The organism is Sabulibacter ruber, from assembly GCF_017355955.1.
Classification (GTDB): Bacteria; Bacteroidota; Bacteroidia; order Cytophagales; family Hymenobacteraceae; genus Nibribacter; species Nibribacter ruber_A.
This window is the reverse complement of sequence record NZ_JAFFID010000001.1, coordinates 2361054-2591739: the sequence shown is the minus strand read 5'-3', so window position 1 is coordinate 2591739 and position 230686 is coordinate 2361054. Positions and strand designations below refer to the sequence as shown.

Annotated in this window: 212 protein-coding genes, 4 tRNA genes and 1 riboswitch (2 of these 217 only partly in view); of the genes, 144 read left to right on the top strand and 72 right to left on the bottom strand. The window is 50.6% G+C overall.

Annotation, left to right across the window (positions count from 1 at the left end):
• The 13 genes from JT719_RS10655 to JT719_RS10595 all read left to right on the top strand — a co-directional run.
• Positions 1 to 1896: the 3' portion of a GumC family protein gene (locus JT719_RS10655; protein ID WP_207432992.1), read on the top strand. It extends 543 nt beyond the left edge of the window; only the last 1896 of its 2439 coding nucleotides appear in the window; its start codon lies off the left edge, out of view; its stop codon occupies positions 1894 to 1896.
• 77 nt (positions 1897 to 1973) lie between these two features.
• Complete coding sequence (locus JT719_RS10650; RefSeq protein WP_242693131.1) at positions 1974 to 2651, top strand: tyrosine-protein phosphatase; 678 nt, start codon at positions 1974 to 1976, stop codon at positions 2649 to 2651.
• Positions 2652 to 2668: 17 nt separating this feature from the next.
• Positions 2669 to 3643, top strand: coding sequence for an NAD-dependent epimerase/dehydratase family protein (locus JT719_RS10645; protein WP_207432989.1), 975 nt, complete (start codon positions 2669 to 2671; stop codon positions 3641 to 3643).
• Between the two features lie 67 nt (positions 3644 to 3710).
• On the top strand, positions 3711 to 5114 hold the full coding sequence (locus JT719_RS10640) for a tetratricopeptide repeat protein (RefSeq protein ID WP_207432988.1): 1404 nt from the start codon (positions 3711 to 3713) through the stop codon (positions 5112 to 5114).
• A 9-nt stretch (positions 5115 to 5123) separates the two neighbouring features.
• Positions 5124 to 5906: a phosphosulfolactate synthase gene (locus tag JT719_RS10635; protein ID WP_207432986.1), complete on the top strand. Its 783-nt coding sequence runs from the start codon at positions 5124 to 5126 to the stop codon at positions 5904 to 5906.
• 24 nt (positions 5907 to 5930) lie between these two features.
• Positions 5931 to 6575 carry a DedA family protein gene (locus tag JT719_RS10630; protein WP_207432985.1) on the top strand — a complete coding sequence of 215 codons (645 nt, stop codon included), beginning with the start codon at positions 5931 to 5933 and terminating at the stop codon, positions 6573 to 6575.
• Positions 6576 to 6600: 25 nt separating this feature from the next.
• Positions 6601 to 7338 carry a shikimate dehydrogenase family protein gene (locus JT719_RS10625; protein WP_207432984.1) on the top strand — a complete coding sequence of 246 codons (738 nt, stop codon included), beginning with the start codon at positions 6601 to 6603 and terminating at the stop codon, positions 7336 to 7338.
• 209 nt (positions 7339 to 7547) lie between these two features.
• The gene (locus JT719_RS10620) at positions 7548 to 8123 is read left to right on the top strand and encodes an RNA polymerase sigma factor (RefSeq protein ID WP_242693130.1); all 576 of its coding nucleotides are present in this window, start codon (positions 7548 to 7550) and stop codon (positions 8121 to 8123) included.
• Positions 8104 to 9711, top strand: coding sequence for an outer membrane beta-barrel protein (locus JT719_RS10615; RefSeq protein ID WP_207432982.1), 1608 nt, complete (start codon positions 8104 to 8106; stop codon positions 9709 to 9711). Before JT719_RS10620 ends, JT719_RS10615 begins: the two co-directional genes overlap by 20 nt.
• A gap of 93 nt (positions 9712 to 9804) precedes the next feature.
• Positions 9805 to 10020, top strand: coding sequence for a hypothetical protein (locus tag JT719_RS10610; protein ID WP_207432981.1), 216 nt, complete (start codon positions 9805 to 9807; stop codon positions 10018 to 10020).
• Between the two features lie 50 nt (positions 10021 to 10070).
• Positions 10071 to 10427 (top strand): hypothetical protein, encoded by a 357-nt coding sequence (locus JT719_RS10605; protein ID WP_207432979.1) that lies wholly within the window; start codon positions 10071 to 10073, stop codon positions 10425 to 10427.
• A 211-nt stretch (positions 10428 to 10638) separates the two neighbouring features.
• Complete coding sequence (uvrB, locus tag JT719_RS10600; protein ID WP_207432978.1) at positions 10639 to 12672, top strand: excinuclease ABC subunit UvrB; 2034 nt, start codon at positions 10639 to 10641, stop codon at positions 12670 to 12672.
• Between the two features lie 616 nt (positions 12673 to 13288).
• On the top strand, positions 13289 to 14287 hold the full coding sequence (locus tag JT719_RS10595) for a hypothetical protein (RefSeq protein WP_207432977.1): 999 nt from the start codon (positions 13289 to 13291) through the stop codon (positions 14285 to 14287).
• Positions 14288 to 14391: 104 nt separating this feature from the next.
• Here JT719_RS10595 and JT719_RS10590 read toward each other — a convergent pair whose 3' ends face one another.
• Genes JT719_RS10590 through JT719_RS10580 form a run of 3 tightly spaced genes read right to left on the bottom strand, consistent with a single transcriptional unit; the run spans position 14392 to position 18288 of the window.
• Positions 14392 to 16641 carry a xanthine dehydrogenase family protein molybdopterin-binding subunit gene (locus tag JT719_RS10590; protein ID WP_207432975.1) on the bottom strand — a complete coding sequence of 750 codons (2250 nt, stop codon included), beginning with the start codon at positions 16639 to 16641 and terminating at the stop codon, positions 14392 to 14394.
• Between the two features lie 13 nt (positions 16642 to 16654).
• Positions 16655 to 17638, bottom strand: coding sequence for an FAD binding domain-containing protein (locus JT719_RS10585; RefSeq protein ID WP_205501645.1), 984 nt, complete (start codon positions 17636 to 17638; stop codon positions 16655 to 16657).
• A complete protein-coding gene (locus JT719_RS10580; protein WP_205501646.1) occupies positions 17635 to 18288 on the bottom strand; it encodes a (2Fe-2S)-binding protein in 654 nt (217 codons plus the stop codon). The genes JT719_RS10585 and JT719_RS10580 overlap by 4 nt, the downstream gene beginning before the upstream one ends.
• A 161-nt stretch (positions 18289 to 18449) precedes the next feature.
• Between JT719_RS10580 and JT719_RS10575 the strand changes: the two genes are divergently transcribed.
• The 3 genes from JT719_RS10575 to JT719_RS10565 all read left to right on the top strand — a co-directional run bounded on the left by JT719_RS10575 (position 18450) and on the right by JT719_RS10565 (position 20297).
• Complete coding sequence (locus JT719_RS10575) at positions 18450 to 18983, top strand: GNAT family N-acetyltransferase (RefSeq protein ID WP_207432974.1); 534 nt, start codon at positions 18450 to 18452, stop codon at positions 18981 to 18983.
• 108 nt (positions 18984 to 19091) lie between these two features.
• Positions 19092 to 19985, top strand: a complete 894-nt coding sequence (locus JT719_RS10570) for a DUF6624 domain-containing protein (protein ID WP_207432972.1) — start codon at positions 19092 to 19094, stop codon at positions 19983 to 19985.
• Between the two features lie 21 nt (positions 19986 to 20006).
• Positions 20007 to 20297, top strand: a complete 291-nt coding sequence (locus JT719_RS10565) for a hypothetical protein (RefSeq protein ID WP_207432971.1) — start codon at positions 20007 to 20009, stop codon at positions 20295 to 20297.
• A gap of 246 nt (positions 20298 to 20543) precedes the next feature.
• Here the strand turns inward: JT719_RS10565 and JT719_RS10560 are convergent, their stop codons facing one another.
• Complete coding sequence (locus JT719_RS10560; protein ID WP_242693129.1) at positions 20544 to 22760, bottom strand: B12-binding domain-containing radical SAM protein; 2217 nt, start codon at positions 22758 to 22760, stop codon at positions 20544 to 20546.
• A gap of 340 nt (positions 22761 to 23100) precedes the next feature.
• On the opposite strand from JT719_RS10560, the gene JT719_RS10555 reads away from it, so the two are divergent.
• The 6 genes from JT719_RS10555 (at position 23101) to JT719_RS10530 (ending at position 33793) form a co-directional block, all read left to right on the top strand.
• Positions 23101 to 24528 (top strand): FAD/NAD(P)-binding protein, encoded by a 1428-nt coding sequence (locus JT719_RS10555; RefSeq protein WP_207432970.1) that lies wholly within the window; start codon positions 23101 to 23103, stop codon positions 24526 to 24528.
• Between the two features lie 677 nt (positions 24529 to 25205).
• A complete protein-coding gene (locus tag JT719_RS10550) occupies positions 25206 to 28298 on the top strand; it encodes a SusC/RagA family TonB-linked outer membrane protein (protein ID WP_207432968.1) in 3093 nt (1030 codons plus the stop codon).
• Between the two features lie 22 nt (positions 28299 to 28320).
• A complete protein-coding gene (locus JT719_RS10545; protein WP_207432967.1) occupies positions 28321 to 29673 on the top strand; it encodes a RagB/SusD family nutrient uptake outer membrane protein in 1353 nt (450 codons plus the stop codon).
• Positions 29674 to 29679: 6 nt separating this feature from the next.
• Positions 29680 to 30993 (top strand): DoxX family protein, encoded by a 1314-nt coding sequence (locus tag JT719_RS10540; protein WP_207432966.1) that lies wholly within the window; start codon positions 29680 to 29682, stop codon positions 30991 to 30993.
• Between the two features lie 38 nt (positions 30994 to 31031).
• On the top strand, positions 31032 to 32498 hold the full coding sequence (locus JT719_RS10535; protein WP_207432964.1) for a hypothetical protein: 1467 nt from the start codon (positions 31032 to 31034) through the stop codon (positions 32496 to 32498).
• Positions 32499 to 32737: 239 nt separating this feature from the next.
• Positions 32738 to 33793 carry a DUF748 domain-containing protein gene (locus JT719_RS10530; protein ID WP_207432963.1) on the top strand — a complete coding sequence of 352 codons (1056 nt, stop codon included), beginning with the start codon at positions 32738 to 32740 and terminating at the stop codon, positions 33791 to 33793.
• Between the two features lie 422 nt (positions 33794 to 34215).
• Here JT719_RS10530 and JT719_RS10525 read toward each other — a convergent pair whose 3' ends face one another.
• The gene (locus JT719_RS10525) at positions 34216 to 35964 is read right to left on the bottom strand and encodes a hypothetical protein (protein WP_207432962.1); all 1749 of its coding nucleotides are present in this window, start codon (positions 35962 to 35964) and stop codon (positions 34216 to 34218) included.
• A 212-nt stretch (positions 35965 to 36176) separates the two neighbouring features.
• Between JT719_RS10525 and JT719_RS10520 the strand changes: the two genes are divergently transcribed.
• Both JT719_RS10520 and JT719_RS10515 read left to right on the top strand, forming a co-directional pair.
• On the top strand, positions 36177 to 36464 hold the full coding sequence (locus JT719_RS10520; protein WP_207432960.1) for a YciI family protein: 288 nt from the start codon (positions 36177 to 36179) through the stop codon (positions 36462 to 36464).
• Positions 36465 to 36684: 220 nt separating this feature from the next.
• Positions 36685 to 39324 carry a cation-translocating P-type ATPase gene (locus tag JT719_RS10515; protein ID WP_207432959.1) on the top strand — a complete coding sequence of 880 codons (2640 nt, stop codon included), beginning with the start codon at positions 36685 to 36687 and terminating at the stop codon, positions 39322 to 39324.
• 145 nt (positions 39325 to 39469) lie between these two features.
• Here JT719_RS10515 and JT719_RS10510 read toward each other — a convergent pair whose 3' ends face one another.
• Positions 39470 to 40912, bottom strand: a complete 1443-nt coding sequence (locus JT719_RS10510) for an alpha-amylase family glycosyl hydrolase (RefSeq protein ID WP_207432958.1) — start codon at positions 40910 to 40912, stop codon at positions 39470 to 39472.
• Between the two features lie 135 nt (positions 40913 to 41047).
• On the opposite strand from JT719_RS10510, the gene JT719_RS10505 reads away from it, so the two are divergent.
• Both JT719_RS10505 and JT719_RS10500 read left to right on the top strand, forming a co-directional pair.
• Complete coding sequence (locus tag JT719_RS10505; RefSeq protein WP_207432957.1) at positions 41048 to 41185, top strand: hypothetical protein; 138 nt, start codon at positions 41048 to 41050, stop codon at positions 41183 to 41185.
• The gene (locus JT719_RS10500; RefSeq protein ID WP_207432956.1) at positions 41173 to 42732 is read left to right on the top strand and encodes a protein adenylyltransferase SelO; all 1560 of its coding nucleotides are present in this window, start codon (positions 41173 to 41175) and stop codon (positions 42730 to 42732) included. The genes JT719_RS10505 and JT719_RS10500 overlap by 13 nt, the downstream gene beginning before the upstream one ends.
• A 71-nt stretch (positions 42733 to 42803) precedes the next feature.
• Here JT719_RS10500 and JT719_RS10495 read toward each other — a convergent pair whose 3' ends face one another.
• The 13 genes from JT719_RS10495 to JT719_RS25200 form a co-directional block, all read right to left on the bottom strand.
• Positions 42804 to 43370 (bottom strand): hypothetical protein, encoded by a 567-nt coding sequence (locus tag JT719_RS10495; RefSeq protein ID WP_207432955.1) that lies wholly within the window; start codon positions 43368 to 43370, stop codon positions 42804 to 42806.
• Between the two features lie 511 nt (positions 43371 to 43881).
• Complete coding sequence (locus JT719_RS10490; RefSeq protein ID WP_207432954.1) at positions 43882 to 44094, bottom strand: heavy-metal-associated domain-containing protein; 213 nt, start codon at positions 44092 to 44094, stop codon at positions 43882 to 43884.
• A gap of 57 nt (positions 44095 to 44151) precedes the next feature.
• Positions 44152 to 46398 carry a heavy metal translocating P-type ATPase gene (locus JT719_RS10485; protein WP_242693128.1) on the bottom strand — a complete coding sequence of 749 codons (2247 nt, stop codon included), beginning with the start codon at positions 46396 to 46398 and terminating at the stop codon, positions 44152 to 44154.
• Between the two features lie 98 nt (positions 46399 to 46496).
• Positions 46497 to 47564 (bottom strand): flavin-containing monooxygenase, encoded by a 1068-nt coding sequence (locus JT719_RS10480; protein ID WP_207432953.1) that lies wholly within the window; start codon positions 47562 to 47564, stop codon positions 46497 to 46499.
• A gap of 265 nt (positions 47565 to 47829) precedes the next feature.
• Positions 47830 to 48210, bottom strand: a complete 381-nt coding sequence (locus tag JT719_RS10475; protein ID WP_207432952.1) for a four-helix bundle copper-binding protein — start codon at positions 48208 to 48210, stop codon at positions 47830 to 47832.
• A 272-nt stretch (positions 48211 to 48482) separates the two neighbouring features.
• A complete protein-coding gene (locus JT719_RS10470; protein WP_207432951.1) occupies positions 48483 to 52112 on the bottom strand; it encodes an ABC transporter permease/M1 family aminopeptidase in 3630 nt (1209 codons plus the stop codon).
• Between the two features lie 48 nt (positions 52113 to 52160).
• Complete coding sequence (locus tag JT719_RS10465) at positions 52161 to 53069, bottom strand: ABC transporter ATP-binding protein (RefSeq protein ID WP_207432949.1); 909 nt, start codon at positions 53067 to 53069, stop codon at positions 52161 to 52163.
• Positions 53070 to 53291: 222 nt separating this feature from the next.
• Positions 53292 to 54236, bottom strand: a complete 945-nt coding sequence (locus JT719_RS10460; RefSeq protein ID WP_207432948.1) for a cation diffusion facilitator family transporter — start codon at positions 54234 to 54236, stop codon at positions 53292 to 53294.
• A 485-nt stretch (positions 54237 to 54721) separates the two neighbouring features.
• Positions 54722 to 55051, bottom strand: coding sequence for a four-helix bundle copper-binding protein (locus tag JT719_RS10455; protein ID WP_207432947.1), 330 nt, complete (start codon positions 55049 to 55051; stop codon positions 54722 to 54724).
• 152 nt (positions 55052 to 55203) lie between these two features.
• Entirely contained in the window at positions 55204 to 55770 is a 567-nt protein-coding gene (locus tag JT719_RS10450) for an AraC family transcriptional regulator (RefSeq protein WP_207432946.1), read from the bottom strand.
• Between the two features lie 139 nt (positions 55771 to 55909).
• Entirely contained in the window at positions 55910 to 56206 is a 297-nt protein-coding gene (locus JT719_RS10445; protein ID WP_207432945.1) for a hypothetical protein, read from the bottom strand.
• A gap of 1 nt (position 56207) precedes the next feature.
• Positions 56208 to 56831 carry a thioredoxin family protein gene (locus JT719_RS10440; RefSeq protein WP_207432944.1) on the bottom strand — a complete coding sequence of 208 codons (624 nt, stop codon included), beginning with the start codon at positions 56829 to 56831 and terminating at the stop codon, positions 56208 to 56210.
• A 171-nt stretch (positions 56832 to 57002) separates the two neighbouring features.
• A complete protein-coding gene (locus tag JT719_RS25200) occupies positions 57003 to 57545 on the bottom strand; it encodes a hypothetical protein (protein WP_242693127.1) in 543 nt (180 codons plus the stop codon).
• 239 nt (positions 57546 to 57784) lie between these two features.
• Between JT719_RS25200 and JT719_RS10430 the strand changes: the two genes are divergently transcribed.
• The gene (locus JT719_RS10430; protein WP_207432943.1) at positions 57785 to 58123 is read left to right on the top strand and encodes a hypothetical protein; all 339 of its coding nucleotides are present in this window, start codon (positions 57785 to 57787) and stop codon (positions 58121 to 58123) included.
• Between the two features lie 94 nt (positions 58124 to 58217).
• On the opposite strand, the gene JT719_RS10425 is transcribed toward JT719_RS10430, so the two are convergent.
• From JT719_RS10425 to JT719_RS10415, 3 genes are all read right to left on the bottom strand, one after another.
• Positions 58218 to 59261 carry a YncE family protein gene (locus tag JT719_RS10425; protein ID WP_207432942.1) on the bottom strand — a complete coding sequence of 348 codons (1044 nt, stop codon included), beginning with the start codon at positions 59259 to 59261 and terminating at the stop codon, positions 58218 to 58220.
• A gap of 171 nt (positions 59262 to 59432) precedes the next feature.
• A complete protein-coding gene (locus JT719_RS10420; protein ID WP_207432941.1) occupies positions 59433 to 60512 on the bottom strand; it encodes a DUF5074 domain-containing protein in 1080 nt (359 codons plus the stop codon).
• 21 nt (positions 60513 to 60533) lie between these two features.
• Positions 60534 to 62486, bottom strand: a complete 1953-nt coding sequence (locus JT719_RS10415; protein WP_207432940.1) for a TonB-dependent receptor — start codon at positions 62484 to 62486, stop codon at positions 60534 to 60536.
• Positions 62487 to 62590: 104 nt separating this feature from the next.
• Positions 62591 to 62791: riboswitch (cobalamin riboswitch) on the bottom strand.
• Between the two features lie 208 nt (positions 62792 to 62999).
• Between JT719_RS10415 and JT719_RS10410 the strand changes: the two genes are divergently transcribed.
• The 4 genes from JT719_RS10410 to JT719_RS10395 all read left to right on the top strand — a co-directional run bounded on the left by JT719_RS10410 (position 63000) and on the right by JT719_RS10395 (position 65934).
• Positions 63000 to 63743, top strand: a complete 744-nt coding sequence (locus JT719_RS10410; protein WP_207432938.1) for a DUF4919 domain-containing protein — start codon at positions 63000 to 63002, stop codon at positions 63741 to 63743.
• A 339-nt stretch (positions 63744 to 64082) separates the two neighbouring features.
• Positions 64083 to 64742 carry a DUF4919 domain-containing protein gene (locus JT719_RS10405; protein WP_207432937.1) on the top strand — a complete coding sequence of 220 codons (660 nt, stop codon included), beginning with the start codon at positions 64083 to 64085 and terminating at the stop codon, positions 64740 to 64742.
• 98 nt (positions 64743 to 64840) lie between these two features.
• Complete coding sequence (locus tag JT719_RS10400; protein WP_207432936.1) at positions 64841 to 65305, top strand: hypothetical protein; 465 nt, start codon at positions 64841 to 64843, stop codon at positions 65303 to 65305.
• A 2-nt stretch (positions 65306 to 65307) separates the two neighbouring features.
• Positions 65308 to 65934: a DNA-3-methyladenine glycosylase gene (locus tag JT719_RS10395; RefSeq protein ID WP_207432935.1), complete on the top strand. Its 627-nt coding sequence runs from the start codon at positions 65308 to 65310 to the stop codon at positions 65932 to 65934.
• A 69-nt stretch (positions 65935 to 66003) separates the two neighbouring features.
• Here JT719_RS10395 and JT719_RS10390 read toward each other — a convergent pair whose 3' ends face one another.
• Positions 66004 to 66267, bottom strand: a complete 264-nt coding sequence (locus JT719_RS10390) for a hypothetical protein (RefSeq protein ID WP_207432934.1) — start codon at positions 66265 to 66267, stop codon at positions 66004 to 66006.
• A 402-nt stretch (positions 66268 to 66669) separates the two neighbouring features.
• The gene (locus tag JT719_RS10385; RefSeq protein WP_207432933.1) at positions 66670 to 67857 is read right to left on the bottom strand and encodes a THUMP-like domain-containing protein; all 1188 of its coding nucleotides are present in this window, start codon (positions 67855 to 67857) and stop codon (positions 66670 to 66672) included.
• A gap of 158 nt (positions 67858 to 68015) precedes the next feature.
• Between JT719_RS10385 and JT719_RS10380 the strand changes: the two genes are divergently transcribed.
• Both JT719_RS10380 and ahcY read left to right on the top strand, forming a co-directional pair.
• The gene (locus tag JT719_RS10380; RefSeq protein ID WP_207432932.1) at positions 68016 to 68711 is read left to right on the top strand and encodes a DUF4397 domain-containing protein; all 696 of its coding nucleotides are present in this window, start codon (positions 68016 to 68018) and stop codon (positions 68709 to 68711) included.
• 151 nt (positions 68712 to 68862) lie between these two features.
• Positions 68863 to 70170: an adenosylhomocysteinase gene (gene ahcY / locus JT719_RS10375; RefSeq protein WP_207432931.1), complete on the top strand. Its 1308-nt coding sequence runs from the start codon at positions 68863 to 68865 to the stop codon at positions 70168 to 70170.
• Between the two features lie 321 nt (positions 70171 to 70491).
• On the opposite strand, the gene JT719_RS10370 is transcribed toward ahcY, so the two are convergent.
• Positions 70492 to 72024, bottom strand: a complete 1533-nt coding sequence (locus JT719_RS10370) for a glycosyltransferase family 2 protein (protein ID WP_207432930.1) — start codon at positions 72022 to 72024, stop codon at positions 70492 to 70494.
• Between the two features lie 165 nt (positions 72025 to 72189).
• Here JT719_RS10370 and JT719_RS10365 point away from each other — a divergent pair, with 165 nt between their 5' ends.
• The 5 genes from JT719_RS10365 to JT719_RS10345 all read left to right on the top strand — a co-directional run bounded on the left by JT719_RS10365 (position 72190) and on the right by JT719_RS10345 (position 75049).
• Positions 72190 to 72786 (top strand): sigma-70 family RNA polymerase sigma factor, encoded by a 597-nt coding sequence (locus JT719_RS10365; protein WP_207432928.1) that lies wholly within the window; start codon positions 72190 to 72192, stop codon positions 72784 to 72786.
• 13 nt (positions 72787 to 72799) lie between these two features.
• Positions 72800 to 73093, top strand: coding sequence for a hypothetical protein (locus tag JT719_RS10360; protein WP_207432927.1), 294 nt, complete (start codon positions 72800 to 72802; stop codon positions 73091 to 73093).
• 21 nt (positions 73094 to 73114) lie between these two features.
• Positions 73115 to 73699, top strand: coding sequence for a guanylate kinase (gmk, locus tag JT719_RS10355; protein ID WP_207432925.1), 585 nt, complete (start codon positions 73115 to 73117; stop codon positions 73697 to 73699).
• A 2-nt stretch (positions 73700 to 73701) separates the two neighbouring features.
• Positions 73702 to 74280: a nicotinate (nicotinamide) nucleotide adenylyltransferase gene (gene nadD, locus JT719_RS10350; RefSeq protein ID WP_207432924.1), complete on the top strand. Its 579-nt coding sequence runs from the start codon at positions 73702 to 73704 to the stop codon at positions 74278 to 74280.
• Positions 74281 to 74644: 364 nt separating this feature from the next.
• On the top strand, positions 74645 to 75049 hold the full coding sequence (locus JT719_RS10345; RefSeq protein ID WP_207432923.1) for a hypothetical protein: 405 nt from the start codon (positions 74645 to 74647) through the stop codon (positions 75047 to 75049).
• A gap of 115 nt (positions 75050 to 75164) precedes the next feature.
• Here the strand turns inward: JT719_RS10345 and frr are convergent, their stop codons facing one another.
• From frr to JT719_RS10330, 3 genes are all read right to left on the bottom strand, one after another.
• Positions 75165 to 75728 carry a ribosome recycling factor gene (frr, locus tag JT719_RS10340; RefSeq protein WP_207432922.1) on the bottom strand — a complete coding sequence of 188 codons (564 nt, stop codon included), beginning with the start codon at positions 75726 to 75728 and terminating at the stop codon, positions 75165 to 75167.
• A 120-nt stretch (positions 75729 to 75848) separates the two neighbouring features.
• On the bottom strand, positions 75849 to 76556 hold the full coding sequence (pyrH, locus tag JT719_RS10335; protein WP_207432921.1) for a UMP kinase: 708 nt from the start codon (positions 76554 to 76556) through the stop codon (positions 75849 to 75851).
• Between the two features lie 85 nt (positions 76557 to 76641).
• Positions 76642 to 77136, bottom strand: a complete 495-nt coding sequence (locus JT719_RS10330) for an acyl-CoA carboxylase biotin carboxyl carrier protein subunit (protein ID WP_207432920.1) — start codon at positions 77134 to 77136, stop codon at positions 76642 to 76644.
• A gap of 78 nt (positions 77137 to 77214) precedes the next feature.
• Here JT719_RS10330 and JT719_RS10325 point away from each other — a divergent pair, with 78 nt between their 5' ends.
• From JT719_RS10325 to JT719_RS10075, 51 genes are all read left to right on the top strand, one after another.
• Complete coding sequence (locus tag JT719_RS10325; RefSeq protein ID WP_207432919.1) at positions 77215 to 79746, top strand: M1 family metallopeptidase; 2532 nt, start codon at positions 77215 to 77217, stop codon at positions 79744 to 79746.
• Positions 79747 to 79861: 115 nt separating this feature from the next.
• Positions 79862 to 79944: transfer RNA gene (locus JT719_RS10320), tRNA-Tyr, on the top strand.
• Positions 79945 to 80017: 73 nt separating this feature from the next.
• Positions 80018 to 80090, top strand: a tRNA-Gly gene (locus JT719_RS10315).
• A 42-nt stretch (positions 80091 to 80132) separates the two neighbouring features.
• A tRNA-Thr gene (locus tag JT719_RS10310) sits at positions 80133 to 80204 on the top strand.
• A gap of 65 nt (positions 80205 to 80269) precedes the next feature.
• Positions 80270 to 81457: an elongation factor Tu gene (gene tuf, locus JT719_RS10305; RefSeq protein ID WP_207432918.1), complete on the top strand. Its 1188-nt coding sequence runs from the start codon at positions 80270 to 80272 to the stop codon at positions 81455 to 81457.
• Between the two features lie 107 nt (positions 81458 to 81564).
• A tRNA-Trp gene (locus JT719_RS10300) sits at positions 81565 to 81637 on the top strand.
• 23 nt (positions 81638 to 81660) lie between these two features.
• A complete protein-coding gene (secE, locus tag JT719_RS10295; RefSeq protein ID WP_207432917.1) occupies positions 81661 to 81852 on the top strand; it encodes a preprotein translocase subunit SecE in 192 nt (63 codons plus the stop codon).
• Between the two features lie 15 nt (positions 81853 to 81867).
• Positions 81868 to 82425 carry a transcription termination/antitermination protein NusG gene (gene nusG, locus JT719_RS10290; RefSeq protein WP_207432916.1) on the top strand — a complete coding sequence of 186 codons (558 nt, stop codon included), beginning with the start codon at positions 81868 to 81870 and terminating at the stop codon, positions 82423 to 82425.
• Between the two features lie 12 nt (positions 82426 to 82437).
• On the top strand, positions 82438 to 82881 hold the full coding sequence (gene rplK / locus JT719_RS10285; protein WP_205501690.1) for a 50S ribosomal protein L11: 444 nt from the start codon (positions 82438 to 82440) through the stop codon (positions 82879 to 82881).
• An 11-nt stretch (positions 82882 to 82892) separates the two neighbouring features.
• Positions 82893 to 83582, top strand: coding sequence for a 50S ribosomal protein L1 (gene rplA / locus JT719_RS10280; protein ID WP_207432914.1), 690 nt, complete (start codon positions 82893 to 82895; stop codon positions 83580 to 83582).
• A 9-nt stretch (positions 83583 to 83591) separates the two neighbouring features.
• The gene (gene rplJ, locus JT719_RS10275; protein WP_207432912.1) at positions 83592 to 84119 is read left to right on the top strand and encodes a 50S ribosomal protein L10; all 528 of its coding nucleotides are present in this window, start codon (positions 83592 to 83594) and stop codon (positions 84117 to 84119) included.
• Positions 84120 to 84157: 38 nt separating this feature from the next.
• On the top strand, positions 84158 to 84541 hold the full coding sequence (gene rplL, locus JT719_RS10270; RefSeq protein WP_205501693.1) for a 50S ribosomal protein L7/L12: 384 nt from the start codon (positions 84158 to 84160) through the stop codon (positions 84539 to 84541).
• A gap of 154 nt (positions 84542 to 84695) precedes the next feature.
• Positions 84696 to 88568 (top strand): DNA-directed RNA polymerase subunit beta, encoded by a 3873-nt coding sequence (gene rpoB / locus JT719_RS10265; RefSeq protein WP_207432911.1) that lies wholly within the window; start codon positions 84696 to 84698, stop codon positions 88566 to 88568.
• A gap of 126 nt (positions 88569 to 88694) precedes the next feature.
• Positions 88695 to 93011 (top strand): DNA-directed RNA polymerase subunit beta', encoded by a 4317-nt coding sequence (rpoC, locus tag JT719_RS10260; protein ID WP_207432909.1) that lies wholly within the window; start codon positions 88695 to 88697, stop codon positions 93009 to 93011.
• A 2-nt stretch (positions 93012 to 93013) separates the two neighbouring features.
• Positions 93014 to 93328, top strand: a complete 315-nt coding sequence (locus JT719_RS10255; RefSeq protein WP_205501696.1) for a DUF3467 domain-containing protein — start codon at positions 93014 to 93016, stop codon at positions 93326 to 93328.
• Positions 93329 to 93431: 103 nt separating this feature from the next.
• Positions 93432 to 93848 carry a 30S ribosomal protein S12 gene (gene rpsL, locus JT719_RS10250; RefSeq protein WP_048919295.1) on the top strand — a complete coding sequence of 139 codons (417 nt, stop codon included), beginning with the start codon at positions 93432 to 93434 and terminating at the stop codon, positions 93846 to 93848.
• Positions 93849 to 93861: 13 nt separating this feature from the next.
• Complete coding sequence (rpsG, locus tag JT719_RS10245; protein ID WP_207432908.1) at positions 93862 to 94329, top strand: 30S ribosomal protein S7; 468 nt, start codon at positions 93862 to 93864, stop codon at positions 94327 to 94329.
• 1 nt (position 94330) lies between these two features.
• Positions 94331 to 96430 carry an elongation factor G gene (fusA, locus tag JT719_RS10240; protein WP_207432907.1) on the top strand — a complete coding sequence of 700 codons (2100 nt, stop codon included), beginning with the start codon at positions 94331 to 94333 and terminating at the stop codon, positions 96428 to 96430.
• Positions 96431 to 96440: 10 nt separating this feature from the next.
• A complete protein-coding gene (rpsJ, locus tag JT719_RS10235; protein ID WP_048919298.1) occupies positions 96441 to 96746 on the top strand; it encodes a 30S ribosomal protein S10 in 306 nt (101 codons plus the stop codon).
• A gap of 385 nt (positions 96747 to 97131) precedes the next feature.
• A complete protein-coding gene (gene rplC, locus JT719_RS10230; RefSeq protein ID WP_205501699.1) occupies positions 97132 to 97752 on the top strand; it encodes a 50S ribosomal protein L3 in 621 nt (206 codons plus the stop codon).
• Between the two features lies 1 nt (position 97753).
• Positions 97754 to 98386: a 50S ribosomal protein L4 gene (rplD, locus tag JT719_RS10225; protein ID WP_207432905.1), complete on the top strand. Its 633-nt coding sequence runs from the start codon at positions 97754 to 97756 to the stop codon at positions 98384 to 98386.
• Positions 98386 to 98673, top strand: a complete 288-nt coding sequence (rplW, locus tag JT719_RS10220; protein WP_207432904.1) for a 50S ribosomal protein L23 — start codon at positions 98386 to 98388, stop codon at positions 98671 to 98673. Before rplD ends, rplW begins: the two co-directional genes overlap by 1 nt.
• A 12-nt stretch (positions 98674 to 98685) precedes the next feature.
• The gene (rplB, locus tag JT719_RS10215; protein WP_207432903.1) at positions 98686 to 99510 is read left to right on the top strand and encodes a 50S ribosomal protein L2; all 825 of its coding nucleotides are present in this window, start codon (positions 98686 to 98688) and stop codon (positions 99508 to 99510) included.
• Between the two features lie 3 nt (positions 99511 to 99513).
• Complete coding sequence (gene rpsS / locus JT719_RS10210; protein WP_207432901.1) at positions 99514 to 99792, top strand: 30S ribosomal protein S19; 279 nt, start codon at positions 99514 to 99516, stop codon at positions 99790 to 99792.
• A complete protein-coding gene (gene rplV / locus JT719_RS10205; protein WP_205501703.1) occupies positions 99792 to 100178 on the top strand; it encodes a 50S ribosomal protein L22 in 387 nt (128 codons plus the stop codon). Before rpsS ends, rplV begins: the two co-directional genes overlap by 1 nt.
• 8 nt (positions 100179 to 100186) lie before the next feature.
• On the top strand, positions 100187 to 100972 hold the full coding sequence (gene rpsC / locus JT719_RS10200; protein WP_207432900.1) for a 30S ribosomal protein S3: 786 nt from the start codon (positions 100187 to 100189) through the stop codon (positions 100970 to 100972).
• A gap of 26 nt (positions 100973 to 100998) precedes the next feature.
• A complete protein-coding gene (rplP, locus tag JT719_RS10195; protein WP_066617994.1) occupies positions 100999 to 101421 on the top strand; it encodes a 50S ribosomal protein L16 in 423 nt (140 codons plus the stop codon).
• A 2-nt stretch (positions 101422 to 101423) separates the two neighbouring features.
• A complete protein-coding gene (rpmC, locus tag JT719_RS10190) occupies positions 101424 to 101618 on the top strand; it encodes a 50S ribosomal protein L29 (protein ID WP_207432899.1) in 195 nt (64 codons plus the stop codon).
• An 11-nt stretch (positions 101619 to 101629) separates the two neighbouring features.
• Positions 101630 to 101887: a 30S ribosomal protein S17 gene (gene rpsQ / locus JT719_RS10185; RefSeq protein WP_062543987.1), complete on the top strand. Its 258-nt coding sequence runs from the start codon at positions 101630 to 101632 to the stop codon at positions 101885 to 101887.
• 1 nt (position 101888) lies between these two features.
• Positions 101889 to 102257 (top strand): 50S ribosomal protein L14, encoded by a 369-nt coding sequence (gene rplN / locus JT719_RS10180; RefSeq protein WP_205501706.1) that lies wholly within the window; start codon positions 101889 to 101891, stop codon positions 102255 to 102257.
• Positions 102258 to 102278: 21 nt separating this feature from the next.
• Positions 102279 to 102602 (top strand): 50S ribosomal protein L24, encoded by a 324-nt coding sequence (gene rplX / locus JT719_RS10175; protein WP_207432897.1) that lies wholly within the window; start codon positions 102279 to 102281, stop codon positions 102600 to 102602.
• Between the two features lies 1 nt (position 102603).
• Positions 102604 to 103155: a 50S ribosomal protein L5 gene (gene rplE, locus JT719_RS10170; RefSeq protein WP_207432896.1), complete on the top strand. Its 552-nt coding sequence runs from the start codon at positions 102604 to 102606 to the stop codon at positions 103153 to 103155.
• A 4-nt stretch (positions 103156 to 103159) separates the two neighbouring features.
• Positions 103160 to 103429, top strand: coding sequence for a 30S ribosomal protein S14 (gene rpsN, locus JT719_RS10165; RefSeq protein ID WP_048919312.1), 270 nt, complete (start codon positions 103160 to 103162; stop codon positions 103427 to 103429).
• 86 nt (positions 103430 to 103515) lie between these two features.
• Positions 103516 to 103914, top strand: a complete 399-nt coding sequence (gene rpsH / locus JT719_RS10160) for a 30S ribosomal protein S8 (RefSeq protein WP_207432895.1) — start codon at positions 103516 to 103518, stop codon at positions 103912 to 103914.
• Between the two features lie 10 nt (positions 103915 to 103924).
• A complete protein-coding gene (gene rplF, locus JT719_RS10155) occupies positions 103925 to 104479 on the top strand; it encodes a 50S ribosomal protein L6 (RefSeq protein WP_207432894.1) in 555 nt (184 codons plus the stop codon).
• Between the two features lie 8 nt (positions 104480 to 104487).
• The gene (rplR, locus tag JT719_RS10150; protein ID WP_207432893.1) at positions 104488 to 104841 is read left to right on the top strand and encodes a 50S ribosomal protein L18; all 354 of its coding nucleotides are present in this window, start codon (positions 104488 to 104490) and stop codon (positions 104839 to 104841) included.
• Positions 104842 to 104845: 4 nt separating this feature from the next.
• Entirely contained in the window at positions 104846 to 105364 is a 519-nt protein-coding gene (rpsE, locus tag JT719_RS10145) for a 30S ribosomal protein S5 (RefSeq protein WP_207432892.1), read from the top strand.
• 2 nt (positions 105365 to 105366) lie between these two features.
• Complete coding sequence (gene rpmD / locus JT719_RS10140) at positions 105367 to 105546, top strand: 50S ribosomal protein L30 (RefSeq protein ID WP_242693126.1); 180 nt, start codon at positions 105367 to 105369, stop codon at positions 105544 to 105546.
• A gap of 1 nt (position 105547) precedes the next feature.
• The gene (gene rplO / locus JT719_RS10135; RefSeq protein WP_207432891.1) at positions 105548 to 105994 is read left to right on the top strand and encodes a 50S ribosomal protein L15; all 447 of its coding nucleotides are present in this window, start codon (positions 105548 to 105550) and stop codon (positions 105992 to 105994) included.
• A gap of 3 nt (positions 105995 to 105997) precedes the next feature.
• A complete protein-coding gene (gene secY / locus JT719_RS10130; protein WP_207432890.1) occupies positions 105998 to 107323 on the top strand; it encodes a preprotein translocase subunit SecY in 1326 nt (441 codons plus the stop codon).
• A 3-nt stretch (positions 107324 to 107326) separates the two neighbouring features.
• Positions 107327 to 108097 (top strand): type I methionyl aminopeptidase, encoded by a 771-nt coding sequence (gene map / locus JT719_RS10125; protein ID WP_207432888.1) that lies wholly within the window; start codon positions 107327 to 107329, stop codon positions 108095 to 108097.
• A 3-nt stretch (positions 108098 to 108100) separates the two neighbouring features.
• Positions 108101 to 108319 (top strand): translation initiation factor IF-1, encoded by a 219-nt coding sequence (infA, locus tag JT719_RS10120; protein ID WP_048919321.1) that lies wholly within the window; start codon positions 108101 to 108103, stop codon positions 108317 to 108319.
• Positions 108320 to 108323: 4 nt separating this feature from the next.
• Positions 108324 to 108440: a type B 50S ribosomal protein L36 gene (gene ykgO / locus JT719_RS10115; RefSeq protein WP_071885446.1), complete on the top strand. Its 117-nt coding sequence runs from the start codon at positions 108324 to 108326 to the stop codon at positions 108438 to 108440.
• A gap of 10 nt (positions 108441 to 108450) precedes the next feature.
• On the top strand, positions 108451 to 108828 hold the full coding sequence (rpsM, locus tag JT719_RS10110; protein WP_207432887.1) for a 30S ribosomal protein S13: 378 nt from the start codon (positions 108451 to 108453) through the stop codon (positions 108826 to 108828).
• A 10-nt stretch (positions 108829 to 108838) separates the two neighbouring features.
• Positions 108839 to 109231, top strand: a complete 393-nt coding sequence (gene rpsK / locus JT719_RS10105) for a 30S ribosomal protein S11 (protein ID WP_066832394.1) — start codon at positions 108839 to 108841, stop codon at positions 109229 to 109231.
• A 21-nt stretch (positions 109232 to 109252) separates the two neighbouring features.
• Complete coding sequence (gene rpsD / locus JT719_RS10100) at positions 109253 to 109858, top strand: 30S ribosomal protein S4 (protein ID WP_207432886.1); 606 nt, start codon at positions 109253 to 109255, stop codon at positions 109856 to 109858.
• A 37-nt stretch (positions 109859 to 109895) separates the two neighbouring features.
• Positions 109896 to 110885 carry a DNA-directed RNA polymerase subunit alpha gene (locus tag JT719_RS10095; protein ID WP_207432885.1) on the top strand — a complete coding sequence of 330 codons (990 nt, stop codon included), beginning with the start codon at positions 109896 to 109898 and terminating at the stop codon, positions 110883 to 110885.
• 67 nt (positions 110886 to 110952) lie between these two features.
• Positions 110953 to 111480, top strand: coding sequence for a 50S ribosomal protein L17 (rplQ, locus tag JT719_RS10090; protein WP_207432884.1), 528 nt, complete (start codon positions 110953 to 110955; stop codon positions 111478 to 111480).
• Between the two features lie 79 nt (positions 111481 to 111559).
• Positions 111560 to 112672 (top strand): glutamine-hydrolyzing carbamoyl-phosphate synthase small subunit, encoded by a 1113-nt coding sequence (carA, locus tag JT719_RS10085; protein WP_207432883.1) that lies wholly within the window; start codon positions 111560 to 111562, stop codon positions 112670 to 112672.
• Positions 112673 to 112687: 15 nt separating this feature from the next.
• Positions 112688 to 113965: a phosphopyruvate hydratase gene (gene eno / locus JT719_RS10080; RefSeq protein ID WP_207432882.1), complete on the top strand. Its 1278-nt coding sequence runs from the start codon at positions 112688 to 112690 to the stop codon at positions 113963 to 113965.
• A gap of 183 nt (positions 113966 to 114148) precedes the next feature.
• Complete coding sequence (locus JT719_RS10075; protein ID WP_205501721.1) at positions 114149 to 114454, top strand: FtsB family cell division protein; 306 nt, start codon at positions 114149 to 114151, stop codon at positions 114452 to 114454.
• A gap of 499 nt (positions 114455 to 114953) precedes the next feature.
• Here JT719_RS10075 and dnaK read toward each other — a convergent pair whose 3' ends face one another.
• From dnaK to JT719_RS10055, 4 genes are all read right to left on the bottom strand, one after another.
• On the bottom strand, positions 114954 to 116813 hold the full coding sequence (gene dnaK, locus JT719_RS10070; RefSeq protein ID WP_207432881.1) for a molecular chaperone DnaK: 1860 nt from the start codon (positions 116811 to 116813) through the stop codon (positions 114954 to 114956).
• Positions 116814 to 117217: 404 nt separating this feature from the next.
• The gene (locus tag JT719_RS10065) at positions 117218 to 118552 is read right to left on the bottom strand and encodes a TldD/PmbA family protein (RefSeq protein ID WP_207432878.1); all 1335 of its coding nucleotides are present in this window, start codon (positions 118550 to 118552) and stop codon (positions 117218 to 117220) included.
• A gap of 137 nt (positions 118553 to 118689) precedes the next feature.
• Entirely contained in the window at positions 118690 to 120321 is a 1632-nt protein-coding gene (locus JT719_RS10060; protein WP_207432877.1) for a metallopeptidase TldD-related protein, read from the bottom strand.
• 465 nt (positions 120322 to 120786) lie between these two features.
• The gene (locus tag JT719_RS10055; protein WP_242693125.1) at positions 120787 to 123216 is read right to left on the bottom strand and encodes a zinc-dependent metalloprotease; all 2430 of its coding nucleotides are present in this window, start codon (positions 123214 to 123216) and stop codon (positions 120787 to 120789) included.
• Between the two features lie 199 nt (positions 123217 to 123415).
• Between JT719_RS10055 and JT719_RS10050 the strand changes: the two genes are divergently transcribed.
• Entirely contained in the window at positions 123416 to 124216 is an 801-nt protein-coding gene (locus tag JT719_RS10050; RefSeq protein WP_207432875.1) for a CPBP family intramembrane glutamic endopeptidase, read from the top strand.
• A gap of 91 nt (positions 124217 to 124307) precedes the next feature.
• Here JT719_RS10050 and JT719_RS10045 read toward each other — a convergent pair whose 3' ends face one another.
• From JT719_RS10045 to JT719_RS10035, 3 genes are read right to left on the bottom strand one after another with little or no spacing between them, the layout of a single operon-like run.
• Positions 124308 to 125051 carry a hypothetical protein gene (locus JT719_RS10045; RefSeq protein WP_207432874.1) on the bottom strand — a complete coding sequence of 248 codons (744 nt, stop codon included), beginning with the start codon at positions 125049 to 125051 and terminating at the stop codon, positions 124308 to 124310.
• Between the two features lie 51 nt (positions 125052 to 125102).
• The gene (locus JT719_RS10040; RefSeq protein ID WP_207432873.1) at positions 125103 to 125927 is read right to left on the bottom strand and encodes an FkbM family methyltransferase; all 825 of its coding nucleotides are present in this window, start codon (positions 125925 to 125927) and stop codon (positions 125103 to 125105) included.
• Between the two features lie 28 nt (positions 125928 to 125955).
• Positions 125956 to 127026 (bottom strand): Ldh family oxidoreductase, encoded by a 1071-nt coding sequence (locus JT719_RS10035; protein WP_242693124.1) that lies wholly within the window; start codon positions 127024 to 127026, stop codon positions 125956 to 125958.
• 102 nt (positions 127027 to 127128) lie between these two features.
• Between JT719_RS10035 and JT719_RS10030 the strand changes: the two genes are divergently transcribed.
• Together JT719_RS10030 and JT719_RS10025 are read left to right on the top strand one after the other, a co-directional pair.
• Complete coding sequence (locus JT719_RS10030; protein WP_207432871.1) at positions 127129 to 128784, top strand: DUF4139 domain-containing protein; 1656 nt, start codon at positions 127129 to 127131, stop codon at positions 128782 to 128784.
• A gap of 594 nt (positions 128785 to 129378) precedes the next feature.
• On the top strand, positions 129379 to 131742 hold the full coding sequence (locus tag JT719_RS10025) for a tetratricopeptide repeat protein (protein WP_207432870.1): 2364 nt from the start codon (positions 129379 to 129381) through the stop codon (positions 131740 to 131742).
• A gap of 735 nt (positions 131743 to 132477) precedes the next feature.
• On the opposite strand, the gene JT719_RS10020 is transcribed toward JT719_RS10025, so the two are convergent.
• Positions 132478 to 133416 (bottom strand): Ppx/GppA phosphatase family protein, encoded by a 939-nt coding sequence (locus tag JT719_RS10020; protein WP_207432868.1) that lies wholly within the window; start codon positions 133414 to 133416, stop codon positions 132478 to 132480.
• Positions 133417 to 133655: 239 nt separating this feature from the next.
• Complete coding sequence (locus JT719_RS10015) at positions 133656 to 134543, bottom strand: class I SAM-dependent methyltransferase (RefSeq protein ID WP_207432867.1); 888 nt, start codon at positions 134541 to 134543, stop codon at positions 133656 to 133658.
• 273 nt (positions 134544 to 134816) lie between these two features.
• Between JT719_RS10015 and dapF the strand changes: the two genes are divergently transcribed.
• The 17 genes from dapF (at position 134817) to JT719_RS09930 (ending at position 155633) form a co-directional block, all read left to right on the top strand.
• A complete protein-coding gene (gene dapF / locus JT719_RS10010) occupies positions 134817 to 135593 on the top strand; it encodes a diaminopimelate epimerase (RefSeq protein WP_207432865.1) in 777 nt (258 codons plus the stop codon).
• 52 nt (positions 135594 to 135645) lie between these two features.
• A complete protein-coding gene (locus JT719_RS10005) occupies positions 135646 to 136461 on the top strand; it encodes a glycosyltransferase family 2 protein (protein WP_207432864.1) in 816 nt (271 codons plus the stop codon).
• A gap of 77 nt (positions 136462 to 136538) precedes the next feature.
• Entirely contained in the window at positions 136539 to 137069 is a 531-nt protein-coding gene (locus JT719_RS10000; RefSeq protein WP_207432863.1) for a GNAT family N-acetyltransferase, read from the top strand.
• A gap of 223 nt (positions 137070 to 137292) precedes the next feature.
• Positions 137293 to 138597 carry a glycosyltransferase family 1 protein gene (locus JT719_RS09995; RefSeq protein ID WP_207432861.1) on the top strand — a complete coding sequence of 435 codons (1305 nt, stop codon included), beginning with the start codon at positions 137293 to 137295 and terminating at the stop codon, positions 138595 to 138597.
• A gap of 165 nt (positions 138598 to 138762) precedes the next feature.
• The gene (gene glf / locus JT719_RS09990) at positions 138763 to 139980 is read left to right on the top strand and encodes a UDP-galactopyranose mutase (RefSeq protein ID WP_207432860.1); all 1218 of its coding nucleotides are present in this window, start codon (positions 138763 to 138765) and stop codon (positions 139978 to 139980) included.
• A complete protein-coding gene (gene rfbD / locus JT719_RS09985; RefSeq protein WP_207432859.1) occupies positions 139967 to 142219 on the top strand; it encodes a dTDP-4-dehydrorhamnose reductase in 2253 nt (750 codons plus the stop codon). Before glf ends, rfbD begins: the two co-directional genes overlap by 14 nt.
• A gap of 407 nt (positions 142220 to 142626) precedes the next feature.
• A complete protein-coding gene (secA, locus tag JT719_RS09980; protein WP_207432857.1) occupies positions 142627 to 146007 on the top strand; it encodes a preprotein translocase subunit SecA in 3381 nt (1126 codons plus the stop codon).
• A complete protein-coding gene (gene deoC / locus JT719_RS09975) occupies positions 145997 to 146674 on the top strand; it encodes a deoxyribose-phosphate aldolase (protein ID WP_242693123.1) in 678 nt (225 codons plus the stop codon). The genes secA and deoC overlap by 11 nt, the downstream gene beginning before the upstream one ends.
• Positions 146675 to 146685: 11 nt before the next feature.
• Positions 146686 to 147225: a sporulation protein gene (locus JT719_RS09970; protein ID WP_207432856.1), complete on the top strand. Its 540-nt coding sequence runs from the start codon at positions 146686 to 146688 to the stop codon at positions 147223 to 147225.
• Positions 147226 to 147585: 360 nt separating this feature from the next.
• Positions 147586 to 147846: a hypothetical protein gene (locus JT719_RS09965; protein ID WP_207432855.1), complete on the top strand. Its 261-nt coding sequence runs from the start codon at positions 147586 to 147588 to the stop codon at positions 147844 to 147846.
• Between the two features lie 128 nt (positions 147847 to 147974).
• Positions 147975 to 149180, top strand: coding sequence for a M20 metallopeptidase family protein (locus tag JT719_RS09960; protein WP_207432854.1), 1206 nt, complete (start codon positions 147975 to 147977; stop codon positions 149178 to 149180).
• Positions 149181 to 149488: 308 nt separating this feature from the next.
• A complete protein-coding gene (locus JT719_RS09955; RefSeq protein ID WP_207432853.1) occupies positions 149489 to 149923 on the top strand; it encodes an Hsp20/alpha crystallin family protein in 435 nt (144 codons plus the stop codon).
• A 218-nt stretch (positions 149924 to 150141) separates the two neighbouring features.
• Complete coding sequence (locus tag JT719_RS09950) at positions 150142 to 151635, top strand: Do family serine endopeptidase (protein ID WP_207432852.1); 1494 nt, start codon at positions 150142 to 150144, stop codon at positions 151633 to 151635.
• A gap of 134 nt (positions 151636 to 151769) precedes the next feature.
• The gene (gene amaB / locus JT719_RS09945; protein WP_207432851.1) at positions 151770 to 153341 is read left to right on the top strand and encodes an L-piperidine-6-carboxylate dehydrogenase; all 1572 of its coding nucleotides are present in this window, start codon (positions 151770 to 151772) and stop codon (positions 153339 to 153341) included.
• A 116-nt stretch (positions 153342 to 153457) separates the two neighbouring features.
• Positions 153458 to 153940, top strand: coding sequence for a hypothetical protein (locus JT719_RS09940; protein WP_207432850.1), 483 nt, complete (start codon positions 153458 to 153460; stop codon positions 153938 to 153940).
• Positions 153940 to 154857, top strand: a complete 918-nt coding sequence (locus JT719_RS09935) for an SMP-30/gluconolactonase/LRE family protein (RefSeq protein WP_207432849.1) — start codon at positions 153940 to 153942, stop codon at positions 154855 to 154857. Before JT719_RS09940 ends, JT719_RS09935 begins: the two co-directional genes overlap by 1 nt.
• Positions 154858 to 155123: 266 nt before the next feature.
• Complete coding sequence (locus JT719_RS09930; RefSeq protein ID WP_205501757.1) at positions 155124 to 155633, top strand: DUF4442 domain-containing protein; 510 nt, start codon at positions 155124 to 155126, stop codon at positions 155631 to 155633.
• Here the strand turns inward: JT719_RS09930 and JT719_RS09925 are convergent.
• A complete protein-coding gene (locus JT719_RS09925) occupies positions 155630 to 156577 on the bottom strand; it encodes an alpha/beta fold hydrolase (protein ID WP_207432848.1) in 948 nt (315 codons plus the stop codon). The genes JT719_RS09930 and JT719_RS09925 overlap by 4 nt on opposite strands.
• Positions 156578 to 156809: 232 nt before the next feature.
• Between JT719_RS09925 and JT719_RS09920 the strand changes: the two genes are divergently transcribed.
• From JT719_RS09920 to JT719_RS09890, 7 genes are all read left to right on the top strand, one after another.
• On the top strand, positions 156810 to 157370 hold the full coding sequence (locus tag JT719_RS09920) for an RNA polymerase sigma factor (RefSeq protein WP_205501759.1): 561 nt from the start codon (positions 156810 to 156812) through the stop codon (positions 157368 to 157370).
• 35 nt (positions 157371 to 157405) lie between these two features.
• Positions 157406 to 158020: an anti-sigma factor gene (locus tag JT719_RS09915; protein ID WP_207432846.1), complete on the top strand. Its 615-nt coding sequence runs from the start codon at positions 157406 to 157408 to the stop codon at positions 158018 to 158020.
• Positions 158001 to 159299, top strand: a complete 1299-nt coding sequence (locus JT719_RS09910) for a hypothetical protein (RefSeq protein ID WP_207432845.1) — start codon at positions 158001 to 158003, stop codon at positions 159297 to 159299. The genes JT719_RS09915 and JT719_RS09910 overlap by 20 nt, the downstream gene beginning before the upstream one ends.
• Positions 159300 to 159401: 102 nt before the next feature.
• Positions 159402 to 159839 carry a RidA family protein gene (locus JT719_RS09905; RefSeq protein ID WP_242693122.1) on the top strand — a complete coding sequence of 146 codons (438 nt, stop codon included), beginning with the start codon at positions 159402 to 159404 and terminating at the stop codon, positions 159837 to 159839.
• Between the two features lie 730 nt (positions 159840 to 160569).
• Positions 160570 to 162372: a MutS-related protein gene (locus tag JT719_RS09900; protein ID WP_207432843.1), complete on the top strand. Its 1803-nt coding sequence runs from the start codon at positions 160570 to 160572 to the stop codon at positions 162370 to 162372.
• A 203-nt stretch (positions 162373 to 162575) separates the two neighbouring features.
• Positions 162576 to 162821 (top strand): hypothetical protein, encoded by a 246-nt coding sequence (locus JT719_RS09895; RefSeq protein WP_207432842.1) that lies wholly within the window; start codon positions 162576 to 162578, stop codon positions 162819 to 162821.
• 175 nt (positions 162822 to 162996) lie between these two features.
• The gene (locus JT719_RS09890; protein ID WP_207432840.1) at positions 162997 to 163434 is read left to right on the top strand and encodes a hypothetical protein; all 438 of its coding nucleotides are present in this window, start codon (positions 162997 to 162999) and stop codon (positions 163432 to 163434) included.
• Between the two features lie 117 nt (positions 163435 to 163551).
• On the opposite strand, the gene JT719_RS09885 is transcribed toward JT719_RS09890, so the two are convergent.
• Entirely contained in the window at positions 163552 to 164361 is an 810-nt protein-coding gene (locus JT719_RS09885; RefSeq protein ID WP_207432839.1) for an SDR family oxidoreductase, read from the bottom strand.
• A 390-nt stretch (positions 164362 to 164751) separates the two neighbouring features.
• Here JT719_RS09885 and nagB point away from each other — a divergent pair, with 390 nt between their 5' ends.
• From nagB to JT719_RS09860, 5 genes are all read left to right on the top strand, one after another.
• Positions 164752 to 166665, top strand: a complete 1914-nt coding sequence (gene nagB, locus JT719_RS09880) for a glucosamine-6-phosphate deaminase (RefSeq protein WP_207432838.1) — start codon at positions 164752 to 164754, stop codon at positions 166663 to 166665.
• Between the two features lie 81 nt (positions 166666 to 166746).
• The gene (locus JT719_RS09875) at positions 166747 to 167664 is read left to right on the top strand and encodes a nucleotidyltransferase family protein (protein WP_207432836.1); all 918 of its coding nucleotides are present in this window, start codon (positions 166747 to 166749) and stop codon (positions 167662 to 167664) included.
• A gap of 1 nt (position 167665) precedes the next feature.
• A complete protein-coding gene (locus tag JT719_RS09870; RefSeq protein ID WP_207432835.1) occupies positions 167666 to 168814 on the top strand; it encodes a phosphotransferase enzyme family protein in 1149 nt (382 codons plus the stop codon).
• 7 nt (positions 168815 to 168821) lie between these two features.
• The gene (locus JT719_RS09865) at positions 168822 to 169472 is read left to right on the top strand and encodes a carbohydrate-binding family 9-like protein (RefSeq protein ID WP_207432833.1); all 651 of its coding nucleotides are present in this window, start codon (positions 168822 to 168824) and stop codon (positions 169470 to 169472) included.
• A gap of 173 nt (positions 169473 to 169645) precedes the next feature.
• Complete coding sequence (locus JT719_RS09860) at positions 169646 to 171085, top strand: Gfo/Idh/MocA family oxidoreductase (protein ID WP_207432832.1); 1440 nt, start codon at positions 169646 to 169648, stop codon at positions 171083 to 171085.
• Between the two features lie 281 nt (positions 171086 to 171366).
• Here JT719_RS09860 and JT719_RS09855 read toward each other — a convergent pair whose 3' ends face one another.
• From JT719_RS09855 to JT719_RS09835, 5 genes are all read right to left on the bottom strand, one after another.
• Positions 171367 to 172908 carry a DUF4832 domain-containing protein gene (locus JT719_RS09855; RefSeq protein ID WP_207432831.1) on the bottom strand — a complete coding sequence of 514 codons (1542 nt, stop codon included), beginning with the start codon at positions 172906 to 172908 and terminating at the stop codon, positions 171367 to 171369.
• A gap of 139 nt (positions 172909 to 173047) precedes the next feature.
• On the bottom strand, positions 173048 to 173896 hold the full coding sequence (locus tag JT719_RS09850; RefSeq protein WP_207432830.1) for a PKD domain-containing protein: 849 nt from the start codon (positions 173894 to 173896) through the stop codon (positions 173048 to 173050).
• Between the two features lie 50 nt (positions 173897 to 173946).
• Positions 173947 to 175311 carry a DUF4832 domain-containing protein gene (locus tag JT719_RS09845; RefSeq protein ID WP_207432829.1) on the bottom strand — a complete coding sequence of 455 codons (1365 nt, stop codon included), beginning with the start codon at positions 175309 to 175311 and terminating at the stop codon, positions 173947 to 173949.
• Between the two features lie 146 nt (positions 175312 to 175457).
• Complete coding sequence (locus JT719_RS09840; RefSeq protein WP_207432828.1) at positions 175458 to 176921, bottom strand: RagB/SusD family nutrient uptake outer membrane protein; 1464 nt, start codon at positions 176919 to 176921, stop codon at positions 175458 to 175460.
• Between the two features lie 29 nt (positions 176922 to 176950).
• On the bottom strand, positions 176951 to 180115 hold the full coding sequence (locus JT719_RS09835) for a SusC/RagA family TonB-linked outer membrane protein (protein WP_207432827.1): 3165 nt from the start codon (positions 180113 to 180115) through the stop codon (positions 176951 to 176953).
• 883 nt (positions 180116 to 180998) lie between these two features.
• On the opposite strand from JT719_RS09835, the gene JT719_RS09830 reads away from it, so the two are divergent.
• Together JT719_RS09830 and JT719_RS09825 are read left to right on the top strand one after the other, a co-directional pair.
• Positions 180999 to 182099 carry an acyltransferase family protein gene (locus tag JT719_RS09830; protein ID WP_242693121.1) on the top strand — a complete coding sequence of 367 codons (1101 nt, stop codon included), beginning with the start codon at positions 180999 to 181001 and terminating at the stop codon, positions 182097 to 182099.
• 186 nt (positions 182100 to 182285) lie between these two features.
• A complete protein-coding gene (locus tag JT719_RS09825; protein ID WP_207432826.1) occupies positions 182286 to 183356 on the top strand; it encodes a LacI family DNA-binding transcriptional regulator in 1071 nt (356 codons plus the stop codon).
• 9 nt (positions 183357 to 183365) lie between these two features.
• Here the strand turns inward: JT719_RS09825 and JT719_RS09820 are convergent, their stop codons facing one another.
• Positions 183366 to 183719, bottom strand: a complete 354-nt coding sequence (locus JT719_RS09820; protein ID WP_207432825.1) for a hypothetical protein — start codon at positions 183717 to 183719, stop codon at positions 183366 to 183368.
• Between the two features lie 13 nt (positions 183720 to 183732).
• Here JT719_RS09820 and JT719_RS09815 point away from each other — a divergent pair, with 13 nt between their 5' ends.
• The 6 genes from JT719_RS09815 (at position 183733) to ureG (ending at position 189266) form a co-directional block, all read left to right on the top strand.
• Positions 183733 to 184359: an urease accessory protein gene (locus JT719_RS09815; RefSeq protein WP_207432824.1), complete on the top strand. Its 627-nt coding sequence runs from the start codon at positions 183733 to 183735 to the stop codon at positions 184357 to 184359.
• 45 nt (positions 184360 to 184404) lie between these two features.
• Positions 184405 to 184683, top strand: a complete 279-nt coding sequence (locus JT719_RS09810; RefSeq protein ID WP_207432822.1) for an Rdx family protein — start codon at positions 184405 to 184407, stop codon at positions 184681 to 184683.
• Between the two features lie 42 nt (positions 184684 to 184725).
• Complete coding sequence (ureA, locus tag JT719_RS09805) at positions 184726 to 185481, top strand: urease subunit gamma (RefSeq protein WP_207432821.1); 756 nt, start codon at positions 184726 to 184728, stop codon at positions 185479 to 185481.
• A gap of 237 nt (positions 185482 to 185718) precedes the next feature.
• Complete coding sequence (ureC, locus tag JT719_RS09800) at positions 185719 to 187440, top strand: urease subunit alpha (protein ID WP_207432819.1); 1722 nt, start codon at positions 185719 to 185721, stop codon at positions 187438 to 187440.
• Between the two features lie 352 nt (positions 187441 to 187792).
• Entirely contained in the window at positions 187793 to 188470 is a 678-nt protein-coding gene (locus tag JT719_RS09795) for an urease accessory protein UreF (protein WP_207432818.1), read from the top strand.
• Between the two features lie 43 nt (positions 188471 to 188513).
• A complete protein-coding gene (gene ureG / locus JT719_RS09790; protein ID WP_207432816.1) occupies positions 188514 to 189266 on the top strand; it encodes an urease accessory protein UreG in 753 nt (250 codons plus the stop codon).
• A gap of 120 nt (positions 189267 to 189386) precedes the next feature.
• On the opposite strand, the gene JT719_RS09785 is transcribed toward ureG, so the two are convergent.
• Positions 189387 to 190244, bottom strand: a complete 858-nt coding sequence (locus tag JT719_RS09785) for an urease accessory protein UreD (protein WP_207432815.1) — start codon at positions 190242 to 190244, stop codon at positions 189387 to 189389.
• A 109-nt stretch (positions 190245 to 190353) separates the two neighbouring features.
• Here JT719_RS09785 and JT719_RS09780 point away from each other — a divergent pair, with 109 nt between their 5' ends.
• The 3 genes from JT719_RS09780 to JT719_RS09770 all read left to right on the top strand — a co-directional run bounded on the left by JT719_RS09780 (position 190354) and on the right by JT719_RS09770 (position 193708).
• Positions 190354 to 191229, top strand: coding sequence for an alpha/beta hydrolase (locus JT719_RS09780; RefSeq protein ID WP_207432814.1), 876 nt, complete (start codon positions 190354 to 190356; stop codon positions 191227 to 191229).
• Between the two features lie 230 nt (positions 191230 to 191459).
• The gene (locus tag JT719_RS09775) at positions 191460 to 192806 is read left to right on the top strand and encodes an NAD(P)/FAD-dependent oxidoreductase (RefSeq protein WP_207432812.1); all 1347 of its coding nucleotides are present in this window, start codon (positions 191460 to 191462) and stop codon (positions 192804 to 192806) included.
• 746 nt (positions 192807 to 193552) lie between these two features.
• The gene (locus JT719_RS09770) at positions 193553 to 193708 is read left to right on the top strand and encodes a hypothetical protein (protein WP_207432811.1); all 156 of its coding nucleotides are present in this window, start codon (positions 193553 to 193555) and stop codon (positions 193706 to 193708) included.
• A gap of 245 nt (positions 193709 to 193953) precedes the next feature.
• Here the strand turns inward: JT719_RS09770 and tsf are convergent, their stop codons facing one another.
• The 10 genes from tsf to recA form a co-directional block, all read right to left on the bottom strand.
• Positions 193954 to 194787: a translation elongation factor Ts gene (gene tsf / locus JT719_RS09765; RefSeq protein ID WP_207432810.1), complete on the bottom strand. Its 834-nt coding sequence runs from the start codon at positions 194785 to 194787 to the stop codon at positions 193954 to 193956.
• A gap of 148 nt (positions 194788 to 194935) precedes the next feature.
• A complete protein-coding gene (gene rpsB, locus JT719_RS09760) occupies positions 194936 to 195697 on the bottom strand; it encodes a 30S ribosomal protein S2 (protein ID WP_207432809.1) in 762 nt (253 codons plus the stop codon).
• A gap of 24 nt (positions 195698 to 195721) precedes the next feature.
• Entirely contained in the window at positions 195722 to 196108 is a 387-nt protein-coding gene (rpsI, locus tag JT719_RS09755) for a 30S ribosomal protein S9 (protein WP_207432808.1), read from the bottom strand.
• A 13-nt stretch (positions 196109 to 196121) separates the two neighbouring features.
• The gene (rplM, locus tag JT719_RS09750; protein ID WP_207432807.1) at positions 196122 to 196571 is read right to left on the bottom strand and encodes a 50S ribosomal protein L13; all 450 of its coding nucleotides are present in this window, start codon (positions 196569 to 196571) and stop codon (positions 196122 to 196124) included.
• A gap of 693 nt (positions 196572 to 197264) precedes the next feature.
• On the bottom strand, positions 197265 to 197978 hold the full coding sequence (locus JT719_RS09745; protein WP_207432806.1) for an RluA family pseudouridine synthase: 714 nt from the start codon (positions 197976 to 197978) through the stop codon (positions 197265 to 197267).
• Positions 197979 to 198146: 168 nt separating this feature from the next.
• Positions 198147 to 199283: a sensor histidine kinase gene (locus JT719_RS09740; RefSeq protein ID WP_341350751.1), complete on the bottom strand. Its 1137-nt coding sequence runs from the start codon at positions 199281 to 199283 to the stop codon at positions 198147 to 198149.
• A complete protein-coding gene (locus JT719_RS09735; protein ID WP_207432805.1) occupies positions 199258 to 199947 on the bottom strand; it encodes a response regulator transcription factor in 690 nt (229 codons plus the stop codon). Before JT719_RS09735 ends, JT719_RS09740 begins: the two co-directional genes overlap by 26 nt.
• Positions 199948 to 200256: 309 nt before the next feature.
• The gene (locus JT719_RS09730; protein WP_207432804.1) at positions 200257 to 200643 is read right to left on the bottom strand and encodes a hypothetical protein; all 387 of its coding nucleotides are present in this window, start codon (positions 200641 to 200643) and stop codon (positions 200257 to 200259) included.
• A gap of 55 nt (positions 200644 to 200698) precedes the next feature.
• Positions 200699 to 201430 carry a DUF3108 domain-containing protein gene (locus JT719_RS09725; protein WP_242693120.1) on the bottom strand — a complete coding sequence of 244 codons (732 nt, stop codon included), beginning with the start codon at positions 201428 to 201430 and terminating at the stop codon, positions 200699 to 200701.
• A gap of 236 nt (positions 201431 to 201666) precedes the next feature.
• Positions 201667 to 202701, bottom strand: coding sequence for a recombinase RecA (gene recA, locus JT719_RS09720; protein WP_207432801.1), 1035 nt, complete (start codon positions 202699 to 202701; stop codon positions 201667 to 201669).
• A 557-nt stretch (positions 202702 to 203258) separates the two neighbouring features.
• On the opposite strand from recA, the gene JT719_RS09715 reads away from it, so the two are divergent.
• Complete coding sequence (locus JT719_RS09715; protein ID WP_242693119.1) at positions 203259 to 204428, top strand: hypothetical protein; 1170 nt, start codon at positions 203259 to 203261, stop codon at positions 204426 to 204428.
• A 44-nt stretch (positions 204429 to 204472) separates the two neighbouring features.
• Here JT719_RS09715 and JT719_RS09710 read toward each other — a convergent pair whose 3' ends face one another.
• A complete protein-coding gene (locus JT719_RS09710; RefSeq protein ID WP_207432800.1) occupies positions 204473 to 205066 on the bottom strand; it encodes a GNAT family N-acetyltransferase in 594 nt (197 codons plus the stop codon).
• 165 nt (positions 205067 to 205231) lie between these two features.
• On the opposite strand from JT719_RS09710, the gene JT719_RS09705 reads away from it, so the two are divergent.
• Both JT719_RS09705 and JT719_RS09700 read left to right on the top strand, forming a co-directional pair.
• Complete coding sequence (locus JT719_RS09705) at positions 205232 to 206155, top strand: TIGR02587 family membrane protein (protein ID WP_207432799.1); 924 nt, start codon at positions 205232 to 205234, stop codon at positions 206153 to 206155.
• Positions 206156 to 206170: 15 nt separating this feature from the next.
• Complete coding sequence (locus JT719_RS09700; RefSeq protein WP_207432797.1) at positions 206171 to 206548, top strand: hypothetical protein; 378 nt, start codon at positions 206171 to 206173, stop codon at positions 206546 to 206548.
• 89 nt (positions 206549 to 206637) lie between these two features.
• On the opposite strand, the gene JT719_RS09695 is transcribed toward JT719_RS09700, so the two are convergent.
• The 9 genes from JT719_RS09695 to JT719_RS09655 all read right to left on the bottom strand — a co-directional run bounded on the left by JT719_RS09695 (position 206638) and on the right by JT719_RS09655 (position 217653).
• On the bottom strand, positions 206638 to 207066 hold the full coding sequence (locus tag JT719_RS09695) for a hypothetical protein (protein WP_207432796.1): 429 nt from the start codon (positions 207064 to 207066) through the stop codon (positions 206638 to 206640).
• Between the two features lie 253 nt (positions 207067 to 207319).
• The gene (locus JT719_RS09690) at positions 207320 to 208285 is read right to left on the bottom strand and encodes an AAA family ATPase (RefSeq protein WP_207432794.1); all 966 of its coding nucleotides are present in this window, start codon (positions 208283 to 208285) and stop codon (positions 207320 to 207322) included.
• A 10-nt stretch (positions 208286 to 208295) separates the two neighbouring features.
• The gene (locus tag JT719_RS09685) at positions 208296 to 209648 is read right to left on the bottom strand and encodes a peptidylprolyl isomerase (protein ID WP_207432793.1); all 1353 of its coding nucleotides are present in this window, start codon (positions 209646 to 209648) and stop codon (positions 208296 to 208298) included.
• A 112-nt stretch (positions 209649 to 209760) separates the two neighbouring features.
• Complete coding sequence (locus tag JT719_RS09680; protein WP_207432792.1) at positions 209761 to 212055, bottom strand: peptidylprolyl isomerase; 2295 nt, start codon at positions 212053 to 212055, stop codon at positions 209761 to 209763.
• Between the two features lie 213 nt (positions 212056 to 212268).
• Entirely contained in the window at positions 212269 to 212679 is a 411-nt protein-coding gene (locus JT719_RS09675; protein ID WP_207432791.1) for an ATP-binding protein, read from the bottom strand.
• Positions 212672 to 213010, bottom strand: a complete 339-nt coding sequence (locus JT719_RS09670; RefSeq protein WP_062544051.1) for an STAS domain-containing protein — start codon at positions 213008 to 213010, stop codon at positions 212672 to 212674. The genes JT719_RS09675 and JT719_RS09670 overlap by 8 nt, the downstream gene beginning before the upstream one ends.
• A 20-nt stretch (positions 213011 to 213030) precedes the next feature.
• On the bottom strand, positions 213031 to 215061 hold the full coding sequence (locus JT719_RS09665; RefSeq protein ID WP_341350750.1) for a PP2C family protein-serine/threonine phosphatase: 2031 nt from the start codon (positions 215059 to 215061) through the stop codon (positions 213031 to 213033).
• Between the two features lie 664 nt (positions 215062 to 215725).
• Complete coding sequence (guaB, locus tag JT719_RS09660) at positions 215726 to 217195, bottom strand: IMP dehydrogenase (protein WP_207432789.1); 1470 nt, start codon at positions 217193 to 217195, stop codon at positions 215726 to 215728.
• Between the two features lie 137 nt (positions 217196 to 217332).
• Positions 217333 to 217653 (bottom strand): rhodanese-like domain-containing protein, encoded by a 321-nt coding sequence (locus JT719_RS09655; RefSeq protein ID WP_207432788.1) that lies wholly within the window; start codon positions 217651 to 217653, stop codon positions 217333 to 217335.
• 160 nt (positions 217654 to 217813) lie between these two features.
• On the opposite strand from JT719_RS09655, the gene pnuC reads away from it, so the two are divergent.
• From pnuC to JT719_RS09630, 5 genes are all read left to right on the top strand, one after another.
• A complete protein-coding gene (pnuC, locus tag JT719_RS09650) occupies positions 217814 to 218425 on the top strand; it encodes a nicotinamide riboside transporter PnuC (RefSeq protein WP_207432787.1) in 612 nt (203 codons plus the stop codon).
• A 236-nt stretch (positions 218426 to 218661) separates the two neighbouring features.
• Complete coding sequence (locus JT719_RS09645) at positions 218662 to 219528, top strand: phosphatase PAP2 family protein (protein ID WP_207432786.1); 867 nt, start codon at positions 218662 to 218664, stop codon at positions 219526 to 219528.
• Between the two features lie 226 nt (positions 219529 to 219754).
• Positions 219755 to 220507 carry a DUF2490 domain-containing protein gene (locus JT719_RS09640; RefSeq protein ID WP_207432784.1) on the top strand — a complete coding sequence of 251 codons (753 nt, stop codon included), beginning with the start codon at positions 219755 to 219757 and terminating at the stop codon, positions 220505 to 220507.
• Positions 220508 to 220658: 151 nt separating this feature from the next.
• Positions 220659 to 221174, top strand: a complete 516-nt coding sequence (locus tag JT719_RS09635) for an AAA family ATPase (RefSeq protein WP_207432783.1) — start codon at positions 220659 to 220661, stop codon at positions 221172 to 221174.
• Between the two features lie 12 nt (positions 221175 to 221186).
• Entirely contained in the window at positions 221187 to 222068 is an 882-nt protein-coding gene (locus JT719_RS09630) for an aldose 1-epimerase family protein (protein ID WP_207432782.1), read from the top strand.
• Positions 222069 to 222160: 92 nt separating this feature from the next.
• On the opposite strand, the gene JT719_RS09625 is transcribed toward JT719_RS09630, so the two are convergent.
• The 3 genes from JT719_RS09625 to JT719_RS09615 form a co-directional block, all read right to left on the bottom strand.
• Complete coding sequence (locus tag JT719_RS09625; protein ID WP_207432780.1) at positions 222161 to 222811, bottom strand: porin family protein; 651 nt, start codon at positions 222809 to 222811, stop codon at positions 222161 to 222163.
• Positions 222812 to 222890: 79 nt separating this feature from the next.
• Positions 222891 to 223313, bottom strand: coding sequence for a VOC family protein (locus JT719_RS09620; protein WP_207432779.1), 423 nt, complete (start codon positions 223311 to 223313; stop codon positions 222891 to 222893).
• Between the two features lie 78 nt (positions 223314 to 223391).
• Positions 223392 to 224189 (bottom strand): class D beta-lactamase, encoded by a 798-nt coding sequence (locus JT719_RS09615; RefSeq protein ID WP_207432778.1) that lies wholly within the window; start codon positions 224187 to 224189, stop codon positions 223392 to 223394.
• A gap of 195 nt (positions 224190 to 224384) precedes the next feature.
• Here JT719_RS09615 and JT719_RS09610 point away from each other — a divergent pair, with 195 nt between their 5' ends.
• Positions 224385 to 224912 carry a GNAT family N-acetyltransferase gene (locus JT719_RS09610; RefSeq protein ID WP_207432776.1) on the top strand — a complete coding sequence of 176 codons (528 nt, stop codon included), beginning with the start codon at positions 224385 to 224387 and terminating at the stop codon, positions 224910 to 224912.
• A gap of 262 nt (positions 224913 to 225174) precedes the next feature.
• Positions 225175 to 225612: a hypothetical protein gene (locus JT719_RS09605; protein ID WP_207432775.1), complete on the top strand. Its 438-nt coding sequence runs from the start codon at positions 225175 to 225177 to the stop codon at positions 225610 to 225612.
• A 61-nt stretch (positions 225613 to 225673) separates the two neighbouring features.
• Here JT719_RS09605 and JT719_RS09600 read toward each other — a convergent pair whose 3' ends face one another.
• The 3 genes from JT719_RS09600 to JT719_RS09590 all read right to left on the bottom strand — a co-directional run bounded on the left by JT719_RS09600 (position 225674) and on the right by JT719_RS09590 (position 227766).
• Positions 225674 to 226195, bottom strand: coding sequence for a nuclear transport factor 2 family protein (locus tag JT719_RS09600; protein ID WP_207432773.1), 522 nt, complete (start codon positions 226193 to 226195; stop codon positions 225674 to 225676).
• 77 nt (positions 226196 to 226272) lie between these two features.
• The gene (locus JT719_RS09595) at positions 226273 to 226872 is read right to left on the bottom strand and encodes a hypothetical protein (protein ID WP_207432772.1); all 600 of its coding nucleotides are present in this window, start codon (positions 226870 to 226872) and stop codon (positions 226273 to 226275) included.
• A 285-nt stretch (positions 226873 to 227157) separates the two neighbouring features.
• Positions 227158 to 227766, bottom strand: a complete 609-nt coding sequence (locus JT719_RS09590; RefSeq protein WP_207432766.1) for a DJ-1/PfpI family protein — start codon at positions 227764 to 227766, stop codon at positions 227158 to 227160.
• Between the two features lie 286 nt (positions 227767 to 228052).
• On the opposite strand from JT719_RS09590, the gene JT719_RS09585 reads away from it, so the two are divergent.
• Together JT719_RS09585 and JT719_RS09580 are read left to right on the top strand one after the other, a co-directional pair.
• Positions 228053 to 228991 (top strand): N-acetylmuramoyl-L-alanine amidase, encoded by a 939-nt coding sequence (locus JT719_RS09585; protein ID WP_207432765.1) that lies wholly within the window; start codon positions 228053 to 228055, stop codon positions 228989 to 228991.
• Between the two features lie 266 nt (positions 228992 to 229257).
• On the top strand, positions 229258 to 230686 hold the 5' portion of the coding sequence (locus JT719_RS09580; protein WP_207432763.1) for a penicillin-binding protein 1A. It continues 896 nt past the right edge of the window; only the first 1429 of its 2325 coding nucleotides appear in the window; it begins with the start codon at positions 229258 to 229260; the stop codon falls past the right edge of the window.

Below are 230686 nucleotides of genomic sequence, written 5' to 3'. Positions count from 1 at the left end.
AAAGCTGTAACAGGATCTTCTACAAACCTTTCTGGAAGTAATATTACTCTTAGTACTACGCCTTCGTTAACTAGTGAAAACATTGGTGTTACCTACTATTTTGTCGTGAATAGTGATCAGAGATTGAAGGGCTACATTAATGATAATTTAACAACTGCGATCCTTAATCCTGAATCAAAAACAATTCAGATTTCCTTTAAAGATTTTAATCGCTTTAAAGCACATGATATTGTTCGAAATATAGACGAGGTCTACTTACAGCATAAGTTGGAACGTTCTAACCAAGCAAGTAGACAAACTCTTAGCTTTTTAAATGATCAGTTAAGGGAAACCGAGGATAGCCTTAGAAAAGCGGAAACTGAAATCGAGAGTTTCGTTAGACAGAATAAGTCATATGATATCAAGGCTAACTTACAAGAAGCTCTAGCGCAAGTCCAGGAACTGGAAAAAGAGAAACTTGAGCTTAGATTTCAACTATCACTTCTGAATACAATTCAAGCTAAGGTGCAGAGAAATGAAGACCTTGGATTGGTAGTATCTGGCCTTCAGGGACAGGAATCTAATGACCCTCAATTAACGGAGCAGCTAACAGAACTAAGTGATTTACAGGCTCGACTTAGAACTGTTCGAATGACCAGTAGAGGGAACACGGTAGCGGATAACTTGCTTGAAGAGCAAATTACATTTGCTCAAAGTAGGTTGAATGCTATTCTCAACGGCAACAAGGGATTGGTGCAAACTCAGATTGCTAATATTGAAAGAACACAAGGAGAGCTAACAGGGAAAATTTTGCAGGCTCCTGCTCAAGAGACGGAGAGAGCAAGGCTTGAGCGAATATTTGGTCTTTATGAAAGTTTCTTTACTCAGATTTTGAACAAGAGAGTTGAGTATGGAATTGCTATGGCCGGTACAACCCCAGACTTTCAGGTATTATCACCTGCTAGCCTGCCAAGCGAATCTAATCCTATCTCTCCTAATGCTTTAATGGTGTATGCCATTGGAATTGCAGGCGGATTGTTTTTAGGTGTTGGATTAGTGGCTACAAGGTATCTGATGCATGATACCGTCACCAATGTTCGGGAGTTGGAGCGTAACATATCCATACCTGTGCTGGGTGTGGTGCCTTCATACGATAAACAGAAGATGCCATTTTCTAAACTAGTGGTGAATCAGAACCCAAAGTCGGCTTTAAGTGAGTCTATTCGCTCAATTAGGACCAACTTAGAGTTCATGAGTGCCTCCAAGAAGAAACGGGTCATCTCCATCACGTCCACTATTAGCGGGGAAGGAAAAACTTTCGTGGCAGTGAACCTGGGAGGGATTATTGCTATGTCTGGGTTGAAGGTAGCCATTCTTGATTTGGATATGCGAAAGCCGAAGGTGCACATTGCATTAGACGGCGATAACAGTAAAGGCATGAGCACTATCCTGATTGAAAAGCATTCAGTAGTTGAGTGCCTTCAGGAAACTTCTATCCCTGATCTAAGTTTTATCTCAGCAGGACCTACACCGCCAAACCCATCTGAGTTGATCATGGGGAGCCGTTTTGATGAGGTCTTGGAAGAACTTCATCAGACCTTCGACATTATCTTGATAGATAGTCCTCCGGTTGGGTTAGTAACTGACGGGGTGTTGATCATGCGAAAGGCCGATGTGCCTCTTTATATTGTTCGTGCCAATTACTCTAAAAAGGTTTTCCTTAAAGGAATTGATAAAATAATGCGGACAAACCATCTTCCCAGAATGGCAGCCATTCTAAATGATGCTAGCAGCATGAATATGTACGGGTACGGCTACGGGTACGGCTACGGGTACGGCTATGGCTATGGACAAGGGTACTATGATGAAGAAGAAGTGCCAACCCTTGGAAGTAAACTCAAATCAATCTTCAAGTAATAATGTGGAGCAGTCTCAAGAAGCTTTGGGGAACAAAGGAGGAGTCCGTTTTTTCATTCGCAGATCTACGTGCAGATATGCACTCCCATTTGCTTCCTGGTCTTGATGACGGTGCTGCTACCCTAGAAGATTCCATACAGCTTCTTGAAGCCTTGCAAGGGCTGGGCTTCAAGAAGCTTTGTATGACACCACACATAATGGGGGATTTTTATAAGAATACCCCGGAAGGTATAAGAAGTAAACTGCAGCAATTACAAAAGGAGGCCACTTCACGCGGAATAGAGGTAGAGCTATCCTGTGCGGCAGAATATTACTTAGATGAATGGTTTATGTCAAAGATTGAAAAGGGCGAAGAACTTTTGAGTTTTGGCGGAGACAGGAAGTTTTTACTGATAGAAACTTCTTACATGAATGAACCGGCGCACCTGCGCCAGGCTATTTTTGCAGTTCAAGCTGCCGGGTATACTCCTGTTTTGGCGCACCCGGAGCGCTACACTTATTTCTACGGGAAGTTTGATTCCTTAATGTCTTTGAGAGAAACGGGGATACTTTTTCAGATTAATACCAATTCCTTGGCTGGTTACTACTCTAAGCCCGCGAAAGAAGTAGCACGGAAACTTATCAGTCAAAAAGCGGTTGAGTTCTTAGGCACAGATACCCATTCCATGAAGCATGTGAAAGTGCTTGAACGGGTAGTAAACGAGCCTTTGTTTCAGGAAGCCTTAAGGTTGCCGCTTTTAAATACCTCGCTCTAGTTTAATTACACCGCCATTTGAAACATGTACTGGTTACCGGTGGTTCTGGCCTTCTAGGCCATTTTTTATTGCAACGTCTTTTAGAAGACGGGTGTCTGGTCACTGCTATATTTAGAAAAACAGCCTCTTCTATAACCCATGAGAACCTTCAATGGGTAGAAGGTGACATCTTGGATTCTCTATTCCTAAGATCACAGGTGTTGAAGGTGGAAGAGGTGTACCATTGCGCTGGATTTGTGTCCTATGCTCCTCAGGATGTTGGACTGCTTCAGAAAATCAATGTGGAAGGAACGGCTAACCTGGTAGATGTCTGCTTGGAGAACCCCGATGTTCGGCTCTGCCATGTAAGTTCCATTGCAGCCATTAACCGGAAAAAAGGCGAAAAAATCATTCATGAAGATGTGAAGTGGGACCCTGTGGCAGAGAGATCTGCTTATGCTTTCTCCAAGCATTTTGCCGAGATGGAAGTATGGCGCGGAATCTCTGAAGGACTAAAAGCCGTAATCATCAATCCTTCCATTATATTAGGCCCCGGCGATCCTGCGCGTAGTAGTACACAACTTTTCAAGTATATTCATGATGAGCATTCTTTCTATACCCACGGCTTTGCCAACTTCGTAGATGTACGAGATGTGGTGGAAGCTATGGTGCGGGTAATGAACGGAAAGCATTGGGGAGAGCGTTTCATCATTAATGGCCATCAGACTACCTATGAGCAGTTCTTTAAGCAAGTTGCCCAGATAATGGGTAAAAAAGCTCCTACTATCAAAGTACCTGATTGGGTGGCCGAAATAATCTGGAGGGTAGAAAGCGTAAGAGGAAAGCTAACGGGAGCCAAGCCACTTATTACTAAAGAAACAGCCAGGATTGCCAAAGAAGAGCACTTCTATTCTAATGCAAAGATTAAGGCGGCAACTGGCATAACCTTCCGTCCGTTGGAAGATACCCTGCGCTGGAGTTGTGAGCAGCTTATAAAGCAACAGTGCTTATAATTTAGGAAGGGAAATTGTGAGATTGAGAAGACCAGAGATTCTGGTCTGAGTTGAGACCTACTTGTAGATGAACGATAATAATTACAACGAATTCAGCAACGATGATTTGGACCTTGTGAAAAGGTTTGAAACCATGCTGGAGTCAAATGCTACTGTTTTCTTTGATCTCTCAGACTTTGAGAGTATTATAGATTATTACGCCAATAACTTTAACTATAGCCAAGCCTTAAAGGCTTGTGATGCAGGTATTGCCCAATATCCGTTTTCCACTGAATTACTGATCGACAAAGCCCAGGTACTTGCTATGCTTGGTGCTTATGATGAGGCATTGCACTTAGTAGAGGAAGTAGCTCAGATGGAGCCTAATAATGAAGATATTCCTCTCACTAAAGGAATCATCTTCAATCAAAAAGGGGATTTCGCCTTAGCCATTGATTGCTTTAAACAAGCAGTGGAGCAGTCTGAGGTAAAAGACGATATTTACTTCAACATAGGGCTTTCTTACCAGGGTTGGGGCAAGTTCAAGGCTGCTATGAAGTATTATAAGAAGAGCCTGAGCCTGAACATGGAAAATGAACTGGCTTTACAGGAACTTCTATACTGCCTAGAGATAACAGGGGAGGGCGAGGATGTCATTTCATTCTTCCAGGAGTATGTAGATGCAGACCCTTACTCGGCAATGGCTTGGTTCAATCTGGGTTTGGCACATAGTCGTTTGGGTAACTACGAGAAAGCTGTAGGAGCTTATGAGTACGCCACGCTCATTCAACCAGATTTGGCTCCCGCATACGTAAACCTGGCCAATAACTACGTTTATCTGGGCGAGTTTACCAAGGCCATAGAATCATTTCAGGCAGCTTTGGAGCATACAGAGCCTAATGCAGATATCCTCTGTAACATTGGCGAGTGCTATGAGAAGCTATCGCAATGGGATCTGGCCCACAAATACTATAAGAAAGCAATAGACCTCTCCCCAGAAATGGATGAGGCCTGGTTTGGTATTGGGATTATTCTGGATTTACAGGGAAAATGGATGGAAGCGGTGCATTACTACCGGAAAGCCATCTCTTTTTACGCCGAGAACGCCGATTATTGGTTAGCACTTGCGGCAGCTGAATACCAACTGGGGAACATAATCTCCAGCGTGGAGGCGTACGAGCAGGCAAGCACCCTTGCCCCGGAGAACAAAGATATCTGGCTGAACTGGTCCATAATTCTTTATGAGCAAGGAAACTATGATGGCGCTATTGACCTGCTCATGAATGCGTTGGAGCTTCAGCCAGATGAGGCAGAACTGCATTATAGACTCTGTGCCTATTGTTTAGCGGCAGGAAAGTATAAACAGGCATATAATTATTTAGAAAATGCTTTAATTTTGGACTTCGATAAGCATAAGCTTCTCTTTGATTTCTTTCCTGAACTGGAGTCTCAGCGGGCGCTTGCCCGCTTGATTGACCAGTATCGCAAATAACAAGCTTACATGAATTACGAACTTTCCCACCTCCCCCAACGCACTTCTAAACCAAGAGAGAGCGGTTTTACCATGGCCATGGACAAAGGCCTTAGCCTTAGAGAAACTGAGAATTTTGTAGAAGTTGCCGGAGAGTACGTAGACATTGTAAAATTAGGGTGGGCAACTTCCTTTGTCACGCCAAATCTTGATCAGAAGATAGCCATCTACAAATCGGCGGGGATTCCGGTGTACTTCGGGGGCACCTTGTTTGAAGCATTTGTGGTACGGGGCCAGTTTGAAGATTATCGTCGCTTACTGGATAAGTATAGCCTTGACTTTGCTGAGATTTCTGATGGTTCCATTGAAATGGACCATGAACTGAAGTGTAAGTACATCCGCACCTTGGCAGAGCAAGCCACGGTACTTTCTGAGGTTGGTTCCAAAGACGACCAGAAAATCATCCCTCCTTACAAATGGATCAGCCTTATGCAGGCTGAACTGGATGCCGGTGCCTGGAAAGTGATTGGTGAAGCCAGAGAGTCGGGTAACGTAGGGCTCTTCCGTTCTACCGGCGAGGTTAGAAGCGGTCTGGTAGAAGAAATCCTGACCAAAATTCCTTTTGAGAAAATCATTTGGGAGGCTCCGCAAAAAGCCCAGCAAGTGTTTTTCATTAAGCTGCTTGGAGCTAATGTAAACTTAGGAAATATAGCTCCAAATGAGATTGTGCCGTTGGAGACCATTCGGTTAGGTCTGAGAGGGGATACTTTTACCCATTTCCTTGACAAAGGAATGTTAGATAAATTGATCTAACCCACTACTATAGTTACACCCGTTATGGAGTTACTCCGCCAGTTCATCGATCTGTTCTTGCACCTGGACCAGCACCTGAGTCAGATTATCTCTGATTACGGAACTTGGACGTATGCCATCCTTTTCCTGATTATTTTTGTTGAGACTGGTGTGGTAGTGATGCCTTTCCTGCCCGGTGACTCCCTTCTGTTTGCCGCCGGTGCTTTCGCAGCTACTGGGGTCTTGAATATCTGGGTTCTGCTGGTGCTGCTGTTTATAGCCGCTTTTTTGGGAGATACGCTGAATTACCTGATCGGGGATTATTTCGGACCGAAGGTCTTCAGGCGGGACTATAGATTCCTGAAACGCGAGTATCTGCTGAAGACACAGGCTTTCTATGAGAAGCACGGGGGTAAGACCATCATCTTTGCCCGGTTCATTCCAATCATCCGTACGTTTGCGCCGTTTGTGGCCGGCGTGGGAACCATGAAGTACGGAAAGTTCCTCTCCTACAATATTATTGGAGGGTTGTTGTGGGTAGTAGGTTTTACCGTGGCAGGTTTTGTGTTTGGGAACATTCCGGCCGTGAAAAAGAACTTCTCCTTCGTCATCTTCGGGATTATACTTATCTCGGTGATTCCGCCAATCATTGAGTTGGTAAAACAAAAAATGAGTCCAAGACAGCAATAGGCAGAAGCCAACCCTACATTGCTTTATGGAAAATGAATACGGGCTGATCGGGTACAGACTCAGTCATTCTTTCTCTCAGAAATACTTTACAGAGAAGTTCCAGTCTGAAGGAATAGCCAATAGCGTTTACCATCTTTTTGAGCTGGACTCTATTGCTGAGTTTCCCCAATTACTAAAGGCCCATCCTAACCTGAGGGGGCTCAATGTGACCATTCCATACAAAGAGGCAGTCATTCCGTTTCTGGATGAATTGGAACCTGCCGCAGCCCGGATTGGGGCAGTGAACGTGGTAAAGTTTGAGAACGGCCGCCTCATTGGTCACAACTCAGACTACCAGGGCTTCATGCAGTCACTCCAGAATTTCTACCATTGTTACTCTCAGTCTCAGGCTTTGATTTTGGGTACCGGTGGGGCCGCTAAGGCGGTAAAGGCGGCTTTGGAGTACCTGAACATTTCTTACAAAGTAGTCTCCAGAGAGAAGAGGCCGGGTGGGTTAACTTACCAGGAACTGACCCCCAGCGTAATTTCCTCTGTTTCCCTTATCATCAACACCACCCCGGTAGGTACCTATCCTAAGGTAGACGAGGCACCAGATATTCCCTACCATTTACTTTCTTCCCACCATTACCTGTATGACTTGGTGTATAACCCAGCCGAGACGCTGTTCATGAAGCGCGGCAAAGAAATGGGGGCCAAGACCATCAACGGGTACGAAATGCTTTGCCTGCAGGCCGAAGTAGCCTGGCAAATCTGGAACAGCTAACTTGTTTTTGAGCTCTTTTCAGGAAAACCCGCTTAAAACAGTAGCCAATTTCCGTTCTCCTTTTCCAGAATAAGGGTTTTGGGGCATGTATCTGTCTTGAAGGTAGTACCAGCAGCGGAGAAAATTATTTGGTTCTGCTGAAATAGCCATGCAACCTTTGGTGGCTGGCGGTACTCTTAGCTGTAGAAGATCATTATAATGACCCTCCTTTGAAGATTCTAAAGTCAAAAGATCCTACTGAGGAAGACCTCATCAAGCGGGCTATAGCCGGTAAGCGGGAAGCCCAGCACTTGCTGTACCAAAAGTATGCGGGCAAGATGCTGGCCGTGAGCAAACGCTACGCCCGTACGGATTTTGAGGCCGAGGACATTCTTCAGGACTCATTTGTGAAAGTGTTCCTGTACCTCAAAAGCTTCAAAGGCGATTGCCCGCTGGAGTTCTGGATTAAGCGCATTGTGATCAACACATCCTTAAAACACCAGCGCAGTAACAGGCATTTGATGGTAACCGAACATGAAGAAGAATGGGACGAGGCCTCTGAGCAAGACGGGATTGATAGCCAGATTGGCTATGAAGAATTGCTGCAGTTGGTACGGGAGCTGCCGCCCAGATATCAGGCGGTTTTCAACCTGTACGCCATTGAAGGCTTTTCCCATAAAGAGATTGGGGAGATGTTAGACATCACTGAGAGTACCTCTAAGTCACAATATTCCCGCGCCCGCGCCAGCTTACGGCAGGCGTTGTTGCGGCTAAATCAGCAATACCATGAAAAAGTCTCCGGCTGAGGATAAGAAAGGCCAGTCTGTGGAAGATATTTTCCGGAGTGGCTTTGCTGGAAAAGAAACCCCACCGCCTTCGCGCATTTGGGAAAACGTAGACAGGGAACTGGAACTGCATGAGTTACACCGGTACAAGAAGCAGGCTCTCTGGTACCGTTCTATCGCGGCGGCTTTCCTTTTGCTCCTGTTATCTGCAGGAGTGATTCTCTGGCAGCAGAACACAGGCCTAACCGGGCAGGGAAGTTCCTTGGCTTCTGAGCAGGTAAAAGCAGGTGAAAGCCTTCCGGCTGATTTCAAGGGAGCAAAAAGCAATGCAGGCTTGGCTAGTTCAAGCCCCAAAAATCAGGAGCCAGCAGAACAAAGAGAGCCTGTTTCTGAGCCCTTTTCTGGAAACAAGCCCCAAAACGAAGATAGACAGATCGCTTCTGCGGCAAGGAGCACTTCACAAACTGTGTATGCCAGTGAAAGGGTTTCTGCTGAAGCCAGAAGAACTTTTTCAGCGCCTGCCTCTACCAGCGGAATGGCCCAACAATCTACTGTCACTGATGAGGCCGCTGGAATAGAACGTACTAAAAAAGGGGAGAAGGCAGTTATGTCTCAGGACGAGGTTGGGAAACCATTCTCCAGAGAGTTAGCCAATAGCTACGCTATATCCAGAATACTGTCTGCCAAGGGAGATTCTCTAGCGGATGCCCCTAAAAAAAGTATCATGGTGCAGAAGGAAACCGAAGCTTCAACGTTAGCACAGGCCCAACCGGCAAATGAACCCGCAAAGAAAGGCGTAGGACAAGAAGATTTCTACCGTTGGAGTGTTACCATGGCGTATAGTCCCCAATATTCTTATGCACCGGTTAAAATTGGCAATAGCTCTCCAATGACCGAAGATGTTTCTTTGGCGCAGCCTCAGACGTATCAGCAGTATAAACAGGCGGTGGAGGAATACAATGACAGCTATAAACCTGCTTATTCCTATTCAGCCTCAGTAGGGGCAAGCTACAGGATTAATGAGAAGTGGCAGATTGAGAGCGGTGTCATGTACACGCAAACCGAAGCCACTACTACCCATTCCTACCTGATTTACGGAGGAGGGGCAACTGCTGCCAACATGCCGGGAAACTTCTACAGTGGAGCCGCTAACAGGAGTACGCCTTTAGTGGCCAACGTGCTGCAAACAGATGCTTCGGCGCAGCCCCTTTATGTGAGTCCTACAGACCAGTACAGTACAAGATATAAGTATCAGCAGATAGGACTGCCGGTACGGGTGGCATACCGGCTTAATATGAAGAAAGCATATGCTCTTATCTCCGGTGGCATTAACATGAATGTGCTGGTACAGAACAGTATCATGCCAGAGACAGACCAGGTGCAAGCCATCCGGTACGGTCTTAATGACAAAGATTCCCCTTTCCGGACCATGCAGTGGGCTACTTCTACCTCCATTGGGCTCGGATACGATGTGACCAGGAAAATGAGTATTCTGGTGGCCCCTGAATTTGTTTATTCTCTTTCACCCATGGTGCGGGAGAATCAGCAACAGGCAAACCCTTATCAACTAGGGGTGAACATTGGGGGCAGATGGCGCTTGACTAAGTAGATTTTAAATTATTTTCATAACCTGAATAGGGGTAGACCTTCAGTTTTAGGTCTACTTAATTCAGCAATTATTTTACCCAAGTACTTTTCAACCATGAACAAGACTTACTCTCTCCCCAAAGTGGTAAGAACCTGGGCGCTGATTTTCTCTGTTCCCTTGTATGTGGGTAGTGCTTCTCTTTGGCTGAAGGAAGAAATCAAAGATGTTGTCAGTGAAAAAGAAGAGAACATGATTACTTCCTTAAAGGAGCAGGCACAGAAAGCGTTGGCTGACAAAAGCCTGAAAAAGAATGCATTGGTATTGCCTTAAACATTTAATTGCTTAATTTTAATACTTAAAGACAAAAGCATATAGAGAAAATGCAAAGAGGTAGATTCGCTTTTGCGGTTTTAGCCGCCGCAATTGCATGTTGGAGCTGTAAAGAGGAAGAAGAGGTCACCAAATGCTATCCGGCGGTAGTCATTGACCAAGGGTGCGGTACTGTTTTGGGTATCACAGATACCTCGGCTGCCAGTATGGTAGGAGCCAAGCCAGACAATGATACGGTATATGTAAACACTTTTGATTTACACCATCTGTATCAGGTGCCCGGTAAGAAGCTATACATTACCATGAGACCGCTGGATCCAAAAGAAGCACCAGATTGCCCGGGCTTTATCCCAATCATTTACCCGCACGTGAAAGTGCTCACCGTAAGCGAAAGCTCCTGCAACTAAACTTCACTGAGAATCACCTGCTGTTGGAAAGATTAAAATCAGAACCAAGATAAAACTATGTATATCCAGAAACGCCGCTTTAGTTAAAGCGGCGTTTTTTGTTTGGTTTAAAGAAAATAGAGGCAAAACGCTAGTTTATTTAGCCAAGTGCTAAACTCTATTGCTAAAGCTAATGTTATAAAACGTTACCTTTGATTGTAATCTGTAGTACATGAATTTTCAACTCACATCAGAATTCAAACCTACCGGCGACCAGCCCCGCGCCATTGCCCAACTAGTGGAGGGCGTGAACAACGGGGAGCAAGCCCAGGTGCTGCTTGGTGCCACGGGTACCGGTAAAACCTTTACCGTGGCCAACGTGGTACAGCAGGTGCAAAAGCCAACACTGGTGTTGTGCCATAACAAAACCTTGGCTGCCCAGTTGTATGGTGAGTTCAAGCAGTTTTTCCCCAATAACGCGGTAGAGTACTTTATCTCGTACTATGACTACTACCAGCCAGAAGCCTATATTGCTTCTTCAGATGTATTTATAGAGAAGGACCTGGCCATCAACGAAGAAATTGAGAAACTTCGTCTGCATGCCACGTCGGCCCTGTTGTCTGGCCGGCGCGATGTGATTGTGGTAGCCTCGGTGAGCTGTATTTACGGTATTGGCAACCCAGAGGAGTTCGGGAAGAACGTGATCCCGCTGGCCCCGGGCATGAAGGTGAGCCGCAATAACCTGTTGTATCAGTTCGTGTCTATCCTGTACAGCCGCACCGAGGTGGAGTTCACACGTGGAACTTTCCGGGTGAAGGGTGATACCGTAGACATTTTCCCGGCTTACGCCGATTTCGCCTACCGAATTTATTTCTGGGGTGATGAGATTGAGTCTATCCAGCGCATTGACCCGCAGAGCGGCAAGAAGATTGCCGATGAGGAAGGCATCACGCTATATCCGGCTAACCTCTTCGTGACGGGCAAAGACACGTTGAACCAGGCCATCAGCGAGATTCAGTATGACATGGTGGCCCAGCACGAGTATTTCCTCAAAGAAGGCCGCGACAACGAAGCCAAACGCATCAAAGAGCGCACTGAGTTTGACCTAGAGATGATCCGGGAACTGGGTTACTGCTCCGGTATTGAGAACTACTCCCGCTACTTTGACCGCCGGGCTCCCGGTGCCCGTCCGTTCTGTTTGCTGGACTACTTCCCCGATGATTTCCTGATGGTGATTGATGAGAGCCACGCCACCTTGCCGCAGGTACGCGCCATGTGGGGCGGTGACCGCTCCCGCAAAACCGCGCTGGTAGAATACGGTTTCCGTTTGCCAGCGGCCATGGATAACCGTCCGCTCACGTTCAATGAGTTTGAGAGCCTCATGCACCAGGTCATCTTCGTGAGTGCCACGCCCGGCGATTACGAGATCCAGAAATCAGAAGGGGTGATTGTAGAGCAGATCATCCGGCCAACCGGTTTGTTGGATCCGGAAATCGAAGTTCGGCCTAGCCAGAACCAGATTGATGATCTGCTGGACGAGGTAGATAACCGCATCAAAGCCGGAGACCGCGTATTGGTGACCACGCTGACCAAACGCATGGCCGAGGAACTCACCAAATACATGGAGCGCCTCAACATTAAGGTGAAGTACATCCACTCAGAGGTGAAATCTTTGGAGCGGGTGGAGATTCTGCGCGAGCTTCGTTTAGGCGAAATAGATGTGCTCATAGGCGTGAACCTGCTCCGCGAGGGTCTTGACTTGCCGGAGGTAAGCTTGGTAGCCATTCTGGATACCGACAAAGAAGGTTTCCTGCGCGATCAGCGGTCGTTGATCCAGACCATCGGCCGGGCCGCCCGTAACGAAAACGGCAAGGTGCTCATGTACGCCGATAGAATCACGGGCTCCATGCAACGCGCCATTGACGAGACCAACCGTCGCCGCGCCGTGCAGATGGAGTACAACCTGGAGCACGGCATTACCCCGCGCACGGTGTACAAGTCCAAAGAGGCGATTATGGAACAAACCTCCGTGGCAGATTCCAACAAGAGAGAGCCGAAGGTATACGCTGGACCAGACGAGAGCTTGATGTCGGTGGCCGCCGATCCGGTGGTGCAGTATATGAAGCGCGACGAGCTGGAGAAAGTCATCAAGAAAACCGAGAAGCAGATGGAAGCCGCCGCTAAAGAGTTGGACTTCCTGCAAGCCGCCAAATACCGCGATGAACTGGCTGAACTGCGCAAACTGCTCAAGAGCAAACGCGACTAAGTAGCTCGTTTTTTATCAATAGAAATCCTGTTTCAGAGCTGATTTTCAGAAACCAGCCCCGAAACAGGATTTCTTATTTCTGCTCTGGCTTAGAGGACCACTACGATTTTCAAAGCGGGTATTCTGGTGACCGAATGCAGAATACACAGCCTGGTTCCCTTTATAGAAACCGTTTAAGGCCTCATTTCTAAAAACAAGCTTAAAACGCTCTGCCCACTGGCGGAGGAAGGTGGCTCACTTGCCAACCTCAAGCTGATTGGATGGAGAGGTACTGAGCGAATCACCAGGAACGATGATTGTGGTGGAAGTTTGGGTAGGGGTTGTCCTTGTAGAAGCTTCGGGGCCGTCCTGGCCGTACGTGAGGCAATGAGCTATGGCAGTCAGGATTAAAAGAAAAAAGAAGCGTAACATGGGGGTTTACTGGCTGGTTTTCAGAACAGACTATAAAACAATGATTTACCCCTATGTTGCTTAATAAATATTTCTGGGTGATAGGGGTTTAAAGGATTGGCCTGGTCTTTGTTTGAAGAGTTCAAGTTCGGCCAGGAGCGCAAGGGAAAGCAGTTGGGTAGAGTGAAACTGGCGAACAGAACCTACTCCTTACCTACTAAACCCTATGCGTAAACTAGTACACTTGCTCTGGCTGCTTGCCGCCCCGTTCCTGATGGCTTCCTGTTCTGATGAGGAGGACCCGGCACCAGCTCCTTATTCGGCCTTAACTTCTACCGTGGTTTTCTCCAAGTACACCAATAACGGGTACCTGCCTAAAGACCGTCCGGCCACGGACATGCGGGTTTATTCAGGTGACACCATTCGGTACAACTTCAGGTTTGAGACAAACCAGGGAATAAAAGACTTCAAAGTGTATGACAACTTACGGGGGCGGGAATGGCCCCTGATGGTGGGTAGTGGCCAGCTTACCCAGCAGAATGGAGTATGGATGAACGAGTACACGCTTGAGTACCTGGTGAACAGTTACATTTTGCAAGCCAAGCCCGGAGAAGACATTGTCCTGACCGTAGAAGCACAGGAGGAGGACGGCACCATTTACAAAGACCCAATTACCGGCAAAGCCCCTGAAATAAGATTGACCATTGCCGAGCCACTGGTATACAAGGGCATGAAACTGTACAACTACTGGGGTAACTCAGCTAATTCGCTCAGTATAGTTGATTTCAGGATAGGTGAATTTCCCCGGCAGGCACTGGTAGATGAAAATGGGAGGTCGCCTTTTGCCTTGGTTCAGAACATTTACTCTCCCAGAAGTTGGTCTGATAACCAGTTTTACCACGCATTTACCTCTGGTGAAAGAAATGACGGCAGACAGGCTACCTTTGTGAAAGTTCCGGCTGGTGGTAAGAACTGGACCCAACCCAATCAGGTTGCTTTAGCCATGAGACAGTATGGTCCTGATGAAAGTACGGTAGAGAATGTTCAGGTAGGTGACGTGTATGTTTTCAAAGCTCGTTATCCTTTTGATACCTCATGGGTGGTTTATGGAATCATTGAAGTTAAAGAAATAGTAGACGATGGCGGTGATACTATGAGCAACACCGGTCATGATGAAGACTATATGGTGTTAGACATCAAGTATTTTCCCGGTTATCGGTATTAACTTTTAATAATCTTGATTTAAGCCCGTTTCCCAGAAAACAGGCATAAAACAGAAAAGCCGCTCTGCAATTTGTAGAGCGGCTTTTCTGTGTATAAAGGAAGTCCTTAAATCAGTTTATCTGGCGTAACCGGCAATTCATTGATGCGTTTGCCAGTGGCGTTGAAGATGGCATTGGTGATGGCTGGGGCTACCCCAATGATGGCAATCTCTCCGATACCTTTGGTACCCATGGCGTTGTTGATGAAGTCTGGTTTATCCACAAAGACCACGTCAATGTCAGGGGTGTCGGCGTGAACGGGAATGTGGTACTCCGCAAAATCCTTGGTCACGTACCGCCCGAAACGGTCATCAATCACAGCGCCTTCGGTGAGGGCCATGCCAATGCCGCCCACGGCCCCGCCAATCATCTGGTTACCGGCCGTTTTCTTGTTCACAATTTTACCGGCATCGGCGCAGGTAACCACCTTGGTCACTTTAACCTGACCGGTAAGCTGGTGCACCTGTACCTCGGCAAAATGCACGGAGAAAGAGTACATTGAATACTTCTGCCGCTCCTCGTTGCTGGGTCTTGATTCCTCGGTTACCTCAATCTCCGGTAGTTTCTGTTGTTTCAGCACATCAGTATAGGAGAGCTTGGTGCCCGGCGAGCTGGTAAGGGAGATCTGCCCGTTCTGGAACGTCAGGTCCTCGTACTTCGCGTTCCGGAAACCAGAGTCGGCGTTGCCGGTGGTAAGGCTGGCCAGTTTCTTTTTCAAGGCGATACAGGCATCCCGCACTGCTGAGCCCACGCTGGCCACCGTAGCAGAACCGCCCTGGCTTGGCGCCGGCGGAAACAGCGAGTTACCCAGTTCAAAGATGATTTTGTCCGGCGAAATGCCCAAGGCATCGGCGGCAATCTGCACCATGACGGTACCGGTACCAGGACCAATATCAGTGGTGGCGCTCTGGATGACTACCCTGCCATCGGCAAACATAGTAGCTTTGGCCGAGGCTCTATTGCGGTGCGCGCCAAACGTACCCACGCCCATGCCGTAGCCTACCAGCCAATCGCCGTTGCGCAGGGAGCCGGGTTGCAGCTGGCGTTTGTTCCAGCCAATCTTTTCGGCGCCCATGAGCATAGCTTCTTTCAGGAATTTGGTAGACCAGGGCAAATTGCGCTCAGGATCTCTATCGGTGTGGTTTTTCAGGCGGAATTCCAGCGGGTCCATCTTGAGCACGTGCGCCATCTCGTCCATGGCAGACTCCAACGCAAAAGCACCGGTGGCCTCGCCGGGGCCGCGCATCCAGATAGGCGTGCTCACATCCAGCGGCAGAATGCGGTACCGGGTAGTCACGTTGGGGCTGGTGTACATCATGCGCGTCTGCTGCAGCGTAGACTCTGTGAACTCCTCGTAAGAAGAGGTCTGCCCAATGGCTTCGTGCGTGATGGCCGTGATCTTGCCGTCTGGCGTAGCGCTCATGCCTACTTTCTGCCAGGCAAACGGCCGATAACCTACCATGGTGAACATCTGCTCGCGGGTGAGCATCAGTTTTACCGGCCGGTTTACTTTTTTGGCGGCAATGATGGCGGCAGTCTCGTGGGGCCAGGTGTGCAAACCGTTCCCAAAAGCCCCGCCCACAAACGTGGCAATCACCTTTACGTTTTCCACCGGAATTTTCCATTCGCGGGCAAAAGCGTTCTGGCTGCCAATTACGGCTTGGGTTTTGTCATATACGGTGAGTCTGTCAGGCGCTTCCCAATGGGCAATAATGGACTGCAGCTCCATGGGGTTGTGCATCTCAGACGGAATGACGTACTCGCTTTCTATTTTAAGGTTTTCACCTTTGTACGCATCGGCTTTGCCGCGCACGTAGTCGTTAAGGCCATGCTTAGGGTTACGCTGAGCGGCCGTGGGCAAGAAAGCTTTGCCCTGGTGTTTAGGAAAGCTGGTGGCGTGCTTTTCTTCTTCGTACTGCGCTTTCACCAAACGGGCGGCATAGCGCGCGCGCTCCAGCGTATCTGCTACTACAATGGCAATGGGCTGATCATTGAAGTACACCTGCTCATCATAAAAAACGCGGTGCTGTTGCCCGATTGGTTTAGGCTCTGTGGGGTGGGCGGCCTGTACGTAGCCCGGCACCTTAGGCGAATTCTGGTAATGCAAAACGGCCAGTACGCCCGGGGCCCGCTCGGCGGCTTTTGTATCAATGCTTTTGATGCGCCCTTTGGTGATGGTGCTGCCTACCAGAACCCCGTGGCTCATGTTGGGCAACTCAAATTCTGCAGAGTATTTGGCACCGCCCGTCACCTTTAACCGACCATCTACCCGGTCCATGGGCTTGCCCATGTTATCTTGGAAGAAATATTCTTTCATAAAGTGAGAAGGATTACACGGCTGCTGCCGCATTTTTCAGCGCCTGTACAATGGTGTTAGGGCCTAGTTTCAACTTGAATTGGTTGTGTTCAAATGCTTTTGCGCCACGCATGGCAATCTCGGCGGCCTGGCGGAAAGAAGCCTCGGTGGCGGGTTTGCCGGCCAGGAACTGCTCGGCCTCCTGCAGGCGCCACGGTTTGTGCGCCACACCGCCCATGGCTAACCTGGCGGATTTGATGTTGCTGCCATCCAGGTCCAGCGCCGCGGCTACTGAAACGAGGGCAAAAGCATAGGACGTCCGGTCCCGCACTTTTAGGTAGTTCACGTGTTTGGTGTATGGGTGCTCAGGTATGTCAACCGCCGTAATCAGTTCGCCTTTCTGCAGGTTGGTATGGATTTGCGGGGTATCGCCGGGCAGGCGGTGGAACTCCGCAAACGGGATTCTTCGGTCGCCTTTAGGGCCTGAGACCAGCACCACGGCATCAAGCGCTACCAGGGCCACGTTCATATCGCTGGGGTTAACGGCAATGCATTTGTCGCTGTGCCCAAAGATGGCGTGCATGCGGTTGAAGCCTTGCAAAGCGCCGCAGCCAGAGCCGGGTTCACGTTTGTTGCAGGGCAGGTTGGTGTCATAGAAGTAATTGCAACGGGTGCGCTGCATGATGTTCCCGCCTACGGTGGCCATGTTCCGGAGCTGCGCCGAAGCCCCAGCGTTCAGGGCTTGCGACAACAGTGGGTGCTTTTCCAGGATCAGCTTGTCTTCGGCCACGGCCCCGTTCAAGGCCAGGGCGCCAATGCGCACGTGCCCGTCTTCTTTCTCAATCTTGCGGAGCGGCAGTTTGTTGATGTCCACCAGCTTTTCAGGGTTCATGATGCCGCGCTTCATGAGATCTACCAAGTTAGTGCCTCCGGCAATGAACATGGCGGTGTCATCTTTGGCTACGGTGTCAATGGCCGCTTTCTGCTTGCTGGGTTTTACGTACTGAAACGGTATCATACTTTGTGTCCTCCGTTTTTAACCTCTTTTATGGCATTGACAATGTTGGGGTAGGCGCCGCACCGGCAAAGATTCCCGCTCATGTACTCGCGGATCTCCTCGTCAGAGTCAGCGTGGCCTTCCCTGATGCAGGCTACCGCGCTCATGATCTGGCCCGGCGTGCAGTACCCGCACTGGAAACCGTCATGCTTGATGAAAGCCTCCTGCATGGGGTGCAGTTTGTCGCCGTTGGCAAGGCCCTCAATGGTGGTGATGTCTTTACCGTCTGCCATAGCGGCTAAGGTGAGGCAAGACAACACACGCTGCCCGTCTACGTGTACAGTGCAGGCTCCGCACTGGCCGTAATCACAGCCTTTCTTGGTGCCGGTGAGGTTCAGCTGCTCGCGCAGCAAGTCCAGCAGGGTGGTGCGCGGCTCTACTGCTAGCTTCTGTTTCTTGCCGTTGATGTCCAGCGTGATGTTCACTTTCTCGAACACCGCCGCCACTTTCTCCTCAAATTTCAGTTCAGCCGCCTTGATGGCCGCCGTGGGGGTAAGGGCCAGCGCCGTTAAGATGGAAGATTGCTTCAGGAAGGTGCGCCGGGCATCTGAATGGGATTGACCGCCCTCGTTTTCCGGAAGAAACTGGTCAGGGGAATGGTCTTTAGACATATGAATAAGATTGGATTGCGAAATCAAACTCTAGTATACGCAGGTGTGCACTTAGAAGCAGTCTAAATTAGGCTTCACCGGCAGGAGTTTTCTGCCTGCTTTCCTCAAAACGGGCAGAAAACTAAAGCATTGTACTCTGTACCTTTGCCGAAAATTTCTGCATGCCTGCTTTACCTTCAGACCAGTTTACCTTCCGGGCCGCCACTGCCGCCGATGCTTATTTGCTCGCCGATCTGGGTTGGCGCACGTTTGACGAAACGTTTGCTCCCTACAACAAACCCGAGGACATGGAAGCGTTTCACCCCACCATGTACTCTCCGGAATTGCAGGCCGCTGAGTTAGCCGCCCCCCACACCGAGTTCCTGATTGTGGAAGCCGAAGGAGAAGCCGTGGCTTACGTGAAGTGGAACACCGCCCCGGCTCCGCCCGAGATCTCCGGCCAAAAGCCATTTCAGATCAGCCGTCTGTACCTGCTGCAAGCCTGGACAGGGAGGGGTTTAGGCGACACTTTGATGAAAATGAGCTTAGAACGCGCCCAGCAAAACGGGCATGATGTGGTGTGGCTCACCGTGTGGGAAAGCAACCACCGCGCCATTAGGTTTTACCAGAAATACGGTTTTGCAGAGGCGGGCGAGTTAACCTTTGTGGTAGGGCAGGATGTGCAGCGCGACCTGTACATGCAGCGCTCAGTCTAAATAAACTGAGGTGTTGACAACCGCACAGAATTGTTAAAGAGTGTTAAACTCTGGTAGGAACTGCTTTTTCTACATACATTCACTTAGAAAAACACCAAACCCTACCCCATGAAAAAGTTTGTTTACGCTTTCTTCTTGTTGCTGTTGCTTGGCCCCGGGCAATATGCCTTTGCGCAAACCGCTTCTGATGCGTTTGCCAGGTACCAGGCCAAAGACTACAAAGGCTCCGGTCAGCTTTATGACCAGTTCCTGAAAACCGGCAAAGCCACCAGCACCGACTATTACAACGCGGCTTGTTCCTGGGCTCTGGCCGGCGATAAAAACAAAGCCTTCACCTACCTAAACCAAGCCGTGACAAAAGGCTGGGAAAACAAAAGCCACCTCCAGAAAGACACTGATCTTGCCAGCCTGCACACAGATAAACGCTGGGCTAAACTGGTGCAAGACCTGGATGCTAAGCTCGCCAAACTGGAAGCCAACTACAACAAACCCCTGAAAGCCCAACTGGAGAAAATCCTTGAGACCGATCAGCTTTACCGCGCCATGGTTGATTCTGTGCAGAAAAACTACGGCATGGAATCCCAGCAGTGGAAAGACCTGATGGCAAAAATGGAGGCCCAGGACAAAATCAACCAACAACAACTAGTTGAGATCATAGAGAAACATGGCTGGCCGGGCAAAAGCCTGGTGGGGCAACAAGCCAGCCAGGCTGCGTTCCTGGTAATTCAGCACTCTGACCGTGAACTCATGGAGAAGTACTTGCCTCTGTTGCGCGAAGCCGCTGCCAAAGGCGAAGCTTCCAAAAGCAGCCTGGCCCTCATGGAAGACCGTGTGCGCATGAACCGCGGATTGCCCCAACTCTATGGCAGCCAGATGCAGATGAACCCCACCACTAAAAAGTACGAGCTCTACAAAGTGGAAGACGAAGCCAACTTAGACAAACGCCGCGCCGAGATGGGCTTAGGCCCGATTAGCGAGTATTTGAAACTGTTCAACCAGTAATGGATTTTGTCGTCCAAAAAGATGCTTCTTGATTTAACCCCATCACAACGTGCCCTGGCTGAGTATATGAGTTTTTTGTCTGAGGAGGCCTATCGCGCTGCTTGGATGAAAGACCTTGAATTTCATTTATGGAAAGCTCTGCAGGGAGAAATGAAAGAGTACGGTAGACTTAAGTTCACCTCCCATGTCATAGCTACATTACAAGACTTGTCTACGGCTGCGAATGGTTGGATTTACTTTGACGAAGAAAGAGAAGAAACCTTTCTGCCGTTTCATGAATGGGAGCAGAAAAGAGCGGAGTACCAGTACTAACTATAAAACTGAATCGGGGCTGTTTTCACCAAAACAGCCCCGATTCAGTTTATGTACAATCAGTAATCTACTCTGCTTTATTTCTATGGCGCGGAAGTTACTTCCGTGACTTGCTTTAAGATTCCTTTAAGTTACTTCCGCCCCATAGAGATGCTCAAAAGACCTCGTAGTGTCCGAAGGTCCTACGAGTGTCTATGCCAATACCGTTTACAGGCTTTTTCCCAGAAAACAGCCCATATTCAGGTTTTACACCACAAGCAAGCCCCGTTCCCGTAAATCCAGCCACGTATCCGTGATCAGGAACTCCTGGAAGGTGAACATCTGGCCCTCAGGGTAATCAGCGGCCATATCTTTCAGTAGGAACTTGGTGCCGTAATCCTCTGCCAGACGGGTGAGCCAGCGGTGCAGCCATTGACCAATCTCCGGCGAGGTTCTGATCTCGTACTCCTCGGTTTTCTCCGTGAAGGTGAGCAGGGCGTTGTGGAAGGTGCGGCCTTTCTTTGTTTTGGTGACTACTTCTATTTCCGGGGCATTACCCAGCCACAGTACGCGAAGGTTCTGCTTCTCAGAATCCGGTTTGCCGATGGCTTCCACGGCTTGGGCAATCATGTTCTTAGGATGAGAAGCACGAGGAACCTTGAAATCAAACCAAAACGAAAGCGGCTCCTCCAGCCCGATGCCATGCATGTAGTTATACAACGCTTTCGCCAAACCAGCCCCGAAAAGCTCGTGGTCGGCTCCTTGTGGGTCCTCATGCCACAAGTCATTATCAGCAAACAAGCCGGGTTCCGGGCCTACTTTTACTACTCCATATTTCTCAGGGTTCTTACCCACCGGACTGTGGGCGGTCATGGAGAAACGGTGCCAGTATCCACTCTGAATCACGTTCTGTTCAAACAGCTGCCGCACCACTTCCAAGGAGTCAATGGTTTCCTGCGCGGTTTGGGTGGGGAAACCGTACATCAGATAGGCGTGCACCATGATACCTGCAGCGGTAAAATCACGCGTCACTCTAGCTACTTGGGCAATGCTCACGCCTTTTTCCATCTTCGCCAGGAGGCGGTCAGAGGCTACTTCCAATCCGCCAGATACCGCAATACAACCACTAGCTGCTAGCAAGCGGCAAAGATCAGCGGAGAAGGTTTTCTCAAAGCGGATGTTTCCCCACCAGGTAATCTTCACGCCCCGGCGGAGCAGTTCAATGGCCAAGTCACGGAGGGCCAGTGGCGGCGCGGCCTCATCCACGAAGTGGAAACCAGTTTGACCAGTCTGGGCGATGATCTGCTCAATGCGGTCTACCAGCAGCGTGGCCGGCGCGGTCTCGTAGCGGGCGATGTAATCTAAGGTAATGTCGCAGAAAGAGCAGCGTTTCCAGTAGCAGCCGTGTGCCACAGTGAGCTTGTTCCAGCGACCATCGGACCAGAGGCGGTGCATGGGGTTGAGCACTTCCACCACGCTCAGGTACTCGTGCAGTTTCAGGTCACTGTAGTCAGGCGTACCTACCTCTGTGTGCGGGATATCGGCATCGGTGGAGCCGTTGAGGTACTGCACCTCGCCGTTCAGCAGCAAGAAGGTGCGCTGCAGTTGCTCTATAGAACGCTGGCCTTGGAAATGCTCCAGCAGCTTCAGCCACGGACCTTCTCCGTCATCCAACGTGATAAAATCAATGTATTTGAAAATGCGTGGCTCGCGCAGGCTTCTCAGTTCGGTGTTGGGGTAGCCGCCGCCCATGAGGGTTTTCACGTGCGGGTACTTTTGCTTGATGAACTGCGCCAGTCGCAACGCACCGTACAGGTTACCTGGGAAGGGAACGGAGAAACCCACCACCTCAGGCTGCACTTCCTGCATCCGTTCGGCTAACAAATCCAGCAGCATCTGGTCTACCAAATTAGGAGTCGTTTGCAGTTCTTCTTCTAGCGGGTCAAAAGAGGTGGCGCTCATGGCAAGTTTATCCGCGTAGCGGCTGAAGCCGAAGTGCGGGCACACAGTCTCTTTAATCAAATCCGCTAAATCCTCCAGGTACAGGGTGGCCAAGTGTCGGGCTCTATCAGTGATGCCCATCGTTCCGAAGGCTTCCTCTAAATCCGCTAACTGCAGAAAACGACTCGCCTCAGGTAGGAAAGAACCCATAGCAATAGGATGGGCTAGCGTGCTGTCGCGGCCCTGCAGAAAACGAATGACCGGCTCAATGGTATCCATGTACGACTTACGCAGGCGCAGCATCCGCTGGCTGTTATCCGATAGCTCGTAAGTGCCGTCCAAGATGGCCTGGAACACCTGGTTCAAGCCTTTGCGGGAAAACAGGCGCAATACCAACTCCAATCCAAAATCAGCTTGAGCCACGTCAAAGCCCCGACCGCGTAGGAAACCTTTGATGTAAGCGGTGGCCGGATAGGGCGTGTTCAGCTGCGTGAGCGGCGGCGTGATGAGCAGGATTTTAGGAGCGGAAGTCAACGGATTCAATTTTGGGCAAAGGTACTAAAAGGAGTTCTGAGTCTTGAGTTCGGAGTGCTGAGTTGGGAAAGGCGTTTTAAGCCTGTTTTCAGGAAATCAGTCTTAAAATGGAACTCTAGACTTTTGCTCTGAAAACAGCCGGGCGGGCGTTTGAGTTCGATGGAAGCTAGAGTGGGGTAGGATAGATGAAAATCGGATTGAATAAGAATAAATTCACTAACCCCCTACGGCTGTCCTCGTATAGGTACAAACCCGCATAATTGATTTGCTTACTACTCTTTAGGCTTACTTTTCCTTACTCCTTCCAACTCGTTTTCGCACTTTACACTAGGCCCTAAACAAGATTAGAATGGATCATACAAGCATTGCCATTGTGGGAGGAGGATTAAGTGGGACCCTGACGGCTATCCACCTGCTGAGAACGGCCCGGGAGGCCACCACGGTTTATCTCATAGAAAAGGAACCCCGGAAAATGCACCGGGGAGTGGCCTACAGCAGCAGTTTGCCTTTCCAACCTTTGAATGTACCGGCGGCCCGCATGACCTTGTTCCCCGAGATGCCCCATCATTTTCTGGATTGGTTAACGGAGCACCAACCCGTCTATCCAACGCTTTTGCCGGACCCGATAAGCCCAGACTCTTTTGTTCCGCGATGTGTCTTCGGCGATTACGTAGAGGATTGCCTGGCGGTGGCCGAAGCCGATGCGTTGAAAGGAGTTCGGCTGGTGCGGCTGACTCAGGAGGTGCTGGCTGTGGAGAAAAGAGGGAAGAACTATTCTTTTGCAGTGTCACTGAGAAACGGCTCTCAGGTAATGGCCCAGAAAGTGGTGCTGGCACTTGGTAATCTTCCGCCCGCCGACCTTCCCATTCCCAACAAAGCCTTTTACCAGAGTCCTCTGTACAAAGCCTCGCCCTGGTCTCCGGAAATCCTGAACGCGTTGCCGGCGCACGCGCCCGTTCTGCTGCTGGGCTCCAGCCTGACCATGGTAGATCTGGTGGGCAGTCTGGTAAAGAAAGGGCATCAGGGCAAAATATACGTGGTTTCCCGGCATGGCTTGCTCCCGCAGACCCATCAAGTGGACGCCGTGCCTTACCCTTTGGCTCCAGTGCGTCTTCAGCGGCCTCTTTCTCCTTTGAAAGCGATGCGACTCCTCAGAAAAGAGGTGAGAAAAGCTGCCCAGGAAGGGTATGCCTGGCACAGCGTGGTAGATGCCTTGCGGGATTCGCTCTCGGGTATCTGGCATAATTTTTCGTTTCAGGAGAAAAAACAGTTCCTTAGGCATGTGAAACCCTATTGGGAAATACACCGGCACCGGATGCCGCTTGCCTCTTCCCTCATGCTCCGGCAACTGCAGGAGAAAGGGCAACTAGAGGTGAAAGCCGCCTCTCTGGTGGACCTCCACGCCAACGGGAAAATGGTCCACGCAGAGATCAGGGAGAGGGGCAACACCGGTACCCAAATACTGGAAGTTGCCATGGTCATCAACTGCACCGGTCCGCTCTGCGATTACACCAAAAGCAAAGATCCCCTGGTGCAGCAATTGCTGAGCGAGGGTTTGATCTGCCCCGATGACCTGAAAATGGGCGTAACCGCCACCCCTGCCGGGAACCTGCTCAACGCCGAAGGCCTACCCATAGAGAACCTATTCACTTTAGGTCCTCCGCTGAAAGGATTGCTGTATGAATCCACGGCTTTACGGGAGATCAGGCACCAGGCCGCTTCCCTGGCCAGTTTGCTTTTATTTGGCGAAGCCATGCTGGAGGCAGCGCTGCCATAGACCCTGCGCTGGGTTCAGGTACTGATGCAAGGGTCGGGAGCTTTATCTAATTGTTGAATATCTTTTCTTTGTGGAGCAGGGATCTTTCATGTTTAAATAATGAGAAGGTTTGTCTGTTTGTGTTGAGAATGAGGGAAGTAATCCACTGCGTTTACAGCCATTCTGCTAATTAATGAAGATTTTGTTTGGTGATATTGAAATGGTTTTCTTTATTTGTCTACCAATTCTATAGAGATTAAGGGATGTGAGTAGAAGAAGAGGTGCCAAGAAGAAACACTTACTAACATTACGCATATGGAAAGTCATCTTTTACCACCCGAGGATGTAAACTTCCTGGGCCGATGGAGGCCGAGCCACTATCCATTAGGTCATTCCCTCTGCATGTTCAGCCTGTACTGCTGTTGTTGTTGATTCCCTTCCGTGACAGGCACCTGCCTTCCCTTGGCTGCGTCCGCAGGTACAACAGCTAACCAATCCTTATAGCCTTTCTTGTTCCCCAATACTCCACATCAGCTTGCCGAAAAGCAGCTAAACGTGGGCTGGGAGAGGTATGTGCTTGCCGGATGCTCGCTCTACTCTGATTTTCTATTGGGTTTGAAGCTCTTAAGGCACATGCCGTCAATGTGCGGGTAGGCCAGCTTTACCCACTTTATCTACTTTATAATTTTCACCTTCTTATGAAAAAACTGCTACGTTTCAGCAGTGCTGTCTTGTTATTGCCTTTCCTTTTCCGGTTCTCTGCCGAAGCGACACCCATAGATAATGCAAGGGTGTCTTATTTCAGAAAACCAGAGGTCACGCTGTCCGGAAAAGTAACTACCTCCAAAGGAGAGCCTCTGACGGGCGTGTCGGTGGTGGTGAAGAATACCACCATTGGCGTGACCACCGATGTCAACGGCGGTTTCCAGCTGAAAACCCCTGCTGAGACAGGAACGTTGTTGATTTCTTACATCGGGTTTCTCTCCAGGGAAGTATCCTTCAACGGGGCGCAGACCAATCTTCAAATCACCTTAACGGAAGACACCAAAGCCCTGGAAGAAGTGGTAGTGGTAGGCTACGGCACGCAGGAACGCAAGAACCTCATCAGCTCCGTGGCCAAGGTGAACCCCGAGGAAACCAAGCAGATTCCGGTGGGCAGTTTTGACGCTCAGTTGCAGGGCAAGGCGCCCGGGGTACAGATCAGCTCCAATACCGGCGTGCCCGGCGAAGGAATTTTCATCCGGATCAGGGGGAATACCTCCATCAACGCCAGCAACGAACCGCTGTATATTGTAGACGGTGTGTTCCTGAACAACACCAGCCTGCAAACAGTAAACACCGGCGGAAAATCCACTTCGCCCATCGCCGACATCAACCCCGCTGACATTGAAAGCATCGAGGTGCTGAAAGACGCCAGCGCCACGGCGATCTATGGTTCCCGGGCAGCCAACGGAGTAGTCATCGTGACCACCAAACGCGGGGCGTACAACACCAAACCCCGGGTGAACCTCAATGCATACCAAGGCTGGGCCTGGACGCCCAAAGTATGGGACATTGCCTCGGGTCCCGAGAATGCCGCGCTCCACAATGAAGCCTGGATTAACTCTGGTTTGGATAATCCGGCCTTAAAACAGACGTATGAGAACCGGCCTTTCCGTCCGGGGTCAGAAGGTGGGCGCGGCTTGCCCGAGGAGCAGCAGACCTATGACCGGCTGAGTGATATCTTCCGAACGGCCTCCCTCAAAAACTATGACCTGTCGGTACAAGGCGGAACGGAAAGCACCAAGTTTTTCCTGGGTGGTGGCTATACCAAGCAGGAATCCATCATGAAGCCTGTCTACTTTGAGCGGGCGAGCATCCGGCTGAACCTGGACCAGAAAATCACTGATAAGATCCAGATCGGGAGCAGCAGCAATCTTTCCCGGAGTTTCCGGAACCAGGCCCGGGCCGGCGATGGTCCGCAGGGCGGCATGTTCCAGACGGCGTTGCTAGTAGCCACCTATCTGCCCAAAGTGAACGAGGACGGCACGCCCGCCAAATGGGGCCCGTGGGACAACTTGGATGTGCTACTGAACAACTATGACGTGACCACCACCAGCATCCGGTACCTGGGCAACCTGTACCTGGATGCGGAGCTGCTGCCCGGCCTGAAGTTCAGGACCAGTTGGGGCCTGGACTATAACAACTATGACGAGTCTGAGTACTGGAACACGCTTACCTTGCTGGGCGCATCGCCTACCAACGGCTTGGCGACTTCGGCTATCACGCAGAAGACCACCTGGGTAAATGAACAGACCTTGCAATACCGGACCGCTTTTGGCGGAGACCACAGCCTGGGCGTATTGGTGGGGAATTCCATCCAGGGCGATGTTACTTCGGGAACCTCGGCGCAGGGTACCAACTTTGCCAATAATTCCTTTACCCTAATTTCCTCGGCGGCCACGCGCATCGGCTCGGAGAGCTGGACCAAGTCTAGCCTGGCTTCGTTCTTCTCCCGGATCGATTACAACTATGCCGGCAAATACCTGCTGGAGGCCTCTGTACGGGCCGATGGTTCTTCTAAGTTCGCCAGCGGGAATCAGTGGGGCACGTTCTACTCGGTAGGCGCGGCCTGGAGATTGAAAGAAGAAGCCTTCCTGAAAGACGTGGAGTTCCTTTCGGATCTGAAGTTGCGGGCCAGCTACGGCACCACCGGAAACCAGAACGGCATCAGCAACTTCGCTTCCCGCGGGCTCTGGAACGGAGGCTCCAGCTACCCAGACAATACCCCCAGCGGCGACCGGCCGGGCACGGCGCCTCAGCAACTGGCCAACAATGACCTGAGCTGGGAGAAAACCAAGCAATGGAACGCCGGCCTGGACGTGAGTTTCTTCAAAGGCCGCGTGGGGCTGGAGCTGAACTACTACCGCAAATACACCACCGATCTGCTGCTGCAACTGCCGCTGCCCGGTACCACCGGTTTCAATACCTACTACCAGAACGCCGGGGAGGTGAGCAACACCGGCTTTGAGATAGGCATCAACACGGTGAACCTGCAAACCAATGACTTTCAGTGGAGCACCAGTTTCAACCTCTCGGGCAACAAGAACAAGATTGAGAAGCTGGCCTCGCCCATCAATGTCTACAGCCGCGATTGGCTCAGGATGCAGCAGGGTAACTCGCTGTACACGTTCTGGCTGTACAAGCAACTGTACGTGGACCCGCAAACCGGGAACGCGATCTTTGAAGACGTGAACCAGGACGGCCAGATTACCGTGGCCGACCGGCAACTCATGGGCAACGCCATGCCTGATTTCTACGGGGGGCTCACCAGTAATTTCTCCTACAAAGGCTTTGACGCCGGGCTGCTGTTCACCTTCCAGTACGGAAATGAGGTCTATAACATGAACGAGTTCTTCGACATGGCCGGAGGCACCCGCGCTGACCGCGTATTATTTGCCAATTCAACCAAAAGATGGCAAAAACCCGGCGACATCACCGATGTGCCCCGCTTCACCACGGTGGGCAACAACTACCGCCTGGAGCAGAACAGCCGCTTGCTGGAAGACGGTTCTTTCCTGCGCCTGAAGTCATTTACCGTGGGTTACACGCTTCCTAAAGCCATTACGTCTAAGCTGCGCACCCAGAAACTGCGGGTGTACGCGGTGGGCACCAACCTGTGGCTGCTCACCAATTACTCAGGGCTTGATCCCGAGACCAATGTCACCAATGACCAGAATGTGAAAGGCCTTGACTTCGGGACACCGCCACAGCCGCGTTCGGTGCAGTTTGGGGTTGACATCATCCTCTAATTTCTATTTTCCGCCGATTTTTATGAAAACGCCTCAATATCTCCTTGCCTTTTTCCTGGCCTTCACCGCCGTCTCCTGCGACAGCTTTTTGGACGTGGAGCCGAAACAATACGTCTCTGACGAGCAAACTATCCTGGACGGCGCCTCCGCCGAGACCGCCGTTAGGGGAATGTACCGCACCTTGTCGGCGAACGGGTACTATGGCACCACTTTTCCGTCCATCGGGTACCTGTCCGGCGACAACATCCAGTGGACCGGCTCGCAGGCCATCACCGGGCAGTTCGTGAACCATGAAGTACGCGCCGATAACTCCATTCTCTCCACGTTATGGTCTTCTATTTACAAGACCATCAACAGCGCGAACCACGTGATCGCCAAAGTGCCTACCTTGCCTTTGGAACCTTCCTTTCCCCAGGCCAAGAAAGACCAGTTACTGGGCGAGGCCTACTTTGTGCGGGCCCTGTCTTACTTTGACTTGGCGCGGGTGTGGGGCGGCGTGCCCCTTTACTTGCAACCCACCCTCACCGCCACCGATAACCGGGGCATCCCGCGCAGCATGGTCGCGGATACTTACGCGCAGGTCTTGAAAGACTTAACAGAAGCGGAGAAACTGCTGCCCAACACCACCAACCGCATCAGGGCTACCCAGAAAACCGTTTGGGCGTTGCGGGCGCGATACCACCTGTACCAGAAAGAATGGGCTCTGGCCGAGGAATATGCCTCTAAGTTGATTGGCGAAGGAAACTACACCCTGGTCAAGCCTTATTCGGCATGGTGGGCCAACAACGTGGTGGCTTCGCAGGAATCAGTGTTTGAGCTGGCCTACAGCGCCGCCAATACCAACAGCCACCGCGGGAACTGGCAACCACCCACCAATGGCGGCACCCGGCAATGGGCCCCAAACACCGCATTCGTGGACTTGGTCAGCAATCCAGCCATTGGCGGGAACCGCAGTGCCCTGGTCTCCAAAACCGCCGATGGACGCTGGTACGGAAACCTCTACTACCGCAGCCCGGCCACCGATCCCGCCTATGTAATCCGCATCGCAGAGTTGTATCTCATCCGAGCCGAAGCCCGCGCCCAACAAGGAGGCACCACTAAACTGGAAGGAGCCTTGGCTGACCTGAACGCCGTCCGGAGCCGCGCCGATCTTCCCGCGCTCACTCCCATCACCGATCAGGCAGCCTTATTGTTAGCGATTGAGAACGAGCGCCGCATAGAGTTCGCCTTTGAGCCGCACCGCTGGTTTGACCTGGTGAGAACCGACCGGGCCGCGGCCGTGCTGGGCCTCACCGATGCCCGCCGCTACGTGCTGCCGCTGCCGGTGGATGAAATCACCCTAGACAAAGCGCTGGTCCAAAACGAAGGGTATTAATAAGTCATGACGCAAGTACAGAACCTCACCCCGACAACAGCGTGGAGCCCGCTGGAAAAAGCAGCCTTCCGGCTCTTCTTCCTGTATTTCCTGCTGCAGATCGTCCCCATCAACTGGAAGTTCTACCACAGTTTGTTTACGCTGCACTGGCCGCTAGATTTATCTGAGATTGTACAGTTGAGCCGCTATCTGCCCCGTTTCCAGGCTCAGGAAAGTTTTCTGGATTGGTTGATTCTGGCGCTGGGAGCGGCTACTGGGAGTATTCTCTGGGGAGCTTGGGACAAACGGCGGCCTGAGTACCACCAAGAGTACTATTGGTTGAAAGCCTTGGTGCGATACCGGCTGGCGCTTGGGATAATGGCCTACGGTTTTCTGAAGGTCTTCCACCTGCAGATGCCGGCTCCCACCTTGAGCGAACTGAACACCAACTACGGCGATTTCCTGCCCTGGAAAATCTATTGGCTCACCACAGGATTAGCCTCGGCCTCTTATGAAACAGTGATCGGGTTGATAGAACTGGGAGCCGGGCTTTTGTTGCTCTATAGAAGAACCGCAACGTTTGGCGCCGCCATAGCCGCCGCCTTCCTGTTGAACGTGATTGCCGTGAACCTCTTTTATGAGGTGGGTGATCTGGTGTACAGCGCTTTCCTGTTGACTTTGGCGTTGTTCCTGCTGGTGCAGGATGTGCCACGGGTGGTGAATTTGCTGCTGCTGGAACGGCCTACTGCCGCTAATAAAGTAAGGGTAACTATTTCGGCAGGCTGGTTTAAGCTGCTTCAACTTGCTGTGAAAAGCGTTACTGTTTTCAGTCTAGCCATTCTTGGTTATTTGGCTCTGCAGGAGAACGCCCAAAAACAGGAAAGCCAATCCGGGGCTTTGTCGGCGGAGGCTGGTTGCTATCAGGTGCGGGAGTTCAAACTCAACGGGAAATTGCTGCCTTTCTCTCAGACAGATTCCGTTCGCTGGCACGATGTGGTAATCGAGAAATGGCCGACACTCAGCATCAACAGGGGGCCGGGGCATTCGGCGGTTACGCCCATCACCAAAACCGGTACCCAGGTGCCGGCAGAGGCGGCAGGTAACGGCGGTCGCCAGTATTTCAAACTGAAAGTAGATTCCCTCCGGCAGACCTTGACTATGCTTCCCCTGCACCAAGACCAGAAGATTGAGCAATGGGAACTCCGCTACAGGAAACCATCGGCGGCTACGCTAGTCTTAAGTGGGCGCAATGAACGGCAAGACTCGCTGTACGTGGTATTGGACAAGGTGGAGAAAGACTACCTGCTCTACAAAGGTCGCCGGAAGCCGGTCACCCTGTAAACCTCCTCCCTCATCCTTTCATTTAACTTCCTGCAATCATGCAACCCGTAGATACGCTCCCTGCGCCAACCCTGACCTTGTCCCGGGATTCTTCTAATGAGTCTATATCAGAACCTAAGGGCTGGACTCCTCTGCAACGGTTCCTGTTCAGGGTGGCGTTCATCTTTTTCGTCATCATGAGTTTGCCCACCAGTTGGCAGTACTATGAAGATCTGGTGGCGCTGGACTGGCTCCATTTGGGTTACCGCGACTTGACCAACCTGGCCCGTTTTTCGCCTAAATTTCTGGAATTGGAGGGAGAAAGCGCCCGCTGGGGCTTGGTCAGTTACGCAGATTTCGGGCTGATTCTGGCAGTGGCGCTGGCCGGGGCGGTGATTTGGTCGGTGGGTGGGGCCAGACGCAGAGAATACAACAGGCTCTACTATTGGCTGCGGGTGCTGGTGCGCTACCGGGTGGCGCTGGGCATGATTGAGTTCGGGTTTGTGAAGCTGTTTCTCATCCAGATGCCGTTTCCGCCGCAGGGCACGCTGGCTACCAACCTAGGCGATATCACCGCACAGAAATTGTATTGGTTGTCGGTGGGCATCGTGCCGCATTATGAAATTTTCCTAGGCTTCGTGGAGATCCTGGCCGGGACGCTTCTTTTCTTCCGCCGGACGACCTTTCTGGGGGCGGCGCTCACGGCCGGAGCCTCGGCCAACATCGTGTACATCAACCATGCCTATGACGGCGGGGTGCACGTGTACAGCGCTTATTTTGTGATCCTGGCCTTGTTCCTGATGCTGTATGACCTTCCCCGGCTCTGGAAATTGCTTGTGCTGGAGCAGGACGTGGTGCCGGTGTACCATTATCCCGCTTTCCAGAAGCCCTGGCAGCAATACGGCCGATACGTTTTGAAAGCGATTCCCATCTTCACCTATCTTGGATTAATGGCTTACCTGCATGTGCTCAACTACCGGGAAGAAAAGCTCATCAAAGTACCCGTGACCCCGGGCTTGGCGGGTGCCGAAGGCTATTATCAAGTCACCGAGTTCAGACTCAACAACAAAGTGCTGCCTTATTCGCCCACTGACTCGGTGCGGTGGCAGGACGCCACGTTTGAGAAACATTCCACCCTTACGTTCAAAGTCAACCAAAAAGTGAAGCTGGATCTCTCCAACGGGGTGCCCCATAAGAAAGACGAGTCCCGCACCTGGGAGCTCACCGGCATCGCCGGAGGAAGGCGGTTTTTCTACTACGCTGCCGATACCCTGAACCAAACCCTCACCCTCCAGGATAAACACGGAAATGCAGGCGGAGAAGGTAGAAGGGGCGGAGGCCAGAATGGCCAAAATAGAAGTAACGCAAAAGCTGCCTCTAAGCTTAAAAAAGAGAAAATGATTTTGCATTACACCCGGCCCAACGCCACCCGAATCATCCTAACCGGGATTACATCAACTAAAGATTCACTGTACGTGGTGCTGGACAAAGTAAATCGGCAGTATCCTTTAAATGCAACTAGATAATCTTATGGCCGGGCTTTAGAAAGGCAAATTCAACTTTTCTTTATAGCGTACCATAACGTGGACATTGGTGTTTTCTATTCTTCACAGAAAACATTAATGTCCACGTTTTATTTCTTCTACAGAATCAGAGGTATTGTATGTCTTGCCAAGGGGTTATCCTGGCTTCTTGTTTAACTGCGCTCCAAGGCTTTCGTATTAATTGGGCGAGAGAAATCTGCTAAGGTAAAAACAGGTACGTTATGGCTATTCGGCTCACAAAACCATTGAAGATAGGACTGACTGTGGTGGTCTTGCTGCTGGCGTTCAGGATTGCGCTTCCGTTCATTGTGAAAAAGTACGTGAACAAAACGCTGGACGAGCTGCCCGGCTATACCGGTTACGTGGAAGACGTGGACATTGCGCTCATCCGGGGGGCATACCAGATTGAAGGACTGGTTTTGAAAGAAGAGAAAGGTAATCCCAAGTACCCGTTCCTGACCATCCTGCATACTGATTTGTCCATTGAGTGGAAATCTCTGTTCAAAGGCAAACTGGTTGGCGAGGTATTCATGACCGGGCCGGTGCTGAACATGGTGACCAGTTCCTCGTCCGGCAACTCTAAAGAAGACCCCAGCCTGGACCATTGGACCGAAGTAGTCAAAGACCTGATGCCCATTACCATCAACCGCTATGAGGTGCACAACGGCAGGCTTGCGTTCATGGACTTCACCGCCTCGCCCGATGTCCGGTTCCATATCAGCAGCATGGAACTGGTGGCCCTCAATCTGGCCAACGTGGAGGAAGTGGGTAAAAAGCTGCCTTCCTCGGTTACGGTGAGCGGTAAGTCTATTGGCGGGGGCACCCTGAAAGGGAAGATGCAGGTGAACGCCCTCAAACGCATCCCCGATTTTGATGCCGATTGTCAGTTAACGGGCGTGAATCTCACCAGCCTGAACAACTTTATCAAAGCCTACGCCAAGTTTGACGTAGAACGTGGCAAGCTGGACATGTACGCCGAATTGAAAGCAACAGATGGTCAACTGAACGGCTACATCAAACCTTTTTTTGAAGAAGTAAAGGTCCTGAACTGGAAGAAAGACAAGAAAGAAGGCGGCATCCTGAGCGCCGTGAAAGAAGCCGTGATTGGTGTCTTCACCGAGGCCGCTGAGAACCAGCCCCGCGACCAGGTAGCTACCCAGATTCCAATTAAAGGTAATCTCAGCAACCCACAGACCAACAGCTGGAAGACCTTCATCAACGTACTCAAACACGCCTTTATTGATGCTTTCAGCAAGGGAATAGAGAACAGCCTGTAACGCGAGTTCTGCGGCTTGGCTGATGTCTCTTTTCAGCCTATTTTGAAGAAAAGGGGCTGAAAAGAGAATAGAGCCTAAGACTGCAAATGCATCTGCTTCCATCCTGGCAACTGGCGCGAGTCTCCAGACTCGTGCCTACAGATGATGGATGGTCTCCGACCATCCTCGCTGCAACAGCAGCGACATCGCACGTTGCTATGCAACTGGCACACTAAATATGAGTGATGGTGGTTTTCGGCGAGTCTGGAGACTCGCCACATCCTTTGTCACGAGTCTTCAGACTCGCGCCAGCTATTTGGTACTTTAAATAAGCTTCCAGTAGCTTCCTTTCTCAACTTACCTTAAAAGCAACCGCCGTGTTTTAGGCCCGTTTTCAGTAAAACTAGCCCAAAACATGGCGGTTATAATTTCTACCCACTTACTTAGTGCTGGTGTTGCATGCCTTGGGAGGAGGTGCGGGACCGGCTGCTACCCATCATCAGACCGGGATTCAGCCGAAGGTAAATCTCCCCGGAAACCGGGGTTTTGCCATACAGGGTTTTCAACAGCGGGTCTGGGGAGAAGACAGTGCCTTGCACGCCTACGGTCAAATAGGTGTTGGCGAAATTGGCTACGCGCTGGCTGGTACCCAGGGTGAGGGCGTGCACGTCAAAGACATCGTGGTGGTCAAACTGGTCTGTGAGGTCCAGTTCACCGGGTGTTTTCTGTACGTACTCGTAGCGACCGTAGATGGCGGTTTTGTCCATCTGCAGGTTGGCCTCGGCAATGGCCGAGTGCTCTTTGTGGTGGCCGCCGCCGTTGAAGCCCCAGATAAAGGCCGAAGTAAAGAACCGGTCGCCGCCCCCGGGCAGCGGACGGCTGTACAGCGCCGAGGCCGTGGTGCGGGTCACGTCTTCCTCGGGCTCCAATGACTCGGGGCTTTTCAGCCAGCCGCGCGATACTTGCAGGGCCCAGTTCTCCGAAGGGTTGTAGGATAAGCGAGCCGCATAAGAGTCGAAGCGGGCTTTGTCAAAGTCGTAGCGGTTTTCATCGGGCTCACGGCCGGTGAAGTTAGAGCCTTCTAGCTTGAACTGCTTGTACCGGAAACCCACCGTGGCTACCCCGAAGGTAATATGCGTGGCATCCTGCCAGTGGTGGCCCAGTGGCGACTCTGGGTTGTTGAACGCCGAGATGCGGTGCATGAACACGGGCGGTCCTACCGGTGGCTCCCCAGGATATCCGAAGAAGCCGTACACGTCCATGTCCTGGTTCAGCATGTGCGTGTAACCAACGCTGATTTCAGAAAACAAATCATGTGGGTGCTGGCGGTCTACCAGGCGTTTGCCGCCGCCGTAGGTCTCGCCGCTCTGGAACAGCAACGGATAGCCTCGGTCACCCATAGTCAGTTCGTCCAGGCTCATCATCACACTGAAGCGTAGTAAACCGCGTCTGCCCACCTCGCGCTGCGCCATCCCCATAAACCAGTTGGGGGCATCCAGTTGAGAATCGCCGCGCGAGCCTTTGTTGAAAATATCCTGCTTGTTGTATCTCAGCCAAAGCTGACCGTGGAACATGAGCATCCAGTCGCCGGCGTGTTTCATGTAGCCGTACATGGGCGTGGCATCGGGGTGCCAGGAGGTTCCGGAGCCGTTCCGGTTCATGGGCAGGTTGCGGGAAAACGAGTGACTCATGCCGCCCATGCCGTGGTTCATACCCGCGTGCTGCGTAGTGTCAGAAGCCATGGAACCGTGGTTCATGTTCATGCCGGGGTGGTGCTGATGACCCTTTGCGGTGTCCGCAGGCATGGTATGTCCCTCATGCCCGGTAGTCCTCGTCCGGTTCAGGCTGTCCGAAGTCATTTGATGGCCTTGGTGCTGGTGCGCCGTGTCTGCCGCAGGCATGTGGTGCTGTGAGTGGTCAACGGCAGGCGTAACTGTCTTGGGTTTAGCCTTGGTGGCCGCTGGCGCTGTCTGCTTTTTAGAAGCCGGTTTAGGGGCAGCTTTCTTAGGGGCAGGCTGAGCTTTTGAAGGCGTGGCTTTGGGTGCCGGGGCTACGGTCTTCTTGGGAGCGGTTTGCTTTACGGCCGGTTTAGTCTCTTTCTTGACCGGTGGCGGGGTGTGGTGCTCGTGCTGTGCCTCCGCCGATAAAAGGCCGAAAGACAAAGCTATGGCAAGGGTGAGAAGTGTTTTCATAGAATTTAAAGCAGTAATTGCGTTTGATTTTCTCTGCTACAAAGGAAACGCACGGCCTGCCTCGGAGTTTAACATCATTTTGTAAGACTTGTGCATAATTAAGTAGCTGGCTTAATGGCAACCTATAACCAAGTGTTTCAAGGCTATTTTCCAGAAAACGGCCCCAAAAGGAGAGAAATCGTAGCTTTACTTTTCATCAAACCCTTTTGTGTATGTTCCTGATTGAACTCACCTATAAAGTACCTTTCTCAGAGATTGAGCCGTTCATGGCCGAGCACATGGCCTTTGTGGAGAAAGGCTACGCCAGCGGACACTTCCTGGCCTCGGGCCGCAAGGTGCCGCGCACCGGCGGACTCATTTTCTGCAAAGCCGCCAGCCAAGCTGAAGTAGAGGAACTGATGCAGGAAGACCCTTTCGTGTACCAGGATCTGGTGGAGCTTCGTATCACAGAATTTGTCACCTCTCGGGCCGTGGAAAACATGACTGGGTTGGTGGAGTAGGCCTGTTTTCAAGCCGCTTTCCTGAAAACAGGCAGAAAACAGACCGGTGTTCGGGAAAGACTTTAGGGCAAAAGTTGCGGGTAAGCTGAACAAGTGAGAAAGATATCGGTATTTTAGAGGGAGCCGCGCCGTGAAGCCCCATGCTTTTGGGGTTGGGAAGAGGAGGGGAAGCAGGCCGCCAGATCAATGCTTTCTTATTGAATAGACCAAAACACGCACCATGGAATTTTACCAGCGCCCCACCCAGGAGATACTCCAGGAACTCAAAACGTCAGACCGAGGCCTTTCCCTGCCAGACGCGCAGCAGCGGCTGCAGACCGTAGGGTACAATGAACTGGAGGAAGCCGAGAAAGACCCTGTCTGGAAGCTCCTGCTGGAAACCTTCAAAGATCCCATGGTCATTGTGCTGCTATTGGCGGCCGCGGTGCAGTTGGTCCTGGGCGAGGTGATTGAAGCCGTCATCATTTTTGCGGTGCTGGTGCTCAACGCCATTGTGAGCGTGGTGCAAACCAAGAAAGCCGAGGGAGCCTTGGATGCGCTTCGGCAGATGTCGGCGCCCTCGGCTAAGGTGCTGCGCGATGGCGTGACCCAAACCATTGCGGCGCGCGAACTGGTACCCGGCGATGTAGTAGTGCTGGAAGCCGGCGATTACGTTTCCGCCGATGGCCGTTTGGTGGAAAGCGGCTCCCTGCGGGTAGACGAAGGCATGCTCACCGGCGAGTCCGAAGCCGTGGAGAAACACACCGATGCCATCCCCGACGAAGTTGCTTTGGGTGACCGCAAGAATATGGTATATAGCGGGGCTTTGGTAGTCTATGGCCGGGGAGCTTTTGTGGTAACCGCCACCGCCGCTAAAACCGAGATCGGGAAAATTGCCGGCTTACTGGCTTCCGCTGAGGCCAAGCAAACTCCCCTGCAACGCAAACTCGCTGATTTCAGCAAAAAACTGGGCTGGGTGATTCTGGCGCTTTGTATCCTCATCTTCGGGGTGGAAGCCGCCCGGGTGTGGCTGGAACCGGGTGCCGAGAACATGACCAGTGCGCTCCTCAAGGCCTTTATGTTTGCAGTGGCCGTGGCCGTGGCGGCCATCCCAGAGGCGCTTTCTTCCATTGTTACCATTGTGCTGGCCGTGGGTACCAACAAAATGGCCCGCCGCAACGCCATCATTCGCAAGCTTCCGGCGGTGGAAACCCTGGGTTCTACCAGCGTGATCTGTACTGATAAAACCGGTACCCTCACCCAAAACAAAATGACGGTGGTAGATTACTATGTAATGGGCAAACCACAAAATGGATTTGAAGAAGACCCGGCGCAATGGACCGAATCTGAGCGGAAACTGATGCAGGTGGCTGTCCTCTGCAACGATGCCCAGATCAACGAAGATGGCTCTGAAGTAGGTGACCCCACCGAGATCGCCCTTATCGCCTTCAGCAACCAGAAAAACCAACCCTACCAGCAACTACGCAACCAGTACGCCCGCGAGGCAGAACTACCCTTTGACTCAGACCGCAAGCTCATGTCTACGGTGCATACCCTGAATGGGCAACGCGTGCTCCTGACCAAAGGCGGCCCCGATGTGGTGTTCTCCCGCTGCTCCCGCGTGTTCATTGATGGCGCAGAGCAACCGCTCACCCCAAATCTGCTCAACCAATTGCAGGAGCAGAACGAAGAGTTCTCCAACCGGGCGTTACGGGTGCTGGCTTTCGCGTACAAACCGCTGCAAACGGCTTCCCTCACGCTGGAAGAGGAAAACGATTTGGTATTGGTGGGCTTGATGGCCATGATTGACCCGCCCCGCGAAGCCGTTTACTCCTCCATTGAAGAAGCCAAGAGAGCGGGCATCCGTACCGTCATGATCACCGGCGACCATAAAACCACGGCACGCGCGATTGGTAAAGAAATTGGCCTGATGGATGAGAACGACATTGCCTTGACCGGTCAGGAACTGGATGCGCTCTCAGAAGAGGAACTGGACCAGAAACTGGAGGACATTGCCGTGTACGCCCGCGTGTCGCCGGAAAACAAGATCAGGATTGTGCGGGCCTGGCAACGGAAAGGCAAAATCACCGCCATGACTGGCGATGGCGTGAACGATGCCCCCGCCCTGAAACAAGCCGATATTGGCATTGCTATGGGCAGCGGCACCGATGTAGCCAAAGACGCCTCCGCCATGATCCTGACCGATGATAACTTCGTGTCCATCATCAGCGCGGTGGCTGTGGGCCGCACCGTTTTCGATAACATCAAGAAAGCCATTGCTTACCTGTTTGCCGGAAACCTGGGCGCTATTATTGCCATACTTTTCGCCTTGGCGTTGGACTGGATCAACCCGTTCACGCCCATTCAACTGTTGTTCATTAACCTGTTGAATGACTCATTGCCGGCCATTGCCTTAGGGGTGGAGAAACCGGAGCCTACCGTGATGCAGCGTAAACCAAGAGACATCAACGAGGGTATTTTTGCCGGGGCCACCTTGCGCTCTGTTATAATGCGGGGATTGCTCATTGGCGTAGCCGTGATTATTTCCCAGTACCTGGGCTTGCAGCAATCACCGCAGATGAGCATAGCCATGGCCTTTACCACGCTTATTCTGGCCCGTACGTTGCAGACCTTCGCGGCCCGGTCCAATACCCAGACTGCCTTTGGGGCAGGCTTCTTCAACAACAAATACGTGATAGGCGCGGTGCTGCTGTGCTTCGGGTTGTATGGGCTTACCGTTCTACCCGGCATCCGGGAGATCTTTTCCATTCCGCCTGATTTTGGGTGGGAAGAGTGGCAACGGGCTGCCGGACTTGCCTTAGGTGCAGTGCTCCTGATGGAGTTTTGGAAACTGATTCCCCGCAGTTCAGGAAAAAAGTAAGTGAGTCTTGGTTTCTGGCCTGTTTCCTGAAAACTGGACCGGAAACCAAAAGTGCTTCACTCAGAAGCTAGAGAAAAAGCTTAAATGAAAAGCCCGTCTTTCTTCTAAAAGAAAGACGGGCTTTGGTTTGTAGTAAGTGGCTATTTTAGAGGGGAGCTGTGTTGCCGCTGTGTAGCACCAGGTACTTCCAGGGGCCGAGGGAAATCACATCGTCGCCTTTCAGCTCGTAGCTTTTGTTGGTGAAGAGTTCTTTGTAGCGACCGGCCTGCGTTTTGGCGTTCAGTTTCACTTTTACCGGTTGGTTGCTGAAGTTGATGATCGGGATGACTTTGTCGCCGTTCTTCTCGCGGTAAAAGGAGATGACCTGCTCGGGTTTGTCGTTGAAGATTCTGACCATCTCGCCGCCCCAGGCACCGTTCCAGAGCGCTCTGTTCTGGTGCTTCAGCTCAAACAGCTTTTTGTAGATCTCGGCATTGCGGTGGGTTTTCCAGGTGATGGTGTCTTTCTCAAAGAATTTAAGCGAACGGTCCAGCCCGGCTTCCTGCCCGCTGTACACCAGAGGCATGCCGTTCACGGTAGAGGCCATGACCATAGCGGCCTCCAGACCCGGCCCGAAGTTGGTGTATTGGGTGCCTTCCCAGGAGTTTTTGTCGTGGTTATCGGTGAACGTCATCCGGAAACCGTTTTTGGGGAAACTGCTTACATCATGGGCCATGTACTCCACCAATCCGCCTATTTTCTCTTTGCCGGTGCAGACTTCGTGCATGCGGTCCCAGAGGCTCCAGGAGTACGTCATGTCAAAGGCGCGCCGGTGCAAGTCCCTGGATTCCCACTCGGCCAGCATGAAAACGGGTTTCACGGCATCCAGCTCCGTACGGGCGTTTTCCCAGAAGTCAAGCGGCATGAAACCGGCCACGTCGCAGCGGTAACCGTCCACGTCCAGTTCTCTTACCCAGTAGGTGAGCGCCTCGGTCATGTATTTTCTAATGCCCGGCTGGTCGTAATCAAAATCAATGATGTCTTCCCAGTCGTACCAGGGCGTGGGCTGGAAATTACCCTCGGCGGTTTTGGTGTACCACTCAGGATGTTGCTGGGTAAGCGGGTTGTCCCAGGCCGAGTGATTGGCTACCCAGTCCAGAATCACGTGCATGCCCAGGTCATGGATTTTCTGCACCAGCGCCTTGAAATCTTCCTTGGTCCCAAACTCGGGGTTTACGCCGTAATAATCTTTCACGGAGTAATAGCTGCCCAGAGAGCCTTTGCGGTTCTTTTCCCCAATGGGATGGATGGGCATGAGCCACAAAATATCCACGCCCATTTCCTTCAGCCGCGGCAGGTGCGCCTCAAATGCCTTGAACGTGCCCTCGGGGGTGTACTGCCTGATGTTCACCTCATAGATAGTAGCGTTCCGGCTCCACTCGGGGTGCGTTAATTCCACGTAGGGCTTAGGCCGGTAAGGGTCATCTTCGTTCTGTTCCTGGGCGTTAGTGGTCACCGTCACGGTAGGAGCCGTTTCTCTTTTAGGTTCACAACCCAACAGACTCAGCAAGAAAGAGGCGAGCAGAAAGAGGGAGGGCTTTTTACGCATGGGGGCGGGATTAAAGGTGAAAGATAATTGCGGTGGTTCGCACATTACCGTACGTGGACTGGTTTCCCCAAAGATACGTAAACCTCATGCCGGGAGGAAGGAGAATGCGCTACTTTTGACCTATGCCCCGGCAACATGCAAAAGAAGGAGCCCGCAAACCCAACTATTCCAGGGGAAATGATGTTGAAGAAAGATGCCTGTTTTCCTGAAAAGAAGGCATTTTCAGGAAAACAGCCGAAAAACGAATTAAGCAGAACCGAATGCAAGCTTTAAGCACGAAAGAATATAAAAACGAGTTTGTCAACGCTTTTGACGGCGATGACAGCGGCAACCAGAAACCGCGCCAAACGCCCGGCATGCTGTACAGCAAAGCCCTGCCCACGCCGGTGAACAAGGTTGAGTTATTAGCCTGGTCTGAGGAACTGGCGCAAGAACTGGGCATCGAGAAACCCACCGCCCAAAATGACATCGACATCTTGGGTGGAAACTACGTGGCACCTACCATGTACCCGTACGCGGCCTGCTACGCCGGACACCAGTTCGGGAACTGGGCGGGGCAGCTGGGCGACGGACGGGCCATTACCTTAGGCGAGTGGGTAGCACCGGACGGAAAATCCTGGGAACTGCAGTTGAAAGGCGCAGGCCTGACGCCGTATTCCCGCCGGGCCGATGGACGAGCCGTACTGCGGTCCTCGGTGCGGGAATACCTTATGAGCGAGGCCATGCACTACCTGCGTGTGCCCACCACCCGGGCCCTGAGTCTGGTTTCTACCGGCGACCAGGTGCTGCGCGATATGTTCTACAACGGTAACCCCGCCTATGAACCTGGTGCCATTGTCATGCGCGTGGCCCCAACTTTCCTGCGTTTCGGGAGTTTTGAGATGCCCGCGGCCCGACGGGAAACCGAGAACCTGCAAAAACTGGTAGACTGGACCATCAGCCGTTACTACCCGCACATCACGGGTGAGAACCGCATCCTGGATTGGTTCAAGGAGATACTGGAACGCACCGCCCAACTCATGGTGGAGTGGATGCGCGTGGGCTTTGTGCACGGCGTCATGAACACCGATAACATGTCTATCCTGGGCCTGACCATTGACTACGGCCCGTACTCCTTCCTGGACGATTACGACCCCGATTTCACACCCAACACCACAGACTTGCCGGGCCGCCGGTACGCCTTCGGGAAGCAGGCGAACATTGCCTATTGGAACCTGGGTTGTCTGGCCAGTGCCATCGCGCCGCTTTTGCCCGGCACCGAGGAACTGGTAGCCGTGTTGGAAACTTACGAGGAAGTCTTCTACCAGAAATACTACGCCATGATGGCGAACAAACTGGGGCTTGACGCACCCAAAGAGGAAGACAAGGAGCTGATCATGCGCTTCTCCGAGACTATGGCCACCCTCAACCTGGACATGACCATCTTCTTCCAGTTGCTGATAGAACTGCCCGAGGAATTAGGAGAGGAGCAGGCCGTGGAAACACATTTTCAACCGAGTTTTTACCGGGAGCTGGAGACCGGCGAGCGCGCCATGTTGTTCAATTTAATGAAGGACTACGCCACCCGCTTGCAAGCCAATACCATCTCTCGCGAGGAATCCTTGCAGCGCATGCGCGAAAACAACCCACGGTTCATCCTCCGGAATTACCTGCTGCACCAAGCCATTGAAGGGCTGGAAAAAGGAGACAACACGCTTTTTACGAAACTGCAGGAAGCCATGAAAGATCCGTATTCCCGCAATTTCGATGAGTTCTTCGCCAAAAGACCGGACTGGGCCAGCCAAAAAGCCGGTTGCTCCATGCTGTCTTGCAGCTCTTAATTTGACGGTGTTTTGAGCCTGATTTCAGGAAATCGGCTCCTAAATAAAATGGACGCGGAAGTCATGTGAGGTTAGTACATCTCAATGACTTTTAGCGTCCATTTGTCATTAATGGTGTAGGTGCCTTTCCGTAGGCCGTTCAGCACCGATCCGGCGGCGTACAGGGTGGCCGCTCCTGCCATGGTTTGCAGGGCATCGTTCCGGTCATCTTTTTCCTGGCTGCTTAAGTTGGTGAGTACGTTAATGGCGCCCACCAGTGTGAAAACTACGCCAGCCCCTTTGAGCAACACAGAGCCAAAACCCGCCACTTTCCGGCCGCCAGTGTGGTTGCGGAGCCGTATCTTCTCCACCTCTTTCAGCGGAACTTCCAAACCGGAGATATAAAATGAATTGCCCCTGATGTCCAGAACTTCGGCCGTGCGCAGCTTCTCGTCCTGAAAGCGCTTGAACGTGATAGTCTCTCCAATGTGAATCCGATAGCGGGCCAGAGAACCGGTTTTCGCCAGCAGCAGATACCGGTACATCCCGGGTTTGGAGGCTGAAGCCGTAGTGAGCGTATCTCTGTTCTGGGCCTGGCTGTTGTTGGCGAAAAAGAAGCTGAAAAAGAAGAGAATCCCAAACAGTAGATATCTGGTCATGCCGCGGAGTGGTTTGCCTGAAAACGCAGGGTGAGTAAACTTATTGACCAAAGCTAAGCGATATTGCTTCACGCTGTACTTTGAACTTCTGTTTTCTGGCTGTTTTCTGGAATTTAAAAGGAAAATAGATTCTCGGCGGTAAGGGCCATTTTTCAATGATTGGAGCGACCTAGATGAATAGAAACATTTCCTGAGGTCGCTTGCTTTGTTCATCTAAGATCCAATGAACTGTCATCCTGAAAGGATCTTGTGGGCAAGCTACAAAAGCAATGCTTAAACGGCACTGCCGTTCGCTGCCAAAATCCTTTCAGAAGGACAAAAGGGAATGTATTGTTAGAAAAGGACTGAAATCCAAACTAAATAGAAGTAAGAAGTGAAGAGTGGGATAAAGGAAGAGTTAGAAAATAATCCTTAGGCAGAAAACAGATCAAGCGTAAACCTATAGAATCTTCTTAAAACAAAAAGGCCACTTTTCTTTCAGGTGGCCTTTTTGTTTGGGAGAAAAGAGCAATTACGCTTCAACTTCGGTGGCATCGTACCCGGCGGTTTGCACGGCTTTGATGACGGCCTCAGAGGTGGCATCGCCTTCCACGGTTAGGATCTTGTCTGGGTTGTTGGTGTCTACCTGCCACTCGTAAATGCCAGGTGTGTTGTCCAAAGATTCAGTGACGGCGCTCACGCAGCCACCGCATTTGATATTGGTTTTGAATTTCAGTGTCGACATAGCGGTAATTAAGATTTGAGAATTATGAATCAGTTTAAAAAAATCAGCAATCAGCAATTATTTCAACGTTAACGTTCGGAGGCGCAAACTGTTGGTGACCACCGAGACCGAGCTCAGGGCCATGGCCGCTCCGGCCAGCATGGGGTCCAGCAGGAAGCCCCAGATAGGGTAGAGCAAACCGGCCGCTACCGGTATCCCGATCACGTTGTAAATGAACGCCCAGAACAGGTTCTGGTGAATGGTACGCACGGTGGCCTTGCTCAGTTTGATGGCGTTGGCAATGGCCCGCAGATCTGAGTGCATGAGCGTGATCTTGGCCACATCCATGGCGATGTCGGTGCCGCGGCCCATGGCAATGCCTACATCCGCAAGGGCCAGCGCCTGGGAGTCGTTGATGCCGTCGCCCACCATGCCCACCACGTGGCCCTGGCGCTGCAGCTCCTGAATGAAATCGGCTTTATCTTGCGGCATTACCTCGGCTTTGTAATGTTGCAGGCCTACCTGTTGCGCCACAGCGGCGGCGGTCTGGGCGTTGTCGCCGGTGAGCATGTAGACATTCAGGCCCTGGTGCTGCATTTCCCGGATGGCCTGCGCCGAGGTTTCCTTGATGGCATCGGCAATGGCGATGAGCGCCACCACCTGGCCCTGCGTTCCGGCGAACACCACTGTTTTGGCTTCGGATTTCAGTTTTTGGGCCGTTTTCTCCAAATCAGGCGTAAAACGGAGGTCGTTTTCCTGCATCAGTTTTTCATTGCCCAACCAGAACGTCTGTCCTTGGTACTGCGCCTGTACGCCCCGGCCGGTCACACTACTGAACTGCTCCAAGTTAGCGGCTTTCACGCCTTGTTCTGTGAGGTATTTGGAAACGGCCTCGGCCAGCGGGTGCTCCGATTGGTTTTCCAAGGCCAGCAACACCGAGGCCAGTTCTGCCTGCGCTTCCTGCGGAACCGCCCAGGAAAGCTCGGTGACCTCGGGTTTGCCTTTGGTGATGGTACCGGTTTTGTCCAGCACCACGGCGGTTAGTTTGTGGGCGGTCTCCAGGCTCTCGGCGTCTTTGATCAGGATGCCGTTCTCCGCCCCGCGACCCACCCCCACCATGATGGCGGTTGGCGTGGCCAGCCCCAACGCACACGGACAGGCAATGATGAGTACCGTGATCAAAGCTAGCAGCGCGTGCGTCACGTTGTTGTCGCCGCCCAGGAAGTACCAGGCCGCGAAGCTGAGCAGGGCAATCCCGATCACGATGGGCACGAAGATGCCGGCTACTTTGTCGGTGAGTTGCTGCACCGGCGCTTTGGAGCCCTGCGCTTCCTGCACCATTTTGATAATCTGGGCCAAAAGCGTCTCGGCGCCTACTTTCTCCGCAGAGATCTGTAGGCTGCCTTTCTGGTTGATGGTGCCCGTGAAGACCTGGTCGCCGGCGGTTTTCTCCACCGGAATCGGCTCTCCGCTGATCATGCTCTCGTCCAGGAACGAGGAACCGCTCACCACCCGGCCATCCACCGGAATCTTCTCGCCGGGGCGGATGAGCAACACATCGCCCACCAGCACTTGCTCAATGGGCAACTCCACTTCCTGTCCGTTTCGTAGGGCTTTGACAGATTTCGGCTGCAAGCCCATCAGTTTTTTGATAGCTCCCGAAGTGCGCGATTTGGCTCTTTCCTCCAGCAGTTTGCCCAGCAAAATAAACGCGATGATCACCGTGGCGGCCTCATAGTACACGTGCGGCTCCAACCCACGCGACAGAAAGAACTGCGGATAAATGGTGTTGAAGGCGCTGAACAGAAACGCGATGCCGGTGCTCAGCGCCACCAGCGTATCCATGTTGGCTTTGCCGTGGCGGGCCTGCTTGAACGCGTTCACGTAGAAATTGCGCCCAAACCAGAACACCACCGGCAGGGTGAGGGCCAGCATGATCCAGTTGCCGTAGGGCATATGGTGGAAGAACATGCCAATGACCGCCACCGGCAATGACAAGGCCGCGGCCCAAATGGTTTTGGTCTTGATGCGGGCGTAAGCTTCCTGCTCGCGGGCTTCCTGCGCCTCCTGCGTGGCTTCCTCTTTCTGGATGAGCAGGCCATAGCCGATGTCCTGCAGCGATTTTTGCAGTTTTTGGAGATCGGTGCCCGGGACGTATTCCATCAGAACAGTCTTGTTGGCGAAGTTCACGGCGGCGTTCTGCACACCCGGTTGGGCCTGCAGCATAGACTCTACGCTTACGGCGCAGGCGGCACAACTCATGCCTTCCACCGGGAAACTGTTTTTTATGGCGGGTTTCGTCTTTTCTTTCGTCAGGGTTGCCATAGGTATAGGTAATTAGGTACTGTTTCAAGTTCTGATACAAAGGTATAGCGGGAGAGCAGCGCAGCCGTTACAGCTTTGTATCCAAGATTTATATAATTTTAAGCGAGCCGCTCCGCGATGTACCGGGCGTCTCTTCCCGCACCCAATAGCAGAGCAGAGCCTCGACTCCGCTGCCAGGAAAGGCCCAGGTAAAACAAACCGGCTACCGGACTGATGCCGTTATGGTGAACAGGAGCGCCATTTGCTGCTATTGCCCCGGGGATCTGTAGCCAATTGTAATCTGGCCTAAACCCCGTTGCCCAAAGAATACTGCTGAAGGAAGACTGGGTACCATCCTGAAAAATAACTTGTTCCTGGTCAAACGCTCTGATCTCCGGGCGGAGTTGAACCACTCCTTTTTGTAGCAGCACTTCCAACTCACGGCCATAGACCACATCGGCTTGTTTGAGCATCTTTTTCCCGAGGAAGGAAGTGGGCGGCGCGTAGATGGCTCCGGTCTTCGAGGCCCACCAGAAGACGCTTCGGCCCAGCAGTTGGAGCGGGTAAAACCGGGGCGGCCTTTTCACGGACAGGTGCACCTCGTGCGTTTGGGCCAGCTCCACGGCAAGCTGCGCTCCGGAGTTACCGGCTCCCACTATCAATACTTTCCCGGTGGGGATTTGCGCCGGGTTGCGGTATTGGGAACTGTGCAGTTGCAGAACACTATCAGCTGGATTTGTGGCGTAGTTGGGTACGAATGGCCTCTGGAACTGCCCAGTAGCGACTACTATTTGCTTTGCCTGAAAGAACTGCTTTTGGGTTTGTACCTGGAAAATGCCGTCTGTTTTGGTTAAGGCCACTACCTTCTGCTCCAAGGTCAAAGGCAATTGAAAGCGCTGGGCGTACTGTTCCAGGTAATCGGCGATCTCGTCTTTGGTGGGGTAATGGTCTTTGGGGAGCGGCAGCGGCCAGCCGGGCAAGTTACAGTACGGGGCAGGGGTGAACAGCCGGAGGGAATCATACCGGTTCCGCCAGGAATCGCCCACTCTAGGGGAGGCGTCTAGTAGCAGAAAGTTCTTTTTCTGCTGTTGCAGATAATAGCCCAAAGCCAGTCCCGCCTGACCCGCCCCGATCACCAGTACCTCGTAGATTTCTCTTGTTTGCCAAGATTCCTGTGTCGCCTGCATCTCTTTTTTTGTTCGGAGAGGCAAAGCTAGAAACTGGTCAGAACGGGAGCTTTACACAATTTTATAGAAGAGGTGCAAGATTTCGGCTTCAGTGGGGAAGGTGCAAGCCTACTATGAAAGTTAGGAATGCGTGCGGACACGAGCCGGAGGCTCGCGCCAGCGGAGGAGAGAGTGCCGCTAATAAAAAAGCTCCTTCAACGGTCGGGTGTGTTGAAGGAGCTTTGGTATGTTTTTAGGCTTCTTTGGCCGAAACGGCTCTGAAACGTTATTCAGAATCTGAGGCGTTGGCCACGGCTAGGAGTTCGCGCAAAGGATCAGTCTTCGGGATCAGTTCCTGGCAGGCCTCTATGCATCGTCGGCAGGCGGCGGCGCAGGCTTGGCAATGGTCCTGGGCGTGGCGCTCGCACTCCACGGCGCAGGCCTCACAGATTTCCACACACTGCCGGAGGACCAGGCGGGCATGCTCAGAACCCTTGGACAGGAACGAGGCCGAAAGCCGGCAATAGTCGGCGCAGTCCAGGTCCAGGTGAATGCAGCGCGCCATTTTCTTCACTTCTTCTTCCTGCAAACAGGCGGTGGCGCAATGATCGCAGGCCGCAATGCAGGCCAGCAACGCATCAATGGCCGGTTTATACTCGGTACGCATAGGCTTGAAGTTTGGTGAACTTTTATATACGCTTCTGCCGGTAATAGGGATGAGCCGTTTCTGACCTGATTTTCGGAAAACACATCCGAAACCATTCTCAAAAGGATGGTTTATAAAAAGACTTTAAGGCGATCTTCTCAACGGTTTTCTTTCTTTTATCGCCTTCAATTAACCCAATCTGACTATAGCATGCCCTATGATAAGTACCCAGCTTTGGGCAAGAAAAGCCCGGCCTTGTAAGGAGCCGGGCTTTCTGTAATGGTAAGAGACGGTTAGGATTTTACCGTTACCTCTTTCAGGTTGTCCTCTGGGTTGCGGTCAATAAGTTTGTTGAAAGGATCTATGCCTGCTTTCTGCGGTTTCTCCTTCACAATGATCTCCAGTTTATTCTGCCCGGCTTTGATGCGTTGTTTCTGCAGGTACAGCGGGGCATCCTGCCAGTTGCCGTCAATCTTTTTACGGGTCATCACGGCCACGTCTATGTAATCGTTAAGCTTGGCCTGGCTTTCATTGCCCAGACTATCTGCGCGGAATTTTTTAGCGTCCACGGTGAAGGTCACTTTATAGGAACCGTCTTTCTGCTTCACCGCCGAGGCTTCAGTGGCTTTGTTCTCGTAGAGCGTGATGTTTTCAAACATATCGTCTACCAGGTATTGCAGAGAATCGGGGGTGGCTTTGCGAATGTAGCTCAAAAACTCCACCGAGTTGGTGTACGGCGCCTGCTGGAACGCCACTTTCTGCACGTATTCCTTCAAGGCCGCGTTCAGTTTGTCTTCGCCGATGTAGTCTGCCAGGGCGTACATCACCACCGATCCCTTGCGGTAATGAATGTACTGCTGGTTTTCCACCAGCGCCAGCGGCAGTTCTTTCTTGCGCTCGCCGGCTCGGCCCAGCAGGTAGTTGTTCATCTCGTACTTCAGGAACTTCTTCATGCGCTCGGCACCGTATTCCTTCTTCATCACCATCAGGGCCGAGTACTGGCTCATGGTCTCGGACATCAGCGTGGAGCCCTGCACATCGCCGCCGATGACCTGGTGCGCCCACCACTGGTGCGCGACTTCGTGGGCCGTCACGTAGAACGGATAATCGATGTCCTCGGGGTCTTTGTCATCCACATCGGCAATAAACCCGATGGACTCCGAGAACGGAATGGTATTGGGGAACGCCTGCGCAAAGGCACTGTAGCCCGGGAACTCCAGGATACGCACCTGCCGGTGCTGGTACGGACTGAAGTTGGCCGTGTAATAATCCAGGGATTTCTTCACGCCTTTGATCATGCGGTCCAGGTTGTACTCGTGGCCTTTCTGGTAATACACCTCAATGGCTACGTCTTTCCACTTATCCTTTTTCACCTCATAGTCGGCAGACAGGAAGGAATAGAAGTTCAGGATGGGCGAATCCATTTTGTAGTGGAAGTAACGGCGTCCGCTTTTAGTCCACTCTTTCTGCAGGTAACCGGGGGCCAGCGCAATCTGATCGGGCACGGTGCTTACCACAGTCTCGAAGTTGATCCAGTCGGCGTCGTTGCTGATGTAGGTGTTCTGGCGGGCCTTCAGGTCGTTCACTTTGGCCATGCGCTCCTTCGGCTTCAGGCCATGCTCTTTCCGGGTATCATCATCGCCTAACTCCAGCGCCTCCTGGTACCCGACGTGCGGCAGCAGCTGGCTGTTGATGAACGTGCCATTGTACACAATGCCGGTGTTGTAGCTGCGCTGCTTGAAGCCTTTGGTCTGGTAGAGCAAATCTATGTTGAGCTTCACGGAGTCGCCGGGCTGCAGCGGCTGAGCCAACCGGAAAATATGGTAGCCCATGCTTTTGTCGAACAGCACGGTTTTGGCCGGACGGGCGAAGGCCAGCTGTTTAATCACGGCGTTATCGTCCAGCATGAGGTGCACCGAGTCAATGGCTACGTTGGTTTTGTTTTTAAGCCAGTAATAGCCTTTGAAATGGAACTCGCGCTCTTTGGGGTACAGGTCGGTCTCCAGGTACACATCCACCACCCGCGGCTGCGGCAGGTGCTGGTATTTCTTGTACGTTTTCTCAAAAGTAGCCTGCAAACGCTCGTTGTCGTCTGAGTCGCGGTACTCGTTCAAAATGTTGGTGTTGTAGAAGATGAAGCCGCCGCAGACAATGAACACCGTGGCCGCCCCGCCTAACACCATGAGCGTGGATCTGTTCAGCTGCAGCGCCGCCAGCTTGAAGCGGCCCTTGAGGCGGGCCTCGGTGCCGCGCACCCATAGCAGGTTAGACACCAGCGCCAGGATAATGGCAAACGCGCCCCAGTACACCTTGAACAGCAGGAACGGCCCCACGAAGTGCCCGTAGCCGTTCATGGCCGAGTACGGCGCGCCCGGGTCTGAGCTATAGGAGTACAGCAGGTGCTCAAAACCCAGCTGCCCCTTGAAGATGTTGGCCAGGTAATACACCACCATGATGAAGTGCCCCAGGTACTTGTTGTTCACCAGCACCTGCACCAGCATCGCCAGCGCGCACATGAGCAGGTAATCCACCAACTGCAGCCCGAACAAGGCTTTCACGTACAGTCCCAGCTCAAAGTTGAAATAGCCTTTGGCCGCCTGTATAAGAATGCCGCACACCAGCACCACCGCCATCAGGACCACCTGAATACCCATGAGCGCCACCAGTTTGGAGGTAAACGGCACCCAGTTAGGGATAGGCAGGGCATCATACAACTGGTTCATACGGGCATCGCGCTCGCGCCACACCAACTCCCCGGAATAGAACGTGATGATGATGAGCATGAACAGCGCAAACGTGCCGCCCAGAATGGAGACTACCTCCGAGGTCACCGGATACGTGTTGGTGTCATAGATCTTCCCGATCTGCGAAGCCGTGGACAGCAAGAAAATAATCCCCGCCACCACAATGGCGATGAAATAGACGCTGCGCACAATGCCCTTGAACTCCAGCTTGGCCAGTTTCCAGAACTGCCCAAAACTGCGCCCGAACGAGAATTCCTGGCTTACCTTGGGCAGGGAAATCCGCTGCGCCGTGGCGCTGATGCCTGGTGCTTCCTCCCGACGAAGCTTGCGCGCCTTGCCTTCCGAGGCGAAGAACGAGAAGCTGAACCGCCAGAAACAGATAATCAGCAGCAAAACGGCAAGCCCATCCCACACCAAGCGGTTCCAGAGAATGGGTTGGCTCAGCGGCAGCACCAGGGTGTTCTGCTCAGCCGCCGTCCAGTAGCGGGTGGTCTGGTACACCGCCGAGGCCCCGAACGGGTCCACCAGGTTCGCGAGCAAGTCATTGTCCAGGTCATTGGTGAGGGCGCTGGAAACGCCGTACAGCACCAGCACCAGCACACTGCCAATGTACACCGCCAGCATGTTTCGGGTAAGCGTGCCCAACGTAAAGAAGATAGCACCCGTGAGCAGCAAATTAGGGATTACTATGAGCAGGAAAGGCTGCACGTAAGACATAACGTTGAACGGACCGAACCGGGAAGCCTCCACCGACGGGAACAGCGGCGCCACCGCCGAGGCGAAGATGTAGCCAAACGCAATGCCGGAGAACACCAGCAAGGTCACCAGGAACGATCCCCAGAACCGCCCGCCCAGGTAGCTCCACTTGGAGATGGGCGTGGTAAAGAACAGCGAATGCGTTTTGTGCTCAAAATCCCGGTACACGGGATTGCCCATCATGGCCGAGGTCACCAGCACGCCAAACCAGCTCAGGATGGTAATGACCCAGTTGATCTGGTAGGGCGAGTTGGCCTTCACGGAGACACTGCTGCCCCCGCCAATGATGATGGTACCTCCAAAAACCCCGCTCACGCCAAATACGCACAGCAGGGCCATCAGGAAGAACAAGAGAAAGTAGATATAGGTAGCCGGCCGTTTCAGGCGGTACTTCAGCTCAAACAGGAATATATTCAGGAACATAGCCAAGTCGTTTTAGGTCTGATTAGTAGAAAATAGCCTCAAAACGGCTTAGGCAATTACCTCCTGCTGCGGGGTGGAAGTTTTCTTAACCGCTCCGCTGATGGTGGCAAAGTACACATCCTCCAGATCGGGCTGCACGGGCTCAAACTCCACACCGTGGCGGACATCGGCGAACACGTGGATGATGGTTTTGCCGGCGAACAACCTTGACGAGATCACGACGTGCTCGGCCTGGTGCTGCGGCAGCTCCTCTTTTTTGATGAATTTCCTCCAGATCATGCCCCGCATCTGCTCAATGGCCTGCAGCGGCTCGCCGGTGGCCAGCACCTCACCTTTGTTGATGATAGCCATGTGGCGGCACAGGTCACTCACGTCATCTACAATGTGGGTAGAGAGAATCACAATAATGTTCTCCCCGATTTCGCTCAGAAGATTATGGAAACGGTTCCGCTCGGCGGGGTCCAGTCCGGCGGTAGGCTCATCCACGATGATGATTTTGGGGTTGCCCAGCAGCGCCTGCGCAATCCCGAAACGCTGTTTCATGCCGCCGGAGTAGCCGCCCAGGTTTTTTTTGCGCACTTCGTAGAGGTTCGTCTGTTGCAGCAGCGAGGCCACCGTCTCTTTCCGCTCCTTGCTGTTGTGGATGCCCTTGAGCACCGCGAAATGGTCCAGTAACTCCTCGGCACTCACCTTGGGGTACACCCCGAACTCCTGCGGCAAATAGCCCAGCACTTTGCGCATCTCGTCCTTCTCCCGGAACACATCCAAATCCCCCAGCCTGATACTGCCGCTGTCCGCCTCCTGCAGCGTGGCGATGGTGCGCATGAGCGATGATTTTCCCGCCCCGTTGGGTCCCAGCAACCCGAACATGCCGGTAGGAATGGTAAGGTTCACGTTTTTCAGCGCCTGCACGCCGTTGGGGTAGGTTTTGGAAAGGTTTTGAATGATGAGTTCCATGGTGGTAAAGGGTTAGGTTGGAATGAGGAAGGTTTTGTAGGATTAGTAGAGTAGAGTGACAGAAAATTACAAGCAAATGAAAGTCTTTGTGTTACCGGTGCCGGCGCGCCTTGGATCTAAAAATAAAACCCTAATTGATCAACAATTAGGGTTTTATTAGACAAGTGTAATTTGTCTGGCGTTTTAGAGATGTTTTCAGGAAAAGAGGGCAGAAACCCCGTGTTAATGATAGACGCCTGCATGAGCGCAGGAGTGACCGGCCTCGCCACGCTCTACCTGCAAGGTCACGTGCTGAATGCCGAAGTGATGGCCAATCTCATCGCGGATTTCCATGAGCTGGGTGTCCTGGTAGCCTTCTTCCACCACCAGATGGGCGGTGAGGGAATTCTCGGTGCTGCTCATGGCCCACACGTGCAGGTCATGGACCTGGCTTACGCCCGGCACGGTTTGCAGGTACTCCCGGATGGCCCGCAAATCAATACCGTGCGGCACGGCGTCTAAGGTAAGCCGCAATGATTCTACCAGCAAGCCCCAGGTGCTCCAGACAATCACGGCCACAATAACCAGACTCACCACGGCATCTACCCAGAACCAACCAGTGTAGAACATGACCAGACCAGCTACCACCACGCCCAGACTCACCAGCGCATCGGCTACCATGTGCAGGTATGCGCCTTTCACGTTGATGTCATGCTCTTTGCCCCGGAAGAAAAGCATGGCAGTACCGGCATTAATGAAAATACCCATCCCTGAAATGAGCGAAATGGCAGTACCGTTCACCGAGGGAGCGGAGCCCAGGCGCTCTATGGCTTCCCAACCAATGGCCCCCACCGCCAGCAAGAGCAGAACGGCATTCAGCAGGGAGACCAGCGTGGTGGTTTTGCCATACCCGTAGGTAAACCGATCGGTGGGTTTGCGTTGCGAGATCTTAAGGGCGAAAAAAGCCAGGAGCAGACTCACGACATCGGTGAGGTTGTGGCCGGCATCGGTGAGCAGGGCCAGGGAGTTGTACCACCAACCGGCGCTCGCCTCCACGGCCACAAAAAGAATGTTCAGGGCAATTCCCCAGCCAAACGCCTTTGAGATGTTCCCCGAGGAAGGCAAGCCGTGGGCGTGCGAATGGCTATGCCCATGTGAGCCGTGGGAGTGGGTATGTACGTGTGCCATAACGGTTATAAGGCCAGGTGTCTTTCCATATTACGAACAAGATTGTCGCTTCAATCAATCTTAACGCAAAGAAAAGCAAGAGAAAGGGGCAGGCCGTTACAGCATTTTCACCGGGACTTACAAAATTTCTGGCGGATGTTTATATAGTAGGAAGGTAAGAACCTACCAGTTCCCTCGCTCGCCTCTGGCGAGTGTGAGTTATGAGGCGGCCTCTGGCCGCGTTGGGAAAGAGCTTTTCTCGTAATATGTGCATAGCGGCGGGACGCCGCCAGATAACTCACACTCGCCGGAGGCGAGCGAGGGCCTTTGGGAATATGTAACCAATGCTCCAGGTAAAATATTGCTAAGGGCTGGTGGTCCCCTTTTAATTCAATAGAACGCCGGCCTCGTTTTGAAACAGATTCCCAAGAAACAGGCCTAAAACCGGTGAAAGCAAAAGAAGCAGCTTGTTGCGTGGCTGCTTCTTTTGCTTGGGGAGAAAATCGTTAAGACGCAATGGATTCGCAGGCTTCTGCGCAACGGGAGCAAGCCTGGGCGCATTGCTGGCAGTGCTCGTCGTCATGCTTGGAGCATTCTTCGGCGCAGGCGCGGCAGATTTCAATGCATTCCCGCAGCAGGTGTTTCCCGTGTACCGATCCTCGGGCTAAGAACGCAGCGGTTAAGCGGCAGATATCGGCGCAGTCGCGGTCGGTCTCAATGCACTTTACCATCATGTGCACGTGTTCTTCCTGCAGGCAAGAAGAGGCGCAGTGCTCACATGCGGCAATACAATCCTGTAAGGCGTCTAATACGGTTCTGATTCGTGAATCAATCATGGTTTTGGGGTTTGGTTAGAAATGATGTCTTCACATGCACACTCTATTTCCCAGAGCAGGCAAACGGCCTTGCAACTCTGGTACTGTAGGGTATACGCCCTCAGGTACCGGACGGTCTTACATAATTATGGGTGAGCGTTACAAGATTTGGGTTACGCCAGGTCGTCTAAAGGCAGACGCTCTACCTGCGGGTCTTTCTTGTAGTCTGTCACGGAGATGCCGGTTACTTTCTTGAACTGGTTGGAAAGGTGCTGTACGCTGCTGTAGCGCAGCCGGTAGGCAATCTCGCTCAAGGTAAGTTCGCCATACGAGATGAGTTCTTTCACCCGCTCAATCTTGAGGCGGATGAGGTATTTCTCAATGGTGGTATTGGTGTGCTGGGAGAAAACTTTGCTCAGGTGCTGGTAAGACATGCCCAGTTTCTCTGCCAGGTACACCGAGGTGGTGATAGGCTGGTATTCTTTCTCAGAGTGGCGCAGGTACTCCAGCAGGGTGGTTTTGATCTGGTCGGTGAGTTGCTCGTCTTTTTCCTGCAGCAGCTCAAAACCATGCACCTGCAGGGCGGCGTTCAGTTGGTGGCGGTCTACCTGTTCACCAGACACAAAGGCTTCGCCCAGTTTAACTTCTTTCACGTCAAGCCCCTGCTGTTGTAAAACATCGGTCACAGTGGCAATGCAACGGGGGCAAACCATATTTTTGATGTGCAGATGCTGTTCCATAGTAATGTACGTCAATGGGTTAGGTAGTAGGTGCTGCTGTTTGGGAGACGTTGCCGTCTGGGGAGCCGGGGTGCTGTTTGTTTAACCGGAGTTAGGCTGTGTAGCTACATGTAAGCAACGGCTACAGATCTGAAATAGTTTATTCGCTATGTTTCTGTGCGTTCTTGCGCGGAGTGGCTGGGGCTGCCTTTTTAGGCTTCTTTCCCGAAAATCGCATGAAAAGCCAGTTCACTGAGGGGACTATCACAAACACGGTGCCGGCCAGCAGGATAAAGATACCTACAAAGGCATTGAAGAGTCTGAAGATGAAATCGCTGGTGAGCCCGAAGGTATAGAGCAACAACGCCATGGCCAGCAGCATGCTAATGAGCGCGGCAATAAGCAAATCGCGGCGCCAGTCGCGCTGGAAAGGATGCCTTTTTACAACTTTTGCCATGTTACACTAAGGTGGTTCTGGTCCAGTGCGGAATGAGGTGGATGAGTTCCTCCTGCAGGGCCTGGCCGTTGTCTTCTTCAGAGCGCTGCAGCGCTTTCTTGATAAACTCGGTCATGGGCAGTTCCTGCAATTTCAGCTCCTGCACAAACTCCTGCAACACCTGTGGTCTGGGTCCCCAGGACCCGATGGCTTTCAGGGTTTGGGCATCCAGGACGATGAGCTTGGGAATGCTTCGGCCGCCGCCGGTCAAAAACGCATCCATGACCACGGGTTGCTCAGACCGCAAAATGGTTCTCAGTTCCACGTTGGAGGATTGATCTGCCAGCGCAGCCAGCACCGGTAAGTGCACCGCGGCATCACCGCACCAGCCCTCGGTAAGGACCAGCCACAGTTGCGGTTTGGGCAGGGCTTGCACCATCTCCACCAGGTCTGGGCGCAGGGGCGTCTGGTAGGTGCGCTCCATTATGGCCAGGTTGTCTTTGGTGAGTCTGGCCAGAAATTCGGTTTGCTCTAAGCCGGTGGTCTTGCCCTGGGCCACGGCCTCCCGCACCATCTCCAGGTACTCGTTGAAGGAGAGGCTCTGGGCCACTACGTCTGCTGTGATTACGCTTTGTTGGATTCCCATACGTTTAGTTTGAAGCCCGAAAAACAGACATCGCCACGAAGATACAGCAAAGCAGGTTTTTGCCCAATTGCACCGGTCGTGACATTCCTTAAAACAAAAGACCCGGGTGTTTCCCGGGTCTTTTGCGAAAAACAGGCCCGAAACACCTGTTATCTCTCTTGGTAAGCGTGGTTACTCTTTCTCGTTTCCTAGACCAGCTTCGTTTTTGTGGCCTTTGAGGGTACTGGAATTGGGCTGGTTGTTACGGAACTCTTTGTCTGAGGAGTCTGCCCCGCGGGTATCAGACGGATTGGAGTGCGATCCCTGTGGGGTGTGTTTCTCAGGATCAACCTTGCCTTTCTTGGCTCCGCCGCCGTGGCCTTCTCTGGAGGGCTTGTTTTCCCCGCGGGTATTGTCGGCCCCACCGGCTACCGGACCATCCTGGTAATTAGGGGCGTTTTTTCCTTGGTTACCGCTGTGGCTGAGCTCACTGTTGGGTCTGCCGCTTACCCCAGCGCCGGTGCTTTTGCTGTGGTCATCGTTGGCAGATTTCTGGTTCTGGCTGCCAGAGGTGTTGGGGTTAGACCTGGTTTCAGGGGAGCCTTCATAAGGCGGGTTATTGTTGTGCCGGTTGCTGTTGTTGAGTTGATCATCCTGGCTGTTGATATCGCGCCAGCTTCTGTCCTGATCTGGTCTATGTTGCTTTGGGCTATTGTCGCCTTTTCCTTTGGTCATGATTTTCGTCTCCTTATTTAAAGTAAAACTTTCACAAATGATCACGCCGGGATTTCCCAGAGTATACCGTTGTACGAGGGGAGTGCAGGTTAAGATTAAAAGAAACGTACTTAGGCAGGAATTCTCTCAGAAACAGGCGGCTGGGCTAACTCAAGACTAAAGAAGCGCGTAGTACCTCTGTGTGGCCCATGGTTCTTGCCCTGGCCATGAACAGTCATCTATTGAACCAGCATATTACTATGGAAAAACTATTGATTTCTCTGAAACGCCTGTCCTGGTCTTTTCTGCTGGGCGGCGCTTTGATGATAAGTGCCTCGGCGTGCAGTACCGGTACCAGCGAAGGTCAGGTGAACGTGGAGGAAAGCGACTTCAAAGACAAAAGCCCAACCGAGAACAACCCAGAGGGCCTGAGCGATGAAACCCAGGACAACGGCGGCAAAGCCTCTCCCGGGGCCATGAACAGTGACTCTGCCTATGAAGAGGTGTATGACCGGCAAGAGCAGAAAAGCAGACAACAAGACGGCGGTGCCAGCAACCAGGGGTACGGCGGAGCCGCAGAGCGTAACCAAAACGACTAACTACCATTCCCATAAACAGAGAAGCCTGCGCTAGATGTATAGCGCAGGCTTCTCTGTTTTAAGGCTGTTATGAGGAAACCAGGCGTAAAACCTGCTACCGGAAACTAAACCAGTTGGGAGTTCCCTGCACCTGAAACGAGTCTACCGCCGCGCCCGTGTTACGGTACCGGATTACCCAGCCCTCTGAGCCAGTTTGCGGTGCTTTGGAGAAGTACAGCAACCCGTCTGTAGGGTCTTGACCCAGTGTCTCAAACCTGCGTTTAATGAGCGGTTGCGCAGGCAGAGCTTTGGCATTCACATCCATGACATAAACCCCGTCATAGATAAAGTATAACCGGTTTCTGGAAGCGCTTAACGTAAGGCTGTGGGGCTGTAGGGTAGCGTTGGCAAACGTGTAGATTTCTGGTGCGATGGTTAAGTTGTTGGCCACAAACTTTCTCAAACTGCCAGAGGTAGTTCCTTTATTCCCGCTGCTTAGAACCCAAAGGAATCCAGAACCATCCACTACCATGCTGTTAGGCGCATCGCCCACCGTAAAACGACCTTCCAGTGCATTAGTCGCGATATTGATGACGTTGATCATGTTTTCGCCGGTGCAGGCCACAAAAAGCCGGTTACCTGCTACGGCCATGGGGCCAGGCGCTTTTCCGACCGTAGTGGTGTCTACTACCTGCTTCGTGCTCAGATTCACCAGAGAAACCCAGCCCCGCACCTTCGGATCTACCCCTTCGCTCACAAAAGCGGTTCTGCTGTTGATGGCCACAAGTTTCTGCGGCGCGGTGAGGCCCTCAATGCTGCCTGCCGTGGTGAGCGAATTTGAATTCAGGATTTCTATCCTGTTTCCGCTGGTGATAAGGTACATTTTCTCAAACGCCGAGGTCATGGCCATGGCGTTTCCATCCAGGGGACGGCCATTGACTTTGTTGAACAGGTCTGGCTCGGTTACGGTGCCGGTGGCCCGGTCATAAAAGCTGATCACTCCGTTAGCGGTTCCGTTTGCGTTGGTGCTGGAGATCAGCACCCCTGCGGAGTAGGTGGGCAGCACCTCCTTTTTTTCTTCCTTACAGGAAAGAGCCAGAAGCGAAGAAGCCAGAGACAAACCGAAGAACAACTGCTTTGAGCGGGGAAAACGTTTCATACTGCTAAGGTAGGAAATTAGAGACAACAACGGATGCCCGCACCCAATGCCAGGCCGCTCAGGAACTTCATCTGAGCAAGTCAACCCCTTTGAAAGCAAAAGGCGCCCACCTCAAATGAAGCGAGCGCCTTCGTTTTACTCGTGTTTTATAAAAACTGGCCTGTAAACGAATTATCTGAAAGTGAAGCCATTTGGCAGGACTCTCACCTGGAAGGAGTCAATGGCGGTGCCGCTTGGCTGAAAGCGTACGACCTGCCCGTTCGCGTCATAAGGACCCATACCCACGTAAATCAGGTTCTCTTTGGGATCTACTCCTAACCCATACAAGCCAGCACGGCGCAGCACCGGAGTGCCAGGGAGTGTTGTGGCAGTGGTTGCCAGCGTATAAACCCCATTGCCTAATGTATAATATAACTGGTTTTTGGCCCCGTTGGTCACCAGACCCGATGGTTGGTTGCTGGCAGATGAAAACTGAAGCACTGTTCTGGTTTGAGGGTTAGCAGGGTTAAATTTCACCAAATGCCCGGCTGTGGTTTTTTCTTCGTCAACGGACCAGTCTGTATTGTAGTAGGTTCTTCCGCAGAGCACCCAGATGTTGCCTGTAGCATCTACGGCAAAGCTGTTAGGGCCATTGAAGAAGGTAAGCGTAGTTTCTACCTGGTCTGTGGCAGTGTTGATAACGGTTACAGTATTGTCAAAACTGTTGGCTACGTAAAGTTTGCCGTTGTGCACCAGCAGGGCTTCGGGGGTTACGCCTACCTCAATGGTCTTGGTCACGGTGTAGGTGTTCAGGTCTAGCACCGCTACCCGGCCTTTGCGGCTATTGTTGTTGGTGATCCATTCGGTTACATACCCTTTGGAGCTGTTCAGAGCCGCCATGTAACGCGGATACTGCAAACCAGAAATCACTCCAATTCCTTGGAAAGTGTTTGCGTTCACCACTTCAATCTTATTGCTGGCGTTCACCACAATGAGCGCTTTATCATCAACAAAGGTCATGGATTGGGCCACATCGCCCAAGGGGCGCTTGTTTACCTGGTTGAACAAGTCTGGAATGACGGTTTTGGTGGCAGGATCATAGAAGCTTACCTCGGCGGTAGGGGTGGTGTACTGCCCTTCGTTGGTGATGAACACGCCGTGCTCGTAGGCGCCTTTCGGTTCGTTATCGTCGTTGCTGTCGCAGGAAGTGGCAAAGAAAGTGCCGCCAACCAGCACGTACAGAAGGTACTTTTTAAAGTAGTTAAGGTTCATAGTAATTGGATGTATTGAAAATTATGGGTTTAAACGGGAAGTGCCGGGTCTGGCCCACTGCAGTGAAAGCGCCAGCCGGAAATTGCGTGGCGGCATAGCCCGGTAGGCCATGGTCTGGTACACGGTGTTGGTCAGGTTCTGCACCTGCGCCATGAGCTGCGCTTCAAAAGAATGCCAGGTAAAGGTTTTGCCCAGGCTGGCGTTGACCAAGGCAAAAGGCTCCAGCCAGTTGTTGTTGTCGTTATCGGTGAAGCGTTGACCGGTGAAGGTGGCATCGGCGGTGAGCCACCAGCTTTGGTGCCGCACTTCGGCCCAGCCGGCTACCTTGTGTTTGGGCACGTAGAACAGTTGCCGGTCTTGCAATTTCGCCCGGGCATCGGGGAGTTTCTGTTGGGAAACCGTATAGGCGTAGGCCACTCCGGCCGCCAGAGACCAGTCCTGCCGGAATTGGTAATTCCACCGGCTGTCCAGCTCGGCACCGTTGCCTTTAACCGTGCGTAGGTTTACCGGCTCAGAGTATCCTCCCGTAGCTGAGGGCTGCCACTGAATCCAGTCGTTCACGCGCAGGCCGTAGCCGGTGAGCTCGGTGGTGCCGCTTAGCTGGCCTCCTTTGTACTGGTGAACCAAGCCTCCTTCATAGCCCCAACCGCTCTCGGGTTTCAGGGCCGGATTTCCGCCCGGACGCCAAAAACGATCGTTGAGGGTTGGCACGCGGTAACTGCGCGAGGCATTGGCTTTAAGAGTAAGTTGGTGCTCCCCATTCTCCAGAAGCTGGTAATTAGCGCCTAACGTGGGGGTAAGCGGCGGATTGAAGCCCTGCACCCACGCTTGGCGCACGTTCAGACTCAACTGAAGACCAGGCAAGGGGTCATACCTAAGCCAGCCGTACGTAGAGAAGCGCTGTTCCTCAGTTTTGCCACCGTAACCGCCCACATCGGCTTTAAAGAGTTGTCCTTCTCCGCCCACTTGCAGAAGCAGGTTGGGCAACAGTTGCCGCTCGTGTTCTACCTGGCTTTGGTAGGTGTTCACGGTAGAGAGGGAAAGGGTGCCATCATCTCTGTAATCCAGGCGGTCTTTAAACCAGGCGGCGCGCACGGTGGTGGAACCCCGGGCTATCTGGCCCTGCCATTCGCCAATGAGGCGCAGGTTCTCGTCGTCCTGCACGGCGTGGGTGTTGGCGCTGCCCATGGAAGGTTGTATCTGCCGGTGGGTTTGCACGTACCAGCCCCGCACCGAAAGCCGTTGTTCCTGCCCCAGTTTGTAATGGACCTCCTGCGCAAAGCTGTTCTGGTGGAACGCGGCGTTCTGCTGGGTTTCCCAGGGAGCACCAAAGGCCGTGATGTTCTTAAACCGGAAATCATTGTTAGTGGCGGTGCGGGTGAAAGAGGAAGACAACGCCAGACGCCCGTCAGAAAAAGATCCAACAGCGGCGGTGCGCTGGTGGCCAAAGCTGCCCAGTTCCTGCTGTACGCGCACCTGTTGGTGCGGCGCGAAAGAAACGGGGTTCTCCAACACAACTGCCCCGCCAATGGCTCCGCTGCCGTGCAAAGCGCCGCTGGGGCCGTGCTGCAGACTCACCTGGGTGTTTACAGTAGGGGGTAGTAACGCAAAATCAGACATGCCCAACGTGGGTAGGGCAATGTTGAAACCGTTCCAGAGCACGGCAGTATGGCTGGAGGCCGTGCCCCTGAACGCTACGGTGGCGGTCATGCCGTTGCCGTAGCTCCGCAGATACAGGGGACTGCGCTGCTGCAGTACATCGGCCAGGGTAATGCCGGGTTGCCGTTTCAGGAGCAGGGTGTCTACGGTCTGTACCCGGGAGCCCGCCGCGTAACGGGTGTATCGGTGCCCGGCCACCTGCACCTCCTGCAGGTTCACGGTATCGGGTAGCAGGGTTTGGGCGTGGGCTGCCGGGGCAGAAAGTAGTCCTGCCAAGCCCAGTAAACCCACAAAAAATCGTACGCGCTGTACCATATCCTCGGCTTTCAAAGCAGAGGAGACTACAAAGGGAGAAATAAACGAAAACGCCGGCCCACGTGGGCCACCATCCTTGCTGCTTTTTTTCCCGAAAGCCTCCAGGTGAATGTGTGACGTTGGCAGGTCTCCTGGCTCTCTTCATCGGCCCGGCCTTCCCATCTGGCAAAGCAGACAGTGGCGTGCGGTGGGCAGAACGGAAAGAAGATAACAGTTGCGGGTACAGCTCAGGTTTTTCACCTGATTCCCTTTTAAGACATCACCGGCAGAAAACCGGGGGTGTCACCAAAATCAGTGCAAAGGTACGGGAAGTTTAAAGAATAGCGAACAATTGTTTTTTGCCCTGTTTTCTCCAAATAGAGCAGAATTGAAAAATATTGTTTAAAAGCTGTTTTGATAAAATTAACATAAAAACAGCATCAACCTTAAAACGTTTGCGTAGAACAGGTTATGAATATGACTTATTAAAGGCGAGGCCCTTGGAGGTGTTGTCTTGAAAATTAGCCTCAATCTATGAAACGTTCTTTACTTTTAGCCCTAGTGGTATGCCTGTTCAGCTTGAGAAGCATGGGCCAGACACTCTCCAACGTAGACCTCACCAAAGTCTATAACGCTATTGAAGACGAAGCCTCGCCGTTTTACTATCCTGCCTTGCTGGAGCGGTACATGGCCAATGACACCATGCTGACGCTCTTTGATTACCACCACCTGTACTATGGATACACCAAGCAAGACGGCTACACCCCTTTTGCCAACGGTCCCGGTGAGATGGTAGCCATGAAGCTGCTGGAATCTGGCCGGGAAGAAGAAGCCAGGCAGTTGCTTCTGTCTGAACTCAAGAAATCGCCGTTCAGCCTGAACATGATCTTCCGGTTGGGCAGCATTGCCGATATGCAGCAGAAACCCGCCGAGGCCCGCATGTGGCTTTTGAAGTTTGAGGGACTCCTGCGCACCATTCTGCAAAGCGGCGATGGCAGGTCTGAAGAAACGGCCTGGGTGGTAATCTCAGCGCAGGACGAGTACCCGGTAATGGGTATCCTGGGGCTGGAATCTGCCGGGCAAGGGCTGCTGAAAAGCAAATACGATGTGCAGACGCTCAAAACGCCCAATGAAATGGAGACCGAGAAACTGTACTTCAACATTGAGATGCCTATTGAGCACATGGCCAAGAACTACAGACGGGAACTAGCCGAAGCCGATAAGCCGGTCAGGACCAAGAAGGTCAACAAGTCTAAGACCCTGGGGGTTAACCAATAGCCGTTTTAGGGCTTCATTCCGGAAAACAGAGGTAAAACAGATTTCCCCTGAACGCTATAAGAGATACTATTTTCTTTTGATTTTTAGAAAAGCAGTCGCGTGCCCCACCGTCTTACAGGTGAGGCGCGCGACTGCTTTTATCGTTTCTGATTGTCAGAGAATTAAAGTTTTAGGAGGTGTGCAGTTTGAGGCCGTTTCAGCGTTGTTTTAAACAAAGCAGGCCCAAAACGGAAACGCTGCTTCAAAGGTGCCCTGGGAGAGATGTAACTTTTTGCCTGAGGTGCAGTTTTTAGCACTGTATTTGTACTCGGCCTCGTGTCTTACCTTCTAAACAATTTCATGAAACGTTTTTTGCTTTTGAGCACCATCTGCCTGGGGTTTATCTTCGGTACCCAGGCCCAGACGGTTTCCAAGATTAATTTCGATGCCATCAAGGCGGCGGTGACGTCTCCTAAATCCAAGATGTATTATCCCAACCTGCTCAAGCGCTACCATGCCAACGACGGGACTCTCACGCTGGACGAGTACAAGCACCTCTACTACGGCTGGACCACCCAGTCCGGCTACTCGCCCTACCGCCCCAATGACAAATCCGATGCCCTGAACGATATGTTGATGGAAGCGCGGTTTCCCGAGATTGCCACCACCGGCAAGAAAATCCTGGCCGCCGATCCGTTCAACCTGGATGTAATCTACCTGATGCACATGGCCTACGGCGAGATGAACAAAACAGTGGAAAGCAAAAAGTGGCTGGTGAAGTTCGAGGGGTTAATGGCCGCCATTAAAGCCAGCGGCAACGGGCGCTCCAAAGAAACGGCTGTGGTCTTGATCGCGCCCCGAGATGAATACATGTTCCTGACCGTAGTGGAACTTCGGCAAAAGGGCAGTCCGCAGCTGATCGAGAACAAATACGATCTGGTGAGCCTGCAAACGCCCAATAAACTCAACCTCTCTGAGGTGTATTTCAACATCCAGAAAGCAACCGCTAAAAAGCGTTAAGTTAGCTACGCACGGGCTGGACACAGATGACCCGGGCAAAAATGCAGCGCCATCGCGTACTTTTCGCTTTCTTGCCTTCCAATCCCTCAGCTGACTCTATGAAAAAACTGTTTCCGGTAGCTTTTGCCTTTGTGACTCTGTTTGCCGCCTGCCAGACCAATTCCAGTGATGCTCCTGAAGAAAAGGCTCCCTCCAGCCCAGGAAATCAGGAGCCAGCGGTGTCTTTATGTGAGTTTACCTCCACAGATTCTGCCTCGGCCATGGCGTGGTTACCGGGGAAATGGGAGCTGCGCGGCATCCAGACCAATTACATGGGCGCTCAGGAAGACGAGTTTTTGACCGGGGAGAAGATTGGCGATGCCAAAACCCTCCGCTTCTACGCCAATGGCGAGTACGAGGAGTTTGTGAACGGCAAGCTGCAAGGCGAGAAAAAAACGTTTCAGGTAGTAGGGCAGAGCCTTACGCCCGTGGGCTACCAGTTCTGGTTCTGCGGCGAAAATACCCTGGTCATTAACAACGTGGCGGCCGATGGCGTAACCGAGGTGTACCTCAAGCAAAAGTAGCCATGGCTCTGCAGCAAAAGCTCTCCCGGGAGTTCTACACCCAGCCAGATGTAGTATCCCTTGCCCGTGACCTGGTTGGCAAATATTTCTTTTCCTGTTTTGACGGGGTGCTTACGGGCGGCATGATTGTGGAGACTGAGGCCTACTCGGGCACTGCAGACGCCGCCTGCCACGCGCACCTGGGCCGGCGCACCAAACGCACCCAGATCATGTATGCGCAAGGCGGCGTGGCGTATGTGTATCTCATCTACGGCATTCACGCGCTGTTCAACATTGTGACCAACGTAGAAGGCACCGCCGATGCCGTCCTGATCCGGGCCATTGAACCGACGGAAGGCATAGAGGAAATGCAGCTGCGCCGAGGGTTACCCAAAGTAGAGCCCCGCCTCACTGCCGGACCAGGCTTAGTGACCCAGGCTCTGGGCATCTCCACCCTGCACAACGGCACTGATTTAACCGGAACCGAGATCTGGCTGGAAGACCGCGGCGTGCAGGTGCCCGATGACCAGATAGTAGCCGGCCCTCGGGTGGGCGTAGCCTACGCCGGCGCCGATGCGCTGTTACCCTGGCGCTTCAGTCTGAAAGGCAGCCGCTGGGTGAGCAAAGCCAATCCCAAGTACTCTGTCTGAAAACAAAAAGCCCTCGCTGAACTCCTGTTCCGGCGAGGGCTTTTTGTTTTTGGGTTGTTTTACAAGAATCTAGGAAGAACGGCTACCCCGCTCTTTGTCGGTGATGGGGCGGTCCAGTTCGCTGCCGCTTTGGTCGGGTTTCTGGGGTACTTTTCTAGCCATAGACTCGCCCATGGCCGTTCCGCTGTTTTGCTCATGACTGCCGCCGCCGGTTCCGCCCGAGGATTGGTTACTGACTTCCGTCGCAGGCGTGCCCCCTTTCTTCCCGTCTTCAAATGATTTCTCAGGATTGCTTCCGAACCCGTGATGCGCATTCTTCTTTTCCTCTGCCATGGTCTTTCATGATTAAGTAACACAACCAGATGCCTTCCAGCATCTACCTTTCTATGGTACGCGCCTGAAGAACAGGAGTTAAGAGGAATTTGCCTCGAAGGGGAGAAAACTGTTTTGGGCCTGTTTTCCAGAAAAAGAGTCAGATACCATAACAGCTCTTTCCCTGCATACCGCTCTGGCGCGAGTCTCCAGACTCGTGCCTCACAGATGATGGATAGTCTCTGACTATCCTCGCTGCCCCGCAGCGAAAACAGGTTTGCAGATCTTTTATTCCAGGCTGTGGTTCCCGGCGAGTCTGGAGACTCGCGTCATCTTTAGTCACGAGACCAGAGTCTCGCGCCAGGAAAGTTTAGCTGAGATTTGACAACTAACAACTAACAACTAACAACTAACAACCAGAAACTAAACGCCAGCTTTCTGGCAGAGCAGCAGGATGGGTTTGTTGTGCAGGTCTGTAGTGGCGAAGAGGTACTGGTCTCCGCCTTCTTTCAGTTTTACTTTCTCGCGGAGTTGCGCCACCGTGAGCGGGTAGTTTCGAGCCGTGATGTTCGCTTTCTTATCGGGAAGAAGCTTCTGCAACTCTTTGGCATTGGCCTTTGGTTGGGCCGAGATTTCAAAAATACGGCCCGGAAACGCTGGTTGCAGTTCCTGGGAGGTGTAGAGATGGCTGTTGCGGTGCAGTTTATTGACACCGTACTTTTCTGAAAGCCACTTGTAAGCACCCGCCTTGAGCAAGGCCGTGTTGGGTTCATACAGATATCGCTGCGGCTTGGCATACGTCACCTGGGCGGTTTCTTCCTGGGGTTTGGTAAAGCTGAGGAGCTGGGCTTCTTTGTGCGGCGTGAGGTTGACGGCTGTGAGCAACGGCGAGTCCGTGGCATCCGATTTCAGAAGGTACAGCACCTCTTTGCACTCATTCTGCACGGCCACTACCCATATCTGGGCCACGTTTTTCAGTTCCTGCAGGGCAAGGTCAATGTCCAGCATAGGGGCCGTTTTCAGAAGTACGGTTCTGCTTTTCTGCAGCAGCAAAGGCAAGAGGCCCAGTACGTCTGGGGTGCAGTCTTGCAGCAGATGCACCCGTTCCTGGCTTTGTCCGCGGCGGGCGGGGTCCAGGTAAATAACATCTACGAGGTTTTCCAGGTGCTGAAGATATTCCTCGGCGGTGGTAGGAATGCTCTGGATGTTTTCGGCCCCCAATAGCTTGAAATTGTAACTGGCAATTTTCTGCAGTTCCTGGTTCTGCTCCAGGTGCACTACCTGGGCAAAATGCTTCGCAAAGAAGAAACTGTCTACGCCAAAGCCTCCGGTTAAGTCCACCAGCGTCTGTCCTTGCACCAACCCTGCCTTAAACGCAGCGGTTTCCTCTGAAGAGCTCTGTTCCACCGAGAGCATGGCCGGGAAAATAGTCTGGGGGTGCTTTGCCCAGGTAGGGAGCTTTTGCTGTGCCTTTTGGCGGGCCTTGATCTGCTGCACCAACTCAGAAACCGGTAAAGGAGCGAAGCGCTTCGCCTGCAACATCAGTTGGGCGGGGTCTTGCTGCAGGTGGTCCAGAATAAACTTTTGCTCTTCAGGGGTGAAAATGCGCATAAAACGGCTTAGGCGTGATTGGGCAAAGATACGCAAATTGGGCAGGGGAGGGATAGTAGACGTTTGTTTAAGATTTATTCTGTTGAAGTTAAACAAACTGAGTTTCAGTTGGTTCTGATGTTACCTGAGTTTGATGTTTTACCTTAAGTCTCAAAGTGATGAAGAATTGGAAAAAACTCGCCCTATTAGCCGTGTTGCCGGTTTTGTCCCTGACGGGCTGTGACGATGATGATGACGCGGCGGATACGCTGACCGATGAGGCTCGGGTGCTGGTGGTGCATGCGTCACCCAATGCTCCGGGCGTAGACTTGTATGTAGACGGAACCAAAGCCAACACCTCGGCCCTGAATTACCCAGACAATACCGGCTACCTGACGCTTCCCGCCGGTTCCAGGAACATCAAGGTGACCGCCGCCAGGGCTGGACTGGGCAGTCCGGTCATAGATGCTAACGTGACGCTGGAGAAAGACAGAAATTACTCGGTCTTCGCCGCCGGTCCGCTCTCTGGCCTTACCCCGGTGGTGTTGGTAGATGACTTGACCGCTCCGGCCAGCGGACGGGCGCACGTTCGGTTCGTGCACCTGGCTCCCGATGCGCCCAGCGTAGATGTGGTGGTACAGGGCGGGAATAACCTCTTCTCTGACATCGAGTTCAAAGAAGGCACTGCTTTCACCCCTGTGAACGCCGGCAGCCATGTCCTGGAGGTGCAACCGGTAGGCACCGATGTAGCGGCAGTGACTGCCGTATTGAATCTACAAGCCGGAAGAATCTATACCATATACGCCAGAGGGTTCCTGAACCCACCATCTGGTAATGATAATTCCTTGGATGCCGGTGTGATTATGAACAATTAAACGGAGATCTGAGCTTAACCGTGCCATCTGTCTTGCCAAGGCGGGTGGCATGGTATTTTAGGGCTGGTGCTTTACAGCGGTAATCCAGAAAATTGAGGTTGATAAACATTTTCCGTACCTTTGCACTTCTTCTGTATAAATCTGAACTACAATGGTAGAAACCTATCTGCAGTACAAAGTAAAAGATATTTCCCTGGCTGAGTGGGGAAGAAAAGAAATAAAACTGGCCGAGGCAGAAATGCCAGGCTTGATGGCCATCCGGGAGGAGTACGGCCCAAGCAAGCCGTTGGCTGGCGCGCGCATTGCAGGTTGCTTGCACATGACCATCCAGACTGCCGTGTTGATTGAGACACTGGTGGAGCTGGGTGCCGAGGTAACCTGGTCTTCCTGCAACATTTTCTCTACCCAGGACCACGCCGCGGCTGCTATTGCCGCTGCCGGTATCTCTGTGTACGCCTGGAAAGGAATGAATGCCGAGGAGTTTGACTGGTGCATTGAGCAGACCTTGTTCTTCGGGGAGGAGCGCAAGCCCTTGAACATGATCCTGGACGATGGTGGTGACCTCACCAACATGGTGTTTGACAAATACCCTGAGCTGGCTGCCGGTATCAAAGGTTTGTCTGAAGAGACTACCACCGGGGTTCACCGTCTGTACGAGCGCATGAAGAATGGCACCCTGTTGATTCCGGCCATCAACGTGAACGACTCCGTGACCAAATCTAAATTCGATAACAAATACGGCTGTAAAGAATCATTAGTAGACTCTATCAGAAGAGCTACAGACGTGATGATGGCCGGTAAAGTAGCCGTAGTAGCTGGTTACGGTGACGTAGGAAAAGGTTCTGCCGCTTCTTTGCGTGGTGCCGGTGCCCGCGTGATTGTAACGGAGATTGACCCAATCTGCGCGCTGCAGGCTGCCATGGACGGTTATGCCGTACGCAGAATGGAGAATGCCATCCCTGAGGCTGACATTGTGGTAACCGCTACCGGTAACTTCAACATCATCCGCGCCGAGCATTTCCAGGCCATGAAAGACAAGACCATTGTCTGCAACATCGGTCACTTTGACAACGAGATTGACATGGCTTGGCTGAACGAGAACTTCGGTCATACCAAAGACACCGTGAAACCACAGGTTGATCTGTACACCATCAACGGCAAAGACATCATCGTTCTGGCCGAAGGTCGTCTGGTGAACCTGGGTTGCGCTACTGGTCACCCATCGTTCGTGATGTCTAACTCTTTCTCAAACCAGACACTGGCGCAGATTGAGTTATGGACCAACGCTGAGGCCTACGAAAACAAAGTGTATACCCTGCCTAAGCACCTGGATGAGAAAGTAGCTCGTCTGCACCTGGCCAAGATTGGCGTGGAACTGGAAGAACTGACTCCTGAGCAAGCCGCCTACATTGGCGTAGAAGTGCAAGGTCCGTTCAAACCAGAGTACTACCGTTACTAAGCAGATCTGTTTCCGGCTTGTTTGCCGGAAAACCACATAAAAACGCCCGGCTTCTCCTGGAGAGGTCGGGCGTTTTGTTTTCCGCTTTAGGGACGATGAACACCCTCTAAGAATGTGAATACTCCCTCTACTGTCATCTTGGAAAGATCTTTTGGTAGCGAACGGTAGTAACCTTTCTAAAGAGCTTTTCTAGTTCGCCCACAAGATCCTTTCAGGATGACAAAAGAGGGGTAGACCCAGAAGGGAAACTCCGGAAAAAGCATGAAAGCGGCTGCATTCATGCTTTTCTTGCAAAGTTAGCGATAGCTGTTCTGGTAAGTATTAGGCTTGAAGATATTTACTGATACCGTTCTCGCACCATTTAGATTTTTGGGCAATAGCATCTGATAGGATTTTATCATTCTCGGGTAGAGAAGTACGGGCGTTTTCTGGGTGGTACAAATGGTAGCCTACCCCGCCAAAAGGCAAATTGCGCCGTGTCACGCCTGCGTTCAGCATCCGGATGGCAAACTCACTGTCTTCACGGCCCCATCCCTCAATATCCTCGTTGAAACCGTTTATTCGCAGCACATCGGCACGCCAGAACGCCATGTTACAGCCTCTGATGGCTTTGATATCAGGGCGCTTTTTTGAGCCTAGTTTTGCCAAAAACGGCGAAGAAACGGCATTGAACCGGTTTACGATGCCAGAAGTGAACGGCGTGATGTGCCATTGCTTGGCCTGTAGAATCTCTTTGGTGATCTCTGGCTGTAACAGCACGCGTTTGCCTTGCATAAAGGTATTGGCGCGGGCCATGCGCTTGTGGCTCTTGACAAAGTCTGGGTGCAGCACCATGTCGCCGTCAATGGAGATGATGTACTCGCCTTGGGTCATGGCCATGGCTTTGTTGCGGATGGCCGCCAGCCTAAAGCCCGTATCCTCGTGCCAGCAATGGAGCAGCGGCACCGGAAAGCTTTGCTGGTAGCGCTCTATCACGGCTCTGGTTTCTTCCCGGGAACCGTCATCGGCTATGATCACTTCGTCTGGTAATTCATTCTGCTGGGCCACGCTTTTGAGAACTACTTCCAGGGCGTCGGGCCAGTTGTAGGTAGAGATAACCAGGCTGGTGGTCATGGAACGGTTGGCCTCGCGCAGTTTCATGTATTTGTAGAAAGCGCCGTTGGCGTTGCAGGCCGAGATCAAAAAGCCCTCAAAGCCGTACAGAAAACCTCTTTTGAGAAAGTAGTTACGCAGGAACGTCCAGAAAGCTTTGTATGTGGCCTTGAACGCCGAGGAAGATTTCCTGAACCGGTTCTCCTGCGCAAAGAGCGTGGTGTATTGGTTCAGTTTCTTTAGTAACTCATCTGTGTTCTTGAACGAATAATGGTTCAGGATGCCGGGCAGGGTTTCCACGGTAAGGCCTTCGGTGATGATGCCTTCGTGTACTTCACGATCCGTGAAGCGGGTGGTTTTTCGGTTGAAAAGCCGCAGCACGTAATCATTTTCCCAACCACAGGCGTTTATTAACCGTTTTCCGTAAAAGTTGTGGCGCAGGAAACGGTACGCCTTTTGGCTGTCCAGCGGATGGGTTAAGATGGTCTGCACCAGCTCTGGGGTAAGCACCTCGTCGCTGTCCACAGACAGAACCCAATCGTTAGAGGCGTAAGAAGCAGCCAGGTTCTTAAGCGGTCCAAAGCCAATGAAAGGCGAATGAAACACTTTTACGTTAGGGAATTGGCGGGCTATGGCAACAGTAGCATCGGTTGAGCCGTTGTCTAGTAAAACCACTTCCGGGAACTGGGTCAAAGCCTTGAGGCAGAGCGGGAGCAGTTCCTGGCTGTTCTTAGCGAGTATGGTGACAGAGATTGAATGCATGCAGCGCAGAAACAAAAATGGGCTTGGGATAGATTCCGGGCACGTAGGTTTCTGCCGGGTAATGTAAACATCTGCCCAAATATTCGTATGTACCTATGTATATTTAATTTCTATATTTGCGTATAGGTATTTTTCACAAAGTGTAAAAGTACAAAATCAAGACCAATGAGCGAACAGAGAGCGAATTCAATGACAAAAGAGGAGAAAGACGCCCGTTTTGAGGCCGAGCTGATGCCGGTTATTTCGTCTCTCTACAACTTCGCGTACCGTCTGACCCTGGACGAAGACGATGCCAATGACCTGGTACAGGAGACCTATCTGAAGGCCTATCGCTTCTTCGATTATTTCGAACCCGGAACTAATGCCAAAGCGTGGCTGTTCCGCATCCTGAAGAACTCCTTCATCAACGACTTCCGGAAGAAGAGCAAGCAACCCGCCAAAGTAGACTACTCTGAGGTGGAAGGCTACTACAATTCTGAGGACGTGGATGCAGAGGGAGACAGTTCTGGCGGTACCACTGACCTGCGCATGGAGAGTGTGCAGGACCTGATAGGGGATGAGGTAGCCGGTGCGTTAAACTCGCTGCCGGTTGATTTCCGGACCGTGATTATCCTGTGTGACCTGGAAGGGTTCACCTATGAGGAGATGGCCAAGATCCTGGATATTCCCATTGGTACAGTGAGGAGCCGCCTGCACCGGGCGCGGCACTTCCTGAAGGAGAAGTTGGAGAAATATGCGAAGTCAATGGGTTATAACAGCTAATTAAGAAATCAATATGATGGGGATTACTACAATGTCAGATGAATTGATGGGCGCGAACGCCTCAGAAGAGAGCCATGAGCCTGACTGTGAGAAGGTACAAGGCGTTTTTGAAAAGTGGCTGGAAGGAATAGCTACTGCAGAAGATGAGGCTTTCCTGGCCGAACAGGCCGATGAATGCTCTCCATGCTTTGATAGCGTTGATAAACAGCGTTTATTTGTACAGTTCCTGAACGCGTCTCTTCGCCGCCCGGGCATGCCGGCTAATCTGGCAGAATCCATCAAATCAAAGATCCACCAAACCGCTTAGGTATAAGCTTCCTGTTCCCGGATGCAAGGTAAAATCATCATCTTTTCGGCTCCTTCCGGGGCCGGCAAAACAACAATTGTACGTCATTTAGTAAATGTCATACCGGAGCTAAGCTTCTCTATCTCAGCCTGCACCCGTGACCGACGTGGCCGCTCTGAAATCAACGGCAAAGATTATTACTTCATCACCCCAGAAGAGTTCCGCGAGAAAATAGCGCAGGATGCCTTTGTGGAGTGGGAAGAAGTATACGAAGGAGCCTTCTACGGCACGCTTAAATCTGAAATTGAACGCATCTGGTCTGAAGGCAAACATGCCATTCTGGACGTGGATGTAAAAGGAGGATTGAGCGTCAAGAACTTTTATAAAGACCGCGCCCTGTCCATTTTTGTGAAGCCGCCTTCCATTGAAGAGCTTTCCAAGCGGTTAGTGGCCCGTAACACAGACTCGGCTTCCAGTATCTCCAGCCGGGTGTTCAAAGCAAAATTTGAGTTGAGCTTTGAAGACCAGTTTGACGAGGTTATTGTGAACGAGAATCTGGAAGAAGCATTCGCCAGGGCTGAAAAGCTGGTGCGCGACTTTATCTCTAAGGAAGACACGGTACTCTAAGCATGCGGGTAGGGTTGTTGTTTGGGTCTTTCAATCCCATTCATATAGGGCACTTGATCCTGGCCAACTACATGGCTGCCAACACTACGTTGGATACCGTTTGGTTGGTGGTGAGTCCGCAGAACCCGTTTAAACCCAGCAGCAGCTTGCTACATGAGTTTGACCGCCTGCACATGGTGCGCCTTGCCATTGCCGATAACCCAGACCTGGGCGTAACGGACATTGAGTTCAGGATGCCCAAGCCCAGCTATACCATAGATACGCTTACTTATCTGAAAGAGCGGTATCCTACCTACCAGTTCGTGTTGATCATGGGCGAGGATAACCTGGCAACCCTGCATAAGTGGAAGAACTACGAACAGATTCTGGATCTCTACGAAGTACTGGTGTATCCCAGACCAGGTAGTGCCAAGGCACCGGAGCCTATCAGAAGCAATCCTAAGATTAAATTGGTGCCGGCTCCTTTACTGGATATCTCGGCAACCTTTATCCGCAGTTGCCTGAAAGAAGGGAAATCTACCCGCTACTTACTGGCCGAACCGGTAGAAGAATACATTAAAGCCAAGAGGCTGTATCAGTAAGAGAAATTCAGCTTTACATAGGTTGTTTGTAGTTGAATTTGATGCCAGACAATTTAATTGCAAGAGCTTAAAAACAGAGAGGCGTTTTAGACCTTAATTCACAGAATTGGGCCTAAAACGCCTCTCTGTTTTTGGTGCTTCTAAGAAAGTTATTCTTTAGTTTTAGCACTTATTTCTTCCTTTCTTTCGGCTCAGGTAAAATTTATAAAACCTTTCTTGAATTCTGCCGTTTATCAGAAGTTTTGCGGTTTATTGAATCTGAATAATCCAGTTTTTTACCGTACAAATACTTGGTTTGCTCAGATGTAGGGTGTAATTTGCTCATCCTTCTTAGTCAGACACAACAGAAGGTTTTGCTGAAACAATGGGTAATTCAATCATCTTCAAGGATAACTATATTACAATAAGTTATAACCAAGACCAGAAGTATGTAAACGCCGACTGGACCGGGTTTCAGACAAAGCAATCTGTGCAAGATGGCTGCGAGCGTATTCTGGAGATACTGGCTCAGTATGAATGCCATAAGATATTAAATGACAATACCCACGTGGAGGGAATATGGTCCAGCGCTGCCGAATGGGTTGGCTCAGACTGGTTTCCCAGGTTGCGGCAGGCGGGCATGACCTCTTTTGCCTGGGTTTACTCCCCAAGTATGTTCAGCCGGTTGTCTACCGATAAATCCCTGCGGTTCACCTATGACACCACCGGTATTGAAGTGTTTGAAGATATGAACGTTGCCCTTACCTGGTTAGCAGAACGGCCTGAGTAAGTAGAGAAAGATACCTGAAAGAACCATCCATAAAAACAGAAAACCCGGTACCTGCAGGTACCGGGCTTTCTGTTTTTATGCTAGTTATGGAAAATAAAGCCTAAAACAAGCTTTATCAGATGGTCATGATTTCGGCTTCTTTCTTGGAAAGCAGCTCATCTAGCTTGGTGATGTAAGAATCGGTTAGTTTCTGAACTTTGCCTTCGGCGTCTTTCACGGCATCTTCAGAAGTACCTTCTTTCAGAAGCTTTCTCAGAGAGTCGTTCACATCTTTGCGGATGTTGCGCACTCTAATCTTTCCGTTCTCAGTCTCGTTTTTGGCTTGCTTCACCAGTTCCCGGCGGCGCTCTTCTGTCAGGGCTGGGATGTTAAGGCGTACGCCGTCTGCTTCTTGCAGAGGGTTCAAACCTAAATCGCTGTTTTTGATGGCTTTTCCAATCTCAGCTACCATGTTTTTTTCCCATGGTTTGATCATGAGGGTGCGGGCATCCGGAGCAGTGATGTTGGCTACCTGAGAAATAGGGGTAGGTGTACCGTAATAATCAACGCGCAGGGTCTCCACCATGGCAGGGGAGGCTTTGCCGGCTCTGATTTTGGTTAACTCCACGCCAGTATGCTGCACCGATTTCTGCATAGATTCTTCGGCTTCGCTCAAATAAAAATTAATCTCTTCGGTCATTGGGTTCTTTGGTTAGAAAGATGACTAAACGCTGTCTCTCTGGCTTGTTTGCCAAAGGGCGGCACTAATTTCTGATTTTATTCTGTAAAATCCACTGGCAGGGCAGCAGACGTTCTTTTATTACATGGAAACCAGGGTTCCTACCTTCTCACCGTTAATGAGTTTGGCCAGGTTGCCGGGTTTGTTGATGTCAAACACCACAATTGGCAGGTTGTTCTCCTTGCAAAGGGTAAACGCAGTCATGTCCATTACGTTCAGCCCTTTTTCAAATACTTCTTCAAACGTGATGTCTGTGTACCGGGTGGCAGAAGCATCTTTCTCTGGGTCAGCAGTATAGATACCGTCTACGCGGGTTCCTTTCAATACTACATCGGCCTCAATCTCAATGGCGCGTAAGCTGGCGGCTGAGTCTGTGGTGAAGTACGGGTTACCGGTACCGGCCCCAAAAATCACTACGCGACCCTTCTCCAGGTGGCGCATGGCCCGGCGGCGGATGTACGGCTCACATACCTGCTGGATGTTGATACCAGATAACAGGCGGGTGTAAAGGCCTGCTTTCTCCAGGGCACTTTGCAGGGCCATGCTGTTGATTACGGTAGCCAGCATACCCATGTAGTCGCCCTGCACGCGGTCCAACCCTACAGACTCGGCCTGTACTCCCCTGAAAATGTTTCCTCCGCCAATCACTACGGCCACCTGGGCGCCTAGGTCAACGGCAGATTTGATTTCCTGGGCGTATTGCACCAGCATCTTGGTATCAATGCCATACTGCTGCTCGCCCATCAAGGACTCACCGCTGAGTTTCAATAGAATTCGTTTGAATCGCATGCTAATTTATATAGTAATAGTTGTGACGTTAGTATGTACATGTTTTGGGCCTGCTTTTTACAAAACAGGCCCAAAACAGGATAAATCAGAAAACAATAAGAACCTGGTTCTTCTCAACGTTCTGCCTTACGCTAACCTTTACATCGCTTACTACGCCATCGCCGGGAGATTTGATGATGTTCTCCATTTTCATGGCTTCCAGGATGAGGATAGGATCTCCCTTTTTCACCTCCTGGCCCGGCTGTACCTTAATGTCCAGGATGAGGCCCGGCATTGGTGCCTTGATGTCGTTGATTTTATTGCTCAGGGCCTGGCTCATGCCCAGGCTCTCCAGGAGCAAATCCATCCGGTCCTGCACCTGTACCGTATGTACAGAGCCGTTCACTTTGATCCGGAAGGTTTTGGTTTGTGGATCGGCCTCCAGTAGCTCGGCAGTATAGGAACGGCCGTCTTTCAGGATATGAAAAGAGGTTGGGCTGAGCGGAAGCAAATCCCAGGTAAAAGGTGTGTCATTGAGAAGGATTTGGTTTTTCTCTAAGACTACTTGCCACGTATTAGTGGCCGATTTTACCTGTAGCATGTTGGCAGCGTTAAAGACAGATTACGGTAGCTGTGAAATATTTCACAATTTGAGTTCCCAAAGTTAATAAATCATTACATGAATCACATCCTTTCCCGTGGCTTGTTGTTGTTTCTCCTGTCTGGCGCTATGACAGGCTGCGCTGTAAAGCAATCTGCGGCTCCTTCCGTAGCGACAGAAGAAGTTACGTCTGTCCCAGATACCGCCAGTGCGGCCGTTGTTCCGGTGACCAGCCATGGACCATACCAACCCGCCGCCGAGCGCCTGATGGACCTGCGACATACCAAGCTGAACGTGCGGTTCGATTGGGCTAAGCAACAGCTTCTGGGAGAGGCCACGCTCACGGTAAAGCCCCACTTCTACCCACAAGATACACTGGTGCTGGATGCCAAAGGATTTGACATCCACAAGGTTACTATTCTGAAGGGCAAGCAGGAACTGCCGGTGAAATACGCCTATGACCAGTACCAGTTGGTGGTGCCCCTAGGCAAGGCCTACACGCGCAAAGACTCCCTGCAGATTTTCATTTCCTATACTGCTAAACCCAATGAGCTGAAGGTGAAAGGAAGTGCGGCCATCCAGTCAGACAAAGGCTTGTACTTCATCAATCCGCAGGGGGCCGAAGAAGGTGTGCCGCAGCAGATCTGGACCCAAGGGGAGACCGAGGCGAATTCGGCCTGGTTTCCCACCATTGACAAGCCCAATGAGCGCATGACGCAGGAAATCTACATCACCGTAGAAGACCGGTTCAAAACGCTTTCCAACGGGGTGCTGGTTTCGTCCAGAAAAGCCGGAAACGGTCTGAGAACGGATTACTGGCGAATGGATAAACCCCATGCGCCGTATCTGGTGATGATGGCCATTGGCGAGTATGCTGTTATTAAAGACAAATGGCGGAACAAGGAAGTGAGTTACTGGGTGGAGCCCGAATATGCCGCCACTGCCAAAGCCACGTTCGGCCGTACGCCGGCCATGCTGGAGTTCTTCTCCCAGAAACTGGGTGTGACTTTCCCGTGGGATAAATATGCGCAGGTAGTAGTGCGCGATTTTGTTTCAGGCGCAATGGAGAATACCACCGCTTCTACGTTTATGCAAGCGGTGCAGCAGGACCGCCGCGAGCTGCTGGACAAGAACTGGGACCATATCATTGCGCACGAGCTGTTCCACCAGTGGTTCGGGGACTTGGTGACCACGGAGTCCTGGGCCAACCTGCCTCTGAATGAATCCTTTGCCGACTACTCTGAATACCTGTGGGCAGAACACCAATACGGCCCCGATGAGGCGGCACTCACACACCAAACAGCGCTGCTGGAGTACCTGGGAGAAGCCAAGACCAAGCAAGAGCCGCTCATCCGCTACCATTACCTGGATAGAGAGGATATGTTTGACAGCCATTCCTATGCCAAGGGCGGAAGAGTGTTGCACATGCTACGGCAGGAGGTAGGAGACGAGGCGTTCTTCGCGGCGCTCAACCTGTATTTGACCCAGCACAAGTACAGCTCAGTAGAGATAGATGAACTGCGTCTGGCGTTTGAAGAAGTTACCGGCCGTGACCTGATTCCGTTTTTCAACCAGTGGTTCCTCACGCCGGGGCATCCAGAACTGAATGTCACTCATACGTACCAAAACGGAGTGCTTGATGTTCACGTCACCCAAACCCAGGATACCACCCGCAGCACCGTATACAAAATGCCGCTACCTGTTTTCATCCTGGAAAACGGAAAATGGCATGAAAACCAAGTGCAGCTGAACAAAGCACACCAGACGTTCTCTTTCCCGTTGGGTTCCTCGCCTCAGACAGTGGTGATAGATCCAAACCAAAAATTATTAGCGAATATCAGGCACACCAAATCCATTCCAGAATGGGCCGCTCAGTTCAACCACAGTACTGCCTTTGCTGCTAAATCAAATGCCTTGGAGGAGTTAAGAGACACCTCGAACGTGTTGGTTGATCAGGTAATACAGAAAGCCCTGCAGGATCCCTTCTGGAAGATAAGAACTACCGGTTTAGAGATGCTGGTGTCAACAGAGGCCATGCAGAATCCCCAAACCCAGAAGCAGGTTCTGCAAATGGCGGAGGCTGATAAAAGCAGCTCGGTGAGAGCCATTGGCACGTACGCTCTAAGCACTCTAGAGGGGTTGCCCAAAGAAATAATCGAGAAACGGTTGCAAGACAGCTCTTACCAGGTGGTAAGCGCCGCCATCTTCGCTTGGTCAAGGGGAGGGCATGATCTGGAAAGGCTGAAGCCTTACCTCACTTACAAGAACCCGGATGTGGTGAACGCATTGGCGGCAGCCTTTACTAACTCAGATCAGGAAGAGATCTACAGCTGGTACCTGCAAAATGCCCGAAGACTCAGAAGCGGGGACCTGTATTACTTCATCCAGGGCTTTGGAGCCTTCCTCCTGAAAAAAAATATTGATAGTCAGGAGAGGGGTTGGCAGGCCATGAAAGCCATAGTAGAAAGAGAGACTATGGACATGGTAAAACAGGCTGCTTTTCAAATGCTTATAGTGATGGCGGAGACTGATGAAAGACGAGAAAGCCTGCGGAATTTAGCCCAAAAAGATCTTAAATTGGCCCCGTTATTAGAGCTTCAAATAAAATAATTGAAAAAATATTTGCTGAAATATTTGACACGAAAGAAAAAGCCTATAATTTTGCAGCTCCTAAGAACGAAAAACGGAAACGAAAAGAGTTCTCAGGGTTCTTTGAAACAGTATTGGGGAGATTCCAGAGTGGCCAAATGGGACGGACTGTAACTCCGTTAGCGTAAGCTTTCGAAGGTTCGAATCCTTCTCTCCCCACACCAACACCGGTCAGGAATTTGAATAAAGGTTACAGGTTATTCAGTTGAAATTCTTGACTACTTATTAACAAGCGGGAGTAGCTCAGTTGGTAGAGCGACAGCCTTCCAAGCTGTAGGTCGCGGGTTCGAACCTCGTCTCCCGCTCTATTTCAAAATGATGCAGCGAAAGCTGCATCATTTCATTATGCCGACGTAGCTCAGGGGTAGAGTACTTCCTTGGTAAGGAAGGGGTCGTGGGTTCAATTCCCATCGTTGGCTCAAGGAGTATTTTTTATAAAACAAGCAATACACCGTTTCAACCCAAGAACTAAATACTTTCTAAAATGGCTAAAGAAACATTTGACCGTTCCAAACCGCACGTAAACATCGGTACTATTGGGCACGTTGACCACGGAAAGACTACCTTGACTGCTGCTATTACTCAGGTTTTAGCGGAAAAAGGTCTGGCCGCAAAAAGAGACTTTTCTTCAATTGATAACGCTCCAGAAGAAAAAGAGCGTGGTATCACTATCAATACTTCTCACGTAGAGTACGCAACTGAGACTCGTCACTATGCACACGTTGACTGCCCAGGTCACGCTGACTATGTGAAGAACATGGTTACTGGTGCTGCTCAGATGGACGGTGCTATCCTGGTAGTAGCTGCTACTGATGGTCCAATGCCACAAACTCGTGAGCACATCCTGTTGGCTCGTCAGGTAGGTGTACCTGCTCTGGTTGTATTCATGAACAAAGTGGACATGGTAGACGATCCAGAGTTGTTAGAACTGGTTGAAATGGAAATCAGAGAGCTTCTTTCTTTCTATGATTTCGACGGTGACAACATTCCAGTTATCCAGGGTTCTGCTCTTGGTGGCTTGAACGGAGATCCAAAATGGGTGAAAACTATCGAAGCCCTGATGGATGCAGTAGATAACTACATTCCAATCCCTGCTCGTTTAACTGACCTTCCATTCTTGATGCCAGTTGAGGACGTGTTCTCTATCACTGGTCGTGGTACAGTAGCTACTGGCCGTATCGAGCGTGGTGTAATCAACTCTGGTGAGCCAGTTGAAATCTTGGGTATGGGTGCTGAAGGCTTGAAGTCTACAGTAACTGGGGTTGAGATGTTCCGTAAGATCCTTGACAGAGGTGAAGCTGGTGACAACGTAGGTCTGTTGCTGCGTGGTATTGAGAAAACTGATATCCGTCGTGGTATGGTTATCTGTAAGCCAGGTTCAGTAACTCCTCACGCTAGATTCAAAGCAGAGGTTTACGTACTGTCTAAAGAAGAAGGTGGACGTCACACTCCATTCTTCAACAACTATCGTCCTCAGTTCTACCTGAGAACTACAGACGTAACTGGCGTTATCACTCTTCCAGAAGGAGTAGAAATGGTTATGCCTGGCGATAACATCACTATCACTGTTGAGTTGATCAACAAAGTAGCGATGGAGAAAGGTCTGCGTTTCGCTATCCGTGAGGGTGGTAGAACAGTAGGTGCCGGTCAGGTAACTGAAATCCTTGACTAATCTATAAAAATATAAGTCCGCCTTGCTGAAAAAGTGGGGCGGACTTGTTTTTTTAAGAAAAGAGTAATACATTTGCACTCCATTAAACAAATGGCGTGCATTTTTTTACGGGAGTAGCTCAATTGGCAGAGTAGTGGTCTCCAAAACCATTGGTTGCAGGTTCGAGTCCTGCCTCCCGTGCAAAAGAGTAAATAGCATCAGGAATGGCAAAGCTGACAAAATTTTTCAATGACGCTGTAGAGGAGATGCAGCACAAGGTCTCTTGGCCGACCTACTCAGAGCTTCAAAAAAGCTCTATTCTGGTTTTGGTTGGGTCTGTTGTGTTTGCACTTGTAGTGGGTGCTATGGACTTTGTTTACGACTCCACCCTGGAATGGTTTTACAACCAGTTCTAATAAAAGCTGGAGAAGATGGCAGATTTAAAATGGTATGTAGTTCGGGCGGTTTCTGGTCAGGAGAAGAAAGCAAAATCTTATCTTGAAAACGAAGTTGCTCGTCACAACTTAACGGAGATGGTGCCTCAGGTGCTTATTCCGTCAGAGAAAGTGTACGAAATGCGGAACGGGAAAAAGCGTGTAAGAGAACGCAGCTTTTTTCCTGGTTACGTGTTGGTGTATGCAGATATCTCCAATGGTGAAGTGGAGCACTTGATTACCAGTACTCCTGGCGTGATTGGATTCTTAGGGGCTAATGGCGGAAACGCTACCACCAAGCCAGTTCCTTTGCGCTTGTCTGAAGTTAACAGAATCTTAGGAAAAGTTGATGAAACAGATGAGCAGGTAGAAACTTTGGAGACCCCATTCATTGTTGGCGAGACTGTGAAAGTAATGGATGGTCCTTTCAATGGCTTCTCCGGAACAGTGGAAGAAGTGTTTGAGGAGCGCCGTAAGTTGAACGTGATGGTGAAAATCTTCGGGCGTAATACGCCGGTTGAATTGAACTACATGCAGGTAGAAAAAGAACAGTAGTAATAAATAATAATGGCAAAAGAAATAAAAGGTTATCTGAAACTTCAGGTAAAGGGAGGCGCCGCAAATCCAGCACCGCCGATTGGACCTGCGCTTGGATCTAAAGGTCTTAATATTATGGAGTTCTGCAAGCAATTCAATGCTAGAACCCAGGATAAGGCCGGCCAAGTTTGCCCAGTTTTGATTACAATCTACACAGACAAGTCATTTGACTTCGTAATTAAAACTCCTCCCGCTCCAGTATTGTTGATGGATGCGGCGAAAATCAAATCTGGATCAAAAGAGCCTAACCGTAACAAAGTAGGTTCAGTAACTTGGGACCAGATCAGAGAAATCGCTGAAATCAAAATGCCTGATTTGAACGCGTTCAAATTAGAGTCGGCAATGAAATTGGTAGCTGGTACCGCGCGCAGCATGGGTATCACAGTTAAAGGAACTGCTCCTTGGAGTGAGTAATTAAAAAGCAAATGGCTAGAATTTCTAAAAACAGAAAAGCAGTCTTAGCGAAGTACGACCCTAAAAAAGAGTACTCTTTGTTAGATGCAGCAGGCGTTGTGAAAGATATCACTTTCACCAAGTTTGATGCATCCGTTGACATTGACGTACGCTTGGGAGTTGATCCTCGTAAGGCTGACCAAATGGTGAGAGGCGTAGTAACGCTTCCTCATGGAACCGGTAAAGATGTGCGTGTGTTGGTGCTTTGCACGCCTGACAAAGAGCAGGAAGCAAAAGACGCAGGTGCTGATTTCGTAGGTCTAGACGAGTACATCCAGAAGATTGAAAAAGGATGGACTGACGTAGACGTGATTATCACTATGCCAGCAGTAATGGCGAAAGTAGGTAGACTGGGCCGTATCTTGGGTCCTCGTAACCTGATGCCAAACCCTAAAGCTGGTACAGTAACTACTGACGTAGCCAAAGCTGTAAAAGAAGTGAAGGCTGGTAAAATTGACTTCAAAGTTGATAAAACCGGTATCATCCACACTAGCATTGGAAAAGTGTCTTTTGGTCCGGAACAAATTGCAGCGAACGCTTCTGAGGTAATTGCTACCTTGAACCGTCTGAAGCCATCTTCCGCAAAAGGAACTTATATTAAAAGCATCACATTGTCAAGCACAATGAGTCCTGGTGTGATAGTTGATAAAACCTCCATTTAACGAGAAGAGATGACACGGGAAGAGAAAGAAATCATTGTACGTGACCTGAGCGAAAAACTGGCTCAAAATTCCTTCGTCTACATCACAGACGCTTCAGATTTAACCGTTGCAACTATCAACAAATTCAGAAGACTGTGCTTTGATAGAGGTATTGAATACAAAGTATACAAAAATACTTTAATTCGCAAGGCTCTAGATACTTTGGATGTGGATACATCTGCTTTGGATGTTGCCCTGAAAGGATCTTCAGGAGTTCTGTTTGAAGCAACAACAGGTAACGCACCCGCAAAATTATTGTTGGATTTCCGCAAAGGAGGAGATAAGAAACCTCTTTTAAAAGGTGCTTACATTGATGCAAGTATCTACATCGGAGATGAGCAACTAGATACATTAAGCAAAATCAAGTCTAAAGAAGAGCTTATCGGCGAAATCATTGGACTTCTTCAATCACCAGCACAAAACGTTATTTCTGCCCTTCAGAGCGGTGGCAATATCTTGGCTGGCTTGGTTAAAACTCTATCAGAGAAAGAACAATAACACTTCAATTTTAAAACAACTTTTAATTACTAATAAAAATGGCAGATTTGAAAGCATTCGCTGAGCAGTTGGTTAACTTAACTGTAAAAGAAGTTAATGAACTTGCTACTATTCTTAAGGATGAGTATGGTATTGAGCCAGCAGCTGCTGCTCCTGTAATGGTAGCAGGTGGTGCTGCCGGTGGAGACGCTGGAGCTGCTGCTGAGGAAAAAACATCTTTCGATGTAATCCTTAAGTCAGCTGGTGCCTCTAAACTAGCAGTTGTGAAGCTAGTGAAAGAATTGACTGGTCTTGGCTTGAAAGAAGCTAAAGAACTTGTTGATGGTGCTCCAAAACCATTGAAAGAAGGTGTTGCTAAAGATGAAGCAGATTCATTGAAAAAGCAATTGGAAGAAGCTGGTGCTGAAGTGGAGGTTAAGTAATCTCACACACCTTCCATTACCACTAAGGGTTAGACCTGGCAATTTCGTCAGGTCTTTTCCTGTTTGTACCTAGAAATGATTTTCTAGAAAAAATTACCAGGAGATTGAACTGTTTCCTGGCCCGACAAAGTTTAAACGTAAAAATCAGACAACTTTGGCTACTAATAAAACGACAGAGCGGATCAATTTTGGATCCATTAGGTCTGTGATCGATTATCCAGACTTTTTGGATGTTCAGCTACAGTCATTCCAGGACTTTTTCCAGTTGGAAACAGCTGCCGAGAACCGTACGGAAGAAGGTCTATTCAAGGTGTTTGCTGAAAACTTTCCGATCTCTGATTCAAGAGAGAATTTCGTTCTGGAATTCGTAGACTACCACGTTGATCCACCAAAATACTCCGTTGATGAGTGTATTGACCGTGGGTTGACGTATTCGGTTCCATTGAAAGCAAAACTTCGCCTGATCTGTAACGATACAGACAACGAAGATTTTGAGACCATTGAACAGGAAGTTTTCTTAGGAAACATTCCTTATATGACCGAGAAAGGTTCATTTGTGATCAATGGCGCTGAGCGCGTGATTGTATCACAGTTGCACCGTTCACCAGGGGTATTCTTTGCCCAAAGCAAACATACCAACGGTACTAAATTATATTCTGCCAGAATTATTCCATTTAAAGGTTCTTGGATTGAGTTTGCGACAGACGTGAACAACGTAATGTACGCTTACATTGATCGTAAGAAAAAATTCCCGGTAACTACTTTGTTGCGGGCTATCGGTTACGGAACAGATAAAGACATCCTGGACTTGTTCGGGTTGTCTGAAGAGGTACCTGCCGATAAGAAAACCCTCAAGAATGTAGTGGGTAGAAAACTTGCTGCAAGGGTTCTGCGCACCTGGACAGAAGACTTCGTGGACGAGGATACCGGTGAAGTGGTATCTATTGACCGTAACGAGGTCCTGTTGGAGCGTGACTCTGAGGTAACAGAAGATGATCTGGATGTGATCATTGATTCAGGTGTTAAGTCAATCATCTTGCACCGTGAGAATGTAAACATTGCAGATTACAACATTATATATAACACCCTTCAGAAGGATAACTCTAACTCAGAGAAAGAAGCAGTAGAGCAGATCTACCGCCAACTGAGAAACACTGAGGCTCCGGATGAAGAAACAGCCCGTGACATCATCCAGAAGTTGTTCTTCAGCGACAAGCGCTACGACTTAGGTGATGTAGGACGCTACAGAATCAACAAGAAACTGGGTCTTGACAAGAACTGGGACGCGAAGGTATTGACCAATGAGGACATCGTTCTTATTGTGAAGTACCTGATCGGTCTGATCAACTCAAGAGCCGTGGTAGATGATATTGACCACTTGAGTAACCGTCGGGTAAGAACCGTAGGAGAGCAGTTGTATGCGCAATTTGGCGTAGGTCTGGCACGTATGGCCAGAACTATCAAAGAGCGTATGAACGTACGAGATAACGAAGAATTCAAACCAGTTGATCTGATCAATGCGCGTACGCTTTCTTCTGTGATCAACTCCTTCTTCGGAACAAACCAGCTTTCTCAGTTCATGGACCAGACCAACCCACTGGCCGAGATCACGCACAAGCGTCGTGTATCTGCCCTGGGGCCAGGAGGTCTTTCCAGAGAGCGTGCCGGTTTCGAGGTTCGTGACGTTCACTATACGCACTATGGCCGTCTGTGTACCATTGAAACACCAGAAGGACCAAACATCGGTCTTATTTCCTCACTATGCGTGCACGCTCGCGTGAACAGCATGGGCTTCATTGAAACACCTTACCGCAATGTGGTAGAAGGTAAAGTAGATTTAGCTTCCGGAGTGAAATACCTGACCGCTGAAGAAGAAGATACCCACCACATCGCACAGGCCAACGCTGTGATTGATGAGAACGGTAACTTCATCAATGATAAAGTAAAAGGCCGTTTTGAGGGCGATTTCCCAGTAGTAGAGCCAGAACGCTATACTTACATGGACGTTGCTCCAAACCAGATTGTGTCGGTGGCCGCCTCGTTGATTCCGTTCCTGGAGCACGACGATGCGAACCGTGCCTTGATGGGATCTAACATGCAACGCCAGGCAGTACCATTGTTGAAGCCACAGGCTCCAATTGTAGGTACAGGGCTGGAACTAAGAGCTGCTCTTGACTCAAGAGCGTTGGTTAGAGCCGAAGGCGAAGGATACGTGCATTTTGTAGACGCTGAGAAGATCATCATCCGTTACGACCTTTCAGAGGAAGAGAAACTGGTGAGCTTTGATGCCGAGTACGTAACCTACGACCTGATCAAGTTCCGCCGCACAAACCAGGATACCTGCATCAACCTGACTCCAATTGTGAAGAAGAACGAGCGGGTTACCAAAGGTCAGCCATTGTGCGAAGGATATGCCACCAACCAGGGAGAACTTGCCTTAGGTAGAAACCTGCAGGTAGCGTTCATGCCTTGGCAAGGATACAACTTTGAGGATGCCATTGTTATCTCTGAGCGTGTAGTTAGAGATGACGTGTTTACCTCAATCCACATTGAAGAGTTCGAGCTGGAAGTTCGTGAAACGAAACGCGGGGAGGAAGAATTAACTTCTGAGATCCCGAACGTGAGCGAAGAAGCCGTTCGTAACCTGGATGAAAACGGTATCATCCGTATTGGTGCCGAAGTACGCGAAGGTGATATTCTGATTGGTAAAATCACTCCTAAAGGAGAGACGGACCCAACCCCAGAAGAGAAACTTCTCCGTGCCATCTTCGGGGACAAAGCCGGTGATGTGAAGGATGCCTCCCTTAAGGCGCCGCCATCATTGAACGGGGTGGTAATTGACACTAAACTGTTCTCTCGTCCTAAGAAAGACAAGAACCTCCGCGCCAAAGCGAAGAAAGAGGTAGAAGACCTGAAAGCGAAATACAACAGCGAACTCAAAGCCGTGAAGAACGTGATGATTGAGAAGCTGGTGCAATTGCTGGATGGGAAAACAAGCCAGGGTGTACGTCACCGTTTCGGGGATGAGATCCTGACCAAAGGCGCCAAGTTTGGCAAGAAGAACATCACCGATGCGCTCTTCCCAGACAAGAACCCTTACAAAGACGAGAGCAACTACGCTGTTCCGGAAGAAGTGAACCTTTTCAAGGATTTAATCCTTGAAGGATGGACTACTGACGAGCAGACCAACAAAATGTTGCTAGAGCTGGTGAAAAACTACACGAAGCGCCGCAACATGATCTCTGCCCGCTTCAAGCGTGACCGTTTCACCTTGGAGGTAGGAGACGAGCTTCCTGCTGGTATCGTGCAACTGGCCAAAGTGTACATCGCTAAGAAGCGCAAGCTGAAAGTGGGTGATAAGATGGCGGGTCGTCACGGTAACAAAGGGGTAGTGGCTCGTATCGTGCGTGAGGAAGACATGCCGTTCCTGGAAGACGGAACACCAATGGACATCGTGTTGAACCCACTAGGGGTACCATCCAGGATGAACATCGGTCAGATTTACGAGACAGTTCTTGGTTGGGCTGGTCTGAAGTTGGGACGCACCTATGCTACCCCAATCTTTGACGGCGCTACAGAAGAGCAGGTATCGGCAGAGTTGACTGAGGCAGGCTTGCCACGTTTCGGGCGTTCTTACCTGTACGATGGTCTGAGCGGAGATCGTTTCGATCAGCCGGTAACCGTAGGGGTAATCTACATGCTGAAACTGGGTCACTTAGTAGACGATAAGATGCACGCCCGTTCTATCGGACCATACTCACTTATCACGCAGCAGCCATTGGGTGGTAAAGCCCAGTTCGGTGGTCAGCGTTTCGGTGAGATGGAGGTGTGGGCATTGGAAGCCTTCGGTGCTGCCAACGTTCTGCAAGAGATCCTGACTGTGAAATCTGATGACGTGATTGGTCGTGCGAAAGCCTACGAAGCCATTGTAAAAGGCGACGTGTTGCCGAAGCCAAATATCCCTGAGTCATTCAACGTGTTAATTCACGAGCTCAGAGGCTTGGCCTTGGAGATTACGCTGGACTAATGTGAATCATTTTGGAGGAGATTTTGGGAAAACAGCCCGGAAACGGTGCTGCCCAGAATCTCCCTCTTTCACATTAAGAAGCCCTAAAAGCAAAAAGGAAAATTTAAATATCTAGCAACACATAACATGGCGTTAGCAAGAAATAAAAAATTAATCCAGGACTTCTCTAAAGTTACCATCAGCTTGGCTTCTCCAGAATCTATTCTGGAAAGATCAAACGGTGAGGTAACTAAGCCAGAAACTATCAACTACAGAACTTACAAGCCAGAAATGGGTGGATTGTTCTGTGAGCGTATTTTCGGGCCGGTGAAAGACTGGGAATGCCACTGCGGTAAATACAAGAGAATCCGTTACAAAGGGATTATCTGTGACCGTTGCGGTGTTGAAGTAACTGAGAAAAAAGTGCGCCGTGAGCGCATGGGCCATATTGAATTGGTTGTACCGGTAGCACACATCTGGTACTTCAAATCATTGCCTAACAAAATTGGTTATTTGCTGGGCTTACCAACCAAAAAGCTTGACCAAATTATTTACTACGAGCGCTACGTAGTAATTCAGCCAGGTATCTTGGCAGAAGACGGCGTGAACATGCTGGACTTCCTGACCGAGGATGAGTACCTGGACATGATTGACAAACTTCCTCGCGAGAACCAGATGTTGGATAACAATGATCCAAACAAGTTCATCGCGAAAATGGGTGCCGAGGCGCTGCAGATGTTATTGGAGCGTATCAACCTGGATGACCTGTCTTACGACCTGCGTTATTCTGCCGCCCACGAGACTTCACAGCAACGTAAGGCAGAAGCATTGAAGCGTCTGCGCGTGGTGGAAGCGTTCCGTGATGCTGCTACTCGTATTGAGAACAAGCCTGAGTGGATGATCATCCGCATGGTGCCGGTTATTCCACCAGAATTGCGTCCGTTGGTTCCGTTGGATGGTGGCCGTTTCGCTACCTCTGACTTGAACGATTTATACCGTCGCGTTATCATCCGCAACAACCGTCTGAAGCGTCTGATCGAGATAAAAGCGCCAGAGGTAATCCTGCGGAACGAGAAGCGTATGCTACAAGAGGCGGTTGACTCCTTGTTCGACAACTCACGTAAAGTGAACGCTGTTCGTGCAGAAGGTAACCGTGCCCTGAAATCACTTTCTGACATGCTGAAAGGTAAGCAAGGACGTTTCCGTCAGAACTTGCTTGGTAAGCGTGTTGACTACTCCGGTCGTTCTGTAATCGTGGTAGGACCTGAGCTGAAATTGCATGAGTGCGGTCTGCCTAAGAACATGGCAGCTGAGCTTTTCAAACCGTTCATCATCCGTAAGCTTATTGAGCGCGGTATAGTGAAGACGGTAAAATCAGCGAAGAAAATTGTTGACCGTAAAGACCCGGTAGTATGGGATATCCTGGAGAACGTATTGAAAGGACACCCTGTACTGTTGAACCGTGCTCCTACGCTCCACAGACTGGGTATCCAGGCCTTCCAGCCTAAGCTGATTGAAGGAAAAGCGATCCAGCTTCACCCACTGGTAACCACTGCGTTCAACGCCGACTTTGACGGTGACCAGATGGCGGTTCACGTTCCACTTGGACCGGCCGCAATCCTGGAAGCCTCTATGTTGATGTTGGCATCCCACAATATCCTGAACCCTGCTAACGGTGCTCCAATTGCGGTACCATCTCAGGACATGGTATTGGGTTTGTACTACGTAACCAAAGGAAAACGCTCTACAGAAACTGAGAAGATTGCCGGTGAAGGTATGTCTTTCTACAGTGCAGAAGAAGTAATTATTGCTATCAATGAAGGCCGCTTGTCTAAGCACGCCTTTATCAAAGTAAGAGTGAAAGTTCTGAACGAGAACGGCCAACTGGAAACCAAATTGATTGAGACAGTTGCCGGTCGTGTGCTGTTCAACCAATACGTGCCAGAAGAAGTTGGTTATGTAGACGAACTCCTGTCTAAAAAGAAATTGCAGCAGATCATCTCCCGCGTGTTCAAAGTAACCGGTATGGCTCGAACTGCTCAATTCCTTGATGATATTAAAACCCTGGGATTCCAGTCAGCCTACAAAGGTGGTCTGTCAATGGGTCTGGGTGACATTGTAATCCCTGCTGAGAAAGACATTCTGGTGGAACAAGCCAAGAAAGATGTTGATGCAGTATGGGCTAACTACTCTATGGGTCTGATCACTGACAACGAGCGTTACAATCAGGTAATCGATATCTGGACTCGTATCAACAACCAGATCACCGAGACCTTGATGAACCGTCTGGAGAAAGATGACCAAGGTTTCAACTCCATCTTCATGATGATGCACTCTGGTGCCCGTGGTTCCAGAGAGCAGATCCGTCAGTTAGGTGGTATGCGGGGTCTGATGGCCAAGCCACAGAAATCTTTGCAAGGCTCAGTAGGGGAGATTATTGAAAACCCAATTCTTTCCAACTTCAAAGAAGGTCTGGATGTAATTGAGTACTTCATCTCTACCCACGGTGCTCGTAAAGGTCTTGCAGATACAGCCTTGAAGACAGCGGATGCTGGTTACCTGACCCGTCGTCTGGTAGACGTTTCTCAGGACGTGATCGTGAATGAGACTGACTGTGGTACCCTGCGTGGTCTGGAAGTAAGTGCACTGAAAGACAACGAGGATATTGTGGAGTCTCTGTCTGAGCGTATCCTGGGTCGTGTAAACGTGCATGACATCATTGATCCGATTACGGGTGAATTGATTCTTGAGTCGGGAAGCGAAATCACGGAGGAATATGCCAGAATCATTGAGAACTCTGCCATTGAAAGCGTTGAGATTCGCTCAGTATTGACTTGCGAAACCAAACGCGGTATCTGTGCTAAGTGCTACGGCCGTAACTTGTCTACTGGCCGCATGGTGCAGAAAGGTGAGGCGGTTGGAGTTATCGCGGCACAATCCATTGGTGAGCCAGGTACTCAGTTGACACTTCGTACTTTCCACGTGGGTGGTACGGCTTCTAACATTGCGGTAGATGCCTCTATCCGTGCGAAGTTCCCAGGTGTTATCGAGTTCGAAGATGTAAGAACCATTGAAACCACGAACGCCGAAGGTGAACCAGTGAAAGTAGTAATGGGTCGTTCAGGTGAGGTGAAGATTGTTGAGCCTAACACCGGAAAACTTCTGATCAGCAACCACGTGCCTTACGGTTCATTCTTGTTGATTGACGAAGGACAAACAGTTGTGAAAGGCGATGAGCTTTGTAACTGGGATCCATACAACGCGGTTATCTTGTCTGAGTTCGATGGTACAATCGCGTACGACTCCATCATTGATGGTATCACATACCGCGAAGAGTCTGACGAGCAGACAGGTCACCGTGAGAAAGTGATCATCGAGACCAAAGATAAAACCAAGAACCCTGCTATTGTGGTGAACCCAGCCAATGGTGAACCGAAAGGTTACAACATTCCAGTAGGTGCCCACTTGACAGTGGAGGATGGACAAAGAATCCAGGCTGGTCAAATCCTGGCTAAGATTCCACGTGCGATTGGTAAAACACGTGACATCACCGGTGGTCTACCACGTGTTACCGAGCTCTTTGAGGCCCGTAACCCATCTAACCCAGCAGTGGTGAGTGAAATTGACGGTGTAGTAACCTATGGAGGCGTAAAACGCGGTAACCGTGAAATCTACATTGAATCTAAAGATGGAATCCGGAAGAAGTACATGGTGCCTCTTTCTAAGCACATCCTGGTTCAAGATAATGACTTCGTACGTGCCGGGGTTCCGTTGTCAGACGGGGCTATCACACCAACCGATATCTTGAATATTCAAGGTCCGGGTGCAGTACAAGAGTACCTGGTGAACGAGATTCAGGAGGTATACCGTCTGCAGGGGGTGAAGATCAACGACAAGCACATTGAGGTGGTAGTTCGCCAGATGATGCAGAAAGTGGTTGTGATTGATCCAGGTGATACCAGCTTCTTGGAGAACCAGACCGTGGATAAGGTAACCTTCATGGAAGAGAATGACATGATCATTGACATGAAAGTAGTGGAAGATGCAGGTGACTCAACTACCATGAAACCAGGTATGATCGTGACAGCTCGTCGCTTGCGTGATGAGAACTCCAGCCTGAAGCGCCGTGACTTGCGTCTGGTGACAGTACGTGATGCACAGCCAGCTGTGTCTAGACCAACCTTGCAAGGTATCACCCAGGCCTCTCTGGGTACGCAAAGCTTCATCTCTGCGGCTTCCTTCCAGGAAACTACTAAGGTGTTGAGCGAAGCGGCTATCAAAGGTAAGGCTGATGAGTTACTGGGCTTGAAAGAGAACGTAATTGTTGGTCACCTGATCCCTGCCGGTACCGGTCTGCGTGAGTACTCTAAGCTGATTGTTGGTTCTAAAGAAGAGTACGAAGCTCTTAGCGCCAGCAAGCAAGCAGGAGTAAGATCAAGACAAGGCGAACTGCAAGAGAAATAAAAATGGCGGCACCAGAGCAACAAGGACAAATCAACATTGAGTTGACCGAGGAAATCGCAGAGGGCGAGTACGCAAACCTTGCCATGATTGCGCATTCCCACAGTGAGTTCGTGATTGATTTTATCCGTCTGATGCCGGGCATTCCCAAAGCCAAAGTAAAATCAAGGGTTGTGATTACTCCAGAGCATGCCAAGCGTTTCTTGGCTGCTTTGGAGGAAAACATCCTGAAATATGAACAGAGTTTTGGGGTGATCAAGCAGACACCGGAAGCACCAAGTTTCCCCATGAATTTTGGGGGAACAATTGGGGAAGCATAATTCATTAATAATTAATGAATTAAAACTTTGAATTTGCAAAGCATATTTTATACCTTTGCAAACCATTTTTTGAAGAGAGAAATCAGTATAAAAAAGTTAGTAAATGCCTACTATACAACAATTAGTAAGAAAGGGAAGAGAAGCGCTAACATCAAAGTCTAAGTCTCCAGCTCTTGACTCATGCCCGCAAAGACGTGGCGTGTGTACCCGCGTTTACACAACCACACCTAAGAAGCCAAACTCAGCAATGAGAAAAGTGGCTCGTGTGCGTTTGACAAACGGTAAAGAAGTCAATGCTTACATTCCTGGGGAAGGCCACAACCTGCAAGAACACTCTATTGTGTTGATCAGAGGTGGTCGTGTAAAAGACTTACCAGGTGTAAGATACCACATTATCCGTGGTGCTTTGGATACAGCTGGTGTAAATGGCCGTCTTCAGTCCCGTTCTAAATACGGCGCGAAACGTCCGAAGCCAGGTCAACCAGCAGCAGCTGCAGGTAAAGGCGGTAAGAAAAAATAATTGAGTAAAGACAATGAGAAAAGCGAAACCAAAGAAGAGAATTCTTCTTCCTGATCCAAAATACAAAGAAACTCTGGTTACCCGTTTTGTGAACTACCTGATGGTAGACGGTAAAAAGAGTCTGGCATACAAGATTTTTTACGATGCTGTTGATTTAGTTGAGAGAAGAACTAAAGAAAACGGGTTAGAAACCTGGAAAAAAGCATTGAACAACATCATGCCAGGTGTAGAGGTGAAAAGCCGCCGTGTAGGTGGTGCTACTTTCCAGGTGCCAACCGAAGTGCGCCCGGACAGAAAGATTTCTCTTGGCATTAAATGGATGATTTCTTACGCTCGTAAGAGAGGTGAGAAAACAATGATGGATAAATTGGCCGGTGAGATCATTGCCGCAGCCAAAGGAGAAGGCGCAGCTGTGAAGAAGAAAGACGATACTCACAGAATGGCAGAAGCTAACAAAGCATTCTCACACTTTAGATTCTAAAATGGCAAGGGATTTAAAATTCACAAGAAATATTGGTATTGCCGCGCACATTGATGCCGGTAAGACCACCACTACAGAGCGTATCCTTTACTATGCTGGGGTTAGCCACAAAATAGGCGAGGTGCACGATGGAGCTGCCACCATGGACTGGATGGAGCAGGAGCAGGAAAGAGGTATCACCATTACTTCTGCTGCTACTACTGTAAACTGGAACTACAGAGGTGACAAATATCACATCAACATCATTGATACTCCAGGTCACGTGGACTTTACCGTAGAGGTAAACCGCTCCCTGCGCGTATTAGATGGTCTAGTGTTCTTGTTTAGTGCGGTTGATGGCGTTGAGCCTCAATCTGAAACTAACTGGAGACTTGCAGACAACTACAAAGTAGCCCGTATCGGTTTCGTGAACAAAATGGACCGTTCAGGTGCTGACTTCTTAGCAGTTTGTAAGCAAGTGAAGGAAATGTTAGGTAGCAACGCTGTTGCTCTTCAATTGCCAATTGGTGCTGAAGACAACTTCAGAGGTGTTGTGGACCTGGTAAACTTCAGAGGTATTGAATGGAATGAGGCTGATAAAGGAATGACCTTTACTGAAGTGCCAATTCCAGACGATATGTTGGAAGAAGCAGAAGAGTACAGAGAGAAATTGCTGGAAGCAGTAGCTGAGTACGATGAGTCATTGATGGAGAAATACTTCGATGATCCAAACTCAATCACTGAAGACGAAATCTTGACTGCTCTGCGTAAAGCAACTATTGACATGGCTATCGTGCCAATGCTTTGCGGTTCTTCTTTCAAGAACAAAGGAGTTCAAACCATGCTTGACTACGTGATGGCACTTTGCCCATCTCCAGTAGATAAAGAAAGCATTATTGGTACTAACCCAGATACAGGGGAAGAAGTAGCGCGTAAACCAAGTGAGTCTGAGCCATTCGCTGGTCTGGCTTTCAAAATCGCTACTGACCCTTACGTAGGCCGCCTGTGCTTTGTGCGCGCTTACTCAGGAGTTCTGGAGTCTGGTTCTTACGTGTTCAACACACGTTCAAATAATAAGGAGCGTATTTCCCGTATTTTCCAGATGCACGCTAACAAGCAAAACCAAATCGAAAGATTAGGTGCTGGTGACATCGGAGCGGTAGTAGGCTTTAAAGACATCAAAACTGGTGACACTCTTTGCGACCAAAACGCGAAAATCGTTCTAGAATCAATGGAGTTCCCAGAGCCAGTAATCGGATACGCCATTGAGCCTAAAACTCAAGCTGACTCAGATAAAATGGGTATGGCGATAGCGAAACTGGTGGAAGAAGATCCAACCTTGCAAGTGAACACTGACGAAGAAACTGGTCAGACTATCTTGAGAGGTATGGGTGAGCTTCACCTGGAGATCATCATCGACCGTATGAAACGTGAGTTCAAGGTTGAGTTGAACCAAGGTGCTCCTCAGGTTGCTTACAAAGAAACCATCACTAAAACTGTTGAACACAGAGAGGTTTACAAGAAGCAGTCTGGTGGTCGTGGTAAGTTCGCGGACATCGTGTTCACCATGGGACCACGTGAAGATGATAAGCAAGGTCTGTTGTTCGAGAATGCGATTGTTGGTGGTGTGATTCCAAAAGAATTCATCCCGGCTATCCAGAAAGGTTTCGAAGAAGCCATGAAGAACGGTATCCTGGCTGGTTTCCCAGTAGATTCAATGAAAGTGCGTCTGTTCCACGGTTCATTCCACGACGTTGACTCTGACTCACTGTCATTTGAACTAGCAGCTCGTCAAGGCTTCAAAGAAGCAGGTAAGCAATGTGCTCCTAAACTTCTTGAGCCAATCATGGCGGTTGACGTGGTAACTCCAGATGAATACACTGGTCCGGTTACAGGTGACTTGAACAGAAGAAGAGGTATCATGAAAGGTATGGATACAAAAGGTACTTCCACTGTAGTGAAGGCTGACGTTCCACTTTCAGAATTGTTTGGATACGTGACAGACTTACGTACCATTACCTCAGGAAGAGCTACTGCCTCTCTCACTTTCTCGCACTACGAGCAAGTACCACAGAACTTGGCAGATGGCATCGTGGCAAAAATTAAAGGAACAGCGAAATAGTTGAATTAGAATGAATCAAAAGATCAGAATCAAACTGAAATCTTACGATCACAATCTGGTTGATAAATCATCAGAGAAAATCGTGAAAGCGGTAAAAGCGACTGGTGCGATCGTAAGTGGTCCCATTCCTTTGCCAACTGAGAAAGATATCTTCACTGTACTTCGTTCACCACACGTGAACAAGAAAGCAAGAGAGCAATTCCAGCTTTGTACTTATAAGAGACTAGTAGATATCTATTCTACTTCCTCTAAAACAGTAGATGCATTAATGAAGTTAGAGTTACCTAGCGGCGTTGATGTTGAAATCAAAGTTTGATAATGCCATTACATAAAAAAAGGAGAGGGAGACCTCTCCTTTTTTTATGTCCAATAACCAACGTGTTTTTAGGCCATTTACCCGAAAAAAGAAGGAAACATAAAGTGATACACTTCAGAGGCCAGGGATCATTGGTATAGATTTCGTTTTCAACCTTCTTTTTTCAAAAACAGCCAAAAAACAGAGATTGAAAGGAATTATTAGATAACCAGTATTGTAGTAGCCTCAGGTTCAAGAAAAGGGAAGCAGCAAAGAAGAAAACCTTAGTACCTGAAAACAAATAATTTAGCAGGGCTTGTAAATTAAAAATTAAATATAGAACTTTGCACTCCCGAAATGAACCCTAGTGGGGTTATAGTATTAATTGTTTAAATAAAAAAGTAGAATGCCTGGAATTATCGGTAAAAAGATCGGAATGACAAGCCTCTTCACTCCTGAAGGGAAGAGCGTGGCCTGTACTTTGATTCAAGCAGGACCATGCGTAGTAACTCAGGTTAAGACGCAAGAAACAGATGGCTATTCAGCTGTTCAGCTTGGGTACGGAGAGAAGAAAGTGAAAAGAGTAAGCAAGGCGCTTGCCGGACACTTTGCGAAAGCAAACACCACTGCTAAGAAGAAATTAGTAGAATTCAAGCTGGAAGATGCTGCATCTTTCTCACTGGGTGATGAAGTAAATGTAGGCCTATTCGAAGAAGGTGAATTCGTAGATGTGGTTGGTACTTCAAAAGGTAAAGGTTTCCAAGGGGTAGTAAAACGTTACAACTTTGGTGGTGTTGGTGGTCAGACGCACGGTCAGCACAACAGAGCACGTCACCCCGGTTCCATTGGTGCCTGCTCTTGGCCTTCACGTGTATTCAAAGGAATGCGCATGGCTGGTAGAATGGGTGGTGCCCGTGTGAAAGTTCAAAACCTGCGCGTTCTGCGCATCCTGCCTGAGCAAAACGTATTAGTAGTAAGCGGTTCTATCCCAGGCGCTAAAAATTCATTTATCGTAGTTGAGAAATAAGATGGAGCTATCAGTTTTCAATATTAAAGGAGAAGATACTGGAAGGAAAGTTGCCCTTCCGGAATCTGTGTTCGGTGTTGAGCCAAATGAGCACGCGATGTATCTTGACGTGAAGCAGTATTTAGCTAACCAGCGTCAGGGAACACACAAAGCAAAAGAGCGCAACGAAGTTGCCGGTTCTACCAAAAAGATCAAGCGTCAAAAGGGTACAGGTGGCGCAAGAGCTGGTTCTTTGAAAGCCCCAGTATTTGTTGGTGGTGGTCGTGTATTCGGTCCAAGACCAAGAAACTATAGCTTCAAACTGAATAAGAAGTTGAAAGCAGTGGCCAGATTGTCTGCCCTGTCAACTTTAGCGAAAGATGAGCGTCTGGTTTTGTTGGATAACCTTACCATTGATACTCCAAAAACAAAGACCTTCGCGGCAATTCTGCAAGGCCTGAATGTGGGCGCCAGAAAAACGTTGATCGTTACCAAAGAAGCTGACAAAAACGTGATTCTGTCAAGCAGAAACCTTCCTAAAGTGAAGGTGGCTACCCCAGGCGCGTTAACAACTTACGATCTGCTGAACGCTGACAAAGTAGTTTGTTTAGAAGAGTCTCTTTCTGTTTTTGAAGAAATTTACGCTAAGAAATAATGAGTATCCTGAAAAGACCATTATTGACTGAGAAGCTTACTGCTTTGAACGAAGTAGGTAAATACGCTTTTGAAGTTGATAGAAAAGCAAATAAGATTGAGATCAAAAAAGCGATCCAGTCACGTTACGGGGTAACGGTGGAGAAAATCTCTACTATGAGAACCCAAGGAAAAGTTAAGTCTCGCAACACTAAATCTGGTGTTGTTACTGGACGTACAGCATCCTCTAAGAAGGCGATTGTGACTTTGAAACAAGGAGAAGTAATCGATTTCTATAGCGGTATATAAGCACCTAAAAGAATGGCATTAAGAAAACTAAGACCAACAACACCAGGTCAAAGATTTAGAGTAGCGCCTGCCTTCACTGAAATCACGAAGAGCGAGCCAGAAAAATCTTTGTTGGCATCCAAGAAAAACTCTGGTGGACGTAACAACGACGGTAGAATGACCATGCGCTACATTGGTGGCGGTCATAAGAAGAGATTCCGTATCATCGACTTCAAAAGAACGAAGTACGGAGTTCCAGCTACTGTGAAAGCAATTGAGTACGATCCAAACAGAACTGCGCGTATCGCGCTTCTGTATTATGCGGACGGCGAGAAAGCTTACATCATTGCACCTGCGGGCTTGGCGGTAGATGCAACTGTAGTATCAGGTCCTGGAGTAGCTCCAGAAGTAGGTAATGCATTACCGCTTTCAGATATTCCATTGGGTACCATCGTTCACAACATTGAATTAGCGCCTGGCCAAGGTGCGGTTCTGGCTAGAAGTGCTGGTTCTTATGCACAGCTGGTTGCACGTGAAGGAAGATACGCTACTTTGAAATTGCCTTCTGGCGAAATGAGAATGGTACTTGTTAACTGTATGGCTACAGTAGGTACTGTTTCTAACGCTGACCATATGAACGTGAAGCTTGGAAAAGCCGGACGTAGCAGATGGATGGGTATCAGACCAAGAGTAAGAGGTGTTGCCATGAACCCAGTTGATCACCCAATGGGTGGTGGTGAAGGTAAGTCTTCAGGAGGTCACCCAAGATCACGTAAAGGTCTGTATGCTAAAGGGCAGAAAACCAGAAACAAGAATAAATATTCTGAGAACCTGATAGTTAATAGAAGGAAAAAATAAGTAATGGCAAGATCATTAAAAAAAGGGCCTTATATTGACTACAGGCTCGATAAAAAAGTGCAGACAATGGATGAGTCTGGAAAGAAAGCGGTGATCAAAACCTGGTCACGTCGTTCTATGATTTCTCCAGATTTCGTTGGGCATACATTTGCGGTACATAACGGGAATAAATTTATCCCTGTTTATGTTACAGAAAACATGGTAGGTCACAAATTAGGTGAATTTGCTCCTACCAGAAACTTCAGAGGCCACATTGCTAAGAAAGATAAAGGTAAAAGATAATGGAAGCGGTAGCTAAATTAAATAATGTACCAAGCTCACCGCGTAAGATGAGACTGGTTGCGAACTTGATCCGTGGTAAAAGTGTTACCCGTGCATTAGGTTTATTGAAATTTGAAGCAAATGCCGGCGCTCCTAAACTGGAGAAACTTCTTTTATCTGCTTTATCAAACTGGCAAGCAGCTAACGGAGATGCCCGCATTGAAGATGCTAATCTGTATATCAAAGAGATTAGAGTAGATGAAGGTAAAATGCTGAAAAGATTGCGCCCTGCTCCGCAAGGCCGTGGTCATAGAATCAGAAAAAGATCTAACCACGTTACACTGGTGATCGATTCTAAAGCAGACGTTGAATCAGTTGAAACATCTACTTCTAACGAAGCCAAATAGTTTTAAGAATGGGACAAAAAGTTAATCCAGTAGGCCTTAGACTTGGTATTGTAAAAGGCTGGGACTCTAATTGGTTCGGAGGAAAGGATTTCGCTGATAAACTGATCGAAGACGAAAAGATCCGGAAATATATCCTTGCTCGTATTCCAAAAGGAGGTATTTCTAAAATCATCATCGAAAGAACTCTTAAGAGAATCACTATCACCATCAATACTGCCCGTCCTGGTGTAGTAATTGGAAAAGGTGGTCAGGAAGTAGATAAAATCAAAGAAGAGCTGAAGAAAATCACCAGCAAAGATGTTCAGATCAACATTTTTGAAATTAAGCGTCCTGAGCTGGATGCCAAACTGGTGGGTGAATCAGTTGCTCAACAATTGCAAGCTCGTATCTCTTTCAGAAGAGCTATGAAACAAGCAATTGCCTCTGCCCTTAGAGTAGGTGCTGAAGGTATCAAAATTCAAGTATCTGGTCGTTTAGGTGGAGCTGAAATGGCTCGTACTGAACACTACAAAGAAGGTCGTACTCCACTTCACACTTTGAGAGCTGATATCGACTATGCTTTGTCTGAAGCTCAGACAGTATATGGTAAGCTTGGTATCAAAGTATGGATCTTCAGAGGAGAAGTCTTCGGTAAGCGTGACTTAACTCCTAATGCAGGTCAGCAAAGCGGTGGATCTTCTTCTGCTCCTCGCAACGAAAGAAGCGAGCGTGGCAATGACCGTGGCGACCGCCGCGATGGACGTAACAAACGTTCTGGCGATGGTAACCAAAAGCGCGGAGGCAAGCGCAAGTAGTTGTTCAACCTTTAGGTAATTAGAAAATGTTACAGCCAAAACGGACTAAATATAGAAAGATGCAGAAAGGCCGTGTACACGGTCTTGCGCACAGAGGAAGCACCATTTCCTTTGGATCTTTCGCCATCAAATCGTTAGAAGCCTCTTGGATCACCTCTCGTCAAATTGAAGCTGCTCGTATCGCTATGACACGTGCAATGAAACGGGAAGGCCAAGTATGGATTCGTATTTTCCCTGACAAGCCTATCACTAAAAAGCCTGCTGAGGTTCGGATGGGTAAGGGTAAAGGTTCTCCTGAGTACTGGGTAGCCGTTGTGAAACCAGGTACCATCATGTTTGAATCTGACGGAGTGTCGCTAGAAGTAGCTCAAGAGTCTTTACGACTGGCTGCTCAAAAGCTACCAGTTAGAACTAAATTTGTAGTACGTAGAGATTACGTTGAGAAATAGTCATGAAGCAATCTGAAATCAAAGCTCTTTCACTTAATGAAGTGAAAGAGCAACTCAACACTGAGAGAAACAACCTGGTGAACCTGAAGTTCGCTCATGCTATCTCTCCGCTTGAGAATCCTTCTAGAATCAAGAATACAAGAAAAACCATCGCCAGACTAGAAACGCAACTGCGTTCTCTAGAGCTCAATGGCTAAAATACTGAACCATGGAGACGAGAAATCTAAGAAAAGAAAAAACTGGACGCGTGGTAAGTAACAAGATGGATAAATCCATCACTGTTATCGTGGAAAGCAAAGTGAAACACCCTATCTATGGGAAATTTGTTTCCAAGTCCAAGAAGTTCATGGCACATGATGAGAACAATGAGTGCGGTATCGGAGATACTGTGCGCATCATGGAAACAAGACCATTGAGCAAAAACAAGTGCTGGCGCTTAATTGAAATCGTAGAAAGAGCTAAATAAGATGATACAACAAGAATCAAGACTTACTGTTGCTGATAACAGCGGAGCAAAAGAGGTTCTATGCATCCGTGTACTAGGTGGTACAGGAAAAAAATATGCCTCTGTTGGTGATAAAATTGTTGTTACCGTAAAATCTGCTCTTTCTTCTGGAAACGTGAAGAAGGGAACTGTTACCAAAGCAGTTGTTGTTCGCACAAAGAAAGAAGTACGCCGCAAAGACGGATCTTATATCCGCTTTGATGATAACGCTGCCGTGTTATTGAATAACAATGATGAGCCACGTGGTACTCGCATTTTTGGGCCAGTTGCCCGTGAGTTACGTGAAAGACAGTTTATGAAAATTGTTTCTTTGGCTCCTGAAGTATTATAAACACGAGAAAAAGAAAACAAGATGTCAAAGCATAAACTTCATGTCAAGAAAGGCGACACTGTGAAAGTGATCGCTGGTGATGAAAAAGGCAAAACCGGAACTGTAACTTCTGTATTAGTAGAAAAGCAGAAAGTTATTGTAGAAGGTCTGAACCTGGTTTCTAAACACCAAAAGCCAAGTGCTAAAAACCCTAACGGTGGTATTGTAAAGCAAGAAGCTCCTATCCACGCCAGCAATGTTATGTTGGTAGAGCCTGCTACTAATGTTGCCACAAGAACAGGTAAGAAGCTTAACAATGACAATAAGCTTCAACGTTATTCCAAAAAAACTGGAAACTTAATCTAACATGGCAGCTAGACTAAAAGATAAGTATACAAACGAGATTGTGCCTGCATTGAAAGAGAAGTTTCAATACAAGAGCATAATGCAGGTGCCTAAGATTACCAAGATCAGCATCAACAGAGGTATTGGTAATGCAGTGGCCGATAAAAAGCTGGTGGATATCGGAGTAGATGAACTAACTATCATCGCCGGTCAGAAAGCAGTTCAAACCAAGGCTAAAAATTCAATCTCTAACTTCAAACTGAGAGAAGGAATGCCAATTGGTGCTCGTGTTACATTACGTGGCGAAAGAATGTATGAGTTCTTGGACCGTTTGGTAACTGTTGCCTTGCCACGTGTACGTGACTTCAAAGGAATTAGCGACAAAGGGTTTGATGGTCGTGGTAACTACACACTGGGTGTAAAAGAGCAAATCATCTTCCCAGAAATTAGCATTGATAAAATCAAAGCAATTGCTGGTATGGATATCACCTTTGTGACTACTGCCAACACAGATGAAGAAAGCCTGGAGTTATTAAAAGGCTTTGGGTTACCTTTCGCAAATTTAAAGAAATAACAAGATGGCTAAAGAATCAGCAAAAGCAAGAGAGCTCAAGAGACAAAAACTGGTTGCTAAATATGCGGCTAAGAGAGCTCAGTTAAAAGCTGCTGGCGATTATGAAGCTCTAGATAAATTGCCTAAAGACGCTTCTCCTGTTCGGTTGCACAACAGATGCAAATTAACCGGAAGACCAAGAGGCTATATGAGAAAGTTTGGCATCTCTCGCGTTACATTCAGAGAGATGGCATCTGCAGGCAAGATTCCTGGGGTAACGAAGGCTAGTTGGTAATTATTAGTCCTATCAATAACATAGTTAGGAAAAAATTAGTATCTTTGCGGCTCCTTAAAAAGAGCGGAATCTAAAAATATAGTCTAATGCATTCAGATCCGATAGCAGATTATTTAACTAGACTACGGAATGCCATCAAGGCAAATCACCGTGTAGTTGAAATTCCGGCTAGCAAAATAAAAAAGGAAATAACCAGAGTTCTCTACGAGAAAGGTTATATTCAAAGTTACAAGTTCGATGATAGTTCTGTTCAAGGCACCATCAAGATTGCCTTGAAGTATGATCCCGCTACTAAGCAATCTGCTATCGTGAAGCTTGAAAGAATTAGTAAGCCGGGCCTCCGTAAGTATGTGCACCTTGAAAATATGCCACGTGTATTGAATGGATACGGTGTGGCTATTATTTCAACATCTAAAGGAGTTATCACTGACAAAGAGGCAAAAGGCCTGAACGTTGGTGGTGAAGTGTTGTGTTACGTGTATTAATTAAGTTGAAATGTCACGGATAGGAAAACTGCCCATCACGCTCCCACAAGGTGTTGAGGTGTTGGTAAACCAGGATAACTTGGTAACAGTGAAAGGACCTAAAGGAACACTTTCTTCTCAAGTTGATACAGACATCACTGTTTCAGTAGATAATGGAGTTCTTACTATAACTCGCCCTACAGAGCAGAAAAGACATAAAGCACTTCACGGATTGTACCGTGCCCTTATCAACAACATGGTTGTTGGTGTTAGCACTGGTTACAAAGTGTCTTTAGAATTAGTAGGTGTTGGTTTCAAAGCTACAACCCAAGGTCAGAACCTTGAGTTAGCTTTAGGTTACTCTCACAATATTTTTGTTGCTCTACCAAATGAGATTACTGCTACTGCAGTAACTGAAAAAGGTAAAGCTCCAGTTATTACCTTAGAAGGTATTGACAAGCAGTTAATAGGTCAGGTAGCTGCCAAAATCCGCTCGTTACGTAAAGTTGAGCCTTACAAAGGCAAAGGTATTCGTTTCGTGGGTGAGGTTGTTAGAAGAAAAGCTGGTAAAACTGCTTCTAAATAAGTAAGAAAATGGCATTCGATAAATCAAAAAGAAGACTGAGAATTCGTCGCAGCATCCGTAACAAGGTGTCTGGTACTGCTCAGCGTCCACGTCTGTCCGTATTCAGAAGCAATAAATATATTTATGCTCAGCTGATTGATGATGTGCAAGGTATTACATTAGCTAGTTCTTCGTCTGCTGTTCTTGAAGGTGAAGCTTCCTCTAACAAGAGTGAAGTTTCAGCTTCAGTAGGACGTGACATCGCGACTAAGGCCCTGGAGAATGGAATCACTGAAGTTGTATTTGACAGAGGTGGTTACCTGTACCATGGTCGTGTTAAATCATTAGCAGAAGGAGCCCGTGAAGCGGGTCTTAAATTCTAAGAACATGTCTAAATTAAATATCAGAAGCATCAAAGCTAGCGAGATTGAGCTTAAAGAGCGCGTTGTAGCCATCAATCGGGTAGCTAAAGTTGTTAAAGGTGGTAGAAGATTCAGCTTCTCTGCCATCGTAGTTGTAGGCGACGGCAATGGTGTTGTTGGCTATGGCTTAGGTAAAGCTAATGAGGTAACTGATGCTATCGCCAAAGGTATTGACGATGCTAAGAAGAACCTGGTTCGTGTACCTTTGTTCAAGCACACTGTACCTCACCCAATGGAAGGTAAATTCTCTGGTGGCTTTGTGTTGATTAAGCCAGCTGCTGCCGGTACCGGTGTAATTGCTGGTGGTGCGATGCGTGCTGTTTTTGAAAGTGCTGGAATTAGAGACGTTTTAGCGAAATCTAAAGGATCTTCTAACCCTCACAACGTGGTGAAAGCTACTTTTGATGCACTTTCTAAAATGCGCGATCCATTGGTAGTTGCTCAGCAACGTGGAATCAGTTTACAACGTGTATTCAACGGGTAATTATGGCAAGGGTAGAAATCACACAGATCAAAAGCATTATTGATCGTCCTGAAAGACAGAAGCAAACCATCAAGGCGCTTGGTTTAGGCAAGATCAATAAGACTGTAACCAAAGAGTTGACCCCTCAGATTGCAGGTATGGTTAACAGTGTACAACATTTAGTATCTATTAAGGAGGTCTAAAATGAACTTAAGTAATTTAAAACCTGCTGAAGGTTCTACTAAGAACCGGAAGAGAATCGGTCGTGGTACCGGTTCTGGTAGAGGAGGAACCTCCACCCGTGGACATAAAGGAGCTAAATCACGCTCTGGATATTCTTCTAAAGCAGGTTTCGAAGGTGGTCAAATGCCTTTGGTTCGCCGTGTTCCTAAATTCGGTTTCAAAAACTTCAACCGTGTTGAGTACACAGCTGTGAACCTTGATGTTCTTCAGAACTTGGCTTCTAAATCTGGTGCTTCTGTTATTGACTTTGCTGTGCTTCGTGAAAACGGTCTAGCTTCAAAGAATGATAACATCAAAGTTCTAGGTAGAGGCGAAATAACTACTGCCATTGAGGTTCACGCTCATGCGTTCTCTCAAACTGCAGTAGAAGCTATTGAAAAAGCAGGCGGCAAGGTTGTGACTCTGTAACAGATGAAGAAGCTGATTACTACGATTAAGAATATTTTTGCGATTGAAGATTTGCGAGTTAGAATCCTAAATACTTTAGGATTCATCGCAATTTTCAGATTAGGCTCCTATGTGGTATTGCCTGGTATTGATCCAAATCAATTAAAGGGTAGTTCCCAAGGGATCTTAGGGCTTTTAGATGCCTTCTTAGGTGGAGCATTTAGCAATGCTTCCATTTTTGCATTGGGCATCATGCCTTATATTTCTGCTTCCATCGTTTTACAGCTTCTAACCATTGCAGTTCCTTATTTCCAGAAATTGCAGAAAGAAGGAGAGTCTGGCCGTAAAAAGATCAACCAATATACCCGCGTTCTGACCATTGCTATTACCCTTGCTCAGTCTGTAGGTTTCTTGGCTACCATTAATGCCGATGCGATTGATCCTAATGTGGCAGGCCCTCTTTTCACAATTTCTTCTATGATCATCCTTACCGCTGGAACAATGTTCTGTATGTGGTTGGGAGAGAAAATTACTGACAAAGGTATAGGTAACGGTATCTCCATGTTAATCATGATTGGTATTGTTTCCCGTCTTCCTGGTGCTTTAGTGGGCGAGGCTCTTGCTTTAGGCCTTGGACGTGCACTTATCTTCATCATTGAACTTATTGTTCTGTTCTTTGTAGTGATGGGTGTAGTGATGCTTACCCAAGCTATCAGAAGAATACCAGTACAATACGCCAAGCAAGTTGGAGGAAGTGCTTCCTTGCAAGCTGGTCAGCGGCAGTTTATTCCTCTTAAAGTGAATGCGGCCGGTGTGATGCCAATCATTTTTGCTCAGTCTCTTATGTTCTTACCAGGTATGATTGCTTCTTTCTGGAGAAATGAAAGTGACTTAGCCAATGAAATTGGTAACGTATTCTCTGACTATACTTCTTGGCAGTACAATGTTTCATTTGCCGTTCTTATCATCATCTTCACTTTCTTCTACACAGCAATCAGTGTTAATCCTAACCAGATTTCTGACGATCTGAAGAGAAGTGGTGGTTTTATCCCTGGTGTTAAACCAGGACTTGCTACCTCTGAATACATTGATGAAGTTTTAACCAGAATTACTTTACCTGGTGCTCTGTTCCTTGCTATCATAGCCATTCTTCCTTCTATTGCTATGTTGTTTGGAATCACTAGAGAGTTTGCTGCTTTCTTCGGCGGTACCTCCCTGATCATCCTTGTAGGTGTTGTGTTAGATACATTGAACCAAATTGAGAGCTATTTGTTAATGCGTCATTATGACGGCATGATGAAGTCTGGTAAACTTCGTGGCCGATCAAAAAATATAGCGGTTGCTTCCTAAGGAATGATTATTTATAAGACCGAAGAAGAAATCGAGCTTATTAAACAGAGTGCTAACATCCTCAGCAAAGTGCACGGTGAATTAACCAAGCACATTGTTGAGGGTGTTACTACCTTAAAGTTGGATTCCATCGCCGATGAATTCATTCATGATCATGGTGGATCTCCTTCCTTTAAAGGGTACAATGGATTTAAGCATAGTTTGTGTATAAGCTTAAACTCTGCTGTAGTTCACGGAATACCTAGCAATTATTCTCTGCAATCTGGAGATGTAGTGTCTATAGATTGTGGAGTTTTTTTTAAGGGTTTCCATAGTGATAGTGCGTATACCCATGCTGTTGGGGAAGTTTCTCAAGATGTTTCTGATCTGCTTCTTCGTACAAAGGAATCTTTGTACAAGGGAATAGAATGGGCCATTGCCGGTGCTAGGATTGGAGACATTGGGTATGCAGTTCAATCACATGTGGAGCAGTTTGGTTATGGAGTTGTTCGTGAGTTGGTTGGACATGGCTTAGGCCGTAATCTTCATGAGAGCCCCGAAGTTCCTAACTATGGTAAGAGAGGCCAAGGAATGAAACTCCAAGAAGGTTTGGTTCTTGCCATTGAACCCATGGTGAACTTAGGTACCAGGCATGTAGTTCAGGAAAATGATGGATGGACTATCAGGACCCGGGACAAAAAACCTTCTGCTCATTTTGAGCACACTGTTGTGGTGAGGAAAGGACAAGCCGAGATTTTAACTACTTTTGATTACATAGATAAAGCACTGAACTAATACATGGCTAAACAGTCTTCCATAGAACAAGACGGTACCATCATTGAGGCACTATCCAATGCAATGTTTCGGGTAGAATTAGAAAATGGCCATCAAGTAATTGCTCACATCTCCGGGAAAATGCGGATGCACTACATCAAGATTCTTCCAGGTGACAGAGTGAAATTGGAAATGTCTCCTTACGACCTTAGTAAAGGCAGAATAGTTTACAGATACAAATAAACAGATGAAAGTAAAAGCGTCAGTTAAGAAGCGCAGTGAAGACTGCAAAGTGATCAGACGTAAAGGGAAGCTTTACGTGATCAACAAGAAGAATCCACGTTATAAACAAAGACAAGGTTAATTTTTAAAACATGGCTAGAATAGCAGGAGTTGATATTCCAGATAACAAAAGAGGCGAAATCGCTTTGACGTACATCTACGGTATTGGCCGTAAGTTGTCACAGTCTATTTTGGTGAAGGCTGGGGTGGATCTTGACAAGAAAGTGAGAGATTGGAGTGAGGATGAAGCCGGAGAAATCCGTAACGTCATTGCTTCTGAGCACAAAGTTGAAGGTGTTCTTCGTTCTGAAGTGCAATTGCACATTAAGCGTTTGATGGACATTGGTTCATACCGCGGTTTACGTCACAGAAAAGGTTTACCAGTAAGAGGTCAGAGAACCAAAAACAACTCAAGAACCCGTAAAGGTAAGCGTAAGACTGTTGCAAATAAGAAGAAGGCATCTAAATAATTAAACGACAATGGCTCAGAAAAGAAAAGATAAAGCCAAGAAGCGCGTGGTTGTGGTGGAGCCTGTTGGTCAGGTACACATCAAAGCTTCTTTCAACAATATTATTATCTCTGTTACCAACATCAATGGCCAAGTAATCTCCTGGGCATCTGCTGGTAAAATGGGTTTCAAAGGGTCTAAGAAAAATACTCCTTATGCTGCGCAGATGGCTGCTGCTGACTGTGGTAAAGTTGCATATGAGGCTGGCTTGAGAAAGGCTGAAGTGTTTGTAAAAGGCCCAGGTGCTGGACGTGAGTCAGCTATCCGGACTATGCAAAACGTTGGAATTGAAATCACCTCTATTAAAGATGTGACTCCACTTCCTCACAATGGATGCCGTCCTCCAAAGCGCAGAAGAGTTTAAGGATCTTATTTAGTATTAGAAATGGCAAGATACACAGGCCCTAAGAGTAAAATCTCTAGAAGATATAACGAACCAATTTTCGGACCAAGCAAAGCTTTAGCTAAGAAAGCTTATGGTCCTGGCCAGCACGGCCGTGGTCGTAGAAAAAAGCAGTCTGAATATGCTATCCAGTTGATGGAGAAGCAAAAAGCGAAATACATCTACGGTGTATTGGAGCGTCAGTTTGCTAACTTGTTTGACAAAGCTGCCCGTAAAACTGGTATCACTGGTGAAAACTTACTTGCTTTATTGGAAGCAAGATTAGATAACACTGTATACCGTTTAGGTATTGCACCTACCAGACGTGCTGCTCGTCAGTTAGTGCTTCATAAACACATCTTGGTGAACGGTAATGTGGTGAATATCCCATCTTACTCTCTTCGTCCTGGTGATGTTGTGAGCGTTCGTGAGAAATCAAAATCTTTAGAAGCTATCACTACCAGCCTTGCTGGTCGTAATGCTCGTCAGTTTACTTGGTTAGAGTGGGACGGTGGCCAATTGGCTGGTAAGTTCATCTCCAATCCTCAGCGTGATCAAATCCCTGAGAAGATCCAGGAGCAGCTGATCGTCGAGCTTTACTCTAAGTAATACCTTCTATTTAAGTGTCAACCTTAAACCAGCAATCATGTCAATATTAGCCTTTCAAATGCCAGAAAAAGTCGTGATGGAGAAATCCGATGACTTTAATGGGCAGTTTGAATTTAAGCCGCTAGAAAAGGGCTATGGTGTTACCATTGGGAATGCGCTGAGAAGAATCCTTCTCTCCTCATTGGAGGGATACGCCATCACCAGCATCCGTATTCCTGGTGTGCTCCATGAGTTCTCTACCATTGAAGGTGTGGTTGAAGATGTCTCTGAAATTATCCTGAACCTGAAAATGGTTCGCTTCAAGAAAATTGGTGACTTGGTTGATGATAAAATCACCGTTAGCATCAGCAAGCAGGATACCTTTACTGCCGGTGACATCAATAAATTCTCTGGCTCTTTCCAGGTTCTTAATCCAGAGCTTGTAATCTGCCACTTAGACCCAGAAGCTTCTTTTGAAATTGAAATGACAATTCAGAAGGGCCGTGGCTATGTGCCAGCAGAAGAGAATAAACCAGCAGATCAGGTTTTTGGCCAGATCGCGATTGATGCTATTTTCACTCCAATCAAAAATGTGAAGTATAGCGTTGAGAACACGCGTGTGGAGCAGAAAACTGACTATGAGCGTCTCCTGCTTGAGATCACTACAGATGGTTCTATCCATCCTGAAGATGCTTTGAAAGGTGCTGCCAATATTTTGATACAGCATTTCATGCTTTTCTCTGACAACACCATGACTTTTGAAACAGTGAAACCTGAAGAGGAAGAAGCTGTAGACGAGGAAATGCTGCACATGAGAAAAGTCCTGAAGACTCCTTTGCACGATATGGACCTATCAGTTCGCGCATACAACTGCTTGAAAGCAGCTGATATCAGAACTTTAGGTGACCTGGTACAATTGGATCTTTCTGATATGATGAAGTTCCGGAACTTCGGTAAGAAATCGTTGACTGAGTTAGAAAACTTAGTATCTGAGAAAGGACTGAGCTTCGGGATGGACATCTCCAAGTACAAGTTAGAAGAAGATTAGTAATCTACGGCATAATTCCCGATCCCGGTAGGTTGATCGACGGTATGCACGTGCACAATTCAATATAATGAGACACGGTAAAAAAATTAACCACTTAGGAAGAACAGCTGCTCACCGTGCTGCTATGCTTTCTAACATGGCTTCCTCTTTAATTCTACATAAGCGTTTAACTACTACTGTAGCCAAAGCTAAAGCACTTCGCAAATATGTAGAGCCTATTTTAACTAAGTCAAAGTCTGACACTACGCACTCTCGCAGAACTGTTTTTGCTTACCTGCAAAACAAAGAGTCTGTTAAGGAGCTGTTTGATGGTGTGGCTTCTAAGATTGCGGGCCGTCCAGGTGGATACACTCGTATTCTGAAGACTGGTACTCGTCTTGGTGACAACGCTGAGATGTGCATCATTGAGTTAGTTGACTATAACGAGGATATGCTAACTTCAAAAGGTACAGCAGCAGCTGGCAAAACCAGAACTCGTCGTCGTGCTTCTGGCAAGAAAAAAGATGGCGCTGAAGGTACTGCTACTGATGCTGCAACTCCGGCAACAGGTGATGCACCAGCCGCTGATTCAACTGAAACTCCAGCTGCAGAATAATCATCATGCAATAATTATTGAAAAGGGATACGATATTACTCGTATCCCTTTTTTATTTTTGTCCCATTATTAATTTAGAATGAAGCTTCATACAACAACTGATGCAGTATTAGTGCTGGAAGACGGCACTGTGTTCCGGGGGAAAAGCCTTGGGAAAATAGGAACTACCGGCGGCGAGGTATGCTTTAACACAGGCATGACTGGGTATCAGGAGATCTTCACTGATCCTTCCTATTATGGTCAGATTGTGATTACCACCGTTTCTCACGTAGGAAACTACGGAGTACAACCGCAAGAAGTAGAATCTGGCAATATCCAGATCAAAGGATTGGTGTGTAAGGAGTTTTCGCATCATTTTTCCCGCAAAACAGCTGAAGGATCTTTACAGGAGTACTTTGAGAAAGCTGGGGTTGTGGGTATCTGTGAAGTGGACACCCGCGAGCTGGTAAGATACGTGCGTGACAAAGGGGTTATGAACGCCATTATCTCCTCTGAAACCACCGATGTGGAAGCACTTAAAACCAAACTGGCCGATGTTCCTTCTATGTCGGGGTTAGAGCTTTCTTCTAAAGTGACTACGCCTGAGCAGTATGACATACCGGTAGCCACTCCCAGGTTCAAAGTAGCGGTACTTGATCTTGGTGTGAAGCGCAACATTTTAAATAACCTTACTCTCAGAGGATGTGAGTGCCGGGTTTTCCCTTACGGAACTACCTTTGAAGAAATGGAGGAATGGGGACCAGATGGTTACTTCATCTCCAATGGGCCAGGTGACCCTGCGGTAACAACGGAAGCGGTTAGAAGTGTAGAGGAAATCTTGAAGGTGGAGAAACCTATGTTCGGGATTTGCATGGGACACCAGATCCTGGCGCAGGCCAACGGTATACCTACTTACAAAATGCACAATGGCCACCGCGGGCTGAACCATCCCGTAAAGAATCTGATTACAGGCCGTAGCGAGATTACCTCTCAGAACCACGGCTTTGCGGTAGACGCGGAGGCAGTGAAGAACAACCCTAACGTGGAGGTTACTCACATCAATCTGAACGATAACACGGTGGAAGGCATCAGAATCAAGAACAAGCCTGCCTTCTCTGTACAGTACCACCCAGAGTCTTCTCCAGGACCACACGATTCAGAGTACCTGTTCGATCTGTTCGTGGAAATGCTGGAAAAAGAAAAGAATTCTTAATCAAACTTGAACTATATGAGCTTAATTGAAGAGATCAAAGCCCGCCAGATTTTTGACTCCCGCGGTAACCCAACCGTTGAGGTAGATGTGATCACTCAAAACGGAGTGGTTGGCCGTGCTGCGGTTCCATCCGGAGCTTCTACTGGTAAACACGAAGCCGTAGAACTGCGCGATGATGACAAGAGCAAATACATGGGCAAAGGTGTGCTGCAAGCAGTACAGAACGTAAACACTACCATTGCCGATGAACTGGTTGGTTTTTCTGTGTTTGAGCAGAGCCTGCTGGATAAAATCATGATTGAGATTGACGGCACCCCTAACAAAGCGAAGTTGGGTGCCAACGCTATCTTGGGTGTGTCTTTGGCTGCTGCCAAAGCTGCCGCTAAAGAAGCTGGTCAGTCTCTGTACCGCTACGTGGGTGGGGTTAACGCCAACACGTTGCCGGTTCCCATGATGAACATCCTGAACGGCGGTAGTCACGCAGACAATTCAATTGACTTCCAGGAGTTCATGGTAATGCCTGTGGGCGCTCCTTCGTTCTCTGAAGCGCTTCGTTGGGGTTCTGAGGTATTCCATAACCTGAAGAACGTACTGAAGAAAAAAGGTATGTCTACCAACGTGGGAGATGAAGGTGGTTTCGCTCCTAACATCGGGTCAAACCAGGAAGCCATTGAGGTAGTATTGCAAGCCATTGAAGCCGCCGGCTACCGTCCGGGTGAGGACTTCATGATTGCCATGGATGCCGCCGCTTCTGAGTTCTATGATGCCGAGACCGGTCACTACCACTTCAAAAAATCAACCGGTGACAAACTGACCTCTTCTGAGATGGTAAGCTACTGGACTGAGTGGGCAAACAAATACCCAATCATCTCCATTGAAGATGGTATGGACGAAGATGACTGGACCGGCTGGAAAGGCCTGACCGATTCTATTGGGAAGAAAGTACAGCTGGTAGGTGATGACTTGTTCGTGACCAACGTAACCCGTCTGCAGCAAGGCATTGATCAGCAAGTAGCCAACGCTATCCTGATTAAAGTAAACCAGATTGGTACCCTTACTGAGACCATCAACGCCATTAACTTGGGCCGTATCAACGGCTATAAGAGCATCATGAGCCACCGTTCCGGTGAGACCGAAGACAACACCATCGCTGACCTGGCAGTGGCCCTGAACACTGGTCAAATCAAAACTGGTTCGGCTTCCCGCTCTGACCGGATGGCGAAATACAACCAATTACTCCGCATTGAGGAAGAGTTGGGCGAGATCGCATACTTCCCTGGCAGAAAAATGTAATTCTCAGATTCTGGTTGCTTTAGCTAAGGCTTACTAAAGGACTTCTGTTTCGCACTTGTTTTTCTGAAATCAGGGTAAATACGGAATCAGGAGAATAGTTAGCCTTCAGGTGAAGATTAGCTCCCAGAATCTTTGTAAATTCATGGCGGCAAGCGCGAGCTTGTCGCCATTTTCTTTTTTCTTATGTTAGCACGCGTACCAAAATTCTTCCGCAATTTCTACTTCCTGACGGGTGTAGCCTTTCTGGCCTGGATGTTCTTCTTTGACTCCAACGACTTCGTGACGCAGTTCCAGACCAGCCGAAAGTTGGCCGAACTGGAAGATGAGCGCGATTATTACCTGGAGAAAATTGCCGAGGTGCAGAAAGACCGGAAAGAGCTGATGAGTAACCCAGAACTACTAGAGAAATTCGCCCGGGAAAAGTACCTCATGAAGAAACCCACCGAGGAACTGTACCTCATTGTGGAAAAAGACGAAGAAGAGAAGTAATTTATATACCTCATAAAAGCAGAACGCGCGGCCCATTTGAGCCGCGCGTTCTGCTTTTATGACTTCTAATACTGCTATCAGAGTTATGTTTTACCTAGGAACTGTTTGTCTGCCTACTATCCGTTCTACATTCCTGTTACTTCTAACTGCTACTTTCTACCTTCCCGCAACTTGTTGCCTACATTCTATTCTCTGATAATTAATTCATTTATGTCATCCTGAAAGGATCTTGGAGGAAAATCAAGTCTGCTTTTAAAAAGTGCTACTACCGTTCGCCACCAAGATCTTTCCAAGATGACAGAGAAGGGGGGATTTAAGCCTATTTTCCAGAAAGTAGGCCTAAAACTTGGCCCAGTTTCATTGGTTAACTTCAATCCTTGCAATCAGTTGATCAACAATTCAATCAAGCCTCGTTCATAAAAAAAGAGAGCCCCTGAATAACAGGCACTCTCTTTTTTCCATTTTAAGGCTAAATTCTTCAAAACAGGCCTAAAACGAGTTATTCTATCTTCTTACCGGTCATGGCTTTCTTGATGGAAATCTGCATTACGCGCTCGGCAAACGGACTGGTTTGCTCTTCCAGTACATCCACGGCTTTCAGGATAGTGTCTTTATCGCCGGAAGGCAACACGTCTTTCAGACGCTGCACATTCTCACGAGTAAGCGTAATTTCTTCCTGGGTCAGGTGCTCGCCATTTTTCTCCAGGAAGCGCTCTACCTGGTAAATCATCTGCTCGGCGGTGGTACGGGCCTCAATCACCATGCGCGCCGATACGTCTTCGCGGGCGTGGGTGATGGAGTCCATCAGCATCTGTTCTACTTGCTCATCGGTGAGGCCGTACTGGGGTTTCACCTGTACTTCCTGGCGCACGCCAGAGCGCAGTTCAATGGCCTCCACTTTCAGGATCCCATCAGCGTTCAGGATGAAGTTCACGTCTACCTTTGGGAAACCGGCGGGCATGGCCGGAATGCCTTTCAGATCGAACTCCGCCAATTTACGGTTCTCTTTCACCAGATCGCGCTCGCCCTGGTACACCGAGATTTTCATGTTCACCTGTCCGTCCACGGAAGTGGTGTACTGCCGCCCTGCTTTGGTAGGGATCTTGGAGTTGCGCGGGATGATGGGGTCCATCAAGCCGCCCATAGTTTCAATTCCCAAGGTGAGCGGCGTCACGTCCAACAAAAGGATGTCTTTGCGGTTCCCGGCGAGTACATCGGCCTGTATGGCAGCTCCCAAGGCTACTACCTCGTCTGGGTTCAGAGAGTTGTTGGCTGGCTTCCCGAAGAAATCGCTCACGGTCTGGTACACCAACGGCACGCGGGTAGAGCCACCCACCATAATCACGGTGTCAATCTGCTCAGGCTGCAAACCGGCATCTTTCAGAGCCATCTGGCAAGACGCCATGGTGCGGTCCACAATAGGCGTAATGAGCGTTTCAAAGGTGTGCTTGTTCAGCTTCAGCTCGATGCCGTTGAGCTCAGATTTAAATTTCTCCGCGCTGCTCAGCGTCTTTTTGGCTTCCTCGGCTTTCAGGCGGAGGGCTTGGGCTGCATTAGGATCTTGGGCTGCCAGATCGGCTAACAACCGGTTCTGGTGGCTCCAGTAATCAATGATGGCGCGGTCCAGGTCATCGCCGCCCAGGTAGGTGTCACCGTTGGTAGACAGCACTTCAAAGATGCCCTGGTGGATGCGCAGAATGGAAATATCAAAGGTCCCACCGCCCAGGTCATACACGGCAATGGTGCGCTCCTCGCTTTGGTCCAAGCCGATGCCATAAGCCAGCGATGCCGCCGTCGGTTCGTTCACGATGCGCAGTACTTCCAGCCCAGCCAGTTTACCGGCATCGCGGGTGGCCTGGCGCTGAGAGTCGTTGAAGTAAGCGGGTACGGTGATTACAGCGCGGTTCACCGGAGTCTTAAGGGCGTGCTCGGCGCGGGCGCGAAGTTCCTTCAGAATCTCGGCGGAAAGCTCAATAGGGGAGTAGAACTTGTCCTGCACCCGTATCTTCACCAGCCCCTCGGAGTTATCGTCAATGATCTTGTAGCCGAAGAAATCTTTGTGCTCGCCCAGATCCTGGTACGATTTCCCCAACAGACGCTTCACTGAGTAAATAGTATTGGCCGGATCGGTGAGCAGGTATTCTCTGGCGGCGTTGCCCACAATCACCTCGCCTTCTTTGGAGAAATGCACCACCGAGGGAACAATGGTACCCAGCCCCTGGTCATTGATAGCGATGGGCACGCGGTCCTCCGGGTGCATATAGGCCACCAGGCTGTTGGTAGTTCCCAGGTCAATGCCCACAATCACTTCCTCCTGCTGGATGGAAGCCGTGGTTAAGTTTATTGCTATTTTAGCCATGTGTCAAAGTTATTGCAGCGCGTTTCCGCGCACTTCCGCAAAAGTACGAAGAAATAGCCTCTTACAAGGGTACGGTTTCCTGCGGGATAGGTGGCGAAAGAGGGCCTTGATTCCCAGAGAAATAAGAAGTTCGTTTTAGGGATGGTTTGAAGAAGACACGTCTAAAATGGGAATTTGTAGCGTCGTTACGCCGTAACGACGCTTGTCTATGGAACAAGGAACGCACTCCCAGAAGAACTCTTACTACAAGGAAACATGGCACAGATGATTTATAATGCAAAGAGGCGGTTTTGCTCTGTAGAACCACGTCGTTACAGTATAACGACGCTACGTTTCAGGCCTGATTCCCTAAATACAGGCCTGAAGTGTAGCGTCGTTGTAATGGAAATCATCAGTAAACTTACTTACACCGCATCAGACAAGCTGCTGAACGTAAAGTCCCGAATCTTCAGCGGAGGAAGCAGATAATTGTTGCTGGACTCGCCGCTGACCACGCGCTCGGTTTTCCCGATGGCTTCCAGGTTGTTGAGCATGATAATGGGACTTTCGTTGAAGCGGAAGTTCTTCACGGCGTGTTTGATTTTGCCATTCTCAATGTAGAAGGTTCCGTCGCGGGTGAGGCCGGTGAGCAGTAGCGTCTGTGGGTCTACCGGACGGATGTACCAAAGGCGGGTCACCAGAATGCCTTTGGTGGTGCCTTTGATGAGATCGTCCAGGCTTTGGGTGCCGCCCTGCATAATGGCCGAGTTGGGGAATGGCACCGGCGTTGTCTTTTTCTGCTGCGCCCAATAGCGGGAGACCGGCATCTGCTTCACTACGCCTTTGTCTATCCAGGTGACTTTGTTCAGCGCTTGACCGTCCTGCGCCCAAGGTGAGGTGGGCAGATCGGGGTGGGCGGGATCAGAGTAGATGGTCACGCGTTCATCCACCAGTCTCTGGCCTAGTTTGTTGCCACCGCCGGGCTTGCTCAGGAAGCTTCGGCCCTCGTCGGCGGAGCGGGTGTCCATGTTGAAAAACAGATTCTCCAGCATCACGGCCACTGCCGCCGGCTCCAGAATAACGGTGTATTTGCCCGGTTCCAGCGCCTTGGCGTTGACTGAACTCACGGCCTTGTTCACCGCAATGTTGGAGGCCGCGGCCGTATCCAATTTGTTCACGTCATTGAACCCGCGGGAAACGTAGCCAGAGCCGGTACCATCAGGTGTGCGCACAGTGAGCGAGAAATCCACCCCGGTATCGGTATTATAGGCGAAGAGTCCTTTGCTGTTCATCATGGACTGGAACCCCACCGAGTCTTGCAGGTAACCCGCCGCCGTCAGGTTTTTGCCTTTGGCCGCCGCAATGCTCTGCGACACCATCACCGCTCGTTGGTCTGGGGTGATAGCGGCCGTGGCGGCTACGTATGGATTGGTGGAGATGTATTTTTGCGGTTCCAGCACGCCCATGTACTCGGGGTTCTCCGGCGCCAGTCGGGCCAGTTCCTCTGAGCGGCGCACTACTTTCTCCAAGGAGGTATCGTCAAACTCGTTGATGGTAGCGGTGCCCATCCGCTTCCCGAAGGAAGACTGCACCACCAGCGAGGTGGTGTGGGCCTCGCCAGCGGTGGAGACGGTGTTTCGGGCGTAGCGCACGTTGCCCACTTTGTTTCCGTTCAGGTTGGCTTCGCACTCATCGGCTTTGCTCAAGGCCATCACTTTCCTCAGAATCGCCTGCGCCTGTTCTCTGCTATATATTGCCATGGATGGTTTACGTCTGATGTATGTTGAAACTACTTGTTGTAAGTTTTGAGTCTTGAGTCCATAGTCCTGAGTTGTAGAATTTGACTAAGGACTATGCACTCAGAACTCAGGACTGATCAACACAGGTAGAAAGTTCTTTAGATTTTTCTTCCGGTATTGATCACGTTCACGCCGTTGAAGCGGGTGGTGGCGGAGCCGTGCGAAACCGCGCTTACCTGCATGGGTTGGCCTTTTCCGTCGAAGAAGGAGCCGCCCAAACGGTAATCGCTCTCGTCACAGACGGCGGCGCAGGAGTTCCAGAATTCCTGGGTGTTGCTCTGGTAGGCCACGTCTTTGAGCGGACCCACGATTTTGCCGTTTTTGATCTCGTAGAACAGCTGCCCGCCGAACTGGAAGTTGTAGCGCTGCTGGTCAATGGAAAAAGAACCGTCGCCTATGATGTAGATGCCTTTCTCCACGTTCTTGATCATGTCATCCACGCTCAGTTTCTGCTTACCCGCCGCCAAAGACACGTTGGGCATGCGCTGGAACTGCACTGAGCTCCAATTATCGGCGTAGCAGCACCCGTGCGATTCTTTCTCCCCGATGATGTGCGCCTGGTCCCGGATGGCCTGGTAGTTCACCAAGACGCCGTCTTTCACCAGATCCCAGCGTTTGGTTTTCACGCCTTCATCGTCGTAACCCACCGCGCCCAGAGAACCCGGCTGCACCTTATCGGCGAAGAGGTTCACCTGCGGACTGCCGTATTTGAAAGTTTTGGATTTCCACTTGTCCAGCGTGGCGAAGGAGGTTCCGGCAAAATTGGCCTCATAGCCCAGCACGCGATCCAGTTCCAGCGGGTGCCCTACACTTTCATGGATGGTGAGCCACAAGTGCGAAGGGTCCAGCACCAAGTCATATTTACCCGCCAGCACCGATTTAGCCGTGAGTTTCTCTTTGGCCTGTTTGGCGGCGGCCACGGCGTCTTCCAGCATGTCATAGGAGTTGCCGTAGCGGGTAGTGATGCCTTTGTACTTGTCGGCGGCGCGGCCACTCAGGTATTCAAAGCCCATGCCCCGGGGCGAGCTGAGCGACTGCCGCGTTTCAAACTTACCGGTTTTCTGGTCGATGGCCGTGACGTTGAGCACCGGCCAGATGCGGTGAACGTCCTGGTCAATGTAAGAACCGTCCGTAGACGCGAAGTATTTCTGCTCATTTACCAGAAACAAGGCCGAGTTCACGTAGTTGGCCCCGTTTTGCATGGCGGCCGAGTTAGCACCCAGCAGCAGGTCTACTTTCTCCTTCAGCGGCACTTCAAAGGCATTGCGCTCAATGGGCGTTCTCCAGCTCACCTCACCGTAGCCTTGCTGCGGCGCCAGTTGCACCGGCTCGGTTTGCAGCTTAGAATTAGCTTTCGCGATGGCGACGGCCAACTCGGCGGCTTTGGCGGCTCCGGCGGGTGAGACTTCATCGGCGGCGGCAAAACCCCATGTATTGTTCACTAGCACGCGCACGCCCACCCCGAAGGACTCGGTGTTGACGGTGTTCTGCACCTTGTCTTCCCGCGTGATGAGGTACTGGTTCAGGTAGCGGCCAATCCGGACATCTGTATAGGAAGCGCCTTTGGATTTGGCCGCGTTGAGGGCCGCATCGGCAATCTGTTTCTTCTGGGCCACTTCCATGGGAGCGAGCATCGCTTCGGGGGCAATATCGTGGCCCAAAAGCGGAATCGGCAGCATCAGGGCACCAAGCCCAAGGCCGGAAAGCTGGAGAAAATCGCGTCTTTTCACGGTGGAAGAGGTTAATTGTTAACTACTTAAAAGTAAGGATTTGACCCGCATTTCCAAGCGATAAGATTAGGTTTTTTCTATATAGATGTGGGTCCAACGATAGGGTTAAATCTTTAATCAATCACGCATATCGTTCCCCTTTGAAGGGGGTAGGGGGATGATACACCTGCAGAGAATTACCTATGGCAACTATGGCGCGGAAGTTACTTCCGGGCCCTGCAGAGACGGGTGAAGAAGTCACGGAAGTAACTTCCGCGCCATAGTTGAGAATTAGATCTAAACGCGATTATCAGCAAGAGATAATCATCCCCCCACCCCCTTCAAAGGGGGACAGAATGCGTGCAAGGTGAAATTGGATGCGGACTTACCAAAGTGGGAGGAATCAGCTAGAGTATCCACAAACAAAAATCCCACTCCGGCTGAAGTGGGATTTTAACCTGTTTTCGGGAAAACGGGGGTAAAACGTTATTCGCAGCCAATAACTCCGCCAGAGCCGATGGGGGCGCCGGGCGGAAGGTCTTTGTGCAGTTGCGGCTTGGCTTCTACGGGTTTTTTCAGGCGGTCTAAGGCTAGCAGGGCATTGGCTTTCACTGCCTCGTTTGAGGACTTAGCCTGTTTCTTGGCTGTTTTCTCTAAGTTCTCTAAATGCAAAAGGGCGGCGGCCCGAACCGGATAGGCCGTGTTTTCATCCTGCGAGAGCGCCAGGAGGTGTGTGAGTACCAGTTGTTGGGTGAGCAATTGGATTTGGCCGTCTAGCCCCGAGCCGGGTTTGGCCCATGTCTCTTCAATTACCTGGTTCCAGACTTCGTCCAGACCTAGTTTGCTGCCGCGGGCTTTCAGTTCTACCAGACGGGCAGCGCGTTCGGGATGGAACAGGAAGGACAACGTGAAATCAGCGGAGGCTTCGGCGGCGGCCAGTGGGTCAAAGGTGAGGCCGGTGCGTTTGTCAAACAATTCCCGTGTGGGCGACCAACCCGCTGGGCGTGGTGGGATGGCGGAGATGATCTTCTCCGGCAGGGTGAGTACGTTGGGTTGTAACGTGGCGAGCAGGGCATCCAAGGCGCGCTGCTGCTCTGCTTCTGGTACGAACTCGGTGACCAGTTGTCCGTCGCCGCGGGAGGCGTAGGTGTAGTTCAGGCCACCTACTACTTTGGCGGCAGCTTCTACCTGGTAGCGGTGGTAATTGTAGATGGGCACCAGCACGTCTTCCAGCATGGCCATCGGCACGCCAGGTTTGATGTTGTTTTCCCCGAAACGCTCCAGTGCCTTCTGCCGGATGGCGAGTACGTTTCTCAGTTCCTCGGCAGCGTTAGGTCCGTTGTCCCAGAGGTGGGCCTGCGGATGCGCTCCGCCGGGAGCCCGTGAGTCGCGGTCCGAGATGAATTGCAGGCCTTTCTGGTGGCCGGCGCGCAGTAATTGGTCTAACGCTTGTTTCTCATTGGTGCCTTGCGGAAAATCCTGATAACCGTAGGTCACGGCCAGTTTATCCCATTCGCCAATGCCCACGGCGTAGGCATCAGACAAGTCGATCTGCCCGTTGGAGGTGAGTTTCACAGTAGGGTGCGGGTAATCCATCACAGAGGCGCGGTTGCTCACGCTGGCGGCGTAGTTGTGCATGATGCCCAGCGTGTGGCCCAGCTCATGCGCTGATAGCTGTCTTAACCGGGCCAGGGCCATTTTCATCATCTCGGGATTAGTCGGTTTGCCTTGTTCATAAGGAGCCAGCAGACCTTCGGCGATGAGGAAATCCTGGCGCACCCGCAACGATCCCAGACTCACGTGCCCTTTGATGATTTCGCCAGTTCTGGGATCGGTGACTGAGGCCCCGTAACTCCAGCCCCGGGTGCTGCGGTGCACCCACTGAATCACGTTGTAGCGCACATCCATGGGGTCAGCGTCGGTGGGTAGGATTTCCACTTTGAACGCGTCTTTGTACCCTGCGGCCTCAAACGCCTGCGCCCACCAGCGGGCACCTTCCAGTAAAGCGGTTCTGATAGGTTCTGGCGCGGCATGGTCTACGTAGTACACAATGGGTTCTACGGCCTCAGAAATCGGCGCAGCCGGGTTCTTCTTCTGCAGCCGATGCCGGGCAATGAACCGCTTCACGATGGGCTCATCAACGGGCGTGCTGAAATCCATGTACTCAATCCCGAAATAGCCAGCCCGCGGGTCCATGGCTCTGGGCGTGTAATTTTTATCCGGTAGTTGGATGAAGGAGTGGTGCTGCCGCAAGGTGATGGCTTGTGCCGAGGGTGTGACGCTGCGCACGAAACCGCCCGCGTCATCACCGCCCACAAACGTGAGCGTGGCCTCAAACTCGGTGTTCTGCGGAAAGTTCTTGGTGCGGGGCAGGTACATAACCGAGCGATCTGCATCCAGCCGGTAAGAGCCCTGCCGACTGCGCTTGATGCTGCCCACCACGTCATGAGCATCGCGGAGCAGAAATTGAGTAGCATCAACCAGCACTTTGTCTCCCTCGGTGGCCTCCACCTTGAAGCCCCACAGCGCGGATTGAGCGAAAGACTGGGCCACGGCCTGTTCCTCGGCTGGGTTGCCGTTCATGGCGCGGTAGCCCTGGTTGGGTTCAATTAGCAGCACCTTGGGGCCAACTTTATGGAAATACACCACGTGCTCGCCGCCCAGCTGTCCGCGGTCCAGCCCGATGTCGTTGGAGCCAAGGCCGGCGGCCAGGGAGTTCACGTAGAGGAATTGCTGGTCTAGTTTGTCAATCTCCAGCAGGATGCGGCCGGTGGCCTCGTCCCAGTAGAACGGAAAATAGCCGCTGAACTTCTGCATGCCAGCGGTCTTGCCGGCGATGGCTGCGGGTTTGTTTTGGGCCCAGATGTGGGAAAATGCCAGAAAAGCGAAGAGAAAGGAGAGGAGCGTTTTGCGCATGTTTTTGGAAAAGTAAGCCTTAAACGGAATGAGCTGGATAAGGTAGCGAATTTGAAACATAGGGGCAAGACTATGTTCTGGCTTGTTGTCTTAGGTTTGATCTGTTAGCTCCTGAGAACGTGCGTGGAAGCAATATCAGAATACCTCTATATTTGCGTTGAAACCGATCTAACCTTCCCAACCAAACCTTATTGAAAAGATGCCGCTCGTGCAAACAACCTCGTCTCCTATTACTAGTATTACTAGCCGTCGTTCGTGGGGGGCTGTTCTGGCCGGTTACCTGGCCCTGGCCCTCACATATCATGCCGCTGAGTATGCCATGCGTTTCCACCAGCATATTCCGCTGTTCCTGGGGTTGATGCTGGCCGTGGTGCCGGTAGCCTATGTGGTGGCCCGGTTACAGGGCTTCCCGGGTTTGAAAGCCTGGGGCATGCAGTTCAACAAAAAGTACGCGTTGCTGCTGCTGGTAGGCTTGTCGCTGGGCTTGCTGGTAAACGGACTGGCCTTAGCGGTGCGGCTGTGGATGGGCATTGAGGTGGTGAGCCTGGTACCCGATACCGCCACGGTACTCACCCAAACGTTGCTTTTCGCGGTGGGTACGTTTCTGCCTTCTCTGGCCGAGGATATTCTCACCCGGGGTTACCTGTTTGGCCATTTGCAAGGGAAGTTGAGCAAGTGGGGGTTTGTACTGGTGTCTTCCGCCGTCTACGTCCTGAACCACATCCATTCCCTTGATGACGGTTTCGCTGCGTTGGCGTATCTGTTCGCGCTAAGCATCATGCTGACCATTCCGCTGGTCTATACCAAAAACCTGTGGTACACCGTAGGAGCGCACTGGGCCGGGAATATAGTGTACCGCTTGGGGCAGGATGTGCTGAAAGTAGAAGAAGGCCCTTCCACTTTCCCGGGCCTTTGGGAACTGATCATCTTTGTTCTTCTTTTTGCGGCGGTAAATTACTGGGTGAGCCGGAGAATGGCGAAGAACTTGCGGTTAAGATAGAGAAAGTACAGCATGATCAATTTCGGCCTATTTCACTTAAAAGAAGCTTAAAACGTAACCGCCCCTTCTGTTAATGAAGGGGCGGTTACGTTTACCTTGGAATAAAAGGAGGTTCTTTGAGGAAGAACAACATCTGGTTAATCTCTTTTATTTCTTTTTTATTCTGGTTTATGATTTCCTCAATCTCTCCTGAGGCAGTATTGTTTACAATCCATAATTCCCCATTCAATAATTTGAGGCCAAACCTTTGGTTATCATACCAGCCAAAGTCTTTTATTCTTCTCCACCAGGAAAAATGATCCTCATCTGTCTTTAGAAGAAATACCTTTTGAACTGACCCATTTCGGAGATCGGTGATATGAGAAGAGAAAGTGAGGGTGTTCCCGGTTAATTCAAAGTGGAGAGAAGCAGTCAGTGATTTGCTCCGGTTTGTCTTTGATTTTGTTTGGGAGTAAAAGTAAAGTCCTTCTCGCTTAGCATGCTCATAAGCTGAGTTGATAGCTTCTTTGTCCCAGCCGTGGCAATCGGCAAGTTCTAAAAAGGCTCTATGGACAACATCAAGCAGAACGCTCCGCTTTGTGGGTTCATCTAGTTGAGTAAAAGTATTCTGGTCTATTCTGACAAAATATTCATAGATACTCCCAAACCTCCTTGTTTTTAAAAGTTCTTCTCTGTCAGAAATATGGATGTTAACTCTATGCTTAAATAACTTAAGCCTATTATCAAGGCATTTTAGAAATACCCAAATAACCTCCTTGTAAAAAGGGATGTTATAAGCTGTTCGTAATTCTTCTTGGCAAAAGTATATACTTGTATATGGATTTATGAAATTCATTTTTACCTGCGTGAGACCTACACTTGATTGATAATAGGCTTCTACTCTAAACTAAGTTGTCCTATAAAAGCGAAGCAAGTAATCTGAAGTGGACTCATACAGCACCGAGGAATCAAATGCCTGTACTTCAAACCCCGATTCTTTCAGTTGATCTATCAGACTTGCTGAATTGTTGTTAATCCTCGGGTGAAACTCCATCACAATTTCCCGCACTTGAGAAATTTTATGGCTATTGATTAACTCCTGAATCACACCTACTTCAGCTCCTTCAATGTCTAGTTTCAGCAAATCCACAGGTTCAGAAAGATAATCTGAAAGTGTTACTGCCGGAACCTCAATTGAAACCGAGGCGCTTTGGGTGTTGTATAGTCCAGCGTCCAGTTTTCCGGAGGTTTCTGAATAGGTATGGAAGGATATTTTGCCCGAAGTGTGGGCAAGAGCAGCATTGACTATAGTCACCTGGTGTAAGCCATTCAGGGTAATGAATTGATGCAGAAGCTTGAAAGAACTAGGGTCTGGTTCAAACGAGACTATCTTGGCAGTAGGGTAGACGGTTGTGAAGTACAGGACCGCCATACCCAAATGGCCGCCGCCATCTATAATGACCTTCTTATTGGTGCGTAACTGACTCCGGTAGCAATCTAAAACAAAGATTTCTTCAAATTGATTGACAAGAAAGATGTAGCTATGGAATAGAACTTGCTTTCTGAACAGAACTGTCATACGGGGACTAGCCGAAGGCTTTTCTCTTCTATCTAGAAAGTGAGCATTTATTATCAGTTTGGTGTAAGCACTAAGAATTGAAAGCGTGGAACAGCCGTGTTTCCTGAAAAGAATCAGAGTGTAAACTTTCAGGTAATGGAAAAGCAAGCGCATAGTCTCTTTTCAGATGTTTCTGATTCCTTTACAACGTCACCCCAAACTTATTGCCCAAGCCTTCCAGATCCTTCACCACTGGCGGAAGCAGCGGAATGCCTTCTTTCATCCGCTGCTCGGTAAATATGCGCTCCGGGTCGCCGGGGATGAGGACCTGGTGGCCTTCTTTGGCTTTGGAGCTCCGGAAGCGGGTAATCCAGTTGTCCATGTGGTGTTTGAAGTCCTCGGCGGGGCGGAAGGCGTCTACGCGCATGGCCCCGAAGAAGTGCCCAATGCCTTCGCCCACCGGATCTGCGGGCGGCGCCAGGAAACTCACGAACGGCGGTACCCACGGCCCGTAGTTGGCCCCGGATAAGACCGCCGAGAAAATGTCTACCACCGCACCCAGCGCATAACCTTTGTGGCTGCCGGTATCGCCGCCCAGCGGGAGCAGCGCGCCGCCGTCTTTCAGTTCATGCGGATTAACGGAGGCCGAGCCATCGGCGGCCTGAATCCAGCCGAGGGGCGCTTCCAGGTTCTTGCGCTGTAGCATCTCCAGTTTGCCGTTGGCGGCGGTGGTGGTGGCTAGATCGGCGACGAAGGGTGGCTGCTCATTGGCCGGAATCGCCACGGCAATGGGGTTGGTGCCCAGCAATCTTTCCAGGGAATAGGTTGGAGCCACGAGCGGACTGGCGTTGGTCATAGCCAAACCAATCATGTCGTGCTCCAGGGCTTTCATGGCGTGGTACCCGGCAATGCCGTAATGGTTGGAATTCTTCACGCTCACCCAGCCCGTACCGGCCACTTTGGCTTTCTCCAGCGCAATCTGCATAGCCTTTGGAGCCACTACCAGGCCAAGACCGCCGTCGCCGTCCACGGTGGCGGTACTGGGCGTCTCGTGCACAATGCGCACGTTGGGCGTAGCGTTGATGCGGCCCGCTTCCCATAAGCGTACGTAGCCAATAAGGCGCGCTACACCATGCGAGTCTACGCCGCGGAGATCAGCGGAAAGAAGGGTTTCGGTGGCGGTTTGGGCGTCATCTGGGGGGCAGCCGATGGCCAGGAATATCTTGCGGGAGAAGTCAAAAAGGCGTTGGTAAGAGTACATGCGCAAATTCATTTAAAACGGTCAAAGGTAAGGCAATCCGGGGGAAAGATTCCAGCAGAAATGTTTCCTTTGTAGTTCTAACGTGCTGTACTTTCTACCCTAAACCTGCCCTTTATGACCCTGATTCGCGTTGGCCTCGGCCTTCTGGTAAGCTGTTTCTGGCTTGTTTTTCCTGTTTCGGCGCAAAAACAGGAAATGATGAACACCCAGGTGAAAGCCGTAACCGTGTTCCTGAACCGCGCGCAAGTGACCAATACCGGAAGAACCTCCGTAGAGCCGGGCGTAACCGAACTGGTTTTGGAAGGACTGCCCGCGCAACTGGACGAGCACAGCGTGCAGGTAAACCCCACGGGCAGCGTGACGCTGCTCTCGGTGCGGTACGAGCGGAATTTCCTGCAGAACGCCACCAAGCCCCGCGAGCTGCAACGGCTGGAGGACTCGCTACAAAGCTATAACGGACGCATCAGAACGCTTACTGATCAGCGCGAGGTCTTAGAGAAGGAGGAGGCTTTGCTGCAGGCCAACCAGAACCTTGGCGGCTCCCAAACCGGACTCACCGCGGCCCGCCTCAAAGAAGTAGCGGATTATTACCGCACCCGTTTACTGGCCATCCGGAAAGAAATTCAGGCAGTAGACCTGCAATTAGTTTTCCTGCGGGAGCGGCAGGACCAGTTCAACAACCAGGTAAACCAAACCCGGCAGAACCAAAAAGCGAACAACCGCGTGATTGTGGCAGTGCAGGCGCAGTCTCGTGCCCAGGTAGGATTAGAAGTAACCTACTTAGTGCTGAATGCTGGTTGGGAACCTATCTATGACCTCAGGGCTAGCGGCAACCAGGGACCGGTACAATTGCAATACAAGGCCAACGTGCGGCAGAACACCGGTGTGAACTGGGACAACGTGCAACTGACTTTAGCGACCACTAATCCGGCTGAAGGAGCGCAGAAACCGGATTTATTTCCTCAGCAATTAGGAATTGTGCAGCCTAAATCAATTAGCGACATGTTGCAAGGCAGAGCGGCGGGAGTACAGGTGAGCAGGTCAAAACGGGATGATAGCAGAGAGTTAGGTGAAGTGGCAGTGACCGGTTATGCCGTAGAAGAGAAACCTATGGCCGCCGCATCAGCAAGTATTTCAGAATTCACCAAGGCCGTGGTCACCACCCTGGCCGCCGAGTTCAAAATTGGGATTCCGTTCAGTGTGCCGTCAGACGGGAAGCCGCACACCGTAGACATCCAGCAGCATAGCCTTACCACATCTTACGCCCACACCGTTGTGCCTAAGTTGGACCCTACGGCGTTTCTGGTGGCCTACCTGACCAATTGGGAAAACCTGAAACTGTTGCCCGGCGAGGCCAACGTGTTTTTGGCGGGCACTTTCACCGGTAAATCCTTCCTCAACCCAGAGCAAACCCGCGATACGCTTACCCTTTCTTTGGGCCGGGACCAGAACGTGGTGGTGCAGCGCGAACGCCTGAAAGATTACCAGAAACGCTCCACCCTTGGCAGCAACATCAAAGAACAATTTGGCTACGAGATCAGCCTTCGGAACACCAAAGCCCAGCCGGTGACCATCACCCTGGAAGACCAGATTCCCATGAGCACTACCTCTGAGATTGAGCTGGAAGATGTGGACCTCAACGGCGGCAAACTGGACAAAGATTCTGGGAAAGTCACCTGGCAAGTATCGGTGAAGCCGAATGAGACGGTGAAGCGCACCCTTCGGTATGTAGTGAAGTATCCGAAGAATAAACAGGTGAGTGGGTTGTAAATAACCGTATTTGCAACCTGCTGATGCTGGCGTAGCAGCGGCTTGTCTATGGATTTATGAGCGGCTCTTTGCATCGCTCCCGATATGCGCTCACGGCCGCGAGGCCCCGTCTTCCCGCCTCGCGCTGTACCAGCTTCCTTTGCTCCCTGGCGGTCGCAATGCCTGTCGGCACCGGAACCTGCTAAGGCGCTCGCCCGAAAGACTGGAATTGGGGAATACGCTGGTAGGAACGCCTCAGACCTCACAGGTTTTGAAAACCTGTGAGGTCTTCTATTAAGAAAGTCCCCCTTTGAAGGGGGTAGGGGGATGTTTACACCTGCTGGTCCAACTCTATAGAGATTCGCAACGATACCTCAAACTTTTAGAAATCCTAACCGCATCAAACTAGGGGAGACTGGCGGGCTGCGTGTCTTACCTTTGGGTTTAGAACCTATTTTCCGCAAAACACCCTTAAAACACCATTTTACACGCAACTAATTTCTGAAGGGAAAGCAACTGAAAGAGGCGTGACGGCATCTTCTAAATAAAGGTTCTTCCGGCCATGTTTCTGGAACGGATTTTGCCTTTTGCTGAATATCAGAAACTGCTAATATTATGAAAGCACGCTTACTCTCCTTCCTCTTCGTTTCGCTGCTCTTCTGGAGCGGGCAGGCCGAGGCGCAGTCTTCAACCAAGGTACTCTATGAGCAGAACCGGCAGGAAACGATGTCTATTTCCAGCTTCGCCAATTCGCAACTGAATGCTTTAGTGCAGCAACTGGGGAGAGACAACCATCACCGGTCGGGGAAACTGGTGCTACCCGTGGAATTTGAGCAGCAGGAGAAAATCACGCGTACCGGAGGCCAGGTAACGGTGAACGCCTCGGTGCGGAACGTGCGGGTGCGGGAACAAGTGCTATTCCGGGAGTTCGATTTTGCTGATGCATTAACGCCCACCGTGATCAATGCCAGGGTGCAGTTGCTGGGCCGCGAAGACAAAGTGCTGCAGACTTTTGATGTTTCCAACAAGCACATCAGCGAAGATGGCGCCACCATGCTGGTGCAGACTACCTTAAAAGACACCTCAGATTTTGTGGGATACAAACTGCGGGTGGTGGAGAAAAAGCTCGGCTTTTCTGCGGGGAATGACGGTGCCGTGCGGAACCGATTAACCCTGGTAGACCGATACTATGCCGCCGATGCCCGGTTAGCCGAACTTTCCCGGGGACTGCAGACCATCAACCCCAATGACATAGACCATCTTGCCGTGCACGGCGATCGGTTAAAGAGCCTGGAGCGGGATCTGAGCCAATTATACGACAGCCGCATGGAGCGGGAACTAGGCTTGAACCGGCATGACCCGGTGCAGTTACGCCGTCGGGCAAAAGACCTGGAAGTGCGCATGAGAGAACGCCGGTTGGCCCTGGATCAGATGTGGGCGCGCCTGCCCGAGATCTACTACACCCGTGGTCTGGAACTGGCCATGAACGGCAACACCCGGGCCGGGCGGGAGTTCTTTGAGCGCTCTTTGCAGGCCAACCCCGCCTTTGCGCCGGCGCACCTGCAACTGGCCCGCCTGGACTTCAAAGCTGGTTACCTGAAAGAAGCCGCCCAACGCACCCGTGATCTTTTGAACCGCATGCAGGTTGATCCGGAGACCTATCGGTTTGGGCAGGAACTGGCGCTGGACATCCAGAACGAGTACGTGCAGGAGGGTGAGCAACTGAACAACCAGGGCAAATACCGCCAGGCGCTGGAGCAGTTTGAGCAAGCCCAGGATTTCTGCCGAAGCATTTCCAGCCTACGCTGCCGGGCAGAGTTGTGGGAGAAAGGCATTGTCTTCGCCAAAAACGGGATTTACGACGATTTGCTGCAAGACGGTCGCCAGGCTCTGAACCAGAAAAACCTGAGCCAGGCTGAGAAACTGGCCAAGGAAGCCCAGCAGTACGCCCGCAACAACAAAACCGCCATTGACTCAGATGCCGCCGCTACCACGTTAATGCGCGATGTGCAGCAGCAATTCTATCTGGGCTACATGGCCGAGGGCCGCAAAGCACTTCAAACAAAGCAATACAGTGCTGCATTGACAGCCTTTGAGAAAGGGAAAAGCCTGGCCAGCGAGTATAACCTGACCCCGCAAACCGATGCGGAGAAACTGCTTCGGCAGGCCGCCCGTCCGGTAATCCTAACCAAAATTGCCGAGGGACAACTGCAAGCCAGTTCGAACAAACTGCCTCAAGCCCGCACCATCGCGTCAGAGGTGACCAACCTGCAGATCCGGTACGGACTGGTGAACGACAAAGAACTGGATGGTAAGTTCCGGGCCCTGAGCCAAGGCATCTTCTCGCAGGAGTGTGCCAATGCCCAGGCTACCTATGACCAGCACTACCAACGCTCTCTGCAACTGAGCGGGCAGCGCCAGTTTGCCCAAGCTGCCGCCGAACTGGATAAAGCCATTGCCGCCACCAAACAAAACGGAGGCTGCGCCATTTCCTTCGCTACCGCCGATGTGGAGTTGACCCGCATTGATGCCCCGGCCCATTATCAGGAGCTGCTGCAGAAAGCTAATGAGTTGATCAGCCAGAACAACATGGCCGAAGCTGTGAAAATATATCAGCAAGCCAGCCGCCATTTTGAAGAAACCGAGGTGACTCGTTTCGGCCTCGGGCACCAGCCCCTGCTCACCTTTGCCATGGCCCACGAGAACAAAGCCTTCGTAGCTGAGGCAGCTCGGCACACTGCGTCCAACGGAGATGCCGCTGGTTCCTTAGACCTGGTAAAACGCCTGGTTTCCCTGAAGTACACCAAATACAACCTGAACCAACTGCAGGAACAAGTAGGCCAGCAACTCGCCACCCGAGACGCCCAAACCAACCCCAAAGCGGATTACAAGCAACTGGCCAACACCTACACTGCTGGCAACAAGGATTTGAAAAAGCTGAACAAGGCTTACCAGAAGCAGTTCAAAAAGCTGACTTAGATTGGAATAAACTAGAATTGAAAGCGCCTCTTTTGCTTGCAGAAGAGGCGCTTTCTGTTTATATGGAAGTAGAAGTATTGATAAGTGGATTTCTGTTTTAGCTCTTTTTTGTAGAAAAGAGCTTGAAAATGGAAGTAGGTTCAGCGGGTGTAAACATCCCCCTTCACCCCCTTCAAAGGGGGACTCTGCGGTTGGGAACGCAGTTTAGAAATCTTGACAATCAGGAAGTACAGAAAGGTTTTGAGTTAATTGATGAGAGTACCCTTAGTATCTAACGAAGCTTTTCTGGAATGCGTGCGGACACGAGCCGGAGGCTCGCGCCAGCGGATCAGCAAGCGTATTTCAAAACTTAGCCTCACGGCAGTTGCAAACTGCCATCATGGTAGGTCCAAGTCACAGACTTGAACCATGTAAGGCAATGCGTGATAGAGACAAGGCACTGCCTTGTCTCTACGGTTCCACCATCACATGATTACATCATTACTGCTTCTGCTTCTACTTCTACTACTTTCCCTTATTCCAGTCTTTCGGGTGAGCGCCTTTGTTTTAGACCTGGTGCCGCGCATGCGGCAGGCCTGCTGGCCAAGGCTAAAACAGCAGCGCGAGCGCGGAAGACGGGGCCCCGCGGCCGTGAGCGCATATCGCCTGCTATGGAAAAAGTAGCCCATAAATCCATAGACAAGCGGCAATTCGCTGGCGAAAGCAAAAAACAATACGCACAATGCAGCAAGCAAATTATTGCTGCAACAACTCCGCCAGCATCCCTTCCTTCAACGCATACGCCGATACCCGAATCTTCTCCAGGTTATACTTCTCCAGCACCCAGTCAATGGCAACAGAGGCCACTACAATCATATCAACCCGCATCGCCAGCATACCGGGAATGGCCAGACGTTCGGCGCGGTTCTTTTGCAGCAGTTCTTTGTATTGGCGGTTGAAAGTGTTCAGGCCTAATTCCATGTCTGGGGTTGCGTCAATATCGCGGGTGAGGCCTTGGGAGGCAAGGTCCATGTCTACCAGGGTGTCAAAGGTGCCGGAGGACCCGATTAGCACCTCGGGTTGGTGTTGCAGCACGGCTGCGGTGAGTTTCTGCAGGTGGTCTTGCAGGTAATGGCGCAGGGCTTTCACCTGCTCGGGTTGGATAGGCTGCTCCTGGTCTGGGTAGAACTTGTCCAGCAGTCGCTGGGCTCCAATCTCGAAGCTTTTCTTCCAGAGAATGCCTTTGTCCGTCCCGATGATGAATTCTATGCTGCCGCCGCCAATGTCCATGACCAGCACCGGTTTGGGGCCTACCTGCATGGCCAGTTGCACGCCTTTGAAAATCAGCTCTGCCTCGCGGGCACCGGAGATCACCTCCACGTCAATACCGGTTTGTTCTTTGATGGCTTTCACCACCTCGGCTCCGTTGCTGGCGTTGCGCAGGGCGCTGGTAGCGGTGGCTTTCACGTCTTCCACGTGATGCTGCGCCATAATCTCCTTGAATTCCTTCAGCGTGCGTAAACCGCGTTCGCGGGCCTCCGGGGTGATCTCGCCTTTGCTGATGCCACCTTCGCCCAACTTTACCGGAATCTTGGTTTTATAAAGCGTCTGCTGCACGCCGTCAGAGTTGAGTTCAACAATTAGCAGGTGAAACGTATTGGTTCCAAGGTCAATAAGGGCTAAACGGCGCGACATATATTTGAATTAGGAATTTAGAATTAGGAATTAAGAATGGGTCAGTTCTAAGAAAGGACTCAATTCTATGGATAGCTTTAACGTCAATAAGTTTTTAAAAAGGCATTACGGTAAAAGGCGGTGCTTTGACCAGGCAAATCTTCTGCTAAACAAAGAAAGCCGTTTTAGGCCAGATTTCTAGAAATCGGACTTAAAACGGCTTTTGGCGGTGCCAGCAATGAACAATCAACAATCAATAATTACTTCACGGAGCTGAACCGGAAGAAAGTGCCCAGCGGGAGTTTGCGGTTGCCGCGGTCATTGAGGTACAGTTCGCCTAGTTCCTCGTTGCGTACGGTATTGCCGAAGGAGGCTCTGATGAGGTTGTCCAGAATCAAAGCCGAGAAGCCCAGGGAGTACAGGTTGATCACGAAGAAATTGTGCTCGGGGTCCAGCAGTTCAGCGCAGAGCTTGATGAGCTCGTTGATTTGTTCTTCCAGGAGCCATTTCTCGCCATCGGGGCCGCGGCCGTAGGCGGGAGGGTCCAGGATGATGCCCTGGTATTTGTTTCCGCGTTTCACCTCGCGGCGGGCGTACTTCATGGCGTCTTCCACCAGCCACCTGATGTTGTCCAGGTTGCTGGCTTCCATGTTCTGACGGGCCCAGAAATTCACCTGCTTCACTGAGTCCAGGTGGGTGACATCGGCACCGCCGGCATTGGCCGCCAAAGAGGCGCCGCCGGTGTAAGCGAACATGTTCAGCACTTTGGGTTTGCCGGGCAGCGCACGGGTGCGGTCAAAGATGAACTGCCAGTTGGGGTCCTGCTCGGGGAACAAACCCACGTGTTTGAAGGACGACAAGCCCAACCGGAATTTCAGCTTAAGGTCGTTGTAGCGGTAGTTGATGAACCACTGCTCGGCCATGCCTTTTTTCAGTTGCCACTGACCTTTCTCGGCGTTGCCTTTTTCGCGTTTGAACACGGCCTGGGCCAGGCGGTCCCACTCACGCTCGGGCAGGTGTTTGTCCCAGGCGGCTTGGGGCTCTGGGCGGGCCAGCACGTAATCCCCGAAGCGCTCCAACTTCTCAAAATTGCCGCAGTCTATCAGTTCATAATCGGTCCAGGCGCTGGTGGTCAGGAAAGTGTACATAGGGTCAGTAAAAAGTAATGGTGCAAAGGTACGCTTTTCAGGTGAGTAGCGGTGTGCGTGTGCAGTGAAAGGAAACGGAAACTGTTTCAGGCCTGTTTCTCAGGAAAGAAGAGAAAAACAGAAGCAACCACGCAGCGCCAGGAGAACCTTCCTACCGATTGCTTCGGTCAGACTTATGTAAACTAGCGTGGCGTTTCTTTTTTTTCTAATTTTCAAGATTATTTCAAACCGAAGGCAGAGCCCCTCGGCTTTAAACCATCAGTATTTCACAACATGAACCTTACTTTCTATAAATACCAGGGCACCGGCAACGACTTTGTGGTGCTGGACAACCGGGCCGGAACCATTCAACTTACCCAGGACCAGGTAGCGTTCTTATGCGACCGGCGGAAGGGGATTGGGGCCGATGGGCTCATGCTGCTCCAACTGAAAGAAGGCTATGACTTTGAGATGGTCTACTACAACTCAGACGGACGGCCCAGCTCTATGTGCGGCAACGGCGGACGCTGCCTGGTGGCCTTTGCGCAGTTCCTGGGCGTGGTGGAAAACGAGGCCTACTTCATCGCTGCCGATGGTCCGCATCAAGCCTACCTGAAAGACGGATTGGTGCACCTGCAGATGATAGATGTTGACCAGGTAGAGGACTTAGGAGACGCTTGTTTCCTGAACACCGGCTCGCCGCACTACGTGAAGCAGGTAAACGCTTTACAAGACCTGGACGTGTTCTCTGAAGGCCGTGCCGTTCGTTACTCAGACCGGTTCAAGGCCGAGGGTACCAACGTGAATTTTGTGGAGCATCTGCCCGAAAACAAACTGTTTGTGCGCACCTATGAGCGGGGCGTAGAAGACGAGACGTTCTCCTGCGGTACCGGCGTAACGGCAGCGGCCTTGGCCGCCAGCCGGGCAGGGTATACCAGCCCCGTAGCCATTCAGGTTCTGGGCGGAAACCTGCAGGTGAGCTTTGAGAAAGAAGGCGATGCCTTCAGAAACGTGTTTCTCATTGGGCCTGCGGTGCAGGTATTCAAAGGCGAGATAACGCTGTCGCATTAAGTAAACTTTAGTCTCGGTCAGAAACAGTCATCCTTAAACCAACACTTCTTTCATGGCTTTACCTAAGTGTTCTCTCATTATCTCAACTTACAATTGGCCTAAGGCGTTAGACCTCTGTCTGCAGAGTGTGGCCAGGCAAGTTCTATTGCCTCAGGAAGTATTGATTGCCGATGATGGGTCTGGGCAGGAAACCAGGGAATTGATAGAGCACTTCCAGAAGCGGTTTCCGGTTCCGTTAATTCATGTGTGGCATCCCGATAACGGATTCCAGAGGTCCATGATCCTGAACAGGGCCATTGCCCAGGCCAAAGAACCTTACATTGTACAAGTAGACGGCGATGTCATTCTGCACCCTAAGTTTCTGCAGGACCATCTTACCATGGCAACTCCCGGGCGCTTTCTGGCTGGTGGCAGAATCAATCTCAGCGAAGAATTTACCCGTGAAATACTGGATAAGTCTATCATCAACTTCAGCCTAAGGGATATAAGCAAAACCAGTAACCTTTTCAATGGTTTGCGTTCGGGATTGCTCAGGAGATTTCTGGCCAATCGGTACAAACTGACGGGGAAGAATAAATATTACGTGAAAGGCTGTAACATGTCTTTCTGGCGGAAAGACCTTCTGGCCGTGAATGGCTATAATGAAAACTATACGGGTTGGGGACCAGAAGACAGTGAAATAGCGGCCCGCCTCATGAATACAGGTATCCGGAAGATGTCCCTTAAAATGGGCGGAGTGCAGTACCACCTGCACCATCCGTATGTAGATACCAGCCGCAAGGCCATAAACGAGGAGTTGCTGCGCACTACCATTCAGACCAACATCACCTACTGCCCCATTGGGCTTGATCAGTACCTGGCAAAATAGCCACTAATGGGGCTGCCTTTTCCAGTCAGAAGAATGGCAGCCCTGTTTTACGCTTTGTTTTCCTAAACTTGCCGCTTATGCTGCAAACCCAACGGATTTTCCTGCGCGCCCTAGAACCCTCTGATCTTGAGTTTCTCTACCAGTTTGAGAACGATACCTCATTATGGTCGGTGAGTCTGTCTGTGGCGCCCTTTTCTAAGGACGTGTTGAGGCAATATCTGGAGAATGCCGCCGCAGACATTTACGCAGCCCGGCAACTCAGACTGATGATCTGCCTTCAGCAGGAAAGCACCGTAGTAGGTACCGTTGACCTGTTTGACTTTGACCCCATGCACCGCCGGGCCGGCGTGGGGATTGCTTTGGCAGCGCCGCATAGAGGCCAGGGCTACGGGGCAGAAACGCTCCAGATTCTGGAAGAATATGCCGCCCAGGTACTGCAATTGCACCAACTCTATTGCTCGGTTTCTCAGGAAAATTCAACTAGTTTAAAGCTATTCCGGCAAGCCGGATTTCAGGAGATTGGTGTCCGGAAAGAGTGGCTCAGGACCGCCCAAGGGTGGCAGAATGTGGTGGAATTCCAGAAAATCCTGTCTGATTTATTTGACTGATGCTGAGTAGGATGGAGTAAATACGGAGGCATAACACGGGGGTAAAACGCATTAAAGTTTAGTGGATTAATACGGTATTTTGCCGTTTTTCCTATTGATTTCAAGGGTAAATCCAAAAGAATGCAGCCTTTTTTGGCTTGCCTACGTAAGCTAGGTTAAAAAAAGAAAAAGACGCTTGTGGCGCTTTTTCTAAGAACCCACTCATCCTAACTCGCATTCGATTATGTTTGACCTAGACACAGATTTCATCCCCGGCGGGGGAAGTAGCTCTTCTTCGTCTGAACCCGAGGTAACTTCTTCCAGCGCCTATTCATCTTTCGTGAACAATACTCCCAAAGTGTCTTCCAAACCAGTGTCAGTATCTGATATTCCTAGTTTGGAGTCATACCTCGCGTCTGTCTCGGCCATTATTTGTTTGTCGCATCTTCGGTGGGATTTCGTGTACCAGCGTCCGCAACACCTTTTGTCCCGTTTTGCCAAGCATACACCCATCTTTTTCTTTGAAGAACCCTATTTCTATGAAAACGCCCAGCCGCGGCTGGAGATGAAAGAGCGGGAAAACGGCCGTTTAACTATTGTAATAGCGCATTTGCCAACTGGGTTAACTCCAGAAGAGTCTGATGCCAAGCAAATTGAGCTGCTGAATGAGTTCATGGCAGACCGTGATCTGGATAACACCGTATTTTGGTACTATACTCCTATGGCGTTGGAGATTTCTCGCCAGTTCAACCCGGCTTTGACGGTATTTGATGTTATGGACGAGTTGTCTGCGTTCAAGTTTGCGCCACCAAGGCTGCTTGAACTGGAGGCAGAGCTTATTGCCAAAGCAGATATTCTGTTTACCGGTGGCCAGAGCTTGTATGAAGCTAAGAAAGATCGGCACAAAGAAGTGTACGCTTTCCCTAGCAGCATTGACAAAACGCACTTTGCCCAGGCACGCCAGCCCCAGACAGATCCAGAAGATCAGGCAAAAATCCCTCACCCACGTATGGGATTCTTTGGGGTGGTAGATGAGCGTTTTGACATTGAATTGCTACGCGAAGTAGCGAACGCACGCCCTGAGTGGCAGTTTGTCATCATTGGCCCGGTTGTGAAAATAGATCCGGCGGTGCTGCCAAACAGTTCAAACATCCATTACCTGGGTGGTAAAAGCTATCAGGAACTGCCTTCTTACCTGGCCGGCTGGGATGTAGCCATGTTGCTGTTCGCCCACAATGACTCTACCAAATACATTAGCCCAACCAAAACCCCAGAGTATCTGGCTGCTGGTAAACCAGTGGTTTCTACCTCTATCAGAGATGTAGTGCGGCCTTACGGAGATTTGAACCTGGTACAGATAGCCGATGGCGCCAAAGACTTTGAAGCCGCCATTGAGAGAGCCCTTACCCAAAAAGACGATAAAGCCTGGATGCGGAAGACAGATGATTATCTGGCGGGCATCTCCTGGGACAAAACCTGGCAGAACATGGTACGCCTGATGCAATGCGTATCTGACGAAAAGAAGAAAAACGCTTCTGCCGCTAAATAACGAGCACTGTCTAACAAAGGATCTGCGCGTTTCTTCTCTGTTTTTAAACTATTAACCAGAAAACAGCTGTAAAACGCTGCCCCAATTTCTGCTCCCCCGGAGCGTGAGCGGGAGAGGTATGACGTACAACCACTATACAATTAAAAATTTTAGCCAAATAATTATATGTTCGACTATCTGATTGTAGGAGCAGGATTTGCCGGGAGCGTACTAGCCGAGCGTTTAGCTACGTATTCCAATAAAAAGGTATTAATCATAGACAAACGCCCTCATATTGCCGGTAATGCCTATGACCATTATAACGAAGATGGGATTCTTGTACACAAGTACGGCCCGCACATCTTCCACACCAACTCCAAAGAAGTATTTGAATACCTGGGTCAGTTCACCGAGTGGAGACCCTATGAGCACCGCGTGTTAGCCAGTGTAGACGGGCAGCAGGTGCCCATGCCCATCAACCTGGATACCATCAACAAACTGTATGGCCTGAATCTTACTTCTTTTGAGCTGGATAAGTGGTTTGAGTCTGTGGCAGAGAAAGTGCCGGTGATCAAGACCTCAGAAGATGTGGTGGTAAGCAAAGTGGGCCGCGAGCTCTATGAGAAGTTCTTCAAGAACTATACCCGTAAACAGTGGGGCATGGACCCATCTGAGCTGGATAAGTCAGTGACTTCGCGGGTACCAACGCGCACCAACCGCGATGACCGCTACTTCACAGACACCTACCAGGCCATGCCGTTGCACGGGTTCACCAAGATGTTTGAGAACATGCTGAACCATCCAAACATCAAGATCATGCTCAACACAGACTATCACGAGATCATTGACGTGATTCCGTTTAAAGAGATGATCTACACCGGGCCAATTGATGAGTACTTTGACTTCAAGTACGGCAAACTGCCTTACCGCTCATTAGAGTTCAAACACGAGACCGTGAACAAAGAAGTGTTCCAGCCGGTGGCAGTAGTGAATTATCCAAATGAGCAGTTGTACACCCGCGTAACAGAGTTCAAATACCTGACCGGGCAACAACACACTAAAACCAGTTTGGTGTACGAGTTCCCGCGGGCCGAGGGAGATCCTTACTATCCTGTTCCAAAACCAGAGAATGCTGAGCTCTACAATAAGTACAAAAAGCTGGCCGATGCCACCCCTAACGTACACTTTGTAGGCCGCTTGGCAACTTACAAATACTACAACATGGACCAGGTAGTGGCCCAGGCGCTTACCCTGCACAAGAAACTCACTGAGAAAGAGAAGATCACGTTGCCGGTAGTAGATGGCGTAGATGTTCTGCCAAAAGTTGTGCGCGAAGCCCTGAACGGAACTTCTGCCACCGTAAACGGAAGTGCCACCAAACTGAGCGCGAATGGCAAACATTGAGCTTTGGGGCGGCGTTGAGTGTACCGTAAACCGCGTAGGAAAGCAGTACTTTGATCAGCTTCTGCAAAGCGGTCATGCCCACCGGATTACAGATCTAGATCTGTTTGCTGACCTGGGCCTGAAGAAGATACGGTACCCGGTGTTGTGGGAAAGTGTAGCCCCTGAGCATCCAGAACAATACAACTGGACATGGGCCACCGAACGCCTGAACAGACTTCGGGAGCTTAACATAGATCCTATCGTGGGGCTGCTGCATCATGGCAGCGGCCCCCGATATACCAGCCTCGTAGACGAGGAATTCCCCCAGAAATTTGCGCAGTACGCGCGTGCCGTGGCCCAGCAGTTCCCTTGGGTTACGTATTACACTCCCATCAATGAACCGCTCACTACTGCCCGGTTCAGTGCGTTGTATGGCTTATGGTATCCTCACGCAAAAGATGACCTCTCCTTTGTCAAAGCTTTACTCAATCAGGTAAACGCCACCCGGCTGGCCATGAAGGCCATCAGGGAAATAAATCCCAACGCTAAACTTATCCAGACCGATGACCTGGGCTACTCGCACAGCACGCCTGCGCTGCAGTACCAGGCAGACTTTGAGAACAACCGCCGCTGGTTGTCCTGGGATCTGCTCTGCGGCAAAGTAGACCAGCAGCACCCGCTTTGGGGATATCTGCTCAAGGCCAAAGTTCCTGAATCTGTTTTGCTGGAGTTGGTGGCAGACCCTTGCCCGCCTGATGTGATAGGCGTGAACTACTACGTAACCAGTGAGCGCTACCTTGACGAACGCATCATTGACTACCCCTGGCATACGCACGGCAGCAACCATAAAGAACGCTACGCCGATGTGGAAGCCGTTCGGGTTCAATCAGCGAACCCGTTAGGGGCCCAGAAAATTCTGGAACAGGTGTGTGACCGCTATGACATTCCGGTGGCCATAACCGAAGCCCATCTCTGCTGCACCCGTGAGGAGCAGATGCGCTGGTTTGCCGAGGTCTGGGATTCTGCCTCGCTTTTGCGAAAGCAGGGCAAAAACATTCTGGCCGTAACCGCCTGGACATTACTGGGTGCCTATGACTGGAACAGCCTGCTTACCCACAACAACGGGCATTATGAGATAGGCGTATTTGACCTGCGCGGCGGCGTGCCTGCCCAAACGGCGGTCTCCAGGTTCCTGAGCGGATTAGCCACCGACCAGGAACGCCATCCATTGCTCAAGATTGATGGCTGGTGGAAACGAGCCTGCCGCAGTGTGTATCCGCCTTTGTCTGAATGCCCTGAGGTCTGGGATTTGTCTGTCAATCAACAGAAGAAGCAGGAAAACCCCTCGGTGCAGCCGCTGTTGATTACCGGCGCTACCGGCACACTGGGCCGGGCTTTCGCTCGGGTTTGTGATATCAGAGGTATTCCGTATGTGTTGCTTTCCCGCCAGGAGATGGATATTTCAGACGCAGCTTCGGTAGAGAAGGTGTTGCAGAAATACAGGCCCTGGGCGTTGGTGAATACGGCTGGCTACGTGCGCGTAGATGAGGCAGAACGCGAGCCAGAAGCCTGTTACCGGGAGAATGCCTTAGGGCCGGCTGTGCTTGCCAAAGCCTGTGCCGCCAGTCAGGTTGCTCTGGTTACATTCTCTTCTGACCTGGTCTTTGACGGGGAGAAGGGAGCTCCATACCTGGAGGAGGACCTGCCCAATCCATTGAACGTGTATGGCAGCAGCAAAACCCTGGCAGAAGAGCATTTGCTTAAGACCATGCCCGAGGCGCTGATTATCAGAACCAGTGCGTTCTTCGGGCCATGGGATGAGCATAACTTTGTGTACCAGGCGTTGCGCGCTATCTCGCAGCAGAAGGTTTTCCAGGCAGCGGCAGATGCCGTAATCACGCCTACCTACGTGCCAGATCTGGTGAATGCTACCTTGGATTTGCTCATTGACGGTGAAAGTGGCATCTGGCATCTGGCGAACCAAGGCAACTGCACCTGGGCCGAATTGGCGGAGCTTGCTGCCAAGCTGGCCGGTTTAGAGGCAAGTCCCTGGCTGAAGCCTGTACCGCAGGAAACAATGCAATGGCTTGCTGCAAGACCAGCTTACTCGGTTTTAGGAACAGGCAAAAGAGCTATTTTGCCCACCCTGGAAGATGCTCTCAACCGCTACCTTTTAGCTACCGAGTTCCCCGTTAGGCCCTCTTTGCCGCCGCAGGAAGAAGAAGTGCAGGTGGAAAGAAGACTCTCGGCCGGCGCTTAGAATTTTGTATCCAATTTTGTTCCGTTTCCGGGCTGTTTTGACCAAAACAGCCCGGAAACGGAGTTTTTGTTTTATAGCTAGAGCAGTCTTCAACCTCCTGTTTATAACCTTGAAAGCTGGCCCTGTCTTCAGGTGGTTTTCATTCCTTAAGCAAATGAACTGCGGGTTTCAGGAGTGAGTGGGTAAAATAAGAACAGCTTCATTTTTTCTTATTTTCAAAAAAGCGGTCCTAAAACAGGAACCACCGTTGCCTTTGTTCGCCATTTTTGCCAGATTTCAACTTTCTCTGACATCCCGTCAGGCTTAGGGCACTATTGTGTAAGTGGTATTGTTTTAGCTAGATAGAAAATTGTCGGAAAAACCGCGTATTTTTGAAATTGAATCAAGTACATCTTAAATAACACTTTATGTTTGATTTTTTTGGGAAGACGGTCGCCAAGATTTTCGGAACCAAATCGGATCGGGATATCAAGGGCGTACTGCCGTATGTGACGCTCATCAACCAGGAGTTTGCCCAACTGGCTTCTCTTTCTGATGACCAATTGCGGAACCGTACGCAGGAGGTGCAAGCCACCATTGCCGAGCGCCTGAAACCCATTGATGATAAAATAAACGCGCTTCACCAGCGTATTGAGAACGAGCCCGAGCTGGACATCGCCGACAAAGAGGAGATCTTCATCCAGATTGACGAGCTTGAGAAAGACCGCAACAAAGACCTGGAAGTGGTGCTCCTGGAAGTGCTGCCGCAGGCCTTTGCCATTGTGAAAGAAACTGCCCGCCGTTATAAAGAGAACGGGCAACTGGTGGTTACCGCCACTGACTTTGACCGCAACCTGTCCGCCCTCAAACCCAACGTACAGATCCAGGGCGATAAAGCCGTTTGGCTGAACCGATGGATTGCCGCTGGCAACGAGGTTACCTGGGACATGGTGCACTATGACGTGCAGCTGATTGGTGGTATTGTCTTGCACCAGGGTAAAATTGCCGAGATGGCGACTGGTGAGGGTAAAACCCTGGTGGCTACCTTGCCATCTTTCCTGAACGCCCTGGCCAAGCGCGGCGTGCACGTGGTAACCGTGAACGACTACCTGGCCAAGCGTGACTCTGAGTGGATGGCGCCGTTGTTTGAATTCCACGGCATCACCATTGACTGTATTGACAAGCACCAGCCAAACACCGATGCCCGCCGCAACGCGTACCTGGCCGACATCACCTACGGTACCAACAACGAGTTCGGGTTTGACTACCTGCGCGACAACATGTCTCGTGAAACCAGTGAGCTGGTACAGCGCAAGCACCACTACGCCATGGTGGATGAGGTGGACTCTGTATTGATTGACGATGCCCGTACGCCATTGATCATCTCTGGTCCGGTGCCGCGCGGCGATGAGCACGAGTTCTACGTGTTGAAGCCACGCGTGGCTGCCCTGGTAGAAGCCCAACGTAAACTGGTGAGCAACTACCTGGTAGAAGCCAAGCGTCTCATTAAAGAAGGAAACGAGAAAGAAGGCGGTCTGGCTTTGTTCAGAGCGTACCGCGGTTTGCCTAAAAACAAGCCGTTGATCAAGTTCCTGAGCGAAACCGGCGTACGCCAGATTCTGTTGAAAACAGAGGCATACTATCTACAAGACCATGCCCGTCAGATGCCAGAGGCCGACAAGCCTTTGTACTTCACCATTGACGAGAAACATAACCAGATTGAACTCACCGAGAACGGGATTGACCTGATCACCGGTCAGGGCGAAGATCCGCATCTGTTCATTCTGCCAGACATCGGAACAGAGTTGGCCAACATTGAAGGCCACAAAGAACTGTCTGCTGAAGATAAACTGCACCAGAAAGAGCGCCTGATCCAGGAGTACCAGGAGAAATCGCAGCGTGTGCACACCATCAACCAGTTGCTCAAAGCCTACACCTTGTTCGAGAAAGATGTAGAGTACATCGTGACCGAAGACCGCAAGGTGAAGATTGTAGATGAGCAGACCGGCCGCGTGATGGAGGGCCGTCGTTATTCAGACGGTTTGCACCAGGCCATTGAAGCCAAGGAAAACGTGCGCGTAGAAGATGCCACGCAAACCTACGCTACGGTAACCTTGCAGAACTACTTCCGGATGTACCACAAACTGGCTGGTATGACCGGTACCGCGGAAACTGAAGCTGGTGAGTTCTGGGAAATCTATAAACTGGACGTGGTGGTGATTCCTACTAACCGTCCTATCTCCCGCAAAGACGAGCACGACAAGGTCTACAAGACCATGCGTGAGAAATACAACGCCGTGGCCGAGGAAATCCAGGAGCTGACCAAGCTGGGCCGTCCGGTACTGGTAGGTACTACTTCCGTGGAGATCTCTGAGCTGGTGAGCCGTATGCTGAAGCTGCGCGGTATCCCGCACCAGGTATTGAACGCGAAACACCACCAACGCGAAGCCGAAGTGGTGGCCGAAGCCGGTAAGGCGGGCACCGTGACCATCGCTACCAACATGGCGGGGCGTGGTACCGACATTAAACTGACACCGGAATCAAGAGCTGCGGGTGGTCTGGCCATCATTGGTACAGAGCGTCACGAGTCTCGCCGGGTAGACCGTCAGTTGCGTGGTCGTTCTGGCCGCCAGGGTGATCCGGGATCTTCTCAGTTCTTCGTGTCACTGGAAGACAGCCTAATGCGTCTGTTCGGTTCTGACCGCATTGCCCGCCTGATGGACCGCATGGGTCTGGAGGAAGGCGAAGTGATTCAGCACTCCATGATCACCAACTCTATTGAAAGAGCGCAGAAGAAAGTGGAGGAGAACAACTTCGGAACGCGTAAGCGCCTGTTGGAGTACGATGACGTGATGAACGCCCAGCGCGAGGTGGTGTACAAGCGCCGCCGCAACGCCCTGTACGGCGAGCGTCTGGAGCTGGACATCTGGAACATGATCTATGATACCGCTGAGGACATTGTACAGACCTACAAAGCCACCGGTAACCATGAAGACTTCCTGCTGCACATCATCAGAGTGTACGGCTTCAACTCGGCTATCACGGCTACTGAGTTAACCAACCAGTCTGCTGAGGTGTTGATGGATCGCCTGTACAACGAGGCGCTTGATTTCTACCTGAACAAGAACCAGCAGATCATGAACCACGCGGCCCCCATCATGGCCGATATCTACGAGAACCGTGGTCCTATGATTGAGAACATTGCCGTACCGTTCACCGATGGCCGCAAGCAGGTAACTGCTATTGCTAATCTAGAGAAAGTGGTAAGCACCCACGGCCGTGAGCTGATCAAGACGGTAGAGAAAGTGATCACGCTGGCTACCATTGACCAGGCCTGGACGCAGCACCTCCGCGAGATGGATGACCTGAAGCAGAGCGTGCAGAATGCGGTGTATGAGCAGAAAGATCCGTTGTTGATCTACAAATTTGAGTCTTTTGAGCTGTTCAAGCGCATGATCAGCAAGGTGAACGAAGAAACCGTTTCCTTCCTGTTCAAGGCAGATCTTCCGGTACAGCAGGAGCAACCCGCTCCGGTGCAGGAAGCCCGTCCGCAGCAGGCGCCAAGACCTCCAAAACTGCATGAGCAGAAAGAAGAAGTGCATTCTACGCTGGAAGAACCAACGCAAGGCATGCCGTCTATGCCGCAGGCAGCTGCTCCTAAGCAGACGCCTGTGAGAGCTGAGAAGCATGCTGGCCGTAACGACCGTGTGAACGTGATGTATTCTGATGGCCGCGTACTCAAAGACGTAAAGTTCAAAAACGTAGAAAACGATTTGCTCAACAACCGTTGCGTACTCATTGAAGACTAACGTAAACGTACCCATATTTCCGGAACAGAGCCTGGCACCGTATATAGACCATACGGTGCTCAGGCCTGATACCACCCAAGCCATGGTGGCACAACTCTGCCAGGAAGCGATTCAGCATCGGTTCGCGGCAGTGTGCGTGCCACCTTGCTTTGTGCGCCAGGCGGTAGCCGCCCTGCAGGATACCGGGGTGAAAGTAGCCACCGTAGTGGGTTTCCCGCTGGGCTACCAATTAACCAAAGTGAAGTTTTTTGAAGCGCACCAGGCCTTGTCTGAGGGAGCCAATGAGATTGACGTGGTCATGAACATTGCCGCGTTCAAATCTGGCAAGCATGAGGAGGTAGTCTCTGAACTGCAGGAACTCAGCACGCTGTGCCACTTCAAAAGCTCCATCCTGAAGGTGATCATTGAAACCGCTCTGCTTTCCCCTGAGGAGATTGTGCAGGTCTGCAAACTCTGTGTGGAAGCGGAGGTGGACTACGTGAAGACCTCTACCGGATTTGCCGCCACCGGGGCGCAGATAGAAGATGTGGTGCTGATGCGCGCCAACTTACCCAAACATATTAAGATCAAGGCATCGGGCGGAATCAAAACCAAGGAAGCTGCCCTTGCGTTGGTGAACGCAGGAGCGGACCGGATTGGAACATCTTCCGGCGTTTCATTGCTATGACTTGGAGAAACATGACATCCAGATTTTTTGCTTTCCTTTGCTTTGGTGCCATGATGAGTTGCGCCGCCACCGGCAGCAGCTCCGGTACTTCTGACGGCAACGGTTCTGCCTCGGTAGAAACCCGTTCCACCAAGAAGAGCGGTGGCACGGCTACCAACATTGATACCAGGAAGTACCGCACCACTTTCCCGGCTGCTCCTTCCAATAGCTCAGCCCCAGCTGCACCAGCGGCCCCTACCAACCACGTGCGGGAACAGGTTTCTCTGCTGATGGACAGTGTGGCACAGGTGAACAGAAACATCAAGTATGCGGCGGGGTACCGTATTCTGGCCTATACCGGCGTGGAGCGTCAAACGGCCATGAATTTGCGCAACAACATCATCCGCCGGTTGCCGGAGGAGAAAGACTATCTCACCTACAAGCAGCCTACTTACCAGTTGAAGATCGGTGACTATTTCACTAGGGTAGAGGCCCAGGCGGCACTGGCAAAAATCCAGGATTTGCTGCCCAACGCACTCCTGGTTCAGGAGACCATCAACATCCCGAAATAAGCGGTACGTTCATTTTTTTCATCCTCCGTTTTAAGGCTCTTTTTAAGAAATCAGCCTTGAATCGGAGGATTTTTTTATGCTTTCTGCTTTCCTGCAGGTTCCCTGGTTTGTGCAGGGAAGAACTAAGGAGAAATAACTTGGAGATGGATGTACTCTGCAAGGGGCAATATCTTATGGGTAGGGTGAGATCCTTAGTCCTTCAGTTGAGACTCATTTGTCTGCTTGTATTACTGTGGAATTCGGGATTGTACGTAGTAATGGGGGGGGGGATACTGAAAATAGGGTGTTAAATACCTAAATATCAGTCTGCTCAGTTGAGGGAGTCCAAAATCTTCGTAGGTTTACCTACACTGGTTTGCAATGGAAGGAAAAGACTTAATTATATCAAATTTGTTCTCAAGGGTAGGAGGCTTTGCAGAGCCCGAAGACCATCCTACTTCTTCCTGCCAGCTTGCCAAAGACACCCATCTGTCTCTGGAACAGGTGTTGCTCCTTTGTGAGGAACTCGCCGGGGAGGGCTTGTTAGCCATCAGTCCATTGAATAGTCCTCCGCTTATCTACTTAACCATTACGGGGGTGGCCCGGGCCCGAAGAATCCATACTGCCACCATTGGTTCCTGATTAAGCTATTTCCATTGCTACCGGAGAGAGGCTTGCTGTTTTTGCCGTGTTTTCTGGAAAGCACTGTAAAAACGGCAGTTTCGTTTTATAGCCGTACCTTTGCCTGTCAAGAGTACAGCTAAATTCTTATGTCACAACTTCCCAATCATATACAGCAGTTGGCCAGGAAATACGCGGCAGACACCATCTCCACTCGGCACCACCTGCACCAAAACCCAGAGCTATCCTTTCAGGAGTTTGAGACCTCGGCGTACGTGTTCCGGAAACTGCAGGAGTACGGCCTGGAGCCGGAGCGCCTCACCCAAACCGGCGTGGTGGCCCTGGTCAAAGGCAGAAACCCCGAGAAAGCCACCACTGCCCTCCGCGCCGATTTAGATGCCCTGCCCATTCTGGAGACGAATGAGGTGGAATACAAATCCCGGAACGAAGGGGTGATGCACGCCTGCGGCCATGATGTGCACACTTCATCGCTCTTAACTACTGCCCGTATTCTGCACGAGCTGCGCGATGAGTTTGAAGGTACCGTTAAGTTGATTTTCCAGCCCGGCGAGGAGAAGTTCCCGGGCGGCGCGTCTCTGATGATCAAGGAAGGCGTGTTGGAAAACCCGGCACCGCAGAGCATCATGGGGCAGCACGTGTTTCCGTTTCTGCCTGCTGGTAAAGTGGGTTTCCGGTCTGGGATGTACATGGCCTCCGCAGATGAAATCTACATCACCGTGAAAGGCAAAGGCGGTCATGGTGGCCTGCCCGAGCAACTGGTGGACCCGGTGTTGATTTCTGCCCACCTGTTGGTAGCGCTTCAGCAGATTGTGAGTCGTAGGGCCAACCCTAAGGTGCCATCGGTGTTGTCGTTCGGGAAAGTGATTGCCAACGGCGCAACCAACGTGATTCCCGGCGAAGTGAAAATAGAAGGCACTTTCCGGACCATGGACGAGGTTTGGCGTGCCGAGGCCAAGCAGAAAATCAAGAAACTGGCCGAGGGGCTGTGCGAAAGCATGGGCGGCTCCTGCGAGATCAACATCATGGATGGCTATCCGTTCCTGAAAAACGATCCGGCCCTGGTTTCCCGCGCTCGTGCCGCCGCTGAGGCTTACTTAGGCCCGGAAAACGTGGTGGAACTGGATATGTGGATGGCCGCCGAGGATTTCGCTTACTATTCCCAGCAAACCGATGCCTGTTTCTACCGCCTGGGAACCCGCAATGAGGCGCAAGGCATCACCTCCGGCGTACACACGCCTACCTTCAACGTAGATGAAGACGCCCTGGAAGTGGGCAGTGGTCTCATGGCGTGGCTGGCCATCAATGAATTGCGGGAACTAGCCTCACAAGCGTAGCTCTGATCTAAAGGTTATAAACCCCTGCGTTTTGCGGTTGCTTCTTGGAAAAGAGCCTCAAAACGCAGGGGTTTTTCTTGGCATAGGCTAGTCTCACAAGTGGCAAGACCTTATTTTCAGAAAAGGAACTGACGCTTTTTAAGCTTTTAAACTGAAGAATAAAGACAATGTGTCTTGTTTTGGTAAATTCTAATGTTTTAATGGTGTCTTTGTGTCAGTAAATGGGCTGTTTTCTCAATTGGTACAGAATTTATGAATAGGTAAGTATCCAATTGAAATTGAAACTACAAACCCAAGAAATAAAGACAATGGCAACTGTAAAACAACATCCGGTATTGCAAAACAGAGTTCCTCAGACGTTCAGCAGCTTGTTAGATACCTTCTTCAATGATGCTGTAAGCAACCGTCGTGTGCAAGGCTTCACTCCGGCCGTAGACCTTTGGGAAACCGAAGCTACCTACGAGATGGAAGTAGCCTTACCAGGTCTGAAGAAAGAGAACATCAACGTGGAGTTTGAAGAAGGCGTGCTGCGGGTAAGCGGTGAGCGTACCTTCAACAAGGAAACCAGAGAGCACAAATACCACAGAGTAGAAAACCTGTACGGTAAGTTCAGACGCTCTTTCCAACTGCCAGAAAACGTAGATGCCTCTGCAATTGATGCTCAGTTTGAGAACGGCGTGCTGCACATCTCTGTTCCTAAAGTGGAAGAGAAAGTAGTAAAACACCAGATCTCTGTGAAGTAATCAGAGAGTGTTAAAGAAAAGTTAAAAAGGCGCTAAATGGCGCCTTTTTGGCTTAGTCTTTGTTGATTTAAGCATACTTGTTTTACTATTTTAGCGTTACCCACGTACCGGTTAGATTTACCTTCGTATTGATTATAAACAGGTCCACGGGAAAAATCTGGGCGCTAAAAAAACAGATCAAAATCATTATTAACCTATATAGCTGAACTATAAAAAGTATGAGAACGAAACAGTTTATGTTAGGACTGGCGCTTTCCGCTATGGTAGGTGGAGGCGTAGCCGTTGGGAGTTATAAACTGCTAGATGATGACGCGCCCGCTGCCGGGCAACAGTTACCTAATACCAATGTACGGTACACCAGCGCCATGCGCGAATCCAATGTGATTGTACCGGAAGGATTGAACTTTGTAACCTCTGCGGAACTGGTGACCCCAGCCGTGGTACACGTAACCACCGAATATAAAGTGCAGGCCCGCCGTGGTGGCCCCAGCGAAATCCACCCTTTCTTCCGTGACTTCTTCGGCGATGAGTTTGAAGGATATCAGCGGCAGCAAGGTCCGGCCATGGGATCTGGTTCTGGGGTAATCATTGCCTCAAACGGGTACATCGTGACCAACAATCACGTAATTGACCGGGCCGATAAAATCCAGGTGATCCTGGACGATAAACGCACCTTTGACGCTACGTTGGTGGGCACTGACCCAAATACCGACATTGCGCTGCTGAAAATCAACGCTGACAACCTGCCTGCCCTGCGCTACGGAAACTCTGATAACGTGAAGGTAGGCGAGTGGGTACTGGCCGTTGGTAACCCTTTCAACCTGAACTCTACCGTGACGGCGGGTATCGTGAGTGCCAAAGGTCGTAACGTAGGTATTCTGCAAGGGGCCGGTAACATGAGCGTGGAGTCCTTCATCCAGACCGACGCTGCCGTGAACCCTGGTAACAGTGGTGGAGCCCTGGTGAACCTGAACGGTGACCTGATCGGGATCAACACCGCCATCGCTTCCCAGACTGGTTCTTTCGCCGGTTATTCCTTCGCGGTACCTTCTTCTATTGTGAGCAAAGTGGTGGATGACCTTCTGAAATACGGCGAAGTGCAACGCGCCCTTTTGGGAGTGCAGATGCAGGAAGTGGATGCTGAACTTGCCAAGGAAAAAGGGCTGAAAACCCTGAACGGGGTGTACGTGGCCGGTTTCTCTGAAAGCAGTGCCGCTAAAAATGCCGGTATTGAGCAAGGCGACGTGATCACTGAGATCAACGGCGTGAAAGTAAACACCGGTGCCCAGTTGCAAGAGCAGGTGACCCGTTACCGTCCTGGCGATAAGATCAAAGTATCTTACCTGAGAGGGGGTAGCACCAAAACTGCTAACGTGACCCTGCGTAACGCCAGCGGCAGCACCGAGATTGTGAAGCGTGACCCTAACTCCAACAAAGCCATGACCATTGACGGAGCCAAGTTTGAGGCCGCCAGCAAACAGGAACTGAACAAACTTGATATCACCGGCGGAGTGAAAGTGAGCGATGTGGAAGACAGCAAATTTGCTGAGACTGGTATGAAAGATGGTTTCATCATTACCAGCATTGACCGCAACCCAACCAACACGCCGCAAGACGTGAGCAAGATTCTGAATGGCGCCCGCAGAGGTGGTCTGCTGATTGAAGGGGTGTACCCAGATGGTCGCAGAGCATACTATGCCATCGGCCGCTAATTTCAGCCCCCTTTTAGAAAAACAGGCCGTAAACGGCTTTCCAAAGCCCCTGCCCCAAGGCAGGGGCTTTTTTGTTTTCTAATGTTCCCAGAAAGACCTAAACTAGAGCTTTCATTTCCCCAATCCCGAAAACTATGGCACAACTCACCGAGGCAGCACCGCTGCAAAAGACAATAACCGATCTGCTGGCCCAGCTTGGTATCCAGGAAACCAATCCCGCCTATAGTACCGGCCTGAACTGGGGCGGCCAAAACAACACTGAAACCCGCGCCATCCATTCTCCTACCAACGGAGAACTGATCGCCTCTGTGAACATGGCAACGGAAGAAGACTATGACCAGGTCATCACCGTAGCGCAAAAGGCGTTTCTGGAGTGGCGTAAGTGGCCCTCGCCTAAGCGCGGCGAAGTAGTGCGCCAGATAGGCCAGAAACTGCGCGAGTACAAAGAGCCGTTGGGCAAACTGGTAAGCTACGAGATGGGCAAGATCTTGCAGGAAGGCCTGGGCGAAGTGCAGGAGATGATTGACATCTGTGATTTCGCGGTGGGCTTGTCTAGGCAATTGCACGGCTACACCATGCACTCAGAGCGTCCTACGCACCGCATGTATGAGCAGTACCACCCACTGGGCGTAGTGGGCGTGATCTCGGCGTTCAACTTCCCGGTGGCGGTTTGGAGCTGGAATGCCATGCTGGCTGCTATCTGTGGTGATGTGGTGGTGTGGAAACCATCGGAGAAAACGCCTTTAACGGCCGTGGCTTGCCAGCACATCATCAGAGAAGTGCTGGAGCAGAACCAGGTACCGGAGGGCGTGTTCAACGTGATCATAGGAGATGCAATGATTGGCAGCAGAATGGCGCATGATGAGCGCGTGCCGCTGGTGTCTGCCACGGGTTCTACCCGCATGGGCAAGAAAGTAGGCGAGGCCGTGGGTCGCCGTTTAGGCAAGTCTTTGCTGGAACTGGGCGGAAACAACGCTATCATCCTCACCGAAAACGCCGATCTGGAAATGGCCATCCGGGCCGTGGTGTTCGGAGCCGTGGGCACCTGCGGACAGCGCTGTACCTCTACCCGTCGCCTGATCATCCACGAGAATATTTATGACGAAGTAAAAGAGCGCCTTTTGAAGGTGTACCCAAATCTGCCCATCGGGGACCCGCTGAAGGACGGCATTCTGGTAGGCCCGCTCATTGACAAAGACGCTACGGCGGCCTTCCTGAAAGCGCTGGAAACGGTGCAGCAGGAGGGAGGCAAGTTGTTGACCGGCGGAACCGTGCTGGAAGGTGAGGAATACGCCACCGGTACCTACGTAACCCCGGCCATTGTGGAAGCCGAGAACCATTACCACACCGTGCAGGAAGAAACCTTCGCGCCTATTCTGTACCTCATCAAGTACAGCGGCACGGTGGAAGACGCCATCGAAATCCAGAACGGCGTGCGCCAGGGCTTGTCCTCGTCTATCTTCTCCACCAACCTGCTGGAAACTGAGGCTTTCCTGAGCCACTGGGGTTCTGACTGCGGCATTGCCAACGTGAACATCGGAACCTCCGGGGCCGAGATTGGCGGGGCGTTTGGCGGTGAGAAAGACACCGGCGGCGGACGTGAATCGGGTTCCGATGCCTGGCGGTTCTACATGCGCCGGCAAACCAATACCATCAATTTCGGGCGGGAGCTGCCCTTGGCGCAGGGTATCAAATTTGACCTGTAAACTGAAGAATAAAGCAGAAACGGCAGGCGTTGTGGTAACGTGGGGAAGGTAGTGGGAGAGCTCTCCGGTGAGGAGAGACATTCTGTTTTGTTCAATCATCATTAACCAAAATACCCATGCATACCACCATCAAGCAGGCGCAGAGACAAGGGGCTTCGTATGCGCTCAGGGCCACGCTGGTCACCGAGGTGATCATTGCCCTGCTGTTTTTCACCTTCCTGCTCTCGGTGACGGGTTCTGCCCAGATGTTCTGGGACATTGCCACGTACCTGGGGGTGGGTAACTTCACCGTGTTCATCTTGTCCAGTCTGCTGTTCGCCATCTTAATTGGCAGACGGGCCGGCGTGAAAGTACTGGTGAAGAAAAAACGGCATGCCTGGATAGGGCTTATCTCCGGGCTGGAGGTGGTCTTGCTTTCCACGGTGCTCTGTAGTTTGGTGACCTTGCTCATGCAAGCCACCGCCGGAGCCCTGGAGAAAGGCTGGTTGCTGAACTACGTCATGAAACCGTTTGCCTGGCTGGGCTTGCTCTGCCTGGTGCCTGTTTCTATTGCCGGCCTGTGGTACGGGCACAAACTCAAAAGCAAATTGGTGCGCTAATGACGAAACGAAACATCCTCCTAGGATTGGCGAGTGCTGCTATTTTGCTGCTGCCGGTCCTGCTTTCAGCCCAGATCACCGATAAGAATTCAATTATAGCCAAGGGAGCCAAACTGGAGAAGCTGGGCGATGGTTTCTCCTTTACCGAGGGGCCGGCCGTGGACCGGGCCGGTAACGTGTACTTCACCGATCAGCCGAATAACAAGATCTTCAAATGGTCGGCGGAGACGGGAAAAATCAGTTTGTTCACAGATCAGGCGGGTCGTTCCAACGGGCTGTATTTTGACCGGAAAGGCAACCTCATCGCCGCCGCCGATATGGACAACCAGCTCTGGTCTTTTGACCTGGTCGGTAAACCCACAGTGCTGGTGAAGGACTATGCAGGCAAACTGCTCAACGGACCCAACGACCTCTGGATTGCTCCTTCGGGCGCCATGTACCTCACAGATCCTCTGTACAAACGAGACTACTGGACCCGTAACCCCGAGCGGCAGCAAAATGGCGAATACGTGTATTATCTAAGCCCTGACAGGAAGAAGTTTTATCCGGTAGACGAAGCTTTGGTGAAGCCCAACGGAATCATAGGCACCCCTGACGGCAAGAAACTGTACGTGGCAGACATTGACGCCAATAAAACCTATGTGTACAACATCAATGCCGATGGTTCTCTGGCTAACAAAAAGCTGTTTGCCAACATGGGCTCAGACGGGATGACGATTGACAACCAAGGTAACGTGTACCTCACCGGCAAAGGCGTAACCGTTTTTGACAAAGAAGGCCAGCAGATTGCGCAGATCCCCGTTCCCGAGAACTGGACTGCCAACGTGACGTTCGGCGGAAAAGATCGCTCCACGCTCTTTATCACGGCCATGGGAGCGGTATACGGAGTGAAAATGAAGGTGAAGGGCGTAAATTAGAGCTTCTGCTTCACTTAAAAGAAAGCTGTTTTGGCCTTGTTTTCGCGAAAACAGCTCAGAAAAGTTGTGGAAAGCCGAGATCGCTACTACTTGTTAAGTTATCCAGAAAGTAAACAGAAAAGCCCAAGTCGGTTTAACCGGCTTGGGCTTTCCTGTTTTAGGGCAGTTTATTAGGAAAGGGACAGAAAACGCTGCTTAACAGTTAGGCGTAATTTCTTAAAGTGCAGCAGAATCGCTATTTTACTAGTGAACTTCAGCCTTCGCCTATGCCTACCTCAACGCCTGTTTCTTCCACCGCCGCTTTCCGCCGGTTGATTTCCCGGCCCGTGAAACTGAGGCTGTTCTTGTTCAAGAACCTGCCCATGGCGTATCTGGCGGGCGTCAGGATGAAGAAACTCACCGACCATGAGGCGCAGGTGACCGTTGAGTACGGCTATCTCACTAAAAATCCGTTCAAATCTATCTACTTCGCTTGTCTGAGCATGGCCGCCGAAATGGCCTCCGGGGTACTGAGCTTGATGTACCTGTACCGGGCTCACCCGTCGGTGTCTATGCTGGTGGTGCACATGGAGGCGGAGTTCACCAAAAAAGCCGTGGGTACTATCACCTTCACCTGCACCGATGGTGCGGCCATCGCCGCCGCCGTGCACCAGGCCCAGGTTACCGGCGAGGGGCAGCAGGTGCAGGCATTGAGCATCGGGCGTGATGCGCAAGGCGAGGAAGTGGCCCGCTTCCGCATCACGTGGTCCTACAAAGCCAGAACCAAGAAGGGCTAAGACTTACGGCTGGTTTTCTTTAAGAACTCTTTCACCACCTTCTGGAACTGGGCATTCTGCTCCAGGTAAATCACATGGCCGCCCGGCATGGAAACGGTGGTCTGGTTCGGGAATTTAAAGCTCTTGTAGTGGTCTGGCCCAATGGAGAAATCCTGCTGACCGGAGATCACCAGCACCGGCATCTTCAAATGGCGGGAGACTTCGGTGAAGTCTTGGAAATACTCGGGATAATTAGACCAGGCCTGCCCAAAACTGTAGTTGCCGGGGCGTTTGGCGTCTTCCTCGTTCATCTTCTTCAACCCATCACTGGTAGTGTACATGAGCTGGTGGTACATGTCTTTTTGGTTCAAGGTCTGGATAATGGCCATAAAACGGTCGAAGATTGGTTTGTTGGGGTCCAGGAACGGAGTGGTGTCTTCGGGTTTCAGCAGTTCCACGCCGCGGTTGATCTGGGCGTGCATAGACGGCTCCAGGTGCAGGGTGGCGCTCAGCAGAACCATTCTGGAGATTGTCTGCGGATAGTAATAGGCGTACTCCGTGGCCAGAATGCCCCCGAATGAATGAGCCAGTACCGTCCATTTGCTATGGCCTAACTGCTGGCGCACCTCGTCAAAGTCCTGGGCTACGCGTTGCAGGCTGTAGTTACCGCTGGGCGATTTGCCAGACCGGCCGCTGCCGCGCTGGTCTACATAAATCATCTGCAGAGAATCTTCCAGGGTATTGATGCCCAGCACCTCAAACGAGTGGCTCCAGGCACCGGGTCCGCCGTGGATGAACAGGCAGGGGCGGCCTTTGCCCGAGACTTTCACATACAGTTCGGTACCATCGGTCATGGTCAGGCGCATTTCCTTTGGGGCAGAAACGGTTGGTTTGGTCTGCGCAAAGGAGGCAGAGAGACTGATGCCCAGCAGGAACATCAGAATAAAGGGAAGACGAGCTTTCATAGGTTTAATAAGGGTTGATTTTTAGGCAAAATTGAGAAATAAAATAGATAAATTGATGTAGAGAAAAACATCATAATTTTTTGGAGCACCGTGCAACCCTTGGCATAACCGTGTGTCTTTAGGGTAGAAGTTAGGAACAAGAGAGCGTCTGAAGGCTCTGCGTGAGGTTGGTGTTGTTCCGGGTTTTGCTGTTACTAGATTACCATCATGATGAGCCTTAAAAGGTAGCAATTTGGAGACGCTGGAATACACCGACGTTAACGCGCATATAGTAGCCCGCTGCAAGGAGGGCGACCGTAAGGCGCAGTATGAGCTGTACAAGCTCTATAGTAAGTCCATGTTCAACGTGAGCATGCGCATTACCAATGATTATACAGAGGCAGAGGATGTCTTGCAGGAATCGTTCCTGAGCGCGTTCAGGGAGCTGCACACCTTCAAGGGAGACTCCACCTTTGGTAGTTGGCTAAAGCGCATCGTCATTAACAAGTCCATCACCAAAGTGCGCAGCCGGCGCCTGCAGGTAGAACCGATGGACGATTTCCAGGACTTCGCCGAGGAAGCCCCGGAGTATGACCAGGAAGACATGGATTACAAAGTGGAGACCATCAAGAAAGCCATTCAGTCCTTGCCTGATGGCTATCGGGTGGTGCTCACCTTGTACCTATTGGAAGGTTACGATCACGGCGAGATAGCCGAGATCCTGAGTATAAGTGAGGCTACCTCCAAGTCGCAGTACAGCAGGGCCCGCAAGAAATTGCTGAGCCTCATGCAGGAACAGTCATTTTTTAGCTGATTTAGAGAAAATACCTCAAAAACGAGTAAGTGCATATGAAAGATAGATTAAAGGATTTTGTACAGGCCCACCGAGACGAGTTTGACACCTTCACCCCTCGACCGGATCTCTGGCAGGACATTGCCGCCGAGCTGCAGCAGGAGGAAGTGAAGCCCACCATGGCCGTTGAACCAGAGAGAGAAGCCAAGGTGATCTCCATCAATTGGCACCATGCCTGGCGGTACGCCGCCGCCGTGGCCATGCTGATTATGGTAGCCTTTTCGGCCTACTATTACATGAACAATGGGGCGCAGCCATCGGGAACGGTGGCTGCCACACAACCCGTTCCGCTGGAGAAAATAGCCCCGGAGGTGCCTCAGCTTGAAACCCGCTTTGCCAGTGTGATTGAACAGAAGGAAGCCCAACTGAGAGAGTATGACCTGAAAGCCCTGGGCATGGACAAGGAGTGGGAGCGGGAAGCAGCCACCCTGGACTCGGCTTACACAGAGCTTAAAAAAGAACTTTACACCACGCCTAACAAGGATGTGGTAGTAGAAGCTATGCGTGACAACTTAAAAATGCGAATCGCGATTCTGAACCGGCAGTTACAGGTTCTTGAAAACATACAGCAAGTGAAAAAACAAGTACCCAATGAAACTACTTCTATCTAGTATCACCCTCCTGTTTGCGGCCAGTCTCTTTACCCCCACGGCAAGTGGGCAGGGCCAGATGCTGTCACTGCAGGAAATCTCACCAGAACCTTTCGTGTTGCCTAAGGTCAAGGTGAAAGTGAAGGAGAATTGTTCAGAGAAGATCAATGCAGCGGTCTCCCAGTCGCTTTCTTCTCTGGGAGCGCTCTACGTCCAGGGCGATGTAACCCCGGGGCAGCAACCAGACTCGGGTAGTTCTACGGTCATTGTTTACGGCAGCGCCCAGCCCTCGCCGGCTTTCCCGCACGAGAAAGTGAAAAGCGTGAACCGGTCTTTCAAGGTGAAAACCTCTGATAAGCTGAGCATAGATAACCAGTTTGGCCAGGTGACGGTGCAGACCTGGACCCGCCCTGAGATCTCGGTGGAAGTGACCATTATTGCCCGCGCCGAGGTAGAAGCCAAAGCACAGGAAATCCTGGACAAGATCAACGTGCGGGTAAACGATGAAAGAAGCACCGGGTTGGTTTCCTTTGTGACCGAGCGCGAGCCCATGCACATCAGAAGCAGCACCCAGAAAAGCTTTGAGATCAACTACCTGGTAAAAATGCCCCGTGCCAACCCGCTGCGGGTCACAAACAAATACGGCTCTGTGCAACTACCTGATTTTGACGGCCCCACCGAACTGTGCACCCGCTACGGCAAGCTAACCGCCGGCCGCCTGAACAACCGCTCCAACAAGATCTCAGTGGATTACAGCAGCGGCGAGTGCCTCATTGAATACCTGAGAGCCGGCGACCTGGCCATCAAATACTCGGCCCTGCGCCTGAACGGGGGCGAAGACATCAACGCCTATACCGCCTACAGCGCCGTGAGCATTGACCGCGTGGAAGACCTGAACGTGGAGAGCCGCTATGACCGCGTGTTCAAAGTAGGCAGCGTGAACCAGGTGAACGGCAAAGGCAGCTATTCTTCCTTCGTAATTGATAACCTGCGGGGCTCAGCCGGTATGGAAGTGAAGTACTGCTCTAAGTTTGAGATTGGCAGCATCGCCCAGAACTTCAAGAAAGTAGACGTGGTGAGCGGTTACACCTCGGTGAAACTAGGTTTCTCTGACAAGAGCGCCTTCAACTTTGACGTGAACACCAATTACAGCAACCTGCAGGTAGACCAGGGATTGGTAGATTTCAGCTTCCGGGAAGTGAAGAACACTTCTGCTTCCTACAAAGGAAAATACGGGAAAACATCGCCTAAAGGAACCGTGAGCGTGAACAGCAGATACGGCAACGTACAGTTCAATTAAGCAGAAGTTTGGTGTCAATGTAGGAAGGAGCGGGTCTGAGAAAGGCCCGCTCCTTTTTTTATCCGGTGGTTTTTAGGTTATTTTCGGGAAATCAGGCCTAAAATGAATTCTGCTATGGACAACACGCCCCCAAACATAGTACATGCTTCCCAAGCCCCTGAACCGGTGGGTTTGTATCCGCACGCCCGGCGCGTGGGCAACCTCTTGTTTCTGTCGGGGGTTGGTCCGCGTGAGAAAGGCTCCAAACAAATCCCCGGCGTGACGCTGGACGAAGAAGGCTACATCCTAAGTTATGACATAGAGGCGCAGTGCCACTCAGTATTCCGGAACGTGCGCGCCATTCTGGAGGAGGCTGGTTCAGCCTGGGAGAACCTGGTTGACGTAACCGTGTTCCTCACCAACATGAAAGCTGATTTCCAGACGTACAACCGCCTCTACGCCGAGTACTTCAAAGACTGCCAACCCTGCCGCACCACCGTGGAAATAAATGCCCTGCCCACACCCATCGCTATAGAGCTGAAGTGCATTGCTACTATTTGAGTTTGTTTTTGGGCTGGTTTCCTGAAAACTGGCCTTAAACACTTTCCAAATCGCTGGCGCGAGCGTCCCGCTCGTGTCCGCACGCATTGCTGACGTCTATATTTTTCTGAAACCTCTATGGCGCGGAAGTTACTTCCGTGCCTTGTGAATAAAAGGCACGGAAGTAACTTCCGCGCCATAGTAAGATTAGCTTTGGGGTATTTTTACAACTTAGTGACTTCTATTTTGTCATCCTGAAAGGATCTTGTGAGCGAACGGTAGTGTCATTTAAGGAAACGCCTTTTCCGTTCGCCCACAAGATCTTTCCAAGATGACATAGGGAAAGAAGAACCATTGAGAGAGAGAAGGGTAACGGCTTTGTGAACCACAGAAAGAACCAGCAATGCGTGCGGACACAAGCGGGGCGCTCGCGCCAGCGTACTGATAAATCTAATAAGGCTTGTTTTTAGTAGTTGTTCCTTGATAGGGCAGGGGGCTCCTTGGGAACCCTGGCCCCAACTTCTGGTTATAATGTGGGGTAACGAGGCAATAACTTGACCGTTTTCCCTTTCTGAAGGTAGGCTGGTTGCTTTGCCTGTAGTTTCCAAAAATCAGGCATAAAACAGGAATAACTGCCGGCAGTTTCCTATTTTGCCTGGGTGGTTAGGCGCAAGCCTGGCTGCAGCACAGAACCCGGTGGTGCAAGTGTACTTTTCGCCGCGGATTCTATTATACATTGAAGTAGTTTTTAATGATACAGAATTCTCCAGAAGCGTTGTTTGCCGAACGTGAGCAACGCTTTTTCGCCGCCGAGGAACGGCAGGCCGCTAAGTACCGGTGGGTGGGTTGGTTGCGGCTGGCGTTCTTTGTGGGCTCCGTGTTGGGCTGCGTAGTGTTGTTCTATTATGGCCGTAATGGGGCGGGGCTAGCCTTGCTGATCAGTGGGTACTTTATCTTCGCGGCGCTCATCCATTGGCACAATAAAATTGAGTACGCCCGCAAGCACCAACTCTACCTGGGCCTGATCAACCGCCGGGAACGCGAACGCCTGCGCGGCGAGCTTTCTGATTTCCCCGATGGCGCCGAATTCCAGGAACCCAACCATTACTACACCGCTGATCTGGACGTTTTCGGGCCGAATTCCGTTTTTCAGGTCTTAAATCGGGCCGTGACCAGACTGGGACAGCAACGCCTGGCCGAGTGGCTCAAAACACCGGCCAATGCCCAGGAAATCCTGGCCCGCCAGGAAGCCGTAGCCGAACTGCAACCCGATCTGGAATGGCGACAGAACCTGCAGGCCCGGGCCATGCACCATCACCGCAAAACGCAGCAACTGCCTCAGCCTTTCCTGCTGTGGCTCCGGAGTCCCAACTTTTTTGACGGCAAAGGCTGGTTGGTAGCAGCTACGTTTCTGTTGCCCTTGCTCACCATTGCCGCTGCTGTGTTCTGGGCCAAGGGCCACACGCACTATCCTTTTCTGGGTTTGGTCCTGATCCAGTTCCTGATTGCCGCCAAGTTCACCCGCCAGCGCGATGAGTACTACGAGGAAAGCACCGGCATGTACGAGACCCTGCGCAGCTATACAGACCTTTTGGTGCACATAGAAGGCCGCACCTTCCAGAGCGCCAAAGCCAAAGCGCTGCAGCAGCAACTGAAGTTTGACGAGAAACTGGCCTCAGAGCACGTACGCCGGTTAGCTTCCATTATTCAGTTCCTTTCGGCCAGGCTGAACACGTACCTCAACTTCATCCTGAACCACGTGCTCATGTGGGATTTCATCTGGATGTGGCGCCTGGAACGCTGGAAGAAAACCATGTCGGGGAACATTGGGCAGGTGCTGAATACCGCTGCCGAGTTTGAGGCTTTGGCCAGTCTGGCGGCTTTCCAGTACGCCAACCCAGGGTACGCGGTGCCGCGCATCAGTAACCAGCCGTTCACGTTTGAGGCCGAAGACCTGAGTCATCCGCTTATCTTTAACCCGGGCCGTAAAGCCAACAGCATCGCTTTTGCTGGGGCAGGTCATACGGTGCTCATTACGGGCTCCAATATGTCTGGTAAGAGTACGTTTCTGCGGGCCGTGGGCGTGAACATGGTGCTGGCTTTTACGGGTACGGCCGTCTGCGCCAACCGGCTTACGGTTTTCCCCGGGCAGGTGTACACCAGCATGCGCACCGAAGACAACCTGGCCGAGAACACTTCTTCTTTCTACGCCGAACTGAAGCGCCTCAAAATTTTGATTGATTTAACCGCCACCGGCCAGCCCGTGTATTACTTCCTGGACGAGATCCTGAAAGGCACCAACTCCCATGACCGGCACGAGGGGGCCATGGCCCTGATCAGGCAGCTGAACCACCGCCAGGCAGCGGGGTTTGTGTCTACCCATGACCTGGAGTTGGGCAACATGGAGCAGGAATTGCCGGGCTCAGTGCAGAATTTCAGTTTCAACAGCTACTTTGAAGACGGCCAGCTGCGGTTCGATTACACGTTGCGTCCAGGCATCTGCCAAAGCTTCAACGCCAGCCAACTCATGCGGCAGATGGGCATTGAGCTGTAGTTTAGGCGTGGTTTGAGAAATATAGCCCATAATCAGGTAAGCCCCGGTTCTTTGTTTGAGATGCAAAGAATTGGGGCTTAGTTGTTTAAGATAGTCTCGGTAAGGAAACGTTATCCAATCTTAAAATTTTTGGCTAACAATGGTGTACTCCTGCCGGTTACCTTTGCGTATAGTAGTTTTAGTACGTCAAATTTCTTTCTACCATGCGCGTTGTAGCTGATATTCCCCACCCCGAGATCAAAATCACTTTGCTGGCCTGGAACGGTAAATACCTCCTTAAGCTGGAATTGGGCCCTTTTGAGCAGACCTATAAAGTGAGCGAGATGGATGTGCTGGGCGGCGACGAAGAAGTAAAAACCTGGCTGGACGAGGAGTTTCTGCAGGGCAGTATTGAACTTTTCCTTGCCATGCGGAAAAATCTGCACGAAACCCGTAGACGCCACGAGTAAGCGGTAAGCACTACAAACGCCGCGTATTTCTACCTTATTTTCTGCAAAACTGTGGAAAAGGGTGTGGAGAACTTGGAATTGCCAGATGCAAGCCCTAATTTCATTTCAGACAGACAAGCAACAACGTGTGAGTTTAACCCAAGCGCTACTTTGTAGCGTGTAGACCTCTAACGCCATGCAGATAGGATTTGCCAAACATATTAAGATCTCCTATCGGGCGGATATGCAAACGGTTATTATCCGTTGGCAGCAGCCTGTCACCTTCACAGAGTTCAAAATGAACTGCCTGGCCATTCTCTCCCTGGCCAAAGAACATACGGCTTGCTCCTGGTTGTTTGATTGCCGTTCCAAAGGCGAGATCACCCAGGATGAAAGCGACTGGCTTAGTCAGGAATTCTACCCCAAGACCTTGCAGTTGGTGGCATCCCACGTAGTGGTAGCCTGGTTGCTGAACCCAAGGCAGATGCAGCGCCTGCAGGAAGGAGGTTCTCTCTCGGCCATCTCTTCTGACTGTCCTGATGTAATGCGGAAAGCCTTTCTCACCGAACAGGAGGCCGTACAATGGCTGGAGGATTCTGTTAGCAAAATGGAACACCGCAAAAGCGATCTGTAGCAACTTCCTTTTTTGAGGGCTAAAACACAAAAGGCAAGGCTGCTCTGATTTTGACTCAGATCAACCTTGCCTTTTCTGAAGTATGCCTTTGTAGTTGCTTTGTGCTACAGCCTTATACTATTCTCTGAACGAAGGAAACAGCGTCATTCCTCCGTCTACGTAAATAGTGGCCCCCGCCACATAGTCGGCTTCATCAGACGCCAGCCATGCCGCTACCCGGGCAATATCATCTGGTTCGCCTATGCGGCCATAAGGTATCTGCGAAAGCATCTTCTCTTCTCCTTCTTTAGAGCTCCAGTCTTCTTTGTTGATATCAGTTTTGATAGCTCCCGGCGAGATACTGTTCACTCTAATGCGTTGCGGTGCTAATTCCTGCGCCATGGTTTTCATCATCATGGCCACGCCGCCTTTAGACGTTGCGTAATTGACGTGGCCTGCCCATGGAATGATATCATGCACCGAGCTGATGAAGATGATTTTGCCCGCGGCTCTGGACACGTCTTTTCTGATACCTTGCTTTAAAAAGATCTTGGTGGCTGCCCGGGCGCAAAGAAACGGTCCGGTAAGGTTGGTGTCTATTACTTTGTTCCACTGGTCCAGCGTCATGTCTACGAGCGCCGCATCTTGCTGAATACCGGCATTGTTTACCAGGATATCCAGGGTGCCAAACGTATCCAGGGTGGTCTGGAACATGGCTTCTACCTCTTCTTCTTTCGATACATCGGCTTTTATGACAAGGGCTTTTCCACCAGCCGCTTCAATCTGGTCTTTGGTGGCTAGGGCGCCTTCCTCATCTGAATGGTAGTTCACTACCACGTTGGCCCCGTGCTGTCCCAGCTTGATCGCAATTCCTTGCCCTATCCCGGAACTGGCACCCGTTACCAAGGCTACCTGGCTTTGTAAGCGATTCGTGTTTGCTGCTTCCATATCTGAAGGTTAAGTAATGCTTTATCAGATACTGCACCTGAAGTGCAAATGTTTTATGGATTCCTTGCCTCAACCTGCTTTAGGAAAGTCTTCTAAAGAGAAAGTAGTTGTAGAATTTTTCTTTGATAATACTATTTACTTCCATTAACACTAAGGTGCTGCGTTGAATTGTAGGTTAGATATATCCTAAATGCTGACAGAGATGCAAAATGGTGATGATAGGAGAGTGTGTTGATGTGTTCGTGCACAAATAAAACTTTTTTAAGTGTGTTCGAACACATTTATGATGATTTTCTTTGTTATTCTTATTTAATGTTTCTATGTTTAGATAAGAAATCAAAAATGATGATTTCCTCTCTTCTGGTTACGCTTTTCTAATCCTCGTTGCTTATGGAAACATTAACCTTTTCTAATACCACCTTTGAGAAGCTTCCGGTTACCATTTTTGACAGCCCTGAAGAAGGGTGCAAACATGTGGCCCGGGTTATTGCCGACATTATCCTAAACAAACAGGAAAATGGCGAGATGGCCGTGTTGGGCTTAGCTACCGGGTCTTCTCCTATTGGAGTGTATAAGGAGTTAGTGCGCCTTCATCTAGAAGAGAACCTGAGTTTTAGGAACGTCATTACTTTTAATCTGGACGAGTATTATCCTATGCAACCAGATGCCCTGCAGAGTTATGTGTATTTCATGCAGGAGCATTTTTTCAGGCACGTGGATATTTTGCCAGAAAACATCCATATCCCAGATGGGGCACTTGCCATTGAAAAAGTAGCGGAGTACTGTGCTGCCTATGAGCGCCAGATTGAGGAAGCCGGTGGTATTGATGTGCAATTATTAGGGATTGGCCGCACCGGGCATATTGGGTTCAATGAGCCAGGCTCTGGATTAGCCTCCCATACACGTCTGGTAAAGTTGGAATCGCTTACCATTGCAGATGCCGCTAAAGACTTCATCAAAGAAGAATTTGTTCCGTTGCGAGCCCTTACCATGGGTATAGGCACTATCATGAAAGCCCGACAGATTTTTTTGCTGGCGTGGGGTGAAGGCAAGGCCCGGATTGTACGGCACATGGTAGAAGGAAAGATCACTGAGAAAGTGCCCGCTTCCTTTTTGCAACAACATTCGCACGTGAGCGTGGTCTTAGACCAATGGGCCGCCACTGAGCTTGCTCGCATTAAGACTCCTTGGCTCGTAGGCTTATGTGAGTGGGACCAAAACTTGATACGCCGGGCAGTCATCTGGCTTAGTTTGCAGGCAAATAAGCCCCTCTTGAAGCTCACAGATGAAGACTACCGTACCTGGGGCTTAACAGATTTGCTGGTACAGGAAGGTTCTGCCTACCGGCTGAATATACAGGTACATACCTCTATTCAGAACACCATTACCGGATGGCCGGGTGGCAAACCTGGCGCTGAAGATCAACATCGGCCGGAACGCGCCAATCCTTTTCCTAAAACTTCCCTGGTTTTCAGTCCTCACCCAGATGATGATGTCATTTCCATGGGCGGTACTTTGCTGCGGTTAGTAGACCAGGGTCATGACGTGCATGTAGCTTACCAGACCTCGGGCAACATTGCTGTTTTTGATGATGATGCCCAACGTTTCGCAGACTTCGCTTTGGGCCTTTCCCAAAAGTTGGGATTCGCCAGGGATGAGTTCCGGAAGATTCACACCGCCGTAGAAACGTTTCTGCAGCAGAAAAAGCTAGGAGCTGAGGATACAGAGGTAGTGCAGAGCATTAAAGGTTTAATCAGGCAGGGTGAAGCTATGGCTGCTTGCCGCTTCTGCGGAGTAAAGAAGGAGAACGTGCATTTTATGAACATGCCGTTCTATGAAACTGGTCAAGTGAAAAAGAAGCCGTTAAGCGAAGCAGATGTGCAGGTGGTGGTAGAGCTGCTGACCAGGATTAAGCCACAACAAATCTTTGCTGCCGGCGACCTAAGAGATCCCCACGGAACGCACCGGGTATGCCTGAATGCTATTCTGGAAGCAATAGACCGCCTGAAGCAGGAGTCTTGGATGCAGGACTGCTACGTCTGGCTTTACCGCGGGGCCTGGCAGGAGTGGGACATTGAAGACATTGAAATGGCGGTGCCCATCAGCCCGGAAGAACTATTGCGGAAACGCAAGGCTATTTTCAAGCATCAATCGCAGAAAGACAGCCCGGTTTTCCCCGGCAATGACAAACGGGAGTTCTGGCAACGAGCTGAGGAAAGGAACCGGGCCACTGCCAGAATCTACGATAAACTTGGCTTGACTGAGTACGAAGCCATAGAAGCCTTTAAACGCTACACTTTCTAAGGCAGAGGTGGCAATTCACCTTGAGTCTTAGGAATCAGGTTACAATCTACAAATCAATACAAAAATAGACTTCGGTTTGCAATGGATATAAAACCAACGCTGCTGGTCCTGGCGGCCGGTATGGCTACCCGGTACGGCAGCCTGAAACAGATAGAGGCCTTTGGGCCTAACGGAGAAACCATCATTGACTATTCCATCTATGATGCCATTAAGGCAGGTTTCGGGAAGGTTGTTTTCATCATCCGGAAGTCAATTGAAGCCGAGTTTAAAGCCGCCATGCAGGATAAGTTCAGCGGGAGGATAGAGGTGGATTTTGTGTTGCAGGAGCTGGATATACTACCGGAAGGTTTTTCGGTGCCTCAGGACCGGGTGAAGCCCTGGGGAACCGCGCACGCCGTTTGGGTGGCTGCAGGTAAGCTCACAGAGCCTTTTGCGGTCATCAACGGCGATGATTTCTATGGTTACCAGTCTTTCCAGATCATGGCAGATTTTCTTAAAAGCGGGCAAGAATGCGGTTTGGTAGGCTATCTGTTGGCCAACACGCTGTCTGAGCACGGCGCGGTGTCAAGAGGCATCTGTGAAGTGGATACCGGCGGGAACCTGGTGAGCATCACGGAACAGACTCATATAGAGAAAACCCAGGACGGCATTGTCGCCATTGGCCCTGATCAGCAACCCATTTCCTTGGCCCCAGACCAGATGGTATCTATGAACCTCATGGGCTTTGCGCCTTCCTTGCTGCCTTACTTTGGGAAATACCTGGAAGGGTTCCTGTGGGAAAAGGCCCACCTGCCCAAGGCGGAATTCTTTCTGCCCCTAGTGTTGGATAAGTTGGTAAAAGAAGGTGCCACGCAGGTGAAAGTACTGCCTACCCCGGAGAAATGGTTTGGGGTGACCTATCCCGCTGACAAGCCCTTGGTGGTGGAAGCCCTTAGAAAGCTCATTGAGGCCGGGACCTACCCAGAAAATCTTTGGAACACCCCCGTTAACAGCATATAAGATGGTACAAACAGCAGGACAAGACGCTACGTTATCGTTCATCGTTTCCCGGTTCAACCTGCAAGGGGCTGCCGCCTCCGTTGTGCCGCACGGCTCGGGGCATATCCATGACACCTACCATGTGGCAAATGCCCAGCCCGACTGCCCGGATTACCTGTTGCAGCGGGTGAACCACCACGTTTTCAAGAACGTGCCGGCCCTGATGGAGAACATTCATGTAGTGACCACGCATTTGCGCCAAAAACTGGAAAACACCTCAGAAACCCAACCTTCGGCAGAAGTGCTTACCCTCATTCCTACCCTGGACCAGAAATGGTTTTACCAAGATGACAAGGGGAATTACTGGCGTATGTACTACTTTCTGGAAGGTACCAACAGTTTTGACCTGGTAAGTACTTCGCAGCAAGCCTATGAAGGTGGCAAGGCATTTGGCCGTTTCCAGGCGCTGTTGGCTGACTTACCTGTGGAACTGCTGCACGATACCATCCCTAACTTTCACAACGTGGTAAATCGGCTCCGGCTCTTTAAGGAGGCCGTGGCCAAAGATGCGGTGAGCAGGGTACACGAAACCGGCCCTGAGATTGGGTTTGTGGAAGAGAAAGCCGAAGCCATGAGCACCATCTACCACATGGGGGAACGCGGCGAGCTGCCGTTGCGCATCACCCACAATGATACTAAATTCAACAACGTCTTATTAGACCAAACCGGCAAAGCCCAGTGTGTGATAGACCTGGATACGGTCATGCCTGGCTACGTGGCCTATGATTTCGGGGACGCGATCAGGACCACGGTCAACACCGCTCCAGAAGATGAGCCGCAGTTGGAGAAGATTCAGGTAGACGTTTCGCTGTTTGAGGGATTTGCCAAAGGGTTCTTGGAGGAAACCAGCAGTTCATTGACGGACCAGGAAATCGCCTCGCTCACGCACGGCGTGCTGCTGCTGCCTTTTATCATGGGGTTGCGGTTCCTGACCGATTACCTGGAGGGCGACCATTACTATAAAATCCACTTCCCTGAGCACAACCTGCAACGCTGCAGAGCGCAGTTTCAGTTGGTTCGGCAGTTGGAGGCGAAGCTTCCGCAGTTCCAGGAAATCATTGAAAAGGTGGTGCAGGAAACCCGGCTGTCAGAAATCACCTCAAAAGCCTGAACGAGCCATGAAACAGCTGGAAGTGCCGTATTTGCCTTTGCTCCAGAAAGACACGCCCTTAGCCGAAGTGTCTGAGCTGTTAGATAAGCTGGAAAAGAATGCCATTGACGCCGTGTCATGGCCCTCTTACAACTACAAACCACAGGTGTTCTTCTCGGTTGCCCACAGCAAGGACTGTCTGTTTGTAAAGTTCTATGTGGAGGAGGAGGCCATCAGGGCCGTGTTCCGCCGCACCAATGACCCGGTGTACAAAGACAGTTGCGTGGAGCTTTTCATTGCCTTCAACCAGGAAAAAGCCTACTACAATTTGGAGTTCAATAGCCTTGGTTCCTGCTTAATGGCTTACGGCCCAGAAAAAGAAAACCGCCGGTTCTTGTCAGAGGCAGTGATCAGAGAGATAAAGCGGTATGCTCAAATGACAGTGGGCGATGCCGCTACTTCAGACACCCCGGTGAAATGGGAACTGACGCTGGTAATTCCGGAAGAGGTGTTCTGCTTCCACCAGTTTGGGTCTTTGCATGAGCAGCAGTGCAGGGTGAACTTTTATAAATGCGGCGATGATCTGCCCACCCCGCATTACCTAACCTGGAACCGCATCTGGGCTGCTGCCCCAGATTTCCACTTGCCAGAGTACTTCGGCGAACTGCAGTTCCTATAGCGATTCTGCGCCAGGTGGCAGTTTGTTGCGTTTAGGGGCTACTTTGGGGAGAATTGGCCCCAAGCGGTGGGGCACTCCGGTGAATTTCCTCTTGGCTTCTTCTCACGCAATTCTACCGCTTATCTTACTTCTGAACCACGTTTTGCTCTTTCACCCCATAAAGAAACACATCTATGAGTACTAACAGGAGAGACTTTTTAAAGTTAGCCGGTCTGGCGGGCGTAGGACTAGCCAGTACAGGTTTTGTGAGTGGCTGTGCCTCCTCCGCAGCCGCAACTTCCCTTGACCAGATTCAGGCGCAGGCTAAAAAATCGCACCGACAGCACTTTAACATGAGCGGGTATGCCGCCCCCCGCATGGACAAAGTGCGGGTAGGTTATATTGGGCTGGGCATGCGTGGGCCAGCCTCAGTAGTCCGGATGAACCATATTGATGGGGTGGAGATCAATGCTCTCTGTGACATAAGACCAGACAGGGTTGCAGCTACCTTAAAGAAGATAGAGGGCTCCAACCATAAACCAACCACCTATTCAGGTAAGGAAGACGCCTGGAAGGAGCTGTGCAACCGCAATGATATTGACCTGGTGTACATTGCCACGCCCTGGCACCTGCACACGCCCATGGCGGTGTATGCCATGGAGCACGGCAAGCACGTGGCCGTGGAAGTGCCCGCCGCGAAAACCCTGGAGGAATGCTGGCAGCTGGTGGAAACCTCTGAGCGCACCAAAAAGCATTGCATGATGCTGGAGAACTGCTGCTATGATTTTTTTGAGATGCTCACCCTAAACATGGCCCGGCAAGGATTTTTCGGGGAGATTGTGCACGGCGAGGGGGCCTACATCCATAACCTCATAGACTTGAATTTTGCCAAGACCAGCGATACCGAAGAGGCCTACTACAACATGTGGCGCCTGAAAGAGAACGGGCGCAACGGAAGCTTGTATCCTACGCACGGGTTGGGGCCTATCTGCCAGGTGATGGATATTAACCGGGGCGACCAGATGGATTACCTGGTATCTGTCTCCTCCAATGATTTCAACATGGGTGCCAGGGCGAAGGAACTGGCCTCTAAAGACAACTTCTACCAGGATTTCGCGCAGATGAATTTTCGGGGGAATATGAATACCACCACCATCCGCACTAAAAAGGGCCGCACCATCATGATTCAGCACGATGTGTCTTCGCCGCGGCCTTACTCCCGTATTCACCTGGTCAGCGGTTCCAAAGCCATGGCCCAGAAGTGGCCAGATCCGGCTCGCATCGCCACCGGGCACGATTGGCTGTCCAAAGAGGAATTCGCCAAAATTGAAGAACAATACACCCCGCCTCTTACCAAGAAGCTAGGCGAAATGGCTAGGAAAATTGGCGGGCACGGCGGCATGGATTTCTTGATGGAATGGCGCCTGGTAGATTGCCTGCGCAACGGCCTGCCCCTGGATCAGGACGTATACGATGCCGCCCTGTGGAGCGCCGTAGCTCCGTTGAGTGAGTGGTCAGTAGCCAACCGCTCCAACTCCATTGACGTGCCTGATTTCACTGTGGGGGCTTGGCAGCATAACAAACCGGTAGAGCTAACCTTGCAAGGCGGCGGTACTACTAACGTGAAGGCGTAGCAAACATTTAAGGCCGATAAAGCCCGATGCCGTTTCGGGGCAGTTTTCTGAAAAACTGTCCCGAAACGGCATCGGGCTTTTTGTTGAACATGAACTCTGAAATTGAAGGATGCTGTTAAACACCGTTAAGTGCGTCTGCTTACCACAGATTCTCCCCTCAAGGGGAGAATCTTGGTTGAAGCGTATTTTCAGGTAGTCGCTGAGACTATTCACCCCCAATAACAGAGGCTGTGCTTTTTTGGCCTGATTTCTTCAAAACAGCCCCAAAACGAAACATGCGCTTAATTCACCTTGATGGTATGATTCAAGCGGTTATAGCCGGTGTTCTCTTCCCAGACATCGTTGTTGGCGAACCTGATGCTGTACTCAGGACGCTTGGCGAGGCTCTCGTAGCCATCTGGCAGATGAAGCAGCACATCGTACTCGCCTTTCTGCAGGTTAGAGGGCAAGGGGATTTCCTCCGAAACGGTGATCTGGCCCGGAAACCATCTCCTGATTTCTGTACTCAAGGGCAGCGCATACGTTTGCCCCGATTTCTTATGCCGTAATACCACCTGCACAGAACGTGGGTTGAAGGGAGCGGCGAAGCCTACGTTTTCCAGCTGTAGAGCAATTGGCAACGAACTTCCTTTTCTAACCTTTTCCGGCAAAGCGGCTGATTTCAAGGTGAACCTGTAGCCTAACCGACGTTTGATGTTGTCCATGCAGCCGCCGGTTACCCAGTCATTATTCACTTGGTTGTTGTAAGAACTATTGAGATAGCTGTAGTGCATAGCGGCCATTTCCTGCTCGGCGCGTCCGGCGGGAGCGCAATCGTTCTGGGGGCTATAGGCGTTGTCGCAGGTTTCTCCGCCTACGGCAACGTACTTGCTTTCGGCTTCAAAGTATTTACGGAGCGTTTCTTTGGCCGGGCCTCTTTTGGAGGAAGAGTTGCCGTAGTCATAGAAAGTGCCGTAATCATCTTCGCTGGCCAAAAAGCAGTCATTGTGCAAGCCTACCCGCGCACGGTCTGCGTTGGTAAATGCTTCCTGCTCCGTGATAGCCGCCGAGGTCACCGGAGCTTTGGGGCCGTACACAAACCGCTGCTTGATCTGGGGCGTTCTTACCTGCACCATGCGGTCCTGAGGCAAAGCATCCAGCAAGGCTTTCAGCATGTCGTTGCGGTCTTGCCAACTGCTGTCTGCCACTACGCCCAGGCCGTTGGTAGAGGCATCCCCGAAATAATCTGTAAAGTAATTCTCGCCCCAGATGCCAATAAAGCCTTGTTGCAGTACGGCAATGACATCGGCGTTCTTTTGGAAAACCGGTTTCAGCTGAGAGATATGCTGCAGCACAATAGCTTTGGGCGCATCGCCGTATGGTGGGCAAATTTTGTAGTCGTCTTTGCAGTCGCCGGCTTTGGTGTCATTGGTGTACGCAAACCGCAGAATCATTTTCATACCCGCTGTTCTGGTAGCGTCCAGATCCTTCTGCAGGTTTTCCAGGAATTCAGGGCTGAGCGGCTTGTTTTTGAAATCAGCGAGCAGGTAGCCGCGGTACACCAACGAGAGTTTGGCCGAGTACTTGGCGCTGTTGTTAATGTTCTGATTAGCGGGAAGGGTTCTCAGCTTCACCAATTCCTCTGCAGAGAGCGTGCCGGGTTTGCCCCCGGAGGCCAGGTAAAAGCCTCTCTCGGGGTTGGCAAAATCCTCTGAACTCTCCACGTAAGTGATTTTCCGGTTTTGGGCAAGAACCGAAGGAGAGATGGTTAAATGCACCGTAAGCAAGAGGCACAGCGCAGCAATGCTTTTCCAGAGGGGCGGGGGAGTAGAATTTAAGGCCATGAAGCAGGGGAGTTGGTTGGAACAAAACGAACGAAGCACCCGGTGCCGGTTCTGGAACAGACGGACACACAGCCGGGATTTGGGCCTGTTTTCAGGAAGATAAGCCCAAATCCTGATCAGGGTAGGAGGTAACTGGTGATTATAAATCTATGGAGGCAAACTTAGAGCTGGCCTGCTGGCTGTGAGGAATGTTGCCCACCTCAGTCCAGCCGGAGTTCATTTCCAGGATGGCGAAATTAGCGGCATTCCTCATGCTGCCCAAACCTTCGCGCTTGATGGAGAACTCCACCACTTTTTTCCCACCAACGGTTTTGATGGCCGAGAACTGCATGCGCTCACCAAAGTTGGCTACCTCGTTCCAGGACCAGCCATTGCCGGGACCCACGTGCGCAAAGACACTGCCCCCAGTAGGGTTGCCCTCAAAGAGGAAATCGGCGCCAGAAGCGGCTGGATACATCCAGGTTTTAAATCCGGTTTCGGGGTTGTTGTCGGCATCCAGGTACAGGTCCATTACTGCCAGCGAGAAGTCTTGAGTGCCTTCTAAGTAGAAGTTGAGGTGTCCGGCAGAGGCAAAGGTTTTCACGGCCAACAGGGTACCGCCGGTGCCCTCGTTATTGGTGTGGGTGTAGGCCACGTGTTCCCAATCGGTGAAATCGCCGTCAATTTTGATGTTAGGCCCCAGCACATACACAGAGTCCTGGAAGGTGCTGGTCTGGCCATTGCTCTTCACTGTGAGTGTAACCAGGTAGTCGCCTTTCTTGGAGTAAATGTGCGTGGGGTTGGACTGGAGGGACTGCTCGCTATCGTCACCGAAGTCCCAGAGGTATTCTGATGCGTTTTGCGAGAAATCAGTGAAATTTACCACAAAGCCATCGGCCACATAGCTGAACACCGCTTTAGGTCCTGAGTTTTCGTCGTCTTCCTCGCAGGAGAAAGTGGCCAGCAGCAAAAAGCCCAAGCCCAAGAAGAGTAAAAGTTTGTTTTTCATGTCGCTGATGCTTTAAAAGTTCGATTAGGTCTGCCGGAACGGGAGCCAGCTTAGAGATTCCCGATGGTTAATTGATGCTTGAGGTTATTCAGGCCGGTCTCTGCTTCCCATGCCTGCGGGTTGGCCAGCCTGATGTTGTATTCCGGTCTGTTTTGCAGCGCTTCTGCCCGGTCAGTAATCTTGAGAAACACGTCATAATTGCCTGCCGGAATGCCCGTTAAGCTCACGCTTTGGTCAATGGTAAGGTTGGTGCCCGGCTTGCAAGCGCGAACATCAACGGGGAGTTGTACCTGGTGGAGAGCGCCGGAGGCCTTATTTCTGAGTACCAGAAAGGTATTCTTTTGCTTGTAGACCGGCGCGTACCCTTTGTTGGTGAGGTTGATCTTTACCTGATAAGCTTGGTTGAGCCCCACCTGAGTGGCTAACGTGGCATCTACCAAAGCTAACCGGTACCCCAGATTTCGCTGGAATTCGTCAAAACAGCCCGAATTCCGCCAGGCGTTGAGGGTAGGCTGGTAATAGTCCAGGTTCAGGTACGTCCACTTCAGAAGCTGCATTTCGGTGCGGCCCTCGGGGCAGGTAGGATTGTAGCCGTTCTGCGGAGGGCAGGTTTCTCCACCGGTGGGCACGTACAGGGCTTCGTTGCTGATGTAGTTTTTCTCTGGCTGAATGTTGGTGTAGGTACCGTAGTTGGTGCCCCCAGACATGAAGCAGTCGTTGTGGTGGCCTACTCGGGCCATTTTCTCGGCTGTGTAGGCCATTGCCTGGCTTACGGGAGTAGTGGTGCCAAAAATCTGCTGCTTTTTGGTAGGAGTCCTTACCTGCACCATCAGCTCAGTAGGCAGCACATCCAGCAGTTTGAACAGCACCTTTCTTTCGTTTTCGGTGGTGTTGAGGCCGTTGGTAGACCCGTGCCACTCGCCCCAGGCCCCAATGAAGCCAGCCTGCACAAAGGCAATCACGTCTTTGTTGGCTTCAAAAGCCGGTTTTAACTGATCCAGGTGTTGCTCAATGATGGCCAGTGGAGCATCGGTGCCGTTCATCTGGTCGGTATAGGCAAACCGGAGCACGCATTTAAGGCCAGCCTGCCTGATCAAGTCCATGTCGGTCTGGATAAGGGCAAGTTGAGCGGCACTGAGCGGAGCGTCTTTGAACTTCTCCAGGTAATAAACCCGGTGAACAAGCGTGATGTTGTTACTCTTGAGAGAACCGAGTGTAGTAACGTTTAACGGGGTTCCTTCTGAATAAACCGAGAACAGGCGCATGAAACCTCTTTCCGGGTTGGGGAAGATCTCGTTAGACGCGGCATAGGTTATATTGGGCTTGGTTTCCGGCGTTGGTTCTGATTCTTCCTTGCTGCCAGAGCAACCGGAAAACCAAACCAGCAGGAAATGTAAGGCGAGTACCGTAAGCATGTTTCTTCCTCTCATTGCAGTCAAATTCACTTAATTGATCTTTTAGTAAGGGTAGTAGTGGCTTTCTGCCAAGGGCTTGGGAGCAGCGCTTTGGGCTAGGCTTCGGGGGAGAACCCGGTAAAGCTAGTTTCTCCCCCGAAGGGTTGTTAATTGTACCCTTTGTTTTGGATGAATTTCCCTTTGCCTTCGCTCACGGTTCTCAAGGAGAACGGATAGAGGACCTTGTCCTCGTTGGTGTAGACAGAGCCTTTCACCTCCCGGGCCCGCTCCACGAACTTGCCATGGCGGATAAGGTCTGCCCGATATTGGCCGTTCTCGCACCAGAACTCATGGCTTCTCTCCGTCAGGATGAGGTCATTGAAGGCCGCCAGGGAATTATAGTCTGCCAGGTCTTTGTTCGGCAGATCAGCTCTTCTTCTGATGACGTTTACCAACTCCATGGCTTCGGCAGTTGGGGCACCGGTGGCGTTCGCCAGGGCTTCAGCCTTTGACAGCAGCACATCGGCGTAGCGGTACATGATAATGTCAACGGTAGAGACGGCGGTGGTTCTGTTAGCGTCTGGGTTCATTTTCAGCGGAATAGGGCCCAGGTTCATGACCGTACCCGGGTTAGCCCGGTTGTAAGTGTTGCCATCGGTGCCGGTGTATTCGGCAATCAGCATAGTTTTCCGCTCGTCATTTTCTTCAAAGGTGTCATAGAACCACCAGGTGCTTTGGATGGTGCCCCAACCGCCTTTCACCGGATAGTTAGACGGCAGCACCATCAACTGCCACTGGTTTTCACTGGTGCCTTCGTAGTCGCACGGAACTGCCCAGATCACCTCGCGGCTGTTTTTGGCACCTTCCAGGTCCCACATGCTCTCGTAGTCCTGGGTAAGGGTGTAGTAGTTATAGCCGATGATATCATTCGCCAGTTCCACTACCTTGTTCCACTTCTTCTCGTGCAGGTTGAGCCGTATTTGCACCATTTTCGCCAAACCTTTGCTAAAACGGCCGTATTCTGCCTGAGCAGGATGCGGCAGGTCCTCAGCGGCGGCCACCAGGTCTGCCTCAATGAAGGCTACCGTTTCTTCATGTGACAGGCGGGCCAGCGGCACTTCTTCCATTGGTTTCTGCAGTACTTCCAACGGAGCAATCACAATGGGGCCATACATGTCAAACAACTCATAGGCGAGTAAGCCGCGAGCGCACCGGATTTCGGCAATGGCTCTCTTCTTCACCGCCTCGCTCACCTCTGACCGGTTGATCAAGTCAATGGTCAGCGTCATCAAACTGATTTTGTTGTAGAAAACATCGTAGAAACGGGTGATGCCCGCATCTGTGGGTTTGTAGTTGTGGAGGGAAGCCGCCAACTGAGGACCGTAGGAACCGTTCAGGATCTCAGTGGTGGCATCGTTGATGTACATGATGCCGTTCTCAGAGGTGGTATGGATACCGTCACCCCACGAGCCACGCAGAGGATAGTAGCAGGCATTCACCATGGCTTCCACGTCTGCCTCAGACTGCGGGAAAATGCTGGGGTTTATCTCAGAATATTCAACAGACTCTAAATCATCTGTGCAACCGCCCAGCAGGAAGAGTAGTGCAAGAGAAAGAAATACTTTGCGCATGGTCTTATAAATTAATGGGTGCTGGTTCATTAGAAAGTCAGGTTAATGCCGGTGGTGAACGTTTTTACATTGGGGTAAGCCGCTGTGTAGGCATCGGTCTCGGGATCAATGCCCTCATAAGGCGTGATCACGAACAGGTTTTGAGCGGTCACGTGGATGGAGGCTCTGGAGAACACTTTGCCGGTCCACTTGGTAGGCAGGGTATAGGCCAGCGCAACGTTCTGCAACCGGACAAACCAGGCATCCTGCAGGAAGAAATCGCCTACGCTGTACGGAGACCAGCCATAAAAGGAGCTGGGCTGGGTAGTGGATGGATTTTCCGGAGTCCAGCGGTTCTTCACGGTGCGTAAGGCATTGTACCCGTAGGTGTAAATACCATCGGCACTGATGCCGTAGGTGGTGTAATTAGGATCGGCCATTTTACGCCCGAACATGCCATTAAAATCAAAGTTGAGGCTGAATCCTTTGTAGGTGAAGATGTTGGTCATGCCCACAATCAGGCTAGGGTCTGAGGTCCCGATGAGTCTGGTATCGGCATCATCAATGATTCCGTCTGGGGCACCGGTGCGCATGAAACGGCCATTCTCGTCTACCATGGGGTTGCCATTGGCGTCACGCTGGTAGCCGTTGATGTCTTTGATCTTGATCATGCCGGGTCTCAATTCTGGCTGAGAAGGCACCTCTTCGCCCACCTGCATGATACCATCTGCTACCCGCGCGTAAATGGCTCTGATAGGATCATTGACGTTCTCGTACACGGCAGGCTTCCAGTCTGGGGCTCTTTCTTTCCAGGTGTCTTTGAACCTTGAGAACGTGAAGATGGATCTCCACTCAAAGTCATTGCGCTGGAAGTTGCGGGTGCTTACGGTCAGTTCAAAGCCTTTGCTCTGAGTCTTGCCCACGTTGGCCATGATGGTGTTGATGGGGTGGTAGGAGTTGATGGGTTTGAAGGCCAGCAGGTCTGAAATTACCCGGTTGTACACCTCCAAGGAGCCGTCTATGCGCCCGTTAAAGATTGAGAAGTCCAGACCAAAGTTGGCCTCAGTGGTGGTTTCCCATTTAAGATCAGGGTTTTCCAGGCGGGATAGGGATACCCCGATCTCTCTGGTATCATTACCCGAAAGCCAGGCGGGGTAAGCATAATAGGCCGCAAAGGCGTTGCTGCCAATAGAGGCGTTCCCGGTCTGACCATAACTGGCTCTCAGTTTAAACTGCGAGACGGTGTTAGCCAAGCCCCCGAAGAACGGCTCCTCTGCTATGTTCCAGCCCACGGCTACCGACGGGAAAGTACCCCACTTATTGTTTCGGGCAAACACGCTGGCCCCATCGGTCCGCACGGTCAGGGTGAGCAGGTAGCGGTCTTTCAGGGTGTAGTTCAAGCGACCAAAGTAGGAGGCCATTACGTTTTCTGAGCGGGAAGAGCCTACGGTTTTGGTGCTGCTGCCCGCCCCCAGGTTGTTCCACAGGAAAGCGTCTGAGATAAAGTTGGTGTTGCCAACGTTAGTAAAGTCATTGTAGAAATTCTGCTGCGAGGCACCGGCTAATAAATTAATGCGGTGGTGGGTAGCAATCGTCTTGACATAGGAGGCAGTTGCCTCCATCAGGTATTCGTTTTTATCAATCTCGGCAATGGAAGCCCGGCCAAATTCCAGTGCCCCGTGGATGGTGGTTTTGGGAAGGTAATTCCAGCGCTTGGTAATGCCGCGGTCCATGCCTCCTTTCAACCGGATGGTGAGGTCTGGGATGGGAATAATGTCTATAAATGAGTTGAGCAACATGCGCTCAATGCGGCCTTCATCTGAAATGGTGAGCAGGGAGTATGGATTGGGCTGCAGAGCCAGGAGCGGGTTTACGGGGTAGTTGCCGTTTTCATCAATGGGTTTGATGTGCGGCCCCATCTGCATGGCGGCCCGAATGATGCCTGAGTTCTCAAACTGATCACCTCCTAACTGGCTGTTGTCATTATTGATGCGGCTTGCCGTAAGGTTCAGGCCGAACTTGATGTATTTGTTTACGTCCTGGTCTACATTGGCCCGTACAGTAAACCTTTCAATGCCGGAGTTTTTGATGACTCCGTTGTGCTTGTAGTAATTACCCGAAAGCAGGAACTTGGTAGATTCTGTGCCGCCCGTCAAGGATAGGTTGTGCTGCTGAATGGAGCCATCACGGGTCACCAAACCAATCCAGTCGGTGCCCCGGCCCACGTTATTGATGGCATTTTGGGTGTATAATCGGCGAAACGGCCCATTAATAGGATCGGCCTGTGCTTCCTCCAGTGTTCTATTGCCATAAGGAATCACGTTGTTGTCAAAGTTCCAGCGCTCCCAGGCGGCTTCGTTGCGCACCTGCATCCACTCGTTCAAAGGCAATACATCAAAAGGATTGTTGTATTTCTGAATGGAAAAGGTGTTGGAGTATTGCACCTCTGCTTTGCCGGTTTTTCCTCTTTTGGTGGTGATGAGAATAACCCCGTTGGCGGCCCGTGCGCCATAGATAGAGGTGGCGCTGGCGTCTTTGAGTACCTCAATGGACTCAATATCATTGGGGTTGAAGGAGTTCAATATGCTTTGGGTGCCGGCCTGGTAGCGTCCGCCGCTCCCGGGTTGCTGTAAATCTGAGATGGGGAAGCCGTCTACTACAATCAGAGGAGCGTTGCTGGCGTTGATAGAACCGGCACCCCGGATCAGAATGTCAAGTCCGCCACCGGGTTGAGCACTGTTCTCCCGAATCATTAAACCGGCCGCTTTGCCCTTTAGCATGTGCCCGATAGACGCGGCACCGGAATTCACCACCAGGTCTTCTGCTTTCACAGAACTGATGGCTCCGGTTAAGTCCCTTTTCTTCTGGGTGCCGTAGCCCACCACCACTACCTCATCCAAGGCTTTTCTATCCTGAGCCATCTGCACATTCACGGTGGGTTCACTGCTGACCGCTACTTCCTGTGAAAGTAAACCAATAAAGGAGAACACCAGAGTTGCCCCTGAAGGGGGTACCTGTATGCTGAAAGCTCCGTTTGTGTCGGTAGTGGTACCGGTGGTAGTTCCTTTTACCACTACGCTGACACCGGTTAAGGCCTGACCGTCTTCTTTAGCTGTTACGGTACCCGTCACCGTACGGCCCTGGGCGGCCGCTTGCAGCACCGGGAGAAGCACCAGTAGCGTTAGCTTCAGAAATGTGTGTACCAATTTTTTCATGTAGATGCATTTTATGGGTGAGGTGTGGGCAAAAAGAATGGAAATAGGGTAAACCCCTTGAGGAAAGGAGATATCGGGAGCCGTTCTAAAGGAAAAGCAAAAAGTATCAGACTTTAGTCTGCAATAGCTGATCTATTAGAAGTGATGAGGTGATATAGGAAGAAGCTCTGGTCAGGAAGGAGCAGGCAAGGCTACGTGCCTGAAAGGAGACAAAGTATTGAAATTAGGTTCCATAAAGGTTTGTTTGTTAGGTATTAGTCTGGTTCTGTTGTAAGCGCAGGAAATATCTTAGACGGTTGGCACGCCACAAGCAAATGAAGCTGTCACTTTCTTAAGATTGTCGCAAGGGAGTTATTCTACCTTTACTAGGGTTAACTCCGCTATTGATCGGTACTACTCTCTCCAATTCGCCCTCTGGCCCTTGCTCTGCAACCATTAGACGGGTGTCTTTAGGTTACCAGCTACCTCTCTTTTATGGAGATTTTTTGTCTCTGTGTCTTAAACATAGCTACTATAAATTAGATTAGCAAGAACTTTAATATGAAATGTGTTCGTAGACGCAAAGATTTTTCATATATGTGCTCGAACACATAAAGGAAAGGTAAAAAACTTGTTTGCTGTTTTTATATTCTCATATTTAAGATAATATTGGGTTCAAAGCACCTTAGTTGATGGCTAGAAAAGAATATGGGGAGAGTCTAAATGCACAAGGAAGTAGAAGAATTTTCCTGTTTTGAGGATTCGGGCCAAATAATAAGGGCTTGGCTTTTGCCTTAATTTAAGAAAAGGAAGCTAAAAATGCTGTCCCACTCTATCTGTAATAATATGGAGTTAGATCTGGGCTAATAGAATATTATTCACTAAAGGCATACAAGTATTCCCTATGAAGACAAGCAACCGCCTTCTTTCTCTTGATTTCTTGCGAGGAGTGATCATGGTGCTATTGGCGGCCGAAAGCACCTTGTTGTATGTGCGGTTACAGGAACTAACTGGCCGCGAGGGAGTCGCAGGAGCCCTGGTGCAGCAGTTCTTCCACGTGCCTTGGCGAGGGCTTCATTTCTGGGATTTGGTTCAACCGGCCTTTATGACTATTGCAGGTACCTCGCTATATTTTTCTGTCCAGAATCGGTTCCAGAAAGGCGATGCCCGGGCGGTGATTACTGGGCATGTGCTGAAGCGAAGTCTGAAGCTTCTGCTGTTTGGGGTGGCGCTTCATTGCGTATACGCCGGTAGGTTGGTGTGGGAACTGTGGAATGTGCTCAGTCAGCTATCGGTTACGCTGTTGGTAGCGTATGTGCTGCTTCCTTACTCGGCACGAACGCAGTTGTTGGTTTCTTTTCTATGTATAGGAGTAAGTGAGGCGTTGTACCGCTTTGCCCACATTCCGGAGTTTGACCAGCCCTTCACCCCAGGCAAGAACTTCGGTTCCTGGATGGATCTAGTCCTGATGGGCAAACTGAACAGTGATCATTGGATTGCCATGAACTTCTTGCCATCGGCAGCCCACACCATCTGGGGAAGCCTGATAGGTAAAATATTAGCCTCCAGTAAAACAGCATCATTTAAGATCAAGGTTTTGGTGCTGACAGGTGTGGTGGGAGTGGTGATAGGACATGCGCTGGATTCAATGGGGGTAGACCCCATCATTAAGCGTACCTGCACGGCTTCCTTTGTCATTGCCTCAGGCGGTTGGGTATTCCTGCTATTGGCTTTGTGCTACTGGTGCATTGACGTAAGAAAAGCCGGACCTTGGGTACTGTTTTTCACCGTAGTAGGCATGAACCCAATATTTATCTATCTGTTCTTTGAAACCGTAGGCCTGCAATGGTTAAACGGAACAGTGGCCATTTTCACCAACGGGTTTACCAATTGGCTCAGTCTGCCAGTTCAAGTGCTGGCGGTAGTGGCTTCTGTTGTTACGTTGGCGGTAGAGTGGTATATCTGCTATTGGCTGTACCAAAGACGCATATTCCTGCGGGTTTAGCAGAAAGAGCCAAGGATACAGCATAAAAAGGAAGGTAAGCGGTTATTAGTATATTTGCCCGGAGACCTAGTGTTGTATAATCTCCCTGCTTGTTTAGCCCTAAGACATCTTTGTTGGTACCAGTGCGGTTCTTGAATGTTACAGCAAGCTTGTAATCTATAATAGATTGAACCAGAAATTCTATCAATGGTAAAGAAAGGCATCGTACGGATAAAAGATATTGCGGAAAAAGCAGGAGTTTCAACAGGTACCGTAGACCGAGTTCTGCATGAGCGAGGGCGCGTGGCCGAGGACGTGCGGCAGAAAGTCTTGGAAATAGCCCAGGAACTCAACTACCAACCCAACCTGCTGGCCCGCACCTTGGTGAACAACCGCGTGTACGAGATAGCTGCGCTCTTACCAGATCCTGGCCAGGATGTTTATTGGCAGGCTCCTAAAACCGGGGTGGAGAAAGCCCAGGCTGAGTTAGCTCAGTACGGGGTAAGGGTGACACAATTCATTTTTGATCCCTATGAAGCCGCCTCTTACCGGGAAAAAGCGAACGAAGTCATTACTATGAGCCCCGATGCCATCTTGGTGGCGCCCATTTTTTACCGCGAGTCGCTCCCTTTCTTCAAGAAATGGAAAGAACTGGGCATTCCTTTCGCGCTTTTCAACACGCACATCCCCGATTACGAGCCCCTCATTTATATTGGGCAGGACTCTTACCAAAGCGGATTTCTGGCAGCTAAATTGCTGCACTACGGGCATCCGCAGGGAGCCACTTTTCTGGTTGCCCACATAGACGTTGACCTATCCAACTCCTCCCACCTGATCAATAAGGAGCAGGGGTTCTTTGACTATTTTACCCAAACTGGCTCAGAAACGCAGTACCCGCTGCTGCAGGCCGATCTGCACAATTCCTCTTCAATTGATTTCCATAAGCAGTTAGATCAGTTGCTGCAGGATAATCCCACAATCAGGGGCATCTTTGTCACCAATTCCAAAGCCCATACCGTAGCCCATTATCTGCAACTAAGAGGCGTTTCCCACATCAAGTTGATCGGCTATGACCTCATGGAAAGGAATCTTCACTTTCTGAACGCAGGCTTGATTGAATTCCTGATCAACCAAAACCCCAAAGGGCAGGGCTACTGGGGCATTTATGGCTTGGCCGATAAACTGGTGTTCAAGAAGAAGGTTAGCCCTATCAAATACCTGCCCCTAGACATTATCACCAAAGAGAACCTACACTATTATATAGAGGCTGATCTATAGTCCCTCCGATTATAGGTACTGCTGATTTCTGTTTCCGGCCTGTTTTAGGTAAAACAGGCCGGAAACTCTTTGCTTGATCTCTTCGGTTTGGCTCGACTTCTCCTGCCATTTCTCATTTTTTCTCTCTTTTCTGGAAAATCTTTCTTTCTCTGATTCCATCCAGTTTCTTGCCTTTGGAGCATGAAAAAAGCTTCGGTTAGAAATGCATTCTCTCAAAAAGAAGAAAGAACCTCGGGAATTTGAGTGGGATTGTCCTTTTAAGGAAAATTTGATTATCACTGTTCTTCTTTGCCGAAAATGCTGGCCTTTGTTTCTTTGGCTGTGTTTCTTAAATTGTTTTCCATAAAATTTTAGGAAGTACATACTTTAAAAATCCATGCAGACTTTGTTGCCTCTCATGTTCGCTTCTCTGGTGGGAATGGGCCACGCGTTTGAGGCAGACCACCTCATTGCCGTGGGCAACATTGTCTCCAAGCGCGACAGTTGGCTCCTGGCCATGAAAGACGGCTTGTTCTGGGGCCTGGGCCATACCACCACCATTGTGCTGCTGGGCTCGCTCATCATTCTGAGCCAGGTTATTTTCCTGCACTCTACTAATTATGAAGCTGGCTTCGGGTATTTTGAGGCCGGGGTTGGATTGATGCTCGTGATCATGGGCATCAGCCGGTTGACTAACAAACAGAACTTCTCAAGAACCAGAACCCCGCGCTACCAGCACAGCTATGCCTACACCGTGGGCCTGATCCACGGCTTGGCTGGCAGCGGGGCCTTAGTGATTTCCATCATGGGCAAGATCGAGAATCCGTGGCTGGGCGTGGCGTACTTGGTCATGTTTGGGTTGGGCTCCATTCTGGGCATGTTTGTAGCCGCCGGACTGGTAAACATCCCTTTCACCCAGCGCATGAAAATTGGCCGAAGCGTACGGATGGGCATGGTGGTGGTTTCCTCGGTGCTGTGCGTGACCTACGGCGGCTGGATGATGTACGAAAACCTGATTCTGTAACCTTGATGGTCGTTTTCTTCCTCTTTTCCCAAAACTAGCCCCTAAATGAAACCTACCGTCAGCATAGAATATTGCCCCAAATGCGGCTGGATGCTGCGCGCCGCCTACATGGCCCAGGAACTGCTCACCACTTTCACAGAGGACCTGAAAGGCGTGCTCCTGGAACCCAGCGAGACCAGCGGCTCCTATATCATCCGGGTCAACGATCAGGTGATTTTTGACCGGAAAACTGCTGGACGCTTCCCCGAGATCAAGGAACTCAAGCAACTCGTCCGTGACCAGGTGAACCCCGAGAAAAGCCTCGGCCACTCAGATAAAAAATAACCAGACTCTAGACTCAGAACTCAAGACTCAGAACTCCCTCTCATGCATCTTTTGCCCAAAGACATAGACAAACTGGTGCTGCACAATGCCGGTTTCGTGGCCCAGAAACGCTACGCCCGCGGCCTGCAGCTCAACTACCCCGAGGCGGTGGCCCTCATCGCCACACAGTTGCTGGAGTTCATCCGGGACGGCGAGCGGGTGGCCACCCTCATGGACAAAGGCAAAAAGCTCCTGGGCTTCGCCGATGTCATGGAAGGCGTGGCCGAGCTGATCCACGAGGTGCAGGTGGAAGGCACTTTTCCCGATGGTACCAAACTGGTCACCGTGCACCATCCCATCTGCCGGGAACAAGGCGCTCCTGAACTGGCCCTGTACGGCTCCGGGCTCACCAAAACCGCGCAAACCGCCCCGCTAGACACGCTCATTCAACCCAATCCCGGCGAGTACCTGCTGGGAGAAGACAAGCTCACGCTCAACCAGGACCGCACTACAATAGAAGTGGAAGTCACCAACATGGGCGACCGGCCGGTGCAGGTGGGTTCCCATTATCCGTTCTTCGAAACCAATGCCCTTTTGCAGTTTGACCGCGCAAAAGCCTACGGATTCCGCCTCAACATTCCGGCTGGCACGGCCGTGCGCTTTGAGCCCGGCGAACGGAAACGGGTGACCTTGGTGGAACTCTCAGGTGAAAGAATCAGCTACTGCGGTAATAAGCTGGTAGACGGGCAACTTTCTGATGACCACAAAGCCGAAGCTCTGGAGAAGGCGAGTCAGCAGAATTTTTTTAGTACTCCTTAAGCTTCGTTTATGGTCAGTTTTTCTGAAAACGAACCTGAAATGAGTTGCATTTGAATCTACCTACTATGGCGCGGAAGTTACTTCCGTGACTTTTGAACACAGGCAAGGCACGGAAGTAACCTCCGCGCCATAGCAGAAAAGAACGCTGGCAAACCAGAAAAACCGAACTTCCGCTTGAGCCTGTTTTCCTCAAAAAAGCCCAAAAACAATCAACAACCAGCAACCAACAATCAAAATATGAGCCTTCCCCTTGACCGCCGCGCCTATGCCGAGATGTACGGACCCACCGTGGGCGACCGCGTTCGCCTTGGAGACACCGATCTGGTGATCCAGGTAGAAAAGGATTACGCCGTCTACGGCGAGGAATGCAAGTTCGGGGGCGGGAAGGTGCTCCGCGACGGAATGGGCCAGGCAGCCGGCATCGGGCAGGCTGAGGCACTGGACCTTATCATCACCAATGCGCTAGTCCTGGACTACACCGGTATCTACAAAGCCGATATCGGGGTGAAGAACGGGCGCATCTCCGGCATCGGGAAAGGAGGCAATCCGCACATCATGCCGGGCGTCACCTCAGGCATGGTGGTGGGCGTGACCACCGAAGTAGTAGCGGGCGAAGGCCTGGTTCTGACGGCGGGCGGCATTGACTGCCACATCCACTTCATCAGCCCGCAGCAGATCAACGAGGCGCTGGCCTCGGGGGTGACCACCATGGTGGGCGGCGGCACGGGTCCGGCGGCGGGCACGACGGCTACCACCTGTACGCCCGGCGAGTTCTATATTAAGATGATGATGCAAGCCACGGAAGCCTATCCGCTGAACTTCGGGGTTCTGGGCAAGGGCAACTCGTCCAAACCCGAGGGGCTGATAGAGCAGGTGGAGGCCGGCGCGCTGGGCTTCAAACTCCACGAGGACTGGGGCACCACGCCCGCGGCCATTGATACCTGCCTTTCCATTGCCGAGCAGTACGACGTGCAGGTCTGCATCCACACCGATACTTTGAACGAGAGCGGTTTCGTGGAGACCTCCACAGCGGCGTTCAAGGGCCGCACCATCCACGCCTACCACACCGAGGGCGCGGGCGGCGGGCACGCCCCTGACATCATCAAGATCTGCGGCGAGCCCAACGTGATTCCGTCCAGCACCAACCCCACGCGGCCGTTCACGGTCAACACCATCGACGAACACCTGGACATGCTCATGGTCTGCCACCACCTGGATAAAAACATCCCCGAGGACGTGGCCTTTGCCGAGAGCCGCATCCGGGGTGAGACTATCGCCGCGGAGGATATCCTGCATGACATGGGCGCCTTGTCCATTATCTCGTCAGACTCGCAGGCGATGGGCAGGGTGGGCGAAGTGATTACCCGTACCTGGCAGACAGCCCATAAAATGAAACAGCAGCGCGGTTTGCTGCCCGAAGACAACGGCAAAGACATAGAGGCCGATAACTTCCGGGCGAAGCGCTACGTGGCCAAATACACCATAAACCCGGCCCGAGCGCACGGCTTCTCCGAGGAAATCGGCTCCGTAGAACTGGGTAAACTGGCCGATCTGGTGCTCTGGAAACCCGCGTTCTTCGGCTCCCGGCCCGAGATGATCATCAAAGGCGGCATCATTGTGCAGTCGCAGATGGGCGATGCCAACGCGTCTATCCCCACGCCGCAGCCGGTCTTGTCAAGACCTATGTTCGGTTCCTTCGGCAAGGCCATCGGGCAGACGTCTATGGTGTTTGTGTCGCAGGCCTCGGTGGAGTATGTGCAGCAGCATTACGGCTTACAGAAGCAGGTAGTGGCCGTGAAAGGCTGCCGCAGCGTCACCAAGAAAGACATGGCCCTGAACGACTACCTGCCCAACATTGAGGTAGACCCCGAGACCTACAAAGTCACTGTGGACGGCGTGCACCTCACCTGCGAACCCGCCGAAAAACTGCCCCTGGCCCAACTGTACAACCTGTTTTAATTATTCATTCGGAACGCGATTTACCCACCCCTACCCCTCCGAGGAGGGGATTTTCCGCTAGTAGTTCAAAGGAAGCTTTAGCCTAAATCTTAACTGTATTAGGAATTCCCCTCCTCGGAGGGGTAGGGGTGGGTTGATTCTCAACATCGGGAAATCTCAAATTGGACTGCGAATTAAGAATGGTTGACCAACGGCAGATATATGGTATTCTGTTATCCTGTAGAGACCAGGCACTGCCTTGTCTTCACGTTTCCCGATCATCGTTCCTAATCCAATGCACTTTATGCCTTTTTTCGCCAAAACGGCACCAAAACAGAACTACCATCTTACAGCTACCTTTAGCATCTCATAAATGAAATTCGCCCGGCTGCTGCACCTTGTGGATTCTTCCATTCCTACTGGCTCGTTTGCCTATTCCTACGGGCTGGAGAGCAGCATCACGTTCGGGCTGATCAAGGACCGGTTGGGGCTGCGGCATTACCTGTACTCGTACCTGCAGCAGGTGGTGGGCATGGAAATTCCGTTTCTGAACTCATGCTGCCACCTGCCAACGCCTGATCTGAACGCCAACCTCCAAACCATTGCCGAAGAATACGACGCCATGATGCTGGTGCCTACCATCCGGAAGGCCAGCGTGGTGCAGGGCAAGAACTGGCTGAAACTCCTGGAGTCATTCTACCCGGCCTCGGGCATGCCGGAGGTGCGGCGTTGGTTTGAGGCGCAGGACTTGCCCACGCATTTTGTGCTGGTGTTCGCGCTGTGCCTCAAACGGGTGGAGTTTGAGCTTTCCGATGTCCAAACCATGTACCTGCACATGGCGCTGCGGGACCAGGTGAGCGCCGCCATCCGGCTGGGCTTCATCGGCCCCATGGAAGGGCATAAGCTGCAGCACAATTTTTACTCGATTTTCGAAAATCTGCTCCAAAACCAAACAAGCAAAGAGTACACCCTAGCCACCAGATCGGCTTTCATGCTGGACACCGCACAGGTCTTGCAGGAAGACATTTACTCCAAACTGTTCCAGAATTAAATTACTCACTCATTCACTCAACCACTCATTCACTCATTATCCTATGCCTTTTGTAGATAAACTAGCGCTGCTGCTGCACGGACACACCCACGAGTTCTATGAATCGCCGGGCAACTTTGACGAACGCGAGACCCGCAAACTGCCGCCCTACCGCAACTTCCGGAAGCGGGCGTTCACCGTGGGCATCGGCGGACCGGTAGGCACGGGCAAAACCGCCCTGCTCAAAGCCCTGTGCGAGCGCCTGCGCAACGACTACAAGCTGGGCGTGGTCACCAACGACATCTTTACCCGCGAGGATGCCGAGTTCCTCATCCGGAACAGCGCCCTCTCCGCCGACCGCATTGTGGGCGTGGAGACCGGCGGGTGCCCGCACGCCGCTATTAGGGAAGATATCTCCCTGAATATGGATGCGCTGGAAGGCCTTATGGCCCGGTTCGATAACCAGATTGACCTGCTGTTCGTGGAAAGCGGCGGCGATAACCTGGCGGCCCACTTCAGCCGCGAGTTGGTAGATTATTCCATTTATGTGATCGATGTCTCGGGCGGCGATAAAATTCCGCGCAAGGGTGGGCCGGGCATCACGCAGTCAGACTTGCTGGTGATCAACAAAATTGACATCGCGGCTCTGGTGCGCGCTGATTTGGGCGTGATGGAGCGCGACTCCCTCAAGATGCGCGGCGATGGTCCGTTTGTGTTTGCCCGCGCGCTGGACGGCTATAACCTGGATGTGATTATCAACCATATTTTCCAGGCGAAGGAAAGAGCGCTGCAATCGGTGCGGGAGGATAGGCGGTAGGCTGGCGCACTCAGTAATCCCAAGGATACCGGCGGCTCCCGCAAGTTCCTATTCGGCAGGCGAAAGGCTGTTTCACGCCTGTTTTCAGGAAATCAGATTAAAAACAGGCGTGCTCTGTGGCTAATATTTCCGTTCCAGCGGATTGTAGCCGAAGAATTCTTCCTGGCTCAAGGTTTCCAGCAGATGCTGGCACAGCGGCTCCAGGTCCTGGCGGGTTTTGCCCATGGCGCGGAGCACGTAAACGCCTTCTTTCGCCTCTGAGACGGAAAGCACATAGTCTTTCTCCGTCATGGTGAAGTCCAAACCCGTGCTGCCCGGCATCTTCAGTTCATGTAGCGTTTGGGCAAGTTGGCAGAACCGGCTGTTCTCCGGCGAACCTACCAGATAGGCCGAGAACATGGTCTGGTACGCATCAAAATTGGCGGGGGAGGAGGCGATGTGTTCCTCCGGCGTGAACCCGAACCGGTCCAACAGCACCAGCCTGTTTCCCACGCTTACCTTCAGTTCTGAGGAAAACGCCTCAAAAACGAACTGCTCGCCCTGGTCCATGCGGCCGGAGTGAAACCAATCCACCACCAGCAACACCGCCGAGGGGTGCAAGTGCCAATGCTGCGTCTGTTTGTAGCGGCTTTTCTCCTGCGGCACCACTGGGTCTGGGAACGAGACCGCCAATCCGTTTTCACCTACGTGCGCGTTGAAATGCTGCTCGGCATCGGCCTGATTGGTGCTTTTGAAGATCTTGGTGTTGGCTTGGGTGCTCAGGAAAAGCCGGGCGTGTGCACCGCAGGTAATCCGCAGGTTGATTTGGTCGCCGGAAACCATGCCGCCCCCGTAACTAGACAGCACCACGTGGCAGCTGTCATAAAAAGAGCCGGGATTCAGGATTTTCAGCGGCTGCAGGTTCTTGCTGGAAATAAGCCGTGACTTGCCGTTGACTAGGGCCACCTCTACTTCGCTCCAGTGGGTTGTATTCTCCATCAATTTTGTTTTCAGCTTTAAAATAGAGAAGAATTAGCAGAAAGCCATTATACTTGAGACGTGCTTCGGGGCATGACATCCGTTGCCGTACCTACCTAACCTCATGTACATGCGCAAACTTCTATCTCTTCTGTTCCTTTTGCTTTCCTGGCAGGCCATTGCCCAGCAGCAAGGCCTCTTGAAGGAAAGCCTCTCTACCAAAAGCAAAATCCTGGGCTATGATGTGAAATACTCCATCTACTTTCCCCCTGATTATGCTGCCTCTAACCGGCGCTACCCGATGCTATACCTCTTGCACGGCTACACCGACAATGAAACCGGTTGGACCCAGTTTGGCGAGGCGCACCTCATTGCCGACCGCCTCATGCAGGCCGGTCAGATTCCGCCTATGCTCATTGTCATGCCAGATGCCGGCGTTACCTGGTATATCAACAATGTTTCAGGCAAGGAAAAGTACGAGAACTTCTTTGTCAAAGAGTTTATCCCGCACATAGACAAGCTTTACCGTAGTCGCAGCAGCAAAGAGTACCGGGCGGTGGCGGGGCTTTCCATGGGAGGCTACGGAACCCTCATTCTGGCTATGAAACACCCTGAGTTGTTTGCGGCGGCGGCACCGTTAAGCTCGGCCGTCTTCACCGATGAAGATTTCCAGAACATGCCCGATGATAACTACAACCGGATCTTCGCCAACATCTTTGGGCAGCACCCCAAAGGAAAAGAACGCCTGAGCTCCCATTGGAACCAGAATTCTATCCTTAAGCTGGTGGAAACCACCCCCGCTGATACCCTGAAAAAGGTGAAGTACTACATTGACTGCGGTGATGATGATTTTCTGATCAAAGGCAATATGGCTCTGCACGCGGCAATGCTGGACCGTCATGTTCCGCACGAGTTCAGGGTACGGGATGGCGGCCATACCTGGACCTATTGGCGCACCGCTCTGCCCGAAGTCCTCAAGTTTGTAGGGGACACCTTCCACCGGTAAAGCAGAGTAAATTCACCGCCATTTTCCTTTAAGCATCGTTCCTGAAAGTGTTTTAGGGCTGGTTTTCTCTAATCAGGCCTAAAACACTTTTTCTTTTAGGCGTTGCCTCAACCCTAGTCTTCTCTTCTAAGTAAATAGAACATCTTATATACTGGAAAATCAGTATAAGGCTATTGAGATATAAAGGCTTTGGAGACATCCCGGGCCGTGCAACCCTCTACAGAGAAACTATGCTTCATATAAACGAGCTTACCCTCAACATTCCGGAGACTACCAAACCCAGGGTAGTAGTAATTGGCGGCGGATTTGGGGGTGTGAATTTGATCAGGAAACTGTCTGGAAAAGATTTTCAGGTGGTGCTGTTTGACCGGCAGAACTATCATGGGTTCTGGCCGTTGCTGTACCAGGTAGCAACCGCGGGTCTGGAACCAGACTCCATTGCCGAGCCCCTCCGGAAAATGTTTGACGAAGACTATGAAGACTTCCACTTCCGGCAGGTGAAGGTGACAGGCATCAATCCGGCCACTAAAACGGTGACCACGCTGGTGGGAGATCTGCCATATGATTTCCTGATCATCGCCACCGGTACCAAGTCCAATTACTTCGGGAACGAGCAAATCAAGAAGTTTTCTTTCCCACTCAAGCAGATACCTGATGCCCTGAACCTCCGGAGCCAGATGCTGCAGGCCTTTGAGCAGGCTACCATGATCAAAGACCCTGATGTGCGCCAAAGCCTCCTGAACTTTGTCATTGTGGGTGGTGGACCTACCGGCGTGGAACTGGCCGGTGCTTTGGCCGAGATGCGGAAACACATTCTTCCCGGCGATTACCCGGGACTAGATTTCAACCAGATGAACATCATCCTGGTAGAAGGCCTGGACAGAGTGTTGCCCCCAATGTCTCCAAAATCCAGCCAGGCTACCAAAGAGTACCTGGAAGGCGCCGGGGTGGTGGTGAAACTGAATACCCTGGTAGAGTCTTATGACGGCCAACTGGTAACCTTTAAAGGCGGAGAAACCATTAGAACCCAAACCCTGATCTGGGCTGCGGGAGTTTCCGGAGCCCAGATTGCCGGTTTGCCTCCCGAAGCCAGTGAACGCGGCCGATATCTGGTGAATACCTTCAATCAGGTGAACGGCTTCACGGATATTTTCGCCATTGGCGACGTAGCGGCTATGAAGACCGAGAAATGGCCCCGCGGGCATCCGGGCGTAGCGCAACCTGCCATCCAGCAAGGGCAACACTTAGCCAAGAACCTGCACCGCTTGATCCGCAAAGAGCCCATGCAGCCATTTGAGTACTTTGACAAAGGATCACTGGCTATCATAGGGCGCAACAGGGCCGTGGCAGATTTGCCTAAAGATATGCACCTAAAAGGCTTTTTGGCCTGGGTGACCTGGCTCTTTGTGCACATCTACTATCTTATTGGCTTCAGGAACAAGCTGGTAGTGTTGGCTAACTGGGTTTATAAGTTCTTCACCCGTGAAAACGGCAACAGGTTGATCATTCGTCCGTTCTTGCGGAAAGACGATGTGGCTGGCCATGAGTTTGTCCGGCGGCAAGCCGACCTGGACTGATGCACTGGGTTATACAGGACATATAAGAAGAAAGCACTTTAAGGATAGTTACTAGGAAAGGCCTGCGAATTGCAGGTCTTTTCTTTTTAAGCAACTTTTGAGTTGTTTTTGCCTTCCTTTTCCATAATAGGAATAAAACCCAACAAGCACTGGGGTAAAATGGAAGCAATTGGATAATTCCTGTAGGTTTTTGAGCCTTATAATTTTAAAATATTTAAAAAGACGCTGATTCTTCCTCTAAGTCTCCCTCCCTGAAGCTGCCTTTTTACGCACCTTTTGAAAGAACTTTAAATGTATACAAGTGCGAGTTGAATAAGTTCAATTGCGGTAAGTATAAATACTATGTTGAAGAATTAATTTGGACTGTTCAATGTTGAAATTTAATGTTGTTTATACTTACTTTTAGGTAATATCTTCTTTCTAAGAATAATTAGTACAAAAAATTTTGCAGTTGATAAATAAAGCTCTATATTAGATAAACAAATTCATATTCATCATTCAGGGTGTTCTTTTGGTCAATGTAAAAGTTTAGTGATTTTATTGAACTAGTTGCTAATCTTGTGTTGTTCCTGAAGCTGAAGATTATATTTAATCTTAGTTTATTTCAGTACGTGTTTAGAGATGGGGTAGAAGGGAGTAAGCAGAAGGTTTACTGACCTGATTTATCCAGATTTGGACACTTTAGTTATTTGAATGTCAAACCCCATAATAAGTTATTTAATTGTTAAATCAGTAATTCCTACGCCATGAAAGCTAAAGCTACCTTTTTAAGCTACATCTCTGCAGAAAAGAGATTGAGAAAAGAACAATCTAAGTTGAAGAACGCTGCTAAGATGAACAAGACCCACGTTGAACAAGTTGCCCAGCTTGAGAACAGAGGAACAATGACTGCAGGTAACTGATGAAGGCAAAGCTGTGCCTGTGCATGTGAACTGAACCTACGCAAGAGAAATAACCTATAACCAAAACTATATAGACAAACTATTTACTACAGCCAGTACGCAGATTTTTGAGGGTAAAGCTTACCCTTGCCCAGTACAAGCTATTTTATCAAATATTTGAATCAAGATTGAATTCAAAAAAATGAAGCCCCACCGCGTTAGCAGTGGGGCTTAAAGCATTTATAGGTAAGGCTGGTTCTAAAAGATTAGCCAATAGCTACTCTCTTGAACTCAGAAACAGTCATGCCTTTAGAAGTTTTATCTAGCAGCTGAGCAATAGTCAAAGAAGAATCTTTCACGAACTCCTGGTTCAACAGAGTGCTTTCTTTGTAGAACTTGTTCAGTTTACCCTGAGCAATTTTCTCTAACATAGCCTCTGGCTTGCCTTCCTGACGGGCTTGTTCTTTCCCGATCTCAATTTCGCGCTGGATAGTTTCTGCATCAACACCGTCTTTGTCAACGGCGATAGGGCGCATTGCCGCAATCTGCATGGCAACGTCTTTTCCTACTTCAGTTACTTCGCTACCGTTTGTGTTTACAAGACCTACTAACACACCCAATTTACCATTAGAGTGGTTGTAAGAAACAACTTTCTCAGCATTCACAGTCTCGTAAGAAACTACGTCAATTTTCTCTCCAATTTTACCCATCAGGTCAGTGATGTGGTCTTGCAGAGAACGGCCATCAGCTTGGGTAGTAGCCAATAACTCTTCTTTGCTGGTAGCGTTGGTAGAAACAGCAGCATCCAGAACAGCTTGAGCCAATGTCTGGAAGTCAGCTACTTTAGAAACAGGCTCAGTTTCGCAGGCAAGCGCAATCACTTTACCTACTGTTCCTTCCGCGTTTACTTGTGTTAACACAACGCCTTCAGAAGTTACGTTGTCAGCACGTTTGCTGGCAATTTTCTGACCTTGCTTACGAAGAATATCTTTGGCTGCTTCAAAGTCACCGTTTGCTTCGGTCAGCGCTTTTTTGCAGTCCATCATACCAGCGCCAGTTTCCTGACGAAGTCTGTTTACATCTTGTGCTGTAATAGCCATTGTTCTTTTATTAAGAATTACGGTTAATGAGTTTTTATTGGGAGGGGCCTTTGCGGCACCGGTTTGGTTAAAAAGAAACTGAACATCAGTGGCTAAGCTTCCTAATGTTCAGTTTCAAATCTTTATCTAAATCTAAAGAGACAGAAGCTTATTCAGCGTCAATTTTCTCCTGGATGCCTTCTTCCTCGGCACGTTTTCTGTCTGTATCTTCTTTGTCTACTTTACGCTCAGACAGACCTTCTTCAATGGCGCGGCCAATCAGAGAAGTGATCAGAGAGATAGACTTAGAAGCGTCATCGTTTGCCGGAATTGGGAAGTCTACAGTCTCTGGGTTAGAGTTAGTATCTACAATGGCAAATACTGGCAAGTTCAGTTTCTGTGCTTCTTTGATAGCGATAGCCTCACGCTTCACGTCTACTACGAACAGAGCAGCTGGGAGACGTGACAGGTCAGCGATACCGCCCAACACACGCTCCAGTTTCTCACGCTCGCGGTTCAACATCAGACGCTCACGTTTCGCCATAGCGGCGTAAGCGGTGTTGTCTTTCACCATTTTGTCAATAGTTGACATTTTCTTCAAAGACTTGCGTACAGTCTGGAAGTTAGTCAACATACCACCTAACCAACGGTCAGTCACGTAAGGCATTTTAAGGCGTTTTGCCTCTTCTGCTACAATGTCCTGAGCTTGTTTTTTAGTGGCAACAAACAAAATCTTACGGCCAGACTTAGCAATCTGCTTGATAGCGGCAGTAGCCTCATCCAGAGAAGCAAGCGTTTTGTTCAGGTCAATGATGTGGATACCGTTTTTCTCCATGAAAATGTACGGAGCCATTTTAGGATCCCATTTTCTGGTAAGGTGGCCAAAGTGCACACCAGCATCCAGTAAATCTTTATAAGTTGTATTAGCCATGATATTGATACAGCTGATGATATATTAACGTTTAGAGAACTGGAAGGAACGACGGGCTTTACGCTTACCGAATTTCTTACGCTCCACCATACGTGGGTCACGCGTTAAGAATCCTTCTTTTTTCAGGGCCGGACGGGTCTCTGCGTTGTCTTCTACCAATGCTTTGGTGATAGCCAAACGAAGGGCCTCTGCCTGACCGGCAACGCCACCGCCTTTGATGTTCGCCTTAATGTCGTATTTGCCAACCGCATCAATCAGCGCCAGAGGCTGCTGAACAATGGTTTGCAACACTTCACTAGGGAAGTATTCCTTAATATCTCTATCGTTAATAGTGATATTCCCTTGCCCTGACGTCATGTAAATGCGCGCCACCGAGGTTTTTCTTCTACCAGATGTATTGAGAACTTCCATTAAATATGTCTAGTTATTTTGTAATTTTTACTTGAACAGGCTGTTGTGCCTCATGTGGATGCTCAGCGCTGGCATACACGTACAGATTGCGGAACAACTCACGGCCCAGACGGTTCTTAGGCAACATACCTTTCACCGCGCGCTCTACCAACAAAGTAGAAGATTTAGCTTTCAGCTCACGAGGAGTGAACGTGCGCTGACCACCTGGATAACCAGTGTGCGTCACGAAAGTCTTTTTGTCCCACTTCTTACCGGTCATGCGAACTTTGTCAGCATTGATCACGATCACGTTATCGCCGCAGTCAGCGTTAGGCGTGAAAGAAGGTTTGGTTTTACCGCGAAGGATCATCGCGATCTGAGAGGCCACACGGCCAAGGGTTGAGTCTCCGGCGTCTATCACTACCCAGCCTTTAGAAGCGGCCGCCTTATTAACTGATAGCGTCTTATAACTTAAATGGTCCATTGTAAATGGTTAACAAGTGAAAAAATTTGAATGCTTTTTCTTAAAAATGGTCACAAAGATACAAGCTTTATTTTTGGCGTGCAACAGTAAACTAATTTATTCCCCTGAAAATCAAGGGAATTTGCCCCGCGTACGCACAGCCAGATGTTATAGACAGGCTAAGGATGAAGAAGTTAAGTTCAAAGGAGTAGGCGTTTTACGCCCGTTTTCCCGAAAAGGAGCTCAAAACCATCTGGGCTCACCAGATTAGGGATCTCATCCTTGAAAGCAAGATGACCTGAGTCTATTCCGTTACCTTCTCTTTTGACTGGCGCGAGATTGAAATCTTGTGACAAAGGATAATGCGAGTCTCCAGACTCGCCGGGGACCACTGGTTAATAGTCCGTTTTATCTGGAGTGACGCTGAGGCTGAATTCAAATTAATGAATCCGGAAATGCGCCTTATTGCGTCAAATCAGAGTTATTGACTTTACACAATGGTACTTTGCTTCCTTAGTGGTAATTGAAAGCTGATTCAAGAAAGTTAATCGGGTGAAGTCGCCCAGCAAACCTGGTTTCGCTGCGGTGCAGCGAGGGTAGTCAGAGACTACCCTGCATCTGTAGGCACGAGTCAGAGACTCGCGCCAGCGAAAATTATTGAAAAGGTTATTACAACAATCAACAATCAACAATCAACAATCAACAACCAGGCTCTTACCCGTTCTTCCGGAGCAGCTTCAGCAAGACATCAAAATCCTTGGGGTAGTCTGCGGTGACTAAAATGGGCTCGCCATTTAGTAAAGTAAAGCCTAGTTGGTAGGAGTGGAGGGCGAAGCGCTTGATCAAAGGCTGTTCCTCGGTGTTCTTGGCCAGGTTGAATTTGCGTTTCAGGCTGGAAAGGTAAAGCGGTTCGCCGCCGTACATCTCATCCTGCACAATGGGAGCTTTCAGGTAAGAAAGGTGCAGCCTTATTTGGTGCATGCGGCCGGTGATAGGCTTGCACTCCACCAGCGTATGACGCCCGAATTTCTCCAAGGTGGTGAAATAGGTCTGGGCCGGTTTGCCCTTGGGAGACAGTTTGGCAATTCCTTTCAGGCCGGGCTGGATGGCGCGGTCTACCAATTGGTTCTCATAATCATGGCTTCCCCAGGCTACCGCATGGTAAATTTTCTGCACCTGGCGGTTCTCAAACTGCAGAGAAAGGTGGCGGTACGCCTCCGGGTTCTTCGCGATGGCCAGACAGCCCGAGGTTTCCTTATCCAGCCGGTGGCAGGCCTGGGCATCTGAGTGGTATTGGCGGGCTAGCGTAAGTAAGTTGGTGGCGTTAAGGGAGCGGTCTTCCAGCGTGGCCAGAAAAGGAGGTTTGTTGACTACAATGTAATCGTCGTTTTCAAAAATAATTAAGTCGCGGAATGCGGGTACCTTCATAGAAATGGATGTGTGACAGCCAACCGATTAGCCGTTTTTGCTCTGCTTTTACGAAAGCAGGCCTAAAACGGCGACCAGGCTGAATTGACCACAAAGGTACCTATTATTTTTGGCTTCTGACCATGGCTGTTTCTGGCCTGGTTTACCCTAAACAAGCCAGAAACAGAATCAATACTTCATCTTGGTGAGCTTGAACCGCAGAGTGGTGCCCTGGCCTACCTCACTGGTAACCACAATGGTAGATTTGTGCGCCTCCACAATGTGCTTGGAGATGGCTAGTCCCAGACCCGAGCCTCCGCCCGAGACATCACGGGTGCGGCTTTTGTCTATGCGGTAGAAACGCTCAAAAATGCGGTTGAGGTGCTCTTTGGGAATACCCGGGCCGTCATCGCGCACGGTCACCATGGTTTTCTTTTTGCCATCCTGGAACGAGAGCCAGATGTTCCCGTTTTCCAGGCCGTACTTAATAGCGTTGTCAATCAGGTTGATCAGGACTTGTTTGATACGGCCCCGGTCAGCGAACACCTCAAAGGTTTCCTCCGGTGAGTTGGTGAGGTGAACGGTAATGTTACGGGAGCCGGCCTTGCCCTCCAGTTGCTCAAACACCTCCTGGCCAATTTCATTCAGGTCAAAGGGCGTTTTCTTCATCTGGATCACGCCTTTCTCCAGCTGCGAGATGGTGATCAGGTCCTGCACCAAGGTGTCCAGTCCATCAAGGCTGCGGGCGGCTTTTTTCAGGAATTTATCGCGCACGCGCTCATCGTCCATGGCACCGTCCAGCAGCGTGTGAATAAAGCCTTGGGCGGCAAAGATGGGGGTTTTGAGTTCGTGGGAGACATCGGCCAGGAACTCGCGGCGCATGGCCTGCAGGCGTTTCAGTTCCTCAATCTCTTTCTGGTTACGCTCAGCCAAGAGGTAGATCTCGTCTTTGATGCGCTGCAAAGGATCTGGCCGGAAAAGGAATTTGCTGCTCATGCGCTTGAATTCCTTCCGTTTGAATTTCTCCAGACCGGCGTAAATGTTGTTGATTTCCCGGAAGATGAGCGCTTCATAGGAGAAGTACACCAGCAGGAAACAAGATGAGAAGGTAAGCGCCAGGGCCAATACCCGCTGCTTGAACTCCAGGTAAGGCGAAACGCCCAAGTAGGTAGCAATGATCAACGCCACCAGTACCGAGATGATAAGGGCAATTTTCTGAGAACTCAGTTTCAGTTCTTTCTGCGTGTTGGCCGATACCGCCGGGGCAGCAGGTTTAGGCGGTGTTTTTGCCGAAACCTGCTTAATCTGTGTTGAATTTGTATCCAACTCCTTTGATGGTTTTGATCTGGTCTTCACCAATTTTCTCCCTCACTTTCCTGATGTGCACGTCTACGGTACGGGCAATCACAAACACATCGTTCCCCCAGACGTTGTTCAGCAACTCGTCACGGCTAAACACTTTGTTAGGGGTATTGGCCAGAAACGCTAGTAATTCAAATTCCTTTTTAGGCAGGGTGATTTTCTGATCGCCTTTATGCACAATGAAACTGGTACGGTCAATGCGCAAGCCGCCAATCTCAATGACCTGCGCCTGCTCTGGTTGATTGTTGTCGCGGCGAACGTAGGCGCCCAACCGGCTAATGAGGGCTCTGGGCTTGATGGGCTTCACAATGAAGTCATCGGCACCGGCGTCAAAAGCGGCTACCTCAGAGAACTCCTCGGAGCGGGCCGTAAGGAACAGAATGTGGGTATCTTTGAACTTGGGGTTCTCGCGCAGTTGGCGGCAAGCGGTAATGCCGTCCATCACGGGCATCATCACGTCCAGGAGAATGATGTCTGGATCTACTTTTTTGGCCACGTCCAGGGCCTGCTGGCCGTTCTCAGCGTGGGCTACTTCGTAGCCTTCTTTCTCCAGGTTGTACTGCAGCAGTTCCACGATGTCCGGATCATCGTCTACTACCAGAATCTTGTATTTAGCCTGCGTTTGCATAAAACATGCGTTAAATGGGAAATGCGTTTCTCTCGTGGCTAGTCTCTTTGAAACCTCAGGAAACAGCGCTCAAAGCGAAACATGAAAAGCGCTTCCTCTTAATTCCGAAACAAATATAGGGATTAGTTAGTGGCCGCCATTTCTTTTACCTGCTATGAACCATTTAGTAACAATTTCTTAATCTTAAACGACTTCTGTAGCGCAAGGCAGGTTTATTTTAAGCCTGTTTCCCAGAAAAGAGGCCTAAAACAGAAAGACGCTGCAAGGTTGTTTGCAGCGTCTTTCTGTTTTTATGGGGGAGGGGAATGGTCAGTCTCTGATGCTGGCAATCTTGCCGTTGAAGAAACTATATGAAATTTCAGTCCTTCCAATTTTGGTCAGTCGCCCATCTATATTGTAGGATATCTCTTCCGACCCTATTTTGTTGATACGTCCATGGATGTCGTAGGCGATCTCTACTTGCCCTATCTTCCGGACACGACCGTGTATATCATAGTCAATTTCTCCATTGGCCTTGATAGCGTAACCTGTTATCTTTCCTTCCTGGGACAGTAAGATGTGAAAGTCAGTTTTTTCTACCTTGAAGCTTATATCGCCTCTTTCAGACAGAAAAGCGGTGGCACTACTCTGGGCGCTGGCGTTCCCAACAATCAACAGAAAAAAGGTAAATACGAGTAAGGTAAAGCAGTTTTTCATAGTCTAATATAGTTTGGGATGAACCAAGCATAAATTAGACCAACTATCAAATCCGCTATTTAACCACGTTCAGTTTGCCTTTCAAGCCGCTGTATTTGTACAGGTCCACTTTCACGGAACCCACAAACATCTCGGCCTGGAACATCACCGGGATTTTGTTTACGTCATCAGAGAAGTACACAGAGATAGCATCTTCGCCGTCAAACAATTTGTTTCTGGGCATTCTGGGAACTAGGCGGTGGGCTCTGATTTTACCGGCTTTGGTGTCTACGGTGGTTACACCGCGGTACGTTACAGTCATGTCAAACACCTCATCGCCCAGAAAGCCTTGCATCTTAATGGTTTGGCCGGGTTTGTAACTGTCCAGGTTAAGGGTGCGCAGGTAGTAAAAGCCGCTTACCATATCCTGGGCGTTGTCTGGCACTTTGAACACCTGGTTTTTCTTCTCGTCACGGCTGTCATTCACCGTTACCAGGTCTTTCTGGTGGTCAAAGTCGGTGGTCTCTTTGCGGCGGTACCGGCCTTCTTCAATGTTGCGGTAGAAGCGCAGCGGCAACATGGAGGAAGTGTCAATGAACGAGCTCCAGGTGTCGCGCACGCGGTGGAAGAAGTCAAAGGAGCCAACGGTTTTACCCGTTACCGTAGCCTGGTAGCAGGGGCGGTTGTTGATGCGCTGAAGATTATTGGCCACGTGGATGGTAGCCTCACCGGCATTGATGATGCCGTAATGCACTTTGTATTGCAACACCTCGCCGGGACCAAAGCTGTCGTTCTTGACAGTTCGCATGGTATCATTCAGGGCGAAGCCACTCAAAACCAATCCCAATAAAGGTAATACTAGTAGTAGTTGATGTTTAATTCGCATAAGCCAATCTTTCCTGTATACCTGCGGCTATTCAAATGTCGTACCAAACCCGGCGGTGGGTGAGGCCATGTACACAAATGTATAGGTTTTCAGGTGGAACTCAATTTAAACAGAAACGGCACCTTAAAAGGTGCCGTTTTGTAAAAAAATGTATGAGCTTATTCGTTGTCTTCCAGGGCGGCGGCCACTTTCTCAGGCTCACCTTTCACCATGTTACGAATCTTGGTCTCAATTTCCTGCATCAGTTCCTCGTTGTCCAGCAAGAACTGCTTCACAGCGTCGCGGCCTTGGCCTAAACGGTCGCCGTTGTAAGAGAACCAGGAACCTGATTTCTGTACTACGCCCAGTTCAACACCCAGGTCAAGAATCTCGCCTACTTTGGAGATACCTTCGCCGTACATGATGTCAAACTCCACTACTTTAAACGGAGGCGCCACCTTGTTTTTCACCACTTTTACTTTGGTGCGGTTACCGGTGATGCTATCAGGGCCTTCTTTGATCTGGCCAATGCGGCGGATATCCAGACGCACAGAAGCGTAGAACTTCAGGGCGTTACCACCGGTAGTGGTTTCTGGGTTCCCGAACATCACCCCAATCTTCTCACGCAACTGGTTGATGAAGATACACAAGCAGTTGGTTTTGTTGATGGTACCTGTCAGTTTACGCAGGGCCTGAGACATCAAACGAGCCTGAAGACCCATTTTGCTCTCACCCATGTCGCCTTCCAGTTCACCTTTAGGAACCAGAGCGGCCACTGAGTCAATCACGATGATATCGATAGCACCTGAGCGGATCAAATGGTCGGCGATTTCCAGCGCTTGCTCACCATTGTCTGGCTGGGCAATCAGCAGGTTCTCCGTATCTATTCCTAATTTCTCAGCGTAGGTTTTGTCGAAAGCGTGCTCGGCATCAATGAACGCGGCCAGGCCACCTTGCTTCTGTGCTTCTGCAATGCAGTGCATGGTAAGGGTGGTTTTACCGGAAGATTCTGGTCCGTAGATCTCCACCACACGGCCGCGAGGAAGACCTCCAATACCCAGGGCAATGTCCAAGCCCAGGGAGCCAGTAGAAATGGCTGGAACGTCCTCCACCTGGTTATCGCTCAGCTTCATAACCGTACCTTTACCGTAGGTCTTGTCCAGCTTGTCGATAGTGAGTTGGAGCGCTTTCAATTTTTCGCTGTTTACACTCATGTCTGTGTTTTCTTTGCTTAATTTTTGATGAATTTACGACTTCCTGAGCCAATCTGCAAGCGCTAACCGCGGCGTTTCAGCTGCTTTCCAGACTTATTCCGGAGGTGTATATAGGAAACACCCAAAGTACCGGATTTGTGCCAAGATTTACTAGTTTTTTTAGTTATTTTTTCTGCTTCATTGCTATCTAAAATAGCAAACAATAGGCTCCAGAGGAACCCACAGGTAAGCAGGAAGTTACGTAAAAAAGCTTTTCCTGGCTTCTTTCTCAACAAATCTGGAGGCATATTAGTTACAAGACTCAGCAGTTATTTTGCTTCTGGAGCGCCCAAAAAGCAGGCGTAGCATGGCGTTCTTTTTTAGGCTTGGTTTGGGTAAACCGGGCCAGAAACAAGCCTGGCACCAAGGCTGAGACGGCCTGGCGGAATGCCGCCTCTTTTCTTTTCTTCCTGTTTTTGTCTACCTTTCGAGATACGGTGGGCCAGATTTCCAGGACAGGTCTCACCTTTCTCTCTTTTAGTGGATCCCTGTACAGAATAGGGCACAAACGTATTGCTATGTCTAAAAAGTGGCTTCTGATAGCGGTAGGAGCATTATTTGCGGGTCAGACTTCCTTTGCGCAGTTAAACAACCAAGCCCTGGAGTTCAGGCAACCGGTAAAACCAGAGCAGGCCGGTGAGCTGCAGTTGGGGATCAATGCTTTTGGCTACCAGAAGAACAACGAGTACTTCAATGACATCGCCGAGGGGTATACCTTATTTGGGTACCACTTAAACCCGCGCCTGGTTTATTTTGCTTCGTCTACCGTGCGCATAGACGCCGGGGTGCAGTTGCAGAAAGACTTCGGGACACGCAAGTACTCATTGGTGCAGCCCACGTTCACCATCCGGTACGAGAAAGATGACATGGCGCTGCTGTTCGGGAACCTGGAAGCCAACGTCAACCACGGGTACATAGAGCCGCTGTATGACTTTGAGCGCGTGATCACCAACCGGCTGGAGAACGGGATCCAGTTCCTCCTGAACAAGCCGGGCGTGAAGCTGGATGCCTGGATTGACTGGCAGCGGTACATCCGGCGCATGGATCCGTTCCAGGAAGAGGTTGCCGGCGGAGCTTCTTCTGAAATCACGCTCTACAGAACGCCGGTTTCTTTGGGTTCATCGGGAAACAGCCCCGAAACGGAAACGTACATCGGTCTGCCGCTGCAGTTCACCGCCCAGCACCGCGGCGGCCAGATTGACGATACTGAGCTGCCGCTGGTTACTTTGGTAAACGGAGCCGCCGGTCTGGTCATCCGGAAGAATTATGACAAGAAGTTTCTGAAGGCGCTGCATTTTCAGCCGTACGTGGTGGGCTGGAAAGATTTCTCTAATGAGAAGAACCGGCCTTTTCAGCAGGGGACCGGGCTGTACCTGAACGCGGGCATTGATACCAAATACCAGAACGTGATGCTGAGTTACTGGCGCGGCAACGGCTATTACGCTGAGTTAGGCGGCAAGCTCTTCCAATCGGTTTCCACCAACTTCAAAACCCCGGATTACACCAATAAACTACGGCACGTTCTGATTGTACGGTTCATGCATGACATCCAACTCATTCAGGGGTTGTCTTTGACCCTGAGGCTTGAGCCGTACCTTGATCTGGAGAACCCGGCGCTGGAGTTTTCCAACAGCTTGTATCTGAACTTCAACTCAGACTTCTTCCTGGCCAGGCTCCGGAAAAGGTAGCTCTGTTTCAGGGCTGATTTTCGGGAAAGACCTCTAAAACCCCGCTAAAGCAGAGTTACCATAGCGTCTTCTTTTTTCAATTGATACACCTGGAGCGGCCGAGGCGGCAGCGTGGGATGATCTGATACTACGGGCGTGTAAGACTTGATGAGGGTAAAGCCCGAGCGTTTTGCCACGCCCTGGCTCCGGTTGTTTTCCTCGGCGCAGCGCAGATTCACTGCCTCCATGTGCAACACCTGAAAAGCGTAGCGCATGATGGCTTTAAGGGCCTCGGTGGCAAATCCTTTGCCCTCGGCCTGGGCACCTAAGTAATAGCCTACCTCGGCAAAGGGTTTCCCGCGGGCCAGCCGGCGTAAGGTGATGTCGCCAATATATTCGCCGCCCTCTTTCCGCCAGATCCCAAAGCTGTACATGTCACCTACCTTGTGCTGGGAGGTGAACACCCTGAGCCTGTTCTGGGCATCTTCTAAAGAAATGACGGCCGTGGTACGGTCGGGGAAATCGGGCATGAGCCGTTCCCGGTTTTTCTGCAACAGTTGCCAAAACTCCAACGCCATCTCCTGGGTGTAGGGCCGTATCCAAAGCCTTTCGGTAGAAAGTTCCGTGCTGGTGGCAGAAGTAGTAAGCGATGACTGCATAGAAATACAAACTTAAGACTTGTTTGTACGAGACAAGTCCCGCGCAGATTCTTAAAATAGAGAATTTGTGTAGGGCTTTGCAGAGTTCGTCTCTTACCTGCCAACACACTGTAAAAGAACACCAGTAGCCGAATAAACGTAGACAACACCCGTCCTTGCCAGAACTTGGATGGGGGTTACGGTTTAAACGGAGGCTGGGGCATGCGGGTAAAAAGCACTACGCAATCATTGAAGGAGTACGGAAGGGGAATCATAGGAGGCCTGTTGTTCAGCTTGCCTATGCTGTACACCATGGAAGTCTGGTGGACCAGCTTTGAGGTGTCTCCGTGGCAACTGGTGCTCTATGTGGTGGTCACCTTTGTCTTGTTGCTGGGCTACAATACCTATGCCGGACTAAGAGCCAGTGCCTGTTGGGAAGAAGTGGTGGTAGACTCGGTGGAGGAGATGGGCATTGGGCTGGTGCTGTCTTTTCTGTTCCTGTGGTTGCTGGGGCAGGTTGATTTAGACGAGATGTCATTGGAGCGGATTGTGTACATGACCGTCATAGAAGCCATGCCCGTGGCCATTGGAGTGTCTGTGGGAACGGCTCAGTTGGGTTCGGCAGGGGAAGACGAAGAAGAGGAAGACACAGAGAAAGCGCCCACCGCCAGTGAGTTTTTCAAGCAAGACGGCGGGCAGTCTTCTACCAAGGAGCAGATTTTCCTGGCCACTTGCGCCGGCATGTTGTTTGGAGCCCACATTGCCCCCACAGATGAGGTAATGGTCATTGCCACAGATGTCACGCCGCTTCAGTTGCTGCTGATGTTTTTGGTATCCTTGCTTATAACCGGGGGCATTCTGTTTTACGTGGGGTTCAGGGGAGCTTATGAAACGCCGGCCAATGAACTTCCTAGCGCATTAGAGGTCATCTGGGGGCTAAGCATCACGTATGCCTCGGCTTTTTGCGTTTCTGCGGGAGCGTTGTGGTTTTTCGGGCGGTTTGAAGGAAACGGTTTCCAAATATGTGTTGAAGCAACAGTAGTACTGGCCATGGCTTCTGCCTTAGGGGCAGCGGCCGGGCGTTTCTTATTAGACCAGGAATATAAATAATAGATGCAAGCACAAATGAATAAGAATAAGCTGGAGTGGGTGGTGTTTGGCGCCAGTGCCCTGCTTATTCTTGCCTTGATTGGATACCTGGGAGTAAAAGCCGTTTCCTACAAAGACACCCCGCCCGATCTGCGGGTGAAAGCCCAACCCGAGCAGGATAAACTCAACCGGAATATCTACCGCTTAGAACTCATCAATGTAGGAGAGCAAACCGCCGAGAATGTAACCGTGGAAATCACGCTGCAACAGAACGGAAGAGAAGTAGACAAGGCAGAAACCACTTTCCCATTGGCACCCAAAGAAAGTAAGCAGGAGGCTTGGGTCACGTTCCGGGCAGAGCGGCAGGAAGGACAAAAACTGAAAGTGCAGATTCTGGGGTATAATAAGCCATAAACGGGCTGGGGGTTGAAGATCAACTGAATCTTCAACCCCCAGCCCGTTTGGTATCTATGCAGAGGTCAGTTCCTCTGTAATTTGTTGCCTTATTGTTTCAGGAAAGGGTAGTTGTATTGCAGAGGGCTGCCCAGTTGCTGCAGGCGGGCAATTACTTCCATAGAGTGGGCAATTTCATTGAAGTATTCTAACCGGCGGATCAGTTGCTCTTTCATCAGTACGGTTCCCTCTGGAGTGCGGATGTAAGCCCGTTTGTCTTCCAGAATTCTGTGCATTACCTCAGACACGCGTTTGCCCTCTCTCATGTACAGGTCATGGAATTCAACCAGTGCGTCAAAACCACCCCGGGTTACCTGGCAGGGAAAGCCAGCGTTGGTCAGGACATCGCACAGCAGGTTCACCTCCAATGGCATGGAGATGTGGTAAGGAGTGGTGCGTACATCCAGCCCTCGCTTAATGTAGGAGAAGATGGTTTCCAGGTTTCTTTCAAAGCGTTCGTACAGAGCTGCTGCTTCCATGAGGTAGAATAGATTTTAAATCAGGGACAAAAATAAACAAAGCTTCCTCTTTTTCACTAACCCATTACGGTGAAAGGCAGAGGAAGCTTTGCTGTTTTAAAGTTGTTTTCTGAAAAAGAGGACTGAAACGGAAACTGCTCTTCTTTTGCTTTAGCCAGTTAGCCAATAGAGCAACCCGGCAGGTGGTTTCCTGCTAACGCCGATGCACCCTTTGGTTTTGCGCCTGCTTTCTTCAAAAAGGCGCAAAAACAGTTTAGAGTAACCCTTGGATGATCTGCTCTACGGTAATGCCTTCTGCCTCAGCTTTGAAGTTTCGAACCAAACGGTGGCGCAGAATTGGCACGGCCACGGCCTGCACGTCTTCAATATCTGGGGAGTACTTGCCCCTGATGAGAGCATTGCACTTAGCGCCCATAATCAGGTGCTGCGAGGCGCGTGGCCCGGCACCCCATTCCAGGTACTGGTTTGTTTGCGTACCCGCCATTTGGGTATTAGGCCGGGTTTTATGTACCAGCTTCACCGCATATTCCACCACGTTGTCGGTTACCGGCACGCGGCGTACCAATTGCTGAAAAGCGGTGATTTCCTCGGCGTGTAAGATAACAGTAGGGGTATGCTTGCGGTCACCGGTGGTGTTCTTGACAATCTGCAGCTCGGCCTCGTAGCTAGGGTAGGAGAGGGCCACATGGAACATGAAGCGGTCTAGCTGAGCCTCTGGCAATGGGTAGGTTCCTTCTTGCTCAATGGGGTTCTGGGTGGCCAGCACAAAGAACGGACGAGGCAGGTTGTAATGGTGCCCGGCTACCGTTACCGAGTATTCCTGCATGGCCTCCAACAGCGCCGCCTGGGTTTTAGGCGGCGTCCGGTTGATCTCATCGGCTAGAACGATGTTGGCGAACACCGGGCCTTTCACAAACTGGAAATGGCGGTTCTGGTCCAGCGTTTCTGAGCCCAAAATGTCAGAAGGCATCAAATCTGGGGTGAACTGAACCCGGTTGAACGAAAGATCCAGGGAGTTGGAGATGGTCTGGATCAGGAGGGTCTTGGCCAGACCCGGTACTCCCACTAAAAGACAATGCCCCTGACAAAAAACAGCAGTCAGCACCAGTTTTACCACTTCTTCCTGGCCAATAATGGTTTGGGAAATCTCGGTGGTCAGACGCTTGTAGGCATGGTGAAGCGCATCTGCAGCTTCTTTGTCAGAGGCAAATGAAGGCATAATAGGGGATTTAGTCGTCTAAACTACAGGTTTTGAAATCTGGAACGATGTCAATAAACACCGTTTCTTTATTTTTTTCAAACCACTCGTTAATGGCTCGGTTACGCTTGTCGGCCAGGGCGGCAGCGGCAATCTTTTGATAGTCGTCTTGCAAGTTGGCCTGGTGCGGCGTAGACTTTGACTTGAGGTAAAGAATACGCATGGCCTCTTTGCCATCCTCGGTACGGTACGGAAGCGGCCCGCTGATAGAACCTACCTGCATGGTATCAATCACGAAGAAAACAGACGGGTCCAGCTTGTCTACCGGAATGTAGGTGGTAGGGCTGTTGGGCAAAGTGATCATCCCACCGTTGCCTTTGGTAGCCATGTCGTCTGAAAATTCTTTGGCCGCTTTGGCGAAAGAGATGCTGTCTGCCTGAATACGGGTACGGATGCTGTCCAGCAAGTGAGCGGTTTGCTGCACGTCTACCTGGGCAGTGGCCGGTTTGATGAGGATATGGCGCGTGTTGAATTCTTCGCCGCGGCGCTCAATCAGCTGGATAACGTGGAACCCGAACATTGACTCAATCACCGGAGATATCTCGCCGGGCTGCAGTTTCAAGGCTGCTGCTTCGTACTCAGGTACCAGTTCACGTTTCTTGAAGAAGCCCAACTCTCCGCCCTGCGCACCAGAACCAGGGTCCTGTGAATACTGGCGGGCCAGCGTGGCAAAGTCTTCTCCGGCTACAATGCGCTTCCGGATGGCTTCTAACTGCTCACGGGCGGCTTGCTTCTGAGCGGTTCCAATCTGCGCGATCTTCACAATCTGCCCAACTTCCACCTCGGTAGAAAAGTATGGTAAGCTGTCTTTAGGAATACGGTTGAAATAGCGTTGTACCTCTTTAGGCGTCACCTTGATTTTACCGGCAATCTCCCGCTCCATTTTCTGCACGGTCAATTGCTCGGTCAGGCTGCGGCGCAGATCGCTTCTGATCTCGCTCATGGGCTTGTTGTAGTACTCCTCCAGGCGCTCTGGGCTACCAATCTGGGCAACAAACTGGTTTAAACGTCCTTCCAACTCAGCGTTGATGGTGCTTTCCTCTACAATCACAGAATCCACCTCGGCACGGGCTAGCAACAGTTTGTTCTGCACCAAAGACCGCAGAATCTCGCAACGCAGGGTTGGAGACTTGTAGCCCTGGCTCACCGCGTTGGCGTGCTGGAACTCCAACTCTGAACGCAGAATGATGTGTCCTCCCACCTTGGCCACAATGTTGTCTACCAACGTGGCCTGCTGGGCTTCTGCCTGTTGCGCAAAGGAGGCCAGAACGCAAACAGTTAGAATGGTTTTAAAAAAAGAAGAAATAGATATTCTGATTTTCATGTTACTCTGTATAGCGGTAGCTTTCTATAGAACCGCTTCTCTTGCAAAATAGTATAGTCGTGAACAGACAAAGCTAGGTAAACCGCTCCACTAAAGGAAACTTCTGTCCGGCTTACTTCTTAATAAGCTTCTGCACTTCTGGCTGATTGACACTCACCGGATATTTCTGGCGCAGTTCTTTGATCCATTCCTGCTCCAGGAAGTTCTGGTAATCTGAGATGACCACCCCGCGGGTTTCACTCAACTTCTTAGGAGTTGGAGCCTCTACCTGCTCAATCTTCACCCAGGTTGGTCTGCCTTCATGAGTGAGGTTGTAGGTGCCCGGTTTCCAGGTAACGCCATCCAGCATCTTGTTTTCGCCGCGCTGGAACTTACGCGAGGTAACTTGCAGGGCCAGTGGGTTGCTTTGGTTCAGTTGCTCTGCCAGGGCCTGCAGATCTGAAGAATATACAGTGAGGGCTACTCTGCGGGCGTTACGGGAACTGGCAGACTGGCCAGCGGCTGGCACCAACTCAATTTTCTCTTTGTCAACTCCTTTCTGCAGCAAATAGTTCTTCACGGCAGTGGCCCGGCGGGTGGGCAGGTTCGCGTTCTTTTTGTTGGTGGCCTCGCGGGAATCCAGGTAGCCGGTTAACTCCAGGGAAAGCGATGTGTCTGCCTGCATGGCGGTTGCTAATTGGTCTAACTGGGCTTTCCCGGCCTTAGAAAGATCATCGTTCCCAAAGGTGAAGGTAAGATCTGCCTGCCTGTTGCGCACCGACTGGAATCTGCCTTGCTCCAACTGGGCTTTGGCCTGCTCCAGAATTGCCGGGGTGGCAGCGCTCAGAATAGTAGCCTGGGCACGCTCACCCCACATGTATTTGTCTTTGTTGGCCTCAAAGTAGGCTTTCAAACCTGTGGTGTCTTCCACCGCCTTGGCCCATACCTTCTCTTCCATCAGCTGGAACAGCAGAATACCGTCATGGTACTCGTTCACCAGCATTCTGTAGTCTTTGTGTTTTTCCTCCAGGTGCTCGCGCTCATAGTTAAGCAAGCTGGCTTCCACAAAGCGGTCGTACAGCAGGTTCATGGCGTGAGCGGGAGAAGCGTTCTGTCTTGGGCGTTGGTTTGCCTCAATGTAGGTAGCAAAGTTGCCTACGGTGTAAGGTTGGCCGCTGATGGTGAACAACGTAGCAGCAGGCAGGTTCTTTGGCTCTGCCGGAACGTTGAATTTCCATTTGCCACTTAACAAAGTAGAATCTGCCAGGCGAAGGGTAGCTTCTTTGATGGTCTGGTTCTCCTGGAATTTGTTTTCGGTTTTGATGCGGCGCAGGAACGCAGCTTTGTTCAGTTCTGAACGGGAATCTTTGGCAATGCGGTTACGGAGCGAGGTTTCCATCTCCTCATACGTAGGCAGTTCTTTGCGCTCCAGCAATTTGATGATGTGCCAGCCGTACGGAGTTTGCACTGGCGCTGAGATTGCTCCTGGCTTGGCCAAGGCAAAGGCGGCTTCCTCAAAAGAAGGAATCATGCGGCCGGTGCCAAACCATGGCAGCTCCCCACCGTTGTCAGCTGAGGCTGCGTCTTCAGAGAACTGGGAAGCTAATCTGTTCCAGTCTTCCTTGCGCTGTACGCGGCTGTAGATCTCGTCTATTTTTTTCTTGGCGGTCACTGAGTCTGCCTTAGGCAAACCCTGCTGAGCACGCACCATGATGTGGGCCACTTTGATTTCACCCTGGGCCGGACGTACCTCGTTCACTTTGATGATGTGGTACCCAAAGCGGGTTCTTACCGGCTGAGAAATCTGCCCGGCGGGGGTATTGTAGGCGGCGTTCTCAAACGGATACACCATCTGCAGCGCCGTGAAATATCCCAGGTTGCCGTTGTTTTCCCTGGCCGATGGGTCTTCTGAGAACCGTTGGGCCAGTGCTTCAAACGAGGTTCCGTTTATGGCCTGGTTTCTTAAATCAGAGATCTTTTGGAAAGCCGCCAGCGTGTCTTTAGGATCGGCTTCTGCATCTACGGTCACCAAGATGTGGGTGGCGTTTACTTCTTTTTTCAGGCGCTCGTAGGCTTCCCGCACCAGCTGGTCGGTAACACTTTTCTCTGTTAAGTAGGGTTGCGCCAGTTGATCTTTATACCCGTTCAGCTCGGTTCTGAAAGACTGGGTTGTATCCAATCCCCGGCTTTTGGCCTCGGCCACCTTCAGTTTGAAATTGGTGTAGAGGTTGAGGTACTCATTTACGCTGGCGCTGGTATAGGCACTGTCTGCTGAGCCGTTGTTTTTTTCATAGACATAGGCAAACTCAGATACAGGAACCTTTTCTGGGCCAATGGTAAGCAGAGCGGGTTCAGCTGACTTCTTTTGAGAAGTACACTGGAAGAGGAGCAGGGCGCTTAGGCCCACATACAAAGAAGAAACTCGCATAGGTATCAGCAAAATGCAGGATGTCTGGGTGTCAAGGCTTCCCTAACATTATGCAATTTTACTCATTTTTTTGGAGAGAATGGGCTACTATTGAAAAACATAGTGCCATAGAAAAAGGAGAGGGGAGAACCCACCCCATTTTTGGCATCTTTTGCTCAAAACAGCCCAAAAACTGTTTTTATTGTGCAAAGGATCAAAAATTTACGGGGTGGCTTATTGCAGGTATTTGTGAAGCCGGCAAATATTGGTGGAGCCGTTCACGCTGTATTCTACTTTGTCCATAATGCGGTTAACCAGAGCCACCCCCACGCCCCCTTTTTTCCCTGACCTGATGTTGTCATGGATATTAGGTTCCTTATAGTTTGCCTTCACAAAAGGGGTGCCGTTGTCTTCCAGCTCAATCACGATTTCCTTCTTATCATAATGGATGGAAAGACAAATGAATTTACGGCTGTCTTCCTGGTTGGAGTGGATGATCAGGTTGGCGCAGATCTCGTCTACGGCCAGGATGATCTGGTTTAACGTGATCTCAGACAAATGGGCAGGTAAGAGTGTTTCCGTCACAAACGCGCGGATGGTCTTTAGGTTCTTCCTGTCACAACTGACCCGGATCTTGTTAGTCATTGGCTATGGTCACAGCTTCTTCATAGGAAGAGACAATGGTCATAAGCAGATCTAATCCCAGAATCTCAAATACGTTACGTACCTTCTCTTGCATGTTAAAGAAGATCAGCTTGATCTGCGCGTCTTCAAAGCGCTGCAAATGCGAGATGAACACGCCCAGGCCCGCAGAGGAAATGTAGTTGAGGTTCTTGCAGTCAACCAGAATTTTGCCAAACATCATGATGCTGGGATTGGAAAGCTCTTCATCCAGCAGCACAGAGGAACTGGCATCTAACTCACCATCCAGGCTGATGGTGATAGTGTTGTCGGTAATAGTATGTTTTATCTTCATCGTGCTTCTTTACGAATCCTCTAAATATTAGGTTGACGGTGTTTAAACTTGATTACGAGCAGAGTCTGGTCATCGTGCAGGGTGTCATTGCTGAAGTCGTTGACATCGTTGATGATAGCGCTTTTAATGTCCTCTGCCTCTAAATGATACGTTTGGGAAAGCATGTATTTGAGACGTTCCTCGCCGTATTCATCCTGCCGTTCATTGCGGGCTTCCACAATGCCATCTGTGTAGATGACCATCACATCTCCGGGGTTGTAATCATAGTGGAGGCGGTGAATGCGCTTGGCGTAGGAGGCATCCCTGATAATGCCCAGACCCAACCCTTCTGTCTGGAAATAGAACGTATCTTCCATCATAGAGTTGTAGTAAAGTGTGTGGCAATGGCCCGCCCGGGCAAAGGAAACCCCCTGCATCTTGTAATCAATGATATACAAGGCTGAGGTGATGAACGATGTTCTCTCCAGGCAACGGCTCAGGGCACTGTTGGCCTGCACCATGAACTCGTCTGGCAACAGGTCCTGCTGCATGAGGCCGTGGAAAATCCCTTTCATCTGGGCCATGTGAAACGCCGCGGAAATCCCTTTCCCAGACACGTCTCCAATGATGATGGCAATGCGCGACTCGCTCAGTTGCAGGTAATCATAGAAGTCGCCTCCCACTTCTTTGGCGGCCTGGGAGTAGGTGCTGATCTCAAACCAGGTATCGGTGGGGAAGGTCTTGGGGTTCAGGCGGTCCTGTACCAAACTGGCAATCTTGAGTTCTTCTTTGTAGCGCTCGTTCTGCAATGATTCTTCCATGAGCCGCAGGTTCTCAATGGTAAGCACCGTTTGGTTTGCAAAAGATTGCACCACGCTCACGGTATCTGGATCAAAACCCTGCTCTACTTCCAGCAAAAGGTATAAGTAGCCATACCGGCGCTTGGTGGAGGCCAAGGGAACTACCAGCAATGAGTTGTACGGGCTGTTCAGGTTCCTGAACTCTGGGTGTAGGTTAAGGTCTCCGTTGATGTACACATTGTCTCGGGCGGTTTTGTCCTCCTCATGCACCAGGGTGACAATGGCTTTCACCATGGCCTGTACATCGTCATCGGGGGCAATCTCTCTGAACCTGGAGGGGTCTGTATACTTTTGCTCACCTATCTCCAGCCAGCCCGCATCTGCCCCGGTGGCTTTGGTGGCGCTTTCAAACAGAAGCTGATACACTTCCTGTTCGCTCTGGCCTTGCTGAATAGTGTGGCTCAACCGTTGGAAACTCAGCAGGTCGGCGTTTTTCTGCTCAAATACTTTAGAAGTGGGCAAACTGAACAAGGCCACCAGCAAAGACGCCAAGGCATAGAGCAGCACGAACGCAAGGGTAAGCAGGATGAACGGATTGTCTGTGTAGTCTACCACCAGTTCAGGAGAGTCTGCATAGCGGAAGAGGAAGTTGACAAACAGTACCCCAGAAAGCAAAATGGCCGTGAGCAGGAAAATGCTTCCCCATTTCTTGTCCAGGCTTAGGAGGGCCACCCACCTGAGGTGCACACTCATGTACAGGCTGTACAGCAGAAGCAGGCCCAGATCCAGGATCAGGAAGATGTGCTGCATGTACTTCACGTTCAGTAAAGGCACCAACAGCGTGAGATAAACCAGTATCTCAAACCATTTCCATTGCGCTTGCAGGTCTTTGGTCTTGTGGTAAAGAATGAATTGCCGCCACGTATAGAACCCTTTTCCCAAAAAATACACCAGAAACCCAAAGAGGATCTGGTAAATGATATCCAGCAGGTAAGGGCTGTTGATCCATTGTTGGTTCAGGCCGGGGTAGCCAATGTACAGCAGCATACAGACGTACGCACCCAGGCCTCCTTTTACAAAGAGGTTCCAAAGCGGAGACGTGAACTCTGCGTTACGCTGCACCGGCACGTTGCACCGCTGGTACAGAAACACAGAAAGAATGAAGAGCACAGAAAGCACGTTGTTCAGGTAAGGGACTGCGGCATTGGCAACTCCCTCATGCCCTTGGCGGGCCAAAAACAACACATTCACCAATAGAAGCACCCAGCTCACGCATCCGGTAAAAAAAGATAACCGCTTTATAGTTGTGTCTTGGGGCATTGGTGACGTTGCCTGCTGGTGGTGTTTAGGTGTTAGATTTGGGTGAATACGAGAATTTTTTAAAAGTAACTAAAAAAAAGTTATGTTCTTCAAACCTGTCCGAAATCAGATTTTTCTAGTGATTCAATTGCTCTGGTAAATGCATTGAGCCAATAAAAATAGAAAGGATTCCAAAAAAATGAGCGCAGGGGTAACTAGAAAACACAAAGCCGAAAAGAAAAATTCTCAGGTTGCGCAAAGGTGGGAGCAAAGATGATCTGGCTGCTCAAACCCGCTTTTACGCCTGGTTTTTGACGGGATTGATCGCTTTTATTTCTTCAAGTTGCTATGAATAAATGTCTTGTGGGAAATGTGGCCTGATATAGCAGAGGCTTGGAAAAAGGCTACTGCCAACGGAGCGCTTGATTAACACCTGCATTTTAGTATTCAGGAAAGCCGCAGATGCAGGGTGGTTAAAGTGCTGAAGCTTATTATCTTCTTGACTTCCCGGTAGAATAAAAGGTACATGGGTTAATTAGATGCTAATCTCTCCGCGATAATCTTAAAGAAAAAGCTCTGCCCAAAAAGAATTGAGCAGAGCTGAGTATTTTCTGAAAGAAACTACCAAAAGAGGTGATTAGCGGCTGTAGTTAGGCGCTTCACGGGTGATCTGTACATCGTGCGGATGGCTTTCGCGCAGACCGGCTCCGGTGATTTTCACCATTTTGGCTTTCTTCAGGGTTTCAATGTCTGGAGCACCGCAGTAGCCCATACCAGCCTTCAAGCCACCTACCAGTTGGTACAGCACCTCGCCGGCCAGGCCTTTGTATGGTACGCGGCCCACAATGCCCTCGGGCACCAGTTTCTTCACATCGTCCTCGGCATCCTGGAAGTAGCGGTCTTTAGAACCTTCGCCCATGGCTTCAATTGAGCCCATACCACGGTAGGTTTTGAATTTACGACCTTCAAAGATCTGCATGTCACCGGGGGCTTCCTCAGTACCCGCTAAAAGTGAACCGATCATGATGGTGCTGGCACCGCCGGCAATGGCTTTCACAATGTCGCCGGAGAATTTGATACCCCCGTCGGCAATCACTGGTACGCCGGTTCCTTCCAGACCTTTCACGGCTTCAATCACGGCAGAAAGCTGCGGTACCCCAATACCAGCAATGATACGGGTAGTACAGATAGAACCAGGACCAACGCCCACTTTCACGGCATCGGCGCCGGCATCGGCCAGGGCGCGGGCACCTTCGGCGGTAGCCACGTTTCCGGCAATCAGGTCCACGTGCGGGAACGCGTCTTTGATTCTACGTACCGCATCCATCACGCCTTTGGAGTGTCCGTGGGCAGTGTCAACGCTGATCACGTCTACGCCAGCCTCTACCAGAGCGCCTACGCGGTCCAATACATCCGGTGTTACCCCAACGGCAGCTCCCACGCGTAACCGACCGAATTCGTCTTTGCAGGCGTAAGGGCGGTGCTTTCTTTTCAGGATGTCTTTATAGGTGATCAGACCCACCAACACGCCGTTGTCGTCTACCACGGGCAGTTTCTCAATCTTGTACTCCTGCAGAATGTCCTCGGCTTTGTCCAGCTCAATGCCTTTGGGGGCCGTTACCAGGCGGTCTTTGGTCATGATCTCAGAAACCTTCACCGAGTAGTTTTTCTCGAACCGAAGGTCACGGTTGGTGATGATGCCTACCAGTTTCTTATCAGCGGAAACCACCGGAATACCGCCAATCTTGTGCTCCTTCATGATCTGCACGGCATCGCCCAGGGTGGCGTGCTCGTTCAGCGTAACGGGATCCAGGATCATGCCGCTCTCAGAGCGTTTCACCTTGCGCACCTGCTCGGCCTGCTGCCGGATGCCCATGTTTTTGTGGATGAACCCGATACCGCCTTCCTGCGCCATGGCAATAGCCATATCTGCCTCGGTCACGGTATCCATGGCCGCCGACACAATAGGAATATTTACCCTGATGTTGCGGGTGAGTTGGGTGGAAGTATTCGTGTCTTTGGGAAGTACCTCAGAATAAGCGGGTAAGAGAAGAACGTCGTCGTAAGTCAGGGCTTCGAACAACAAATTGGGAGCGTGAGACTGCATGGCAAATAGCGTATATGGTATTTGCCACGTAAAATTAAGGGAAAAGTTGAATATCCTAGTGTGTGGAGAAAAACTTTCTTTACCAAGGCTACCGTTTTGTGCCTCATTTACTTAAAAAAGGCCAAAATCGGTTTCGTTTAGTATACCGGAAAAGTAGGGTCTACTTCCTGCGCCCAGGCATGTACGCCGCCCTTGAGGTTCAGCAGGTTGTTGAAGCCGTGGCGCTGTTGCAGGAACATCAACGCCTGCGCACTTCTGAAACCGTGGTGGCAGATGAGCACCGTGGGCGTTTCCTTGTCTAGGCTAGCTGCTTGTTTGGGAATCTCACCAAGGGGAATCAGTTGGCCGCCCAGATTGCAGATTGCCCACTCCTGCGGTTCGCGCACGTCAATGAGTTGCAGCGGTTCCTGGCGGTCCAAGCGTTCTTTCAGTTGTTGGGGCGTGATCTCGGGTAGCATAGGGCAAAGATACCCCAAATTATTTTGACGGAAAGGGTTCCTGCCAGGTACAACCAACTCTGAAGCTTCTATTTTTGTGACCTTTACCCATGCTTTCTTCTGTTTTGAGGCACTAATCTGAAAAACAGCCCTAAAACAGAAGCCGGCAAAAAAGCTTTCTATGGATCTTTTCTCCCCAAGCCAATGGGATCTGGCCACTGTCACCGAGGTGACAGGCGTAATCACGGGTTTGCTGTGCGTGTGGCTGGCTGCCCGGCAGAACATCTGGACCTTTCCCATCGCGCTCATCAGCGTGACCCTGTACATTATCATTTTCTACGATGCCCGCCTCTACGCCGATATGGGCCTGCAGGTCATGTTTGCCGGGCTCAACTTTTACGGGTGGTACATGTGGCTGCACAAAGGCAACCAGCGGGCAGAGCGCCCCGTGTCTAAGATGACGTCCCGGCAGTGGGTGTGGCTGCTGGTGTTTGTGCCCTTGTTTACCATTGGCCTGGGTACCTACCTCAAGAATAACACCGATGCCGATTTAGCCTACTGGGATGCCGCCACCACTGCGGTAAGCCTGGGAGCCCAATGGCTCATGAGCCGGAAAAAACTGGAAAACTGGCTGATCTGGATTGCCGTGGATGCCGTGTACGTGCCTATCTATATCTACAAAGAGCTTTATCCTACCGCCGTTTTATACTTTCTGTACCTTGCCCTGGCGTGGTGGGGCTACGTGGACTGGAAGAAAAGCCTGCAGCAGAATCAAGCAGAAAAAGCCGCCTGAGAAACCTGAAAAAATCTGGTAAGTGGGTGGCAGATTAAGGAAGGTCAAGCGGTGGTCTTACCGGTATTGTCCAAACAAAAGCTAGTCAGAAGGGAGTTGATTGATTTCCCGGAGCTTAGATTTTGAATTGGTACCACTTTAAAAAGAAGCCAATAAAAAAGTGTGCGTTAGGGGCAACCCTTTCAATTTTTCTAACGATTAAGCAGATGATAACATTCTCACTCAATAATCGGATTATGAAAAATATTGTACGTCTTTGGCTTGCGCTTACCTTTTGCATTGGCTTGTCTGGCCAGGAGCTGATGGCTCAGGAGGCAGACACCCTGAAAAAGTACCAAGACCCTGTAGTCACCGATACTTTGAAAAAATACCAGGATCCGGTTACCGCTCCTGATACCAAAGCCCCCTTTTTCAAGTCAAAAGCATTCAGAGCCACCATTATTCCCACCATCCTGATTGCCTATGGTCTCACCACCATCAAGGACAACGGTATCTACAGCAGCTATGATGCTAAACGCGACATACAGAAGCATTTTCCTAATTTCCGAACGAGGGTTGACGATGCGCTACTCATTGCGCCGTACGTAGAATTAGCCGCCGCCAACCTCTTCAACGTCAAGTCCAACAATGATTTCCTGAACACCTCCATCCTTATCCTGAAAGCCGAAGCCATCTTTGCGGTCACGGTGTTTGGGATCAAACAGGTCTCTAACCTGGAGCGGCCTAACGGAGAGAACAGAGAATCAATGCCCTCGGGGCACACGGCGCAGGCTTTTTTGGCGGCGTCTATCCTGAACTCAGAATTGAAGCACAAAAGCCCGTGGTACGGCATTGGCGCGTACACCATTGCCACCAGCGTAGGCGCTTTCCGGATGCTCAACAACAAGCACTGGCAGTCTGATGTGTTTGTGGGAGCGGGTATTGGTATGTTGTCCTCGCACTTGGCTTACCTGTCGCACCGGAACCGCTGGGGCCGTAAACCATCCATTGTGCAGGTGTCTCCAACGTACATTTACGGAGTGCCTGGCTTTGCCCTGCGCATGAACCTGGATGATTACGGCAACCGCAAGAAGAGCCAAAGCTACCATAGCCTGGTAAACTAGCTTGCTTTCATAACCTGATTTTAAAATATACTTCCCCAGAAAACCCGCTGCTTTTGTGGCGGGTTTTCTGCTTTTTTTGCCTCTTGTTTGTGGATTCTAGCCTCTTTTTCAGAAAATAACCTAAAAACTACTGCTTCAATTGGCCGTAATCAGATTTTACCTTTTGATTTGCAACCTTAACCCCGCGGGTGAACACCCATCGCCCGGTAGACTGCCCAGTACAACTATGAAAAAACTCTTACTTGTAAGCTTCCTGCTTCTCACTCTTTCGCTTTCAGACGTAATTGCCCAGAACAATCGGCGACATGACACCAACTACAATGGCTGGTTCATGTACTACGGTACGCACCACCTTTCCCACAAATGGGGCCTGCACACAGAATTCCAGTTGCGTAGATATAAAGTAATCACGGAGCCTCAGCAGTTCATGCCCCGGGTGGCGTTGGTGTATAACCTCTCAGAAAGAGCTTCAATAGCGGGCGGGTACGCGTATGTGCACACCTATCCGTACGGAGACAACCCCGCCAGCGATGATTTTCCGGAGCAGCGCACCTACCAGCAGCTGCAACTGAAAGACCAGCAAGGCATCTTTGGTTTGCAGCACCGGTTCCGGTTGGAGCAGCGCTGGATTAAGTTCGCCGGGGCCGAGGACTACACCTACATGAACCGCGTTCGTTACCAGTTCCGCACCACAATTCCTTTGGCGGGCCCAACCCTGGAAGACAAAGAGTTTTACCTGGGCTTGTATGATGAGGTGTTCGTTAACTTCGGGCCGAACGTGACCAACAACATCTTTGACCAGAACCGCGCTTACGCCGCAGTAGGGTACCGTTTCCACAAAGACGCCACGCTGGAGGTGGGTTACCTGCACCAGCACGTGGCGCAACGCAACGGCGTTTGGTTTGAAAACAACCACACCCTGCAAGTAGGCCTAACCTACAACCTGGATTTCCGGAAGAAAACCACCACCGCTCAGTAGAACTTTGCTTCCCACAGGAGCCTGCCTTTTCTGGCTCGTTTTTGAGAAACGAAGGCACAGCTGAATTTTACCTACTTTCGCTTCATCAACTGTTTAGGGCTTGATTTCGGAAAAACAGGCCCCAAACAGGTTTCCATTAAACCCCAGTAGTTTGGTTAAAATAGCGATCACCGGCCCCGAGAGTACCGGGAAATCTACCCTGGCGAGCCAGTTGGCCCATCATTACGGAGCGCCCTGGGTGCCGGAATACGCCCGTACCTACCTTGACTCATTGGGGAGGGCGTACGAAGCCTCAGATCTGGAGGCCATCGCGCGCGGGCAGCTTGCCCTTTGGAAAGCCGAGGCAGAGAAGAATCCGCCGCTGCTTTTCCTGGATACGGAACTGCTGGTACTTAAAATCTGGTCTGAGCACGCCTATGATGAAGTAGCGCCCTTTATTGTGAAAGAGCTCAGAAAACAGGACGTTGACCTGTACCTGTTCATGGACATTGACCTGCCGTGGCAACCAGACCCTCAGCGCGAGCACCCGCACCTGCGCCAGTTTTTCCATGACTGGTACCGGCGGGAGCTGGAACAGTTGGGAGTTCCGTTCGTAGAGATTTCCGGCTCCGCCGATGAACGGCTGCGCAACGCCATCAGAGCCGTTGATCAGGTTCTTCACCCATAAAACTGAATCACTATGAAAACCTCTTTCCTGGAAAACGAATACGTGCGCGTGGGAGTGAAAACTGCGGGCGCCGAGCTGTGCAGCTTCCTGAAAAAAGACGGCGAACGCGAGTACATCTGGCAGGCCAGCCCCGAGTTCTGGAACCGGCACGCCCCGGTGCTGTTCCCAATTGTGGGCCGTTTGCCGCAAGACCAGTACCTGCACAAGGGACAAACCTATTCCTTGCCGCAGCACGGTTTTGCCCGGGACAAAGAGTTTGAATTGGTGCAGGAAGAAGAAAACCGGTTGGTGTACGAGCTAAGGTCTTCAGACGAAACCAAGAAAATTTACCCCTTTGATTTCGCGCTGCGCATTAGCTACACATTGCAGGATCAAACGCTGGAGGTAAGATGGCAGGTAGAGCACACCGGCCAGGGCGAGATGCTGTTCTCAATTGGCGCACACCCGGCTTTTAATGTGCCCATGCAACCCGGCGGCGCGTTTGAAGACTACTACCTGGAGTTCTCCCAACCCGAGACCTTAGCCCGCTACCTGCTGGAAGACGGCACCGGTTTGCAGAACGGCCAAACCGAGCCCGTGCTGGACAACATGGCCATTCTGCCGCTCCGTTACGAGCAGTATGAAAAAGACGCCATGGTGTTCAAGGCTTTCCGCTCAGACCGCGTCACCATCAAAACCGATCAGCATCCGCATTTCGTGCAGGTAAGCTTCCCTAACTTCCCGTACCTGGGCATCTGGACCAAACGCGTGGGCGCGCCTTTCCTTTGCATTGAACCCTGGTGCGGAGTGGCGGGCAGCACCGGCGGTCCCATTGAACTAAGCGAGAAAGAGGGAATTCAGTCTCTGGGCTCCGGCGAAACATTTGAAACCGCTTATACCATTACCATCGGGTAGAGTAGTTTTGGGGCTGTTTTCTGAAAAACAGCCCCAAAACAGCTTTTCAGCAGGAGTTAGCTTCTGAATGCGGAGATCTTAGGTGAACTGGCTTAGAAACTGTACCCAACCCCTAACAGGAGGTTAGTGGCATTGGTCCTGACGGCGGCGGATTCCTCCTGGTCTTTGTTGATGTTCAGCAGGCCCAGATTATGCCGTAACTCTGCTTTCAGGTTGAAGAAAGCAGAAATGGGCTTGTAGTAGGAAACTCCCCCGGAAAGCCCTGTGTCAATTCTTCGGTAGAAGGAGGTATACTCCAGAGATTCGCCATGAGCCGTTATGTCCTGCCCCAGCAGAAAGCTGAAATATGGTCCGGCCAGAACGTGAAATCCTTTCAGGGGAAGAGGCACTTCTAGTAAGGCCGGTACGGTAAGGTAATGAAACTCCTGCCGCAGCGAATAAGGTGTTTCACCAACCACGTTTCCGTCAGCATCATAGCTCAGGGAGACCTCTTCCTGCTTATTGCTCTTGTTTTCGTACAGGAACGCCGTTCTCAGAAATACCTTTCCCACCGCGTACCTAAGGTAGGCGCCCCCGGCAATTCTGGCTTCGCCTTTTACCTGGTTTACCGCTTTGTTTCCCCGTAAGAAGGTATAGTTGGGGCCTAGCTGCAGGCCAATTTCAATTCTTTTTGCATGCTGGGCCTGTACAGAAATAAACAGGAGAAGCAGCAGAAACAAGGGAAGGAGCGCCTTTTTATCCATGTGAAAACATACGCAAATTCTTACGGGGAAGGATTCTGCCGCGAAGGTAGAGAAGTGTATGCGCTTTCATGCACAGCCTTTAGGGAGCCGTGTTGCCCTTTTCATCCAGCGGCAGAAATGGGTTGTAGGCAACTTCCCACAGGTGCCCATCCAGGTCTGAGAAGTAGCCGCTGTAGCCTCCCCAGAATACTTTCTCGGGCTGCTTTAGAATGATGACTCCCCTGGATTGCAGTTCCAGAAAGAGCGCATCCACCTCTTGCTCGCTGCGCAGGTTGTGCGCCAGGCTGAACCCTTTGAACCCGGTACCGTCTGCGGGAACACGAGCATCCTGCGCCAGGTCCTCCGTTGGGAAAAGCGCGAGTTGCAGGCCATTGAGCTGGAAAAACGAGATGCCTTCCTGGCTGTCAGCCGTACGCTTCCACCCGAAAACCGATTCATAAAACTGGGTGGCGGCCGCAACGTTGGCTACGCCTAAGGTGATAAGGGTGATTCTGGGTTCCATTGACTTTCTGGGTTTGGGAGTTGGTTTATTGGCTGTTGTTTTAAGCTTGTTTTAAATAAAGCAGGATAAAAACCGAGATCAGGCGGCTGGTAAAATGCCCAACTGCTGCAGGATTTGTTTGGTGATGGTCTTCCGGCAGGAAGCGAAATTGTCGTTTGCGGTATTCTTGTCTTTGTGGACCCGCGTGGCAAAGAAATAGACGTTGTCTTTGGTTTCCAGATAGCCTACCCACCAGCCATTGTCTATGCCGCCGTAAGAAGTCCAGCCGGTTTTGCCGCGTAAGGTGTAAGCGGGAGTCTGCTCGGCCACCATCATCTGTTTTACCTTTCTGATGCTCTCTTTGGAAAACGGCAGTTGCTCGCGGTAAAACTTCCGGAGGAATTCAATCTGCTCTTTGGGCGAGATGGCAAAGTCGCCGTAGTTCCAGAAATCAGCGCCTTGCCCATTGGTCAGTTTGCCGTTTCCGTAGCCGCATCGTTTCAGGTAAGCCCGGTATTTGTCTTTGCCAATCTGCTCGGCCAGCCGCACGTAAAACCAAACCGTGGAATTAGCGAAGGCATTTTTCATGTCGGTATCGGCGTTCCAGGCAGAAATGCTGCGTTGCTGGCCATCCCATTTCAACACCTCGTGTTCATCGCGCACGGCTTTCTCCTCCAGCAGAATCAGAGAGTTCAGGATTTTGAAGGTAGAGGCGGGCAGAGTAGCTCTCTGGGTATCCTGCTGATTGGTGAAGGTCCAGCGGTTTTGGCGGGTGTCATACACGGTGGTGCTGCCTTCCAGACCACATTCTTTAAAAGGTTTCTGCAGGTCCTGGGCCGGAGCCAGAAAAGGAAGAAGCAAGGCAAGCGCCAGAAGGAAGAAGGCGGGTGTGTTCATGCCGCAAAAAGGATAACGGAAGCGAATATTTGCTAAGTTTACTTAAATATTCAACTAACGCCTCTGTTCACGCAGATTTCTTCTTTCATAATGCCTGGCATTGCTTAACAAAATGCCTTTAAGGCTTTGCTCGCCTTTCTTTCAGGGAAGGCTAAGTAAGTATTGTCTTTATTTTTTCAATGTTAAGCAAAAACCATGTTACCTATAAAAACACCCCGTTTACAGTTATTCCCCCTTACCCTCACTCACTTGCGGGCCCTGGTGCAGAGCAGGCAGCAACTGGAGCAGATGCTGGGCCTTGCACCCTCGAAGTTTGAGCTGAACGCCGATCCTGGTTTCTTACAGGAGTTTGAGGTGGCTATCTCTGAGTACGTGCTGCCCAAAGTAGAAGCTAATCCAGAGGAATATGCCTGGTATACCCATTGGCTCATCATCCATGAGCAATTGAACCTGACGGTAGGAGGCATTGGAGTAGCCGGCAAGCCTACCACCAAAGGAGAAACCATGCTTGGTTATTTCATTGACCGCAAGTTTGAAGGACAGGGCATCGCCACCGAGGCAGTGCAGGGACTGCTTTCCTGGCTTTTCAGGCACCCAGACGTAACATCTGTCATCGCAGACACCCTGGTGCAGCACGTGGCTTCCCAGCGGGTGCTGCAGAAAAACGGCTTTAAGCAAGACGGAGAAACCGAAGAAGGACTTCGTTGGCGGCTAACCAGGTAATCATGTTTCCGGCAGATGGCACTTTGATTGCATCTGCCGGATTTTTTTTCAGGGTTTTCCTGACACTGCTTAAACAAACGGTGAGCAAGGTTGTTCACGGGTAAAGTGGAACGAAGTGCCTGGAGCAAATCAATCTGTTATTATGCCGCAAGTTTATTGGCATGGGTAGTTTGAAGCCATGCAAAATAGACCTACTTTTATTGTAGCCCCTCGTCACCTGTGTGCTCTTTCTATCTAAACCCCGTCCCAAATAGGTCCTGTCATGTACCAAGAAGCCAAAAACTCTTTTGATAGAGTGTATTATGTAATAGAACACAACCCTAGCCTGGACGTGATAGACACCAAATGGTTCGGGTACGCCTCGCAGAATGATCTGCGCAAAGCGTGCGAGATTGGCCTGGAGGTGCTGGCCCAAACAGGATGCCCTTACAAACTGAACGATAATACCGAGCATACCGGTCCCTGGGCCGATGCCGTGGCCTGGCTGGAGAAAGACTGGTTGCCCCGGGCCATGAAATACGGGTTGCGGTACCTGGCCCATGTAGCCCAGGAACATTCCTACGGTGATGCGGCCGGCCAGGTCATGAAAATAAGCCAGATCGGCCGACAACTGGAATACTGTATGTTCAACAACCGTGAAGATGCGCTAGCCTGGCTTAAATCCTGCCAGTTGAAGAATAAAACCAAAGTCTCCTTCTAAAGAGAAGCTGTCGTTTTAGGCCTCTTTCCTAAAGAAAAGGTCTAAAACGATATAAATAGGGTTAGGGAGTCGATTTGCTTTTAGCTGCCTGTGCGGCTTTCAGGTCGCAATTCTCCTTTCGGCGGGTATCAGAGATGACAAAAATTTTCCAGCCCTCGGGGCTGCGGTACAATTGGAACGCATCTACGCCGCAGTGGCTGAAGGTATCGCCGATATAGAAGGCGTATTCGCACCAAAGCGTAGCCAGATCTCCGTCAATGCTTACTTTCACGTCCCAGATGCGCTCATCCAACACCTGCGGGTGCGGCTGCGCAATCATCTCCACAAACTTATTCATGGGCGTTTCCCGGGGTAGTACCTTGCCGGTTTTGTCTGCGCTTACTGAGAACAGCCGGGCGTTTGGTGCCAGTACAGACCTTGCCATGGTGCTGTCGCCGGCCCGCATGCCGTCAAAGAAACGCACAACGGCGGCCTCTACCGCTTTGTCATCGGGAGAAACGGTGGTTTTGGCGGTCTTCCTGGACTGAGAAAAGGTCGTTGCCGATAAACACAGGCAGAAAAGCAGTAGGAGAGATTGGCGCATTCTGGTTCAGGTTAACTGGTTTGGTTCTACTTCGGAAAGATAGAAACCTACTCCATACAAAGCCAGAAACGAAACTTCTAAATCAACACCAACTTATCCTGCAGCAGGGAGCGGAGTTCTGGCGGTAAGCCAAAGTGCTGATCCATGAAATCATCCAGGACCTGGCGGGTGTGCGCCGAGATCAGTTCCTGGATTTCCTCCATGGCCTGGCTGCTGATCATGTAGGGCATGTAGGTGTAGAGAAGGTCGTGGCCATCGCACTGGGCATAAATCTGGTACTCGGTGCATTCTGTACGCGGAATACCCGTAATGAGGCAATGCGAAATCCAGTTCTCTAACCGAAGAGGATCAGGCAGCGCCATCAGGGCTTCGCGCCTTGCAACCAGGTTTACCCGCTCGGCAAAGAAGGCATCAATATTGGCTTTTGACTCCTGCGAGAGCTCTTCCCGTAACTGCTGGGCGCAGTTCATGCACATAGCGTACTCAAAAATCACGTCTTGCACCTTTGCCTCTGGATAATACCGAACGGCCTTCTCCAGCAGGTAATTAACTCCGTCCTGGAGCAGAGGCTGGTGACACGTGATGCATGAATGGAAAGGCTTGCCAGATTCTACAGAATAAAGCTCTTCCGGAAGAGGTTCAAACTCATTTGCTAGGTAAATAGGAGGTAAATCCATAGCAACTACTTTTAAATGAAGCAAAGAGAGCTTACAAAGGTAAAGCAAAGAGCACCAGAAGGGAAGTAAAATTTATGTTAATTGTAATTTTCTTCTAATAAGCCTAAATCAATATCAGCCCTGAAAGGCACTGAAAATGTTTGTTTGCTTAATGTTTAGAGGGTTTTTTAAAGAAAAGGATAAGCGAGAGAGTAGGGCTGGGTCTGAAATTTTTTTGAGAAAGGCTATTTCTGGCCTGTTTCTGTGAAAACAGGCCAGAAATAGGAAAATAGCCAGTGAACAGAGTTAGTACTCCATTGCCGCAGTGGCATTGATTTCAATTTTGGCGCCCATCACTTTCAGGAACTCCCTGATTAGGGCCGGGTGGCCAGGCCAGGCAGGAGAAGTAACCAGATTGCCGTCTACTACGGCTTCGGTGGCGTCAACGGGCACAAAAGTGCCGCCGGCCAGACTTACCTCTGGGCCAACGGCCGGATAAGCGGTAAGCCGGCGTCCTTCTACCACGCGGGCGGCGGTAAGGATCTGGATTCCGTGGCAAACTGCGGCCAGCGGTTTGTCTTTTTTCATAAAGTGCTGCACCAGCTCCAGCACGGTTTGGTTCAGCCTAAGGTATTCTGGGGCCCGACCACCGGCAATCACCAGGCCGGCATATTCTGCGGGGTTTACATCGGCAAAAGAGTAGGTGAGCTGGAAGTTGTGGCCGGGTTTCTCAGTGTAGGTCTGGTCGCCCTCAAAGTCATGGATAGCGGTTTTGATGGTATCGCCTTTCTTTTTGCCGGGGCACACGGCATGCACTTCATACCCCACCATAAGCAGCATCTGGAAGGGAACCATGGTTTCATAATCCTCGGCGAAATCACCGGTCAGGAACAGGATTTTCTTTGTGTTTTCCATAGGAATAAGCATTTATGGTTAGAAGAAACAGGTAAGTCTTGGCAGGCCTTTCGCTCATGGAATTTTACCCGGGCCAACTGCCTGGGTAGGTACAAGGTGTGAATAAAATAGCTAAGAATCAATTGTTTACTTACGCAAGGCTCCTTTATATAATAGAGCGTCAGCTATGGCAGGCGCACTGACAGGCTTTGTTTCAAGCCAGAGGTTGGCCGGGTATTAATCAAGTTGTTTTCTGAATTCAGTGGTACGCAGAAAATGAGCATATTTGGGCTTCCTAACCATTGCTATGAAACATTTCTCCTCCAAACACTTTTTGCCGGTGCTGTTGGTAGTGGCCGCCTGCACCAGCAATCCGTACGCAACCACTAACCGGGCCTACAAGAAACAGGTGAAAACCTACGCCAAAACCCTGCGCCAGACCCCAGTGACCAATCCTGGCGAAGACAGCCTGCAGCAGGGCGACCAATGGGTAGGAACCACCAACTTTAACATGCGCAAACCCAACTATGTGGTCATCCACCACACGGCGCAGAACTCAACGGAGCAGACGCTCAAAACCTTTACCACCCCCAGAACGCAGGTGAGTGCCCATTACGTGATTGGCCGCGATGGCAAGGTGTACCACATGCTCAGCGATTACCTGCGCGCCTGGCACGGAGGAGCCGGTAAATGGGGCAACACCACCGATCTGAATTCGACGTCCATTGGTATTGAGCTGGATAATAACGGCTCTGAGCCCTTCGCCGAGGCGCAGATCTCCAGTTTGCTGCAGGTTCTGACTATTTTGAAGAAAACACACGGAATACCCGCTGCCAATTTCATAGGTCACTCAGACATTGCCCCCAGCCGGAAGGTAGATCCCAACCCCACGTTCCCGTGGAAACAACTGGCCGATGCCGGGTTCGGGATTTGGTACGATGAAGAAGCCGTGCGCAATTCAGTGTTTGAGACCACCATTCCGCTTTACCAGGATTCTACCGCCGTAAGCCCAGACAGTGCCGCCGTGCCGGCTCCCGTAATGGTGCCCACCACTACGGTGGCGGTAGATACTATCCCTCTCACGTTTCAGCCCAAAGATGCCCTGCGCATTATTGGCTATGACGTGAAGAACCTGGAAGCCGCCATCAAGGCCTTCAAGCTCCATTTCATCCAGAAGGAAGTAAACGGGATTCTGACCGATGATGATAAAAAGGTTTTGTATCACCTTTATAAAAAGAGCCTGTAAACAGAAACCTGCCTCATCTTTAATGCTCAGGCTTGGCAGGAGCACTGATGAAAGTCCGACTTTGGTTCAAAATCCCTTGGCATTTTAAGTGATCCAAAGGGCTTTGGCTTTGGCCTCAGGAACAAGCTTTTCTGGTAAGTTGGGCCGTTTAGGGGTTGTTTTCTGGAAAATAGCCCCTAAACAGCTTTGCAACTTCGCGAAAACCAACACTTTCCCGTAACTTTGGGCGTTTGTGAGAAGACGGGTTCTGTGCCCGTAATAGCAGCATGCCAGAAGAACAGAAGATTAACCCCCCGCGTACCAAATACAATAAATTGATTCGTACCCTCTGGAAGACCTTTGTCTTCGGGGCGACGTTCATTGTCTTATATTTTCTCGCCGTTGACTTCAACCTGTTTTACTTGTTTGGGGAGTCACCGGGGTTAGATGACCTGGAAAATCCGCAGAATAACCTGCCTTCAGAGATTTACTCGTCAGACGGGGTTCTGCTGGGCCGGTATTTCCGGGAGAACCGTGACCTGGTGCCGTATGACAGCATCAACCCCATTATGGTGAAAGCGCTGGTGGCCACAGAAGACGAGCGCTTCTACGAGCACCAGGGGATTGACCCGGTATCGGTGCTGGCGGCGGTGAAAGATAACCTCCGCGGCGAATCGCGTGGAGCATCCACGCTGACGCAGCAGTTAGCCAAAAACCTATATAAAACCCGTACCAAGAATACCAAAGGCATTTTGGGGCACGTGCCGTTGGTTTCTACCATTGTGGCCAAGACCAAGGAGTGGAACACCTCTATTAAACTGGAGCAGCGGTATACCAAAGACGAAATCCTGGGCATGTACCTAAACACCGTTGATTTCGGGAGCAATGCTTTCGGGATCAAGGTGGCTTCCAAGACATTCTTCAGCACCACGCCAGACAAACTGAAACCCGAGGAGGCAGCCATGCTGGTGGGGGTACTCAAGGCGCCCACTACCTATAACCCACGGTTCAATCCTAAAAATGCCCTGGCTCGCCGCAATGTGGTGCTGAACCAAATGGCCCGTAACAAGGTGATCACCGCTGCCCAAGCCGATTCCCTGAGCCAGTTGCCTATTGATCTGAAGTACCACGTTGAGCAGCACTTAGATGGCGTGCCGGCTTACTACCGCCAGGCAGTAAACGAGTTTGTGCGTAACTGGGCCGAGGAAAAAGGCCTGGACATTTACGCCGATGGTCTTAAAATCTACCTGACTATTGACTCCCGCATGCAGCTCCTGGCCGAAGAAGCCCTGAAGGAGAAGATGAAATCCCTGCAGAACCGGTTTGAGAACCACTGGCGGGGGCGTAATCCGTGGGTAGATGACAAAGACAAAGAGATACCGGGCTTTATTGAGGCCTCCATTAAACGAGCCACGGTGTACGAGTCTTTAAAAAACAAGTACGGCGATGACACGGCCGCCATTAACCGCGAGCTTAACACGCCTAAAAAGATGACCGTGTTCTCCTGGAAAGGACCTAAGGAAGTAACCATGAGTTCTATGGACTCGCTGCGGTACTACAAGCGGTTCCTGCGGGCGGGCATGATGACCATGGATCCGTACACCGGCCATATCAAAGCCTGGGTAGGGGGCATTGACTACGATAACTTCAAGTTTGACCATGTAAAGCAAGCCAAGCGCCAGCCGGGTTCTACCTTTAAGCCATTTGTGTACGCGG

Excerpts from the sequence above, each read along its gene's own strand:
- JT719_RS10650 (WP_242693131.1), top strand. The coding sequence starts at position 1,974 with ATGCACTCCCATTTGCTTCCTGGTCTTGATGACGGTGCTGCTACCCTA.
- JT719_RS10640 (WP_207432988.1), top strand. The coding sequence starts at position 3,711 with ATGAACGATAATAATTACAACGAATTCAGCAACGATGATTTGGACCTT.
- JT719_RS10635 (WP_207432986.1), top strand. The coding sequence starts at position 5,124 with ATGAATTACGAACTTTCCCACCTCCCCCAACGCACTTCTAAACCAAGA.
- JT719_RS10630 (WP_207432985.1), top strand. The coding sequence starts at position 5,931 with ATGGAGTTACTCCGCCAGTTCATCGATCTGTTCTTGCACCTGGACCAG.
- JT719_RS10625 (WP_207432984.1), top strand. The coding sequence starts at position 6,601 with ATGGAAAATGAATACGGGCTGATCGGGTACAGACTCAGTCATTCTTTC.
- JT719_RS10615 (WP_207432982.1), top strand. The coding sequence starts at position 8,104 with ATGAAAAAGTCTCCGGCTGAGGATAAGAAAGGCCAGTCTGTGGAAGAT.
- JT719_RS10610 (WP_207432981.1), top strand. The coding sequence starts at position 9,805 with ATGAACAAGACTTACTCTCTCCCCAAAGTGGTAAGAACCTGGGCGCTG.
- JT719_RS10605 (WP_207432979.1), top strand. The coding sequence starts at position 10,071 with ATGCAAAGAGGTAGATTCGCTTTTGCGGTTTTAGCCGCCGCAATTGCA.
- uvrB (WP_207432978.1), top strand. The coding sequence starts at position 10,639 with ATGAATTTTCAACTCACATCAGAATTCAAACCTACCGGCGACCAGCCC.
- JT719_RS10595 (WP_207432977.1), top strand. The coding sequence starts at position 13,289 with ATGCGTAAACTAGTACACTTGCTCTGGCTGCTTGCCGCCCCGTTCCTG.
- JT719_RS10590 (WP_207432975.1), bottom strand. The coding sequence starts at position 16,641 with ATGAAAGAATATTTCTTCCAAGATAACATGGGCAAGCCCATGGACCGG.
- JT719_RS10585 (WP_205501645.1), bottom strand. The coding sequence starts at position 17,638 with ATGATACCGTTTCAGTACGTAAAACCCAGCAAGCAGAAAGCGGCCATT.
- JT719_RS10580 (WP_205501646.1), bottom strand. The coding sequence starts at position 18,288 with ATGTCTAAAGACCATTCCCCTGACCAGTTTCTTCCGGAAAACGAGGGC.
- JT719_RS10575 (WP_207432974.1), top strand. The coding sequence starts at position 18,450 with ATGCCTGCTTTACCTTCAGACCAGTTTACCTTCCGGGCCGCCACTGCC.
- JT719_RS10570 (WP_207432972.1), top strand. The coding sequence starts at position 19,092 with ATGAAAAAGTTTGTTTACGCTTTCTTCTTGTTGCTGTTGCTTGGCCCC.
- JT719_RS10565 (WP_207432971.1), top strand. The coding sequence starts at position 20,007 with ATGCTTCTTGATTTAACCCCATCACAACGTGCCCTGGCTGAGTATATG.
- JT719_RS10555 (WP_207432970.1), top strand. The coding sequence starts at position 23,101 with ATGGATCATACAAGCATTGCCATTGTGGGAGGAGGATTAAGTGGGACC.
- JT719_RS10550 (WP_207432968.1), top strand. The coding sequence starts at position 25,206 with ATGAAAAAACTGCTACGTTTCAGCAGTGCTGTCTTGTTATTGCCTTTC.
- JT719_RS10545 (WP_207432967.1), top strand. The coding sequence starts at position 28,321 with ATGAAAACGCCTCAATATCTCCTTGCCTTTTTCCTGGCCTTCACCGCC.
- JT719_RS10540 (WP_207432966.1), top strand. The coding sequence starts at position 29,680 with ATGACGCAAGTACAGAACCTCACCCCGACAACAGCGTGGAGCCCGCTG.
- JT719_RS10535 (WP_207432964.1), top strand. The coding sequence starts at position 31,032 with ATGCAACCCGTAGATACGCTCCCTGCGCCAACCCTGACCTTGTCCCGG.
- JT719_RS10530 (WP_207432963.1), top strand. The coding sequence starts at position 32,738 with ATGGCTATTCGGCTCACAAAACCATTGAAGATAGGACTGACTGTGGTG.
- JT719_RS10525 (WP_207432962.1), bottom strand. The coding sequence starts at position 35,964 with ATGAAAACACTTCTCACCCTTGCCATAGCTTTGTCTTTCGGCCTTTTA.
- JT719_RS10520 (WP_207432960.1), top strand. The coding sequence starts at position 36,177 with ATGTTCCTGATTGAACTCACCTATAAAGTACCTTTCTCAGAGATTGAG.
- JT719_RS10515 (WP_207432959.1), top strand. The coding sequence starts at position 36,685 with ATGGAATTTTACCAGCGCCCCACCCAGGAGATACTCCAGGAACTCAAA.
- JT719_RS10510 (WP_207432958.1), bottom strand. The coding sequence starts at position 40,912 with ATGCGTAAAAAGCCCTCCCTCTTTCTGCTCGCCTCTTTCTTGCTGAGT.
- JT719_RS10505 (WP_207432957.1), top strand. The coding sequence starts at position 41,048 with ATGCAAAAGAAGGAGCCCGCAAACCCAACTATTCCAGGGGAAATGATG.
- JT719_RS10500 (WP_207432956.1), top strand. The coding sequence starts at position 41,173 with ATGCAAGCTTTAAGCACGAAAGAATATAAAAACGAGTTTGTCAACGCT.
- JT719_RS10495 (WP_207432955.1), bottom strand. The coding sequence starts at position 43,370 with ATGACCAGATATCTACTGTTTGGGATTCTCTTCTTTTTCAGCTTCTTT.
- JT719_RS10490 (WP_207432954.1), bottom strand. The coding sequence starts at position 44,094 with ATGTCGACACTGAAATTCAAAACCAATATCAAATGCGGTGGCTGCGTG.
- JT719_RS10485 (WP_242693128.1), bottom strand. The coding sequence starts at position 46,398 with ATGGCAACCCTGACGAAAGAAAAGACGAAACCCGCCATAAAAAACAGT.
- JT719_RS10480 (WP_207432953.1), bottom strand. The coding sequence starts at position 47,564 with ATGCAGGCGACACAGGAATCTTGGCAAACAAGAGAAATCTACGAGGTA.
- JT719_RS10475 (WP_207432952.1), bottom strand. The coding sequence starts at position 48,210 with ATGCGTACCGAGTATAAACCGGCCATTGATGCGTTGCTGGCCTGCATT.
- JT719_RS10470 (WP_207432951.1), bottom strand. The coding sequence starts at position 52,112 with ATGTTCCTGAATATATTCCTGTTTGAGCTGAAGTACCGCCTGAAACGG.
- JT719_RS10465 (WP_207432949.1), bottom strand. The coding sequence starts at position 53,069 with ATGGAACTCATCATTCAAAACCTTTCCAAAACCTACCCCAACGGCGTG.
- JT719_RS10460 (WP_207432948.1), bottom strand. The coding sequence starts at position 54,236 with ATGGCACACGTACATACCCACTCCCACGGCTCACATGGGCATAGCCAT.
- JT719_RS10455 (WP_207432947.1), bottom strand. The coding sequence starts at position 55,051 with ATGATTGATTCACGAATCAGAACCGTATTAGACGCCTTACAGGATTGT.
- JT719_RS10450 (WP_207432946.1), bottom strand. The coding sequence starts at position 55,770 with ATGGAACAGCATCTGCACATCAAAAATATGGTTTGCCCCCGTTGCATT.
- JT719_RS10445 (WP_207432945.1), bottom strand. The coding sequence starts at position 56,206 with ATGGCAAAAGTTGTAAAAAGGCATCCTTTCCAGCGCGACTGGCGCCGC.
- JT719_RS10440 (WP_207432944.1), bottom strand. The coding sequence starts at position 56,831 with ATGGGAATCCAACAAAGCGTAATCACAGCAGACGTAGTGGCCCAGAGC.
- JT719_RS25200 (WP_242693127.1), bottom strand. The coding sequence starts at position 57,545 with ATGACCAAAGGAAAAGGCGACAATAGCCCAAAGCAACATAGACCAGAT.
- JT719_RS10430 (WP_207432943.1), top strand. The coding sequence starts at position 57,785 with ATGGAAAAACTATTGATTTCTCTGAAACGCCTGTCCTGGTCTTTTCTG.
- JT719_RS10425 (WP_207432942.1), bottom strand. The coding sequence starts at position 59,261 with ATGAAACGTTTTCCCCGCTCAAAGCAGTTGTTCTTCGGTTTGTCTCTG.
- JT719_RS10420 (WP_207432941.1), bottom strand. The coding sequence starts at position 60,512 with ATGAACCTTAACTACTTTAAAAAGTACCTTCTGTACGTGCTGGTTGGC.
- JT719_RS10415 (WP_207432940.1), bottom strand. The coding sequence starts at position 62,486 with ATGGTACAGCGCGTACGATTTTTTGTGGGTTTACTGGGCTTGGCAGGA.
- JT719_RS10410 (WP_207432938.1), top strand. The coding sequence starts at position 63,000 with ATGAAACGTTCTTTACTTTTAGCCCTAGTGGTATGCCTGTTCAGCTTG.
- JT719_RS10405 (WP_207432937.1), top strand. The coding sequence starts at position 64,083 with ATGAAACGTTTTTTGCTTTTGAGCACCATCTGCCTGGGGTTTATCTTC.
- JT719_RS10400 (WP_207432936.1), top strand. The coding sequence starts at position 64,841 with ATGAAAAAACTGTTTCCGGTAGCTTTTGCCTTTGTGACTCTGTTTGCC.
- JT719_RS10395 (WP_207432935.1), top strand. The coding sequence starts at position 65,308 with ATGGCTCTGCAGCAAAAGCTCTCCCGGGAGTTCTACACCCAGCCAGAT.
- JT719_RS10390 (WP_207432934.1), bottom strand. The coding sequence starts at position 66,267 with ATGGCAGAGGAAAAGAAGAATGCGCATCACGGGTTCGGAAGCAATCCT.
- JT719_RS10385 (WP_207432933.1), bottom strand. The coding sequence starts at position 67,857 with ATGCGCATTTTCACCCCTGAAGAGCAAAAGTTTATTCTGGACCACCTG.
- JT719_RS10380 (WP_207432932.1), top strand. The coding sequence starts at position 68,016 with ATGAAGAATTGGAAAAAACTCGCCCTATTAGCCGTGTTGCCGGTTTTG.
- ahcY (WP_207432931.1), top strand. The coding sequence starts at position 68,863 with ATGGTAGAAACCTATCTGCAGTACAAAGTAAAAGATATTTCCCTGGCT.
- JT719_RS10370 (WP_207432930.1), bottom strand. The coding sequence starts at position 72,024 with ATGCATTCAATCTCTGTCACCATACTCGCTAAGAACAGCCAGGAACTG.
- JT719_RS10365 (WP_207432928.1), top strand. The coding sequence starts at position 72,190 with ATGAGCGAACAGAGAGCGAATTCAATGACAAAAGAGGAGAAAGACGCC.
- JT719_RS10360 (WP_207432927.1), top strand. The coding sequence starts at position 72,800 with ATGATGGGGATTACTACAATGTCAGATGAATTGATGGGCGCGAACGCC.
- gmk (WP_207432925.1), top strand. The coding sequence starts at position 73,115 with ATGCAAGGTAAAATCATCATCTTTTCGGCTCCTTCCGGGGCCGGCAAA.
- nadD (WP_207432924.1), top strand. The coding sequence starts at position 73,702 with ATGCGGGTAGGGTTGTTGTTTGGGTCTTTCAATCCCATTCATATAGGG.
- JT719_RS10345 (WP_207432923.1), top strand. The coding sequence starts at position 74,645 with ATGGGTAATTCAATCATCTTCAAGGATAACTATATTACAATAAGTTAT.
- frr (WP_207432922.1), bottom strand. The coding sequence starts at position 75,728 with ATGACCGAAGAGATTAATTTTTATTTGAGCGAAGCCGAAGAATCTATG.
- pyrH (WP_207432921.1), bottom strand. The coding sequence starts at position 76,556 with ATGCGATTCAAACGAATTCTATTGAAACTCAGCGGTGAGTCCTTGATG.
- JT719_RS10330 (WP_207432920.1), bottom strand. The coding sequence starts at position 77,136 with ATGCTACAGGTAAAATCGGCCACTAATACGTGGCAAGTAGTCTTAGAG.
- JT719_RS10325 (WP_207432919.1), top strand. The coding sequence starts at position 77,215 with ATGAATCACATCCTTTCCCGTGGCTTGTTGTTGTTTCTCCTGTCTGGC.
- tuf (WP_207432918.1), top strand. The coding sequence starts at position 80,270 with ATGGCTAAAGAAACATTTGACCGTTCCAAACCGCACGTAAACATCGGT.
- secE (WP_207432917.1), top strand. The coding sequence starts at position 81,661 with ATGGCAAAGCTGACAAAATTTTTCAATGACGCTGTAGAGGAGATGCAG.
- nusG (WP_207432916.1), top strand. The coding sequence starts at position 81,868 with ATGGCAGATTTAAAATGGTATGTAGTTCGGGCGGTTTCTGGTCAGGAG.
- rplK (WP_205501690.1), top strand. The coding sequence starts at position 82,438 with ATGGCAAAAGAAATAAAAGGTTATCTGAAACTTCAGGTAAAGGGAGGC.
- rplA (WP_207432914.1), top strand. The coding sequence starts at position 82,893 with ATGGCTAGAATTTCTAAAAACAGAAAAGCAGTCTTAGCGAAGTACGAC.
- rplJ (WP_207432912.1), top strand. The coding sequence starts at position 83,592 with ATGACACGGGAAGAGAAAGAAATCATTGTACGTGACCTGAGCGAAAAA.
- rplL (WP_205501693.1), top strand. The coding sequence starts at position 84,158 with ATGGCAGATTTGAAAGCATTCGCTGAGCAGTTGGTTAACTTAACTGTA.
- rpoC (WP_207432909.1), top strand. The coding sequence starts at position 88,695 with ATGGCGTTAGCAAGAAATAAAAAATTAATCCAGGACTTCTCTAAAGTT.
- JT719_RS10255 (WP_205501696.1), top strand. The coding sequence starts at position 93,014 with ATGGCGGCACCAGAGCAACAAGGACAAATCAACATTGAGTTGACCGAG.
- rpsL (WP_048919295.1), top strand. The coding sequence starts at position 93,432 with ATGCCTACTATACAACAATTAGTAAGAAAGGGAAGAGAAGCGCTAACA.
- rpsG (WP_207432908.1), top strand. The coding sequence starts at position 93,862 with ATGAGAAAAGCGAAACCAAAGAAGAGAATTCTTCTTCCTGATCCAAAA.
- fusA (WP_207432907.1), top strand. The coding sequence starts at position 94,331 with ATGGCAAGGGATTTAAAATTCACAAGAAATATTGGTATTGCCGCGCAC.
- rpsJ (WP_048919298.1), top strand. The coding sequence starts at position 96,441 with ATGAATCAAAAGATCAGAATCAAACTGAAATCTTACGATCACAATCTG.
- rplC (WP_205501699.1), top strand. The coding sequence starts at position 97,132 with ATGCCTGGAATTATCGGTAAAAAGATCGGAATGACAAGCCTCTTCACT.
- rplD (WP_207432905.1), top strand. The coding sequence starts at position 97,754 with ATGGAGCTATCAGTTTTCAATATTAAAGGAGAAGATACTGGAAGGAAA.
- rplW (WP_207432904.1), top strand. The coding sequence starts at position 98,386 with ATGAGTATCCTGAAAAGACCATTATTGACTGAGAAGCTTACTGCTTTG.
- rplB (WP_207432903.1), top strand. The coding sequence starts at position 98,686 with ATGGCATTAAGAAAACTAAGACCAACAACACCAGGTCAAAGATTTAGA.
- rpsS (WP_207432901.1), top strand. The coding sequence starts at position 99,514 with ATGGCAAGATCATTAAAAAAAGGGCCTTATATTGACTACAGGCTCGAT.
- rplV (WP_205501703.1), top strand. The coding sequence starts at position 99,792 with ATGGAAGCGGTAGCTAAATTAAATAATGTACCAAGCTCACCGCGTAAG.
- rpsC (WP_207432900.1), top strand. The coding sequence starts at position 100,187 with ATGGGACAAAAAGTTAATCCAGTAGGCCTTAGACTTGGTATTGTAAAA.
- rplP (WP_066617994.1), top strand. The coding sequence starts at position 100,999 with ATGTTACAGCCAAAACGGACTAAATATAGAAAGATGCAGAAAGGCCGT.
- rpmC (WP_207432899.1), top strand. The coding sequence starts at position 101,424 with ATGAAGCAATCTGAAATCAAAGCTCTTTCACTTAATGAAGTGAAAGAG.
- rpsQ (WP_062543987.1), top strand. The coding sequence starts at position 101,630 with ATGGAGACGAGAAATCTAAGAAAAGAAAAAACTGGACGCGTGGTAAGT.
- rplN (WP_205501706.1), top strand. The coding sequence starts at position 101,889 with ATGATACAACAAGAATCAAGACTTACTGTTGCTGATAACAGCGGAGCA.
- rplX (WP_207432897.1), top strand. The coding sequence starts at position 102,279 with ATGTCAAAGCATAAACTTCATGTCAAGAAAGGCGACACTGTGAAAGTG.
- rplE (WP_207432896.1), top strand. The coding sequence starts at position 102,604 with ATGGCAGCTAGACTAAAAGATAAGTATACAAACGAGATTGTGCCTGCA.
- rpsN (WP_048919312.1), top strand. The coding sequence starts at position 103,160 with ATGGCTAAAGAATCAGCAAAAGCAAGAGAGCTCAAGAGACAAAAACTG.
- rpsH (WP_207432895.1), top strand. The coding sequence starts at position 103,516 with ATGCATTCAGATCCGATAGCAGATTATTTAACTAGACTACGGAATGCC.
- rplF (WP_207432894.1), top strand. The coding sequence starts at position 103,925 with ATGTCACGGATAGGAAAACTGCCCATCACGCTCCCACAAGGTGTTGAG.
- rplR (WP_207432893.1), top strand. The coding sequence starts at position 104,488 with ATGGCATTCGATAAATCAAAAAGAAGACTGAGAATTCGTCGCAGCATC.
- rpsE (WP_207432892.1), top strand. The coding sequence starts at position 104,846 with ATGTCTAAATTAAATATCAGAAGCATCAAAGCTAGCGAGATTGAGCTT.
- rpmD (WP_242693126.1), top strand. The coding sequence starts at position 105,367 with ATGGCAAGGGTAGAAATCACACAGATCAAAAGCATTATTGATCGTCCT.
- rplO (WP_207432891.1), top strand. The coding sequence starts at position 105,548 with ATGAACTTAAGTAATTTAAAACCTGCTGAAGGTTCTACTAAGAACCGG.
- secY (WP_207432890.1), top strand. The coding sequence starts at position 105,998 with ATGAAGAAGCTGATTACTACGATTAAGAATATTTTTGCGATTGAAGAT.
- map (WP_207432888.1), top strand. The coding sequence starts at position 107,327 with ATGATTATTTATAAGACCGAAGAAGAAATCGAGCTTATTAAACAGAGT.
- infA (WP_048919321.1), top strand. The coding sequence starts at position 108,101 with ATGGCTAAACAGTCTTCCATAGAACAAGACGGTACCATCATTGAGGCA.
- ykgO (WP_071885446.1), top strand. The coding sequence starts at position 108,324 with ATGAAAGTAAAAGCGTCAGTTAAGAAGCGCAGTGAAGACTGCAAAGTG.
- rpsM (WP_207432887.1), top strand. The coding sequence starts at position 108,451 with ATGGCTAGAATAGCAGGAGTTGATATTCCAGATAACAAAAGAGGCGAA.
- rpsK (WP_066832394.1), top strand. The coding sequence starts at position 108,839 with ATGGCTCAGAAAAGAAAAGATAAAGCCAAGAAGCGCGTGGTTGTGGTG.
- rpsD (WP_207432886.1), top strand. The coding sequence starts at position 109,253 with ATGGCAAGATACACAGGCCCTAAGAGTAAAATCTCTAGAAGATATAAC.
- JT719_RS10095 (WP_207432885.1), top strand. The coding sequence starts at position 109,896 with ATGTCAATATTAGCCTTTCAAATGCCAGAAAAAGTCGTGATGGAGAAA.
- rplQ (WP_207432884.1), top strand. The coding sequence starts at position 110,953 with ATGAGACACGGTAAAAAAATTAACCACTTAGGAAGAACAGCTGCTCAC.
- carA (WP_207432883.1), top strand. The coding sequence starts at position 111,560 with ATGAAGCTTCATACAACAACTGATGCAGTATTAGTGCTGGAAGACGGC.
- eno (WP_207432882.1), top strand. The coding sequence starts at position 112,688 with ATGAGCTTAATTGAAGAGATCAAAGCCCGCCAGATTTTTGACTCCCGC.
- JT719_RS10075 (WP_205501721.1), top strand. The coding sequence starts at position 114,149 with ATGTTAGCACGCGTACCAAAATTCTTCCGCAATTTCTACTTCCTGACG.
- dnaK (WP_207432881.1), bottom strand. The coding sequence starts at position 116,813 with ATGGCTAAAATAGCAATAAACTTAACCACGGCTTCCATCCAGCAGGAG.
- JT719_RS10065 (WP_207432878.1), bottom strand. The coding sequence starts at position 118,552 with ATGGCAATATATAGCAGAGAACAGGCGCAGGCGATTCTGAGGAAAGTG.
- JT719_RS10055 (WP_242693125.1), bottom strand. The coding sequence starts at position 123,216 with ATGCGCAAAACGCTCCTCTCCTTTCTCTTCGCTTTTCTGGCATTTTCC.
- JT719_RS10050 (WP_207432875.1), top strand. The coding sequence starts at position 123,416 with ATGCCGCTCGTGCAAACAACCTCGTCTCCTATTACTAGTATTACTAGC.
- JT719_RS10045 (WP_207432874.1), bottom strand. The coding sequence starts at position 125,051 with ATGAATTTCATAAATCCATATACAAGTATATACTTTTGCCAAGAAGAA.
- JT719_RS10040 (WP_207432873.1), bottom strand. The coding sequence starts at position 125,927 with ATGCGCTTGCTTTTCCATTACCTGAAAGTTTACACTCTGATTCTTTTC.
- JT719_RS10035 (WP_242693124.1), bottom strand. The coding sequence starts at position 127,026 with ATGAATTTGCGCATGTACTCTTACCAACGCCTTTTTGACTTCTCCCGC.
- JT719_RS10030 (WP_207432871.1), top strand. The coding sequence starts at position 127,129 with ATGACCCTGATTCGCGTTGGCCTCGGCCTTCTGGTAAGCTGTTTCTGG.
- JT719_RS10025 (WP_207432870.1), top strand. The coding sequence starts at position 129,379 with ATGAAAGCACGCTTACTCTCCTTCCTCTTCGTTTCGCTGCTCTTCTGG.
- JT719_RS10020 (WP_207432868.1), bottom strand. The coding sequence starts at position 133,416 with ATGTCGCGCCGTTTAGCCCTTATTGACCTTGGAACCAATACGTTTCAC.
- JT719_RS10015 (WP_207432867.1), bottom strand. The coding sequence starts at position 134,543 with ATGTACACTTTCCTGACCACCAGCGCCTGGACCGATTATGAACTGATA.
- dapF (WP_207432865.1), top strand. The coding sequence starts at position 134,817 with ATGAACCTTACTTTCTATAAATACCAGGGCACCGGCAACGACTTTGTG.
- JT719_RS10005 (WP_207432864.1), top strand. The coding sequence starts at position 135,646 with ATGGCTTTACCTAAGTGTTCTCTCATTATCTCAACTTACAATTGGCCT.
- JT719_RS10000 (WP_207432863.1), top strand. The coding sequence starts at position 136,539 with ATGCTGCAAACCCAACGGATTTTCCTGCGCGCCCTAGAACCCTCTGAT.
- JT719_RS09995 (WP_207432861.1), top strand. The coding sequence starts at position 137,293 with ATGTTTGACCTAGACACAGATTTCATCCCCGGCGGGGGAAGTAGCTCT.
- glf (WP_207432860.1), top strand. The coding sequence starts at position 138,763 with ATGTTCGACTATCTGATTGTAGGAGCAGGATTTGCCGGGAGCGTACTA.
- rfbD (WP_207432859.1), top strand. The coding sequence starts at position 139,967 with ATGGCAAACATTGAGCTTTGGGGCGGCGTTGAGTGTACCGTAAACCGC.
- secA (WP_207432857.1), top strand. The coding sequence starts at position 142,627 with ATGTTTGATTTTTTTGGGAAGACGGTCGCCAAGATTTTCGGAACCAAA.
- JT719_RS09970 (WP_207432856.1), top strand. The coding sequence starts at position 146,686 with ATGACATCCAGATTTTTTGCTTTCCTTTGCTTTGGTGCCATGATGAGT.
- JT719_RS09965 (WP_207432855.1), top strand. The coding sequence starts at position 147,586 with ATGGAAGGAAAAGACTTAATTATATCAAATTTGTTCTCAAGGGTAGGA.
- JT719_RS09960 (WP_207432854.1), top strand. The coding sequence starts at position 147,975 with ATGTCACAACTTCCCAATCATATACAGCAGTTGGCCAGGAAATACGCG.
- JT719_RS09955 (WP_207432853.1), top strand. The coding sequence starts at position 149,489 with ATGGCAACTGTAAAACAACATCCGGTATTGCAAAACAGAGTTCCTCAG.
- JT719_RS09950 (WP_207432852.1), top strand. The coding sequence starts at position 150,142 with ATGAGAACGAAACAGTTTATGTTAGGACTGGCGCTTTCCGCTATGGTA.
- amaB (WP_207432851.1), top strand. The coding sequence starts at position 151,770 with ATGGCACAACTCACCGAGGCAGCACCGCTGCAAAAGACAATAACCGAT.
- JT719_RS09940 (WP_207432850.1), top strand. The coding sequence starts at position 153,458 with ATGCATACCACCATCAAGCAGGCGCAGAGACAAGGGGCTTCGTATGCG.
- JT719_RS09935 (WP_207432849.1), top strand. The coding sequence starts at position 153,940 with ATGACGAAACGAAACATCCTCCTAGGATTGGCGAGTGCTGCTATTTTG.
- JT719_RS09930 (WP_205501757.1), top strand. The coding sequence starts at position 155,124 with ATGCCTACCTCAACGCCTGTTTCTTCCACCGCCGCTTTCCGCCGGTTG.
- JT719_RS09925 (WP_207432848.1), bottom strand. The coding sequence starts at position 156,577 with ATGAAAGCTCGTCTTCCCTTTATTCTGATGTTCCTGCTGGGCATCAGT.
- JT719_RS09915 (WP_207432846.1), top strand. The coding sequence starts at position 157,406 with ATGAAAGATAGATTAAAGGATTTTGTACAGGCCCACCGAGACGAGTTT.
- JT719_RS09910 (WP_207432845.1), top strand. The coding sequence starts at position 158,001 with ATGAAACTACTTCTATCTAGTATCACCCTCCTGTTTGCGGCCAGTCTC.
- JT719_RS09905 (WP_242693122.1), top strand. The coding sequence starts at position 159,402 with ATGAATTCTGCTATGGACAACACGCCCCCAAACATAGTACATGCTTCC.
- JT719_RS09900 (WP_207432843.1), top strand. The coding sequence starts at position 160,570 with ATGATACAGAATTCTCCAGAAGCGTTGTTTGCCGAACGTGAGCAACGC.
- JT719_RS09895 (WP_207432842.1), top strand. The coding sequence starts at position 162,576 with ATGCGCGTTGTAGCTGATATTCCCCACCCCGAGATCAAAATCACTTTG.
- JT719_RS09890 (WP_207432840.1), top strand. The coding sequence starts at position 162,997 with ATGCAGATAGGATTTGCCAAACATATTAAGATCTCCTATCGGGCGGAT.
- JT719_RS09885 (WP_207432839.1), bottom strand. The coding sequence starts at position 164,361 with ATGGAAGCAGCAAACACGAATCGCTTACAAAGCCAGGTAGCCTTGGTA.
- nagB (WP_207432838.1), top strand. The coding sequence starts at position 164,752 with ATGGAAACATTAACCTTTTCTAATACCACCTTTGAGAAGCTTCCGGTT.
- JT719_RS09875 (WP_207432836.1), top strand. The coding sequence starts at position 166,747 with ATGGATATAAAACCAACGCTGCTGGTCCTGGCGGCCGGTATGGCTACC.
- JT719_RS09870 (WP_207432835.1), top strand. The coding sequence starts at position 167,666 with ATGGTACAAACAGCAGGACAAGACGCTACGTTATCGTTCATCGTTTCC.
- JT719_RS09865 (WP_207432833.1), top strand. The coding sequence starts at position 168,822 with ATGAAACAGCTGGAAGTGCCGTATTTGCCTTTGCTCCAGAAAGACACG.
- JT719_RS09860 (WP_207432832.1), top strand. The coding sequence starts at position 169,646 with ATGAGTACTAACAGGAGAGACTTTTTAAAGTTAGCCGGTCTGGCGGGC.
- JT719_RS09855 (WP_207432831.1), bottom strand. The coding sequence starts at position 172,908 with ATGGCCTTAAATTCTACTCCCCCGCCCCTCTGGAAAAGCATTGCTGCG.
- JT719_RS09850 (WP_207432830.1), bottom strand. The coding sequence starts at position 173,896 with ATGAAAAACAAACTTTTACTCTTCTTGGGCTTGGGCTTTTTGCTGCTG.
- JT719_RS09845 (WP_207432829.1), bottom strand. The coding sequence starts at position 175,311 with ATGCTTACGGTACTCGCCTTACATTTCCTGCTGGTTTGGTTTTCCGGT.
- JT719_RS09840 (WP_207432828.1), bottom strand. The coding sequence starts at position 176,921 with ATGCGCAAAGTATTTCTTTCTCTTGCACTACTCTTCCTGCTGGGCGGT.
- JT719_RS09835 (WP_207432827.1), bottom strand. The coding sequence starts at position 180,115 with ATGAAAAAATTGGTACACACATTTCTGAAGCTAACGCTACTGGTGCTT.
- JT719_RS09830 (WP_242693121.1), top strand. The coding sequence starts at position 180,999 with ATGAAGACAAGCAACCGCCTTCTTTCTCTTGATTTCTTGCGAGGAGTG.
- JT719_RS09825 (WP_207432826.1), top strand. The coding sequence starts at position 182,286 with ATGGTAAAGAAAGGCATCGTACGGATAAAAGATATTGCGGAAAAAGCA.
- JT719_RS09820 (WP_207432825.1), bottom strand. The coding sequence starts at position 183,719 with ATGTACTTCCTAAAATTTTATGGAAAACAATTTAAGAAACACAGCCAA.
- JT719_RS09815 (WP_207432824.1), top strand. The coding sequence starts at position 183,733 with ATGCAGACTTTGTTGCCTCTCATGTTCGCTTCTCTGGTGGGAATGGGC.
- JT719_RS09810 (WP_207432822.1), top strand. The coding sequence starts at position 184,405 with ATGAAACCTACCGTCAGCATAGAATATTGCCCCAAATGCGGCTGGATG.
- ureA (WP_207432821.1), top strand. The coding sequence starts at position 184,726 with ATGCATCTTTTGCCCAAAGACATAGACAAACTGGTGCTGCACAATGCC.
- ureC (WP_207432819.1), top strand. The coding sequence starts at position 185,719 with ATGAGCCTTCCCCTTGACCGCCGCGCCTATGCCGAGATGTACGGACCC.
- JT719_RS09795 (WP_207432818.1), top strand. The coding sequence starts at position 187,793 with ATGAAATTCGCCCGGCTGCTGCACCTTGTGGATTCTTCCATTCCTACT.
- ureG (WP_207432816.1), top strand. The coding sequence starts at position 188,514 with ATGCCTTTTGTAGATAAACTAGCGCTGCTGCTGCACGGACACACCCAC.
- JT719_RS09785 (WP_207432815.1), bottom strand. The coding sequence starts at position 190,244 with ATGGAGAATACAACCCACTGGAGCGAAGTAGAGGTGGCCCTAGTCAAC.
- JT719_RS09780 (WP_207432814.1), top strand. The coding sequence starts at position 190,354 with ATGCGCAAACTTCTATCTCTTCTGTTCCTTTTGCTTTCCTGGCAGGCC.
- JT719_RS09775 (WP_207432812.1), top strand. The coding sequence starts at position 191,460 with ATGCTTCATATAAACGAGCTTACCCTCAACATTCCGGAGACTACCAAA.
- JT719_RS09770 (WP_207432811.1), top strand. The coding sequence starts at position 193,553 with ATGAAAGCTAAAGCTACCTTTTTAAGCTACATCTCTGCAGAAAAGAGA.
- tsf (WP_207432810.1), bottom strand. The coding sequence starts at position 194,787 with ATGGCTATTACAGCACAAGATGTAAACAGACTTCGTCAGGAAACTGGC.
- rpsB (WP_207432809.1), bottom strand. The coding sequence starts at position 195,697 with ATGGCTAATACAACTTATAAAGATTTACTGGATGCTGGTGTGCACTTT.
- rpsI (WP_207432808.1), bottom strand. The coding sequence starts at position 196,108 with ATGGAAGTTCTCAATACATCTGGTAGAAGAAAAACCTCGGTGGCGCGC.
- rplM (WP_207432807.1), bottom strand. The coding sequence starts at position 196,571 with ATGGACCATTTAAGTTATAAGACGCTATCAGTTAATAAGGCGGCCGCT.
- JT719_RS09745 (WP_207432806.1), bottom strand. The coding sequence starts at position 197,978 with ATGAAGGTACCCGCATTCCGCGACTTAATTATTTTTGAAAACGACGAT.
- JT719_RS09735 (WP_207432805.1), bottom strand. The coding sequence starts at position 199,947 with ATGCAAACGCAGGCTAAATACAAGATTCTGGTAGTAGACGATGATCCG.
- JT719_RS09730 (WP_207432804.1), bottom strand. The coding sequence starts at position 200,643 with ATGAAAAACTGCTTTACCTTACTCGTATTTACCTTTTTTCTGTTGATT.
- JT719_RS09725 (WP_242693120.1), bottom strand. The coding sequence starts at position 201,430 with ATGCGAACTGTCAAGAACGACAGCTTTGGTCCCGGCGAGGTGTTGCAA.
- recA (WP_207432801.1), bottom strand. The coding sequence starts at position 202,701 with ATGAGTGTAAACAGCGAAAAATTGAAAGCGCTCCAACTCACTATCGAC.
- JT719_RS09715 (WP_242693119.1), top strand. The coding sequence starts at position 203,259 with ATGTCTAAAAAGTGGCTTCTGATAGCGGTAGGAGCATTATTTGCGGGT.
- JT719_RS09710 (WP_207432800.1), bottom strand. The coding sequence starts at position 205,066 with ATGCAGTCATCGCTTACTACTTCTGCCACCAGCACGGAACTTTCTACC.
- JT719_RS09700 (WP_207432797.1), top strand. The coding sequence starts at position 206,171 with ATGAATAAGAATAAGCTGGAGTGGGTGGTGTTTGGCGCCAGTGCCCTG.
- JT719_RS09695 (WP_207432796.1), bottom strand. The coding sequence starts at position 207,066 with ATGGAAGCAGCAGCTCTGTACGAACGCTTTGAAAGAAACCTGGAAACC.
- JT719_RS09690 (WP_207432794.1), bottom strand. The coding sequence starts at position 208,285 with ATGCCTTCATTTGCCTCTGACAAAGAAGCTGCAGATGCGCTTCACCAT.
- JT719_RS09685 (WP_207432793.1), bottom strand. The coding sequence starts at position 209,648 with ATGAAAATCAGAATATCTATTTCTTCTTTTTTTAAAACCATTCTAACT.
- JT719_RS09680 (WP_207432792.1), bottom strand. The coding sequence starts at position 212,055 with ATGCGAGTTTCTTCTTTGTATGTGGGCCTAAGCGCCCTGCTCCTCTTC.
- JT719_RS09675 (WP_207432791.1), bottom strand. The coding sequence starts at position 212,679 with ATGACTAACAAGATCCGGGTCAGTTGTGACAGGAAGAACCTAAAGACC.
- JT719_RS09670 (WP_062544051.1), bottom strand. The coding sequence starts at position 213,010 with ATGAAGATAAAACATACTATTACCGACAACACTATCACCATCAGCCTG.
- guaB (WP_207432789.1), bottom strand. The coding sequence starts at position 217,195 with ATGCAGTCTCACGCTCCCAATTTGTTGTTCGAAGCCCTGACTTACGAC.
- JT719_RS09655 (WP_207432788.1), bottom strand. The coding sequence starts at position 217,653 with ATGCTACCCGAGATCACGCCCCAACAACTGAAAGAACGCTTGGACCGC.
- pnuC (WP_207432787.1), top strand. The coding sequence starts at position 217,814 with ATGGATCTTTTCTCCCCAAGCCAATGGGATCTGGCCACTGTCACCGAG.
- JT719_RS09645 (WP_207432786.1), top strand. The coding sequence starts at position 218,662 with ATGAAAAATATTGTACGTCTTTGGCTTGCGCTTACCTTTTGCATTGGC.
- JT719_RS09640 (WP_207432784.1), top strand. The coding sequence starts at position 219,755 with ATGAAAAAACTCTTACTTGTAAGCTTCCTGCTTCTCACTCTTTCGCTT.
- JT719_RS09630 (WP_207432782.1), top strand. The coding sequence starts at position 221,187 with ATGAAAACCTCTTTCCTGGAAAACGAATACGTGCGCGTGGGAGTGAAA.
- JT719_RS09625 (WP_207432780.1), bottom strand. The coding sequence starts at position 222,811 with ATGGATAAAAAGGCGCTCCTTCCCTTGTTTCTGCTGCTTCTCCTGTTT.
- JT719_RS09620 (WP_207432779.1), bottom strand. The coding sequence starts at position 223,313 with ATGGAACCCAGAATCACCCTTATCACCTTAGGCGTAGCCAACGTTGCG.
- JT719_RS09615 (WP_207432778.1), bottom strand. The coding sequence starts at position 224,189 with ATGAACACACCCGCCTTCTTCCTTCTGGCGCTTGCCTTGCTTCTTCCT.
- JT719_RS09610 (WP_207432776.1), top strand. The coding sequence starts at position 224,385 with ATGTTACCTATAAAAACACCCCGTTTACAGTTATTCCCCCTTACCCTC.
- JT719_RS09605 (WP_207432775.1), top strand. The coding sequence starts at position 225,175 with ATGTACCAAGAAGCCAAAAACTCTTTTGATAGAGTGTATTATGTAATA.
- JT719_RS09600 (WP_207432773.1), bottom strand. The coding sequence starts at position 226,195 with ATGCGCCAATCTCTCCTACTGCTTTTCTGCCTGTGTTTATCGGCAACG.
- JT719_RS09595 (WP_207432772.1), bottom strand. The coding sequence starts at position 226,872 with ATGGATTTACCTCCTATTTACCTAGCAAATGAGTTTGAACCTCTTCCG.
- JT719_RS09590 (WP_207432766.1), bottom strand. The coding sequence starts at position 227,766 with ATGGAAAACACAAAGAAAATCCTGTTCCTGACCGGTGATTTCGCCGAG.
- JT719_RS09585 (WP_207432765.1), top strand. The coding sequence starts at position 228,053 with ATGAAACATTTCTCCTCCAAACACTTTTTGCCGGTGCTGTTGGTAGTG.